General features: G+C 53.5%; 171 protein-coding genes, 4 tRNA genes, 1 rRNA gene, 1 pseudogene, 1 riboswitch and 1 other annotated feature (1 of these 179 only partly in view). Of the genes and pseudogenes, 133 read left to right on the top strand and 44 right to left on the bottom strand.

The annotated features are described in order from the left end of the window. The 7 genes from rrf to H8696_RS06005 all read left to right on the top strand — a co-directional run. Nucleotides 1-114: ribosomal RNA gene (gene rrf / locus H8696_RS06035) — 5S ribosomal RNA — on the top strand; the annotation flags it as partial. A 7-nt stretch (nucleotides 115-121) separates the two neighbouring features. Next, nucleotides 122-197 (top strand) — tRNA-Asn (locus tag H8696_RS06030). A gap of 120 nt (nucleotides 198-317) precedes the next feature. Beyond that, a complete protein-coding gene (locus H8696_RS06025) occupies nucleotides 318-1,382 on the top strand; it encodes a glycosyltransferase (RefSeq protein WP_249315947.1) in 1,065 nt (354 codons plus the stop codon). After that, a complete protein-coding gene (locus tag H8696_RS06020) occupies nucleotides 1,382-3,220 on the top strand; it encodes a hypothetical protein (RefSeq protein WP_249315946.1) in 1,839 nt (612 codons plus the stop codon). The genes H8696_RS06025 and H8696_RS06020 overlap by 1 nt, the downstream gene beginning before the upstream one ends. Nucleotides 3,221-3,315: 95 nt before the next feature. Continuing rightward, the gene (locus H8696_RS06015; RefSeq protein ID WP_249315945.1) at nucleotides 3,316-4,176 is read left to right on the top strand and encodes a sugar phosphate isomerase/epimerase family protein; all 861 of its coding nucleotides are present in this window, start codon (nucleotides 3,316-3,318) and stop codon (nucleotides 4,174-4,176) included. A 28-nt stretch (nucleotides 4,177-4,204) separates the two neighbouring features. After that, complete coding sequence (locus H8696_RS06010; RefSeq protein ID WP_249315944.1) at nucleotides 4,205-5,065, top strand: sugar phosphate isomerase/epimerase family protein; 861 nt, start codon at nucleotides 4,205-4,207, stop codon at nucleotides 5,063-5,065. 122 nt (nucleotides 5,066-5,187) lie between these two features. Beyond that, nucleotides 5,188-5,340 (top strand): hypothetical protein, encoded by a 153-nt coding sequence (locus H8696_RS06005; RefSeq protein WP_249315943.1) that lies wholly within the window; start codon nucleotides 5,188-5,190, stop codon nucleotides 5,338-5,340. A gap of 34 nt (nucleotides 5,341-5,374) precedes the next feature. Here the strand turns inward: H8696_RS06005 and H8696_RS06000 are convergent, their stop codons facing one another. Further along, nucleotides 5,375-6,244, bottom strand: coding sequence for a DegV family protein (locus tag H8696_RS06000; protein ID WP_249315942.1), 870 nt, complete (start codon nucleotides 6,242-6,244; stop codon nucleotides 5,375-5,377). Between the two features lie 149 nt (nucleotides 6,245-6,393). Here H8696_RS06000 and H8696_RS05995 point away from each other — a divergent pair, with 149 nt between their 5' ends. Genes H8696_RS05995 through H8696_RS05975 form a run of 5 tightly spaced genes read left to right on the top strand, consistent with a single transcriptional unit; the run spans nucleotide 6,394 to nucleotide 12,816 of the window. Next, nucleotides 6,394-7,986 carry a peptide chain release factor 3 gene (locus H8696_RS05995; protein WP_249315941.1) on the top strand — a complete coding sequence of 531 codons (1,593 nt, stop codon included), beginning with the start codon at nucleotides 6,394-6,396 and terminating at the stop codon, nucleotides 7,984-7,986. A 13-nt stretch (nucleotides 7,987-7,999) separates the two neighbouring features. After that, the gene (gene typA / locus H8696_RS05990) at nucleotides 8,000-9,823 is read left to right on the top strand and encodes a translational GTPase TypA (RefSeq protein ID WP_249315940.1); all 1,824 of its coding nucleotides are present in this window, start codon (nucleotides 8,000-8,002) and stop codon (nucleotides 9,821-9,823) included. Nucleotides 9,824-9,879: 56 nt separating this feature from the next. Beyond that, nucleotides 9,880-11,043, top strand: coding sequence for an AI-2E family transporter (locus tag H8696_RS05985; protein ID WP_249315939.1), 1,164 nt, complete (start codon nucleotides 9,880-9,882; stop codon nucleotides 11,041-11,043). Next, entirely contained in the window at nucleotides 11,040-11,822 is a 783-nt protein-coding gene (locus tag H8696_RS05980) for a sugar phosphate isomerase/epimerase family protein (RefSeq protein ID WP_249315938.1), read from the top strand. The genes H8696_RS05985 and H8696_RS05980 overlap by 4 nt, the downstream gene beginning before the upstream one ends. A gap of 1 nt (nucleotide 11,823) precedes the next feature. Continuing rightward, the gene (locus H8696_RS05975; protein ID WP_249315937.1) at nucleotides 11,824-12,816 is read left to right on the top strand and encodes a GNAT family N-acetyltransferase; all 993 of its coding nucleotides are present in this window, start codon (nucleotides 11,824-11,826) and stop codon (nucleotides 12,814-12,816) included. 155 nt (nucleotides 12,817-12,971) lie between these two features. Here H8696_RS05975 and H8696_RS05970 read toward each other — a convergent pair whose 3' ends face one another. From H8696_RS05970 to H8696_RS05960, 3 genes are all read right to left on the bottom strand, one after another. Continuing rightward, the gene (locus H8696_RS05970; RefSeq protein ID WP_249315936.1) at nucleotides 12,972-14,354 is read right to left on the bottom strand and encodes a polysaccharide deacetylase family protein; all 1,383 of its coding nucleotides are present in this window, start codon (nucleotides 14,352-14,354) and stop codon (nucleotides 12,972-12,974) included. A 153-nt stretch (nucleotides 14,355-14,507) separates the two neighbouring features. After that, a complete protein-coding gene (locus H8696_RS05965; RefSeq protein ID WP_249315935.1) occupies nucleotides 14,508-16,511 on the bottom strand; it encodes a thioredoxin domain-containing protein in 2,004 nt (667 codons plus the stop codon). An 18-nt stretch (nucleotides 16,512-16,529) separates the two neighbouring features. Further along, nucleotides 16,530-16,793, bottom strand: a complete 264-nt coding sequence (locus H8696_RS05960) for a thioredoxin family protein (RefSeq protein WP_249315934.1) — start codon at nucleotides 16,791-16,793, stop codon at nucleotides 16,530-16,532. Between the two features lie 186 nt (nucleotides 16,794-16,979). On the opposite strand from H8696_RS05960, the gene H8696_RS05955 reads away from it, so the two are divergent. The 27 genes from H8696_RS05955 to H8696_RS05820 all read left to right on the top strand — a co-directional run bounded on the left by H8696_RS05955 (nucleotide 16,980) and on the right by H8696_RS05820 (nucleotide 47,574). Continuing rightward, nucleotides 16,980-18,176 (top strand): pyridoxal phosphate-dependent aminotransferase, encoded by a 1,197-nt coding sequence (locus H8696_RS05955; RefSeq protein ID WP_249315933.1) that lies wholly within the window; start codon nucleotides 16,980-16,982, stop codon nucleotides 18,174-18,176. Between the two features lie 14 nt (nucleotides 18,177-18,190). Beyond that, on the top strand, nucleotides 18,191-19,600 hold the full coding sequence (locus H8696_RS05950) for a 2-isopropylmalate synthase (RefSeq protein ID WP_283244862.1): 1,410 nt from the start codon (nucleotides 18,191-18,193) through the stop codon (nucleotides 19,598-19,600). Nucleotides 19,601-19,727: 127 nt separating this feature from the next. After that, nucleotides 19,728-20,141 (top strand): ATP-binding protein, encoded by a 414-nt coding sequence (locus H8696_RS05945; protein WP_249315932.1) that lies wholly within the window; start codon nucleotides 19,728-19,730, stop codon nucleotides 20,139-20,141. Nucleotides 20,142-20,144: 3 nt separating this feature from the next. Continuing rightward, on the top strand, nucleotides 20,145-21,635 hold the full coding sequence (thrC, locus tag H8696_RS05940) for a threonine synthase (protein WP_249315931.1): 1,491 nt from the start codon (nucleotides 20,145-20,147) through the stop codon (nucleotides 21,633-21,635). Between the two features lie 70 nt (nucleotides 21,636-21,705). Continuing rightward, entirely contained in the window at nucleotides 21,706-22,710 is a 1,005-nt protein-coding gene (gene trpS / locus H8696_RS05935) for a tryptophan--tRNA ligase (protein WP_249315930.1), read from the top strand. A 230-nt stretch (nucleotides 22,711-22,940) separates the two neighbouring features. After that, nucleotides 22,941-23,435: a DnaJ domain-containing protein gene (locus H8696_RS11295; RefSeq protein WP_283244861.1), complete on the top strand. Its 495-nt coding sequence runs from the start codon at nucleotides 22,941-22,943 to the stop codon at nucleotides 23,433-23,435. A gap of 34 nt (nucleotides 23,436-23,469) precedes the next feature. Next, nucleotides 23,470-23,991: a DUF2284 domain-containing protein gene (locus H8696_RS05920; RefSeq protein WP_249315929.1), complete on the top strand. Its 522-nt coding sequence runs from the start codon at nucleotides 23,470-23,472 to the stop codon at nucleotides 23,989-23,991. Nucleotides 23,992-23,997: 6 nt separating this feature from the next. Further along, complete coding sequence (locus tag H8696_RS05915; RefSeq protein WP_249315928.1) at nucleotides 23,998-24,951, top strand: NotI family restriction endonuclease; 954 nt, start codon at nucleotides 23,998-24,000, stop codon at nucleotides 24,949-24,951. Nucleotides 24,952-25,047: 96 nt separating this feature from the next. Further along, complete coding sequence (locus H8696_RS05910) at nucleotides 25,048-25,365, top strand: ArsR/SmtB family transcription factor (protein WP_249315927.1); 318 nt, start codon at nucleotides 25,048-25,050, stop codon at nucleotides 25,363-25,365. 19 nt (nucleotides 25,366-25,384) lie between these two features. Next, complete coding sequence (locus H8696_RS05905) at nucleotides 25,385-27,478, top strand: heavy metal translocating P-type ATPase (protein ID WP_249315926.1); 2,094 nt, start codon at nucleotides 25,385-25,387, stop codon at nucleotides 27,476-27,478. 47 nt (nucleotides 27,479-27,525) lie between these two features. Further along, a complete protein-coding gene (locus tag H8696_RS05900; RefSeq protein WP_249315925.1) occupies nucleotides 27,526-27,993 on the top strand; it encodes an FHA domain-containing protein in 468 nt (155 codons plus the stop codon). Continuing rightward, on the top strand, nucleotides 27,986-29,251 hold the full coding sequence (locus H8696_RS05895) for an FtsW/RodA/SpoVE family cell cycle protein (protein ID WP_249315924.1): 1,266 nt from the start codon (nucleotides 27,986-27,988) through the stop codon (nucleotides 29,249-29,251). The genes H8696_RS05900 and H8696_RS05895 overlap by 8 nt, the downstream gene beginning before the upstream one ends. Then, the gene (locus H8696_RS05890) at nucleotides 29,248-30,666 is read left to right on the top strand and encodes a peptidoglycan D,D-transpeptidase FtsI family protein (RefSeq protein ID WP_249315923.1); all 1,419 of its coding nucleotides are present in this window, start codon (nucleotides 29,248-29,250) and stop codon (nucleotides 30,664-30,666) included. The genes H8696_RS05895 and H8696_RS05890 overlap by 4 nt, the downstream gene beginning before the upstream one ends. 9 nt (nucleotides 30,667-30,675) lie before the next feature. Continuing rightward, nucleotides 30,676-32,556 carry an excinuclease ABC subunit UvrC gene (gene uvrC / locus H8696_RS05885; protein WP_283244860.1) on the top strand — a complete coding sequence of 627 codons (1,881 nt, stop codon included), beginning with the start codon at nucleotides 30,676-30,678 and terminating at the stop codon, nucleotides 32,554-32,556. Nucleotides 32,557-32,620: 64 nt separating this feature from the next. Continuing rightward, nucleotides 32,621-33,421, top strand: a complete 801-nt coding sequence (locus H8696_RS05880) for a Cof-type HAD-IIB family hydrolase (protein ID WP_249315921.1) — start codon at nucleotides 32,621-32,623, stop codon at nucleotides 33,419-33,421. A gap of 8 nt (nucleotides 33,422-33,429) precedes the next feature. After that, the gene (gene hprK / locus H8696_RS05875) at nucleotides 33,430-34,371 is read left to right on the top strand and encodes an HPr(Ser) kinase/phosphatase (protein WP_249315920.1); all 942 of its coding nucleotides are present in this window, start codon (nucleotides 33,430-33,432) and stop codon (nucleotides 34,369-34,371) included. 6 nt (nucleotides 34,372-34,377) lie between these two features. Further along, nucleotides 34,378-35,328: an ROK family protein gene (locus H8696_RS05870; RefSeq protein ID WP_249315919.1), complete on the top strand. Its 951-nt coding sequence runs from the start codon at nucleotides 34,378-34,380 to the stop codon at nucleotides 35,326-35,328. Nucleotides 35,329-35,384: 56 nt separating this feature from the next. Beyond that, nucleotides 35,385-36,524 carry a type 2 periplasmic-binding domain-containing protein gene (locus H8696_RS05865; RefSeq protein ID WP_249315918.1) on the top strand — a complete coding sequence of 380 codons (1,140 nt, stop codon included), beginning with the start codon at nucleotides 35,385-35,387 and terminating at the stop codon, nucleotides 36,522-36,524. Between the two features lie 59 nt (nucleotides 36,525-36,583). After that, nucleotides 36,584-37,498, top strand: coding sequence for a UDP-N-acetylmuramate dehydrogenase (gene murB / locus H8696_RS05860; protein WP_249315917.1), 915 nt, complete (start codon nucleotides 36,584-36,586; stop codon nucleotides 37,496-37,498). A 13-nt stretch (nucleotides 37,499-37,511) separates the two neighbouring features. Then, nucleotides 37,512-38,393, top strand: coding sequence for an RNase adapter RapZ (gene rapZ, locus H8696_RS05855; RefSeq protein WP_249315916.1), 882 nt, complete (start codon nucleotides 37,512-37,514; stop codon nucleotides 38,391-38,393). A 3-nt stretch (nucleotides 38,394-38,396) separates the two neighbouring features. Next, nucleotides 38,397-39,356, top strand: coding sequence for a DNA-binding protein WhiA (whiA, locus tag H8696_RS05850; protein ID WP_249315915.1), 960 nt, complete (start codon nucleotides 38,397-38,399; stop codon nucleotides 39,354-39,356). 7 nt (nucleotides 39,357-39,363) lie between these two features. After that, complete coding sequence (locus tag H8696_RS05845; protein WP_249315914.1) at nucleotides 39,364-39,618, top strand: HPr family phosphocarrier protein; 255 nt, start codon at nucleotides 39,364-39,366, stop codon at nucleotides 39,616-39,618. 73 nt (nucleotides 39,619-39,691) lie between these two features. After that, nucleotides 39,692-43,183, top strand: a complete 3,492-nt coding sequence (locus H8696_RS05840) for a DNA polymerase III subunit alpha (protein ID WP_249315913.1) — start codon at nucleotides 39,692-39,694, stop codon at nucleotides 43,181-43,183. Between the two features lie 203 nt (nucleotides 43,184-43,386). Then, a complete protein-coding gene (gene pfkA, locus H8696_RS05835; protein WP_249315912.1) occupies nucleotides 43,387-44,346 on the top strand; it encodes a 6-phosphofructokinase in 960 nt (319 codons plus the stop codon). Between the two features lie 55 nt (nucleotides 44,347-44,401). Then, the gene (gene rlmD, locus H8696_RS05830; RefSeq protein WP_249315911.1) at nucleotides 44,402-45,760 is read left to right on the top strand and encodes a 23S rRNA (uracil(1939)-C(5))-methyltransferase RlmD; all 1,359 of its coding nucleotides are present in this window, start codon (nucleotides 44,402-44,404) and stop codon (nucleotides 45,758-45,760) included. Nucleotides 45,761-45,781: 21 nt separating this feature from the next. Next, nucleotides 45,782-46,246 (top strand): VOC family protein, encoded by a 465-nt coding sequence (locus H8696_RS05825; protein WP_249315910.1) that lies wholly within the window; start codon nucleotides 45,782-45,784, stop codon nucleotides 46,244-46,246. A 176-nt stretch (nucleotides 46,247-46,422) separates the two neighbouring features. Further along, nucleotides 46,423-47,574 carry a pyridoxal phosphate-dependent aminotransferase gene (locus H8696_RS05820; protein ID WP_283244925.1) on the top strand — a complete coding sequence of 384 codons (1,152 nt, stop codon included), beginning with the start codon at nucleotides 46,423-46,425 and terminating at the stop codon, nucleotides 47,572-47,574. Nucleotides 47,575-47,653: 79 nt separating this feature from the next. Here H8696_RS05820 and H8696_RS05815 read toward each other — a convergent pair whose 3' ends face one another. Then, entirely contained in the window at nucleotides 47,654-48,577 is a 924-nt protein-coding gene (locus tag H8696_RS05815; RefSeq protein WP_249315908.1) for a LysR family transcriptional regulator, read from the bottom strand. Between the two features lie 145 nt (nucleotides 48,578-48,722). On the opposite strand from H8696_RS05815, the gene H8696_RS05810 reads away from it, so the two are divergent. From H8696_RS05810 to trhA, 25 genes are all read left to right on the top strand, one after another. Next, nucleotides 48,723-49,403, top strand: a complete 681-nt coding sequence (locus H8696_RS05810; protein ID WP_249315907.1) for an RraA family protein — start codon at nucleotides 48,723-48,725, stop codon at nucleotides 49,401-49,403. Nucleotides 49,404-49,435: 32 nt separating this feature from the next. Beyond that, nucleotides 49,436-50,164, top strand: a complete 729-nt coding sequence (locus tag H8696_RS05805; RefSeq protein WP_249315906.1) for a 5-oxoprolinase subunit B family protein — start codon at nucleotides 49,436-49,438, stop codon at nucleotides 50,162-50,164. A 2-nt stretch (nucleotides 50,165-50,166) separates the two neighbouring features. Continuing rightward, entirely contained in the window at nucleotides 50,167-51,189 is a 1,023-nt protein-coding gene (locus H8696_RS05800) for a 5-oxoprolinase subunit C family protein (protein ID WP_249315905.1), read from the top strand. A gap of 2 nt (nucleotides 51,190-51,191) precedes the next feature. Then, nucleotides 51,192-51,950 carry a LamB/YcsF family protein gene (locus H8696_RS05795; RefSeq protein WP_249315904.1) on the top strand — a complete coding sequence of 253 codons (759 nt, stop codon included), beginning with the start codon at nucleotides 51,192-51,194 and terminating at the stop codon, nucleotides 51,948-51,950. Nucleotides 51,951-51,974: 24 nt separating this feature from the next. After that, entirely contained in the window at nucleotides 51,975-52,940 is a 966-nt protein-coding gene (locus H8696_RS05790; protein ID WP_249315902.1) for a D-2-hydroxyacid dehydrogenase, read from the top strand. Between the two features lie 115 nt (nucleotides 52,941-53,055). Continuing rightward, nucleotides 53,056-53,637 carry an HD domain-containing protein gene (locus H8696_RS05785; RefSeq protein ID WP_249315900.1) on the top strand — a complete coding sequence of 194 codons (582 nt, stop codon included), beginning with the start codon at nucleotides 53,056-53,058 and terminating at the stop codon, nucleotides 53,635-53,637. Then, nucleotides 53,634-55,226, top strand: coding sequence for a DUF3825 domain-containing protein (locus H8696_RS05780; protein WP_249315898.1), 1,593 nt, complete (start codon nucleotides 53,634-53,636; stop codon nucleotides 55,224-55,226). The genes H8696_RS05785 and H8696_RS05780 overlap by 4 nt, the downstream gene beginning before the upstream one ends. A 75-nt stretch (nucleotides 55,227-55,301) precedes the next feature. Next, a complete protein-coding gene (locus H8696_RS05775) occupies nucleotides 55,302-56,486 on the top strand; it encodes a pyridoxal phosphate-dependent aminotransferase (protein ID WP_249315897.1) in 1,185 nt (394 codons plus the stop codon). Further along, nucleotides 56,483-57,253 (top strand): class I SAM-dependent methyltransferase, encoded by a 771-nt coding sequence (locus H8696_RS05770; protein ID WP_249315890.1) that lies wholly within the window; start codon nucleotides 56,483-56,485, stop codon nucleotides 57,251-57,253. Before H8696_RS05775 ends, H8696_RS05770 begins: the two co-directional genes overlap by 4 nt. A gap of 24 nt (nucleotides 57,254-57,277) precedes the next feature. Further along, nucleotides 57,278-60,322, top strand: a complete 3,045-nt coding sequence (locus H8696_RS05765) for a bifunctional diguanylate cyclase/phosphodiesterase (RefSeq protein ID WP_330605360.1) — start codon at nucleotides 57,278-57,280, stop codon at nucleotides 60,320-60,322. Between the two features lie 2 nt (nucleotides 60,323-60,324). Continuing rightward, nucleotides 60,325-61,176: an SPL family radical SAM protein gene (locus H8696_RS05760; RefSeq protein WP_249315888.1), complete on the top strand. Its 852-nt coding sequence runs from the start codon at nucleotides 60,325-60,327 to the stop codon at nucleotides 61,174-61,176. Between the two features lie 133 nt (nucleotides 61,177-61,309). Then, nucleotides 61,310-62,764, top strand: a complete 1,455-nt coding sequence (locus H8696_RS05755) for an extracellular solute-binding protein (RefSeq protein ID WP_249315883.1) — start codon at nucleotides 61,310-61,312, stop codon at nucleotides 62,762-62,764. Between the two features lie 22 nt (nucleotides 62,765-62,786). Next, nucleotides 62,787-65,759 carry an EAL domain-containing protein gene (locus tag H8696_RS05750; protein WP_249315881.1) on the top strand — a complete coding sequence of 991 codons (2,973 nt, stop codon included), beginning with the start codon at nucleotides 62,787-62,789 and terminating at the stop codon, nucleotides 65,757-65,759. Beyond that, complete coding sequence (locus H8696_RS05745; protein ID WP_249315879.1) at nucleotides 65,756-67,867, top strand: PTS sugar transporter subunit IIC/EAL domain-containing protein; 2,112 nt, start codon at nucleotides 65,756-65,758, stop codon at nucleotides 67,865-67,867. The genes H8696_RS05750 and H8696_RS05745 overlap by 4 nt, the downstream gene beginning before the upstream one ends. Before the next feature lie 39 nt (nucleotides 67,868-67,906). Then, the gene (locus H8696_RS05740; RefSeq protein ID WP_283244921.1) at nucleotides 67,907-68,869 is read left to right on the top strand and encodes a DMT family transporter; all 963 of its coding nucleotides are present in this window, start codon (nucleotides 67,907-67,909) and stop codon (nucleotides 68,867-68,869) included. Between the two features lie 318 nt (nucleotides 68,870-69,187). Continuing rightward, on the top strand, nucleotides 69,188-69,667 hold the full coding sequence (locus H8696_RS05735) for a DUF6530 family protein (protein WP_249315869.1): 480 nt from the start codon (nucleotides 69,188-69,190) through the stop codon (nucleotides 69,665-69,667). Nucleotides 69,668-69,737: 70 nt separating this feature from the next. Further along, complete coding sequence (locus tag H8696_RS05730) at nucleotides 69,738-70,541, top strand: amidohydrolase family protein (RefSeq protein WP_249315867.1); 804 nt, start codon at nucleotides 69,738-69,740, stop codon at nucleotides 70,539-70,541. A 157-nt stretch (nucleotides 70,542-70,698) separates the two neighbouring features. Continuing rightward, nucleotides 70,699-71,316 (top strand): GTP pyrophosphokinase, encoded by a 618-nt coding sequence (locus H8696_RS05725; protein ID WP_249315991.1) that lies wholly within the window; start codon nucleotides 70,699-70,701, stop codon nucleotides 71,314-71,316. Between the two features lie 8 nt (nucleotides 71,317-71,324). Continuing rightward, nucleotides 71,325-72,239 carry an aminoglycoside 6-adenylyltransferase gene (locus tag H8696_RS05720; protein WP_249315859.1) on the top strand — a complete coding sequence of 305 codons (915 nt, stop codon included), beginning with the start codon at nucleotides 71,325-71,327 and terminating at the stop codon, nucleotides 72,237-72,239. Between the two features lie 46 nt (nucleotides 72,240-72,285). Next, a complete protein-coding gene (locus H8696_RS05715) occupies nucleotides 72,286-73,863 on the top strand; it encodes an amidohydrolase (protein WP_249315990.1) in 1,578 nt (525 codons plus the stop codon). A 17-nt stretch (nucleotides 73,864-73,880) separates the two neighbouring features. Beyond that, nucleotides 73,881-74,798, top strand: a complete 918-nt coding sequence (locus tag H8696_RS05710; protein ID WP_249315857.1) for an ABC transporter ATP-binding protein — start codon at nucleotides 73,881-73,883, stop codon at nucleotides 74,796-74,798. After that, nucleotides 74,795-75,658: an ABC transporter permease gene (locus H8696_RS05705; protein WP_249315851.1), complete on the top strand. Its 864-nt coding sequence runs from the start codon at nucleotides 74,795-74,797 to the stop codon at nucleotides 75,656-75,658. Before H8696_RS05710 ends, H8696_RS05705 begins: the two co-directional genes overlap by 4 nt. A 9-nt stretch (nucleotides 75,659-75,667) precedes the next feature. After that, nucleotides 75,668-76,579 carry a magnesium transporter CorA family protein gene (locus H8696_RS05700; RefSeq protein WP_249315844.1) on the top strand — a complete coding sequence of 304 codons (912 nt, stop codon included), beginning with the start codon at nucleotides 75,668-75,670 and terminating at the stop codon, nucleotides 76,577-76,579. Between the two features lie 24 nt (nucleotides 76,580-76,603). Then, the gene (locus H8696_RS05695; protein WP_249315842.1) at nucleotides 76,604-77,821 is read left to right on the top strand and encodes an MFS transporter; all 1,218 of its coding nucleotides are present in this window, start codon (nucleotides 76,604-76,606) and stop codon (nucleotides 77,819-77,821) included. 57 nt (nucleotides 77,822-77,878) lie between these two features. Continuing rightward, entirely contained in the window at nucleotides 77,879-78,556 is a 678-nt protein-coding gene (gene trhA / locus H8696_RS05690) for a PAQR family membrane homeostasis protein TrhA (RefSeq protein WP_249315841.1), read from the top strand. Here the strand turns inward: trhA and H8696_RS05685 are convergent. Continuing rightward, nucleotides 78,553-79,389 (bottom strand): polysaccharide deacetylase family protein, encoded by an 837-nt coding sequence (locus H8696_RS05685; protein ID WP_249315840.1) that lies wholly within the window; start codon nucleotides 79,387-79,389, stop codon nucleotides 78,553-78,555. The genes trhA and H8696_RS05685 overlap by 4 nt on opposite strands. Nucleotides 79,390-79,454: 65 nt before the next feature. Here H8696_RS05685 and H8696_RS11395 point away from each other — a divergent pair. The 3 genes and pseudogenes from H8696_RS11395 to H8696_RS05670 form a co-directional block, all read left to right on the top strand. Further along, nucleotides 79,455-79,871: pseudogene (locus tag H8696_RS11395) on the top strand (GNAT family N-acetyltransferase); the annotation flags it as partial. Nucleotides 79,872-79,964: 93 nt separating this feature from the next. Continuing rightward, on the top strand, nucleotides 79,965-80,513 hold the full coding sequence (locus tag H8696_RS11390; protein ID WP_249315989.1) for a sugar O-acetyltransferase: 549 nt from the start codon (nucleotides 79,965-79,967) through the stop codon (nucleotides 80,511-80,513). Next, nucleotides 80,510-81,358 carry a patatin-like phospholipase family protein gene (locus H8696_RS05670; protein ID WP_249315834.1) on the top strand — a complete coding sequence of 283 codons (849 nt, stop codon included), beginning with the start codon at nucleotides 80,510-80,512 and terminating at the stop codon, nucleotides 81,356-81,358. Before H8696_RS11390 ends, H8696_RS05670 begins: the two co-directional genes overlap by 4 nt. Here H8696_RS05670 and H8696_RS05665 read toward each other — a convergent pair. The 7 genes from H8696_RS05665 to H8696_RS05635 all read right to left on the bottom strand — a co-directional run bounded on the left by H8696_RS05665 (nucleotide 81,355) and on the right by H8696_RS05635 (nucleotide 90,931). After that, entirely contained in the window at nucleotides 81,355-82,062 is a 708-nt protein-coding gene (locus H8696_RS05665; RefSeq protein ID WP_249315832.1) for a response regulator, read from the bottom strand. The two genes, H8696_RS05670 and H8696_RS05665, sit on opposite strands and share 4 nt — an antisense overlap. After that, nucleotides 82,055-84,754, bottom strand: coding sequence for a sensor histidine kinase (locus tag H8696_RS05660; RefSeq protein WP_249315830.1), 2,700 nt, complete (start codon nucleotides 84,752-84,754; stop codon nucleotides 82,055-82,057). The genes H8696_RS05665 and H8696_RS05660 overlap by 8 nt, the downstream gene beginning before the upstream one ends. 98 nt (nucleotides 84,755-84,852) lie before the next feature. After that, nucleotides 84,853-85,746 (bottom strand): hypothetical protein, encoded by an 894-nt coding sequence (locus H8696_RS05655; protein WP_249315820.1) that lies wholly within the window; start codon nucleotides 85,744-85,746, stop codon nucleotides 84,853-84,855. After that, on the bottom strand, nucleotides 85,743-86,348 hold the full coding sequence (gene kdpC, locus H8696_RS05650; RefSeq protein WP_249315817.1) for a potassium-transporting ATPase subunit KdpC: 606 nt from the start codon (nucleotides 86,346-86,348) through the stop codon (nucleotides 85,743-85,745). The genes H8696_RS05655 and kdpC overlap by 4 nt, the downstream gene beginning before the upstream one ends. Nucleotides 86,349-86,362: 14 nt before the next feature. Beyond that, entirely contained in the window at nucleotides 86,363-88,432 is a 2,070-nt protein-coding gene (gene kdpB / locus H8696_RS05645) for a potassium-transporting ATPase subunit KdpB (protein WP_330605354.1), read from the bottom strand. 17 nt (nucleotides 88,433-88,449) lie between these two features. Continuing rightward, the gene (gene kdpA / locus H8696_RS05640; RefSeq protein ID WP_249315816.1) at nucleotides 88,450-90,186 is read right to left on the bottom strand and encodes a potassium-transporting ATPase subunit KdpA; all 1,737 of its coding nucleotides are present in this window, start codon (nucleotides 90,184-90,186) and stop codon (nucleotides 88,450-88,452) included. A 235-nt stretch (nucleotides 90,187-90,421) separates the two neighbouring features. Beyond that, nucleotides 90,422-90,931, bottom strand: a complete 510-nt coding sequence (locus H8696_RS05635; RefSeq protein WP_249315810.1) for an HdeD family acid-resistance protein — start codon at nucleotides 90,929-90,931, stop codon at nucleotides 90,422-90,424. Nucleotides 90,932-91,007: 76 nt separating this feature from the next. Here H8696_RS05635 and H8696_RS05630 point away from each other — a divergent pair, with 76 nt between their 5' ends. The 8 genes from H8696_RS05630 to H8696_RS05595 all read left to right on the top strand — a co-directional run bounded on the left by H8696_RS05630 (nucleotide 91,008) and on the right by H8696_RS05595 (nucleotide 97,338). After that, the gene (locus H8696_RS05630; protein ID WP_249315808.1) at nucleotides 91,008-91,715 is read left to right on the top strand and encodes an MBL fold metallo-hydrolase; all 708 of its coding nucleotides are present in this window, start codon (nucleotides 91,008-91,010) and stop codon (nucleotides 91,713-91,715) included. A gap of 35 nt (nucleotides 91,716-91,750) precedes the next feature. Continuing rightward, a riboswitch (TPP riboswitch) is annotated at nucleotides 91,751-91,860 on the top strand. Nucleotides 91,861-91,910: 50 nt separating this feature from the next. Further along, nucleotides 91,911-93,206, top strand: a complete 1,296-nt coding sequence (gene thiC, locus H8696_RS05625; protein WP_249315804.1) for a phosphomethylpyrimidine synthase ThiC — start codon at nucleotides 91,911-91,913, stop codon at nucleotides 93,204-93,206. Nucleotides 93,207-93,208: 2 nt separating this feature from the next. Then, nucleotides 93,209-93,751, top strand: a complete 543-nt coding sequence (gene thiW / locus H8696_RS05620; RefSeq protein WP_249315800.1) for an energy coupling factor transporter S component ThiW — start codon at nucleotides 93,209-93,211, stop codon at nucleotides 93,749-93,751. Then, nucleotides 93,717-94,520, top strand: coding sequence for a bifunctional hydroxymethylpyrimidine kinase/phosphomethylpyrimidine kinase (thiD, locus tag H8696_RS05615; protein WP_249315794.1), 804 nt, complete (start codon nucleotides 93,717-93,719; stop codon nucleotides 94,518-94,520). Before thiW ends, thiD begins: the two co-directional genes overlap by 35 nt. 3 nt (nucleotides 94,521-94,523) lie before the next feature. Next, nucleotides 94,524-95,369, top strand: coding sequence for a hydroxyethylthiazole kinase (thiM, locus tag H8696_RS05610; protein WP_249315790.1), 846 nt, complete (start codon nucleotides 94,524-94,526; stop codon nucleotides 95,367-95,369). After that, on the top strand, nucleotides 95,353-95,988 hold the full coding sequence (gene thiE, locus H8696_RS05605) for a thiamine phosphate synthase (RefSeq protein WP_249315778.1): 636 nt from the start codon (nucleotides 95,353-95,355) through the stop codon (nucleotides 95,986-95,988). The genes thiM and thiE overlap by 17 nt, the downstream gene beginning before the upstream one ends. An 11-nt stretch (nucleotides 95,989-95,999) precedes the next feature. Further along, complete coding sequence (locus H8696_RS05600) at nucleotides 96,000-96,665, top strand: HAD family hydrolase (protein ID WP_249315776.1); 666 nt, start codon at nucleotides 96,000-96,002, stop codon at nucleotides 96,663-96,665. A gap of 16 nt (nucleotides 96,666-96,681) precedes the next feature. Next, entirely contained in the window at nucleotides 96,682-97,338 is a 657-nt protein-coding gene (locus H8696_RS05595; RefSeq protein WP_249315774.1) for an HAD family hydrolase, read from the top strand. A gap of 85 nt (nucleotides 97,339-97,423) precedes the next feature. On the opposite strand, the gene H8696_RS05590 is transcribed toward H8696_RS05595, so the two are convergent. Both H8696_RS05590 and H8696_RS05585 read right to left on the bottom strand, forming a co-directional pair. Further along, nucleotides 97,424-98,518: a Gfo/Idh/MocA family protein gene (locus H8696_RS05590; RefSeq protein WP_249315772.1), complete on the bottom strand. Its 1,095-nt coding sequence runs from the start codon at nucleotides 98,516-98,518 to the stop codon at nucleotides 97,424-97,426. Between the two features lie 157 nt (nucleotides 98,519-98,675). Continuing rightward, nucleotides 98,676-99,470 (bottom strand): O-antigen ligase family protein, encoded by a 795-nt coding sequence (locus H8696_RS05585; RefSeq protein ID WP_249315770.1) that lies wholly within the window; start codon nucleotides 99,468-99,470, stop codon nucleotides 98,676-98,678. Between the two features lie 811 nt (nucleotides 99,471-100,281). Between H8696_RS05585 and H8696_RS05580 the strand changes: the two genes are divergently transcribed. The 4 genes from H8696_RS05580 (at nucleotide 100,282) to H8696_RS05565 (ending at nucleotide 105,126) form a co-directional block, all read left to right on the top strand. Beyond that, nucleotides 100,282-101,706: a M81 family metallopeptidase gene (locus H8696_RS05580; protein ID WP_249315768.1), complete on the top strand. Its 1,425-nt coding sequence runs from the start codon at nucleotides 100,282-100,284 to the stop codon at nucleotides 101,704-101,706. 142 nt (nucleotides 101,707-101,848) lie between these two features. After that, complete coding sequence (locus tag H8696_RS05575; RefSeq protein ID WP_249315766.1) at nucleotides 101,849-103,279, top strand: M81 family metallopeptidase; 1,431 nt, start codon at nucleotides 101,849-101,851, stop codon at nucleotides 103,277-103,279. Between the two features lie 49 nt (nucleotides 103,280-103,328). Continuing rightward, nucleotides 103,329-104,753, top strand: a complete 1,425-nt coding sequence (locus H8696_RS05570; RefSeq protein ID WP_249315764.1) for a M81 family metallopeptidase — start codon at nucleotides 103,329-103,331, stop codon at nucleotides 104,751-104,753. Between the two features lie 10 nt (nucleotides 104,754-104,763). Next, nucleotides 104,764-105,126: an MmcQ/YjbR family DNA-binding protein gene (locus H8696_RS05565; protein WP_249315757.1), complete on the top strand. Its 363-nt coding sequence runs from the start codon at nucleotides 104,764-104,766 to the stop codon at nucleotides 105,124-105,126. 53 nt (nucleotides 105,127-105,179) lie between these two features. On the opposite strand, the gene H8696_RS05560 is transcribed toward H8696_RS05565, so the two are convergent. From H8696_RS05560 to H8696_RS05525, 8 genes are all read right to left on the bottom strand, one after another. Beyond that, the gene (locus H8696_RS05560) at nucleotides 105,180-105,404 is read right to left on the bottom strand and encodes a hypothetical protein (RefSeq protein WP_249315751.1); all 225 of its coding nucleotides are present in this window, start codon (nucleotides 105,402-105,404) and stop codon (nucleotides 105,180-105,182) included. 220 nt (nucleotides 105,405-105,624) lie between these two features. Then, a complete protein-coding gene (purB, locus tag H8696_RS05555) occupies nucleotides 105,625-106,929 on the bottom strand; it encodes an adenylosuccinate lyase (RefSeq protein WP_249315749.1) in 1,305 nt (434 codons plus the stop codon). A gap of 11 nt (nucleotides 106,930-106,940) precedes the next feature. Next, a complete protein-coding gene (purC, locus tag H8696_RS05550) occupies nucleotides 106,941-107,657 on the bottom strand; it encodes a phosphoribosylaminoimidazolesuccinocarboxamide synthase (RefSeq protein WP_249315747.1) in 717 nt (238 codons plus the stop codon). A 19-nt stretch (nucleotides 107,658-107,676) separates the two neighbouring features. Next, on the bottom strand, nucleotides 107,677-108,450 hold the full coding sequence (gene hisF / locus H8696_RS05545; RefSeq protein WP_249315741.1) for an imidazole glycerol phosphate synthase subunit HisF: 774 nt from the start codon (nucleotides 108,448-108,450) through the stop codon (nucleotides 107,677-107,679). Then, nucleotides 108,444-109,061, bottom strand: coding sequence for an imidazole glycerol phosphate synthase subunit HisH (gene hisH / locus H8696_RS05540; protein WP_249315729.1), 618 nt, complete (start codon nucleotides 109,059-109,061; stop codon nucleotides 108,444-108,446). Before hisH ends, hisF begins: the two co-directional genes overlap by 7 nt. An 11-nt stretch (nucleotides 109,062-109,072) precedes the next feature. Further along, nucleotides 109,073-110,344, bottom strand: coding sequence for an adenylosuccinate synthase (locus H8696_RS05535; protein WP_249315720.1), 1,272 nt, complete (start codon nucleotides 110,342-110,344; stop codon nucleotides 109,073-109,075). Nucleotides 110,345-110,551: 207 nt separating this feature from the next. Beyond that, on the bottom strand, nucleotides 110,552-111,766 hold the full coding sequence (locus tag H8696_RS05530; RefSeq protein WP_249315717.1) for a LysM peptidoglycan-binding domain-containing protein: 1,215 nt from the start codon (nucleotides 111,764-111,766) through the stop codon (nucleotides 110,552-110,554). 79 nt (nucleotides 111,767-111,845) lie between these two features. Then, nucleotides 111,846-112,922, bottom strand: coding sequence for a nucleotidyltransferase domain-containing protein (locus H8696_RS05525; RefSeq protein ID WP_249315715.1), 1,077 nt, complete (start codon nucleotides 112,920-112,922; stop codon nucleotides 111,846-111,848). 142 nt (nucleotides 112,923-113,064) lie between these two features. Between H8696_RS05525 and H8696_RS05520 the strand changes: the two genes are divergently transcribed. Together H8696_RS05520 and H8696_RS05515 are read left to right on the top strand one after the other, a co-directional pair. Beyond that, nucleotides 113,065-114,243 carry an aldo/keto reductase gene (locus H8696_RS05520; protein ID WP_249315712.1) on the top strand — a complete coding sequence of 393 codons (1,179 nt, stop codon included), beginning with the start codon at nucleotides 113,065-113,067 and terminating at the stop codon, nucleotides 114,241-114,243. Between the two features lie 12 nt (nucleotides 114,244-114,255). After that, the gene (locus tag H8696_RS05515; protein ID WP_249315710.1) at nucleotides 114,256-114,633 is read left to right on the top strand and encodes a MerR family transcriptional regulator; all 378 of its coding nucleotides are present in this window, start codon (nucleotides 114,256-114,258) and stop codon (nucleotides 114,631-114,633) included. A 5-nt stretch (nucleotides 114,634-114,638) separates the two neighbouring features. On the opposite strand, the gene H8696_RS05510 is transcribed toward H8696_RS05515, so the two are convergent. After that, nucleotides 114,639-115,127 carry a pyridoxamine 5'-phosphate oxidase family protein gene (locus H8696_RS05510; protein WP_249315708.1) on the bottom strand — a complete coding sequence of 163 codons (489 nt, stop codon included), beginning with the start codon at nucleotides 115,125-115,127 and terminating at the stop codon, nucleotides 114,639-114,641. Nucleotides 115,128-115,583: 456 nt separating this feature from the next. On the opposite strand from H8696_RS05510, the gene H8696_RS05505 reads away from it, so the two are divergent. Both H8696_RS05505 and H8696_RS05500 read left to right on the top strand, forming a co-directional pair. Then, nucleotides 115,584-115,973, top strand: a complete 390-nt coding sequence (locus H8696_RS05505; protein ID WP_249315706.1) for a TnpV protein — start codon at nucleotides 115,584-115,586, stop codon at nucleotides 115,971-115,973. Then, a complete protein-coding gene (locus H8696_RS05500) occupies nucleotides 115,970-116,233 on the top strand; it encodes a DUF6809 family protein (protein ID WP_249315704.1) in 264 nt (87 codons plus the stop codon). The genes H8696_RS05505 and H8696_RS05500 overlap by 4 nt, the downstream gene beginning before the upstream one ends. Nucleotides 116,234-116,278: 45 nt before the next feature. On the opposite strand, the gene H8696_RS05495 is transcribed toward H8696_RS05500, so the two are convergent. The 6 genes from H8696_RS05495 to H8696_RS05470 form a co-directional block, all read right to left on the bottom strand. After that, nucleotides 116,279-118,870: an N-6 DNA methylase gene (locus H8696_RS05495; RefSeq protein WP_249315702.1), complete on the bottom strand. Its 2,592-nt coding sequence runs from the start codon at nucleotides 118,868-118,870 to the stop codon at nucleotides 116,279-116,281. Continuing rightward, a complete protein-coding gene (locus H8696_RS05490; RefSeq protein ID WP_249315695.1) occupies nucleotides 118,863-119,063 on the bottom strand; it encodes a helix-turn-helix domain-containing protein in 201 nt (66 codons plus the stop codon). The genes H8696_RS05495 and H8696_RS05490 overlap by 8 nt, the downstream gene beginning before the upstream one ends. 147 nt (nucleotides 119,064-119,210) lie before the next feature. Further along, nucleotides 119,211-120,329 (bottom strand): plasmid recombination protein, encoded by a 1,119-nt coding sequence (locus H8696_RS05485; RefSeq protein WP_249315688.1) that lies wholly within the window; start codon nucleotides 120,327-120,329, stop codon nucleotides 119,211-119,213. Between the two features lie 415 nt (nucleotides 120,330-120,744). Continuing rightward, nucleotides 120,745-120,999, bottom strand: coding sequence for a complexin-2 (locus H8696_RS05480; protein WP_249315681.1), 255 nt, complete (start codon nucleotides 120,997-120,999; stop codon nucleotides 120,745-120,747). A gap of 101 nt (nucleotides 121,000-121,100) precedes the next feature. Further along, nucleotides 121,101-122,246: an AAA family ATPase gene (locus H8696_RS05475; protein ID WP_249315679.1), complete on the bottom strand. Its 1,146-nt coding sequence runs from the start codon at nucleotides 122,244-122,246 to the stop codon at nucleotides 121,101-121,103. Continuing rightward, on the bottom strand, nucleotides 122,246-122,440 hold the full coding sequence (locus H8696_RS05470; protein ID WP_249315673.1) for an ICEBs1 excisionase: 195 nt from the start codon (nucleotides 122,438-122,440) through the stop codon (nucleotides 122,246-122,248). The genes H8696_RS05475 and H8696_RS05470 overlap by 1 nt, the downstream gene beginning before the upstream one ends. 194 nt (nucleotides 122,441-122,634) lie before the next feature. Between H8696_RS05470 and H8696_RS05465 the strand changes: the two genes are divergently transcribed. Both H8696_RS05465 and H8696_RS05460 read left to right on the top strand, forming a co-directional pair. Then, entirely contained in the window at nucleotides 122,635-123,234 is a 600-nt protein-coding gene (locus H8696_RS05465) for a helix-turn-helix domain-containing protein (RefSeq protein WP_249315672.1), read from the top strand. Nucleotides 123,235-123,270: 36 nt separating this feature from the next. Then, complete coding sequence (locus H8696_RS05460; protein ID WP_249315669.1) at nucleotides 123,271-124,371, top strand: site-specific integrase; 1,101 nt, start codon at nucleotides 123,271-123,273, stop codon at nucleotides 124,369-124,371. Nucleotides 124,372-124,459: 88 nt separating this feature from the next. Here the strand turns inward: H8696_RS05460 and guaA (H8696_RS05455) are convergent, their stop codons facing one another. The 3 genes from guaA (H8696_RS05455) to H8696_RS05445 form a co-directional block, all read right to left on the bottom strand. Next, nucleotides 124,460-125,749 carry a glutamine-hydrolyzing GMP synthase gene (guaA, locus tag H8696_RS05455; RefSeq protein ID WP_249315658.1) on the bottom strand — a complete coding sequence of 430 codons (1,290 nt, stop codon included), beginning with the start codon at nucleotides 125,747-125,749 and terminating at the stop codon, nucleotides 124,460-124,462. A gap of 153 nt (nucleotides 125,750-125,902) precedes the next feature. Then, on the bottom strand, nucleotides 125,903-127,432 hold the full coding sequence (gene guaA / locus H8696_RS05450; protein WP_249315636.1) for a glutamine-hydrolyzing GMP synthase: 1,530 nt from the start codon (nucleotides 127,430-127,432) through the stop codon (nucleotides 125,903-125,905). Between the two features lie 12 nt (nucleotides 127,433-127,444). Next, entirely contained in the window at nucleotides 127,445-129,055 is a 1,611-nt protein-coding gene (locus H8696_RS05445) for a CTP synthase (protein WP_249315628.1), read from the bottom strand. Between the two features lie 227 nt (nucleotides 129,056-129,282). Here H8696_RS05445 and glmS point away from each other — a divergent pair, with 227 nt between their 5' ends. The 9 genes from glmS to H8696_RS05400 all read left to right on the top strand — a co-directional run bounded on the left by glmS (nucleotide 129,283) and on the right by H8696_RS05400 (nucleotide 142,270). Next, nucleotides 129,283-131,115 carry a glutamine--fructose-6-phosphate transaminase (isomerizing) gene (gene glmS, locus H8696_RS05440; protein WP_249315626.1) on the top strand — a complete coding sequence of 611 codons (1,833 nt, stop codon included), beginning with the start codon at nucleotides 129,283-129,285 and terminating at the stop codon, nucleotides 131,113-131,115. Between the two features lie 163 nt (nucleotides 131,116-131,278). After that, nucleotides 131,279-133,375 carry a sodium-translocating pyrophosphatase gene (locus H8696_RS05435; protein ID WP_249315624.1) on the top strand — a complete coding sequence of 699 codons (2,097 nt, stop codon included), beginning with the start codon at nucleotides 131,279-131,281 and terminating at the stop codon, nucleotides 133,373-133,375. Nucleotides 133,376-133,482: 107 nt separating this feature from the next. Next, a complete protein-coding gene (locus H8696_RS05430) occupies nucleotides 133,483-135,417 on the top strand; it encodes a TIM-barrel domain-containing protein (protein WP_249315618.1) in 1,935 nt (644 codons plus the stop codon). A 230-nt stretch (nucleotides 135,418-135,647) separates the two neighbouring features. Continuing rightward, nucleotides 135,648-136,676, top strand: coding sequence for a 3-deoxy-7-phosphoheptulonate synthase (gene aroF, locus H8696_RS05425; protein WP_249315617.1), 1,029 nt, complete (start codon nucleotides 135,648-135,650; stop codon nucleotides 136,674-136,676). Further along, the gene (gene aroB / locus H8696_RS05420) at nucleotides 136,673-137,752 is read left to right on the top strand and encodes a 3-dehydroquinate synthase (protein ID WP_249315615.1); all 1,080 of its coding nucleotides are present in this window, start codon (nucleotides 136,673-136,675) and stop codon (nucleotides 137,750-137,752) included. The genes aroF and aroB overlap by 4 nt, the downstream gene beginning before the upstream one ends. After that, nucleotides 137,740-138,987 (top strand): 3-phosphoshikimate 1-carboxyvinyltransferase, encoded by a 1,248-nt coding sequence (gene aroA / locus H8696_RS05415; RefSeq protein ID WP_249315613.1) that lies wholly within the window; start codon nucleotides 137,740-137,742, stop codon nucleotides 138,985-138,987. Before aroB ends, aroA begins: the two co-directional genes overlap by 13 nt. Continuing rightward, nucleotides 138,984-140,048: a chorismate synthase gene (aroC, locus tag H8696_RS05410; protein ID WP_249315611.1), complete on the top strand. Its 1,065-nt coding sequence runs from the start codon at nucleotides 138,984-138,986 to the stop codon at nucleotides 140,046-140,048. Before aroA ends, aroC begins: the two co-directional genes overlap by 4 nt. After that, nucleotides 140,045-141,190 carry a prephenate dehydratase gene (gene pheA, locus H8696_RS05405; RefSeq protein ID WP_249315610.1) on the top strand — a complete coding sequence of 382 codons (1,146 nt, stop codon included), beginning with the start codon at nucleotides 140,045-140,047 and terminating at the stop codon, nucleotides 141,188-141,190. The genes aroC and pheA overlap by 4 nt, the downstream gene beginning before the upstream one ends. 123 nt (nucleotides 141,191-141,313) lie before the next feature. After that, on the top strand, nucleotides 141,314-142,270 hold the full coding sequence (locus H8696_RS05400) for a polysaccharide deacetylase family protein (protein ID WP_249315606.1): 957 nt from the start codon (nucleotides 141,314-141,316) through the stop codon (nucleotides 142,268-142,270). A 52-nt stretch (nucleotides 142,271-142,322) separates the two neighbouring features. Here the strand turns inward: H8696_RS05400 and H8696_RS05395 are convergent, their stop codons facing one another. Further along, nucleotides 142,323-142,451: an OadG family protein gene (locus H8696_RS05395; protein ID WP_249315591.1), complete on the bottom strand. Its 129-nt coding sequence runs from the start codon at nucleotides 142,449-142,451 to the stop codon at nucleotides 142,323-142,325. Nucleotides 142,452-142,467: 16 nt separating this feature from the next. Continuing rightward, nucleotides 142,468-143,529 (bottom strand): sodium ion-translocating decarboxylase subunit beta, encoded by a 1,062-nt coding sequence (locus H8696_RS05390; RefSeq protein ID WP_249315987.1) that lies wholly within the window; start codon nucleotides 143,527-143,529, stop codon nucleotides 142,468-142,470. A gap of 230 nt (nucleotides 143,530-143,759) precedes the next feature. Here H8696_RS05390 and pyk point away from each other — a divergent pair, with 230 nt between their 5' ends. Genes pyk through H8696_RS05365 form a run of 5 tightly spaced genes read left to right on the top strand, consistent with a single transcriptional unit; the run spans nucleotide 143,760 to nucleotide 149,982 of the window. After that, nucleotides 143,760-145,520, top strand: coding sequence for a pyruvate kinase (pyk, locus tag H8696_RS05385; RefSeq protein WP_249315588.1), 1,761 nt, complete (start codon nucleotides 143,760-143,762; stop codon nucleotides 145,518-145,520). A 54-nt stretch (nucleotides 145,521-145,574) separates the two neighbouring features. Beyond that, a complete protein-coding gene (locus tag H8696_RS05380; protein ID WP_249315586.1) occupies nucleotides 145,575-147,314 on the top strand; it encodes a tetratricopeptide repeat protein in 1,740 nt (579 codons plus the stop codon). Next, nucleotides 147,295-148,137 (top strand): HEAT repeat domain-containing protein, encoded by an 843-nt coding sequence (locus H8696_RS05375; protein WP_249315583.1) that lies wholly within the window; start codon nucleotides 147,295-147,297, stop codon nucleotides 148,135-148,137. The genes H8696_RS05380 and H8696_RS05375 overlap by 20 nt, the downstream gene beginning before the upstream one ends. After that, nucleotides 148,100-148,828 (top strand): HD domain-containing protein, encoded by a 729-nt coding sequence (locus tag H8696_RS05370; RefSeq protein WP_249315581.1) that lies wholly within the window; start codon nucleotides 148,100-148,102, stop codon nucleotides 148,826-148,828. The genes H8696_RS05375 and H8696_RS05370 overlap by 38 nt, the downstream gene beginning before the upstream one ends. After that, nucleotides 148,825-149,982 carry a THUMP domain-containing class I SAM-dependent RNA methyltransferase gene (locus H8696_RS05365; protein WP_249315578.1) on the top strand — a complete coding sequence of 386 codons (1,158 nt, stop codon included), beginning with the start codon at nucleotides 148,825-148,827 and terminating at the stop codon, nucleotides 149,980-149,982. Before H8696_RS05370 ends, H8696_RS05365 begins: the two co-directional genes overlap by 4 nt. A gap of 29 nt (nucleotides 149,983-150,011) precedes the next feature. On the opposite strand, the gene H8696_RS05360 is transcribed toward H8696_RS05365, so the two are convergent. Further along, nucleotides 150,012-150,440 (bottom strand): RrF2 family transcriptional regulator, encoded by a 429-nt coding sequence (locus tag H8696_RS05360; protein WP_249315576.1) that lies wholly within the window; start codon nucleotides 150,438-150,440, stop codon nucleotides 150,012-150,014. Next, nucleotides 150,437-150,865: an RrF2 family transcriptional regulator gene (locus H8696_RS05355; protein ID WP_249315574.1), complete on the bottom strand. Its 429-nt coding sequence runs from the start codon at nucleotides 150,863-150,865 to the stop codon at nucleotides 150,437-150,439. The genes H8696_RS05360 and H8696_RS05355 overlap by 4 nt, the downstream gene beginning before the upstream one ends. Nucleotides 150,866-151,005: 140 nt before the next feature. On the opposite strand from H8696_RS05355, the gene H8696_RS05350 reads away from it, so the two are divergent. The 4 genes from H8696_RS05350 (at nucleotide 151,006) to H8696_RS05335 (ending at nucleotide 155,500) form a co-directional block, all read left to right on the top strand. Next, complete coding sequence (locus tag H8696_RS05350) at nucleotides 151,006-152,286, top strand: O-acetylhomoserine aminocarboxypropyltransferase/cysteine synthase family protein (RefSeq protein WP_249315572.1); 1,281 nt, start codon at nucleotides 151,006-151,008, stop codon at nucleotides 152,284-152,286. A 2-nt stretch (nucleotides 152,287-152,288) separates the two neighbouring features. Next, nucleotides 152,289-153,215 carry a cysteine synthase A gene (gene cysK, locus H8696_RS05345; protein WP_249315570.1) on the top strand — a complete coding sequence of 309 codons (927 nt, stop codon included), beginning with the start codon at nucleotides 152,289-152,291 and terminating at the stop codon, nucleotides 153,213-153,215. Between the two features lie 141 nt (nucleotides 153,216-153,356). Beyond that, a complete protein-coding gene (locus H8696_RS05340; protein WP_249315565.1) occupies nucleotides 153,357-154,349 on the top strand; it encodes an aldo/keto reductase in 993 nt (330 codons plus the stop codon). A 23-nt stretch (nucleotides 154,350-154,372) separates the two neighbouring features. After that, nucleotides 154,373-155,500: a DUF362 domain-containing protein gene (locus tag H8696_RS05335; protein WP_249315563.1), complete on the top strand. Its 1,128-nt coding sequence runs from the start codon at nucleotides 154,373-154,375 to the stop codon at nucleotides 155,498-155,500. 56 nt (nucleotides 155,501-155,556) lie between these two features. Here H8696_RS05335 and H8696_RS05330 read toward each other — a convergent pair whose 3' ends face one another. The 3 genes from H8696_RS05330 to H8696_RS05320 all read right to left on the bottom strand — a co-directional run bounded on the left by H8696_RS05330 (nucleotide 155,557) and on the right by H8696_RS05320 (nucleotide 158,285). After that, nucleotides 155,557-156,384: an ABC transporter permease gene (locus tag H8696_RS05330; RefSeq protein ID WP_249315561.1), complete on the bottom strand. Its 828-nt coding sequence runs from the start codon at nucleotides 156,382-156,384 to the stop codon at nucleotides 155,557-155,559. Further along, entirely contained in the window at nucleotides 156,374-157,150 is a 777-nt protein-coding gene (locus H8696_RS05325) for an ABC transporter ATP-binding protein (RefSeq protein WP_249315559.1), read from the bottom strand. Before H8696_RS05325 ends, H8696_RS05330 begins: the two co-directional genes overlap by 11 nt. Before the next feature lie 139 nt (nucleotides 157,151-157,289). After that, a complete protein-coding gene (locus H8696_RS05320) occupies nucleotides 157,290-158,285 on the bottom strand; it encodes an ABC transporter substrate-binding protein (protein ID WP_249315557.1) in 996 nt (331 codons plus the stop codon). 165 nt (nucleotides 158,286-158,450) lie between these two features. Here H8696_RS05320 and H8696_RS05315 point away from each other — a divergent pair. From H8696_RS05315 to H8696_RS05275, 9 genes are all read left to right on the top strand, one after another. Then, nucleotides 158,451-158,526, top strand: a tRNA-Thr gene (locus H8696_RS05315). A gap of 3 nt (nucleotides 158,527-158,529) precedes the next feature. After that, nucleotides 158,530-158,606 (top strand) — tRNA-Pro (locus tag H8696_RS05310). Nucleotides 158,607-158,694: 88 nt separating this feature from the next. Next, nucleotides 158,695-159,264: a CDP-diacylglycerol--glycerol-3-phosphate 3-phosphatidyltransferase gene (gene pgsA / locus H8696_RS05305; protein ID WP_249315555.1), complete on the top strand. Its 570-nt coding sequence runs from the start codon at nucleotides 158,695-158,697 to the stop codon at nucleotides 159,262-159,264. Nucleotides 159,265-159,302: 38 nt separating this feature from the next. After that, nucleotides 159,303-159,512, top strand: a binding site (T-box leader). A 36-nt stretch (nucleotides 159,513-159,548) separates the two neighbouring features. Then, nucleotides 159,549-159,749 carry a hypothetical protein gene (locus tag H8696_RS05300; RefSeq protein WP_249315548.1) on the top strand — a complete coding sequence of 67 codons (201 nt, stop codon included), beginning with the start codon at nucleotides 159,549-159,551 and terminating at the stop codon, nucleotides 159,747-159,749. Nucleotides 159,750-159,761: 12 nt separating this feature from the next. Then, on the top strand, nucleotides 159,762-162,398 hold the full coding sequence (locus H8696_RS05295) for a valine--tRNA ligase (RefSeq protein ID WP_249315546.1): 2,637 nt from the start codon (nucleotides 159,762-159,764) through the stop codon (nucleotides 162,396-162,398). 30 nt (nucleotides 162,399-162,428) lie between these two features. Then, nucleotides 162,429-163,718: a bifunctional folylpolyglutamate synthase/dihydrofolate synthase gene (locus tag H8696_RS05290; protein ID WP_249315539.1), complete on the top strand. Its 1,290-nt coding sequence runs from the start codon at nucleotides 162,429-162,431 to the stop codon at nucleotides 163,716-163,718. Between the two features lie 13 nt (nucleotides 163,719-163,731). Beyond that, nucleotides 163,732-163,962 carry a hypothetical protein gene (locus tag H8696_RS05285; RefSeq protein ID WP_249315537.1) on the top strand — a complete coding sequence of 77 codons (231 nt, stop codon included), beginning with the start codon at nucleotides 163,732-163,734 and terminating at the stop codon, nucleotides 163,960-163,962. Continuing rightward, a complete protein-coding gene (locus H8696_RS05280) occupies nucleotides 163,935-164,288 on the top strand; it encodes a DUF2085 domain-containing protein (protein ID WP_249315535.1) in 354 nt (117 codons plus the stop codon). The genes H8696_RS05285 and H8696_RS05280 overlap by 28 nt, the downstream gene beginning before the upstream one ends. A gap of 91 nt (nucleotides 164,289-164,379) precedes the next feature. Next, nucleotides 164,380-165,390 (top strand): PLP-dependent cysteine synthase family protein, encoded by a 1,011-nt coding sequence (locus H8696_RS05275; RefSeq protein ID WP_249315532.1) that lies wholly within the window; start codon nucleotides 164,380-164,382, stop codon nucleotides 165,388-165,390. 43 nt (nucleotides 165,391-165,433) lie between these two features. On the opposite strand, the gene H8696_RS05270 is transcribed toward H8696_RS05275, so the two are convergent. Further along, the gene (locus H8696_RS05270; RefSeq protein ID WP_249315522.1) at nucleotides 165,434-166,858 is read right to left on the bottom strand and encodes a spore germination protein; all 1,425 of its coding nucleotides are present in this window, start codon (nucleotides 166,856-166,858) and stop codon (nucleotides 165,434-165,436) included. A 169-nt stretch (nucleotides 166,859-167,027) separates the two neighbouring features. Between H8696_RS05270 and H8696_RS05265 the strand changes: the two genes are divergently transcribed. The 7 genes from H8696_RS05265 (at nucleotide 167,028) to H8696_RS05235 (ending at nucleotide 174,936) form a co-directional block, all read left to right on the top strand. Then, entirely contained in the window at nucleotides 167,028-167,945 is a 918-nt protein-coding gene (locus tag H8696_RS05265) for a transporter substrate-binding domain-containing protein (protein ID WP_249315520.1), read from the top strand. Between the two features lie 70 nt (nucleotides 167,946-168,015). Beyond that, entirely contained in the window at nucleotides 168,016-168,747 is a 732-nt protein-coding gene (locus tag H8696_RS05260; protein WP_330605349.1) for an amino acid ABC transporter permease, read from the top strand. Further along, nucleotides 168,744-169,478 carry an amino acid ABC transporter ATP-binding protein gene (locus H8696_RS05255; protein WP_249315516.1) on the top strand — a complete coding sequence of 245 codons (735 nt, stop codon included), beginning with the start codon at nucleotides 168,744-168,746 and terminating at the stop codon, nucleotides 169,476-169,478. The genes H8696_RS05260 and H8696_RS05255 overlap by 4 nt, the downstream gene beginning before the upstream one ends. A gap of 99 nt (nucleotides 169,479-169,577) precedes the next feature. Beyond that, nucleotides 169,578-170,261: a response regulator transcription factor gene (locus H8696_RS05250; protein WP_249315508.1), complete on the top strand. Its 684-nt coding sequence runs from the start codon at nucleotides 169,578-169,580 to the stop codon at nucleotides 170,259-170,261. Beyond that, complete coding sequence (locus H8696_RS05245; RefSeq protein WP_249315506.1) at nucleotides 170,258-171,475, top strand: sensor histidine kinase; 1,218 nt, start codon at nucleotides 170,258-170,260, stop codon at nucleotides 171,473-171,475. The genes H8696_RS05250 and H8696_RS05245 overlap by 4 nt, the downstream gene beginning before the upstream one ends. A 117-nt stretch (nucleotides 171,476-171,592) precedes the next feature. After that, on the top strand, nucleotides 171,593-172,279 hold the full coding sequence (locus H8696_RS05240; RefSeq protein WP_249315504.1) for an ABC transporter ATP-binding protein: 687 nt from the start codon (nucleotides 171,593-171,595) through the stop codon (nucleotides 172,277-172,279). Beyond that, nucleotides 172,276-174,936, top strand: coding sequence for an ABC transporter permease (locus H8696_RS05235; protein WP_249315502.1), 2,661 nt, complete (start codon nucleotides 172,276-172,278; stop codon nucleotides 174,934-174,936). Before H8696_RS05240 ends, H8696_RS05235 begins: the two co-directional genes overlap by 4 nt. A gap of 47 nt (nucleotides 174,937-174,983) precedes the next feature. Here the strand turns inward: H8696_RS05235 and H8696_RS05230 are convergent, their stop codons facing one another. Together H8696_RS05230 and H8696_RS05225 are read right to left on the bottom strand one after the other, a co-directional pair. Continuing rightward, entirely contained in the window at nucleotides 174,984-175,646 is a 663-nt protein-coding gene (locus H8696_RS05230; RefSeq protein ID WP_249315500.1) for a sugar O-acetyltransferase, read from the bottom strand. A gap of 85 nt (nucleotides 175,647-175,731) precedes the next feature. Continuing rightward, entirely contained in the window at nucleotides 175,732-176,988 is a 1,257-nt protein-coding gene (locus tag H8696_RS05225; RefSeq protein WP_249315497.1) for an AraC family transcriptional regulator, read from the bottom strand. A gap of 261 nt (nucleotides 176,989-177,249) precedes the next feature. On the opposite strand from H8696_RS05225, the gene argF reads away from it, so the two are divergent. From argF to H8696_RS11385, 7 genes are all read left to right on the top strand, one after another. After that, nucleotides 177,250-178,239, top strand: a complete 990-nt coding sequence (gene argF, locus H8696_RS05220) for an ornithine carbamoyltransferase (protein ID WP_407926354.1) — start codon at nucleotides 177,250-177,252, stop codon at nucleotides 178,237-178,239. A 15-nt stretch (nucleotides 178,240-178,254) separates the two neighbouring features. Then, a complete protein-coding gene (arcC, locus tag H8696_RS05215) occupies nucleotides 178,255-179,256 on the top strand; it encodes a carbamate kinase (RefSeq protein WP_249315492.1) in 1,002 nt (333 codons plus the stop codon). Next, entirely contained in the window at nucleotides 179,237-180,331 is a 1,095-nt protein-coding gene (locus H8696_RS05210; protein ID WP_249315490.1) for a putative NPN-dependent ornithine cyclodeaminase, read from the top strand. Before arcC ends, H8696_RS05210 begins: the two co-directional genes overlap by 20 nt. Before the next feature lie 62 nt (nucleotides 180,332-180,393). Next, a complete protein-coding gene (locus H8696_RS05205; RefSeq protein WP_330605343.1) occupies nucleotides 180,394-181,569 on the top strand; it encodes a CD0519/CD1768 family membrane protein in 1,176 nt (391 codons plus the stop codon). A gap of 394 nt (nucleotides 181,570-181,963) precedes the next feature. Further along, a complete protein-coding gene (locus H8696_RS05200; RefSeq protein ID WP_330605373.1) occupies nucleotides 181,964-182,611 on the top strand; it encodes an ABC transporter ATP-binding protein in 648 nt (215 codons plus the stop codon). After that, nucleotides 182,608-183,105, top strand: coding sequence for an ATP-binding cassette domain-containing protein (locus H8696_RS05195; protein ID WP_249315486.1), 498 nt, complete (start codon nucleotides 182,608-182,610; stop codon nucleotides 183,103-183,105). Before H8696_RS05200 ends, H8696_RS05195 begins: the two co-directional genes overlap by 4 nt. Then, complete coding sequence (locus H8696_RS11385) at nucleotides 183,035-183,202, top strand: hypothetical protein (RefSeq protein WP_407926369.1); 168 nt, start codon at nucleotides 183,035-183,037, stop codon at nucleotides 183,200-183,202. Before H8696_RS05195 ends, H8696_RS11385 begins: the two co-directional genes overlap by 71 nt. Nucleotides 183,203-183,257: 55 nt before the next feature. On the opposite strand, the gene H8696_RS05190 is transcribed toward H8696_RS11385, so the two are convergent. After that, nucleotides 183,258-183,344 (bottom strand) — tRNA-Leu (locus H8696_RS05190). Between the two features lie 164 nt (nucleotides 183,345-183,508). On the opposite strand from H8696_RS05190, the gene H8696_RS05185 reads away from it, so the two are divergent. From H8696_RS05185 to coaE, 7 genes are all read left to right on the top strand, one after another. Beyond that, complete coding sequence (locus tag H8696_RS05185; RefSeq protein ID WP_249315482.1) at nucleotides 183,509-184,126, top strand: sigma-70 family RNA polymerase sigma factor; 618 nt, start codon at nucleotides 183,509-183,511, stop codon at nucleotides 184,124-184,126. Beyond that, nucleotides 184,107-185,378: a DUF4349 domain-containing protein gene (locus H8696_RS05180; RefSeq protein ID WP_249315476.1), complete on the top strand. Its 1,272-nt coding sequence runs from the start codon at nucleotides 184,107-184,109 to the stop codon at nucleotides 185,376-185,378. Before H8696_RS05185 ends, H8696_RS05180 begins: the two co-directional genes overlap by 20 nt. A gap of 130 nt (nucleotides 185,379-185,508) precedes the next feature. Beyond that, on the top strand, nucleotides 185,509-186,252 hold the full coding sequence (locus H8696_RS05175; protein ID WP_249315472.1) for an AzlC family ABC transporter permease: 744 nt from the start codon (nucleotides 185,509-185,511) through the stop codon (nucleotides 186,250-186,252). Then, nucleotides 186,249-186,572, top strand: a complete 324-nt coding sequence (locus H8696_RS05170; protein ID WP_249315470.1) for an AzlD domain-containing protein — start codon at nucleotides 186,249-186,251, stop codon at nucleotides 186,570-186,572. The genes H8696_RS05175 and H8696_RS05170 overlap by 4 nt, the downstream gene beginning before the upstream one ends. Before the next feature lie 37 nt (nucleotides 186,573-186,609). Then, nucleotides 186,610-187,962 carry a sodium-dependent transporter gene (locus tag H8696_RS05165; RefSeq protein ID WP_249315468.1) on the top strand — a complete coding sequence of 451 codons (1,353 nt, stop codon included), beginning with the start codon at nucleotides 186,610-186,612 and terminating at the stop codon, nucleotides 187,960-187,962. A 101-nt stretch (nucleotides 187,963-188,063) separates the two neighbouring features. After that, the gene (polA, locus tag H8696_RS05160; RefSeq protein ID WP_249315465.1) at nucleotides 188,064-190,622 is read left to right on the top strand and encodes a DNA polymerase I; all 2,559 of its coding nucleotides are present in this window, start codon (nucleotides 188,064-188,066) and stop codon (nucleotides 190,620-190,622) included. Nucleotides 190,623-190,631: 9 nt separating this feature from the next. Further along, on the top strand, nucleotides 190,632-190,771 hold the 5' portion of the coding sequence (gene coaE, locus H8696_RS05155; protein WP_249315462.1) for a dephospho-CoA kinase. The gene runs 466 nt beyond the window's last position; 140 of the gene's 606 nt are visible here — the first part of the coding sequence; the start codon lies at nucleotides 190,632-190,634; the stop codon falls past the right edge of the window.

Raw genomic sequence — 190,771 nt, 5'->3', positions numbered from 1 at the left:
GGTGGCAATGGCGAAGGGGAACCACCTGTACCCATGCCGAACACAGAAGTTAAGCCCTTTAGCGCCGAAGATACTTGGTGGGTAACTGCCCGGGAAAATAGGTCGCCGCCGGATTCCATAATCCTCCTTAGCTCAGTTGGTAGAGCGTTCGGCTGTTAACCGAAATGTCGTTGGTTCGAGTCCAACAGGGGGAGCCAAGGAGAGAGGGAAGAACATCTTGTTCTTCCCTTTTTTGTCGCTCTTGTGTATTTATAGTATTTGTGATAGAATTTGAACGTATCTTGTTATGATAAAAGAGCAGGGGGAAGCACGACAACATGAATAGATTAGATGATGTAATTGTAATTATACCATCTTTAGAACCAAACTTAAAGCTGTTGGATCTTTTAGAACAACTCCAAAATGTTAACTTAAACAATATCATTATTGTAAATGATGGCAGTGCTCCTTCCTTTAATCATATTTTTAATGTTGCTCAAGAAAAATATAATTGCCTTGTTTTAAAGCATTATGTGAATATGGGTAAGGGCCGTGCACTAAAAACTGCAATGAATTATGTTTTGAATTATTTTCCTGGATGTATAGGTGTAATTACTGTTGACTCGGATGGACAGCATCAAATAGATGATATATTAATATGTGCTAAAAAGCTAATTGATAATCCCTCTGAGTTAATTTTGGGATACAGGGATTTTGATAGTAGTAATGTACCTTTTCGCAGTAAATTCGGTAATAAAATTACTAGGCAAATAATCAAATTCCTATGCGGAATAAAAATCCAGGATACTCAAACGGGCTTAAGAGGCATTCCAAAGGATTTTATGGTAGCTCTTTTAGATGTAAAAGGTGAGCGATTTGAGTTTGAAATGAATATGTTAATTGAGGCAAAGGAGAAAGATATTTCTATATTGGAATATCCAATTTCCACTGTTTATATTAACGAAAATAGTTCGTCACATTTTAATCCTTTGAAGGACTCCGCCAAAATATATTCAATATTTTTAAAATTTATTATTTCTTCGTTTTCATCCTTTATTGTTGATATAGGATTATTTTCAATAATAGTTAATTTGATAAAGCCTGTGAGCTCTTATTATATAATTATAAGTACAGTGTTTGCAAGATTGGTATCTTCTATTGTCAACTTTGCTCTAAATAAAAATAGGGTGTTTAAGAGCCAAGGGGCTACCAAATATTCGGCAATCAAGTATTATATTTTATGCATATTCCAATTGATAGCATCTGCTTTAGCAGTTGATGCATTATACACTTTGTGTGCAGGAAAAGTTTCTGAGTCTATTATTAAGATAGTGGTTGATTTTATTTTGTTTTTAGTTAGTTTTCAAATACAAAGAGAATGGGTTTTTAGAAAGGGGAAATAATGTCATACTTGATGGCAATTTTGAGTATTGTGGCTTTAACTCAAATATCTGTTTTATGGTTCAAAAGAAAATTCGAAATTTTATTAGCTCCTTCTATATTTTTAATAATCCTCATTCTCTATATTTTTGGACTATTTAATTGTTTGCACTATGGCTTTTATTTTATATTTTTGATTCTTATCTTTGGCTTGGGCGCTTCTATTTTTGCTTTAGCGAGAAAAAAGATAAATATAAATGGACAGAACATGATTACGCCCGGTTTTTTTGTATTTTTAATATTTGTAATTATAATCTTTTTTGGCACGCGTGGTCGAATGCTGTATTGGTGGGATGAATTTTCTCATTGGGGATTAGTCGTAAAGAACATGTATATAAATGATACTTTCGGAAGCTTGAGCCAGGCGACTACCCAGTTTAAAGCATATCCACCAGCAGCATCATTGTTTCAATATTTTTTCACAAAGTTTAATGGTACTTTAATTGAATGCCAAATGTTTCGGGCGATGGATATAATGCTCGTTTCCTTGGTGATGCCTGTTTTTTCACGAGTTAACTGGAAAAACTGGAAAAATGGAATAGCCATCGCTATTATTGTATTTGTTACTCCCATATTATTTTATGCTGATTTTTATATTTCTATTTATGTTGATGCCTTATTAGGTGGTATATTTGCCTTTGTTCTTTATACGTATTTTTCACATAATTTACATACAAAGCTTGATAATATAGTAATTGGCATGGGATTATTTATTTTAACGCTTACAAAAGCTTCTGGATTTGGCTTAGCTCTCGTTGCATTGTTCATCATTTATTTTGACCTATTAAAAGCTCGAAACTTTAAATGGATCTTTTTAGTTCCGGCTATATGTACTATTCTGGCAAAAGTATCATGGGAGATTCATTTAGATATTGTAGAAGCTGGAGTGCCCTGGAATACGTCGTCTATTACGGGACAAGGGATCCTTGGCATATTTAATGGGAATCTTCTGCCTTACCAAACGGATGTAATTGGATCTTTTATTCAACAGGTATTTACGTTTCAATGGGATAGTACGATAAAATTTGCCTATTTTTCATGGATGATAGTATGGATCGGCTTAACTATACTATTAGGCAGGGTTAATAAATTACGGAAAAAGCAGTATTATATTTGCGGTATAGGATTAAGTATAGGCTATGTGGTGTATTCAATTTCATTACTAATCTTATACCTATTTACGTATACTGAATACGAGGCTACAAATCTTGCGTCCTTCCAAAGATATATGAATACCTATATTTTTGGCGCAACGATGATTCTGTTAATGCTCCTAATAAAGACAATTCTAGAGGGTAACTTTGGACGTAAGTATGCGGTAGGCGTTTTGTGTTGTATTATTCTATTTTTAGTTCCGTTGCAGACGATTGCTCAATTCACAATATATACCCAGAAGGATATACAAATAACGCAGAAATACCGTAAGTCTATTGAAAAGTCTGCTACCTTTAGTGAAATAATGGATCCTGAAACAGACAAGATCTATTTAATTTCCCAACATAATCTTGGAAAAGAATACTGGGCAATCAGATATAATTGCACGCCAATTTGGGTTCCTATGAGACATGCTGAAACAAGCTTTTCCGAAAATGTGGAAGATGGTTCCATTGTCATTACTGTAGATGAATGGGAAAAGAAACTGCGGGAGGATTATACCTATGTATATTTGCATGTAGTGGACGACTTTTTTATCAGTGAATATGCTGCATTATTTGAGAATAGATCTGAGATTCAAAATGATACGCTATTTAGAGTGGATAAAAGTGGGCCACATATTGAGCTAATAAAAGTATCGGATTAAACTTGTACTTGTTATTTTAGGGGCGTATAATAATTTATGTATGAGAACATAGATGCAGGCGGGAAAGAAGCCGGCTGCAAAAAGGAGGCTACTTAATGAAGATTGGTCTACAGCTATTCTCGGTGAAGGAGCATTTGATGCAGGACGCGAAGGCGACCCTTGCGGAGGTTGCGCGGCTGGGCTACAAGTATTTGGAACCCTTTGGCATTTTGGATGATAAGGGCTGCTTGTCCTATGGTCTCAATATGCCGTTGGAAGAAGCGAAAGTTTTTCTGGGCGATCATGACCTTCATGTGGTTGGCGGACACTACTACTATCCGGGTGACCCTCAATTTGAGGCCTTCTGTGAATACTATGCGGCACTGGGCTCGAAACAGGTGGGCTCCGGCGGCGATAAATTCCCTGGCGGACGTGAGGAAGTCTTGCGCAAATCTGAACTCATGAATAAGGATGCGGAAATTGCCAGGAAATACGGCCTGCGGTATTATTATCACAATCATTATTGGGAGTATCAGCCCTTTGAGGGCGAGACGGTGATCGACACCATTTTGAACAACACCGATCCTTCTTTGGTTTTTTATGAATTGGATACCTTCTGGGGTGCGCGGGGCGGCATTGATCCGGTAAAGGAGATTGCCCGGCTTAAGGATCGTATCATTCTTTTGCATCAAAAGGATTTTGCAAAGGATGCCGGCGAACCTCTCAATATCTGGGAAAAGACTGCGGACATCACCGTGCCCGTATCCCCTGAAATTGATCGGCCCACTCGGCGTCTCGAACTGTTTGCCGAAGTGGGGACCGGTATTCTGCCCATTCAAAGCTTTATTGATGCGGGCAATGGGATCGGAGTGGAATACATGTTCCTGGAGCAGGATAAGACCCGCTTGGGTGAGATGGAATCCATTGCCAAGAGCATGGAAGCCTTTAAAAAGTTTACCGGTGTGGAATGGCAATAAGCCAAACAATAGAATGGAGGAATAGACGATGGAAATTGGTCTGCAAATGTTTTCCATTAAGGATCATCTGAAAATCGACGCCAAGGGTACGATGGAGCAGGTGGCGAAGCTAGGCTACAAATATTTGGAGCCCTTTGGAACTCCGGATGAGACGGGTGAAACTTCCTATGGTTTTGGTATGACCTATGCGGATACCAAAGCATTTCTGGATGCTAACGGCATCGGCTTGGCCGGCGCACATTACTACTATCTGGGCAATCCTTACTTTGAGCCCTTCTGCGAGTACTACGCGAAACTGGGCGCCAAGCAGGTGGGTTCCGGCGGCGCTCATTTCCCCGGCGGGCGTCAGGACGTTTTGGAGAAGTGCGAACTGATGAACAAGGATGCGGAGATCGCAAAGAAGTATGGACTTCGCTACTATTACCATAATCATTACCGGGAATATCAGCCCTATGATGGAGAGATGGTGATTGATATCATTCTCAACAATACCGATCCCTCCCTGGTTGCCTATGAACTGGATACCTTCTGGGCGGCCCGCGGCGGCGTGGACCCGGTGGAAGAGATTGAGCGTTTGAAGGACCGCATCATTCTTCTGCATCAGAAGGATTTCTCGAAGGATGCGGGCGAGCCCCTCAATATCTGGGAGGAGACGCTGGACATCAATGTGCCCGTATCCCGGGAAATTGATGCACCCACCCGTCGGCTGGAGCTGTATGCCGAAGTGGGTACGGGCATTCTGCCCATCCAGGATTACATTGACGCTGGCAACAAGATCGGCGTGGAATTCATGCTGCTGGAGCAGGATAAGACCCGTATGGGAGAGATGGAGTCCATTGCCAAGAGCATGGAAGCCTTCAAGAAGTTCACCGGCGTTGAATGGGAATAAACCGAACAATGAAAGAAGCGCAGCGATGCGCTTCTTTTTTTTGGAGTAAGGTCTGTTGGCGGGGGGAAACCTTTTAAGGAAAGGCATCATAGAATGGTAGAAAAGGAAAGAAGGGACGCTGGATGGAAACGCTGGCCTTGACGCAGGCACCGGCGAGCCCGGATACGCAGCCTACGCCCAATCTTGCAACACCCATCGTAATTCTCCTTCTATTGGGTGCCTTTGCGATCATCTTCATCAAGCACAGGATCAAACAAAGCATGCGCATGAAATAAAAAGCCTCCGACAACGGAGGCTTTTGTGATTCTATCAGCCGCGGGAGGTGCCCATAAAGAAGAGGGCCAAGGTTCCCGGACCGGAGTGACTGCCGATGACCGGTCCCACAAAGTTGATGATAAACTCTTTGACGCCAAAACGGTTGCGAATGATGTCGGCCAGATAGTTTGCATCCTCCTCACAGTCGCCATGGCTGATAAAGACGATCTGTTCCTTTAAGTTGACGCCCAGCTGTGCCATATGGTCCACCAAAGCCTTGATGGCATTGCGGCGGCCCTTCTTTTTTTCCACGGGAACCAGCTGGCCAAGATCGTTGACGTGCATGACGGGCTTGATGCTGAGAATGGAGCCCATGAGAGCGGCGACACCGGAAATTCGTCCGCCCCGGCGGAGAAAATGCAGATCGTCCACGGTGAACCAGTGATTGAGCTTCAGTTTATTGTTTTCCAGCCAAGCGATGATTTCCTCCGCTGTGCGGTCCTCGTCCCGCATTTTAAGGGCATAATGAACAAGGAGTCCCTCACCCAAAGAGGCGCAGCGGGAATCCACCACATGGATGCGGCCGGGAAATTCGTTCTCGAGATCCCGCTGAGCGATACACGCGCTGTTGTAGGTGCCGCTGAGGGCGGAGGAGAAGGCCACATAAATAAGGGGCATATCGTTGCCTGTGAGAAGGCTGCGGAAGAACTCGTTCATCCGCTGGGAGTTGACCTGAGAAGTCACGGACATCTCGCCCTCCCGAAGGGCGTTATAAAAATCCCGATAGGTCTTGGCCGTATTGTTGCGGTCAAGGCGTTCCTGCCCTTTCAGCGTGTAGGACAGGTCGATGAGGGGAAGATTATGCTCTATAATATAGGAGGCGGGAAGATCCACAGTGGAATCGGAAGCAATGATCGTTTTCATATCGCACCTCTTCAATCTAATGGTATAGCTTATTGTATCCCAAAACGCCCGGTCATGCAACGTTTGGGACAAAATCTTCCTTAAAATTGACAGGTTTGCGGGGACACGATACAATCATACGGGAGTATACGAAAGTAGGAGATTTTTAGATGACCCTAAAACAGGAAGTGGAACGGCGAAGAACCTTCGCCATCATATCCCATCCCGATGCCGGTAAGACGACACTCACGGAAAAACTCCTTCTCTATGGCGGGGCGATCCGGGAAGCGGGTTCGGTCAAGGCGCGGCGTGCGCAGCATCATGCGGTGTCGGACTGGATGGAGATAGAAAAGCAAAGAGGCATCTCGGTGACCTCCAGCGTCATGCAGTTTGATTACGATGGCTATCGCATCAATATTTTGGACACGCCCGGCCATCAGGATTTTTCCGAGGATACCTACCGCACGCTGGTCGCAGCGGACAGCGCGGTTATGCTGATCGACGGCGCAAGGGGTGTGGAAGCCCAGACCATCAAGCTTTTTCAGGTGTGTAAGCGCCGGGGCATTCCCATCTTCACCTTTGTGAACAAGATGGACCGGGCTTCGAAGAGTCCATTCGATCTCATGGCGGAGCTTGAGGAGGTGCTGGGCATTCGCTCCTGCCCCATCACCTGGCCCATCGGCACCGATGGGGATTTCAAGGGGGTGTACCACCGGGACATCCATCAGCTGGAAGTCTTTGACGGCAGTGTGAACGATCACGGCAGCACCAAGCTTGAATCCATCAAAGGTTCGGTGGAGGATGAAAATCTTCGTGAATTTTTGGGCGAAGACTATCACGACCGGCTGGTGGACGAGATCGAGCTTCTGGATGTGGCGGGAGATCCCTTTGATCTTGAGAAGGTGCGTTCGGGTGAGTTGACGCCGCTGTTTTTTGGCAGCGCCATGAACAACTTCGGTGTGGAATCCTTTTTGGAAAAATTCCTGAAGATGACCACGCCGCCTCTGTCAAGACACAGCGATGACGGCGAGATTTCGCCCTATGATGAACGTTTCTCAGGATTTATCTTTAAGATTCAGGCCAATATGAATCCAGCACACCGGGATCGGATCGCCTTCATGCGCATCTGTTCGGGTAAGTTTGAAAAGGGCATGGAGGTGCGCCATATGCGCCTTCAAAAAAACATCAAGCTGACTCAGCCTCAGCAGTTCATGGCTCAGGACCGGGACGTGGCGGAGGAGGCCTGGCCGGGAGATATCATTGGGCTCTTTGACCCCGGGATATTTGCTCTTGGGGATACGCTGCTTACGGGCAGTGAACGCTTTCATTTCGAAGGTATTCCTGTGTTTGCGCCGGAGCATTTTGCCAGGGTCACACCGGAGGATTCCATCAAGCGAAAACAGTTTGTGAAGGGCGTAACCCAGCTGTGTCTGGAGGGCGCCATTCAATCCTTCAAGCGCTTGGATATTGGCATGGAGGAAATCATCGTGGGTGTGGTGGGCGCGCTGCAGTTTGAAGTTTTGCAGCATCGCTTAAAGCACGAATACGGTGTGGATATCCGCCTCAACGTCCTGCCTTACCGCATGGTGCGCTGGGTGAAGGGCACGGATTCGCTGGACGGCCTCAATCTCACATCCTCCACTTTGCGGGCTCAGGATGGGGATGGCCGCTTGGTGCTTTTATTTGAAAACGAATGGTCCGTGGATTGGGCTGTAAAGAATAACGAGGGCATAGAGCTAACGACGATTACGGATCGTGACTAAGGGGAGATAGGGTATGAAAAGAGAAGATATTCGAAACATTGCCATCATTGCGCACGTCGATCATGGCAAGACAACGCTGGTGGATCAGATGCTCCGGCAAAGCGGTACTTTTCGGGAGAATCAGGTCGTGGCCGAGCGGGTTATGGATTCCCAGGATCTGGAGCGGGAGCGGGGCATCACCATTTTGGCGAAGAACACGGCGGTGCATTACAAGGGCGTAAAGCTCAATATCATCGACACCCCTGGGCATGCTGATTTCGGCGGCGAGGTGGAGCGCATCCTCAAGATGGTGGACGGCGTGATTCTGCTGGTGGACGCCTATGAAGGCCCCATGCCGCAGACCCGGTTTGTACTGCAAAAAGCTCTCGATCTCGACCATCGGGTGGTGGTGCTCATCAACAAGATGGACCGTCCGGATGCGAGGCCGAATGAAGTGGTGGATGAGGTGCTGGAACTGTTCATGGAGCTTGAGGCCAGCGATGAACAGCTGGACAGCCCCTTCGTGTATGCGTCCGCCCGTTCGGGGTCGGCGAGCCTGTCCCCGGATGAGAAAGGGACCGATCTCAAGCCTTTGTTTGATACCATTTTGGATCACATCCCCAGTCCGGAAGGCGACGAGAAGGCGCCGCTGCAGCTTTTGGTGTCCACCTTGGACTACAACGACTATGTGGGCCGCATTGCTGTGGGCAAGGTGGAGCGGGGCACCATCGCCACTGGGCAGGAATTGGTTCTCTGCAATCATGAAACGGGCAAGGTTTCGCCCGCCTTTCGGGTGAGCAGCCTGTTTGAATTCGATGGCTTGGACCGGGTGCCGGTGAAGGAAGCGCCCATGGGCGATATTGTGGCGCTTTCCGGTGTGGAGGGGATCATGATCGGGGATACGGTGTGCCCGCCGGATGTGCCGGAACCGCTGCCCTTTGTGAAGATTTCGGTACCCACCGTAGTGATGACCTTCTGCGTCAACGACAGTCCCTTCGCGGGCCGGGAGGGCAAATATGTGACCTCCCGCCATCTGCGGGACCGGCTGATGCGGGAAACGCTGAGCGATGTGAGCCTTCGAGTGACGGAAATCAATCCCGACACCTTCGAGGTTGCGGGCCGGGGCGAGCTCCATCTGTCCATTTTGATCGAGACCATGCGCCGCCAGGGCTATGAGTTCCAGGTTTCAAAACCCATGGTGGTTACGCGGGAGGAGAACGGTAAGCTTCTCGAACCCATTGAAAGGCTGGTCGTCGATGTGCCCGACGCCTGTTCCGGTACGGTCATCGAAGCACTGGGCCGGCGCAAGGGCGAGATGATCAACATGCATCAAAGCCAGGGCAGCCGGGTGCGGATGGAATTTCTCATTCCCTCCCGCGGGCTTTTTGGATACCGTCCCCAGTTCATGACCGATACCCGGGGCGAAGGCATCATGAACACCATCTTCCATGACTACGAGCCCTTCAAGGGTGAGCTGGAGAAGCGGTCCCAGGGTTCCCTGATAGCCTTTGAGACGGGGGACGCGGTGAGCTATGGCCTGTTCAACGCCCAGGGCCGGGGTCAGCTCTACATCGGGCCGGGCACCAAGGTGTACGCCGGCATGGTGGTGGGCAGCAATTCCCGCCAGGGCGACATGGAAGTCAACGTGTGCAAGAAGAAGCATGTGACCAACATGCGGGCTTCCGGTTCGGATGAGGCGCTTCGGCTGGTGCCGCCAAAGATTTTAAGCCTGGAGGAGGCGCTGGAGGTCATCGCCGGGGATGAACTTCTGGAGGTCACCCCGGAGAACTTCAGGATCCGCAAGCGGATCTTGGACAGCACTCTCCGCATGCGGTCCAACCGCAGGGAACAGTCCTAAAACGTAAAGGACAGGCATAAAACTAAATAGCAACGACTTTTGATGAGGAGAACCGGATGAAGCGGAAAATTGATTGGCGCTATTTCAAAGTGTGTATCTACGCTTTTTGCACCATCGCAGCGTTGGTGCTGTTTGTCCGTGTGCTTTCCAGCTTTGACAACATCGTGCAGAGCGTTCATGGGGCTGTCTCCGGTTTTCTGGCCATCATTTCTCCCTTTATTATTGGATTTGTGGTGGCCTATTTGTTCAATCCGGTGATGAAAGCTTTGGAAAGTCGGATTTTTCCCAAAGCGCTGGACCACAAAAGCCGCAGGCGCGCACGCACCATCGCCCTTGCTATCATCTATGTGGTGCTGATTGGGACGGTGGCTGTGACGCTGATCTTTACGGTGCCGGTGGTGATTAAGAACGTTTCCGATCTTGTGGCGGTGATTCCTCAGTACATTGATGAGGCCAAGAACTTTTTGGAAACCGAGGTCGTGCAAAGCGATTTCGTCAAAAATGCGGGTCTGGACCAATCCATGGAGCAGGAACTGGGCAATCAGATCGGTGTGGTGGGCGTATGGATCCAATCGTTCTTTTCCAATTTGGTGGGCGGGGCCATCAACGTGGCCCAGTTTATCTTTAAATTGGTGATCGGTTTCACCATTTCAGCTTACATGTTGGTGAGCAAGGAACGGATTGCGAAAGGCCTGAAGCGGCTGGTCATTGCCGTGCTGGGCAGGAGACGCGGGGAAAGCCTCATTGATTTCTTCCGGGATTCGGACGTGATCTTCGGCAACTTCATCCGGGGACGGCTTCTCGATTCACTCATCATCGGCATTTTGGCCATCGCCGCGTTTTGGATTTTGGGGCTGCCCTATGGTTTTCTTATGGGTGTGATCGTGGGCATCACCAATATCGTACCCTATTTTGGACCCTTTATCGGCGCTGTTCCTCCCATTATCGTGGCCCTTTTCGAGAGCCCGGGCAAGGCGATTGCCGTGGGTATCGTGATTTTGGTGATTCAGCAGCTGGATGGTGCTGTCATCGGCCCCAAGACCATGTCCAACAAAATGGGCATCAGCGCCTTCTGGGTGATGATCGGCGTGGTGGTGGGCGGCGGCCTGTTCGGTTTTGTGGGTATGTTCATCGGCGTGCCGCTGGCGGCCATCTTCAAGCTGCTCATGAATCGTTTCATTGATAACAGGCTGGCAGGACCGGAGGACATGGATAAATGAAAATCGAAGCGGGAATGCCAACTTTGATTGAGCAGCCGGAACTGGAGGCCTGCTGCCGGCTTTGCCGGGAGCTGGGCCTTTGTTTTGTTGAGCTCAACATGAATATGCCCGAGTATCAGCTGGATCGGCTGGATGGGGACGAGCTTAGGGCTATGGCTAAAAAATATGGCGTTTATTTCACGCTGCACCTGGATGAAAACCTGAACGTATGCGATTTTAATCCGTGGGTGGCGGAAGCCTATCAAAGAACAGCGCTTGAAGCCTTGAAGCTTGCGGAGCAGTGCGCCATGCCCATCGTCAATATGCATCTAAACCCGGGGGTCTATTTTACGCTGCCGGATGGACGGGTGTATCTTTTTGAACAGTATAGAGAGCGGTATCTCATGGAGCTGCAGAATTTTCGGGACAGGGTGGGACTTCAAAGAGACGTTCTTCTTGCAGTGGAGAACACCGACGGCTTTGCGGCCCATGAGCGGGAGGGTATGGACAGGCTTTTACAAAGCCCAACCTTCGGACTGACATGGGATATCGGCCATGACGCCGCTGCTGGCGGTGCGGACCGTCCTTTTATTCTGGACCGGAGGGACCGGCTTCGGCACATGCACATCCATGATGCCAAGGGCGGGAAAAACCATTTGGCGCTGGGGGAGGGCGAACTCCATTTAGAGGAGCATCTTAAATGGGCGGAGCAGCTTCAATGCCGATGTGTGCTGGAGACCAAAACGGTGGAGGGCCTAAGAAGCTCGGTGGACTATCTGCGAAAGAGGCAGTGGATCTAAAATGGAGAAGTTTCGACTTGCACATCTAAGGGAATATGAACGGGTTGTACAGATTTTTGAAGAGGCCATGGAGGCGCTGCACAACCAGGGGATTCAGCAGTGGAACGGCGGCTATCCGAACCGGCAGCTTTTGCGCGAGGATATTGAAAAAGGCGAAATGTGGGCGCTGGAGGAGAATGGAGAACTGCTCGCTGTGGTTGTGCTCAATGACAGTTCCGATGTGGATTATGATACCTCCTGCTTTACGGCGGTGGAGCGCCCCCTGTTGGTGCATCGACTTTGCGTGGCTCCGGACAGGCAGGGCCAGGGCGTAGGCAGGCGAATGATGATGCACTGTGAGGCCTGGGCCAGGATGGAGGGCTATGAGGCGCTGCGCCTTGAAGCATACAGCACCAATGGTCCGGCTCTTCGACTGTACGATAAGCTGGGATATCAAGATCGGTTTTTGCTTCGGGAGCCTTTCGGCGACTTTGTGCTCTATGAGAAGGTTTTAGGGGGCAGATACCTCCGAAGGGCGCGGATGGAGGAGCTGGACGGGATCCAGAGGATGTATCAAAGGGGCATCCAGGGCATGATCGGGCGAGGGATCGATCAATGGGATGATTCCTATCCAAACCGTGCCATCCTGGAGGAGGATATCCGTCATGGGCAGCTTTTTGTGTTTGTGGAGGACGGTATATTGGCGGCGGCTGCACTGAATGAAGCGCAGGACTCGGAATACCAGAAGCTTTCCTGGGCGTGCGCGGGACCCAGTCTGGTGATCCACCGCCTCTTGGTGGATCCCGATTGCCAGGGACAGGGCGTTGGCCGGGCGTTTATGACCGCCATTGAGGAGTATGCCCGGCATCAGGGCTATGCCAGCATTCGGATGGACACCTACATGAAAAATCATCTCGCTCTGGGTTTATACGACAGCATGGGTTACGGACGCCGGGGGATTCTGAAATTTCCCTTCCATCACGGTGAATTTCAGGCTTTCGAGAAGGTGCTGTGACAATGCTCCCTTAAAACGGCGGTCCCCTTTGGTTCAAAGCGTGGACCCCGTGACCGCTGTCAACAAAGGCATTCTTCCGTCCAAAATCAAGAACTCTCACTTTGAACGTTTTTCAAAAATAAAAACGCGGCCGTTGGGCCGCGTTTTCCGTTTCATCAGTTATCCAGATTGGGCCGCTTGGGATCCCGGACCGCATCCACATCAAAGTAGATGCTGTAAATGTTCTGGTAATGCCACAGCGAGGTGCCGTCCATGGCACCGCGGTCCATGAACAAGGTCCCATCGGATTCGGGCAGGTTGTAAGCTTTACCGCCCACACCGCAGAACAGCCGGAAGCCCGCATCCTTTAAAACCTGGTATTTGGGATCGCCCGGCTTGATGCGATCGCCATAGGGCCATACAAAGACCAGCTCATTCTCGCCAAGCAGAGGCTCCACCTCGTCCTCCCAGCTTTGCGTATCCTCCCGAATGAGATCGATGTCACGCTTGTTCATCCAGCGGTGACCATAGCTGTGACTGGCAAAGTTCCAGTTCATCTCCTTGAGCCGGGCCACGATCTTGAGAACCTCAGCTTTTTCCGCTTCCCGGTCGAGAGGCGTGTCCGACTGGGTGCGATAACCCAGGATTCCCTCAAAGCCGGTCAGGCAGAAGGTTCCCTTCACGCCCTTGAAGCTGAAGTCCGGATGATCCCATACAAACTGGTTCAAAATGGGCACAAACTCGTTGTCCAGACGGGTTTCTTCGGTGCCGTCGGCGAGCTTGGTGTAGGTAGCCACCTTTCCGTCCTCGGTCAGGACCAGCTTGTCCACCATGCCCCGGCCCATCTTCTTGCTGTCGTACACCACGTCATCAAAGGAGAGAATAAGCGGTGTTTTGCCCTTGGGGAGCTCCAGCGTGGCAAATTCATAGTTTTCCCCGTCCCCGGAGGGATTGGAGATGATATCATGAATATCGATGAGGATATAGTTCTTCTCATAAAGAGAATTGAGAATCCGCTCGAATTCCAGAGGCGTGATGCAGTCGATCCAAAGATCCTTCGCCGCACCGCCAAGCTCCAAGGACAGATCCGGATAGGCGATCAGGCAGTGGGTGAACAGATGATGGATCAAACCGTTATAGGGCTCCAGCTCCTGTTCCTGGGCAGCCGCCTTTTGGTAGCGGGGAAGAATATCCGCAATATCGGTATCACCGGGCAGACGTTCCGCCGCCTTTTCCAGAAGAGCGGCGGCCTCCGAAACCTTGCCCTGATCCACCAAGTTGTAGGCGGAGGAAAGGGCCGCGGTTTTTAAGGTTGCATCATCCATGCCGTCCCATTGACTTTCGTCAATGATGGGCGCCGCTTGACCGGGCTCAAAAGTGGGCAGGGGCCTTGGCGTACGGTCGGCCTCCGGTTCCAGAGTCATCATGGGATTGCCGGAAGTCTGCTGAGGGCCAGGGCTGCGTACCAGAAAATAGATTGCCGTGCCCAAAAGGAGGGCAACGATCAAAATAAAAATGGTAAGACGGCGGCGCCTTACCCGGCGTCTGAAGTAAGACATGAAAGTACCTCCTCTATCTATATATATCTCATATTCACAGCTTATCACAGAAGACCAAATTTTCAAACGAAAAGTTGCAGGGAAAAGCAAGAAAAATATAAAAAAACCCCGATATTTCAGGGTTTTTAGAGTTTTGTAAAGGTTGTGTAATGTTTAGAGCGCGCCGTGAAGCAGCCGCCTCAGATCGGAAGATGTGTATACTGGCTGGGAGCAGACCTGATTTTTACACACGTAGGCCGCCGCTTTTTCCGAAACGGAGGGATAAATATCAAGATAGGGTACCACGCCCCGCAGATGATGGCTGTTCTTGATGATCACCCGGCCGGGATCATAACCCTCCAAAGCGACTTGATGCAAAGCTTCCATGCCTTCACCGGGAATGAGCACCACCTGCGCTTCCTCATGGGTCTTGGTCAAAAGGGTGTCAAGCCACCAGGCATGGTTCAAAGGATCGGCATTTATTTCCCGGGCAAAGACGTTGAAAAGGCGTTCGCAGCGATCCTCCCACCGGGTATCACCGGTCAGCCGGTAAAGCCGGTGGAAAACCCAGGCGGCCATTGCATTTCCGGAGGGCAGAGCGCCGTCCCGGGAATCCTTGGTCCGGGCAAAGAGCTGGGAACCGCTCGCGGCTTGATAGAGCCCGCCATGTTCCTTGTCCTCAAACAGCTCCATCATGTTTTCAGCAAGATGCAGGGCCCATTTGAGATGGGCTGAATGCAGATCCGCCTGATAGAGTTGGAGTAAACCATAGATTAGGAAGGCATAATCGCTTTGAACCGCCAGCGTTTTGCCCGCTCCCTGACGCCAGGAGTTGTACAGCCGGCCATCCGGCCGCACCATGCGAAGCTGGAGAAACTGCACGCATTCCCGAGCCATATCGAGATATTTCTCCTCGCCCAGAGTCCGGTAGGCTTCGGCAAGCGCCGCGATCATGAGGCCGTTCCAACCCACCAGGATCTTGTCGTCCTTGGCGGGAGGCACCCGAAGAAAACGGTCCTGCAGCAGCTTGGGAAGAGTTTTTTCCAAAAAGGCTTCGTCCTTAGGCGTGAGCTTCCGTCCGATCAGGTTGGGGATGTTTCTGCCTTGAAAGTTGCCCTCTTCGGTAATGTCCATCAGGCGGCAGAAGGTCGTGCCGTCAACATCTCCCAAAACCACCTTGACCTGGGCGGGCGTCCAAAGATAGTAAAGTCCTTCCTCGCCTTCACTGTCCGCATCAAGGGCGGTGTAGAAGCCGCCTTCCGGATCCCGCATCTCCCGCACCACCCAGGTAAGAATGTGCCCGGCGATGCGGCCGTAGGCCGTCTCTTTGGCGGCGGCGGACAGCTGGGCATACAGATAGGCTAGCTGAGCGTTGTCATAGAGCATTTTTTCGAAGTGGGGAACCAGCCATCTTTCGTCGGTGGAATAGCGGCTGAAGCCGTAACCGATTTGATCCTGAATGCCGCCGGCGGCCATGCAGCCAAGCGTGTTTTTGACCATCCATACGGCGTCGGCATCGCGGGTCAAAGTTCCAGCGTGGAGAGCCAGCTGCCAAAGATGGGCCTGGGGGAACTTAAGCTCCCCGACCAAACCGCCGTAGCGGGCATCAAAGATGGATTTGAGCTGTTCCACAGCCTTGGACGGTGCGGCGGGGTCCACCTTGCCGCCGGTTCTCGGAGGTGCTTCAAAAATTTTTTTGACCCGCTTGCCCGTTTGAAGCAGTTCATCCCGATAATTCTGCCAAAGCTCAGTGATGCGCTGCGCCACGGTGATAAGGCCCATCACGCCGTACCGGTCTTCCTTGGGAAAATAGGTGCCGGTGAAGAAGGGCAGACCGTCGGGAGTCATGAACACGTGCAGGGGCCAGCCGGAGGCTTGACCCATGGCCATGGCCGTTTCCATATAGAGATCGTCGATGTCGGGATGCTCCTCCCGGTCCACCTTGACGCACACAAAGTTATCGTTCAGAACCTTGGCCGCGTCCTCGTCCTCGAAGGTTTCATGAGCCATTACGTGGCACCAGTGGCAGGATGAATAGCCGATGGATAAAAATACCGGCTTGTCCGACTCCTTTGCCAGCTGGAAGGCCTCCTCGCCCCAGGGATACCAGTCCACCGGATTGTAGGCGTGCTGCAATAGATAGGGTGAGGTCTCGTGAATCAGTTTGTTGGGCTGCATATTCTCCATCTCCTTCGATTACCCGTGAAGAGCCCGCTCAAAAACGTCCTGAATGGCCGCCTTGGAAGGCACGCCTTCGAAGACCCGTTCGCCCTCGATGAAGAAACAGGGCACCAGATTGTAGTCGTACTTTTCTGTCTCCGCACGCTGGGCCACCTCATCCAAAATGGTCATGGGGATTTCCCGGTATTCGGGATGCTCCCCAAATAACTCCTGCATAATGGCCGATGCCTGGCGGCAGAAGGGACAGTAGCTGCCTCGAATATGCAAGATTGGTTTCATAAAAATGCCTCCTTGAATCACTTCTTCAATTTTGTTTATTATACCATGAATCCCAAAAAGGATACAAACCGCCTGTTTTCAGCGATTTTGCAGGATGATTGATTTAAACTTGCAAAATCGCTTGATTTGTTTGGGGCGATCTCCTATAATGGGAACATAACTTATTTTGGCAAGGAGGAAATGTGGGTGGAGATTTCAAAGAAGTGCAGCAGGGTGGCGCCGTCGGCCACGCTGCAAATTGATGCAAAAGCAAAGAAGATGAAGGCGGAAGGTTTGGATGTTGTTGGTTTTGGCGCGGGGGAGCCGGACTTTGATACGCCCAGCTTTATCATAGATGCGGCAAAGGAAGCCCTGGATCAGGGCATGACCCGTTACACCCCGGCGTCCGGCACGGTGAAGCTCAAAAAAGCCATCGTGGAAAAATTCCGGAAGGACAACGGCCTCACCTATGATCCGGCGCAGGTGATCGTATCCAACGGCGCCAAGCATTCCATCTACAACACCCTCCAGGCCATTTTGAACATAGGGGATGAAGTGATCATTCCTTCCCCCTTCTGGGTGAGCTATCCTGAGATGGTACGCATGGCGGATGGTGTGCCGGTATCGGTGATTACCCATGAGGAGGACAATTTCGTGCCCCGGCCCTCGGCCATCGAGGCGGCGGTGACGGAGAAGACCAAGGCGATCATTATCAACAGCCCCAACAATCCCTGCGGCTGTGTATATGATAAAAATACCCTGGAGGCTATCGCCTACCTTGCCAAGAAACACGATTTTTATATCATCTCCGATGAGATTTACGAGGCACTGCTCTATAATGGGCAAAAGCACATCAGCATCGCTTCTTTGAGCGAGGATGCATACGAGCGCACGATCGTCATCAATGGCGTTTCCAAGTCCTACGCCATGACCGGCTGGCGCATCGGCTATGCCGCTGGGCCCAAGGACGTGATCACCGCAATGTCCAACTATCAAAGCCACGCCACCTCCAATCCCAACTCCATTGCCCAGTATGCGGCGGCGGCTGCCATCGAGGGCCCGAAGGACGCCACCAAGGCCATGGTGCAGGCATTCCATGAACGGCGGGATTACATGATCGCCACCATCGCATCCATTCCGGGCCTGTCGGCAAAGATGCCCGGCGGAGCCTTTTATGTGATGCTCAATATCAAAGGTATCCTGGGCAAGTGCTGGCAGAACAGAAGAATTGACGGTTCCATGGCATTCACGGAAGCGCTGCTGGAAGCGGAAAACGTTGCGGTGGTTCCCGGTGACGCTTTTGAAGCGGAGGGCTATGTCCGTCTGTCCTACGCAACCTCCATGCAGAACATTGAAAAGGGTCTTGCAAGAATCGCACATTTCGTGTCCGCACTCCAAAATTAGAAAGGGGAGAAGTTATGGCTATCGTAGAATTCAGCGATCACACCAATCTATTGGAACAGTCAGCCTATAAGTATCAACTGCAGGACGTGGAGAAACCCAATCTCTACCGTCATCTATTTGAATATGACAGCATTCCCAAGGTGCCCTTCAATCACCGCTTGGTACCCATGGGCATGCCAAAGGAAATCTGGGTGACAGACACCACCTTCCGGGATGGACAGCAGTCCTGCTCGCCTTTCACGGTGAAACAGATCGTGGACCTGTTCAAGCTGATGCATCGTTTGAGCGGCCCCAAGGGCATCGTTCGGCAAAGCGAGTTCTTTATCTATACCGACAAGGACCGCCAGGCCCTGGAACAGTGCCAGAACCTTGGGTATGCGTTTCCTGAAGTGACCAGCTGGATTCGGGCCAATAAAAAAGATTTTGAATTGGTGAAGTCCGCGGGCGTCAAGGAGACGGGCATTTTGGTCAGCTGCTCCGATTATCATATCTTCAAAAAGATGAATCTGACCCGGGCTGAGGCCATGGATAAGTATCTTGGCATCGTGAAAAGCGCTCTGGAGTACGGTATCCGGCCCCGCTGCCACTTTGAGGATATCACCCGGGCCGACTTCTACGGCTTCGTGGTGCCCTTTGCTATTGAGCTCATGAAGCTGATGGAGGAATCGGGCATTCCCATCAAGATTCGGGCCTGCGATACGCTGGGCTACGGCGTGGGCTATCCCGGTGTTGCGCTGCCCCGCAGCGTTCCCGGCATCATCTACGGTCTCAACCATCATGCGGGTGTGCCCAATGAGCTTTTGGAATGGCACGGCCACAATGATTTTTACAAGGTGGTTTCCAATGCCGGAACCGCTTGGCTGTACGGCTGCTCCAGCATCAACTGTGCCCTGCTTGGCATTGGTGAGCGCACGGGCAACTGCCCGCTGGAGGCCATGGTCATCGAATATGCCCAGCTTCGCGGCACCATGGACGGCATGGACTTTACGGCCATCACCGATATCGCCAACTATTTCGAGGATGAAATCGGCATCCCGGTGCCGCCGCGCACGCCCTTTGTGGGCCGTAATTTCAACGCCACCCGGGCGGGTATCCATGCCGACGGCATGCTGAAGGATGAGGAGATCTACAACATCTTCAACACTGAAAAGATTTTGAACCGTCCCGCTACGGTGATGGTGGACTCCCATTCCGGCGCTGCGGGAATTGCCCACTGGATCAACGGTTTTTATAAATTGACGGGCAAGAAGGCGGTGGATAAGCGTTCGGAGCTTGTTGCCAAGATGAAGGAGAAGGTGGACGCGCTTTACGCCAATGGCCGCAATACGGTGATGGGCGATTACGAGCTGGACAATATCCTTCGTGAATGTGACGAGCGGGCCTATGAGTACTTTCAGATTGCCCGATTGGATGACGAGGACTAACGAACTGTGGCGGAAACCGTACAAAAACACGGTTTCCGCTTTTTGTTTTCTGGATTTTTGTTTTAGGTCTGGCTTTCGACGGCAGAATAAGCTATAATAGAATAAAACTGACGAGGAGGGGTGCTGAATGATCACTATTATCTGTGGCAAAAAAGGCAGCGGAAAAACCAAGAGGATCATTGATACCGCCAACAATGCCGTGGCTTCTCGCAAAGGCGATATCGTTTTTGTGGACGATGACAAACGCTATATGTATGATTTAAACCATCAGATTCGCTTTATTGATATGAGCGAATTTTGTGTATCTGGAGGAGAAGGTTTCGCGGGGTTCATCAGTGGTATGGTGGCCAACAACTACGACATCGACTTGGTGCTTTTGGATGGGTTCCTCAAGATCGTGAAACAGCCCATGGCGGAGCTGAAAGGCTTCTTTGAAAAGCTGGATGACCTGTCCAAGCGTTTCAATATTAACTTTGTGATTTCCGTCAGTGCGGATATTTCTGAGATTCCTGATTTCATGAAGGTTTATATCGAGGGGTAATCTATGAAATTGACGAGTACAAGAGACGCCGCGGCCCGGGTAACTCCGGCCGCGGCCATTTTACGGGGCATTTCCCCGGACGGAGGGCTGTTTGTGCCCACCGAATTCCCTGCGGTCTCTTTAAAAGAAATGAGGGAGATGGCGGGGGAGGACTATAGGGCGCGGGCGATGCGCATTCTGTCCGCCTTTTTGACGGACTATGATGAAAAAACGCTGAAGGGCTACATTGAAAAAGCCTATGGTGCACAGTTTGACGGCGATTCACCGGCGCCGGTGAGCAAGCTGGAAAACGGGAAATACGTGCTGGAGCTCTGGCATGGCCCCACCATGGCCTTCAAGGATATGGCCCTGCAGCTTCTGCCCCATCTTTTGACCGGTGCTTCCAAGATGCTGGGTTCGCACCAACGGTCGCTTATCCTGGCGGCCACTTCCGGGGACACGGGCAAGGCGGCAATGGCCGGGTTTGCCGATGTTCCGGATACGGCCATTCTGGTTTTTTACCCCCATGGCGGAGTGAGCGAGGCTCAGCGTCTGCAGATGGTTACCCAGCGGGGCGGCAATGTGTCCGCCATGGCGGTGGAGGGCAACTTTGACGATACCCAGACCGGCGTGAAAAACATCTTTGGCGATAAAGATATGACCGATTGGCTGCATGAGCGGGGCTGGCGGTTCACCTCTGCCAATTCCATCAACTTCGGCCGGCTGGTGCCCCAGGTGGTCTATTACTTCAGCGCCTATGCCGATCTCGTGCAAAAGGACGAGATCCGCTGCGGGGACCCGGTGAACTTTGTGGTCCCAACCGGAAATTTCGGCAATATCCTGGCCGGATACTATGCCAAACGGATGGGCCTTCCCATGAACCGTCTGGTATGCGCCTCCAACAGCAACAACGTGCTCAGCGAATTCTTTGCCGACGGACACTACAACAGCCACCGTGAATTCCACAAGACCCTTTCGCCTTCCATGGATATCCTTATCTCCAGCAACCTGGAGCGCCTCCTCTTCGAGGTGTGCGGCAGGGATGGGGAGACGGTGAAGGCGTGGATGGATCAGCTGAAGCAAAAGGGGAGCTACGCTGTGCCGGGCACCGTCCAAAACCATATCCGGGAGAATTTTTGGGCGGCTTGGGCCGATGACGGCATGACCTCCGAAGCCATTGGCGATGCTTTCAAGCAGTACCACTATCTGATGGACCCCCATACGGCGGTGGGCTACCGGGTATACCAGGACTATCGGGACATCACCGGGGACGATACGGCCACGGTGCTGGTTTCCACGGCCAGCCCCTTCAAGTTCTGCAAGGATGTGGCCCATGCTCTTGGGGAACGGGGGGAGCGATCGGATCTGGAGTGGGCTAAGTGGCTCACGGAGAAGAGCGGACTTGTGCCGCCGGAATCCTTCTCGGAGCTGTATGAGCTTCCGGTCCGCCACAAGGGCGTTTGCGAAAAAGAGGCGATGGAGGAAGCGGTCCAGAATTTTGTGGCTTCACTGTAAAGAAAACGCGGCGGAAATGGGCGGTTTGCCCTGCTAAAATGAACCATCATACCAGGGGAGGCTTAGATCAATGGAGATACAGAAGAAAAGAATTTTCAGCGGCATTCAGCCCTCCGGTGCGCTGCATCTTGGCAATTATGTGGGGGCGCTGCGCAACTGGGTGCTGCTTCAGGATGAATATGACTGCTACTATGCGGTGGTGGATCTGCATTCTTTGACGGTCCGCCAGGAGCCGAAGGAGCTTAGAAAGCGCTGCGTAGAGCTGATGGCCATTTTTCTGGCCAGCGGCATTGATCCCGACAAGTGCACCGTGTTCTTCCAGTCCCATGTGAGCGCCCATGCGGAGCTGGCGTGGATTCTCAACTGCTACACCTATATGGGCGAACTGTCCCGCATGACTCAGTTCAAGGATAAGTCCAAAAAACATGCGGATAACATCAACGCCGGGCTTTTTACCTATCCCGTGCTGATGGCTTCGGACATTTTGCTCTATCAGCCCGATCTGGTTCCGGTGGGTCAGGACCAGAAACAGCATGTGGAACTGTGCAGGGATGTGGCTGTCCGTTTTAACAACATCTATGGCGATGTGTTCACCATCCCCGAGCCCTTTATTCCCCGGACCAGCCGGAGCATCAAGAGCCTGCAGGATCCTCTGCACAAGATGTCCAAGAGTGACGATGAGAATTCCTGTATCGGCATTTTGGATGAGCCGGACGTGATCGTGCGCAAGATCAAGCGGGCGGTGACTGATTCGGAGGGCGTGATCGCCTATCGGGAGGATAAACCGGGCGTTTCCAACCTTATCAATATCCACTGTGCCCTCTCCGGCAGGGAGCCGGAGGATCTGGTGGCGGAGTTTGAGGGGAAGGGCTACGGCGATCTCAAGAAGGCAGTGGCCGAAGTGGTGGTGGAGAGCCTCAAACCCATGCAGGATCGGTATCATCAGCTGATCCGGGATAAGGCGTACATGGATGAATTGGTGCAGCGCTCCACGGAAAACGCACGAAAGGTTGCGTCCAAAACCCTGTATAAGGTCTACCGCAAGGTGGGCCTTGCGCCCCATCATATTGATTGACATGAAGAAAGAGGCCCGATGGGCCTCTTTCTTTGTATGCGTCCGTGGGATCCGTGGCGTTGTGTTGGAAGGCTTTTGCTGGAGTATGTTTGAGGTTCTTGGGTATATCTTCAGGTCAAAGACCGTCTTTATCCGGTGTACAATACATACTATGTTGCGGGCGGCCGGAAGGTGAATTTTGATTAAACAAACTTTTCGTGGTACAATGAGCAAAATGGAGGGGTTGGACCATGAATCCCTATGATGTTTTGGGCTTGGAAAACGGCGCTTCTTTGGAGGATATCAAGGCAGCTTACCGTCGCCTCGCCAAGCGCTATCATCCTGATTTGGTGCCGAAGGCGGAAAAGACCATCGCGGAGGAACGGCTGAAGTCCGTGAATCTGGCCTACGAGGCGTTGGTCCAGGAGCGAGGCAGAACGAAGGCGGACAGTGGTTTTGAAGAAGTTCAGCGTCTGCTGGACCGGAGCGAGGACGGGGCGGCGCTTGCCATGCTGAACGCCATGACCGGCCGATCGGGGAAATGGCACTATTACCGTGGCCTGATTGAGGCAAGGCAGGGTCGTTTTGATGAGGCCAGAAACTACCTGGAACTTGCCGCTAAGATGGATCCCGATCCCATGATTTTGGCGGAGAGAAACCGGATCTGCACCCTGCAGGAAGCGCTCAAACGAAAAAAACGGGGCCTGTGGAGTTGGATTCGCGGACTGTTTCAACGATCCCGATAAACCTTTGGACAATGAAGGAGGAGTATAAGCCATTATGCGGCGCACGGAGTATCTGGATATCTTGATTCATGAGGGACTAAAGCTTGGAGCCAAGGATGTGGTGGGTTTTGAGATTGACGATATCGTCTTTGATCAAAGAACGCTGCTGAAGTGCATGTTTGGCTGCGAGGATTGGGGGAAGGGGCACACCTGTCCGTCCCGTCCCGGATCGCCTTCTTTGGACCGCTATCAGCGCATCTTCAAGGAATACGAGTGGGGCGTCATCATCCATGCGGAGGACAAAAAGACCTCTCAGCTGGTGTCCCTGGCCTTGGAACGGCGCGCCTTCGCGGACGACTATTACTTTGCGTTTTCGCTCAGCGACTGTGCCCTGTGCAGCCGGTGTGCAGGCAAATCGGGCGAGCCGTGCAACCATGTGCGGGATGCGAGACCGGCCTTCCAGAGCGTGGGTATCGATGTGTTCGCAACGGTCCGCCGGTTCAATCTGCCCATCCACACGCTGACCGATCCGGAAGGTGAGATTCAGAACTGGTATTCCGCCGTCTTCATTGAGTGACTGGAAATGCCAAAAATCTTTGAGCTTTTAGGTTATCCCCTGGGGGATAGAAGTCCGGTGGCGGACAATGCCAGAAGAAAGGCCTATTGCCCCTTTCGAGGGCAGTCATGCGATGGCGGCGGCAACCGATATATGACGCAGATAGATTTGGCGCAGACAAAAGAGCTGCGCCATTTTTTTCATTCAGAACTGAAGCGGGTTCCGGCGGGGGTGTGCTCCATTCAGCTTCATGGGGATGAGGCGCCCTGGATCGTATGCCCGCACCGTCTTTTTGCTTTTCGGAAAGGCATGGATGGCCCCCAAGGCCGGCTTCTTCAACTGGCCTTTGAACCGGGTGCCCGGGTGGGCGTCTTTCCTCAGGTCAGGGTAAGCCAAAGGCGAAGGGGGAGAATATTTGCCTGCACCTTTGACTATGTACTCATGGAGCTTCGATCCGGAATGCCGGCCGGGAATCCGGTTATCGTGGAGGTGATGAGCTGCAGCACCTCCGGAGGGAACGGGGCGCGGCGCAGCCAGATCGCTCAAGCCTTTCAGGATGCCCTTTTGGGGAGAGAACACCGTGCACCGGGGATCAACTATCGTCAGGTGGAAGCCCGCATGGTAAGCCAGCTCTTTGTCAAATCCCAGGTCGGAAAGGCATGGGGCGGCAAAACCTTTTGGATTATTCAGGATCTTTTGGGCGAATATATTTCCAAGACAACGGCGCTGAAACTGGAAAGCTTTAAAACCGAGGAGCCCCTGGATATCAATTTTCTGTCCCTGGCGTACGACAAACCCTTTTCGGCGAAAGGCCCCGTACAGCTTCGTGCAGCAGAATTCTACGGCGGATTCCTGCGGCCTGCCGGCAAGCCGGATTTCAGCGATATCCTGCTAACCGACGAGCTGCCGCCCAAAGAGGCGCTTTTGAAAGTGCTGAAGGCGAGAAAACCGGTGGTTCAGCTGCGGGTACCCATCGATTAAAAAATCTTAGCGGTTACCCGCTTTTTTTATTGACAAACGGAGCAAACTAACATATCATACATTTGAACAATTGTTCAAGTATTGGAGGTTTAAAACATGGTGGGTCATGAACATTGCGAGAGCCAACTGCCGCCGGAGGAGCAAATTTATCGGATTGAGAACTTTTTTAAAGTTCTGGGGGATGCAACGAGACTGAAGATTTTGCTGCTTTTGCTGCAGGGCGAGATGTGTGTACAGCATCTTGCTGAGCGGCTGAACATGAGTGTATCGGCGGTTTCCCACCAACTCAATGTCCTGCGTCAGGGACGCTGGATCACCTTCCGCCGTCAGGGACGGTTCGTGTTCTACAGCTTCGCCGATGATCATATCGAGGAGATCATCAGTCAGGCCGTAAAGCATCTGGAAGAGGAATGACAGGAAAGGGGCAAAAGCGATGAGACTGGAATACACGGTGGAGCATCTGGGATGCGCAAACTGTGCGGCCAAAATGGAAAAAAGGCTTTCAGAAATGCCGGAAGTCGATGAGGCCAGGTTGGATTTTGCCACACAGATTCTTAGAGTCAATTTGAAGGATGGGGCGGACCAGAACGCTTTCCATCAGGAGGCGGGGAAGCTGTGCCAGGCGGTGGAACCGGAAGTGATTTTGCAGCCTAGGAAGGAAGAAAATGTGAAGAAAAAATCCTTCCAGGTGAACACGCCCAAACTGGTACGCATGGGTGTGGGCATCGCCGTATTCATTGCGGCGCTGATGTTGCCGGAAAATCTCAGCACCTGGTCTCTCGTCCTTTATATAGCGGCCTATCTGATCTTGGGACTTCCCGTTTTTGCGCACATCGTGAAGCGGGGTTTCAGGGATTTTTCCCTGGACGAGAACGTGCTGATGACGGTGGCTACTCTCGGCGCCTTCATCATCGGCGAATATGCCGAGGCCGTGGGCGTCATGCTGTTCTACCAGGTGGGCGAATTCTTTGAGGACTGGGCGGTCAGCCGCTCCCGGGGCTCCATCAAGGCGCTGATGGATATTCGGCCGGATACCGCCGCGGTGGTGCACGACAATCACACCCATAACACTCCGGCCAAGGAGGTGGAGGTGGGCGCGATCATCCTGGTTAAGCCCGGCGAGCGGGTACCTCTGGACGGCGTGGTGGTGGAGGGCGAAAGCTACACCGATACCTCCGCCCTGACGGGCGAATCGGTGCCCCGATCTGTGAGAGTGGGTGACGAGGTGCTCTCCGGTGTGATTGTGCAGGATTCCTCTTTGAAGATTCGGGTGACCAAACCCTTTGAAAAATCGGCGGCAGCCCGTGTTTTGCAAATGGTGGAGGAAGCGTCCTCCCGCAAATCAAAAGCTGAAAACTTTGTGACCCGGTTTGCACGCATCTATACGCCGGTGGTGCTGGCGGGCGCCGTGCTGGTGGCCGTTCTACCCCCTCTCATTGCGGGTCAGGATTTCACCACCTGGCTGTATCGGGCTCTCATGTTCCTCGTCGTATCCTGCCCCTGCGCGCTGGTGCTGTCCGTACCGCTCAGCTACTTTGCAGGTATCGGCGGCGCTTCCCGCCAGGGTATCCTGATCAAGGGCTCCAACTATCTTGAGGCAATGAACGATGTGGATACGGTAGTTTTTGACAAAACGGGCACTTTGACCAAAGGACAGTTTGCCATCACCGCCGTGCATCCTCTTGAAGGGTTGGATGATGTATCCTTCGTCCAAATGGTGGCTGCACTGGAGGCGAGCAGCAACCATCCTATTGCGAAAGCCATTCTGGCACCCTGCCGGGAGATGGATCTTTCGGGATGGTGCACCGAGGCTCACGAGGTGCCCGGCCGGGGTATGGCGGGCGTGGTGCGCGGCGCCAAGGTGCTGGCTGGAAACGAGGAACTTTTGCGGGAGAAGGGCGTCCTACCGCTGGAGATGAAGGACGAGGCCGCCACCTTCGTTCATGTGGCAGTTAATGGGCACTATGCAGGATACATCGCCTTGGGTGACGAATTAAAAGAGGATGCGGCGGATGCCATCGCGAAACTGAAAGAGGGTGGCATCCAGAAAACGGCCATGCTCACCGGCGACCGAAAGGCTATCGCCATGGAAATGGGACGCAGGTTAGGTTTGGATGAGGTTTACTACGAACTGCTGCCGGACGGCAAGGTGGCCTGCCTTGAGGAGATGGAACGGGAAGGCAATACGGCCTATGTGGGCGATGGCATCAACGATGCGCCGGTGCTTGCGCGGGCGGGTGTGGGGATTGCCATGGGGGCCCTGGGCAGTGATGCGGCCATTGAGGTCGCCGATGTGGTGCTGATGACCGACGAGCCCGGGAAACTGCCGGTAGCCTTCGCCATCGCGAAGAAGACCCGCTCCGTGGTGATCCAGAACATTGCTTTGGCCCTGGTAGTCAAGGCAGCCGTGCTGGTGCTGGCCACGGCGGGCGCTGCAACCATGTGGGCGGCGGTCTTTGCGGACGTGGGTGTGGCGTTGCTCGCGGTTCTTTCATCCATGAGGGCCATGGTAGCTCCCAAAATTTAAAGCCGGGCGGCGCCCGGCGCGCCGCATAACCTCAAAGGAGGACGGCTATGAGCGAACAGATCTATCATGTTTTGGTGATCGGGGCCAGGTACTGGTTTTGCCTGGCCTTGATCTATATTGTTTTTGGCGTAGTTAACGGTGTTCGTAAGGAATATCGTTACAACCGTTTCGTACGCCAGGAAGCTCAGGCAAGATTTGCCGGTATCATGGAGGTGGTGGAGGGCCCGGAAGAAATCATGGGCCGGCGCTACGGCCTGAAACTGGAAAGCATCATTGGCCGGGGACGAAGCTGCGACGTCAATGTGGAGGACGCTTCCATCTCCCGCAGCCATTGCCGCATCTATTTCAAGCAGGGCAAATGGTATGTGGAGGATGCAGGCAGCCGCAACGGCACCTTCCTTAATGGCAAGAAGGTGAGCCGTCCCAAGCGGATCTACCACCGGGATATTTTGAAACTGGGGGATGTTGAGTTTGACATGACCCTCTATGAACAGGAGGGAAAGAAGGATGCGTAGAATATCGCTGCCCGGCACGGGCATGCTTCTCACGGTCATCGTGCTGTTTGAGGCGTCGGCCTTTGGACTCATTGCCTTTCGCGGCGAGACCCTTGATATCCAGGCGCTCATTATCGGCGGCGGCATCATCTTCATGTTTTTGCTGTCCTATAATTTGATGAACCATATTTTTGCCGGTGTGGACCGCTACGCCCTTATCATCGTCAACATTCTGGCTTGTCTTGGCTTTATCATGCAGTACCGCCTCAATCCCGGCACGGCCATGCGCCAGATGGTGTGGTACGCTATCGGTACGGTTTGTATGTTTATTGCCGCCGCCGTGGTGCAGCGGGTTAAGGTGGAGACCTGGCATAAACTTCGCTATTGGCTGATGATCGGCGGTATCGGACTTTTGTCGCTGTCCTACCTTTTCGGTAAGGATATCAATGGTGCCAAGAACTGGTTTAACATTGGCGGCATCGCCATCCAGCCTTCGGAATTTGTAAAAATCATGCTGGTGTTTGTGATTGCGGCGGTCATCGACCGCAGCCGCAAGATTGTTACCCATCTGCCCATGTTTGCCTTTGTGGCTTTTGCTATGGGCCTTCTGGTACTGCAGACGGACCTGGGTGCCGCCATGCTTTATGCGTTTACGTTCCTCATTCTCTATTATGTGGGAACGTCCAACCTGGTGATTACTGGGCTTGGCCTTGCGGCGGGCGCGGGAGGCGCGGTTCTCAGCTACAAGCTGTTTAGCCATGTGAAGCGCAGGGTGGCCGTATGGCAGGACCCCTGGCAGGATGCCACGGGTTCGGGCTACCAGATTGTGCATGGCCTTACGGCCATCGCCAGCGGAGGTATCCTGGGCATGGGCCTTTATCAGGGTACGCCGGGCAGCATTCCCTTCGCCAGCACCGACTACATCTTTGCCGCCATCTGTGAGGAGATGGGCATTCTGGCCGGTGTGTGCATTGTGGCTTTCTTCATTCTGCTCACCTTCCGCGGCGCCATTACGGCGCTCAATGCCCGCCAGCCCTTTTATTCCATCCTGGCTTTTGGATGTACCACCATCCTGATGCTGCAAAGCTTCATCATCATAGGCGGCGTAACCAAGATGATTCCGCTCACGGGCATCACACTGCCTTTTGTGAGTTACGGCGGCAGTTCCATGCTCACCTGTATGATCATGATCGGGATTTTGCAGGGCATCAACATCCGAAATGCCGATCTCGACCGAGCGGATCTCGAGTCGATGGGCATGGGAGGTGAATTCAAATGAACAATATGACCAAGGTAAAACGAAATATCAAGCGGCTTGCCTTCCTGTTTATCGCTGCTTTTGTATTCATGGTGGGATATTTTTCTTATTCCGTATATTCCTACGGTGCCAGATGGCTCAACAATCCTTACAATCCCCGGCTGGCCAGTGTGAAGAAAAACATCATCGCCGGCGATATCAAGGACCGCAATGGCATGGTGCTTGCCACCACCGATTCGGATAAGGACCGGGTGTACAATGACAGCGCCACGATCCGCAAGGCCAACGCCCATGTGGTGGGGGACAACTATGGACAGGTGCAAACCGGCGCGGAGAATTTTCACGCTCAGTACCTATTGGGCATGAACGAGGACTTCTTTGACAAGGTCTATCAGAACTTTGTCTCCAACACCAATAGAGGCAACGATGTGTATTTGACGGTGGACGCCAACATTGCCGCCGCGGCCTACGAGGCCATGGGCGAATACAACGGCGCCGTGGTGCTGATGAATTACCAGACCGGTGAGGTTTTGGCCATGGTCTCCAAGCCGACCTTTGATCCTTACAACGTTGCGTCCCTCCTGGAAAGTCAGGACATGCCCGACGGCCTGTTCCTGAATCGGGCTATCCAGTCCCAGTACCCGCCGGGTTCGGTCTTTAAGATCGTGACCACGGCGTCGGCGCTGGAGAATTTGCCAAACATCCTGAATGACGGCACCTACAACTGCCAGGGCCAGATCACTCTCGGCGGCAACGCCATTGTGGACTACAACAAGACGGTGCACGGCAATCAGACGCTGAAGCAGGCCTTTGCCAACTCCTGCAACTCCTACTATGCTGATCTTTCCACCAAACTTTCGGCCAGCCAGCTGGATAAGACCGCCAAAACCTTTGGTTTCAACGAGGAATTCTGGTTCAAGGATATGTCCGTGGTGCGCAGCCGTGCGGAATTTCCCAATGGCGACACCAACCTCATGGCATGGTCCGCCATCGGCCAAAACAAGGATACGGTGACGCCGCTGCACATGTGCCTCATTGCCGGAGCCGTGGCCAACGACGGCGTGATGATGGAACCCAAGCTTCTAAAGCAGGTGATCAACAACCAGGGCGCGGCCGCGGTGAGCGTTCAGCCTACCCAGTTCAGAAGGGTTCTGTCCAGTGCCAATGCAACCATTTTGAAGGATATGATGGCGGAGACGGTGAACAATGGTACCGGTACGGGAGCGGCTCTTCGCATGTTTCAGGCCTGCGGCAAGACGGGTACGGCGGAAATCGGCGGAGATCGGCAGGCGCACTCCTGGTTTGTGGGTTTTGTGGACGATCCCAATCATCCGCTGGCCATTGCGGTCATTCTGGAGGAGGCGGGCACCGGCGGCGCCTATGCGGCCCCGGTGGCCAAGACGGTCTTTACGGCGGCCATTCGGGCCGATTATTAGAGGGAGAACATGCCAAACGAAAGGATTTTAGAAAAACTTAAGCACCTTCCGGACCATCCGGGCGTTTATCTGATGAAGGATAAGGATGGCACCATTATCTATGTGGGCAAAGCCGTGTCCCTCAAGAACCGGGTGCGTCAGTATTTTCATGCGAACCAGGGCCATACGCCCAAGGTTCTCGCCATGGTGGAGCATATAGAGGATTTTGAGACCATCCTGGTGGACAGCGAGCTGGAGGCGCTAATTCTCGAATGCAACCTTATCAAACGCCACCGGCCCCACTACAATATCCTGCTGCGGGACGACAAGCATTATCCCTATGTGCGCATCGATATGAATGAGGATTTTCCTAAGGTGGAGATCACCCGCAGGGTTAAAAATGACAAAGCCAAATATTATGGGCCGTATATTGCGGCCCATTCGGTCTTTGAGGTCATGGATGCGCTGAAGAAAATCTTTCCTGTTCGCACCTGCAACAAGGATATCGCACGGGCCATCGAGCGCAGGGAGCGGCCCTGCCTCAGCTATCAGATTGGGGGCTGCATGGGCCCCTGCACCGGCAATGTTTCGCCGGAGGAGTACAAGGCCATGATGAAAAAGGTGGCGAATTTTCTGGCCGGGCACCCTGAAGAGGTGCTTCAGGAACTCAAAGTCCAGATGAACGAGGCTTCGGAGAGTCTGAACTTTGAGCGAGCGGCCATTCTAAGGGATAAGATTCAGCTGGTGGAACGGGTGGTGCAGCGGCAGAAGGCCATCTTCACCAGCATGGTGGATGAGGACGTGGCGGCGCTGGCGCAGTGGGGCGGTCAGACCATGGTGGAGATGTTCTTCATCCGGGGCGGCAAGCTCATTGGTACCGAACAGTTTCATTTGGACAACGCTTCCGACTCGGATAACGGGGAGATCATGGCCACCTTCCTGGGCCAGTTCTATGCCGATGCATCGGTGGTTCCTAAAAAGATTTACGTCAATGCGGAGCTGGGGGAGAGTGTACGGGCGCTCGAGGCATGGCTCACCGAGAAGCGGGGCTCCATGGTGGAAGTCATCCGGCCGCGGCGGGGCGAGAAGCTTAGGCTGGTGAAGATGGCGGAGAGCAATGCCCTCGAGATTCTGCAGAAAAACCTCACCCGTCAGCAGATGGAGGAGGAGAAAACCTACGGTGCCATGGCGGCCCTCAAGACGGCTCTTGTCATGGACAAACTGCCCCGGCGCATCGAGTGCTATGATATCTCCAATATTCAGGGCACCAATTCCGTGGCGTCCATGGTGGTATTTATCGAGGGGAAGCCCGCCAAAAAGCAGTACCGGCGCTTTCGGATCAAGCAGGTGGAGGGGCCCAACGATTTTTTGAGCATGTATGAGGTGATCACCCGCAGATTTACCCGCGGCATCGCGGAGAAAAGGGAGCTTGTGGAAGCGGGGCGGGACCCGTGGGAGGGAAAATTCTCCGATCTCCCCGACCTCGTGGTGATCGACGGCGGCAAAGGCCAGCTGGGTTACGCCAGGCGGGCCATGGAGGAGACGGGCGCGGCGGATATCTTTACCGTGGGTCTTGCCAAGCGCTTTGAGGAGATCATCCTGCCGGACCGGGACGATCCGGTCATCCTTGATAAGGCGTCCCCGGCGCTGAAGCTCATGCAGCGGATTCGGGACGAGGCCCACCGCTTTGCCATCACCTATCACAGATCCCTGCGCACCAAGAGCGGACTCATGTCGGTGCTGGATGAAGTGCCGGGCATCGGGCCCAAGAAACGCACTCTGCTTATGAACCATTACGGCACCCTTCGGGCCATTCAGCAGGCAACCTTGGAGGAACTCTGCCAGGTGCCCGGCCTCGGCAAACCGGCGGCGGAGAACGTGTACCATTATTTTCGGGAAGGCATGGAGTAAGGGTTTTCAATTTGCGGCTTTTGTTGTATGATAATCGGTGGACAAAGATCGGAGGGGGAGAACCATGGGATACAGGCTCATTGCCATGGATATGGACGGAACGCTGCTGAACGGCGACACAAAAGTCAGCGAAGGCAACGCCAAAGCGCTCGGGGATGCCATGGCGGCAGGATGTCATGTGGTGCTGGCCAGCGGCCGGATGTATGCCTCCGTGCAACCCTTCTTTGAAGCAATGGGGCTCAACGCACCAGTGATTACCTATCAGGGGGCTCGTGTGATGGGCACCCGCGGCGAGGAGCTTTACCGAAAATGTGTGCCTATGGAGCTGGCGAGGGAGATTCTCGCTTATGCCCGTGAGAAGGATTTTTATATTCAGATGTATTGGGACGAGCGCCTTTTCTATGAGGAGAGAACGAATCACACCGACTATTATGAGGCGAAAAGCGGGATCAAGGGCACGGCGCTGGGCCGAGGCGCCTTCGATCATCTTACGGAGGAACCCTTTAAGATTCTCTGCATGGACAGGGCCAGCCGGATTTCCGAAGCCCGAAGGGAGCTTGCCGAACGCTATGCCGGGAAGCTACAGGTGGCCACTTCCGAACCCGAATACTTGGAGATCACCCACCACGAGGCCCACAAGGGTGCGGCGCTCAGCTTTCTTGCGGAAACCATGGGCGTTTCACAAAGCGATGTAATCGCCGTGGGGGATGGCCGCAACGATATCTCCATGATCCGCTGGGCGGGTCTTGGCGTGGCCATGGAAAACGCTTCGGCTTCAGTAAAGGAAGCGGCCGATGTGGTGGCGCCCACCAACGATGAGGATGGTGTGGCTTTCATTATTCGAAAATATATGCTGAAACAATAGGAGAAGAAATGGCCATCATTGCGCTGACGGAGTTTGTCAAAGCTCTCGATTTAAAAATTATTTATGCGCCGCCGGACGTTCATACACTGACGCTGATCAGTGATGATATCAATCGCCCGGGTTTACAGCTTACCGGCTATTTCAGCTACTTTTCCAAGACCCGTGTGCAGATCATGGGCAAAAGCGAACTGAGTTATCTGGCGGAAATGCACGCCGCTGATCAGGAATCGGTGCTGGACCGCTATTTTAGCTATGAGATACCCTGCCTCATTATCAGCCGGGGACAGAAGCCTCCCGATGTGCTGCTGGATTCGGCGCGACAGTATCAGCGGGTGGTTCTTGGGACCGATCTTGTGACCACCAAAGCCATCAACAAGATCACGCACTATCTGGAAAATCTGCTGGCACCCCAAATTACCCGTCACGGTGTTTTGGTGGACGTGTACGGCGTGGGTATTCTCATGATGGGCGAATCCAGCATCGGCAAGAGCGAAACGGCACTGGAGCTGGTCAAACGGGGCCACCGGCTGGTGGCCGACGATGTGATCGATATCACCAAAGTCGGCGAGAACAAATTGGTGGGCAAGGCACCGGATATCGTGAAATTTTTTATGGAGATTCGCGGTATCGGCATCATCAACGTCCAGGAAATGTTCGGTGTGGGCGCGGTGATCGGCCATAAAACCATCGATATCATCATCTGCTTGGAGCAGTGGGTCCAGGGCAAGGTCTATGACCGGCTGGATTTTGGCGACGAAACCATGGAGATGCTGGAGGTGGAGGTTCCTACCATCACGCTTCCGGTCATGCCCGGTCGGAATCTGGCGATTATCGTGGAGGTGGCAGCGATGAACTACCGCCTCAAGCGAAGGGGGTATAATGCCGCGGCGGAGATTACGCGCCGTCTGACGGCTGAAATACAAAAACGAGAAGAAGAATATGGAGGCTGAGAAAAAATGGTCTATGTAGGCATCGATTTGGGCGGAACGAACATTGTCGCCGGCGTGGTGGACAAGGACGGCAAGATTCTGGGTAAGGCTGAAACCCCCACCATGGCGGAGCGGCCCTATGCGGAAGTTCTGAAGGATATGGGCGATGTGGTCGTCAAGGCCGTGGAGAACGCCGGTTTTACCATGGACGACGTGGCTTCCGTGGGCGTAGGCGCTCCGGGCGTGGCCGATCCTGAAACGGGCGACATCGTGTTTGCCAACAACCTCAGGTGGTACAATGTTCCCGTTTGCTCCACGCTGAAGGCACAGTTGAACAAACCCGTTTATATCAACAACGACGCCAATGTAGCCGGCCTTGCGGAAGCGATGTTCGGCGCCTGCAAGGGCGCGAAGAGCTCCATCACCATCACCCTGGGCACCGGTCTTGGCGGCGGCATCATCCTGAACGGCAAGATCTGGAGCGGCACCCATGGCGTGGGCGCCGAGCTGGGTCACATCGTTATTGAGAAGGACGGCCTGCAGTGCAACTGCGGCAACCATGGCTGCTGGGAGCGCTATTCCTCCGCAACCGCCCTCATCCGCTGGGGCCGCATGGCTGCTGTGGAATTCCCGAGCTGTCTTATCAACGCCATGGTCGACGGAGATATCAACAATATCACCGCAAAGACCGTGATTGATGCGGCGAAGGCGAAGGACTTTGTGGCCATCGATGTGTTCAACAAGTTCATCAGCTACCTGGCCGACGGTATTGTGACGCTGATCAACTCCATCGATCCCGAAGTGATCGCCATTGGCGGCGGTGTTTCGAAGGCGGGCGAGTTCCTGCTGGAGCCCCTGCGCAAGCTGGTGGCCGAGAAAGTTATGTTTAAGGATCTGCCCTATGCCAGAATCGAGCTGGCTGAGATGGGCAACGACGCCGGTATCGTGGGCGCCGCCATGCTGGGCGTAATCGCGTAATAGCTTCACAATTTCATACATAGCATAGAGGTAAAGGTTGGAAAGGAGCCAGATGCATGGCGAAAAAGAAACCTTTGCCTCTATTTTTATGGGCAATTTTCATATTGGCGTTTCTGATTGGGATGCCGCCCATCCTGAAGGCCAGCTTCTCGGGGGAGGATCCGGCGGAAATCAAAACGGAGCTTCCGGAATGGACGGGCGTGATCCGGCTGCTCCATGTACGGGACTGGCAGGGCGGAGTTTCCCTGGAGAATTTTCTGAAGGAGCAGATCGCAAGATTTGAAAAAAACAATCCCAAGGTATTCATTGAGATGACGGTGGTCACCGGGGAGAACTTTTCCGAGGAACTCCTGCAAAACGCCGATCTGCTGTCCTTTTCCACGGGCACCTTGAAGGACCCACGGGAGAAGCTGTGGCCTTTATCCGGCGCAAACGGTCTTAAAAGTGAATTTGCCGGACTTGGCGCCTACCAGGGCACCCAATATGCCATTCCATACGCCTATGGCACCTATGTCTTGTGCCGCAATACCTCCTTGGCGTCCACACTTCCCGAAGATGGAGAGAATTTTGCACAGAGCCTTGCCGACCTCTCCATGGACCGGGGCAAAGGCAGTGAGCAGCAGCGCGTCACAGGGATCGCTCTTGGCAGCGGCGGATTGCGGATGCCCTATCTGGCTCTCGTCCTTGCGGGGGGAGGCGGGCCGGAGATTTTGGAGGGGGCGGACGGCACACTGCTGTCTATGACGGACGCCTATTCGGCCTTTGCCAAAGGAAACAGCGCTTATTATGTGGGCACTTTGAACGATGGGGCCAAGCTCCGTAAAAAAGCGGAGGACGGCGAGCTGCCTCTCGCTCTCAGCCTCCCTGTGGGTAATGGACCCTGCTATACGGACATGGTGCAGTATATGGGTGTGGTGCGGGGCGATGATACCAAAAGAAGCGAGATGTGCGCAAAGTTTGTGGGTCAGGTGGTGGATGAACGGGCACAGAAGGGTATCACTGCCGCGGGCGCGTTTCCGGTGCGGGCGCTGGATGAATCCGCGTATGAGCCGGAGAGCTGGCTGTATCCGCTGGAAGGTCAGAATCTGAAAATATTATCGCCCTTCATGGACCAAAAAGAGAAGGAAGAATTTGTGCAGGCTGCTGTCAAGGTACTGCAGGGCGATATGGACGGCCTAAACCGCTGGCTGCCCTGACCGTTGTAAAATTGATCGGTTTACGGTAAACTAAAGATAGTTTGTTGAAGGAGGACGCTATGACCAAATTGGCCTTGAAAGAGGAACTGAAGAAATGGGTGCCGGAGGAGCGGCTGCTCGTGGACGCACCCATGAAGGAGCACACCTCCTTTTGCATCGGCGGGCCTGCCGATATCTTGATGCTGGCGGGATCGGTGAAAGAGATCCGTGCGGCCCTTCAGCTGTGCAAAACACAGCATGTGGCCGTTATGGTCATGGGCAAAGGCTCCAACCTTCTGGTCCGGGACAAGGGTATTCGCGGGCTTGTGATCAAGCTCGCTGAAAATTTTGGCGATATCAACATTGAGAAGAATTGGCTTTCGGCTCAGGCGGGGGCCTCCCTTGCGAAGCTTGCCCGGCAGGCTATGGAAGCGGGGCTGACCGGCCTTGAGTTTGCCAGCGGCATCCCCGGTGCCTTGGGCGGTGCGCTCACCATGAATGCCGGCGCTTACGGCGGCGAGATGAAGGACGTGGTAAGAAAGGCAACGGTGCTGGACGAGACGGGCGCTGTGAGAACGGTCGCGGCGCAGGAGCTGGAGCTGGGCTACCGCACCAGCGTTTTTCAAAGGAAACCTTGGGTGGTACTGACGGCGGAGATGGAGCTTCGCGCCGGGGAGCGGGAAGCCATCGCGCAGGTGATGAATGATTTGAATGAAAGAAGGCGGCTCAAGCAGCCCTTAACCCAGCCCAGCGCGGGCAGCACCTTCAAGCGGCCCACTGGGTACTATGCGGGTACGCTGATCGATTCCTGCGGACTCAAGGGAGCCCGGGTGGGGGATGCCATGGTGTCCGATAAGCACGCCGGCTTTATCGTCAATGTGGGAAACGCAAGCTGCGAGGATGTGCTGGGGCTTATAGCCAAGGTACGGCAAACGGTGAAGGAACGTATGGATGTGGAGTTGGAGCCGGAAGTTCGTTTGGTAGGCGAAGCATAGGAGGGGTGAATCGATGAAGTTTGTGGTGGTGACCGGTGTTTCTGGTGCGGGCAAGACCCAGGTGCTCCGCTGTTTGGAGGATATGGGCTTTTTCTGTATGGATAACCTCCCGCCCATGCTGCTCACCAAGTTTGTGGAGCTGTGCGCCCAGACGAAAGATGATGTGCAGCAGGTTGCCGTGGTGGTGGACATCCGGGGCGCCGAATTTTTTGACACCCTGGGAGACACTTTGGAAATTCTGCGGGCCAATGTGGAGAGCATGGAGATTCTTTATCTTGACGCCGATGATGCCGTTTTGATCCAGCGCTACAAGGAATCCCGGCGCACCCATCCTCTGAACCAGGAAGGCACCTTGGAGGAAGCCATTCATAAGGAGCGGCAGATGCTTTCCATCCTTCGGGACCGGGCGGATTATATCCTGGATACAACCACCCTTCGGACAAGCCAGCTCAAGGAGGTTCTTTACAAGATCTTTCAGGGAGATACCCGTCAGGGCATGGCGGTGCAGGTGGTCTCCTTTGGTTTCAAGCGGGGGCTGCCCCTCGATGCCGATCTGGTCTTTGACGTGAGGTTTTTGCCCAATCCGTATTATATTGAAAAGCTTAGAAACCTGAACGGCACCTCGAAGGAGGTGCAGGATTATGTCTTTTCCTTTCCGGAGGCGGCGGAATTCATGGGCCATTTGAAAAGGCTTTTGACCTTTCTGATCCCTTTTTACATCAAGGAGGGCAAGACCCGTTTGGTGGTGGGTATCGGCTGCACGGGCGGGAAGCATCGTTCGGTTGCCATCGCCAGCCGCCTGGCGGACGCGCTCAAGCAAAGCGGTTACCATACCAATCTGATCCATCGGGATATGCAAAAGGAGAGCAATCGGGAAATCTATCAGGGGGAATAGGCCATGTCCTTTTCATCGGAAATCAAGGAGGAACTGGTGCATGTGGGCGTAAAAAGGTCCTGCTGTATTCGGGCGGAACTCACAGCGCTCATTCAGATGGCAGGCACCATCCATCTGAAGGGCATGCGCCATCTGGCTCTCACCATCAACACGGAAAACGGTGCGGTGGCCCGCAGGGCTTTCAGCTTCCTCAAAAAAAGATATGGTATTCAGCCCCAGATTCAGATGACCGAGCATACTCAGCCCAAGAAAAGCCATGTCTACGAGCTGATGGTGGACGCAGAAGATGCCCTTCGCGTGCTGCGGGATACGGGCATTGTTGAGGATGATGGGGATGGCTTCTTTAATCTGAATTGGCGGATTCAGCCGTCCGTTGTGGAAAGCGAATGCTGCAAGCGGGCCTATCTCCGCGGCGCCTTTTTGGGCCGGGGCTCCATGGCCGATCCGGAGAAAATGTATCATCTGGAGTTCGTGGTGGACCGGGAGGAACTGGCCGCATCCCTGGTGGAATTGTTGCAAAAAAAAGAAATTAACGCCAAAGCCATTCCAAGAAAGGACCACTTTGTGGTATACTTGAAGGAAGGTGAACACGTTATACGCCTGCTCAGCATGATGGGCGCTCATGGTGCTCTGCTGGAAGTGGAGAATATCCGCATTCTTAAGGATATGCGGAACAACGTCAACCGCAAGGTGAACTGCGAAACGGCCAACATCAATAAGACCGTGAACACCGCGGTAAGACAGATTGAGTGCATACGGCTGGTGGAACAGCGGATCGGCTTTGACAGGCTTTCGCCAAACCTGAGGCAGATTGCTGAGCTCCGGCTCAACTATCCCGACGCATCCTTGCAAGAACTGGGCGCCATGCTGGATAAGCCCATTGGAAAGGCGGGCGTGCATCACCGGCTTCGCAAGCTGGAAGAAATGGCCAATGATTTGGGACTGCAACAGAATAAGGAGTGATCGATTCATGCAAAAAAAAGAAGTGCAGGTAGGCTGGAAGGAAGGCATTAATGGCCAGGTGGCCCCTAAAATCACTCATGTGGCAGGACGGTATTCCTCCCTCATCTGTGTGCAGACGGGGACCAAAAAGATTAATGCAAAATCCCTTATGGGCGTGATGTCGCTGGCGGCTAAGAATGGAGAACACCTGCTGCTGACGGCGGACGGCGCCGATGCCAGTGAGGCCATTGCGGCTGTGGCAAAGATGATTGAAAATCGCTAAAAGCTGTGATAAGAGGCCGCCGGCGAGTCCGGCGGCCTTTGTATAAGTTTTTTTCTTGCAGGGAAAGGAGAAAATGTTGGAATTTGTCCATCTACACGTGCATACTGAATACAGCCTTTTGGATGGCGCCAGCCGCATTGATAAGCTGCTGGACCGCTGCAGGGAACTGGGTATGGACAAGCTGGCAATCACTGATCACGGCGTACTTTACGGCGTGGTGGATTTTTATAAGAAGGCAAAGGCGCGGGGCATCAAACCCATTCTGGGCTGCGAGATGTATGTGGCCGCAGGGTCCCATCTTGAAAAACAGAACAAGGAATACAACCATCTCATTTTACTGGCCCAAAATGAGACCGGTTATCAAAATTTGGTGAAGCTGGTGTCACTGGCCTTTTTGGAGGGGTTCTATTACAAGCCGAGGATCGATGAGGAACTCTTGAGGACCCACAGCGAGGGCCTCATCTGCATGTCCGCCTGTCTTGCCGGCGCCATTCCCCAGGCCCTTTTGCAGGGCCAGGATCAAAAGGCACGGCGCATTGCCGAACGGTATCAAGCCATGTTTCCCGGCCGGTACTACATTGAGCTGATGGACCACCATCTGCCCGAGGAGAGGGAGGTTATGCCAAAGCTCATCGCACTTGCCCGGGAACTGCAAATCCCCATGACGGCCACCAACGACATCCATTACATCCTGAAGGAGGATGCCGAGGCTCAGGAGATTCTCATGTGCATCCAAACGGGTAAAACCCTGGACGATCCGGAGCACATGCGCCTTGAGACGGAGGAATTCTATCTTAAATCACCGGAGGAGATGGCCCGCCTGTTTGAAGCGGTGCCGGATGCACTGGAGAACACGGTGAAAATTGCGGATCAGTGCCAGGTGGATTTTGATTTTGACACCATGCATCTGCCCGCTTTCGATGTCCCCGAAGGCTATACGGCTGCCGGATTCTTTCGGAAGCTTTGTCAGGAAGGTATTGAGAAGCGGTTCCAGCCCGTTCCTTCCGAAGTGCAGGAACGCTTGGAAAGTGAAATGTCCATGATCGAGCAGATGGGCTATGTGGATTACTTCCTCATTGTCCATGACTTTATCAAATATGCCAAGGATCATGGCATTCCCGTGGGGCCGGGCCGCGGCAGCGCCGCGGGCAGCATCACCGCCTATGCCCTTTCCATCACCGATGTGAATCCGCTCAAATATGGACTTATCTTCGAACGCTTCCTCAATCCGGAGCGAATCAGCATGCCCGATATCGATATCGACTTTGATTATGAGCGCCGGGGCGAAGTTATTGATTACGTGGTGGAGAAATATGGGCAGGATCGGGTGGCGCAGATCATCACTTTTGGGACCATGGCGGCCCGGGCGGTGATCCGGGATGTGGGCCGGGCCCTTGGCATGGCCTACAGCCAGGTGGACCCTATCGCCAAAATGATTCCCTTCGTGCTGGGCATGACCATCGACAAGGCCCTTGAAATGAACGGCGAGCTTAAGCGGCTGGCGGAGGAGGATGAGGCGGTGGGCCGCCTGATCCGACTGGCCAAGGTACTGGAGGGTTTGCCGCGCCATGCTTCCACCCATGCGGCGGGCGTGGTGATCTCCAAGGTTCCGCTGATGGAATACGTGCCTCTGCAAAAGACGGAGGACAGTGTGGTAACCCAGTTCCCGATGACCACCCTGGAGGAGCTGGGACTCCTCAAGATGGACTTTCTCGGCCTGCGCACGCTCACGGTCATTCAGGAGGCCATCGATCTTGTGGAGAAAAACAAGGGCGTTAAGGTCGAGTTTGAAAAAATGGATATGGAGGACCCGGGGGTGTATGAGATGCTCTCCAGCGGGGATACCGACGGCGTGTTCCAGATGGAAGGCACGGGCATGAGGAGCTTCCTGCGGGACCTTAAACCCAACTGTTTTGAGGATATCATCGCCGGCATCTCCCTGTACCGGCCCGGTCCCATGGAGCAGATTCCCCGCTACATTGCGGGCCGCCGCCATCCGGACCAGGTAAAGTACGCCCATCCGCTTCTGGAACCCATCCTGTCCGTGACCTTTGGCTGCATGGTGTATCAGGAGCAGGTCATGCAGATCGTGCGGGATCTGGCCGGATATTCCATGGGCCGCTCCGACCTGGTGCGCCGCGCCATGTCCAAAAAAAAGAAGGACGTCATGGAGCGGGAGCGGGATATCTTCATCAATGGTCTGGTGGAGGATGGAGAAAGGGTACTGCCGGGCTGTGTGGGCAACGGTGTGGACGCCAAAACCGCCAATGACATTTTCGATGAGATGACGGCTTTTGCCCAGTACGCTTTCAATAAGTCCCATGCGGCGGCCTACGGCGTGGTTGCATACCGTACCGCCTATCTCAAAGTTCATTATCCCCTGGAATTCATGGCGGCGCTGCTCAACAGCGTCATGGGCAATACCGAGAAGATCGCTCTTTATATCGATACCTGCCGCCACAAGGGCATCAAGGTGCTGCCGCCGGATGTCAATACCAGCTACCGAAAGTTCAGTGTGGACGGGGAATCCATTCGTTTTGGGCTTTTGGCCATCAAAAACGTGGGCAGCACTGCGGTAGAGATCCTGGTGGAGGAGCGGCAGAAGAATGGGCCTTTTAAGGATTTTCTGGATTTCTGCCAGCGGGGCGATTCGGAATTTTTGAATAAGCGTATGGTGGAGAGCATGATTAAGGCCGGCGCCTTCGATTCTCTGGGCGCAATCAGGCCTCAGCTCATGTACGTCTATGAGAAGGTCATGGATTCGGTAGCCCAGGAGCGCAAGCACAACGTGAAGGGGCAAATATCTCTTTTCAGCATGGAGGAGAGCGCCGCCTCATCGATGATGCCCAAGCTGGAGCTGCCCGATCTGCCCAGCTATGCGCCGACAGTGCAGCTGGCTTTGGAGAAGGAAACCATGGGCGTTTATATCTCGGGCCATCCGCTTGAGGCCTATGTCAAGGAACTGGAGAAAATGGAATGGACGGTGGCGAGGCTGAAAGAGCGGCTGGAGGAAAATGCTCTGCTGACCGGCGACCTCTATGACGGCAAGAGAATAGAACTGGCCGGCATGGTGGCGGGCCGCACCCTCAAATACACCAAAAACAATCAGGTGATGGCCTTTGTGCAGCTGGAGGATATGACGGGAAGCCTTGAGTGCCTCATTTTTCCCAAGGTCTACGAGAAGAGCCAAGGCCTTCTCACGGAAGGAATGGCCATCCGAGTGCGGGGAAAGCTCAGCGTCCGCGAGGAGGAGGATCCCAAGATTTTGGCCGATGAGGTACTGCCGCTGGGCGCTGTGGCCGAACCGGAGCCGGAAAGGGAGAGGCCGGTTCCCGCGCAGGGAAAGCTCTATATCAAGGTGCCCACCATCGATGATCCGGTGGTGAAGAAGATCCGCATCGCCCTTCGGCTGAATCCCGGGGAGCTGCCCGTGATCCTGATGGATGCATCCGACCGCAGGACTTATGCAATGAAAAGCCTGCCGATTAAGCCGGGCCCGGAGCTTTTGGACAGCTTAAAAAAATTGGTGGGTGAAGACAGCGTGCGATTGAAGGTTGGTCATTGACGGAGCACACTTTATCTTGTAAAATGGGTAAAGTAGGCAAGTAGGTGCATTTCTGCCGGAACGCCAATTTGCCGCATGTGGGAAGCCGGTAAAAAAGCCCGGCTTGCCAAAAAATACATCGGTGATCCAGATTTAAAACCGGGAGGTTTTAAATCGTTTTGGACGGATCGAACCGATAAATGAATTGTTGGGGTGGGGTAACGATGAAAAAAATTGCAGTTTTGACCAGCGGCGGAGATGCGCCGGGTATGAATGCCGCCATCCGCGCCGTTGTACGCATCGCCGATTATCATGGCATGGAAGTCTATGGTGTGAGCCGCGGCTACAATGGTCTTATTAACGGCCAGATTGAGAAGATGACGCCAAGGAGCGTTGCCGATATCATCCAGCGCGGGGGGACCATTCTTAAAACTGCCCGCTGCGAAGAGTTTAAGACCGAGGAAGGCCGCGCCAAGGCAGTGGAACAGATCCAAAAATACGGCATTGAAGGCGTGATCGTCTGCGGCGGTGACGGAAGCTTCCGCGGTGCTCAGCTGCTGAGCCGCCTAGGCATCCCCACGGTGGGGCTGCCAGGCACCATCGACAACGACCTTGCCTATACCGAGTACACCCTTGGCTTTGATACGGCGGTTAACACGGCGGTTTCCGCCATCAACAATATTCGGGACACCATGACCTCCCATGAGCGAGTGAGCGTGGTGGAGGTGATGGGCCGCAGATGCGGGGATATCGCCCTCTATGCGGGCATCGCCGGCGGCGCCGAAGTGATTATGGTACCGGAAATCCCGGTGAGCATCGATTATATCTGCCAGCGGCTTTTGGCCGGCAAGGAGCGGGGCAAGCTCTCCTCCATCATTGTGCTTGCGGAAGGCGCGGGCCATGGCGAGGAGATCAGCGAATTGGTGGAGAAGGGAACGGGCCTTGAAACCCGGCCCGTGGTGCTGGGCCATGTGCAGAGGGGCGGAACGCCCACCTGCCGGGACCGCATTTTGGCCAGCCGCATGAGCGCCCATGCCGTGAAGCTTTTGAGCAAGGGGGTTGGCAATCGCCTGGTGGGAGTCAAGGGCGAGAAGATCTTCGATATGGATATCGATGAGGCTCTGGCCCAGAAACGGACCTTCAGCAAGGAATTGTACGATCTGGCGATTGAACTCGCCAACTGATGAGAGGAATCGAAAGGGCCCGGCGTAAGCTGGGCCTTTTCTGATGGAGATAAATATGAAAAAACAGGATAAGTTGGCGGTTACCGCCGATGATTTGACCCACGAGGGGATGGGCGTTGCCCACGTGGAAGGCATGGCCGTATTTGTGAAAGGACTGCTGCCGGAGGAGACGGCGGAAATTGAGATCATCAAAGTCGCCAAAAATTATGCCGTGGGGCGTATCATGGAGCTGTTGAAGCCCTCATCCCAGCGGACGGAGGCGACCTGCCCCGCCTTTGGCCGGTGCGGAGGCTGCACGCTGATGCATCTCAGCTATCCGGCACAGCTTCAAATGAAGGCAAAGCGGGTGGTGGACTGCCTAGCTCGGATCGGCGGCGTGGATTCGGACATCTTCGAAGGCATTGTGGGTATGGAGAACCCCTACGGATATCGAAACAAGGCGCCCTATCCTGCAGCAATGGTGGAGGGCGGCGCCCGTCTTGGCTTCTATGCGGCCCGCAGTCACCGGCTGGTGCCAGTGGAGCGCTGTCCGGTACAGATGCCCGTCATTCAGCAGGCTTATCAAGGGGTATGCGAATGTCTCAAAAAATATCCTGTGCCCGCTTATGATGAAGCATCGGGAGCGGGTTTGCTGCGCCATGTGATGATTCGGGCCTCACAAAGCACCGGCGAGGTGATGATCGCCTACATCATCCGAGGCAGAGCTCTGCCCGGCGAAGAACGCATTGCCGAATTTCTGAAGGAACGGGTGGAAGGTCTGGCCGGTGTGATGGTGAACCAAAATATGAGATCGGGCAACGTGATTTTGGGGGACGGATGGAGGACGCTTTGGGGCAGGGACCATATTGAGGACGAGCTTTGCGGGCTCAAGTTTCGGGTGTCGCCCGCCTCCTTTTTTCAGGTTAATCCGGCGCAGGCCCAGCGGCTGTATGAAAAGGCGGCGGAGTATGGAGAGCTGACAAAGGAGGACACGGTCTTTGACGGCTACTGCGGAACGGGCACCCTGACCTTGGTGCTGGCCCGGCAGGCGAAGCGGGCCGTGGGTGTGGAAATTGTTCCGGAAGCGGTTGCAGATGCCCGAATCAATGCCGCAAACAATGGTCTGGCGGATCGAACGGAATTTTGGCTGGGAAAGGCGGAGGAGGTGCTGCCCGCGAAAATTGCGGAGGGATTTAAACCGGATGTAGTGGTCTTTGATCCGCCGCGCAAGGGATGCCATCCCGATTTTCTTGCCGCTATGGCGAAGGCGGGACCCAAACGCATGGTCTATGTCTCCTGTGATCCCGCAACCCTGGCGCGGGATATCGCTCTTTTGAGGGATTTTGGCTATGCGGCCCGGCGTGCCAAAGCTTTCGATCTTTTTCCTCATTCGGGTCATGTGGAGTGCGTGGTGCAGCTGAGTGCGGATAACTGAGCATGGGAAAGGGTGTGGAGAATGAACTATACCAGCGTGGTATTATCTGTGGCGGATATCAACGCCGCACGGAAATTTTATGAGGATTTGTTTGGCCTCGAACTCGATCAAAACTATGGCATCAACATTTCCTTTACCTGCGGCCTATCCCTACAGCAGGACTTCGATTGGCTGATAAAGTTGCCGAAGGATAGGATATTGAACTATGCCAACAATATGGAGCTCTGCTTTGAGGAAAAAGATTTCGATGGTTTTTTAAAAAAGCTGAAGAAGTATCCGGGCATCGTCTTTTTGGGCGATGTGATAGAACACGGCTGGGGTCAGAGGGTCATTCGATTCTACGATTTGGATGGTCACTTGATTGAAGTGGGGGAGGATATGGAAATGGTTGTCCAGCGTTTTTTGGATACGGGTATGACGATGGAAGAGGTGTCAGCAAGGATGGATGTATCCGTAAAGGATCTGCTGAAACTTTTGCATCGTTAGAAGCATAACCTGCCGGGGCATGACCGCCCCGGTTTTTTGCCCTGTTAAATATAGATATATTTTATATTACACATTAAAATTATGAAATTGACTTTCTAATTCACCGATGCTACATTAAGTACAGCAAAGAAAGGGAACGAGGAGGCAGAAAGGTGAACTACGAAACAGCGGAAAGAATGGAGCATCTTCCCTTTTCCGGCATTCGTGCTGTGATGGAGAAAGCAACCAAGATGCAGCAGAATGGCGAAAAAGTTATCCATATGGAACTGGGGCGTCCCGATTTCGATACGCCCGAGAAGATCAAGCAGGCCGCCTACGACAGCCTGGCGAAGGGCAATGTGTTTTACACTTCCAACTACGGTACCCCCGAACTGCGCAAGGCCATTGCGGAAAAATTGGCCACTGAAAACGGCATCAGCTACGATCCGTCGGAAATCCTGGTGACCGTTGGCGTGGGCGCCGGTACCTTTGCATCCTTTGCAGCCTTCCTGGACGAAGGTGATGAGGTATTGGTTCCCGATCCGGTGTGGCTCAATTATATTCATGTGCCCAGCGCTCTTGGCGGCAAGCCGGTGCCCTACACGCTTCTTGAGGAGAACGACTATCAGATCGATATGGCGGAGCTGGAGAGCAAAATTAACGAGCGAACCAAGATGATCGTTATTATCTCTCCCCACAATCCTACAGGCAGCGTTCTTGGCAAGGAAACGCTGGAGAAGCTGGCCGATATTGCAATTCGCCACAATCTTCTGGTGGTTTCCGATGAAATTTATGAAAAACTGGTCTATGACGGTGAGAAATACACCAGCATAGCTTCACTGCCCGGTATGAAGGAACGCACAATTACCTTGGGCGGTTTTTCCAAGGCCTATTCCATGACGGGATGGCGTCTTGGCTACATGGCGGCGCCTCGTGAGATCATCCAAGCCTGCGTCCGCATTCAGCAGTACACCGTTACCTGCGCGTCCTCCTTCGTGCAGGAAGCGGCCATCACCGCACTCAAGGACTGCGAGGCGGACGTTCAGGCTATGCTCAAGGAATATCAAAGGAGAAGAGATTATGTGGTCGATGCCCTGAACAAGATTGACGGCATCAGCTGCAAGGTGCCGAGGGGTGCGTTCTACATCTTTGTAAACGTCAAGGCCCTGGGCAAAACTTCGATGGAGATTGCGGAATATCTGCTGGATACGGCCAAGGTGGCCTTGGTGCCCGGTTCCGCATTCGGCGAGCAGGGCGAAGGTTATCTTCGAATCTCCTACGCCAGCAAATATGAGGACCTTGTGGAAGCCTGTGAGCGCATCAAGGCCGCCATCGAAGCTTTGAAATAGATCAACAGCGGTTACCTTTCCCCCTTACAATAAGAGAAATACCCCAAAAGCTCGATACACTTTTGGGGTATTTCTTGTTTTACTGGGATCCACCCCAAACCTCGCCTACTTTGATGGGCTGCCAATGGGCGGCGAGATAGTCATCGAGCAGCTGTTCGAAATAGGATACGGTTCGCTCATGGGTCACATTGGGAAATTTGTGCTTGATCTTATAGCAGATGCGGTCCGGGGGCGGATTCTTGAGCTCGCTTACATAGATGGGCCGGAAGCGGGCCAGTTCCTCGATGACGGAGATTGGCGCGATCATCCAGTGGCGGGGGTCCTCCCAAAGGCGATCCAAAAGAGTGATGGTGTCTGCGGCGATATGGGGCCGGAAGGAAGCGGTAAGCCAGCGGTCATGCCAGATCTGATAGTGGTCGTCCCACGCCAGAAAAAGCTCCATGGTGGGATCCAGTTCGTTGGTATGAACGAGAGGCTGCGGGACGGCCGGCTGATCCGATTGGACAAGATACAGCTTTTCCTGAAAGAGCTTCTCGGAGATGATGTTCTTGTAGTTGAGATGGTGGTAAACAAAACCGATATCAATATCATGCTCGCTCAGGATGCTGTACAGCTCCGCCGATTGATGGGTCTCGATCTTAAGGTCCAGCGGATATTCACCCTTGAGAATGAGGCGGTAAAAGGGAGCCATCACCGTGTTGTTGAGACTGTCCGTGCAGCCGATGGTCAGCAGCATCCGATCCTCATTATATTGCAGGATCTGGGTTTCCTTCCAAAGGGAAATCCAGCGCTCCGCGATGGAGATGAACTCCTGGCCTTTGGGAGTAAGCTCCACCTGCTTGTGTCCTTTTTGCCGAATCACCAGCGAAAAACCCAGATCCTTTTCCAGTGAACTCAGCCGGTGGCTTACCGTAGGCTGGGACAAAAAAAGCAGGTCGGCGGTCTTGGTGATGCTCTTGGTGTTCACGATGCTGAGAAAGGTTTCGATATCGGCAAGATTCATGGCGTTTTCCTCGTTTCATATAGGACTAATCATAGATAATATTTATATTATACAGAGAAATTATTCGTTTTTCAATGGTTATCTTCTGTGCTATTCTGAAACCAGGTATGGGAGCCGTGAGGCTTTCGGAAAGTGAGGAATGGTTATGCCAACAGGATGTAGAATCAAGAAGAATTTTGAACGGCCGGACAGGGAGCTGGTGGAGGCGTTCCGCGGTGTCCCGGTAGCCAATATTGACGACTGCATGGGCAGGCTCGCGGCGCTGGACGCCTCGATTCGTCCCATGAATAAAGCGCCCCTTCTGGGCACCGCTTTCACGGTGAAGGCCCCTGCGGGCGACAATCTGATGTTCCATAAAGCGCTGGATATGGCAAAGCCCGGCGACGTTTTGGTCATTGCTACCGGCGGCAGCATGAGCCGTTCCCTGTGCGGCGAGATCATGACCCGCTATGCCATGATGAAGGGTCTTGCCGGTTTTATCGTTGATGGATGCATCCGCGACCATGACGAGATTGCGGCTATTGAAGAGTTTCCGGTTTACGCTAAGGGCGTGACGCCCAACGGTCCCTACAAGAACGGCCCTGGAGAGATTGGTTTTCCCGTGTCCTGTGCGGGCCAGGTGATCTGCCCTGGGGATATCCTGGTGGGCGATGGGGATAGCGTGCTTGTGATCAAGCCGGAGGAGGCCGAGGCGCTGGCGGAGAGCGCCAAAAAGGTTACGGCCAGCGAGACCGTCCAGTTTGCGGATATCGCAAGCGGCAAAGGCCTCAACCGGGACTGGATCGACCAGACGCTTGAGAAGATCGGCGTGGAGTATGTTGACTAATCGTTAACAACGGTTATGATGGATTTATGAGCATGCAAGAAGTGACAATCCGCTGTGCCGGAGACAAAGCGGTTTTGGTGGAATTTGAAAACGAGATCAGCCTGAAGGTCAATGGCAAGGTCCGATCCTTAAAATATGCTCTGGAGCAGGCTCCTTTTCCGGGCATGATGGAACTGATACCGACCTACAGAGCTCTTCTTATTCAATATGACCCGCTGGTTGTTCGTAGCCAGCGGGTAATCGCTTTGGTTGAGGAGCGGCTGGACCAGCTTGCCAGCGTGAGCCTGCCCAAGGCCATGGTCACGGAGATCCCGGTTATCTACGACGAGGAGTTCGCCGATGATATCGAAGAAATTGCAAAGCTGGAGAATAAGTCCATCGAGGAGATCATCAGGATTCACAGCCAAAGCGACTACTACGTCTACATGCTGGGGTTTTCCCCGGGCCATCCCTACACGGCCAGGTTTGAAAATCCCTTCTCCTTCAAACGCAGGGAAGCGCCCCGGGTTCGGATTCCCGGTGGGAAGATTGTGGTCCAGCTGGCGCTCAGCGACATCATACCTTTCAGTCAGCCCTGCGGCTGGAACATCATCGGGGCCACGCCGATCCTGCCCTGCGACTACCGCAAGAGGGACCCTTTTTTGCTTCGGGCGGGCCAGTGGATCCGTCATATCCCCATTGAACGGGATGAATACATGCAGATCAAGCGCCAGGTGGAACTGGGCGAATACACATGTAAAACCTATGAGAAAGAGTTGTAGCCATGGGGATGAAGTTTGAGAACGGCGGCATTCTGACCACGGTTCAGGACGGCGGCCGTTTTGGATACGAACAGTATGGTATGACGCCCTCCGGCCCAATGGATATGCGGTCCATGAACATTGCCAATCTTCTGGTAGGCAACGACCGGGGCGAAGGATGCCTGGAGATGACGCTGATGGGTCCCACCATCCGCTTTACGGACGCCGCCGTGATCGCCGTAACCGGCGCTGATATGCAGCCGCAGCTCAATGGCGCTCCGATGAGCATGTATGCCGCTGTTTCTGTCAATTCCGGCGACAGGCTGGAATTTGGCCTGGTTAAGGAGGGGTGCAGAACCTATCTGGCCGTAGCGGGCGGCATGAAGATTCCCGAGCTCATGGGAAGCAAAAGCACCCTTTTAAGCGGAGAATTCGGCGGCTACGCGGGCCGAAAACTGAGAAATGGTGATGAGATCTCCCTGAACCAAAGGATCCCAGCACTTCCGGGGATGGCGGTCCGGCAGACCGAGGGCGATTCCTTTTCTGGTATGGAGCGCGTGCTCCGCGTCATTCTGGGCCCCCAGGAGGACCGCTTTACGAAAAAAGGCATGGAGACCTTTTTAAATGAAGCCTACCGGGTGGGACAGGATTTTGACCGGAGGGGATATCGTCTGGAAGGTCCGGTGATCGAACACCGATCCGACGGGAACATCATCTCCGACGGCCTTGTGACCGGGTCCGTACAGGTTCCCACGGCGGGAGAGCCCATCATTATGCTGGCCGAGCATCAAACGGTGGGCGGCTACACCAAAATAGCAACGGTTATCACGGTGGATCTGCCCATCATTGGGCAGTGCAAATCCGGCGACGTGGTTCGCTTCAAGGCCGTATCAGTGGAAGAGGCACAGGATTTATACGCTGCCTATCATCAGGAGATGAATATCTTGCAGCAGCGAATGGCGCTGGCCGCACCGGCACGTCGCCAGTTCAGGCTGACGATTGGGGAGAATATGTACCATGTCCAGGTGGAAGAAATGGAGGGCTGAGGATGTATCAGGTGGATTTGAACAGCGATATGGGAGAGAGTTTTGGCGCCTACAGGCTTGGCGGCGACGAGGAGATCATCAAGTATGTGACCTCCGCCAATGTGGCCTGCGGATTCCATGCGGGGGATCCCATGGTGATGGCACGGACGGTAAAAGCGGCAAAAGCCCATGGAGCTGCCGTAGGCGCCCATCCGGGATATCCCGATCTTCTCGGGTTTGGCCGCAGGAAGATGGTGCTCACCTTTGAAGAGGTAAAAAATTACATGAAATATCAGATCGGTGCTCTTTCTGCCTTTGCCACCGCCGAGGGCATGCGCCTCCAGCACGTGGCGCCGCACGGCGCTCTTGGCAATCTGTGCCAGGAGGATCGGGAAGTTTCCCGGGCCATTTGCGAGGCGGTCTGTGAAATCGACCCGAAGCTCATCATCTTCTACTGCGCAGGTGCTGTGCTGGGCGATGAGGCGAAGAAGATGGGCCTTACGGCAAAATCGGAGATCTTCGCGGACCGGGCCTATATGGACGATCTTTCCCTGGTGCCCCGCAAGATGGAGGGCTCCATGATCACCGATGAAAATATCGCCATTGAGCGGTGCATCCGCATGATCAAGGAGGGCAGGGTAACCTCCATAAACGGAAAGGAACTGGATATCGCGGGAGATACGCTCTGTGTGCATGGGGACGGCCCCAAGGCACTGGCTTTTGTGCAAAGAATCCGTGAGGCCTTTGCTGATGAAGGCATTGAGATCCGGAATTTCAGCTGACTTGAAAGCGAAAGGAATGGTACTGTGAAAATTGTGATCCTGGACGGATATACGGAAAATCCCGGCGATCTTTCCTGGGACGCCATGGCGACTCTGGGAGAGCTGACGGTTTATGACAGAACGCCCCATACGGATGAGGTGGTGGCGGAGCGCATCGGCGGTGCGGAGCTGGTCATCACCAACAAGACGCCGGTTTCTCGGGCGGCCATGGATGCCTGTCCTAACATTCGCTATATCGGCGTTTTGGCTACTGGCTACAACATCGTGGATGTGGCGGCGGCGAGGGAGAAGGGCATCGTGGTCACCAATATTCCCACCTATGGCACGAATGCCGTGGGGCAGTTTGCGATCGCGCTGCTCCTTGAGCTGTGCCATCATGTGGGGCATCATTCCGCTGCTGTACGCGAGGGACGCTGGGAGGCCTGCCCCGATTGGTGCTTTTGGGATTATCCGCTCATCGAGCTTGCAGAAAAGACAATGGGCATCATTGGCTATGGCCGCATCGGGCAGGCTACGGGGCGCATCGCACAGGCGCTTGGCATGAAGGTGCTGGCTTACGATACCTGCCAGCATCCAAAGCTGGTATCGGAAACCTGCCGCTATGCCGAGCTGGACGAGCTGCTCCGCACGTCGGATGTCATTGCGCTGCACTGTCCATTGTTCAAGGAAACGGAGGGTCTTATCAACCGGGAATCCATCGCCAGGATGAAGGACGGCGTATTCATTATAAACAACTCCCGGGGCCCGCTCATTGTGGAGGAGGACCTGGCTGAAGCGCTCAATTCGGGCAAAGTAGCCGGAGCTGGGCTCGATGTGGTCTCCACCGAGCCCATTCGGGGTGACAACCCCCTGCTCAAGGCGAAAAACTGTATCATTACGCCCCATATCTCCTGGGCACCCAAGGAAAGCCGTCAAAGGCTGATGGATATTGCCGTGGAAAACGTCAAAGCCTTTCTTTCCGGCAGCCCTGTCAACGTGGTGAACGGATAGCAAAGCCGTGAAGCCCCCCGTCAAAAAATGGCGGGGGGCTGTTTTTGTTACTCGCCGAAAAGGGACCGCCTATGCTATAATAATTTTATGCGCGTAGGAGGTGGAGACGAAGGATATGGATGTTTTGGAAAGCTATGTGCGGTTCATTCAGGAGGTAGAGGGCCTGAAGTCCACGCTGCGCACGGCATGGACCGCCTCCGGGCGGCAGGAAAGCACGGCGGAGCATTCCTGGCGCCTGGCTTTGATGGCTGGGCTTTTTCTCCATGAGTTTCCAGCGCTTGATGGTCATAAAGTGCTCGTGATGTGTTTGATTCACGACCTTGCGGAGCTGGATGTTGGGGATATCTCGGCGGCCCTTCGTACGGACGAGAAAAGCAAGCATGAGGCGGAAAGACGGGCGTTGGAACGAATCGTGCGGCCCTTGCCGGAGCCACTTAAGAGGGAGATCCGCGAGCTGTGGCAGCAGTACAACGACAATGCCACCGGGGAGGCAAAACTTGTGAAGGCACTGGACAAAGCGGAGACCATTTTGCAGCACAATCAGGGGCGCAATCCTGAGGATTTCGATTATGCCTTCAACCTTGAATATGGGATCCAATATTTTAAGGGACCGGTTCTTAAAGAATTGCGCAGGATGATCGATGAAGATACAAGAGTCCGGGTGGGGGAGTTCAAAGGACAGGAGGATCAGGGATGAAAAGTGGATTCTTTTCCATCGGCTATGTGGAGAACAAAGGCTATGCGGCCGAGATGCGGCGGCTTTGCGGCACCAATATCGATTATAGGCTGCTGGACGAGTATGTGGACGCCGAATGGCAGGACCGTTATAATCGATGCCTTTGCTGGGATGAGCGCTTGGAACCCGTCGACCCCCACGGAAAGAACATCGCCTATATGCTGGTGGATACGGGGTATGTGACCACCGGCGGGGAAAAGATTTACGGGGGATTCACCACTCGAAGATTGAATGGACTGGAGAAGGATAGTAATTGGCAGGGTGTAGCCATCGGGACGCGGGAAAGCATCTTGAAAGGCTGGCGCGCCGCCGGGGGCAGTTTGCGCAGCTATACCTTCCTTCGGGATTTCAGTTCGCTGGAACGGGTGCTGAACTCCATGACGGGAAAGAACCTTACGGAGGAAGCGTGGGAAGCGGCCCTCCAAAGCGCCTTTGACGAAGCTCAGCGGACGGGCCGTCTTGGTGTTTATCAGGGAACAGCCAAGGGAGCTATCTCTTACTATCCCCTGGGCGAGACGACCTTGACGGGGGAACCCATCTGGCTGACCATGGAGGCCAATCTTGTTACGGGCGCCCAGCCCTGGTTTGGACTGATGGCCAAGGGTGAGAACGAGCTACTGGAAAAGATCCTCGATATGAACTGCTATCATCTTGGATCTATGATCTTTGAAGGCGCCGGAACTGCGAACGCTTTTTTGCAGCAGCTGGCGGAGCTGGCCATGGACGAAGTTTGGACGGCTTCGCCTGCGGGCAGCCCGCCCTATGGCATCCTTCGTTCCTATATCACGCACACGCTTTACCGCCTGGAAGATGAAGACGCCCGAAGTGATGGTAGCGGACCCAGGCATGTGGACGAGGTGGACGGCAAGATCTATTTCAATTCGGGGCTTTTAAGCCGTCTGTTCCGTCAGATCATCATTGTAGGTGAACGATGCGATATTGAACTATCCATCGAGGGGATGGGCAAACGGACCTACAGAATGATCAAAAATCCCTGCTGCTATTCGGAGAGCGACAGAGAGATTGCCAATATCTACGACGGCGAGATCTACAAACTCCCCCCTATCGCTCGCTATTTTACGGATTATCGGGAGATCATGTTCGATGCCAGATATGCCATCAAGCTAAATGATCTGCATATCTTTGAGGATGGCGTGGAGCGCAAGCGTCTGCCCAAGTATGACGAGGAGTACCAGCGGTGCAAGGATAATCCGGAGGTAAAGAACATACTGCTGGCGCGGATTGCCCGGGATTTTGACAGCGCCATCCAGCGTGCGAAACTGCTGGCGGAGCGCAACTACAAATTGGCAGTGCCCCAATTCTGGCGGGAGACGGGGGAGATCCAGTTCCTTCTGCCCATCTATTTGGGCGAGCTGGAGGAGGCGGACCGGCCCCAGTGTGCGCTGGCCCTCTCCCTCGACCGGTCTGGCCGGGTCCCTTACTATCGGGGCGCCACAATTTTGACCCTCGATATGGCTTACAACAATGCCCGGCTCATCGCAAAGCCGGACGTATTCTGGCTGGATGCTACGGTGGAGCCTGAGACCTAGAGAAGCTGGCAGGATTCATAAAAATCGTGTAGAATTTTATTGGGTTATAGAGAACATTTGAAGGGTAGGGATGATATGATTTCGCAAAAGATGGTGGAACTGGGCAGTAAACGCTCGGTGATCCGGGAGATCTTTGAATTTGGCAAGAAGCGTGCCGCAGAAGTGGGTGCGGAAAACGTATTTGATTTCAGTTTGGGCAATCCCAGTGTGCCGCCGCCGGAGTGCGTCAAGGAAACGCTGCTGGATCTGCTGCAGAATGGGGACCCGGTGCTGGTTCACGGCTATACCTCTGCTCAGGGAGATGCCAAGGTTCGTCAGCAGATTGCCGAATCCCTGAACAGCCGGTTCGGTACGAATTTTGACGCGGGCAACCTCTACATGACGGTGGGCGCAGCGGCATCCCTCAGCGTTTGTTTCAAGGCGTTGGCTGTGCCGGGGGATGAATTTATCGCCTTTGCACCCTTCTTTACGGAATACCGCGTATTCGTGGAGGCTGCGGGCGGAACGCTGAAGGTGGTACCGCCCAATTATGAGGACTTCCAGATCGATTTTGAGAAGTTTGAGGCCATGATCGGTGAGCATACCAAGGCCGTGATCATTAACTCGCCCAACAACCCCTCCGGCGCCATCTATTCGGAGGAGACCATCGTGCGGCTGTGCCGCATTCTGACGGAAAAATCTGAAGCCTTGGGTCATCCCATCTATCTTGTGACCGACGAGCCCTACCGGGAAATCGTCTACGATGGCGGAAAGGTACCCTTCCTGACAAAGTATTATAAGAATACGCTGGTGTGCTATTCCTACAGCAAATCCTTGTCCCTGCCGGGCGAGAGGATCGGTTATGTGCTCGTGCCCGGCGAAATTGTGGATTTTGAAAAGACCTATGCCGCAATCTGCGGCGCGGGCCGCGCTCTGGGTTATGTTTGTGCGCCCAGTCTTTTTCAGCAGATGGTGGCCCGATGCGAGGGAAAAACGTCGGATATTTCGGTGTATAAAAAGAATCGGGATCTGCTCTACAATGGACTTACGGAATTCGGGTACACCTGCGTGAAGCCGGACGGAGCCTTCTATCTTTTCGTGAAGGCCATGGAGGAGGACGCCAATGCCTTCTGCGAGAGGGCCAAAAAGTTTGACCTATTGCTCGTGCCTGGCGATGACTTCGGGTGTCCGGGCTATGTTCGCATTGCCTACTGCGTAAAGACGGAGCAGATTGAACGCTCCATGCCCGCTTTCCAAAAGCTGGCGGAGACGTATAAGTGAGCAAGGCTTCCGCCTTTGATAAGGATCCCCAAAACTACGATGAGCTGAGACCGCGCTACTGTCCGGAGCTCTTCGCCGACGTAATGACCCTTGCCGGCGCAGGCTCCGGTACGACGGCGCTTGAGATTGGCGTGGGCACGGGCCAGGCAACCCAGCCTTTTTTGAAGCAGGGCTGCCGGGTCACGGCCGTGGAGATGGGAGAGCATTTGGCCAGGTATGTGGCTGTGAAATATAAGGATGCTGATTTTTCGGTGGTGCAGACGACCTTTGAGGCCTATGTCTGCCCGCCGTCATCCTTCGATCTTGTCTATGCTGCCACGGCCTTCCACTGGATTTCGCCCGAGATTGGCTATCCCAAGGTGCTGGAGCTGCTGAAACCCGGCGGCTGGGCGGCTTTTTTCTGGAATTGTCCCCATGCCTCCCGGGAGGATGATCCCGTTCATCGGGGCGTCCAGAAGGTGTATGCCAAGTACCGCCCGAACAGCAGACCTTCGGCGCAGAGCGCTGGCAAATATGCCGCGGCGGAGGAATATTTAAAAAATTACGGGTTTCACTCCGTTACGGCAAAACAGTACTTCGGCGAGCGGCGGTTTGGGCCGGAGGCATATGTGCGTCTGCTGCGAACCTATTCCGATCACAATGCCATGGAGGAAACGGTTCGCTTGGCCTTTGAAAGGGAGATCATGGCGGCCATTGAGGCCGGCGGCGGCGTCATGACAGTACACGATACCATGGAATTGTACATGGGGCAAAAAGCTGCCATTTAGAGGGCAGGATCGGGGAGAAAAGATATGGAACACTATCTGTTCAAACTCTATAACGATCTAAAGGTGCTGGAACCATTCCTGAATGGTTCCGGCACTTTGATGGATGCGGCCCAACAGCTGGCAGGCTATATTCAGGGTTCCGTGCCGGTCTGCCGTCTTGCTCTGGTGCGCTGCAATGAAAGGGCCGAGGTGAAGGAATCGGCTTTTTGGGGCGCGGCATCACAGGAATGTGAAGCGTTTTACGTGGATTTTCTCTCGAAGCGGCTTGCCGAACTGATGGCGGTTTACAGCAAAGAGGGACGGATTGAGGATGACACTTTGAAAACCATGGTGGAAAGCTCCATGGGCGGAAGGCGCCTCGACTATGATCCCACCCTTTTTCCCATTGCACATGATCATGAGATTTTGGGCTTCGCTTATTTTGGCAAGGAAAGCGGTCCCTGGACGGATCAGGAAAAGGGGGCGCTGAAGCTCCTTGTCACCATTATCAGCATATCCTTTGCCAATAAGAACTCCCATGATAATCTTTTGCAGCAAAACTGGGCAATCAATGCCATTATGGACAGCATGCGGGTCAATATCTATGTGACCGACCCCAAGACGGACCAAATTCTTTTTATGAACCGCACGATGAAGGATGCCTTTGGACTGGACAATCCGGAAGGCGAAATCTGCTGGAAGGTTCTGCAAAAGGGCATGACCGGACGGTGTCACTTCTGCCCTGTGAGAAAGATGCTGAACAATCCGGACGGCGGGGTACAGATCTGGGAGGAACATAACTCGGTCACGGGGAGAATCTATGAGAATCACGATGACCTTATTCAATGGTTTGACGGCTCTCTGGTGCATTACCAGCAGTCGGTGGATGTGACCGATTCAAAGCTTCTCTCAAGAGCTGCCAGTGTGGATGAACTGACCCAGCTGCTGAACCGCCGGGCTGGAAAACTGGCGCTCCAGCGCACCCTCCTTGAAGGCGTACGTGAGAAGGTTCCCGTCAGCGTTTGCATGTATGATATCAATCTGCTCAAGGAAATCAATGATGCCTACGGCCACGCGGAGGGAGATATTCTGATCCAGATCATCGCCGACAGCGTGCGGGAGTGTCTGAAAAAGGATGATTACGCCTTCCGGCTGAGCGGCGATGAATTCATCATCGTCATGAAAAATAGGGATGAGACGGAAGCGGCGCAGGTCGTTGCCGATATCAAAAAAAGAATGGCAGAGAAAGGCGAGGCCCTGGGAAAGCCCTATACCATTGGTTTTTGCTATGGCATATTGGAGGTCAAACCGGAGGATACCCTGGACGAGAGCGAAATTTTAGGCCGTGTGGATGAGCGCATGTACGAGCAGAAACGGGCCTTTCATATCGAGCGTGCGGAACAAAAGCGCATTCGAATGGACGAGAGAGCTGCGTATGATATCAAAAGTTTTCAATACGATACGGACCGGCTCTACGATGCGCTGGTGCAGAGCACCGACGACTACATCTATGTCTGCAACATGAAAACGGGGGTATTCCGGTATCCGAGGGCCATGGTGGAGGAATTCGATCTTCCGGGAGAGGTGATCGAAAATGCCGCCGCGGTATGGGGAGCCCGGGTACATGAACAGGATAAACAGGCATTCCTGGAAGCCAACCAGGAGATCGCCGACGGCCGTGCAGACTATCACAGCGTGGAATATCGGGCCAAGAACCGCAAGGGAGAATGGGTGTGGATGCGGTGCCGGGGCCATCTGGAGCGGGATGAGAAGGGTGAGCCGGTGCTCTTTGCCGGCATGATCACCAACCTCGGCAAAAAGAACAAGATTGATCACCTGACAGGACTGTTCAACAAGTTTGAATTCGAGGATCAAATCAAGGCCTTTCTTGAGGACCGGCCCCGCCAAAGGCTGGGGATCATGGTTCTGGGGATGGATGAATTCAAACGGGTGAACGATCTGTATGACCGGTTCTTTGGCGATGAGGTTATCCGCATCACCTCCCAAAAGATTCAGTCCCTGCTGCCGGAGAGCGCCGCCGTCTATCGTAGGGACGGCGATGAGTTTGCCGTGCTCTTTAGCGGCGCTTCGCCGGAGGATATGCGGGCAATCTACGAGAACATCTACCAAACCTTCAACCATCAGCAGGAATACGGCGGCAGGAAGTATTTCTGTACGCTGTCCGCCGGCTGCGTCTTCTATCCCGAGGACGGCCAGAACTATCTTGAGCTCATCAAGCACGCCGATTATTCGCTGGAATATGCCAAGCTTAAAGGCAAGAATCGTTTGGCCTTTTTTGCAAAAAACATTTTGCAGCACAAGGAGCGGGCTTTGGAGATCACGGAGCTTCTTCGAACGAGCGTGGAGAACCATTTCCAGGGATTTGAACTTAACTACCAGCCTCAGATCTACGCGGATACACAAAAACTGAAGGGCGCGGAGGCCCTGTGCCGCTGGCGGTGTGATGAATATGGCTCCATCGCGCCGGGTGAATTTATTCCGCTTCTCGAGGAGAGCGGGCTCATCCATCCAGTGGGCCGCTGGGTATTTGACCGTGCGATAAGGGCTTACGCCCAGTGCGTACACAAGTCCGCGGACTTTACCATGAGCATCAATTTGTCCTATCTGCAGCTGATCGAGCAGGATTTTGTGGATTTCATGGATGAGACGCTCAAAAAGTATGGTGTGGATGCAAATAATATCATTGTGGAGCTTACCGAAAGCAATATTGTATCCAGCATTGACGCATTGGCCCACGTGTTTCAAAAGATACGGGGGTTGGGGATCCGTATTGCCATGGATGATTTTGGGACGGGATATTCCTCCCTGGAGATTCTAAAAAACTGTCCTGCCGATGTGGTGAAGATCGACCGGGCATTCATCCGGGATATCCGCTCCAGCACCTTTGATGCCACCTTTATTCGGTTCATTGTTGAATTGTGCCACGACGTGGGCATCAAGGTGTGTCTGGAGGGCGTGGAAACCCAGGAGGAATACGACATTGTTAGGCCCATGAATCTGGATTTTATCCAGGGCTTTCTCTTTGGACGCCCCATGCCCGAAGAAGAATTGAATCAGCTGAGGCATTGAATATGAACTATCATGAGATTACCTGCGAGAGCGCTTTGCATAAACTGAAGCGAAAAATTCCCTTTGCATGGGACCTAAATCTGTATCGGGGCTGTGAACACCGTTGCAGATACTGCTTTGCCATCTACTCCCACCGCTATCTGGACTCCGGGGATTTTTTTGGAGATATCTTTGCGAAAACCAACATTCTGGAGAAGCTGGAAAAAGAGCTGGCCTCGCCGAATTGGAAGCGGGAGATCGTCAGCATCGGCGGGGTGACGGATAGCTATCAGCCCTGGGAGCGGGAGCGCAAGATCATGCCGGAGGTGCTCAAACTTTTCATTCGCTATCGCACACCGGTGATCATATCCACCAAATCGGATCTTATTTTGCGGGACCTGGAACTCATCGATGAGCTGTCCCATGTTGCGATGGTAAATATTGCGGCCACCATCACCACGGTGGATGAGCAGCTTCAAGCCAAGCTGGAGCCGGGAGCCGTAAGCTCAAAACGCCGTTTCGCCATGCTGAAGGCCATGAGGGATACCAACGCCTGTACGGGTCTGCATGTGATGCCCATTTTACCCTATCTTACGGACAATCGAAACAACATGGAAGGGCTTTTTGCCGGGGGACGGGATGCCGAGGTGGACTATGTTTTGCCGGGGACTTTGTACCTGCGGGGGCAAACGCGCAATGTGTTCATGGATTTTATCGCTCACGAATTCCCGGAGCTGCTTCCCAAATACCAAAAGCTTTATGCCACGGGCGGAGCGGGCAAGGCCTACAAGGATGAACTTTACAAAATGGTTCATGCCGTGCGGGATGCCTACCATCTCTCGGGAAGCTATATGGCACCTTTAAGAAAAAGATGAACGAACTCACGGAAAAGCAGCTAACCTTTCTTTGATTTCCTTAAATCTGCAGAAAAACGTATCATTTTAGCGTATTGTGCTATCCGTCCATAGGGTTTGCTGATATAATGTTCCTTTAGTGGGAGGTATGGATATGAGAATAAAAAAAGCAGTTTGTTTTCTGGCGGTCTTATGCATGTTAACCGCCATGCTTTCGGGATGCGGGGAGAAGAAGATACTGGATGCGAAAAATCCGGTATCCATTGAAATATGGCATTATTACAATGGGCCCCAGAAAACCGCTTTCGATGAGCTGGTGACGGAGTTCAACGATACGGTGGGCCTGGATGAGGGCATTGTCGTGGAGGCCTTCAGTCAGGGCAACAACGTGAACGAACTGATTGAGAAGGTCATCGATGCCGCCAATCAAAAGGTGGGTTCCGGCGATATTCCCGATGTGTTCGCCGCCTATGCGGATACGGCCTATCAGGTGGATCAGCTGGGCCTTGTGGCCGAACTGGACAGCTATCTGACCGAGGAAGAGCTGGCGCAGTATGTTCCTGCATATATTGAGGAGGGCCGTTTTGATGCGGAAGGGCATCTCAAGATTTTTCCCACCGCAAAGTCCTCGGAGGTATTCATGCTCAACAAGACCGACTGGGACCGGTTCGCTGAGGCAACCGGCGCTAAACTGGAGGATCTTGAGACCATGGAAGGCCTGGTGCGCACGGCGGAGGCCTATTACGAATGGACCGACGGCCTTACCGAGGAGCCCAATGACGGCAAAGCATTCTTTGGCCGGGATGCCATGGCGAATTATTTTATTATCGGCTGCCGGCAGCTGGGCACGGAAATCTTTGAGGTGAACCAGGGCAAGGTGAAGCTGAACGTCGATGATGATATCATGCGCAAGCTCTGGGACAACTTTTATGTGCCCTATATCAACGGCTATTTTGGCGCCTATGGCCGCTTTCGTTCCGATGATGCCAAGACGGGAGATCTGATCGCCCTGGTGGGCTCCACCTCGGGGGCAGCCTATTTTCCCGACAAGGTGACGGTGGATGACAGTGAAAGCTATGATATCGAGCCCTGGGTGATGGCGCCGCCCCATTTTGAAGGCGGGGAACTCTACGCCGTGCAGCAGGGCGCGGGCATGGTGGTTACCAAGTCCGATGAGAAAAAGGAATATGCGGCGACGGTCTTTTTGAAGTGGTTCACGGAAGCCCAGCGAAACATTGATTTCTCCGTGGGTTCGGGTTACCTGCCCGTCAAAACGGAAGCCAATGATATGGCGATGATTGAGCCGGCCCTGAAGCAGTCCGAGGAATCGTCGACCACAAAGAATCTTGAGGCAACCTTCCCGGTGGCCATTGAAATGACCAAAACCCATACGTTTTATACCAACAAAGCTTTTGAAGGCGGAACCGCCGCCCGAAATGTCCTTGAGAACTCCATGATGGATCAGGCCAACGCCGACCGGGCCGAGATCGTAAGCCTTATGCAGAGCGGTGTGAGCCGAAAGGATGCGGTGGCCCGTTTTGATACCGATGACCACTTCAACGCATGGCTGACGTCCTTTAAGAACGATTTGAATGCGGCCATCGAGTAAGTTCTCCTTTTGAGGTAGCGCTATGAGACGATCAGAAAACAACTCCATCATGAAAAAACTGATGGTCCCCATGATTCTCGTGATGCTGATTCAGACGGGGTTGTTTTTTGGTACCATTTTATGGAGCGGTACCTTGAACACCATGACCCACAACGCCTTTGATATTCTCAATCAAAGGGTGATCAATCGGAAAAATTATCTTCAGAATGAGATGGTGCAGCGCTGGTCCAATCTGGGCGATTCGGTGAGCGCGGTGAATAACGAGGTTGAGAGCTACCTGACCGAGAAAAATATGGATCTTGCCCATCTCAATGGTGACGACAGTGTGCCATCCGATCTTTTGGAGAGGCTTTCGGATGATGTGCTCTATCTTCTTCGCAAGAATTCCGTTACCGGCGCCTTCATTGTCTTTGATGATCTGAATGAAAACGACTCCTATTCGGGAATCTATCTGCGGGACACCGACCCGGAGTCCAATTCGGTGAACAATTCGGATATTTTGATTGAGCGCGCTCCCTCCAATGTGACCAAGAGCATGGGCATTCCCATGGATACGTGGTGGACCCCCAGGTTCAAGCTTACGGAGCAGAGCGATTTTTTCTTTAAGCCCTATGAAGCCGCCAAGGAGCATTTGGAGATTGGATGGCAGGATCTGGGCTATTGGAGCAGACCCTTTCATCTGAGCGAAAAGGATCTTGAAGTGATCACCTACTCCGTCCCGCTGGTGATTGACGGCAAGCCTTACGGCGTTCTGGGTGTGGAGCTCACCACGGATTATTTGCGAAAGCTTCTTCCCTACGATGAGATCGCAACGGACAAACAGGGCGCTTATCTGCTGGCGGTGGCGGAGGGGGAGGAACGCAGCTTTGACAATGTGATCGAAAGCGGACCCATCTACAAGCAGCTCTTCGGTGATGCAAACGGGATCGCCCTTGAGGGTAAGGAAGTATACGAGAGCAACTATGAGATCACCAGGAGCGAGCGCTATAACGAAGCAGCGGTGGGCAGCGTCCAGTATTTGCAGCTCTATAATACGCACACGCCCTTTGAGAATGATCGCTGGGCGCTCATCGGCATCATTGGCAAAAACGACCTGCTCAGCATTGTCAACCACGTCAAGACGTTGATCCTTATCTCCATGGGCATTTCGCTCACCCTGGGTGTGGTGACGGTGATCGTGGTCAGCAGAGTGGTCACGCGGCCCATCACGGGGCTGGTGCGGGATCTAAAAAGCAGCGATGCGCGGCTGCCCCTCCGGCTGGGAAAAATCAACATTGTGGAGATTGACGAACTGGCCAAGGCCATTGAAGATTTGAGCAGCAATGTTGCAGATGCGGCCTCCAAGCTGTCCCAGATTGTGGATATGTCCAACATTCAGCTGGGTGCTTTCGAGTACCGAAAAGCCACGGGGCAGACCTTCTGCACCGGCCGCCTCTTTGAAATTCTTGGGCTTGAACCCCTGAGTGAGGGAGGGTATGCGGATACGGAACAGTTCAAGCAGGCCATGCTCAGCCTTGAAAAATGGGTCGAAAGCCGCACGGAACACGCCGTCATCTTCCGAATCGAAGACGAGCAGCGGCATCCGCGCTGGGTGCGTCTTGAGTCGGTGGAGGATGAGGAGAAGGTCATGGGCGTCGCGGTGGATATCACCCAGGAGACGCTTGAAAAGCGCAAAATTGAATACGAGCGGGATTATGATCTGCTGACCAATTTGCTGAACCGCCGGGCATTCCATGCGGAGCTGAAGCGTAAATTTGCATCCCCGGCGGCGCTCAAGGTGTCGGCGCTGATCATGCTGGATTTGGATAATTTGAAGTATATCAACGATACCTATGGTCATGACTACGGCGATGTGTATATTCAGTATTCAGCGAATGCTTTGAAAAAGTTTGCACCCTACAATGTGGTGCTTTCCCGCATGTCCGGGGATGAATTCTATGTATTTATCTACGGTTACGAGGATAAAGCTGCGGTGCGCCGGATCATTGCCGATATCCAAAGGGAGATGCTGAGTACGGTTCTTCCGCTGCCCGACAACGACTCTGTCAAGATCCGTGTTTCGGCGGGCGTGGCCTGGTACCCCGACGATGCGGAGGACTACGAGACACTGATCCGTTATGCTGACTTTGCCATGTACATGGTGAAGAACACCACCAAGGGAGAATTCAAGGAATTTGACCGGGCAAGCTATGAGAAGGACGCTTATCTGCTTCACGGCAAGGAGGATCTGAACCGGCTCATCGATGGCGAGCTGGTGGAGTATCACTTCCAGCCCATTGTGGAGGTGGCTACGGCCAGCGTATTCGCCTACGAGGCACTGATGCGGTCCAAGATCGATACGTTGAGCACACCCCTTGAGATACTGACCCTGGCGAAATCTCAGTCCAAGCTTTATCAGATCGAGCAGCTCACCTGGTTCAAAGCCCTGGAAGCCTTTGCACGGCTGAAGGCGGAGGAACGCGGGGCCAAGGTTTTCATCAATTCCATTCCAAATCAGGTGCTGTCCGAGCGGGACATGAAGCTCTTTGAAACCATGTATGCGCCCTTCCTGGGGAGGATTGTGGTGGAACTCACGGAGGAGGAGAAACTGGATGAGCGCTCCATGGTGCTCAAGCAGCACTATTGCAAGCAATGGGGAAGCCAACTTGCCATAGACGATTTTGGCACGGGTTACAACGGCGACGGCATTCTTCTTTCACTGACGCCCGACTATGTGAAGATCGACATGTCCATCGTGCGCAACATTGATAAGGACGAAAACCGGCAGCGTCTGTTGAAAAATTTGGTTTCCTATCTGAAGCCTCAGAAAATCCGCACGATCGCCGAGGGTGTAGAAACCAAGGCGGAAATGGATATGGTCATCAGCCTAGGGGTGGACTATTTGCAGGGCTATTACCTGGGCTGGCCGGAGGCCGAGCCGGCGGCGCTTTCCGAATCGCTGAAAAAGGAGATCAGGGCAGCGCGGGATCATGTGCATAAGGTGGTGGATTCGTGAGTCACTCGTCCAGAGGCGACTGGCTGATCGCGGCCATAGAAAACAACCGCATACTGACCGCTGTTCGAAACGGCATGGTGCTTGCACTTCCCGCTATCGTAACGGGATGCGTTGCATTGGTGCTGCAGAGCCTTCCCATTGAGGGCTATCAGGAGTTTCTAAGCGGTTTGGCCAATGGGACGGTGGTAAGCGTACTCAGCCTGGTGCAGAATGCGACCCTGGGGATCATATCGCTGATTATGCTCTTGACCATCAGCTACAGCTACGGCCGGGAGCAGGGCGATGGTGTCCTGGGGGGCATCACGCCCTTTGTTGCGTTGGCGGCCTACATTGCTTTTGCCATTCAGCAGGATAGGATGTTCACCTTTGAAATCTTTCAAAGCACTTGGCTTTTTAACGCCATTCTGGTGGCTGTTCTGGCCTCGGTGCTTTTTATCAAGCTTTGCGGATGGATGGGTCAGCGCTGGCGGACCTATACCGACGGCACCGAACTCAACGGTATCATTGCCGCCATTTTTCCGGCGGGCGCTGTGATTTTGCTTTTTGCACTGCTCAATGTGGCCATGGTGAATCTGTTCGGCGTACCCAATTTCCAGACCCTCTTTTCCGATTGGCTGGCCGCACTCTTCAATGGCATGGGCCGGGGGCTGATCAGCGGACTGGTCTTTGTCTTCTCACTTCACTTCATGTGGTTTTTTGGCGTGCACGGGGGCAACGTGCTGGACGGCGTTGCGAAGGGCGTATTTGAAACGGGCATGGACATCAATGTCCAGCAGGTTCTTGCAGGTCAGGTCCCCACTGAAATCATGACCAAAACCTTTCTGGATACCTTCGTCCTCTTTGGCGGGTGTGGTACGCTGCTCGCTCTGGTGATCGCCATTCTCATCCATGAAAGACGAAAAAATGTGCTGAGGCTGACTCGCCTTGCCGCCGTTCCCGTTCTTTTCAACATCAATGAACTGATGGTCTTTGGTCTGCCGGTCGTCCTCAATCCCATCTATGTGGTACCCTTTATTTTGACGCCGCTGGTGCTCACCGCGGTGAGCTATCTGGCGACAGTTTTAGGCTGGGTGCCTGTAGCGGCTCATGGGGTGAGATGGACGACACCCCTATTTCTCAGCGGCTATGCGGCAACGGGGTCCATAGCCGGAAGCCTGCTGCAGCTGTTCAATCTTGCTATCGGGGTTCTGATCTACACACCCTTCGTGAAGCTTTCCCAGCGGCGGGCACTGCGCCAGGCTAAAAGGGACGTGGAAGCGCTGACCAATCTTGTCTTGGAGGAGGAGAGCCGCGGCGAACGCGTCGCTTTGTTTGAACGGCCGGGCAGAATTGGGTCCATGGCCAAAAGTTTGGCTGCCGATCTGGAGCATCTGGTCAGGACGAAGGGCGTGACGCTATACTATCAGCCCCAGGTGGATACATCCGGAAGGATGGTGGGCGGCGAAGCCCTGCTGCGCTGGGAGCATCCCGTGGGCGGGTGGATCGCACCGCCGCTCATCATTCGCTTAGCAGAGGAAGGAGGATTCCTGAGCACTCTTGAGGATCAGGTGATGGAATACACCTTCCGGGATACGGCCAAGATCACGTCCCGGCATCCGGTCATGATCTCCTTCAATCTCACCGCAAGGCAGCTGGACCGGCCGGACATTGTGGAGCGGATTGAACGCCTTCAAAGAAAATACTCCGTTCCCATGGAATACATGGGTCTGGAACTGACGGAACAGACCGCCCTTACCAGCACGCCGGAAATGACGGAGCGGCTTACCACGCTCCATGATCTGGGTATCCAGATCATTATGGACGATTTTGGCATGGGCCACAGTTCCATGATGTATCTTCAGGACAACCGCTTCGATGTGGTTAAGCTGGATGGTTCCTTGGTGCGGAGCCTTGCGGACAATACCCGAAGCCAGGATATCATTTCATCCATTTTGTATCTTGCCGAATCCCTCAAGTTCAAGGTGGTTGCTGAATTCGTGGAAACCCCGGAACAACGCTGCACCCTTGAACGATTGGGATGCGATCTTTATCAAGGGTATCTGTACAGCCCGGCAGTACCTCTGGAGAAGTTTATGGGTTTTCTGAAAAATTGTGATTTTGAGCTGTAAAGATCTTGTTAAAATCATAAAAAGTCGATACAATAGGGACTGTGCCCGCCGGACGGCGGGTATCTTTTTGGGGAGGGGGAGGTTTCTATAAAAACGAAAGGGATCCTCTGCACGATTGCATCGGCGGTGATCTTTGGGGTTACACCCGTCCTTTCAAGCTTGACCTTTGCGATGGGCAGCAATGCCGCTACTTTGACATTCTACCGCAACCTGTCCGCGGTTCCGGTGCTGCTGGTGCTGCTTTGGGCGCGAAGGATCTCGCTTCGCCTGAACCGGAAGGAAGCCCTGGCCATTTTGCTGGTCAGCTTTCTGGGGGCCGCAACGGGTATTACGCTTTCCTCATCCTACAATTATGTGGGCGTGGGTACGGCCACGATACTGCATTTTCTCTATCCCGTATTTGTGGTGCTCATCTGCCGCATCTTCTTTCGGGAAAAGCTGGGTAAGGTTAAAACCATTGCGCTTGCCGGCGCAACGCTGGGAATTGTCTTTTTCTTCGAGCAGAGCGGCGATATGAAGGTGCTGGGCATTGTCATCGCACTGCTTTCCGGGGTCACCTATGCCGGTTATCTGGTGGGTATCGAGCGAATGGGGATCAAGGATATGAATCCTTTCAAACTGGCTTTTTATATCGCCTTGGTCGTGGCCGTGATCATGCTCTTCTACGATATCCCCACCGGCGCCATCATCTTTGATATTCCGCCGAAGGCCCTGCTGCTTACCTGTATCGTGGGTATTTCCTGCACCATTGTGGCCTTTATTTTGCTTCAGCTGGGCATTCGTTCCCTGGGCGCGTCCATGGCCTCCATTTTATCCATGTTTGAACCCATTTCCAGCGTGTTTGCCGGATGGCTGTTCTTGGGGGAGGGGTTTGGCGTGAGCAAGGTGATCGGCTGCGTGGTGATCCTGGGAGCGGTGACCGCGCTCGTTGCGGCGGACAAGATTGCCGCCAGGAGAAACGCACTGCTGCCCGAGACGGAAGAGGGCATTATAGAATTTTAACGCCATACAAAATACCCTAACAGGACCTTGTGATCCAAACAAAGGCGTGAGTGTTATAATCTTACCCATCAAAGGCGAGGAGGTAAGCGTATGACAGTCCGCAATCATCCCAAGCATGTTAAAAAAACCATGGAACCCAAGGAGCATCTTGTCCGGGTTACCATCACCCGCAGGCATTTTAGGAGAACGACAAAAATCCCTGTATAAGAAAAGGAGCCGGAATCGGCTCCTTTTTTGTTTGACAGATAGGAATGGGAGCGCTATAATCTAATTACTGATTTACTAAATTAGTGATTAAGTAATTTGAGGTGAAACAAATTGAAGATTCCCACCAGCTTGAAGCATAAGCCTGTGATTGTATGTGAAAATTATGAGAACGTGGACGGCAGGGATGCCTACCATTCGAACGCGAAGGGGCTTTCTCTGGGCCTTGCTCAGTGGAATGATCGTGGAAACGTGGATATCTCTGCAAAGGTATGGCGGTACACCGGGGAGAAGTGGTCCCGTCAGTCGGAGGAACTGCCCCTGCACCGGCTCGTGGATCTCAACATTCTTTTGTGCAGAACGCTGCAGTATTTTCGCGAGGCGTATCGATACGAGAAACTGTATGACCCCGAAAACCCTCGGATCGACCGGGTGGGCCTGCAGGGGGACGCCATGACGGTGGAGGTTTGCACGGACAATGAACGCATCGATGAAGATATCCGTCTATTTCGGGACGCTCTCGCCCAAAACGACGAATTTTTGAGCGAAAGACTTAAAGTGCTGTCCAGTTTGCTCAAGGAGCTGAACTACTGATCCGTCCTTAGAAAATAGTTTACGGGATTTGCTGTTGTGAGTATAATCTTATCGTCGGGAGGGATTTGGAATGACCAAACAACGAAAGATTTACGACGCCCACACCCATATTTATCCGGGAAAGATTGCCGAAAAAGCTACGGCGTCAGTGGGAGATTTTTATGATATCGGCATGCGGCAGATTGGCTATCCCCATGCCTTGGTGGAGAGCGGCCGGCGTATCGGCGTGTCGAAGTATCTGGTCTGTTCGGTGGCCACCACCCCCAAACAGGTGCGGTCCATCAACAATTTCATCCATGAAAAATGCGAAAAATATCCCGAATTTATGGGGTTTGCGGCCCTGCACCAGGCGCTGGAGAACTATGAGGAGGAGATCGATCACATTCTGGAGCTGGGGCTTAAGGGGGTCAAGTTTCATCCCGATTTTCAAAAGTTTTACATTGATGACGAGGCCATGATGCCTATGTACAGAAGGATCGCCGAAGCGGGGCTGCCCATTCTATTTCACACGGGGGATGACCGCTACGATTATTCAGCGCCGCATAGGCTGAGAAACCTGGTGGACAGGGTGCCCGATCTCGTGTGCATCGCCGCTCATTTTGGCGGATACCGCCGTTGGGAGGAGGCCTTCCAGTGTCTTGAGTCGGAGCGGATTTTTCTGGATACCTCCAGCAGCTTGTTCATGCTGGACAAGGCCGCTGCGGTGGACATGATTCACCATTTTGGAGCGGATCACTTCATGTTTGGCACCGATTTTCCCATGTGGGATCATGTGGAGGAGTTGAACCGGTTTATGGCTTTGCCGCTGACCGAGGTGGAACGGGACCAAATTTTTTACAGAACCTTTGAAACACTCTTTGATATGACGGAATGAGGACGCCTTAGGGCGTCCTTTTTATAATTGAGGCAGGGAAAAGCGTGGGTCTTATGGAATCTTGTTAGGTCCAAATTATAATGATGGAGCGTGAAAAATGGAACAACGTGAGCTGAGCAAGATGCCCTTTTCCCGAGATGAGATCCTGGCCTTGGCTATGAATCTGCAGGGCAGCTTTGAAGCCGCCCAGGAGATGTATCTGGTCTATCATTCGGCAATTCGGGAGATCCGCACAAAGTTTGAGATATTGGACGATGAATTTAAAATTCAGTGGCAGAGGAATCCCATTGAGTACATGAAGGCCCGGGTGAAATCGCCCAAAAGTCTGCTGGACAAACTTGCCCGGCGGGGCTTTGAGGTGAGCGTATCTTCGGCCCGGGAAAACCTTAACGATATTGCGGGCATTCGGGTGGTATGCTCCTTTGTGGAGGATATCTATACCCTGGCGGAGATGCTGATAAGACAGGACGATATTCGGCTGATTCAGCGCAAGGATTACATCCAGAATCCCAAGCCCAATGGCTATCGGAGCCTTCATCTGGTTGTGGAGGTGCCGGTGTTTTTCTCCAACCACTGTGAGCCCACCCGGGTGGAGGTGCAGATCCGCACCATCGCCATGGATTTTTGGGCGAGCCTGGAGCATCAGCTGCGCTACAAAGGCGTGGACAAGGTGCCGCCTTCGGTGAGCCGGGATCTCAAGGAATGTGCCGATGTGATCGCTGCCACCGATCAAAAGATGCAGCAGATCCATAATATTTTGAACGGTACGGATTAGGAGGACGCATGCGAAGCGAAAAGGAAATGATGGAACTTATCCTATCCACGGCCCGAGAGGATGAGCGAATCCGCTATGTTGTGATGAACGGCTCGAGAGCCAACCCGGGGGCTAAAGCGGATATTTTTCAGGATTACGATATCGTCTACGGGGTGACAAGGCTTGCGGACTTCACCGAAGATCCCCATTGGATCGATCGATTCGGAAACAGATTGGTGATGCAGATGCCGGATACCACCCAAATCTATCCCGGTGAGGTGCGGAAGGGCGCTTTTGCCTACCTCATGCAGTTTACCGATGGAAACCGTCTGGATCTCACCCTGGTTTCTCCAGAAAAAACCGATGAATATGTGGGACGGGACTCCCAAACCATCGTGCTTTTGGATAAGGACGGAATCCTGCCTGAGGTGGGGAAGCCCTCCGATCGGGACTATTGGATCAAGCCTCCCACGGAGAAGGAATTTCTCGACAGCTGCAATGAATTCTTCTGGGTCAGTCCCTATGTGGCCAAGGGCCTTTGGCGGGTGGAGATTCCCTATGCACTGGAGATGCTGAACGTTCCGGTCCGGGAGATGCTGGCCCGCGCCCTTGAATGGCACATCGGCATCCGCCACGGCTTCGAGGTTAGCGCCGGGAAGGCGGGCAAATACTTTGAGCAATACCTGGAGCCGGAGCTCTTTGCGGCCTATCTTGCCACCTATCCCACCGCTCGTAGGGAGGCCGTATGGGACAGCCTCATGGCCATGCAGCGGCTCTTTGACCGGCTGGCCCGGGAGATAGCGCAGCATTTTGGCTACCCCTATCCCGAAGGGGACAGCAGCAGGGTTTTCCTGCATCTTGAACATGTACGGGATCTTCCCAAAGATGCCGAGGTTCTCTACACGAAGGAGGAAACCCAGCGTCTCTTTGGTGAAATGGAATGACCTCACAAAGCCGGTGGAAAGCTAGGGGCGGAAAGGTGTGAAATGGATGGATAGTATGCTTTTTTATCATGGCGATATTTTGACTATGGAGGCACGGGAGGATCGGCCGGAAGCGGTGGTGGTTGAAGACGGCAGAATTGCCAGGGTGGGGACCTTGGAGGAAGCGCTTAATTTTGCACCCAAGGCGGAAAGAGTGGATCTTGAGGGCCAAACCCTTATGCCTGCGTTCATTGACGCCCACAGCCACATCACATCCTTTGCGACCACCCTTGGCATTGTCTCCCTTGCCGGGGCTGAAAGTTTGGACGAGGTCCGTGATCGGATTCGCACCTATGCCAAGGAACGGAAGGTTGCTGCGGGGAAATGGATCGTGGGTTTTGGCTATGATCACAATGATCTTGCGGAGGGCCGCCATCCCACCCGCTGGGATTTGGACGATGCTTCGCCGGACTGCCCCGTTCTGATCGCACATGCTTCCGGCCATATGGGGGTGGTAAACAGCCTTGGTCTTCAGGAGCTTGGGATTGACAAGGATACGCCCGATCCTGAGGGCGGTGTGATCGGCAGAAGGGAGGGCGAGCCCACCGGCTATCTGGAGGAGCGGGCCTTTACGCAGCGTTCAGCGGGCGTTATGCGGCCCACAATGGAGGAGACGCTGGCCCTTTTGGACGAAGCTCAAAGGGTGTATCTCAGCTATGGCATCACCACGGCCCAGGATGGCTTGGTTCGGGAGGCGGAGTGGCGTGTCCTGGAGGCGGCCGCACGGACAGAGCGCCTCATTTTGGATGTGGTGGGCTATGTGGACTTGGAGGAAGCTGATATTCTGCGCGGCAACCCCCAATATCAAAACTATGTCCACCGCCTGCGTCTTGGCGGATATAAGATGTTTTTGGATGGTTCACCCCAGGGCCGCACGGCCTGGATGTCCGAACCCTATGCCAACGGGGAGGATGGCTATCGCGGCTATCCCATCCATGGGGACGATGAGGTCCGAACCATGATCGAAACAGCGCTCAGGGAGGAGCGGCAGCTTCTCGTTCATTGCAACGGGGATGCGGCGGCCCAGCAGTACATTGACGCTATGGAACGGGCGCTGCAAAAGTGTCCCAAAGCTATCCGGCCGGTGATGATTCACGCGCAGACGGTGCGGCCGGATCAGTTGAAGATCATGGCAGAGCTTCCCATAATCGCCTCCTTTTTTGTGGCCCACACTTATTTTTGGGGCGATGTGCATCGCGTGAACCTCGGGGAGGCCCGGGCGAACCGGATCAGTCCCGTCAAGACGGCCCTTCAGGATGGCGTCGTCTATACCTTCCATCAGGATACACCGGTGGTGCCGCCGGACATGATGAAAACCGTATGGTGCGCTGTGAATCGGCTCACGAAGGGCGGAACGGTGCTGGGCGAAGGGGAGCGGATATCGGTTTACGACGCGCTCATGGCCGTTACACGAAACGCCGCCTATCAATATTTTGAAGAGAACGAGAAGGGCAGCATCAAGGCGGGCAAACTGGCCGATCTCGTTGTTCTTGGGAAAAATCCGCTGACAGCCGAGCCCATGGAACTGGCGGATATACCCGTTGTTGCAACCTACAAGGAAGGCAGAAAGGTCTATCAGCAATAATCTCTTGGAGGTGACCTATGAAAAAGATCATTGAGGTGGAGGGCCTCAAAAAAAGTTTTGGCACCGTGGAGGCGGTAAAAGGCATCGATTTTTACGTACAGAAGGGCCATCTTTTCGCTTTTCTCGGGCCCAACGGTGCGGGAAAATCCACCACCATCAATATGATCTGCACACTGCTGAAACCGGACGGCGGCAGCATATTGGTGAGCGGACATGCGCTTGGCCGGGAGGATGACAGCATCCGCCGAAAGATTGGCGTGGTTTTTCAGGAGAGCGTGCTGGACCCCCTGCTCACCGTGCGGGAAAATCTTGTGACCCGGGGCAGCTTCTATGGTCTTGGAGGCAAAGCGCTGCGGGAGGCGGTAAATCGGGCCAGCAAGGCCGCCGAGGTGGAATCCATTCTGAATCGGCCTTACGGCAAGCTGTCCGGCGGTCAGCGCAGGCGGGTGGATATCGCCCGGGCTTTGGTGAACACGCCGGAGATTCTGTTTTTGGACGAGCCCACCACAGGCCTTGACCCCAAAACGCGGCAAAGCGTTTGGAACACCATCCGAAACCTCCAGCAGACGGAGGGGATGACGGTTTTTCTCACCACCCATTATATGGAGGAGGCGGCCAAAGCGGATTACGTGGCGGTGATCGTGGACGGAAAGCTCAAGGCGACCGGCACCCCTGCCGAGCTCAGGGAAGCCTACAGCTCCGATCATCTGTTCATTCAGCCCTCCAACCGGGAGGGGGTGGTGGAGACGCTCACAGCACAGAATAGGGCCTATGAGGAACACAACGGCGTAATATCGGTGCAGCTGGAACAGACCACCGACGCCATTGCATTGCTGGACGCCCTTAAACCCCATATTGCCATCTTCGAGGTGGTTTGCGGAAGCATGGACGACGCGTTTATCGCCATCACCGGCGAAGAGGAGGAAAAAGCATGATCGTTTGGAGCTTGCTGAAGAGAAATCTTAAGGTCTTTTTTCGGGATAAGAGTTCGGTTTTCTTCTCCCTGCTGGCGGTATTTATCATTATCGGACTGTATGTCCTATTCCTTCGGGACACCATCATGACCGGGTTTGAAGGCATGGGGGATGACGCGGTGCACATGCTGGATAACTGGATCATGGCGGGTATGCTGGCCGTGACCGCCATTACCACCACCATGGGCGCCTTTGGCATCATGGTGGAGGACCGGGCGAAGAACATCATGCGGGACTTCACCACCGCACCCATCCGCAGAACTTCTCTCGTCCTTGGGTATGTGACCAGCGCCTTTGTGGTGGGCATGATCATGAGCCTTGCAGCGCTTGTTCTGGCGGAGATCTATGTCGTGGCCTACGGCGGCTCGCTCCTCACCCTTTTTGAGCTTGTGCAGGTGATTTTGATCATGCTGCTTTCCGTGTTTGCCAGCAGTGCCATGGTGTTTTTCTTGATATCCTTCTTCAAGAGCGTCAACGCTTTTGCCACAGCCAGTACGGTACTGGGCACCATGATCGGTTTCGTGACCGGCATTTATATCCCCATTGGAAATCTGCCCTCGGCGGTGCAGTTCATCATCAAGATTTTTCCGGTCTCCCATGCCGGCGTACTGTTCCGCCAGGTCATGATGGCCAGGCCCATCGAGGCCGCTTTTGCCGGTGCTCCGGCCGGCATGGTTGAGGAATTTGAACAGGAGATGGGCGTATCCTTCAATTTTGGAGGGGAAAGCCTGGGCCCCTGGGGCAGTGTGGCCATCTTGGCTGCCACGGCGGTGATCTTCTTCGCACTGGCCACCTGGAACATGTCCAGAAAAAACCGTTAGGGATGGCTTATGGAAATTTTCACTCAAAATGCTCGGGATAACCAAAGTTTAGAGGCGGCCCTGAGAAGGGGAGAGCCCTGCCTGATCGTGGCCCGCGGGGATCAGCTGGAAATTATAGCGGATGTTTTGGAGATCCATCCCAGGATCGTTGGCGAATGTCTGGCCGCCACCCCTTCTAAAATGGAGAGTCATGAGGGTTTTGATTTTATCGCTCTCAACATTCCGAACCGCGATGATCTTTTTAAGCCGTACCACCGTACCTGCATCTATTATCGCAGGGGGCTCATGCTGTTTGTATGCGACGGCGACCGGATCGCGGACGGGATCGTGGAGGCGCTTAAAAAAGGGGAACTGGAGCCAACCTTGGATCGGGTGTTCTATTCCTATTTTGATCAATTGACCGCAGGGGACACTGCCCTTCTGGAGGATATCGAACAGGAGATTTCCGACCTGGAGGAAGCATTGCTGACATCGGAAAAACAGGACTGCACCCGGGAGATCGTGATGCTTCGAAGAAAGCTTATGGCGCTGAAGCGTTATTACGAACAGCTGCTGGAAATTTCTGAAATGATCGAAGAGAACGGAAACGAACTGGTGAACAAGCGGGCTCTTCGCTATTTCAGAATGCTGACCGGTCGTGTGAACCGGCTCTATCATGGAGTGATGACCTTGCGGGACTATGTCACCCAGGTGCGGGAATCCTACCAGGCCCAGGTGGATATCAGCCTCAACCGGCTGATGAAGCTCTTCACCGTGATCACCGCTGTGTGTTTGCCGCTCACCCTCATTGCCGGCTGGTATGGCATGAACTTTGATATGCCGGAGTATCGGCAGCCCTGGGCCTATCCGGCACTTATCGTGATCAGCCTTGCCGTTGTGGCGGTCTGCATCTATCATTTCAGGAAAAATAAATGGCTTTGACCGGCTAAGAAAGGCAGGTCCTGTGTGACCCGAAATCATCATTGGCTCAGATCCTTTGTCGTTATCTATATTGGACAGACCTTCTCCATCGTGGGAAGCGCTGCCGTTCAGTTTGCAATCCTATGGTATTTGACCATCAAAACCGGCTCCGCCAATACGCTGGCGCTGGCCTCGGTGGCCGGGCTTTTGCCCCAGGCGCTCCTGGGTATATTCGCGGGAGTATGGGTGGACCGCATGAGCCGCAAGAAGGTGATGATCTATGCCGATCTTTTTGTGGCGCTGGCCAGCGGGATATTGGGCGTCCTGCTGCTGTGGGGGGAGCCGCCCACCTATGTATTTTACATCATCCTATTTTTGCGCGCTCTTGGATCGGTATTTCATGGCCCGGCCATGCAGGCGGCAATTCCCATGCTGGTTCCGCCGGAGATGATCATGAAAGCCGGCGGCTGGGGACAGTTTGTCCAGTCGGGCGCTTTAATGGCTGGGCCGGTTTTGGGAGCCGCGCTTATGGCGGCCTTTGAACTGCCGGCAGTGATGCTTGTGGATGTGATCGGCGCCATCATAGCGGTGGCCACTGTGGCAGCGGTAAAGATTCCTGATCCGCCTAAAAGCCATGAGAAGCCCCATGTGTGGCATGAGCTGGCGGAGGGATGGCGGGCCCTGCGGCACAACCGCAAGTTGTTCAGGGTTTGCTGGCCCATTCTTGCGGCGTGCATCATCTATGTGCCGGTGGGTTCCCTGTTTCCTCTGATGGTGAACGGCCATTTCGGCGGTACGGCTTGGCATTCAAGTTTGGTGGAACTGCTTTTTGCCGGCGGTATGCTTCTTTCTTCCATATTTATCGGAATTCTGGGCGGGGAAAAACGCCGGTTCTTCATGATGTCCCTGGCCATTGCCGCCCTGGGAGTCTTCATCGGTGCGTCCGGCCTGCTGCCGTCCACGGCTTTTTGGCTCTTTGCGGTGCTGTCCTGTCTCATGGGCGCGGCGGGCAACTTTTTTTCCGTGCCCTTTATCACCTATATCCAAGCTACTGTCGCACCGGAAAAGCTGGGCCGGGTGCTGTCTTTAGCGACCAGCGCCATGTCCCTTGCCACGCCGGTGGGACTGTTTATTGCCGGGCCCCTGGCGGAAAAGGTGGGTATTGATACTTGGTTTATGGCTTCCGGTGTGGTTTTGGTGATCATTGGCCTCGTCTGCAGGGTGATTACTCGAAACTTTGATCGTACAGAAATGACGGAATAAGTGTTATACTAATTTAAGATGGTTATAATCTGAAAAAAAGATTCGGAGGCAGCATCCATGAATACCGAAATTCCTACGAAACGCAAAACGATCAAGGAAATGCCCTTCTATACATTGGCCGAAGAGATCATGAACGCGGTGACTCACGGCGTGGGCGCGCTCATCTCGCTGGCGGGCTGCGTTATCCTGATTGTGATGGCTTGCCTGCAAAGGGATGCCTACAAGATTGTGAGCGCTGCGATCTACGGCCTCAGTCTGGTCACACTTTTTACCATGTCCACGCTGTATCACGCCATCACTCATCCTGGTGCAAAACGGATCTTCAGAATTTTTGATCATACGTCCATCTTTGTTCTTATCGCGGGCAGCTACACCCCCCTTACGCTGGTGCTCCTGCGGGAGAGCGGCTGGGGCTGGCCCATCTTTGCGGTGGTCTGGACGGCGGCTCTGCTGGGCATCGTCTTTAATGCCATCAGCCTTGAGCGGTTCAAGGTTTTCTCCATGATCTGTTACATTGCAAGCGGCTGGTGCATTGTGGTGGCCATCGTACCGGTGATCCAAAACATGGCAACCCTGGGTTCGGTGCTGCTCATCGCCGGCGGTCTTTGCTACACCCTTGGCATCATCTTTTACGGCTGGAAACGCAAATATATGCACAGCATCTGGCATCTGTTCGTGCTGGCAGGAGCCATCCTGCATTACTTCTGCATCCTGTTCTATGTCATTATGGCCTAAGGGACCCAGGAACCGTTCACTATACCAATGAAGCTCTCAAGAGAGCAGTTGGGACGAATATTGAAACGAGGCAGCTGATAGGGATCGCTGCCTTTTTTTACGTATCCTGAACGGACGGTGAAAGCCAGTTCAAACCCTTTTTCCTGAAGCGCCTTGATCACGGTATCGTTGTAGAAGCCATAAGGATAGGAGAAGGCCTTGTTTTCAAGATGCTCCAGCGATTGCCCAAGATCCTTCAGAACACCCTCGTAACTGCTGTCAGTGAGCCTCGAACGGCCATTTTGGGTGATTTCATGGAGCGCATGGGTGTGCGCCTCATATTCAAACACATCTCTGCTTTTTTCCACGACCGGCCAGGAGAGCATGGTGATGGCGTTTGGATCGAAGGGGGCCTGTTCGTCCGTAATCTTGCTGGTCACCAAAAAGACAACGGCCGTGTAGCCATACTGCCGGAGGATGGGATACGCGTATTGGTAGTTGCTGTAGTAGCCATCGTCAAAGGTGATGAGCACCGGTTTTTCCGGCAGCGTGCCGCCATGATACAAAAAGCGGGAAAGTTCCGAGAGGGTCACGGTATGATAGCCGTTATCATGGAGATAGTCCATCTGCTTTTGAAAGTTTTCCACAGTGACCACGATTTCATTGCCCTTATATCGCTTGTTTTCACCGCTTTTGAGCAGGTGGTGGTACATCAGCACCGGCACCTTGACGTCCGCTTCGTTCTCGCCGCCTTGATGAAATACGGGGGACTCGGCAGGAAAAAGGCCGGTGGATGCCGTAAATATCACCAAGAGGAGTCCGGTTATCAGCATATTGCGAAGGGTGCGATCCATGGTCATCATCTCCTGGTGATGCCTATGCAAAGAGCCCAGGGCTTATGAAGTAAGGGGGAGAGAAAATGAAAAATGTGCTCGAAACACGGAGGCTTACCCTAAGACCCCTGACCCCGGAGGATTTTAAGGACATGGCGGAAATGCTCCAGGATCCGGAGGTGATGTACGCCTGGGAGAAACCATTCAGCGACGAAGAGGTGAAAGCGTGGATTGACCGGCAGCTGGAACGTTATGAGCGGGACGGCTGCGGCTATTGGGGCGCCTGGAACGAGAATGGTTTCATGGTGGGCCAGATGGGCCTTGTGCGTTCCGAGATTGGGCTTTCCCTGGGATACATCCTCAAAAAACGCTTCTGGCACCGCGGGTATGCCGTGGAAGGAGCAAAGGCTCTGGCGGAATACGCCAGGGAGAGCCTGGGAGCATCCAAGCTGGTGGCTGATATCCGGCCCAACAACCGGTCGTCCATTCATGTGGCGGAAATGCTGGGCATGACGGCGGGAGAGGTCATCATCAAAATGGTAAACGGTAAGACCATGCCCCATGTGGTGTATACGCTTCATTTTGAGCCCCATGAAATGACGGAGAAGGAAAAGATGCTGGCGGGACAGGCGTATAAGGCCGGCGATGAGGTGTTGGTGAAGGAACGGGTGCGCTGCCGGGAACTCATGCTGGAGCTGAACAGCAGGGGTTCCACCGATATCAATAGACGAAGGAAGATCCTGGGTGAACTCATTCGTGCCGGGGAGGACGCCAACATTGAACCGCCCTTCTACTGCGACTATGGATATAACATCATTGCCGGGAAAAAATTCTATGCCAACTTCGACTGTGTATTTCTCGATGTGACGCCCATCGTTTTTGGGGATAACGTCATGCTGGGACCCAAGGTGCAGATCTATACGGCCACCCATCCGCTGAACGCTGAAGCGCGCATCCAGGGGCCGGAGAGTGCAAAGCCTATCACTGTGGGGGATAATGTTTGGATTGGCGGAGGCGCCATTCTCTGCCCCGGTGTGAACATCGGCAGCAACACCGTAATCGGTGCGGGCAGCGTGGTGACTCGGGATATTCCGGAGGGCGTTTTCGCCGCGGGAAATCCCTGTAAGGTTGTGAAAAAGGTATGAAATTAGGTTTGGTATTGGAAGGCGGCGGCATGCGCGGCATCTACACGGTGGGTGTGCTGGACCGCCTGATGGAAGAAGATATTGAAGCGGACTATGTCATTGGGGTGTCAGCCGGCGCCTGCAACGGTGTATCCTATGTATCCCGGCAGAAGGGCCGGGCCTACCGTGTGGATATGGATTATCTGGACGATAAACGTTACGGCGGCATCTCCAGCTTTCTCAAGACAAAGTCCATCTTTGGCATGGATTTTCTCTTTGATGAGATCCCCAACCATTTGGATCCCTTTGATTACGAGACCTTTCTTGCTTCGCCCTGCGAATTTGTAACCGGGGTGACCGATGTGGATACGGGGAAGACGGTCTATTTCACCAAGGAACATTTGGACCACGATTCCACGGTGATCCGCGCCTCCTCATCCATTCCCATTTTTGCGCCCATGGTTCGGTACAGGGGCGGGAAATACCTGGACGGCGGCACTTCCGACCCTATCCCGGTCAGGAAAGCGCTGGACGATGGATGTGACAAGGTGATCGTGGTGCTCACCCGTTCCCGGGATTTTGTGAAAAAGCCGGAGAAATTCCGGTACGTCTATAGCCGCCTATTCCGGAAGTATCCCCATATGATCGAGGTCTTGGACCGGCGCCACAAGGTGTATCGAGAGGAGCAGGAATTGGTAAGACGGCTGGAGAGGGAGGGACGGGCCATCGTAGTGGCGCCCAGCCGTCCCATTGAGATCGGCCGCTTTGAACGGGAACGGGAAAAGCTCCAGGCCGTCTACGATATGGCGGTGGAGGATGTGAACCGGGTCATGGACAAAATTGAGGCCTGGAACGACGAACGCTAGCGTTCCTCCATGCGCACCATCCGGTAGCCAATCCCCACATGGGTCTGGATGTACTGGGGCTGGGAAGGAACCTTCTCGATTTTTTTGCGCAGGGTTGCCATGAAAACGCGCAGCGATGGCGTGTCGGTGGGCAAGGCGCTTCCCCATACCTCCTTGAGGATGTAGTTGTGGGTGAGCACCTTGCCTATATTTTTAGCCAAAAGGCACAGCAGCTTGTATTCAATGGGGGTGAGATGGATCTCCTGCCCCTCACGGTATACGCAGCCCGCCGCGTAATCAATGGTGAGGTCGCCATTATGAAAAACGCTGGCAGCCTCGCCCGCTTGCTGGCTGTCGAAGCGGCTTCGCCTTAAAGCCACCCGCAGCCTTGCCAAAAGTTCATCGACGCTGAAAGGCTTGGTCAAATAGTCGTCAGCGCCCGCGTCCAGGGCATCGATCTTATCCTTATCCTCGCTTCTGGCGCTCACCACAATGATGGGCATGTTGGACCAGGTACGGATTTTTTTGATGATCTCGACGCCGTCCATGTCGGGAAGACCAAGATCCAGCAAGATCACATCGGGCCGGCCGGATACCGCTTCCAGCAAGGATTCCGATCCGGTGGCGGCGGTATGGAATTGATAATTTTGCGTTTCCAAAGTGGTGGTGATGAGGTTGCGTACCGCACGGTCATCCTCCACAACCAATATTTTGGGCTTATTCATGAAGATCAACCTCCTCAGCTTGCAGTGTGAAATAGAATAGAGCGCCATGGGGAACGCTGTCCCGAACCCCGATGGTGCCGCCGTGGGCCGATATGATGGATTTGCACAGGGAAAGCCCGAGGCCCAGACCCCGCCTGCCGTCGCCCCGATGGTTGTTTGCCGTATAGAACATATCAAAGAGGCGGGCCTTGGCATCATCCGGTATTCCCTGACCATTGTCGGCAATTTCCACATGGGCCATACCATCCTTGGCGAAGGCCCGGATGACAATTTTTGAACCGGCCGGCGTGTACTTGATCGCGTTGTTTACGATGTTAATGATCACTTGGATGATGAGTCGGGAATCCATGCGGGCCATGAGCAGGTCATCCTTCAGCTGCACGAAAATCTCATGCTCATCCCTGCGGCGGCTCAAATGGTCCATCGCTTCCTGAATGACCTCGCCAAGGAGTTCCGGTTCCATATGAATATCCATGGAACCGTTCTCGATGCGGGTCACGGCTAAAAGGTTCTCCACCAGATTGATAAGCCACATGGAATCATCGTAGATATCGGTATAGAGCCGCCGCCGCTTTGCTTCATCCAGTACGGCAGCGTTGCCAAGAAGAATGTTGGCGTTGCCGGAGATGCTGGTCAGAGGCGTCCTGAGATCGTGGGAGATGGTGCGTAGAAGATTGGCCCGAAGTTGTTCCTGCTGGGCCTTGAGCTCAATCTCATTTTTAGCGCGGCCCACCTTTTCCTTTTCAAGGGCCAGCGCGCACTCGCCAAGAAGCGCCACCAGAAGGCTCTGGTCAAAAGCTTCAAGAACCCGCTCATTAAGAGCGATGCCCACCACGGCAAAAACGGTATCATGGTTGCGGACGGCCATGTACAGACATCGGGCGCCCGGCAGGGTGTTGGTGGTTGCACCGGCATGCTTGTTGTTCTTAAAGACCCATTGGGCGACGCCCTGCTCGTCCGGGGCGGCATAGATTCCTTTGCTGCCTTCTTCACCCGCCTTGGGGAAATAGAGGGGAGGCTGCAAAACGCCATCCAGGCTGGGATAGAATAAAATGCTGCAGTCAAACAGCTTTTTCAGCTGCTCTGCGGCCTCCGACAGAATGTTCTCCACATCCTTGGCTCGTTGCAGCTTTTGGCTGGTTTCCAGTAGAACCTCAGTGCGCCAGGCCTTAAGCGCTTGACGATGAGCCTGGGATTTGACACGCATGGTGAGCGTGCTGGTCACAAGAGCGGCTGCAAACATCACCAAAAAGGTGATGGGATAACCGGAATCGTAGGCCTGCAAAGTAAACCTTGGATCGGTAAAAAGAAAGTTGAAGATAAAAACGTTCACCAGGGAGGCAATGAGGCCATAGAGTACGCCCTTTGTACACATGGAGATGAACAGCACACCCAGAATGTAGATGGTGATGATGTTGGCCTCACTGAAACCGAACCGGTCAAAGAGCACGCACACGAGGGAAGTCATCACAAGGATGGCAATCATTTTGCCAACATCGGCCCAGGAAAACTGAAAGGCCAGACCCTTGAAGGAGCGCTGAGCCGGTGCATAGGGAGGACGGCTGTCTGGAATGATGTAGATATCCAGCTCCGGCGCCAACACCGTGAGCCGGTCCACAAAATTTTTTTTGGTGGAGAACATCCGGCGCCTGTTGTTGGAGCGACCCAGCACTACCTTGGTGACACCGCTGACCTGAGCATACTCGGCGATCTGCATGGGAATATCATCGCCATAGACGGTTGCCACCTTGGCACCCAGCTGCTCAGCAAGATGGAGGTTTTCCCGAAGGTTTTTTTGCGCATCCTCGGTGATATCGCCCGAAGTTTCTACAAAAAGAGCAGTAAAGGCACCGTGGAAGGCGTCGGCCATCCTTGCGGCCGTGCGAATCACGTTGGCATTGGAAGGGGAGGCGGAAAGGCAGATCATAATGTGCTCCTCGGCGGCGAAACGCTGCCGATCGATCTTCGCATCCTCCTCAGCTCGGCGGCTTACCCGATCGGCGGTGCGGCGCAGAGCGATCTCCCGCAGGGCGACCAGATTTTTGGGCACGAAAAAGTGGGCCAGTGCCTGCCGGGCCTGCTCGGTGCGATAGATTTTTCCGCGGTCCAGCCGCTTGATCAGTTCCTCCGGTTCGATATCCACCAGCTCGACTTGGTCCGCCTGATCAAATACCCGATCGGGGACTCGCTCCCGGACGATCACGCCGGTGATGGAAGCTACCACGTCGTTCAGACTTTCAATGTGCTGCACATTGATGGTGGTGTACACATCGATGCCCGCCTTCAATAGTTCCTCGATATCCTGATATCGCTTGCGATGACGACAGCCCTCAGCATTGCTGTGGGCCAGTTCATCCACCAGGATGAGCTGAGGATGGCGCTCTAAGGCGGCGTCCAGATCAAACTCCCTTAGGGTGATGCCCTTATACTTCACGTCCAAGGGTGAAAGCTGTTCGAGGCCGTCTAAAAGCTTCAGCGTTTCCGGTCGGGTGTGGGGCTCAATATACCCCGCCACCACGTCAATTCCCGCATCCTTGGCCGCATGGGCGGCCTCGAGCATGGAATAGGTCTTTCCCACGCCTGCAGCGTATCCAAAGAAGATTTTAAGATGACCAGCCCTGTGTATGATTTGGTCATCTTCTTGGATTACCTTATGCAGCAAAGCGTCAGGATCGGGTCTGCGCGTTTCCATAGCGGTCATCCTCTTAACCATTTTTTAATAGTATATCACGGGATGAAGTGTAAAAACTGTTGGGATTTCAGCCCCTGCATTAAGATTCCATAAAGAATCTAAAGATTCTCTAAGTTCACAGGGAAGAGAATTTTAAGGAACATCTTTTCTGCAGCTGTGCCATGGATATAGTCAAGACGGATGGGAGATCCCGCAGGATCGATCACGTGAAAACTATGGGCATCATGGCTCACGGTAAATTGAAGTTCGCACAAAACGCCCTCGAGGGCCAGCTCCCATTCGAGAAGACTTCGGACAGAGCCATCAAGGTAGGCGTCCCACAGCCACTCAAACTCCATGGAGGATACGCCGTCGCTGAGAAACGTCCTCCATAGCTCAGCTTTTTGCTCCATCGTCAGGCAGTGGAGCTGTTCGGCGGTGTCCGATTCCCCGCTGAGTGGAATATAGCAGTATCTTGCGCCGTCCGCGGAGGGGATACCCGTCCTTTGCAGGAGACGTTCATAACACCGGGAAACAGCCACGAAACTTTTTGTTCCATCAATGCCTTCGAGAGCCTCCTTAAAGAACGCCCATTCGGGATTGCCGGAGGTCTCCAGTTTGATGTAAAGATCCAAACAGCGGTTGAAATCCCTGCCGGAAACGCAGCGCCAAGTTGAGACGATGCCGTCTCGGGCCAGCTTGGCCTGAAGCTCCGCCGTTTCGGGACCGGGTGCGGTGCCATAGACCTTGACGGTCCAATGCTGGGACAGGCAGGCCATCACATCGCCGTAATCCGCGAAAAAATCCTCGCAGTCAAAGGCCGCATCGGGAAAGACGATGGCCAGCATTCGATCCCCGTCCATTCCGTAGATGGAGGGTTTGGTGTCAAAGGTGCAGCTGAGGTCATAAATCCACCGAAACAAAAGCAAAGCGGGAGAGGTTTCAAATTTTTGCAGAAGCGGCATGTGCTCCGTGCGCACAAGCCGCTTCTGATACAGATTGAGGTTTTTCATGATAAAATTCCATCCAAGGCCAGATTGACCTTAAGGACATTGACCCGGGGTTCACCAAAGATTCCCAGGAATCGGCCCTCGGTGTATCTGTCCACAATTGCGCGGATTTCATCTTCCGGTTTGCCGGTGTTTGCGGCGATACGGGAGATCTGGTATTCAGCTGCCGCAACCGAGATGTGGGGATCAAGGCCGCTGCCCGAGCAGGTTACAAGATCCACAGGCACCTTGGTGAGATCCTGCCCGGGATGAGCCTCTTTGATCATGGCCACTCGCTTGGCAATGAGTGCATCGTACTCCTCACTGGCGGGGCTGAGATTGGATGCCCAGGCATACATGACGGGATTTCCCGCCTCATCGGTGAAGGTTTCCGTGTCCACGTTCATGATGCGGCCCCACATGTGCTTTTCATCGGTGAACTGTTGGCCCAAAAGCGCGCTGCCGTATTTTCTGCCGTCCACCTCAATGATGCTGCCGTTGGCCTGATAGGGGAAAAGAAGCTGGCCCACGCCGGTAACGGCCAACGTGTAGATACCGCCGCACAGGAGCGAAAAGATGAGAAGAAACAGGGCGGCCCTTGGGAAAAGTTTTTTCAGTGTTTTCATCGGTTACCCTCCAATCACAGGATGCCAAGTCCCACAATGACAAGATCGATCAGTTTAATGGCAATAAAGGGGATGATGATTCCGCCCAGGCCATAGATGAGAAGGTTGCGTTTGAGCAGCCGTCCCGCGGATACCTCCCGGTATTTGACGCCCTTGAGCGCCAAAGGAATAAGCGCAATGATGATCAGGGCGTTATAGATGATTGCCGAGAAGATGGCGCTTTCCGCACTGTGCAGGTTCATGATGTTGAGAGCGGACAGACCGGGATAGAGCCCCATGAACAGTGCCGGGATGATAGCGAAGTACTTGGCGATATCATTGGCGATGGAGAAGGTGGTCAAACTGCCCCGGGTCATGAGGAGCTGCTTTCCAATACGCACGATATCGATCAGCTTGGTGGGCGAAGAGTCCAGATCCACCATATTGCCTGCTTCCTTGGCAGCCTGGGTGCCGCTGTTCATGGCCACGGCCACATCGGCCTGAGCAAGGGCCGGCGCATCATTGGTTCCATCGCCGGTCATGGCCACCAGATGGCCCTTGGCCTGGAAGTCACGGATCATGCCAAGCTTGCTCTCCGGCGTAGCCTCGGCCAGAAAATCATCCACACCAGCCTCGGCAGCGATGGCAGCAGCGGTGAGGGGGTTGTCGCCGGTGATCATGATGGTGCGGATGCCCATCTTCCGAAGATCGGCAAACTTCTCTTTAACACCTTGTTTGATGATGTCCTTGAGCTGAATAACCCCCAGCACCCTATGATTTTTCGCCACCACCAGCGGTGTTCCGCCCTGACGGGAGATGGAGTCCACGGTGCTTTGGCATTCCTGGCTGAAGGTGCCGCCTTTTCCCTCCACATACTGCCGCACCGCATCGGCCGCGCCCTTGCGGATCTCCGTGCCCTCATAGTCCACGCCGCTCATGCGAGTGACCGCGGTGAAGGGTACAAAGTGCATGTTTTTGTCATGGATGCTTCGGCCGCGGAGCCCGAACTGCTCCTTGGCGAGGACGACCACACTTCGGCCCTCGGGTGTCTCGTCGGCCAGGGAGGAAAGCTGCGCAGCATCGGCCAGTTCCTCGGCGGAGACACCGTCCACCGGTATGAAGCGGCTGGCCTGGCGGTTGCCAAGCGTTATAGTGCCGGTTTTATCGAGCATGAGTACATCAACATCGCCGGCCGCCTCGATGGCACGGCCGCTCATGGCCAGCACATTGGCCTGGTTGAGCCGGCTCATGCCGGCAATCCCGATGGCGGAGAGCAGTGCGCCAATGGTGGTGGGTGCAAGACAGATAAGCAGCGCCACCAGGGATGTCACGGAAGTCGGATTCTCCATGGAAGCCTGTTCGGCAGAAAAGACCGAGTAAGCATAAAGGGAGACGGTGACGAGCACGAAGATGATGGACAGCGCAACCAGAAGAATCTGCAGAGCGATTTCATTGGGTGTCTTTTTGCGGGAAGCGCCTTCCACCATGGCGATCATCTTGTCAAGAAAGCTTTCTCCCGCGTCGCTGGTCACCCTAACCACGATCCAATCGGAGAGGACGGTGGTGCCGCCGGTAACGGCACTGCGATCGCCGCCGCTTTCCCGAATGACGGGGGCGGATTCGCCGGTGATGGCACTTTCGTCCACCGAAGCGGCGCCGTCAATGATCTCGCCGTCGGCGGGAATCTGCTCCCCGGCCTTCACGAAGACGATATCGCCTCTGCCAAGGGATGCGGAAGGAACTACGGTGAAATTCTCATGATCCATGGGATCGCTGAGCTTATGAGCCTCCACATCCTTTTTGGCGGCGCGAAGAGCGTCCGCCTGGGCCTTGCCCCGGCCTTCAGCAATGGCTTCGGCAAAATTGGCAAACAGTACGGTGAACCACAGGATGACGGCGATGCCCAGCGTAAAGCCGGTGCCCGCATCCTGAATGCCAAAGAGCGACAGAAGGAATAGACCCGTTGTCAGGATAGCTGAAATATACACCAGGAACATAACGGGGTTTTGAATCTGGGTCTTTGGCGACAGCTTTTTGAAAGCGTCGCGGATGGCCCGAGCGACCATTTTTCGGTCGGCAAGGGCGCTTTTGGTCTTGGTTGCCACGATAAATCACCCCTTTATTACACAATCATTTGGAAGTATTCGGCGATGGGTCCAAGGGCCAGTGCGGGCAGGAAGCTGAGGGCACCCACCAACAGCACGACGAAGATCAAAAGGAAGATGAACATCGCGTTGGTAGTGGAGAGCGTACCGGCGCTGACGGCCACCTTCTTCTTCTTGGCCAGGCTTCCGGCGATGGCCAGCGTGGAAACCAGCGGAACGAATCGTACGAACAGCATCACAAGGCCCAGCGACACGTTTAAAAAAGGCGTATTGGCATTAAATCCGGCAAAGGCCGATCCATTGTTGCCGCCGCAGGAGGCATAAGCATAGAGCACCTCCGAGAGGCCATGGGCGCCGGGGTTGTTGAGGCTGTCCGCTGTGCTGGGCAAAAGCGCGGCGATACCGCTGCCGACAAGGATGGCAATGGGGGTTGCTAGACAAACGAGAACGGCCATCCGCATCTCATAGGGCTCGATCTTTTTGCCCAGATACTCCGGCGTCCGGCCCACCATGAGCCCGGCGATGAACACGGTCAGGATAGCAAAACCGATCATGCCGTAAAGTCCGCAGCCTGTGCCGCCGAAGATCACTTCGCCCAGCATCATGAGCAGCATGGGAATCATGCCGCCAAGCGGCGTGTAACTGTCGTGCATGGAGTTTACCGAGCCGTTGGAGGCGGCAGTGGTGAAGGTGGCCCAAGTGGCGGAGGTAGCGATGCCAAAGCGCACCTCTTTTCCCTCCATATTGCCGCCGGCCTGATCCACGGTTCCCAGGTCCACCACGCCGTTTTGCGACAGCTGAGGCGTTCCAGCCTGTTCACTGATGGCTACGCCGGCAAGGGCCAGGACAAGCACGATAAACATGGCCAAAAACAGCGCCCGGCCCTGCCGTTTATCCTTGACGTTTCGCCCGAAGGTGAAGCAGCAGGCCACGGGGATGAGCAAAAGTGATACCATCTCCAAAAGGTTGGAAAAGGGGGTGGGATTCTCCAGAGGATGGGCAGAGTTCACACCCATGAAACCGCCTCCGTTGGTTCCGGCCTGCTTGATGGCGGTCTGGCTGGCTGCGGGGCCCATGGGCACCACCTGTTCGGTGACCACCGTGCCGTCCTCCGTGGTGATGGGCTCCACCAGAGAAACGGTCTCGTAGCCGCTGAAGTTTTGAATCACACCCTGGGAGATGAGCCCAATGGAGATGAGGAAACACAGGGGAATCAGAATGTACATGACGATGCGGGTCATATCCACCCAGAAGCTTCCAAGGCCGGTTTTTTTCGTTTGAATGAAACCGCGGATGAGCGCAAACATCACCGCGATGCCCACGGCCGGGGAAAGGAAGTTCTGCACCGTCAGGCAGAACATCTGAGTGAAGTAGCTGAGCGTACTTTCACCAGAATAGGCCTGCCAGTTGGTGTTGGTCACGAAGCTCACGGCAGTGTTGAAGGATAGGTGCCAGGAACTGCCCGGGAGCTTTTCAGGATTCAGCGGCAAAAGGTTTTGGCCCATCTGGATCAGTATGAACACGATAAGGCTGATCCCGCTGAAAATGAGGATGCTGCCCGCATACCTCTTCCAGCTCATTTGTTCGTCCTTATCCACACGCAGAATCCGATAGACAAAGTTTTCGCAGGGGACGAGCACCCTGGATAGAAAGACCTTTTCGCCGTTCATGACCTTCCCCATATATTTGCCAAGGGGTATGGCCAAGACGACCAGAATGATCAAATACAGCCCATACTGCAAAACTGCGCTCATGCGGCATCATCCCCTTTCAGAAGCACGTATCCCAAATACGCGAGCACCCATACGGAGATCACGCCGATAATTGCGATCACGATCTGCACGATGGCTCCCTCCCTTGTTCTTTGATGGACCAAGTCTAGCATGAATAGAATTAGGGTGGGATTAAGGAAGGATTAGGAAAATAAAGATCGCATAAAGACATAAAAATAACGGGTATTCCAGCGAATACCCGTTATTTAAGAAATGATTATTGGCGGAAGGCCGACAGAATATCCATGATTCCCGCAATGGCGAAATAGATGCCGAGGACCACCGTCAAGGTTACCATGCTCTCCAGGGGATTGAGGAACAGGATAATGGCAAAGACAACGGAGACGGCGCCCATGATCAAGGGCAGCCACCAGGCCCGGAACACGTCCTTAAACCTAAAAGCGGAGATAATCTGGCTGATGCCTTTGATCAAAGCCCAGCAGGCCATCATGATGGGCAGCAAAGCCAAGGTGAGATAGGGCAGAAGATTGTTGGTGAGCAGCACCACACCGAAAATAACGTCCAAAATGGGAGGAATCAGGGTGTACCATTTGCGCTCGTAGTCCCGTGTATAGCGCCATATTCCCACGGCACCCACCACAATGAACACCAGTGCAATCCAAATCACCAGGGTCATCAGCGCCGACTCGGGGCTGAAGGCACAGAAAAGTCCCAGAATGAGCATGAGAATGCCCGATAGAAGACTCCATAGGCTCCAAGCTGTCATTTCGCTATCCCCTTTCAATTTTACCTATGCTATAATAGTAGCAGAACTGCGGACCATTTTGCAAGGAGGGATAGTCATGGCCTGTTACACGGTGGAAAAGCTGCAGGAAGGCGTTCATATGATCTCGGAAAAGCATGTCAGGATGTTTCTGGTGGAGGGTACGGAAGGCGCCGTTCTCATCGATACCGGCTTTGGCGGCGGCGACCTCGCCCAGCTGGTGCGCGAGATCACGGACCGTCCGGTGACGGTGATCAATACTCACGCACACCGGGACCACTGCGGTGCGGATGCCCAATTTGAACTCATCATGGCGAATGGCGCCGATTTTAACGCTCTTCGAGAAATTACTGATACGAAGCCGGGTGAGATCTTTGACCTTGTGGCCCTCCGGGACGGGGACGAGCTGGACATCGGGGGCAGGACCCTTCGCGTAATTGAGATACCGGGACATACGCCGGGCAGCATCGCGCTGCTGGATGTGGAGCACCGTATTCTCTTTTCCGGGGACACCCTGCAGGAAGGGCCTGTATACCTGTTCCTGCCGGGAGCCAGCCTCGAGGCTTTTGAGCAGAGCCTGGAAAGGCTGGATGAGCTCAAAGACAGTTATGATGTGGTGTATGCCGCCCATAACAAACTGCCCATCGATGCTTCCTATATTGAGGATCTTTTGGCGCTCACGGCGGAGCTTGCGGAGGGCAGGGCTGAACCCCTGGAGACGCTGGACAGAGAGGGCCAAATCTACCACACCTATGGTAAAGGCCGGGTAAAAATCTTTTATCACTGATTGACAAGTCCGTCAAGGGACTGTATGATAATCATGAAAAAGCACTGGGGAGCTGGACTGGATCTGGCTGAGAGGGGATTGCATGATCCCGACCCACGAACCTGATACGGGTAATGCCGGCGTAGGTAGTGATCGGAATCGTCATCGTCTGCCGAAATCGGCAGACGATTTTTTTATACAAAGGAGTGGGGCAATATGGAATACACGACGCAGATGGACGCGGCAAAAAAAGGTATCGTGACCCGGCAGATGCGGGATGTGGCTGAACGGGAACACATAGGCCTGGATCAGTTGATAGACCTTGTGGCGAGGGGAAAAGTGGCCATTCCCGCCAACCGCAACCATACGAACATCAAGGGCTGTGCCGTGGGCGAGAGGATGTCCACCAAAATCAACGTGAATCTTGGCATCAGCAAGGACGCGTCCTCCATGGACGACGAGATCGCGAAATACCGCAAAGCCATCGAGATGGGCGGCGACGCCATTATGGACCTCAGCTGTTTTGGCAAGACCAAAACCTTCCGCAGGAAGCTTTTGGCCGAGTGCCCCGTGCCCATTGGTACGGTACCCATGTACGATGCGGTGGGCTTTTTGGAAAAGGGTCTTTCTCACATTGAGCCGCGGGAGTTTCTGGAAGTCTTTCGGGCCCATGCCGAGGACGGCGTGGACTTCATGACCATCCACGCGGGCCTCAACCGCAGAACCGTGGAGCGTTTCAAGGCCAATCGGCGCCTGACCAACATCGTATCCCGGGGCGGATCGCTGATCTTTGCCTGGATGATTTCCACCGGCAATGAGAATCCTTTCTATGAATACTTTGACGAGGTGCTGGATATCGCGGAGAAGTACGATGTGACCTTGAGCCTGGGGGATGCCATGCGGCCGGGCTGCATTGAGGATGCCAGTGACGCTTGTCAGATCGGCGAGCTCATGGAGCTGGGCGAGCTCACCCTGCGGGCCTGGGCGCACAACGTACAGGTTATGGTGGAGGGGCCAGGGCATATGCCCATCGATCAGATTGCCGCCAATATGCTGCTGGAAAAGCGCCTTTGCCATGGCGCGCCCTTCTATGTACTGGGCCCGCTGGTCACCGATGTGGCGCCGGGCTACGACCACATTACGGCCGCCATTGGCGGAGCGGTGGCGGCGGCAAACGGCGCCGATTTCCTGTGCTATGTGACGCCGGCGGAGCACTTGAGGCTTCCCGACCTGCACGACATGAAAGAGGGGATCGTGGCCGCAAAAATTGCCGCCCATGCGGGAGATATCGCAAAGGGGATTCCCGGCGCCGCGCAGTGGGATCACCGCATGAGCGAGGCCCGGCGCAACATCGATTGGAAGGCCATGTTCGCCGAAGCCATCGATCCGGAAAAACCGAGAGCTTATCGGGAGAGTTCGCCGCCCGAACATGAGGACACCTGCACCATGTGCGGTGAAATGTGCGCCATGCGGACCATGCGCCGGGCGCTGGAAGGGGAGAAGGAATTTTGAGAATGGATAAAGTAAATGTAAAAAAACTGACCTTGGCGGCGGTTCTCATCGCCATTGGCGTGGTCTGCTCCACCTTTGCCATTCCCGTTGGATTTTCCAAGTGTTTTCCCATTCAGCACTTGGTGAACGTGCTCTCCGCCATGCTTCTTGGACCCTGGTACGCACTTGGCAATGCGTTTGTCATTTCGTTGCTGCGCAACCTCATGGGTACGGGCACGCTTCTCGCCTTCCCGGGCAGCATGGTGGGGGCATTCCTGGCGGGGCTCATGTTTATGAAATTCCGCAAGGTGTGGTCGGCCTTTATCGGGGAGATCGTGGGTACAGGCATCATCGGCGCCATCCTTTGCTATCCCATTGCGCTGCTGATTATGCACAACACGTCGGCCGCATTGTTCGGTTATGTGATTCCCTTTGGCATCAGCTCCCTGGGCGGAGCGATTCTTGCGGTACTGATCTATTTTGCGCTGGACCGCACCGGCGTTCTTGCGCATTTCAATGGAGGAATGGCTTATGAAAAAACTTCTAACCATCGCAGGCTCGGATAGCTGCGGCGGCGCGGGCATTCAGGCGGATATCAAAACCTTTTCCGCCAACGGCTGCTATGCCATGAGCGTGATCGCGGCGGTGACCGCGCAGAATACAAAAGGTGTTTTTGCCGTGCAGGACATCGATCCCGAGATCATTGGCGCTGAGATCGACGCCATCTTCACCGACATCGAAGTGGACGGTGTGAAGATCGGCATGGTGTCCAATGCGGACAGCATCCGGGTGATCGCGGAACGTCTTCGCAAATATAAACCGGAAAAAATTGTACTTGACCCGGTGATGGTCTCCAAAAGCGGCTATGATCTTTTAAAGCCGGAGGCAGTGCGTACACTGGCTGAGGAGCTGGTACCTCTGGCCTATGTGATCACACCCAATATCCCTGAAGCGGAGATCATCGCCGACATGAGAATTGTGACCCGGGAGGACGTGGAGGAGGCGGCAAAAAGGATCAAGGCCATGGGAGCCAGATATGTTCTTATCAAGGGTGGGCATCTCGCAGGGGAGCCCTCCGACGTGCTTTACGACGGCGAACTTTTTACCACCTTCCCCGGCAAACGGATTGACACCAAGAACACCCATGGAACGGGCTGCACCCTTTCCTCCGCCATTGCCGCCAATCTGGCCAAAGGTTTTTCCATGGAGGAAGCGGTGCGGGCGGCTAAGGCTTACGTAACCATTGGCATCGAGCACGGTATCGAGCTGGGTAAGGGCGTGGGCCCCACCCACCATTTTTACGAACTCTATCAGAAAATGGGCTGGGAGGCATAAAGGATGGATAAGGATAGGATCATGCTGCAGAACGCTGGCCGGATACTTCAGGCCATCCCTGGTCTCAAGCCCATCGTGCATTGCATCACCAATTATGTGACGGTCAACGGCTGTGCGAACATCGTACTCGCTTGCGGAGCTTCCCCCATCATGGCGCAAAACGTTGCGGAGGTGGAGGAGGTGGCGTCCTTTGCCAAGGCGCTGGTGCTCAATATCGGCACGGTGGACAACGTGGAAGCCATGGTGCTTGCGGGCAAAAAAGCGAAGTCCCTGGGCACGCCGGTAATCTTCGACCCGGTGGGCGCGGGAGCTACCTCCTTGCGCAACCGCACAGCGGAGAGGATTTTAAAGGAAGTAAAACCGGATATTATTCGGGGCAATATGTCGGAAGTCCGTACCTTGGGCGGACTTGCCGCTTCCACCAAGGGGGTGGATGCGGCCGCCGAGGACAGCGCGGGGATTGGAACCTCGGCCAAAATGCTGCGGGATATCGCCAAGGATTTGAACGCTGTGGTGGTTGCCACCGGCGTGAAGGATCTTGTCTCCGACGGCCGGAGGGTGTATCATATTGAAAACGGGCATTCCATGATGGCCTATGTCACCGGCACCGGCTGCATGCTGAGCACCATGACGGCGGCTTATGCCGCCGCTGCCGGCAAGGAGGGCTATCTTGCCGCCGCCATTGGAGCGACCGCAGCCATGGGTATCGCGGGGGAGATGGCCTATGAAGCCGTCATGACTCTGGGCGCGGGCGTGGGCACCTTCCAGCAAAAACTATTCGACGCCATCTTTGCCATGGATGCCTCAACGCTTCTGGAAAGAGGGAAAGTCTATGAGGATACCGTATAACTACGCTCTATATTTGGTCACGGACAGCGAGCTGTGCCCCCGGGAAAATCTGTTCAGCCAGGTGGAAAGGGCACTGCAGGGCGGCGTGACCATGGTCCAGCTTCGGGAAAAGGATCTGGGGTCCCTGGCCTTTTATCAAACGGCATTGAAGATGAAGTCGCTTACGGATCGCTATCATGTGCCTCTTATCATCAACGACCGGCTGGATATCGCCCTTGCTGTGGATGCGGCGGGCGTTCATGTGGGGCAAAGCGACCTTCCGGCCGCGGTGGTGCGCCGGCTGATGGGACCGGAGAAACTGGTGGGGGTTTCCGCGTCCACCGTGGCGGAGGCGGTTATCGCCTACAACGATGGGGCGGACTATCTGGGCGTGGGAGCGGTGTTTCCCACCAGTACCAAGAAGGATGCGGTGAATATTAAGGACAGCATTGCCATGCTCACCGCTATTCATGCTGCGGTGCCCATTCCCATGGTGGGAATCGGCGGCATCAGTGAAAAGAATATTGATAAGCTCTACGGTACAGATATCGACGGCGTGGCCGTGGTGTCCGCTTTGATGTGTGCCAAGGACCCGCGGGCCGCCGCTGAAAGACTGCTGGCGTGCACGAACAGTCTTTAGGGAGAACGGCCATGGCTTTTCGGGGCGCGATCTTTGACTTGGATGGCACGGTCTTGGATTCTATGACGGTGTGGGATCATGTTCTGCCAAACTTTCTTAGGGGAAAGGGGTTTGCACTCGAGCCCGGTCTCATGAATGAGGTGGCGGGTATGACCTTCACTGAATCTTCAAACTATGTGAAAACGCTGTATGGCCTCGCCGAAAGTCCCGAGGAGATCCAGACGGCATGGTGCGAAGAAGCACGCCGCCAATACGCCGAAGAGGTGGTGGAGAAGGAGGGCGCCAGCAACTTTATCCGGGCGCTTAAGGCGGCCGATATTCGTTTATCGGTGGCCACCACCTGCATGCGCGATCTGGCCGAGGCGGCTTTGGAGCATCTGCAGCTTTCTTTCCTTCTCAACCCCGTATTCTATGCCGATGAATTGCGTATGAATAAGCGCGATCCCTGGATTTATGAATTGTGTGCCAAAGCCATGGGTGTTTTACCCTCCGAATGCGCCGTTTTTGAGGACAGCTATGGCACGCTTGACGCGGTGCGCAAAGCGGGCATGAAATTTGTGGGTGTGTTCGATGAAAAGAATGCCGCCAACGAGGCAAGACTGCGCCGGGAAGGGGATTTGTTTGTTACGCATTGGGACGGGTTGACCGTGGCACAAATTGCCCGTCTATTTTCATAGATGAAGGGGGAAGGATATGAGGATTGAAGGGGCTTTCTTTGACATGGACGGCCTGATGCTGGATACGGAAACCATCAATCTTAAAGCTTGGCAGATGGCGGCGAAAGAGGCGGGCCGGGAGATGAGTTGGGAGGACGCGTGCCTGCTTTTGGGGCGGAATCAGAAGGATACGATCGAGTATCTGAAAGCCCGGTGGAACATGGATGTCCGTCCGGTCAACGATCGGGTGGAGGAAATTGAGCTTGAGCTTTACCGCCAGGGTGTGGATATAAAGCCTGGACTCATGAAGCTTCTAAATTGGCTGAAGGCCGAGAACATTCCAGCGGTCACGGTTACCTCGTCCAATCGTTACATCGTGGAGCTGCTGCTTCAAAACAGCGGTATTCTGCCCTATATGACCGAGCTCACCTGTGGAAATGAAATCACCGCGGGCAAGCCCAGCCCGGAAATCTATCTCAAGGCTGCGGCAAAACTAGGCATTGATCCCAAGCACGGCGTTGCCTTTGAGGATTCAACCAATGGGGTTTTATCGGCGGCAGCAGCGGGTATGGCCGTCTTCGGCGTGCCGGATCTGGTTGACCTGGAGGCGCGGGCGGAAGCGAGACTCTTTAAAAAGGTAAAGGATCTTGATGAAGCTTTGGAATACCTCAAAGCTTGCAAGAGCGAAGGATAGATAATACGAAAGGCCCACTCTTCGGAGCGGGCCTTTTTGCATGCAAAAAGCGGCTGGTGTTTCCAGCCGCTTTTGAGAGTTAAGATTAGATCTCAGGGATCTCAATGGTGACCTCGTGGCCAGACTCGTTGGAACGAATGATGCCATCGATGATCGCCTGATTGTAGATGATCTGGGAGGTGGGGATGGGGGCGGGAAGATTCTCCTTAACCGCATCCACAAAGGAACGGCACTTGAGATAGAACCGGTCCTCCTTCAGATCATGGAGGGGAATGGGCGTGCTGGTGGGCTCATCGAACTTGTCATGGAACAAGGTTACAGGGCCGCAGCTGCCATCCCAGGCACCGCCGTAATGGGACTCAGTGCCAGCGGGCTCCACTTTGAGACCGGCATCGGTGCCAAGGAAGATGGTGGCGCCGGTGGTGTCCATATGCATGGCCCAGGCAGTACGGAAATCTAGGGTGATGCCGCCTTCCAGGCGAATGAAAGCGCCGCAGAAGTCGTCCACGTTGAAGCGGGCTGCGTCCTCGGGCTTATTATACTTGGGATTAGTACCAAAATAATTGAAAGCGGTGGCGGAAACGGTGAGAGGCTTGGGATAACCCAGCGCGTTGAGCACCATATCCAAGGAGTAGCAGCCAATATCGGCAAGGCAGCCCACGCCGGCATAACGCTTCTCGATGAAGGTGCTGCCGGGAATACCGCGCCAGCGGCCGCCACCGGTCTGCACGTAGTAGACTTTGCCCAGAACGCCGCTTTGCACAATTTCCTTGATCTTGCGCATACGACCGTCATAGCGGGGCTGGAAACCGACGGTGAGCAGTTTTCCGGTCTCCTTCTCAACCTTGCGGATCGCAATAGCATCCTCCAGGGTGATGGTCATCGGCTTCTCCAAAAGAACGTCACATCCGGCGCGCATGGCCTGAATAGCACACTCCGCATGGGTGGAATTGTAAGTGCAAACGCTCACAGCATCGGGTTTGATCGCATCCAGCATCTCCTGCGTGTTCTCAAAAGCCTTTGCATTTTCAAGGCCAAATTCATCGAGGAAAGCCCTCGCTTTGCCAGGAACGATATCCGATCCAGCAACGATCTCCACATCGGGCATCTCCAGGTAAGCCGTAGCATGTTTGTGGGCGATTCCGCCGGTACCAATGATAGCAATACGAAACTTTTCCATTTCATCACCCGAATTCCATATAGGAATTCTTTCCTTTCATTATTTTTTGTAGTCCACAAAACCTATATTAGATGCCTTAAAGGCCCTTGTCAATAGTCAACCGCGAATCTTTCTCCACCCATGCCTAAGAAAAACTTGGCCATTGGGAGATGTAACCTTATATATTGTAATTTTCAGATTTTGCATATATGGCTGTTACCACGAAAAGCAGCGGCATAAGCAATACGTCATAAGCGGTTGCCTGTAATAAGCTTAATCCGAGAAACAATAATAAAGTAACAATATATGTGGATTTATACGTTAGAAAATCACGTAATCCACGGAATTTTAATAACCCAGTCTGAATTAGTGTAACGATCATAAGAGCTGCAATTATGATTAAACCAACTAAACCGTAACAGTTCAGCGTTGCTAAAATAAAATTATGGGGAGCAACTTGATAATCTTGACCGGAAACACTATAAGCATAGAAGATATCCCCTGTCCCGAACCAAAGATTCTCTTTTACTCTTTCAATACTTAAGCGTGCTAAACTTTTACGCATTGTATCACTGCGTCCAATTTGAGCGGAAGCTCTCTCCTCATCTTCTGATAAGGGATGCGATGGAACAGGCTCTGAAAAAGATGGATTATTTTGAAAAATGCTTGTGAATCCTGTCTCTCGATACACAGAATATCGTACGTCTCCGACGTCAAAACAGAATAATATTGCTACAATTGCAGTCGAACACACTAATGCAGAAAGAATACGTAGAACAATTCGTTTTCTTTTGAGATTGATAATTATAAATAGTGCGGTTTCAACAAGGAGACAAAAAAAGATTGCGCGAGAACTAAGCGTAAAAACCAGAACAAAAATACCGCTCAGTAATATAAAATTAAAAATATTTTCAAGTTTTGATAAATTGAAAGTAGAATACTTTCTTATTATAATGGGCAAAAACAGCAGCATCGAGCCGCCAATTGCAATTTCGTTAATGAAGGAGTAGTAAAAATAGTCTGAAAAAATCAAGAAAATGGATCTATAGAGTAATATAATGAAGCATAATTTACAAATATTATCGGTGAGTACATCGGCAGAACTGTAGAAATTATCTTTCCACAATAGAGAAAACAGCGAAAATGATCCTAACAAAATAATTGTATAATACAGATTATCCTTAACTTCCATATGATTAACATACCGGTATACACATAGAATTATATAGTATACTACGAAAGCATAATATAGAAGCACAGACATATCAAAATTACGGGATCGAATATCTAGGAATAACTTTATTATTATTGGAATCACAAATAGTACATAAGTCAAAAGAGTGAGAGCTTTGGTTACTGATGATGGAATAGAAATAAAATCTCCTATAAATCTTGACGTAAAAGTCTGAAAAAGAATTAAACCTATAAAAAAGAGCAGGGGGATATTTGACCCCAAAAATCTTCTCATCGCACAGTACCTCAAAAAATATTTTTATGCCACTGCATTACTTATGCGTATATACTTTGGCTTTAATGCATTATAAAATACATCTATAAATATAAATTTTAGCATAAAATAAAGAATATTTCAAGATATTATGGATGGAAGCATGGGTATTCAACAACCAAGCCCACATCATTTTTTTATATTTAGGGTATTTCCAGTGATGTTATCCTTGCAAGAAAATGTTTACTTGCTAAAATAGGATGCATATTGACAACATACAAAAATGTATGGTATAGTGAATCGTAAGATACAAATTTGTATTAAAGAGGTGTTTTGTTTGAAGATTTTAATGGCGCAGTATTCCCATGAATCCAACACATTCACACCGCTGACCACAAAACTATCCGATTATGTGGTTAAAGAGGGAGAAGATCTACTTAAATTGGTTCACAAAGCCACAAAGGTGTTTCAGGACGCGGGATGCGAGCTGGTGCCCGTGGTGTATTGCACCGCCTCACCCTCGGGAACCAACGAGCGGGAGGTTTACGATTTTGTGGAGAAAAAAATCTCTGATGCGTTGGATGCCAATCCCGATCTGGACGGCATCTGGGTGCATCTGCATGGCGCCAACTATGTGAAGGAAATCGGTCATGCGGAGCTGGCGCTGCTTAAAATGATCCGTGCCAAGGTGGGGCCGGACATCCCCATTGCCTGGGCCATGGACCCTCACGGCAACGTGGGCCCTGAGCACATCAAATATGCGGATATTCTTCGCGCCTACCGCACGGTGCCCCATGTGGACGTGCAGGAAACGGATGAGGCGGCGGCCCAGGCGCTGCTGGAGCGCATCAAGCTGGGCAACAAAGTGGAGCCGGTCTATGTGCGCGTTCCCGTCCTGGTGGGCGGGGAACAGTCGGTGGGTGCGGAAGAGCCCATGAAATCGGTATTCCAGCGGTTGTGGGAGCTGGACAAAATGGAGGGCATTTTGATGGCTTCCTATACGGTGGGCTTCGTATGGGGCGATACGCCCTGCTCCACGGCCGCCGTGGCTATCACGCCAAGAACGGAAGCGGACCGTGAACTGTGTCTTCGGGAGGCGGAGAAACTGCGGGACTTGGTGGTGGAGAATAAGGAAAAGTTCCAGTTTGCCGTGCTGGCCTTGAGCCCCGACGATGCGGTCCAGCGTTCCATTGAGGAGGCGGAAGGACCGGTTTATGTGTCCGACTCCGGTGATAATCCTCAGGCGGGAGCCACCGGCTGCAACACTGTGATGCTGGAGAAATATCTGAAGGCAGACCTCAAAGGCAAGAAGGTGCTTTTGGCATCCATTTTTGATATTGAAGCCACCCATAAGGCCCTGAAATACAATGTGGGTGACGATATCGAGATCGATATCGGTGCGTGTCTGGACGAATACAGCCAGAAGGTCCGGGTTTGCGGCAAAGTGAAAGCAAAGGGTGACCTTATTTTCCGGACCGGGGAAAAGTTTGGCGATGTGGTGACCATTTCCTGCGGCGGCGTGGATGTGGTGCTGGAGGACCGGGCCGAATCCTTTACTGAAATGGAATATTTCAGGCGGGCGGGCCTTGATGCGGACGACTACGACGTGATCGTGGTCAAGCTGGGCTACCTTTTCCCCGAACTGGATGAGCACGCCAAGCTGCCCATTATGTGTCTCACCCCCGGTGCTTCCTATCAAATCGTGGCCAAACTGCCCTTTACCAAGATTCCCCGTCCCACCTACCCGATGGATGAGATCTGAAACTTATTCGGCATGAAAAGATGGGTAGGGACCTCTAATTTACCAGAAAAATCCATATCTTGACACCCCACAGGACGGGTGCTATAGTGGAAGAGTAGGGTAATTTTGTCCAAAGTTTTAGATGCGAAAGGGTGCTGCAAAAATGAAAAAAATTCTAGCCGTATGCTATTCTCACGAATCCAATACTTTCACGCCCCTTACGACCAAGCTTTCCGACTATGTGATTCGGGAAGACGAGGCCATGCTGCCTTTGATCAAGGAGCCCGTTAAGGTGCTGGAGGAAGCTGGTTATCAGGTGGTTCCTTCCATTTATGCTTCCACCGGACCTTCCGGAACCAACGAACGGGAAGTCTATGATTACGTCGAGAAGAAGGTGGCGGAGGTTATCGATGCCAACCCCGATATCGTAGGCGTGTGGGCCCATCTGCATGGTGCGAACTTTGTGAAGGAAGTGGGCCATGCTGAGTTGGCTCTTCTTAAAATGATCCGCGGCAAGCTGGGTCCGAACGTGCCCATTTCATGGGCGATGGACCCCCATGGCAACGTGAGTCCCGAGCATATTCCCAATGTGGATATCATCCGCGCCTATCGCAGGGTTCCCCATGTGGATGTGGAGCAGACCCAGGTGGAGGCGGCTAAGGCCTTGGTAAAACGCCTTGAGATGGGCAACCATGTGGCGCCCGTATATGTGCGTGTGCCGGTGCTGGTGGGCGGCGAACAGTCCGTGGATTCCCAAGAGCCCATGATCTCCATCTTCAAGAAGCTGTGGGAGCTGGATAAGCGGGATGGCATTCTCATGTCCTCCTACACGGTAGGCTTCGTATGGGGCGATACGCCCTACGCCACGGCGGCTGTTGAGATTACGCCCATGACTGAAGCGGACCGGCCCATGTGCGAGGAGGAAGCCAAGAAGCTTCGGGATTATGTGGTGGAGCATCGCCATGAGTTCCAGTTTGCGGTAACCGCCCTGGAGCCCGACGACACGGTTAAGCGCGCCATCGAGGCGGCCGAGAAGCCGGTGTACATCTCCGATTCCGGCGACAACCCCACGGCCGGTGCCACGGGCTGCAATACCATCATGCTGGATAAGTTCCTCAAAGCGGATCTCAAGGGCAAAAAGCTTTTGATTGCTTCCATCCTGGATGCGCCTCTTTGCGAGCGCCTGCTCAAAATGAATATCGGCGATGCCGTGAAGGATGAGATTGGAACCTGTGTGGATGCGGATAGTTACAAGGTGCCTTTTGAAGGCGTGCTGAAGGGCTTTGGCGAGCTCTTCGATGGACGCACCGGCCAGAAACTGGCGGATACCGCTACCGTTGCCATTGGGGGCATCGATCTTGTGGTGGAAAGCTATCCCCATTCTTTCACTTCCATGAAGGATTTTGAAACCGCGGGTGTTAATCCCGATGACTACGATATCGTCATGGTCAAGCAAGGCTATTTGTTCCCCGAACTGGATGTCAAGGCCAAGTTCCCCATCATGTGCTTGAGCCCGGGAACCACATACCAGATCGTAGCCCGGCTGCCTTTCAAAATCATTCAGCGGCCCACCTATCCCATGGATGAACTCTAAGAATAAAAGCCGGGTTTTCCCGGCTTTTTTCACGCAAGGAGGTTTAGAAATGAAAATTTTGGCGGTCTATATTTCCCACGAATCCAACACTTTTTCACCGCTCACCACGGTTCTGTCGGACTATGTGATCTACGAGGGGGAAAAGATGTTCCCTTACATGAAGGGCGCCTATGATGTGTTGAAGGGGGCGGGCTGTGAGATTGTGCCCACGCTCTACATGAACGCGGCCACATCGGCCACCAATGCCCGGGAGGTCTATGACTATGCCGCGGGCAAGGTGGAGGAAGTTTTGCAACGCGAAAAGGATTTTGACGGGGTTTGGATGCATCTCCATGGCGCGTGTTACGTGAAGGAGATTGGCCATCTGGAGCTGGGAATTCTGCGGCTGATCCGCAAATATGTGGGTCCGGACATTCCCATTGCCTGGGCTATGGACCCTCACGGCAATGTGGGTCCGGACCACATCGAGTTGGCCGACATCCTTCGGGCTTACCGCACCGTACCCCATGTGGACCAGGAACGCACGGATGCTGAAGCCGCCAGAGCACTTGTGCGGCGAATCGCTCTTGGAAATAAGGTGAAACCCGTATACGTGCGCGTGCCGGTACTGGTGGCCGGCGAACAGTCGGTGGATTCCCAGGAGCCCATGATTTCCATCTTCCGCAAGCTGGAGGAGCTGGACAAGCGGGAGGGCATCCTGATGTCCTCCTACACGGTGGGTTTTGTGTGGGGAGACACGCCCAACAGCACAGCTGCCGTTGCGATTACGCCGGAGACGGAGGCGGATAGGGCTCTATGCGAAGCGGAGGCTGAAAAGCTTCGGGATTATGTGGTGGAGCACCGTCGCGAGTTTTCCTTTGCCGTACCCGCTATGGATGTGAATAAAACGGTGGAAGCTGCGCTGAATTCAGATGCGAAACCACTTTATATTTCCGACTCCGGAGACAACACCACCTGCGGCGCCACGGGCTGCACCACCATACTGCTGGAAAAGTTCCTCCATACGGATCTTAAAGGCAAGAAGGTGCTCATCGCGGCCATCTATGACGAAGACGCCACCCATGAGGCTTTGAAGCATGAAGTGGGGGAGAAGATTGTTCTTGGAATCGGGAACGAGGTGGATGCTTTCAGCAAGAAGATCCAGGTTGAGGCCACGGTTAAGGTCAAAGGAGATCTCATTTTCCGTACCGGCGAGATCAAGGGCAAGACCGTAACGCTGTCGGCGGGGGATCTGGACATCGTTTTGGAGGACCGGGTGGAATCTTTTACGCATATGGCCTACTTCCGGAGCGCCGGCGTCGATGTGAACGACTATGACATCATCGTGGTCAAGCTGGGCTATTTGTTCCCTGAGCTTGCGGAGCATGCTGAAGCGACGATCATGTGTCTGACGCCCGGTGCGGGAAGCCAGGATGTGACCCAGCTGCCCTTTACGGTTATTCCCCGCCCAGCCTATCCCATGGACGAACTGTAAGGAGATCTACATGCATTACGACTGGCTGGATGAATACGCATTGGCAAAGCCCGGCGCCGCTGAGGAGTTCAAGGTGGCCTGGGATGCACTGCTTTACAGGGTGGGCGGCCGGATGTATGGCATGAAGGGATGTTACAAGGATGGACGCCCCCTTTTATCCGTCAAAGTGGACCCTTTGGAGGGTGAACGGCTCAGACAGGTCTATCCTGACAAGATTATTCCAGGCTACTACAGCGATAAACGAAACTGGGTGTCCATCTTTCTGGATGTGGAGCTTCCTCGGGAAGTGGTGGAAAAGCTGGTGGACGATTCCTACAGCCTTGTCTTTGCCAAGCTCACTCGAAAGAAGCAGAAAGAGATTTTGGAAGCATAAAAAAGCCCTGTTATTGAAGAAAGGTATGACGCGAGGTCATACCTTTCTCTTTTTTAAACCTTCTTTTCAAACATACCCCAGATTGCAATGCTAAGCCCTATGACCGCGATGCCGATGAAAACATAAACGGCCGGCATAAGGCCATACTGTGAAATGTTCCATAATGATGAAAACTGTCCGTTCACCGTCCATTCATTGGCCATTGAACCCGTAAAAATGAATGCAACAGACAGTACGCCTGTCAAAAACATCACTGCCCCCAAAATTACCTTTTTCATTCCTTCTATCTCCTTTTCAACTTCATGGCTGTTTCCATTATACTGTATCCAATACCGAAAGGCTAGTTGCCCGATGCTTACCAGCTGAAAAGCGCCTGCGGCAGGGCGTCCTTGATGGCAACACGGTTGATCCGTTTAGAAAAAGAGCATGTATTCTTGACGAATACATGCTCTTGCATCTTGTGGCAATGGCTTGCTTCAGCCCGCCGCTTTTCCAGCCTCAGTAAGCCTCCAAAAGGCCTAAACGGCGGAAAATGGTATCCACATGGGTGAGATGGGTCTTGAGTTCGAAGCAGGAATCGAGTTCCGCCTCGGTCATCAGCTCGCGCACCTTGGGATCCTCCCAGAGAATCTCCCGATAGGGGCGGCTGTTGGCCCAGGATTCCATGGCCATGCGCTGCACCATATCGTAGGCGTCCTCTCGAAGCATGCCTTTCTCTACCAGGCGGAGCAGCACCCGCTGGGCTTCCACAAGACCATGGCTCATGGACATGGAGCGCATCATGTTTTCGGGATAGACATGCAGGTTCCCAAGAATGTAGATCATCTGATGAATCATATAGTCGAGAAGGGTGGTGGCATCCGCCAGAATCACCCGCTCGGCGGAGGAGTGGGAGATGTCCCGCTCATGCCAAAGGGCGATATCCTCAAGGGATGTCAGCGCGTAACCGCGGAGCAGCCGGGACAGACCGCAAATCTGTTCGGATTTGACGGGATTGCGCTTGTGGGGCATGGCGGAGGAGCCTTTTTGTCCCTTGGAGAAGGGCTCTTCCACTTCCCGCATCTCCGTTTTCTGCAAGGCGCGGACCTCGGTTGCGATCTTCTCCAAAGTGCCGCCGATGACGGCCAGAGTGCTCACGTACTGAGCGTGACGGTCCCGCTGCAAAACCTGGGTGGAAATGGGGGCGGGAGCAAGGCCCATCTTCTTGCAGACATACTGCTCAACGAAAGGATCGATATTGGCGTAGGTGCCCACCGCGCCGGAGAGCTTGCCCACGGCGATCATCTCCCGGGCCTGCGCAAGCCGCTTCATGTTGCGGCCCATATCGGCATACCATAGGGCAAATTTGAGCCCGAGGGTGATGGGCTCCGCGTGCACGCCATGGGTGCGGCCCATCATGGGCACATCCTTGTAGCGGATCGCCTGATCCCGAAGCGTCTGGGTGAGATCCTCCAGATCGTGGCCCAGCATATCGGTAGCCTCCACCAAAATAGCGGAAAGGGCCGTGTCCACCACGTCGGTGGAGGTGAGCCCAAAGTGCAGATACTTGGATTCATCGCCCAGAGATTCGGCCACGCAGCGGGTGAACGCCACCACATCATGATGGGTGCTTTGCTCAATCTCGTCGATGCGCTCCACGGTGAACTTGGCATTCTCGCGCATGAGCTTTGCGGCCTCTTCCGGCACATGACCCAGCTTTACCCAGGCATCGGTGGCATTGAGCTCCACCTCCAACCACTTCTGGAACTTGTTTTCCGGGCTCCAAAGCTTCGCCATTTCCGGGCGGGTATAACGGTCAATCATGGGGGACCTCCTTACTTGTTATCCGATTCCATCAGGCGGCGCATAACCTCCTGATAGGCTTCCTCAACATCGCCAAGATCCCGGCGGAAGCGGTCCTTGTCCAGCTTGGCCATGGTGTGAACGTCCCACAGCCGACAGGTGTCGGGGGAGATCTCATCGGCCAGAATAATCTTGCCGTCGAAGCGGCCGAATTCCAGTTTAAAGTCCACCAGAATGAGATCGGCTTTGAGAAGGCGTTCCTGCAGCAAACCGTTGATCTTGAGGGTCATCTCCCGGATGGTCTTCATTTCCTCTTCGGTAGCAAGGTCCATCACCTTGATATGATCATCATTGATCATGGGATCGTCCAATTCATCGCTCTTGTAGCAGTATTCCACTACGGGCGCACAAAGCTTCATACCTTCAGTAAGGCCCAAGCGCTTGCAGATGCCGCCGGCAGCAATGTTTCTGACGATCACTTCGACGGGGACGATTTCCACCTTTTTGACCACCGTGCGGCGCTCATCCAGCTCCTCCACAAAGTGGGTCTCCACACCGTTCTTCTCCAGCATCTGGAACAGGTAGTTGGACATGCGGTTGTTGATCACACCCTTGGACGCGATGGTGCCCTTCTTTTTACCATTGAAAGCGGTAGCATCGTCCTTGTAGTTGACGATCACGTACTTTTCATCCTCCGTTGCAAAGACCTTCTTAGCCTTGCCTTCATACATCTGCTGAGTTTCCTTCATGAAGCCATCACCTTTCAGTTTATAATTGGTCCGGGGAAGCGGGCCTTACAGGTACGCCGCGATCGGCCAAATACCGCTTCACCTCAGGGATCGTCAAAGTTTGATAGTGGAACAGGGAGGCGGCGAGCGCCGCATCCGCACCGCCCTTGGTGAGGGCGTCATAAAAATGGGAAAGTTCACCCGCGCCGCCGGAAGCGATCACGGGAATGGATACACGGTCGGCAATTTTACGCGTAATATCAAGAGCATAACCGCCTTGGACGCCATCGGTATCCATGCTGGTGAGCAGGATCTCGCCCGCGCCCCGGGACTCCATTTTTTCCGCCCAGAGAAGTGCGTCAATACCGGTGGGCTTTCGCCCGCCGTGGGTGTAGATCTCCCAATGATCTTCGGTTTTTTTCACATCCATGGCCACCACGATGCACTGCCGGCCAAAACGGAGCGCCGCTTCCTCCACCAGATCAGGATTCATGACGGCGCTGGAATTGAGGGACACCTTATCTGCGCCCCGGCGAAGGATTTCCTTGATCTGGTCCACCGAAGTGATGCCGCCGCCCACAGTGAAGGGGATGAAGACCTGTTCCGCCGTCCGTTCCACCATGGCTAGCGTGGCAAGCCGCCCCTCATGGGTGGCATTGATATCGAGAAAAATGAGCTCATCCGCGCCTTCCTTGTCGTAGCGCTTGGCCGCATCCACCGGATCGCCGGCATCCCGTATGCTTTTAAAATGCACGCCTTTGACCACACGGCCGTCCCGAATATCCAGGCAGGGGATAATCCGCTTGGTCAGCATGGCGCACCTCCTGAGAGCTCAGCAAAGTTTTTAAGCATTTTAAGTCCTGCCACGCCGCTCTTTTCCGGATGAAACTGGGTGGCAAAAAGGTTGCCCCGCCAAACGGCGGAAACAAAATTCCGTCCATAATCGGTTTTGGCGGCCACGATTTCCTGAGGCGCTTCGGCCAGATAGTAAGAGTGCACAAAATAGGCCATTACAGGATCGGTGAGCCCGAAGAAGAGGGGGCAGTCCGATGCCATCTTGAGAGCGTTCCAGCCCATGTGGGGGACCTTCCGCACCCCGGTGATGCCGGTAATTTCGCCGGGAAGAATGCCGAGCCCCGCATGCTCACCGTCCTCGTAGCTTTTTTCAAAGAGAAGCTGCATGCCAAGGCAGATGCCAAGGAAGGGCTTGTCCGAAGCCACCGCCTCCTTAACCGCGTCCACCAGTCCATGGGAGCCAAGCTCGGTCATGGCATCCCGAAAGGCGCCCACACCGGGCAGAACCACATGGGAGGAGCCGCGGATCACATTCGCTTCCCTGGTGATCACGGCTTTTTCCCCCACGGCCGCGAAGGCTTTTTCGACACTTCTCAGATTTCCTACGCCATAGTCAATGATTGCGATCAATGGTTTCTCCTTCAGCGCTCGATGATCTCTTCCCGCTTGGGACCGACCGATACGAAACGAACGGGAATGCCAATGGCCTTTTCCACAAAGAGCACATATTTTTGAGCGTTCTCCGGCAGGTCCTCAAACCTGCGGATGTTCCGAATATCACACTTCCATCCGTCCAGGTATTCATAGACAGGCTTGCAGTGGTACTGGATGGCCGTGGCGGGGAAGTCGTGGAGACGCTTGCCGTCCATCTCATAAGCCACACACACGGGGATCTTATCAAGATATCCAAGGACGTCGAGCGCCGTAAGCGCCACCTCGGTGGCACCCTGCACACGGCATCCATAGCGGCTGGCCACACAGTCAAACCAGGCCATCCGCCGGGGACGGCCCGTAGTAGCGCCATATTCGCCGCCGTCGCCGCCGCGGTTTCTCAGCTCATCGCCCACTTCATCCATGAGCTCGCCCACGAAGGGACCTGCGCCTACGCAGGAGGAATAAGCCTTGGTGACCGCAAGCACGCTCTTGATCTCCCAGGGGGGAACGCCTGCGCCCACCGCGCCATAGCCTGCCAGCGTGGAGGAGGAGGTGGTGTAGGGATAGATGCCGTGATCGGGATCCCTGAGAGATCCAAGCTGGCCCTCGAGAAGCAGCGTCTTGCCCTCAGAAAGCGCCTCATGCACCAGCGCGGAACCATCCACCAGATAGGGCGCCATGTCCCTGCCATATTCCTCAAGGGTCGCCAGAAGCTCCTCTTCCTTCAGCAAAGGGGCACCGTACAGGTGCTCCAAAATTACGTTCTTCTGCGTACAGATACTGTGCACTCGCGCTTTCAGCACGTCGGGAAAGCTGAGTTCAGACAGCTGAATGCCGATCTTAGCATATTTATCGGAATAGAAAGGCGCGATTCCCGACTTGGTGGAGCCAAAACTTGCCTTGCCCAGGCGCTGCTCCTCCAGCAAATCGAACATGCGGTGGTAAGGCATCAAAATCTGAGCCCGATCGGATACCTTGATATTCGGTTTTATGCCTCTTTCCTGAACGCTGGCCAGCTCCTTGAAGAAATCTTCAGGGCAGAAAGCCACGCCCGGTCCAATCAGATTGGTGATGTGGGGAAAGAAAATGCCCGACGGCAGAAGATGCAGTGCAAACTTTCCGTGCTCGTTGACAATGGTATGACCGGCGTTGCTGCCGCCCTGAAAACGGATTACCATATCCGACTGGGCAGCCAGCATGTCCGTCATTTTACCTTTGCCTTCATCGCCCCAATTGGCGCCCACGATGGCACGTACCATGTTACCAAACTCCTTTCGATGTCTTTCCCATGGAAAGACGCTATAGCACCGTTAATCATTATACATGGAGTTGGGAATTTTGCCAAGGGTATACGAAAATTATCCATACCTTTTATAAAAATGTTCGGTTTTATACCGTTTTCCAGCGAAGCGCTGCGAAAAAAGGGACACTTCCTTGAAAGTGTCCCTTTTCTTCATAGAATACGTCTAGGGAATGCGAAGCACCTGACCGGGATAGATTCGATTGGGGTTGGCAATCCCGTTCGCCTGAACCAGAGCGGAAACGGTGGTGTTGTAGCGCAGGGCAATGGCATAAAGAGTGTCGCCCCGCACCACGGTGTAAGTCCGGGCGGGATTTAAAGGCTCGCTGCCATCCTGGCGGGTGTTTACGCACAGTCTTTGGCCGGGGTAGATCAAATTGGGATTGGAGATCCCGTTACGGCTGGCCAATGCGGAAACGGTGGTGTTGTAGCGCAGGGCAATGGCGTAAAGGGTGTCGCCCCGCTGCACGGTGTAGTATTCACATATCCGCGTGACGTCGTCATGGATGGTGATATTAAGGACCTGACCGGGATAAATGAGGTTGGGATTGGCAATATCATTTTCCTGGACCAGTGCCGATACGCTGGTGTGGTAAAGCTTGGCGATGGCATAGAGGGTATCGCCTCGCTTCACGGTGTAAGAAATTGTTGATTTGCCAGGAGCGGACGGTTCCGGCCTGGGCCGGTTGGGATCGGGCTTTGAGGTCAAAAGAATGTCCTCGGTAAAGCGGTCGCGGTCCACGTTTCCGGAAATCCCCGAAATTCTGCCGCTGCTGGTGTACTGCCAGCCTACCCATTCGGACCATTGAGTGCGATCGGAAGGCTGGGCCACACCGTACTGGGCGATCCAAAGGGGATAGCGGGTGAGGCTTTTGTCAAAGGCGTTCTCAGCGTTGTAGGCATCACTGTAAATGACAAGCTCGCTTCCCGCCTTTTCCTCCAGGGTTTCGAGAAAGGCGTTGGCAATGGCATTGATTTCGCTGCGGGACAACCCCCTTAAATCCTCGAAATCCATGGCGAGACGGCAATCGTAATCCCTGCCGTGAACCAAGGAGGCGAAAAATTCGGCCTGATAACGGGCCTGAGACTCACTGCGGGCCGTCACATAGTGATAGAAGCCAACGGACAGACCGGCGGCCTTGGCCCTTTCATAGTTTTGTTCAAAGTTTGGATCGACGAAGTTGCTGCCGGAACTGGATCGGATATAGACGATCTCGATTCCATCCTGGCGCACGGCTTCAAAATCGATATCCCCCTGCCATACACTGACATCGATACCGCTGTAGATGCGCTCATTGGATGCGGGCAGCGCATAGGCTGAACAGCACAGCAGAGCGATCATACACACGACGACCGTTACATGCATCAAAACTTTTTTCATGGGTTCATCTCCTTCATACGAAGTATAGAGGGGTACATTTTACTCTATTTCATACAAGGAGATTTGGTGCGGAGGAGACCTACGGATTGTACTGCTGCTCAAAGTCATCAATACCGGTATATTGCTGAACGGTCAGGCCCGCCTTCCGATATTCACCGCGATAGGCGTCCAGTACTGCGTCAAAGGCCTCGGCCGATTTTATCAGATCCTTGGACTCAAAGCGGCTCATCATGTCGAAGGAGGGAAGGTCAAAAAGTTCAGAGAATTCCAAAAGACAGGCCTGGAAAGCGGCGGCTGAGGTGAGCGATAGATACAGATCGTTCTCCTTAGCCGCCCGCCGCATCTTGTTGCGCCAGTTGGAGAACATCTCCTCATAGCTGCCCCGAAGATCGCCGGCGGTGGGCGCGGGCCGCGCAAGACCGGCCTTAATATCTTCAAAATAGGCGTTTACAATGCGGGCAAGCCGAGTGGAGCTTTCCTTGATTTCGGATAAAGTATCGGCCTCCACAGCCCGGCGGTGGACGTTCATAAAATCGGCGGGCAGACGGGGGAAGGAAGCCAGTTCCTCGCTCCGTTTTTTAGTGCCCAACTGATAATAAGTTTGATTGAGCATGCATAGAGCGTCCTCCAGGGCATGGATCAAAAAAACGCTTTGATAGCGGCAGGAGGCGGGGTCCTCCAAAAGGGTGAGGGCGCCCAGCGCTTTGAGCGCCGACGACAGATAGTTTTGGGCGGCGTGATACACGCTCCAGGAGAGAGCCCCGGCCATTCTTTGGCGTGCCTCGTCCCGCAGTGCTTGAAGCCGCTGCTGATAGCTCTCGTCCCCGCAATAAAGAATTTTTGAATTCATAAGCTTCAGCAGATGCGGGTGCGTGTATTTTGCATCCGCTTCCAAGGCGTTCCAGGGGGTGCAGTACAGGTCAAACCCAATGCCGTCCATGATAAAGCACTGGGAAAGCGCCTTCGAACCCCGTTCATCATTAACTACGATCAGAAGATCCAGATCGGATTTCTCATGAACAGCCCCTGTCAGGAAGGAACCGAATACGCCGATAAGGGCCAGCGAACCGGGGCACTGCTTTTGAGCTCTTTGAATGATGGCCGCGACGATGCGGTCGTTTCGGGCATAAAAGGCGCGCCTTGTCATTTCGTCCATGGAAAAATAAGTCCTTTCAATCTATGATGCTCATTATATCCTAGGCAATAGCCGATTACAAGTTTTTACCGTATGCCCTTGACTTGGAGTACACTCTAAGGTCTAAGCTGAAGATAAGAATGGAGAGAAAGGACGGATTTGGATGATTTATAAACCCTTTCAGGAATTGAAGCTCTCCGCCCTCGGATTTGGAAGCATGCGTCTGCCCACCGCAGGCAAAGGAGGGCCCATCGATGAGGTCAAAGCAAGAGAGCTGGTGGAGTATGCCTATGAACAGGGGATCAATTATTTTGATACGGCGTACCGCTACCACGAGGGCGAGTCGGAGAAATTCATGGGCAGAGTGCTGAGCGAACTTCCCCGGGACAGCTGGTATCTCGCCTCCAAGATGCCAGGGCATATGATGTACTATCGAAACGGCAGAGTGGGGTTTTCCGGTTATTTATCCTCGATGGCGGTAAAAACGCCGAGAGAGATCTTTTTGGAGCAGCTGGAGAAGTGCCGGGTGGATTATTTTGATTTTTACCTGCTGCACAATCTTTGTGAGACCTCCTACGATTTTTATACCGATGAAGATCTGGCGGTGGTAGATTATCTTCTTCAGCAAAAGAAGGCGGGCTGGATTCGCCATCTTGGTTTTTCCGCCCATGGCCGGGCGGAGACGATCGAAAGGTTTTTGAACTGGCGGGATGATTTTGAATTTGCCCAGATTCAGCTCAACTATATGGACTGGTCACTGCAGGACGCAAAACGAAAGTATGAAATTTTGACGGAACACGGTATTCCTGTGATGGTTATGGAACCATGTCGGGGCGGCCGGCTGGCTGAGCTGCCGCCGCAGGCTGGCGCCATGCTGAAAAAAGCCCGGCCGGAGGACACCATTGCATCCTGGGCTTTTCGGTTTCTCCAATCGCTGTCCAATGTGCAGGTGGTTCTCAGCGGCATGACGACAATGGAACAGCTGAAGGAAAATTTGACGCTGTTTTCAAGAGAGGACCCCACGACTCCGGAGGAACGGGCGCTTTTGGAAAAAGTGGTGGGCATGATGGCGGATCTGGTGCCCTGCACCGGCTGCCGGTACTGCATGGAGGAATGCCCGCAGGGCCTTGATATTCCCAAACTCATCTCCATGTACAATGAGCTGAAGCATGACGGTATGGGGACGGTGCGCTTCACGCTGGACGCTATGACGCCGGGGGAGCTGCCCGGCGCCTGCCTTGGCTGCGGTGCGTGCAGGAGAATCTGCCCGCAGGGTATCGATATACCGGGAATCCTGAAGGATTTTGCGCAGCGCATTCAGAATCATTCGGTAAATGGTTAGGAGGGGAAGAGGATGACGATTGCGGAAGTGAGCAAACAAACGGGCTTATCCGCAGACACATTGAGATATTATGAACGGATTGGACTTATTCCGCCGGTGCCAAGGAATAAGGCTGGCATCCGTAACTACGATGATGCCAGCCTTCGATGGGTCAAATTTGCCAAATGTATGCGGGGAGCTGGGCTCCCCGTTGAGATCTTGGTCGAATACAACAGACTTTTTCGCCAGGGAGACAGTACCCATGCGGCACGAAAGGCGCTGTTAATGGAGCAGCGGGATATTCTGGCGGATAAAATCGGGGAGCTTAAGGGTACTCTGGATAAATTAAACCGTAAAATTGACAACTATGATACACTGCTCCGAGACAAGGAGGGGGAGTTGGAATGGTGATTGGGCTACCCTCTTTGCTTCACAAGCTCAATGGCCTCTTTGCCGGTCATGTGCTCGATGGACATCTCCAACATGCAGAGCACTTTAAATTCCCGGTCGATCTCCTTTAGGCGCCCCTCTTCATGATCGGGGGAATATTTAGCTGCCAGCTTTTCAATCGCCCTCCGCTTTTCGCCCTCGTCCTCCAAAACGCGAAGGGTGCCAAAGACGATCACGCTGCGGAAATACGTGGTGTATTCCTCAGGAACCACGTCGTCCAGATCGATGACACAAAAAGAAGCTTTGGGATTCGCCAAGAGGGCATCCAACTTATGTCCGCTCTTGGCACAATGAAAATAGAGCCGGCCATCGCAGTGGATGTAACTGAGCGGCACAGCGTAAGGGTAGCCGTCATCTCCGGAGAGGGCCAGCACACCGGATGTTCTCCGGTCCAATACGGCGATGGTTTCTTCGAGGGGCAAGAGCTGTTTTTTGCGGCGCATTTCTCGAAACATGGGGGCACCTCTTTTCAAATAATAATAAAACGTCCCATGCCCATTCCTTCAAAGGCCTAATGGAATGGTCAAAAGACGCTTTTTACCCGGCGGCAAATAGGATATCGATAATATAGCATGGGACGGATATGAAAGTCAAGGTTGCCCTGGACAACCATATGAGAAGCATGAAAATAAGGACTAAAAAAGAAGGCTGGGGCTGCCCCAGCCTTCCCGATGTTTTGCATCAGCGGATTATTCCCACTCGACTGCCAGACCTTGATTTCTCGTGATTTTATGCACTGAAAGTACGCTTTTCATCCACACATTCCACATATTTCACGCTATCCGTAGCGTCTTTACGAATTCTGTAGCCATTTTGTAGCCACGGCTACAATACTACAAACCTCCGCTGGCTGATTCACCTCAAAGCCACTCGCAACTATTTCAAACAAATAATACACGGAGGTTAGCACTATGGAAAAATACATCTACGACAACAGCAACGAACTTTGGTATGAACTGCAAGGGGATTATTACATCCCTTGTCTGGTTCTGCCGGACACCGAAGAACGCCCTATCGGTATCTGGGGCAGAAGGCAGCTTGGTTACATCAAGGAGTACCGCCCGGTACTGTACACAGATTTGGTTCTCAGCTGCAAGCTGTACAGCTATCTGACTGAGATTGATGCTCAAGCACAGGACAGGCTTGCTCTGCTAATAAAGCAGATGGCAGAAAAAGAAGGTATCACAGAGCAGCTTAAAGCACAGAATCAGATGGCGTGGGTCGGAGCCATGAACAGTATCCGCAACCGAGCCGAAGAAATTGTTCTCCAAGAACTGATCTATGGGGAGGGTACGGTATGAAGCTACTGGAAGAATTCTGGTATGGCAATATTGAGCCGACCGACTATGACACATCCGCCTGTAAGGAATACAAAGAAGCGTTTCGCTTGATTACCAAGAACGAAGAAAAGCTTCTGGCATCTATGACGGACGAACAAAAGGACCTGTTTTCCCGCTACACAGATGCTGTTCGTGAATATCAGACTATGGCAGAGTGCCTGCTATTCCAGAACAGCTTCAAGCTGGGGGCCAGGATGATGATAGAAGTCATGGAAGAATAACGAACGAAAATCAGCCGGGCAGTGGTAGCTGCTCGGCTGATTTGTTTAGATTTTTACTTTTTGTCCAATTAGCGCTTCAAGTTTCTCAGAAATCTCTTTCTTGCATCTTTCAATAGCTAAATACTTATTCGCAACATCTTCTTGCGCTGTAAGATCGATATTACCTTCGTTATCAACCGGAATCGGTATTTTTACAGATTTAATCATGAACGGTGGCAACGAAGTGTACTCATTCTCCCCGTTCAAACCCTGACGTCCTTTTTTCAACTCTCTAAAAATTGGTTCCAGAACATATTTAACATATTGCAGATTTAAATTGTCAACTTTCGGCACCAACACTCCACGATGATTTGTTGCAGAGAATGGCTCGTCATGAATCATTATATAGCCAGCTAAGCCATCGATTGCCCAAGTAAGACATGGCATATCATAATCAAAGGCATCAATATCTGCAAACCTTCCAAATGTGTTGCCAGAGAACAGACCATACTCGCCTTTATGCTTTTGCACATACGCTTTTGTATATTTTCCACTTCCACGGTAAATATCAAAGAGATCAATTAGGTTAAAATCCGCCGTCATCACAGTTTTATCTTCATCGTCTCTGGAAATTTCACAGAGTGGTTCGTCTAACTCAGACAAGGCAGCTGTTACATCGCTGAGCATGGTTCTAAATGTGTCTACATCGACAGACTTCACACTATCTTCAATGCCAAGCTCAATTTTTTCTTCATGCGACCACCAACGATCTATACACCAATGAGTAGCATCAACAAATTCACCAATATCAACGATTTTACAGCGTTTATCGCTGGTTTTAAATTTTGTTTTTGCTCCCTTAAACATATTAAAGAGATCAGAAGCAGTTTCCAAATCGTTCCGGTCTATATCAAAACGATATACGTCTCTTGTTTCTCCAATTTCAGAGCACAAATACGTAAACACCGGCGTTGTCTGTCGTTCAAGTGTATCTACGCCGCCTACATTTACAGCCACTTTCTTGGTAAGAGCCAAAATGTAGGTTTTCTTATTTGTCGTGAAGAAAGTATTCAACGGCAAAGAAATCACAGCATCCACAAAGCATTGTTCGAGTATAAAGTCTCGCAACTTTTTATCATTACTGCGATTCATAATACCATCCGGTACAACAATAAATGCTTTTCCGCCTGGCTTTAATGCACGAACAATCCATTCCATGAACAGACCTTCAATGCCCATTGCGCTAACAGCAAAATAATCCTTTAATTCCTGCTGCTTTGCAATTTCTTCCTTTAGATTGCTACTTCCACTCATAACATATGGCGGATTTGTGAGAATTAAATCAAATTTATCCTTGATTGGTTTTGCTAACGTACCAAGGATAGAGTTCGTTTGAAGCAGAAATGTATCATTAAACAACTGTGCAAATTTCTTTGTCATATCTGGGTGTTCCTTTATTACACCAGACATATAAATCAACATATTCGCCTTCGCAAGGATGATTGTCTTCTGCTCATCTTTATCGAAACCTTTATCAAATCCATGCAATGTAATCTGAGGTTTCAACTCGTCATTTTCAACCGCATAGAAGCGATGTAAATCATGCAATATCGGCTCCAGCAAAAACTTACCCACACCACAAGCGGGGTCACAAATTTCCATACCGGGGGTAATCTCAACCATATCGACAATAGATCGAACAACCTTCAACGGGGTAAAGTACTGTCCCCAGTTCTTTTTACTAATAGATTCTTTCAAGAAGGTCTCGAATAACTTGCTCTTAAAATCATAATCGATATTTTCAAGAGTACCAAACTCATTAAATCTATTTAAAATCCTTCTGAAAACAGTTGCATAACCAGAAACAGCTTTATCATCTTTGGAAACAAAGATTGTACCATTGATAATTGTTGTCTTGTCCTTAGGGTTACCAGGGAACAGCTCTTTGATTTTTACACGTACAACAGAAGCGTAATATTCAAGAACCTCATTATCATTATTACCCGCATATTTCCCCAATAAATCGTAGAATGAGTACATTCCTCTTAAAACGCCCAAATCACTAAGGTATTTAAAGATGAATATCTCCACAAAGGTATACAGGCAGTTTTCCGGTGTTGCTCCTGATACTGCCCAAAGATCCTGCCACACCTTTTCAGCCAATGGTAATGGATCTACCGTTGCCGCAGCTTTGATTTGGTCATTGGTCGCATTGATAGAAGCTCGGATTTTGTTAATCAAAGTGATGCACTCTGTACTTTTCTTATCGAAATTCAGAGTAATACTACTTCCATCTTCTTGAAGAATTTCATTACCTGTTACAGGGTTTATCCAATAAGATTTCTTTCCATCAGTAACAATGTAAATTTTTGCTTGCAGAGCCTGAGCAGTGCCCAATTCCTGAGCAATAGCTGTAGCAACCTGTTTGTCTGTACGAAGTTCTTTCGGTTGTTTGTATTCAATTGCCGCAATAACCAAAGGCTTTTTTACAATCAAAGCATCTGGTTTCTTCTTTTCATACTCATCATAATCACGATCAGGGATAATTTTCGCACCCTTCAGGGCTTTTAGTGTTGTAGCACCAATATTGTAAAAATTCCAGTCGCCCATTTTTTCAGGAGCTTCTATCAGATTTCTCTGAATCAATTCTTCACTCATTGATAGCAACTCCTTTCGTTCCATTAGTGTTGTCTCGTAAATACATATCAATGTCGGTTTTTCTGATACGCCATGAACGATCTCCAACTTTTGACGCAGTTAATTTGTTCGCCTTAATCAATCTACGAACTGTCTTATCGCAAACTTTTAAATACTGTGCAGCTTGCGTTATTGTGTAAATTTCATCATTCATAACATATCACCTCACCTTTGTCAAGTATATCATGAAAAATTTCTTTTTTCAATGGACTAAAGCAGAAAAATGCGGATTTTCATAGAAGCAATTAGAATTAGATAGACTTAATTGGACATATAAAGACCTCTGAAAACTTTATAGGAATCAACGAACATCTTCCTTTGTCTTGGTTTTACCTTTGGGTCTGCCAAAGTACAACCACAGATTATTACGAGAAATCACTTCCTCATATCCACTGAGCTTCTTGCGCAGATCATCATTCTCCTTCTCCAACTCCTTAGTACGAAGCTGACCACGAACAGATTTATACTCAGCCAGTTCCTTTGTGAGCGCAGCCACCTTTTCTTTCAATTCTTCAATGGTTTTCTTCGCTTCTTTCAGGAGCTTCTTCAGCTTGCTCTCCTGTTTTTCCTGCACTACATATTTCTGCGCTGCCGTGACAAGCGTTTGATAGTCCTCTTTATCAATGGCTACCTTAGATGTCAACGGCAGGGGCTTGGCTTCAATCTGTTCCACAGCCTTGATAGACACCTGTTGCTGTTGGACACGCTCAATGGTCTGCTCCAGTTCGGCAAGCTCCTCCTTGCGTTTCTCTCGCTTAAACTCCAAAACGCTCAGATGCTCCTTGTGCTCACCTTTCTGCTCCCACTCAATACCATGCTCCAACATGATTTCCGCAAGTGCTTCTTTTTCTTCCTGTACCCACAAATCACGTTCTGTCAGAGAACGCCCCTCGCCGGTAATGCCCTGATCGGCAAGAGCCTGTTTCAACGACACACGGGTGGAAAGTCCACGCTTGCTCCCAGTGGTAAAAGGGATGAAATCAATATGCAGATGGGGCGTAGCTTCATCCATGTGAAGATGAGCGGAGTACACATGGAGATGGGGATTGCGTTCAAGAAAGCTGTGATAGAACTTATCCAAAATATCTTTTGCCAGTTCTCCATTCTCTCCGGCAGCTCCCATATCGTCTTTATTCCCAACTTGGAAAATCACTTCGTAAAAAGTTTTTTCCTGTTTTCCATCACGGATTTTTTCGTAATAATTTTTAATGCAGCGATCTTTGCGTTTTTGCTTTGCATTAAATTCCGCAAGGGCTTCATCAAATAATTCATGATATGCCTGCTCGATGGGTGTATAGCAATATTCAATGTTCAGGTGCGTTCTCGTCTGGTCAACATTTTCTGCGATATAGGTTCGACGATTATGAGCAACCACTCCATCACCGGACATTGCGCTGATTGTTCTTTTTATAACTGTCACCTCCGAAATTCCTGTTCTTATCAAAATGGGTTTCGCCGCTCGTCGGCGGGTTTTGTTACTTTTGCCAAAAGTAACGCAAAAGCACTTTTGACACTACGCATCAAAAGCGCATTGCGCTCTCCGAGGGAGTATGCGGCTCCTGCGAGAGCCTTAGCTGCTTTTATCGGCTTGCAAGTGACACACAATCCTCAAAAATCAGCATGGTCAGCATCATACTCACAAACGGTTTTGCTCGTTGCTGCCGCCCATAGTCAGAGCAAATTAGACAATCAGCTCTGACTGTCCATCTCAAAATCTGCGGATTTCTCGATGGGGACGGGGGATGCGGTTGGGGGCGGTGCGGTGGCAAGTTGCCAACTTGACAACTTGGCATTTTCGCCTTGTCAGCCATCCACAGGAGCGTGGCACGCTCCTGTTATAGCTCCCAAGGAGAAGTAGTCCAGCGGAAGCTCTCCGGCACTCCACGGCGGTCAAGATATTCCTGCCTTGCCTTCTCTCGTTGTTCCTCGGTTGGAGCTGTCTTGTACTGTGAGTAGAGCTGCCTATTCACCATGGCATCCAGCTTTTCTTCCAACCCTCGTTGGATTTCTTCTTCAAGATCATCCTCGCCGTTTAGGTGGTAAAGCAGTAAATCTATAAACAGGTCATAGGGAATCTGTATATTCTTCATCCGTTCTTATCCCATCCTTTCCGTGACGGTTGTGACGATTGTGACGGTATTTTTGATACCGCCCCTGCTGTCGTTTTAATCGTCACAACCGTCACCAATCGTCACACGGTCTTTCGTGTCAGGCTAATAAAACTACCGTTACGGGTGCGCTTCACGGAATACTCAATCTGATATTCGTTCAGTAATTCTCCCGCTTTGACATTGAGCCTGCGGGTCAGAATATTGGGCTGTATATCCTCCCCAAGAAGGGCTACAAGCTCCGTAGCGCTTCCATTCCACGCCAGGGTGTCCTGTGTAATCACAGCAGCGATCTTGTCCAACAACAGGTCAGGAGGGCTTTTCCAAAGCTCTGTTTCCGCACGGTCGAGCATCCATATCAGCTTCTCGGCATCCCTTGTCAGATGAAGCTTTTGGTCGGGCTGATCTCTGCCGACAATTTCAAGGGTGGCACTCAGATCGGTTCGCTTTTCCTTTTGCATCAGGAACGCTCCGTCAGCACAGCCGAGCAGTCCTGTCGTACCGGAAATCATCTCAAATCTATCTCCAGCCTGTTGCTTTCGTGTATGGTGCACAAGTAACAGGCACACACCGTTTTTATCTGCAAACTGCTTCATGCGGCCGACAATCTCATAATCGTTGGCATAGCTGTAATTGTCGGTGCTGACCTCTCGAATCTTCTGTAAAGTATCAATGATAATCAGCCTTGTGTCCGGATGTTCCTTAATGAACTTTTCAAGCTGTTCATCAAGCCCTGCGCCGAGCTGCTTAGCATATACGGCGAAGTGCAGGCTGTCCGTACCCTCTACACCGAACATTCGGGACATACGCTCCTGTAATCTCTGGTAATCGTCCTCCAGGGCAAGGTATAAAACCGTGCCTTGGTGAACATCATAATCCCAGAGTTTTCTTCCGGTGCTGACATGATAGGCGAGCTGTGCCATAAAGAACGATTTGCCCACTTTAGGTGCTCCGGCAAACAAATACGTTCCGGAGTAGAGCAGACCGTCTATGACGGGCGGTCTGCTCTGATATACCGTTTCGTACAGCTCATTCATGGACACCGTGTGCAAATATGCCGGGTCATTCATTCTCTGCATCTGACGAAGAACTTCCTCCATATTTTCCTCGGAAGGATTGATTTCTTCGTTTTCGGTTGGTATAATTTGTTCTGTTACATAGGAAAGCGACTGTTCCCCATCTGCGCCAACAGATGGAATCGGGACGGTCGTTTTTTCTTTTTCATTCATCAAGCGCTTTCACCTCCGATTTCCAGACCATAAAACTTCTGCTTGAAGAACGAGATGGGGCATTTGCCTGCAATCGTCTTATAGCCCATGCTTTTCAGTTCCTTGTTCAGCTCACGGATAATCTGATAGGACTTACTGCGGCTGACATCCAATACCTTCTGAACTTCTTCTGCTGTGATAAACTGTGCTCTCATTAGTACCTCCTGCGTCTAAAATGTAGATTTGCGTACTTTTCATTCGTTCGATTCTTGCTCAAAATTCAAATACGCACTTTTAGTACACATTTATTATACGCACGGAAAATACTTTTGTCAAGTCTTGTAGAATAGAAATATGCACTTGCAATTCGCATTTGTTTGTGATATGATATGTACGAGGTGAATTATTTATGGATAATTTCGATTATTCCGCAATCGGCCAGCGGATAAAAACACTGCGAAAACGCAAAGGCCTAAACCAGACTCAACTGGCAAACCTCATCGGTAAATCTCTGCGTACCGTGCAGAAGTATGAAACCGGAGAAATCGAGGTTTCCATTGATGTCGTGAATGAACTGGCAAAACATCTTGATACAACGCCGACATTTATTCTTGGTTATGAAACCAATACGGCGCCGATCAGAAGTCTTGCCGACATAATGAGCTTCCTGTTTGAACTGAACAAGGTATCTTCCATTAAATTTGATGTAGATGTGAAGAAGCCGCCCCGTAGCAATGAGTGGACTTGCTCCATCCGTTTTAACGGAAAGGAAATGGATGCTGACCACAATGCGGATATGTGTCTGTTCTTAGAACAATGGGAAGATATGCGAGAAGATGTGCGCAGCTACAACTGTTCTCCTGCGGCATTACATAGCTGGCAAGAGCAGACCCTTGCGTACTATGCGGGGGCTTCCGTGGAATGTGTGGAACCGGAAGAACTTGACGAGGATGAGCGCTTAGCTCGTCGCAGAGCTTATCTTGAAAAGGAGTTTGGCTCTGTAGAATAATTAAGGTCTGACATTGATTTAGTAAAGGAGAACGCAATGTCAGTAACGAAAGACAAAAACACAGGAAAATGGATGTCTCAAATCCGTGTAAAGGATTGGACAGGAAAGGAGATCCACAAAAAGAAAAGAGGCTTCTCTACTAAGAAAGAAGCCTTACAATGGGAACGTGACTTTATCAGTCAGGCAGAGGGTAGCCTTGGCATGAAATTCAAGGATTTCGTTGAAATCTATATGAACGATGCGGTTCCTCGCACCAGAGAAACTACTTATGCCAATAAACGCTATCTGTTTAACAAAAAAGTCCTCCCGTATTTCGGAGAAATGCCCGTCAGCGAAATCAAGCCTACCGATATTCGCAACTGGCAAAATGAGATGATTAACTATCGTCAGCCCAACGGACGAGGTTATGCACCAACCTATCTGCGAAGCATGAACAACCAGCTCACCGCAGCATTCAATTTTGCGGTAAAGTTCTACGGTCTGAGAGAAAATCCTTGCCACAAGGCAGGAACTATGGGCAAAAAGAATGCCGAAGAAATGCTGTTCTGGACGAAGGAAGAATTCGGGGTGTTCATTGAAGCTATGAAGGACAGACCCGTTGGCTACACAATCTTTATGATTATGTATTACACAGGACTTCGTGTCGGCGAGCTGCTGGCTCTGACACCGGAAGATATTGATTTCGACAGACACATTATCTCGGTCAACAAGAACTATCAGCGCCTGAACGGAAAGGATTATATCTATCCGCCCAAAACAGAGGCTGGGTATCGAGAGGTTGTCATGCCAAAGGTGCTGGAAAGCTGTATCCGTGACCATCTGGCTACAATTTATGATTTACAGCCTACAGACCGCATCTTCCCTTATGACAAGGGCTGGGTCGGCAGACAGATGAAATACGGCTGTGACAAGTCCGGAACGCAGAAAATCAGAGTGCACGATGTTCGTCATACCCACGCCAGTCTGCTGATCGATATGGGATGTACACCGCTTCTGGTGGCAGAACGCTTGGGTCACGAAAAGGTGCAGACCACCATGGACACCTACAGCCACCTCTACCCGAACAAGCAGACCGAAGTAGCCAATCAGCTTGATGCAATAGCCGCAGAAGGAGATGGCTACAAAAAAATAGGCTGATGTAGCCATTTTGTAGCCAGTAAAAAAGAAGAATCCCGAAAACCCCAGTGTTTTCAAGGGTTTTCGGGACTCAAAAGCCTATATTAACTTATTCCCACTCAATGGTTCCTGTGGGCTTCGGCGTAAGGTCGAAGAGTACCCGATTAACGCCCTTGACTTCGCTTGTGATGCGTGCTGTGATTTTTTGCAGCAGCGAAAAAGGAACGTTCTCCACGGTGGCCGTCATGGCATCCACGGTATTGACCGCCCGGATAATTACAGCCCATTCGTCGGCCCGCTTGCCGTCCCGTACGCCTACAGACCTGAGATCGGGGATGGCGGTGAAGTACTGCCACACTTTGCCTTCCAGGCCGTTTGCCGCAAATTCTTCCCTAAGGATTGCATCGGATTCACGAACAGCTTCCAGCCTGTCCCTGGTGATGGCTCCGAGGCAGCGCACCCCAAGACCGGGGCCGGGAAAGGGCTGACGGTAGACCATGGACGCGGGCAGACCCAAAGCCACGCCGCAGGCACGAACCTCGTCCTTGAAAAGCATCTTCAAAGGCTCCACCAGTTCAAAATTTAGATCCTCCGGCAGTCCGCCCACATTGTGATGGCTCTTGACGGCCTTTACTGTTTTAGTTCCGGATTCGATGATATCGGGATAGATGGTGCCTTGAGCCAGGAATTCGATGCCTTTGAGTTTTCGAGCCTCCTCTTCAAAAACCCGAATGAACTCGGCGCCGATAATCTTGCGCTTTTTTTCTGGATCGGCCACATCCGCCAGTTTATCCAAAAAGCGATCGGCGGCATCCACATAAACAAGGTTTGCACCCAGCTCATGTCGGAACACATGAACGACCTCTTCGGGCTCGCCTTTGCGTAAAAGGCCATGGTTGACGTGCACACAGGTCAGCTGACCGCCAATGGCTTTGATAAGAAGCGCGGCCACCACCGAGGAATCCACGCCGCCGGACAGTGCCAGCAGCACTTTTCGGCTGCCCACCTGGCGGCGGATGAGCTCCACCTGATCATCGATGAAGTTTTCCATATTCCAGTTGGCCTCGGCTCCGCAGGTGTCCAGCACAAAGGCGGAAATCGCCTTCTGGCGCTCGGGACCGTTTGCGGCAAGGGGAGCGGTTCCCTTGTGGCCGATGGCCCAGATGGGAAGACCGCTTTCATAAACGGCGGGGGAGGCATCGATGGCGACGCCGTCCACAATATGATTGATGCCGCCATTCAGAATGATGCCCTTGACATTGGGCAAAGCCGCAAGCTCGTCTTTGGAGATATCATGGGGATGGATCTCCGTGTACACGCCCAGCGCACGGATCTCCCGGGCCAAGCGCGGGTTTTCTTCGCTGCCCAGATCGAGGATGAGAATCATATCTTGTTTCATTACAGGCCTCCATTTGTGAATTATTTGAACTGTCCTTTGTGAGAATAAACGCTCGTTATCCATCAAAATGGCTCTTGCTGCGGCATACTTTTTCTGCCGGCGAGACCGGCCGGTTTGGCCGCCTTGGCATTTGTCAGCGGCAGATCCTATCGGCTACTCCCATTCAATGGTGCCCGGGGGTTTTGAAGTGACATCATAGACAACACGGTTCACGTGATCCACCTCGGCAATGATACGGCTGGAAATCTTGGCCAGGATTTCGTAGGGAATGCGGGCAAAATCCACGGTCATGGCATCGCTGGAGGTGACAGCGCGGATGGCCACCAGCTCATCGTAGGTCCGTCCATCACCCATTACGCCCACACTGCGCACATTGGGAAGAACGGTGAAATACTGCCAAATATCCCGTTCAAGGCCGGCTGCGGCGATTTCCTCCCGGAGAATGGCGTCGCTGTCCTGCACGATTTTGAGTTTATAAGGCGTGATCTCGCCCAGAATACGCACGGCGAGGCCGGGACCGGGGAAAGGCTGGCGCCAAACCTGGGAGGCTGGAATGCCCAGCGCCACGCCCAGCGCACGCACCTCATCCTTAAAGAGGCCGCGCAGAGGCTCCACAATCTTGGTAAAAGCCATGTTTTCCGGCAGCCCGCCCACGTTGTGATGGCTCTTGATGGTATTGGCATGGCCCACGCCTGATTCAATTACATCGGGATAGATGGTGCCCTGGACCAAAATTTCGGGGGAGCCGATCTTGGCGGCCTCCTCCTCAAAGACTCGAATGAACTCGGTGCCAATAATCTTTCGTTTTTCTTCAGGATCGGTGACACCCTTAAGTTTGCTGAGGAAACGCTCCTTAGCGTCTACAAAGATGAGATTCATGCCAAATTCATCCCGATACACCTGGAGCACTCGTTCCGCTTCATTCTTGCGGAGCATGCCGTGATCCACAAAGATGCAGGTGAGGTTATCGCCGATGGCCTTATGGACCAGCACGGAAGCCACTGCCGAATCCACGCCGCCGGATAGCGCGGAGAGCACCCTGCGGTCCCCAATTTCTGCCTTGAGACTGGCAATCATGCCGCCTGCAAGATCGCCGATAATCCATTCCTCAGCACAATGGCAAATATCATAGAGAAACTTTTTCAGAATATCAAAGCCCAGCTTTGTATGCTGAACTTCCGGGTGGAATTGAAGGGCATAGAGCTGCTGATCCTCCCGGGCCATGGCGGCGATGGGGCAGTGGGGGGTATGGGCTGCGGAAACAAATCCCTGCGGCATTTTTACGATGGCATCGTTATGGCTCATCCAAACGGTGGAGTTGGGATTCAAGCCGGCAAAAAGAGCGCATCGTTCGTCATAAACTACATCCACGCCGCCGTATTCGCCGGTCTCAGGCTTGTCCACAATGCCGCCCAAAAGCTTTGCCATCAACTGGGCTCCATAGCAGATACCGAGGACCGGTTTGCCGAGATCAAGCAAAGCTGGATCGCACATGGGCACACCGGGATCGTTCACGCTGTTGGGTCCGCCGGCCAGAATGTAGCCCCTGACGTCCTCACTGGTCAAGCGGTCCATGGCAGCGTCGAAGGGGACAATTTCACAGTACACATGGGCTTCCCGGACCCGTCTTGCAATGAGCTGGGTGTACTGCCCGCCAAAATCAACCACAATGATTTTATTCATGACGCCCTCCCTTCAGCCGAGCAGCTTCTTTCTCTCGATGGCTGCGCCCACGAAATCCCGGAAGAGAGGATGGGGGCGGTCGGGCCGTGATTTAAATTCGGGATGGAACTGCACCGCTACGAACCAGGGATGATTGGTCAGTTCCACAATTTCCACAAGATTGCGGCCGGGATTGATGCCCGCAACCCGCATGTTGGAAGCGTCGAAGCGTTCTCTGTACTCATTGTTGAACTCATAGCGATGGCGGTGCCGCTCGCTGATCATGGTCTCGCCATAGGCTTTTTGGGCTTTGGTGCCTTGAACAAGTTCACAGTCATATTTGCCCAAACGCATGGTGCCGCCCCGCTGGGTGATATTGAGCTGTTCAGGCATGAGGTCAATCACCGGATAAGGGGTGCTGGGATTGGCCTCGGTGGTGTTGGCATCATACATATTGAGCACATGACGGGCGTATTCCACGACAGCCATCTGCATTCCAAGGCAGATCCCAAGGAAGGGAACATTGTTCTCCCGGGCATACTGAATGGCCCGGATCTTTCCCTCAAGCCCGCGTGTGCCAAAACCGCCGGGGACGAGAATGCCCTGCATGTCCTTTAAAATATTCGCCGTTTCATCGGTGACCGTATCGGCATTGATCCAATGGATATGCACTTTGGCGCTGTGGAAGGCGCCGCCATGGGTCAAGGATTCGGCGATGCTGAGATAGGCGTCGTGGAGTTCCACATACTTGCCCACCAATGCGATGTTGACTTCCTGCGTGGGATTCTTGATATTTTCCACCATCTTCCGCCATGCAGTGAGCTCCGGCTCGCGGCCTTTGATGCCAAGCATCCTGCAAACCAGTTCGTCCAAGCCCTGCTGGTGCAGAAGAAGGGGGACTTCATAAAGCGTGGAAGCATTGGGGCTCTCCATGATGTGATCGGCTTCCAGATTGCACAGCAGGGATATCTTTTCCCGCTGCTCCCTGCCCACCCGCTTGAGGCTTCGGCATACCACGATATCCGGCTGAATACCTTTGGATAGAAGGGTGCGGATACTGTGCTGAGTGGGTTTGGTCTTGAGTTCCCCGGAGCTTTCCAGATAGGGGAGGAGGGTTACATGAATGAAAATGCAGTTTTCCGGACCCACCGACCAGCGGAACTGGCGGATGGCTTCCTGAAAGGGTTCAGATTCAATATCGCCCACGGTGCCGCCCAGCTCCACCAGCATCACATCCGAGTCGGCTGCCTTGGCTGCGGCTTCAATCTTGCTGATGATGCCGCCGGTGACGTGGGGAATCACCTGGATGGTGGTGCCGTTCATTTCGCCCTTTCGTTCCCGTTCGAAGAGATTCCAGTAAATCTGGCCGGAAGAGACGCTGTGGGAGGCGGTGAGCGGCTGGTCGATAAATCTTTCATAATGCCCAAGATCGAGATCGGTTTCTGCACCGTCATCGGTCACGAACACTTCGCCATGCTGATAGGGATTCATGGTTCCCGGGTCCACGTTGAGGTAGGGATCCATCTTCTGAATGGATATCTTGAACCCTCGGCTCTTCAATAGGCATCCAAGGGAGGAGGCGACGATGCCTTTACCCAGGGATGAGGTCACGCCGCCGGTGACAAAGATGAATTTCGTGTGCATGGTATTGCTCCTTTCAGCGAAGGTTCAACCTATTAGATAATGAAATGATACGGGAAAACAAAATAATGTGTCAACGAGAATTTTATCTTGCCGTGCACAATTTTGACGTTTTACAAAGATTGACTTGCCATGACCCCCTATTTAGTGATAAATTCTAGAAAAGATCAAAATCGGGGTATTATAGGTTACAGCAGTTTATTGAATACCCTGGATTGGAGGACACCATTATGTGCGGTATTGTTGGATATTTGGGGCGTGACAACGCGACGCCCGTTTTAATCAATGGACTCAAGCATTTGGAATATCGCGGCTATGATTCTGCGGGCATCGCTGTCTTTAATGGAGACCATATCGAGGTGGTAAAGGCCAAGGGGCGGCTTGCCAACCTGGAGGAACGGCTGGAGGGCAGGGAGGTTGCTGGGCACCTCGGCATCGGCCACACCCGCTGGGCCACCCATGGAGAGCCTTCCGATATCAATTCTCATCCCCATACCGACGTAAAGGGTGAAATTGCCATTGTGCACAACGGAATCATTGAGAACTATGCCGAACTGAAGGCATGGCTTATGGATAAGGGCTGCCAATTTGTGTCCGAGACGGATACGGAAGTGGTCGCGCACATGCTGAACCAGTATTATACCGGCGATATGAAGGATACGCTCTTCAAGGTGCTGCCCAAGCTCCGGGGCTCCTTTGCCCTCGGCATCATCGTCAAAAGCCAGCCGGACACCCTTTACTGTGCGCGAAAGGACAGCCCGCTGGTGGTGGGCGCAGGGGAGGATGGCACCAAGTACATCGCCTCCGATATTCCGGCCATTTTGGAGTATACCCGGGATATCTACTTGATGGATAACGGTGAAATAGGTGTTTTAAAGACGGACGGCGTGACCTTTTATGATGAATTCGGCACCGTGGTCTCCAAGGAAATCATGCACGTGGACTGGGATATCAAATCGGCGGAAAAGGGCGGCTATGCTCACTTCATGATCAAGGAGATTCATGAGCAGCCCGCCGCTTTGCGGGATACCATGAGCCCTCATGTGGACCCGGAAAACTATACCATTCGCCAGCAGGAGATGCCCCTTACCCGGGAGCAGGTTGAGGATATTGCGGGCATCACCATTTTGGCCTGTGGAACAGCCTATCATGCTGGTATGGTGGGCAAATGGCTCTTTGAGGCCATGGCCCGCATTCCGGTGGAAGTGGACATTGCCTCGGAGTTCCGCTATCGGGATCCCATCATTCGGCCGGGCACCCTTTGCATCATCATCAGCCAGTCCGGGGAGACGGCGGACACCATCGCCGCCATGCGGGAAGCAAAGCGGCAGGGCGCCCGCATCCTTGCGATTACCAATGTGGTGGGCAGCACTATCGCTCGGGAGGCCGATCAGGTGATTTACACCTGGGCGGGCCCTGAAATCGCCGTGGCTTCCACCAAGGCCTACGTCTCCCAGGTTATGGTTTTAACCATCCTTGCAGCGGATATTGCCCATAAACGGGGCAGAATGAGCGATGAGGAGCTCAGGGACTACGTGAAGGAACTGCTTACCATCCCCGATAAGGCGGCCAAGGTGCTGGAAATGAACAGCGAGATTCAGCGCTTTGCCCATAAGCATTTTGATAAAAGAAGCGTGTTCTATCTGGGCCGGGGGCTGGATTATGCTTTGGCACTGGAGGCTTCTTTGAAGCTCAAGGAGATTTCCTACATCCATTCCGAAGCCTATGCAGCGGGTGAACTCAAGCATGGGACCATCGCTCTTATTGAGCCGGGCACGCTGGTGGTGTCCCTGGTCACCCAGTCCAAGGTAATTGAAAAGACCATCAGCAACATCATTGAGGTGAAGGTACGTGGCGCCGAAACCCTGGCCGTCGCCTTTGAAGGGGATACCAAGGCGAGGGAAGAGGTTAAATATCTTTTCACTGTGCCCAAAACCTCCGATCTTTTTGCGCCCATGCTGGCCATCATTCCCATGCAGATGCTGGCCTATTATATGGCGCTGGAGAAGGGCTGTGACATCGATAAGCCCAGAAATCTGGCCAAATCGGTGACGGTGGAATAAAGATCAGCACGGCAAAGGCTCCCGCCCATCGAGCGGGGGCCTTTTTATTGAATCATTCTGTGCATGCCGAAGAAAAAATTAAATAATTATTGTATTTACGCATCATTGGTTTTATGCTATGATATCTTCGGTTCAAATTTTTTAATATGGAGGAGGGGTTTCAATGAACACAGGTTTGACTCTGCTGATCTTGGCCGGTGCTGTTTTGGCGCTTATCTTTGCCGGATATCTTGCCAAAAAAGTATTCAAGTTCAGCGAGGGAACCGACCGCATGAAAGAAATTTCTAAAGCGGTTCGCGAAGGTGCCAACGCCTACCTGAAGCGTCAGTATCGCGGCGTTGCCATCGTATTTGCTGTCCTTTTCGTGATCTTCCTCGTGCTGGCCCTGTGCGGACTTATGAACATCTACACGCCCTTTGCCTTGGTGCTGGGCGGCCTGTTCTCCGCGCTGGCGGGATTCTTCGGCATGAAGATCGCAACTGCTGCCAACGCCCGTACGGCGAATGCGGCGCAGTCCAGTCTCAATCAGGGTCTCAAGGTCGCTTTCTCGAGCGGCGCGGTGATGGGCCTTGTTGTGGTTGGCCTGGGACTTCTCTATGTGGTCCTTTGGTACCTGTTCCTGGATTTGGTGCTCGGCCTTGAGATCCGTGACATCGCCAACGCCATGCTGACCTTTGGTATCGGTGCTTCCACCATGGCGCTGTTTGCCCGTGTGGGCGGCGGTATCTTTACCAAGGCGGCCGACGTGGGCGCTGATCTTGTGGGTAAGGTTGAGGCCGGTATCCCCGAGGACGATCCCCGGAACCCTGCCGTTATCGCCGACAATGTAGGCGACAACGTGGGCGATGTGGCCGGCATGGGCGCCGATCTGTACGAGTCCTATGTGGGTTCCATCATCTCCGCCTGCGCACTGGCTGTTGCAGCCGGGCTGGGTGTGGACGGTTTCCTGGTACCCCTGCTGCTGGCGGCGGTAGGTATCGTGGCTTCCATCATTGGTACCTTCTTTGTGCGCACCGGTGAAAAGACAGAGCAGAAAGTGCTCCTGTCCGCACTTCGCCGCGGCACCTACATCAGTGCTGTGATTGTGGCTGTGGCCGCTTTCTTCGTGATCTGGGGCATCCTGGGCATGGAGCACATCGGCCTTTATGGCGCTGTGCTGTGCGGTCTTATCGCCGGCAACGTGATTGGCTACTACACTGAATACTCCACTTCCGATACTTATAAACCCACCCGGGATTTGGCGGAAACGTCCAAGACTGGCCCCGCGACCATCATCATCGGCGGCCTGTCCCTTGGCATGAACTCCACCCTGGTCCCCGTAATCGTGGTGGGCGTTGCCGTCATCGCGAGCTTCCTGCTGGCGGGCGGTGAAATCTTTAACTTTGCGGCTACAATGAATATGGGTCTTTACGGCATCGCTTTGGCGGCTGTGGGCATGCTGTCCACTCTGGGCATCACCCTCGCGACCGACGCCTACGGCCCCGTGGCTGACAACGCCGGCGGCATCGCTGAGATGGCCGGTCTCGATGAGTCCGTCCGTGAGCGCACCGATGCGCTGGATTCCCTTGGCAATACCACCGCGGCCACCGGCAAGGGCTTTGCGATCGGTTCCGCTGCTTTGACGGCCCTTGCGCTTATTGCTTCCTTTACCGACACGGTTACCCAGCTCGATCCGAGCTTCAAGGTGGCTGAGTTGTCCCTTATGAATCCCAGCATCCTGATTGGTCTGTTCGTTGGTGCGGTGCTGCCCTTCGTGTTTGCCGCCATGACCATGAGCTCCGTGGGCCGTGCCGCCCAGAAGATTGTGGTTGAAGTGCGCCGTCAGTTCCGTGAGATCGCGGGTCTGATGGAGGGCACCGGCAAACCCGATTATGCGTCCTGCGTGGACATCTGCACCCGTTCCGCTCAAAAGGAAATGGTGAAGCCGGCCATCCTGGCCATCGTGGCTCCCATCCTGGTGGGCATCATTCTTGGGCCTCAGGGCGTGGTTGGCCTTCTGGCCGGCGCAACGGCCTGTGGTTTCATCCTGGCGATCATGATGTCCAACTCCGGCGGCGCCTGGGATAACGCCAAGAAGTACATTGAAGCCGGCAACCTGGGCGGCAAGGGTTCCGAGAACCACAAAGCGGCTGTTGTGGGCGACACCGTGGGCGATCCCTTCAAGGATACCTCCGGTCCTTCCATCAACATTCTGATCAAGCTGCTGTCCATGGTGGCGATCGTGTTCGCGTCCATCATCGTGAATGTGAACATCCTGTAATTTCTTCGGTTAAAAACGCCGGAACTTTCCGGCGTTTTTCTTTTGGCCGGAGAGGATTTAGCGTATCCAAAAACGAATAGAAAAACATCGAATTTTGGAGGGATAAGATGATACGGCTGGAAGAAAGCGGGGAGAAGCTGAACCTGTGGTATAAGGATCATCTGGTATTCGCACATTCGCCGGAGGAGCCATTTTTGACGGTGGCGAGCTGTGAAATCAATCCGGGCCGCCGGCCTTACGATGTGTCCAAAAGGGTGAAGGACCGGATACCTCTATCTGAATTTCGTATTCTTCAGGAAAATCGAGTGGTCTTTTTCGAGGGAAGCAAGCGGGTTCATGTGACCTTTGAGGAGGCGGAGAACCGTCTCCACATGAGTTTTTCCGGTCTTCCTGCCATGACCCAAGGCATGTACCTTGAGTTTGATAATGCGAGCGGAGCACCTTTGTTCGGGGGAGGCATGCAGCCTTCCTATCTGGAACTGTCCGGAAGAAATCTGCCGCAATGGGTGCGGAGCAAGGGCACAGGCCGCACCCTGTCCAATCTGACGGGATGGGTCCGAGGCGCGAAGGGCAGGGTGGGAAGCCCTGTGTCCACGCCCTATCCCCAGCCTACGCTCCTTTGGGACCGTATGTATGTCCATGTTCATACCTCCTTCTACAGTGAAGTGGACTGCACAGCCCGGCTCCGCCCGCGCTTTTTTGTGCAGGGTGTGCCGCTGGATGTGGTGGTGGACGTGGGGGAGAGCTGGCAAGAGGCTTTGGCGAGTGAAGAAAAGCTTTTGGGCGAACGGCCGTCTACACCCCCGTGGCTTTATGAGGGTGTTACGCTGTTGGCCCGAGGCGGTTCCGCCCTGGTGCGGGAGCGTCTGGAGATGGCGCTGGGCGCAGGAATTCCCGTGGCGGCAGTGCTGATGGACGATTGGGCGGAAGAAGGCGACTGGCGGCTTGACCGCAGCGCCTATGGCGATTTCGAGGAACTGCTGCGTTACCTCCAAAGCGTGGGAGTGCGTCCTTTGGCCGTGATCACGCCCTATCTCAACGAGGAAGGTACTGCCTTTGCGGAGGCCAGGGATGCCGGGTATCTGGTGATGAAGGGTAAATCGCCCTGCCTGCTGGAGCTGGAAGGCAGCCGAGTGGGGCTTGTGGACTTTACTCACCCGGATGGGCTGGAATGGTATCAGCGCTGGATCTTTGAACACATTCTGGAAGCGGGGTTTGCGGGCTATCTCATCCGGGGCGGAGAACATCTTCCTTTGGATGCCGCGCTCCACAACGGGAAGAACGCCCATCAGTACCACAACCTTTGGCCGCTGCTTTGGACAAGGGCCAACCGCGGCCTTTTGAAGGGTTATGGCGAGGAACGCCTGCTGCTGGTGGAAAGCGGCTTTACCGGCGCTTCCGCCCATGGCGGGCCCATACTGCTGGAACGGCAGATGGCTGATTTTAGCCGCCACGATGGACTGCCCGCCCAGCTGTCCGCCATGCTTTCCGCTTCCCTCATGGGTGTGGAAGTGGCCTGCCTTGCGGGAGGACAGGCACTGCCGGTGGGGAGCAAAGGACGCAAGGATGTGCTGCTCCGCTGGGCGGAGCTTGCCGCCTTTTCGCCTTTGTTTTTTCTTGATGAATCGGACGGGGACAAGGACTGGCGTTTGGACAGCGATACGGAAACTTTGATCCATGTGGGCCGCATGGGCGAGATCTTCGGTGCGCTGCGGGAATACCGCCAGGAAAGCGGAGACCGGCTTGTGCATCCTTTGTTTTTGGACTTTCCAAAGGCGGAGGTCTGGGATGAATATCTGCTGGGAAAGGATCTGCTTATCGCACCCATTTTAAGCAAGGATGAAAAGCGCAAGGTGGTTTTGCCGGAGCTCGAAAAGGGCTTTTGGATCCATCTGTGGACCGGCGAAGGCCGTGATCCCGGCGCTTTCGAGGAAAGCGCGCCCCTTGGATTCCCGCCGGTCTATTACAAAAGCGAGACCCGGTTTATACGGACGTTTGAGCGGATTCAGCGTTTGGGTGCGGCGGAGGTCAAGACCTCTTAAAGTTTGATTGACAATCCCGGATAATTCTGCTAAGGTGAACGTAGGTTTTTTGGAGGTGCTCAGATGCGAATTCGTGTGGAGAAAATCGACGCTCGATTTACCAGCTTTTTTGCTGGTTATTTTGCGTACCGTTTTTCCCCGGCGTGTCCGTGCTGAGCGTTCTATCTTAGGAAGCAAAGGAAGGCTCTCTCGGAGCCTTCCTTTTTTGTTTGGAAAGGAGCAGTAAAAAAATGGTTGTTATTGTGCGTCAAGGAGCTGAGGAGGCCAAGATACAAAAACTGACCCAGGACCTGGAGAACCTGGGAGTATCGGTGCAGCGCATCGATGGGAGTGATACCACCATTCTCGGACTGGTGGGGGATACTTCCGCCATCAATCCCGCGCAGATTGAAATGAACGATATCGTGGAGCGGATCACCCGAGTTCAGGAACCCTATAAGAAGGCCAACCGCAAGTTTCATCCCGACGATTCCATCCTTGAGATTGCGGGCAATATGGTTGGAGGCAAGGAGCTGACCATCATCGCGGGTCCCTGCTCGGTGGAGAGTGAGGAGCAGATTCTGAACGTTGCCCGGGAGGTCCAGGCCGCGGGAGCGACCTTCCTTCGCGGCGGTGCTTTCAAGCCCCGTACTTCGCCCTACGCTTTCCAGGGCATGGGACTGGAAGGCCTTGATCTTCTCAAGATAGCGAAAAGAAAGACGGGGCTTCCCATCGTAACGGAAATCATGGATGTGGCCTATCTCGACCGCTTTATCGAGGATGTGGATATCATCCAGGTGGGCGCACGGAACATGCAAAACTTTGCCCTGCTGAAGCAGCTCTCTCACTGCAACAAGGCAGTGATGATCAAGCGAGGACTCTCCTCCACCCTGGAAGAGCTGCTGATGGCGGCGGAATACGTGATGGCCGGGGGAAACAACCGGGTGATCCTGTGCGAGAGAGGCATTCGTACCTTTGAAACGGCCACCCGGAATACCTTGGACCTTTCCGCCGTTCCCATGCTGAAGAAGATGACCCATCTCCCTGTGATCATCGATCCTTCCCACGCCACCGGCCAATGGTGGATGGTCGAGCCCATGGCCAAGGCCGCTGTGGCCGCGGGAGCCGACGGCATTATGGTGGAGGTGCACCCCAACCCGCCTGCGGCTTTGTGCGACGGCGCTCAGTCCATCACCCCGGAGAAATTCACTGAACTTATGCGCAAGGTGGATGCCATCGCCCGGATCGAAGGCAGAAGCATAAGGGGGAAGGCCCAATGAAACTGGAGGTCAGGCTTCCCCAAAGAGGCTACGCGATTCATCTGAAAAAGGGCATCCTGGATGGTGTGGGCGAACTGCTCCGCCAAACCTTTCAGGGTCCCAAAGTGCTCATCGCAACGGACAGCAACGTTGCGCCGCTCTATGGTGAGCGGGTGCGTAACTCTCTGGAAAGGGCGGGTTATGCCACTCAAACCTTTGTGTTTGCCGCGGGCGAGGCCTCCAAGAACATGAATACGCTGATGGATGTGTATGGAGTGCTGGCGGACGGCCATTTCACCCGAAGCGATGCTGTGCTGGCCCTGGGCGGCGGCGTGGTGGGAGACTTGAGCGGTCTTGCCGCGGCCACCTATCTGCGTGGGATCAGGTTTTATCAGGTGCCCACCACGCTGCTTGCTCAAATTGACAGCAGCGTGGGCGGCAAAGTGGCGGTGGACCTGCCTCAGGGCAAGAACCTAGTGGGCAATTTCTACCAACCGGGTGCGGTGTTCATTGATCCCGATACCCTCTCCACCCTCCCCGAGGCGGAGGTGCTGGGCGGTTTCGGGGAGGCTGTAAAGCACGGCGCCATCATGGACGAAAACTACTTTGCCCGGATGGAGGGCTACCAAACGATAGCGGACCTCCTTAAGGACAGTGAAAAGCTCATTGAAGGCAGCCTCAGGGTAAAGATCGGCATGGTGGAACAGGATGAACGGGACACCGGCGCCCGGATGGCGCTTAATTTTGGGCATACGCTGGGACATGCTTTGGAAGCGGCCACCGGTTTTGACCGATACATCCACGGCATCGCCGTGGCCTGGGGGATGGCCGCCGTGGCGCGGGGAAGCGTGGCCATGGGCTGGATGAAGGCGGAGGATGCCCGGCGCCTGAACGCCCTGCTGGAGCGCTTCCATATGATCCCGGAGGTGAATCTTTCCCTTGATGATCTGATGGGAAAGGCTGCTTCGGATAAGAAGAACTTTGGCGGCACACTCACGCTGGTGGTGGTGCCGGAGCTGGGGAAACACGAATTTAAGCGGTTGAGCCTCGAGGAGCTTCGCCGCTTTACAAAGGAGGCTCTGCCATGGATATCCTAGCAGGCAATACGAAATGGCGGGGGCGGGTGAACCTGCCCACCTCCAAAAGCGTGGCTCACCGCCACATCCTGTGCGGTGCCCTTTCCAAGGGAGAAACGCGGCTGGCCCACTGCCCCCAAAGCGAGGACGTAAGAGCAAGCCTCCGGGCGGCGGAGGCGCTGGGTGCAAAGGTGGCGTGGGACGGGGATACGGTGACGGTCACTGGCGGCGACCCCCCCAAGGAGGGCGCCTTCCACTGCGGCGAGTCCGGTTCCACGCTGCGATTCATGATGCCCGTTGCGGCGGCGCTGGGCGGCAAGTGGTGCATCAATGGTCAGGGGAGGCTGCTGCAGCGGCCGCAAAGGGCGCTGACCGATCTGCTGGCGTCCAAGGGTGTAAGTATTGAGCTCCATGACGCCTATCTGATGATGGAGGGCGGCCTGGAACCCGGTGAGTATGTGATCGACGCTTCCGAAAGCTCCCAATACGTGTCCGGCCTGCTTATGGCCTTGAGTATGCTGCCGGGGCCTTCGAGGGTCATTGCCAAGAACCTATCCTCCCGGCCCTATGTGAATATCACGCTGGATGCATTGGCACGGCATGGGGCTTACATCCGCAATGAGAATGACTGCTTCTACGTTCCGGGATTTGGGCTGCACAAAGCATCCATTGAGGTGGAGGGCGATTTTTCTCAGGCGGCCTTTTTTCTGACAGCGGATATGCTGGGAGCTGAAGTGTACATGCATGGCCTCCGGAAGGAATCGGCCCAGGGAGACGCAGCCATTTTGAGTATCCTGGAAAGGGCGGGTGGCGTCAATGAGGGCGGCGTCGCCATGTATGCCAGGGAGCTTAAAAGCTTCACCCTGAACGCATCGGATGTGCCCGACCTGGTGCCCGTTTTGGCGGTTCTTGGCTGCCTGGTGCCCGGTGTATCCAAGATCACCCATGCGGGCCGGCTTAGAGGCAAGGAATGCGACCGGCTGGCAGCCATGACCGATACCCTTTCAAGATTGGGCGGACACATCATGGAAACGCCCGACGGCCTTGTCATGGAGGGTCAGGAGGAGCTGGAGGGCGGCATCAAGGTCCACGCCTGGAACGATCATCGGGTGGCCATGGCCTTGGCTGTTGCGGCGCTTAAATGCAGGAAACCCATCGTGATTGAGGGCGCGGAATGCGTGAAGAAATCCTATCCTAACTTCTGGAACGATCTCAATCATCTGGGTGCGGACATACGATTGGAGGAGCGTCAATGAACACATGGGGACAGAACGTGCGTTTATCCATTTTCGGCGAATCCCATGGACCGGGTTTAGGCGTGGTGATCGATGGCCTGCCCGCAGGCTTTCGGCCCGACTGGACAATGGTGAAAGGGGAGATGGCCCGCCGGGCGCCGGGCGGCGAACTGGCGACGGAGCGCCAGGAGGGGGATGAGATCGAACTCATCTCCGGCGTTTTGGAGGGCACACTGACAGGCGCACCGCTTTGTGGACTGATCCGGAACAAGGATATGCGTTCCCAGGATTACAGCGATATGCCCTTCCGGCCCAGCCATGCCGATTATGCCGCTTTCCACAAGTTCCATGGCTTCAACGATCCCCGGGGCGGCGGTCATTTTTCCGGCAGAATCACAGCGGGCCTCACCTTTGCAGGGGCTCTGGCAAAGCAGCTTCTCGCCCAAAAGGGGATTGAGATCGGCGCGCAGATCACCGCCATCGGGCGGACTTTGGCTCCGCCCGTCACGCCGGATCAGCTGGGAGAAAGACTTGCGGAGCTGAGAAGCATGCGTCTGCCCTGCCTGAACGAGCAAAAAGCAAATGCCATGGCGGAAGAGATCCTTGCCGCAAAGAGGGCTGGGGATTCGGTGGGAGGACGGGTGGAAGCTTTCGCACTGGGTCTGCCCGTAGGCCTGGGCGAACCCTTCTTCGATTCGGTGGAGAGTGTGCTGTCCCATCTGTTCTATGCCATTCCCGCCGTCAAGGGCGTGGTTTTTGGCGATGGACTGGAAATGGGGCTCATGCGGGGTTCGGATGCCAACGACGCCATGAGCGGCGGCGAAAGGGTGAAAATTTTAAGCAACCATAACGGCGGTGTGACCGGTGGGCTGACCAACGGCGCCCCTCTTCGGGTGACGCTGTTTATGAAACCCACGCCCACCATTGGCCGGGAACAGCAAACGGTGAACGCTAAGGGAGAGAGCGTGGTCATGCGGGGCAGGGGCAGGCATGATCCCTGCGTGGTTCCGCGGGCTGTGCCAGTCATTGAGGCGGCTATGGCCCTTGGCTTACTGGATTTAATGGGGAGGTATGAAGGGTGAAGAAGCTGGAAGACGTACGGGTGGCCATTGACCAGGTGGACGAGGAGCTCGTCCGGCTCTTTGAGAAGCGGATGAAGCTGGCTGAAGATGTGGTGGAGATCAAGACCGCGGAGAATCTTCCCATTTTTGATGGCGCCCGAGAGAACAAGGTGGTGGAACGGGCTGTGGATCGGCTGGGGAATCCCGGCAACGCGGGGGCTATCCGCTCCTTCTATCACCTTTTGATGACCATGAGCAAAGCCCGGCAGCGTGAGATCATGTACAATCAAAATGAGGATTGGCTGACCCGGCTGATTGAGAACGCGGAGCCGCTCAAGCAAGGACCCGTGTCGGTGATTTATCAGGGGGTTTCCGGCGCCTATTCCTATGAGGCGGCACTTCAGACCTTTGGGGATCGGGCCAAGCTTGAAAATGTGGAAACCTTTGAGAATGTTTTTCAGAAGATTCAAAAGGGAGAGGCGGATTACGGTGTGCTGCCCATTGAAAACTCGATCATGGGCGGCGTGGCCGAGGTGCAGGATCACTTGAGAAGCTATGGCTGTTTCATCGTTGGGGAGACGGAGGTGTCCGTACACCACTGTTTGGCGGCGGTTCCTGGAACCAGACTGGAGGATGTCCGGGAGGTCCGCTCCCATCCCCAGGCGCTTGGGCAGTGCCGTGAATATCTGCAGGCCCGCCATATGCAGGGAATTACCTGGATCAATACGGCAGTGGCCGGGGAATCGGTGGCTGGGGAAGACCGGAAGGATCTTGCGGCGCTGTGTTCCAGTACGGCGGCGAATCTCCATGGCCTTGAGATTTTGGAGGAGAATGTCGAGGACAAGAAGAACAACCGGACCCGTTTTATTATTGTAGCCGCCCAAATGGCGTTCCAGGAAGATTTTAACAAGACTTCCATTCTATTTTCTACCGAACATCGAAGCGGAGCTCTTTTGGAGGCGCTGTCCGCCTTTGCTGTGGAGGATCTCAATTTGCTTCGCATTGAATCCAGACCCACCGGTCATAAGGGCTGGGATTATTGGTTTTTCGTCGATTTTGCAGGCAATGTGAAGCATCCGGCCGTTCAAAAGGCCATGCGTCAGCTTGCGGCGGAGGCCTCCTACTTTGAAGTCTTGGGCTGCTACAAGGCGGCGGGGAAATAAGTCCAAACCTTCCAAAAAGTTTGCAACTTTTTTGCACAATTTGTCGTCAATCAAGTGGATTAAATAAGAATTCATTGTTATAATGAACACAGACAAATATACAAAAGAAAAGGGGCAGACAAATTGAGAAGGCTTTCCTACGAACACCGCAAGAAAAGAAGGATGATCGTCACGGCGTGCTGCATTGTGTTGGTTGTGGCTTTGGTGGTAGGTACCTGCACGATACTCTTCGCGAATGGCGGCGAACGGGCCGCTTTCAGCCAGCAGACCCCGCAGCCCGCGCCAATTTTTACTTTGGAACCCACGCCTGAAGCGGTGCTCACACCTTCTCCGGTGGTGGAAACGCCTACGCCCTCCAATCCCGCAACACCGGAGGGGGAGACGGCTACGCCTGCGCCCTCCCAGGCGGCAGACGGGGAGGTTGCTCATTTCAGCGGCGCTATGCGGCTGCCCATCCCGGATGCGGACGGAACCAAGGTTGCCTATATCACCTTTGATGATGGTCCTTCCACCAAAACGCCGGAACTGTTGGATATTTTGGACCGCTATGGCGTGAAGGCGACGTTCTTCATGGTGGGCACCATGATCGATGACTATCCGAACCAGGCCAAAGCAATATATGAACGGGGACATGCTCTTGGACTGCACAGCTATACCCACAAATACAAGCAGCTGGATTCCCTGGACAAGTTCCTGGCTGAAATGGAGAAGACCAATGAGTCCTTGCGCAAGGCTACAGGAGATGAGTCCCTCAACGTAAAAGTCATACGCTTTCCGGGCGGCTCCATGGGCAAATATAACGGAGTTGCCAAGAAGAATTACCACCAGGGAGTACTGGACGCGGGCTACGAATTCTATGATTGGAATTCTTTAAACGGGGACGCGGAACCTGATGCCAAGACCAAATCGGTGGAGGATATGAAGCAGGAATTCATCAATACCATCGGCGGCAATCAGGAGCTGGTGATCTTGATGCATGATCTGGATAACAAGGGCAAAACACGGGAGATGCTGCCTTGGATGATCGAGTATCTGAAGGAAAAGGGCTTCGAATTTCGAACGCTGCCTGAACCTCAATAAGTCTATAAAAATGCGGATGAACTTTAGTTCATCCGCATTTTTTATTGCTTTCTTATTCCTTTTTGCCGTCCTTGGGAGGCATAAGCTTCATCATTAACGTGATCACAATATAGAATAAAGTCAACACGACGAATACGCCAGCCACACCGATTCCCATGACCCGCAAAGCTTCACCAATCATAATGCTTAACCTCCTTTTATCCCAGTAGTGCCAGCACCATGGCACCGGCAATGATGGACCCCACCTGGCCGGCCACGTTTGCACCAATGGCAGGCATCAAAATGAAGTTGGACGGATCCTCCTTCTGCGCCATCTTTTGAATGATTCTGGCGGACATGGGGAAAGCGGAAATGCCGCATGCACCGATCATGGGATTGACCTTCTGCTTGAGGAAAAGGTTGACCAGCTTGGCGAACAGCACGCCGCCCGCCGTATCGATGATGAAGGCAAATAGTCCAATGGCCAGGATGAGCGCCGTGTTCCAGGTGAGGAACGCTTCGCCGCCCATGGTGGAGCCAATGGTGATTCCAAGCAGCAGGGTTACGATGTTGGACAATTCATTTTGCGCCGCCTGAGACAGACGATTCAATACGCCGCACTCGCGGATGAGATTACCAAACATCAAAGCACCGATCAGCGAAGTGGATTCAGGAGCAATGATACCGGCAATCAGGGTGACCACAATGGGGAAAATAATTTTAACCTTTTTAGAAACAGCACCCTCGCTGACGAGATAGGAATCCATCCGAATCTGCCGCTCCTTTTTGCTGGTCAAAAGGCGAATGACCGGCGGCTGAATGATGGGCACCAAAGCCATATAGGAGTAAGCCGCCACGGTGATGGGCCCAATGTAGTCCGGTGCGAACAGATTACCCACGTAAATGGAGGTCGGACCGTCTGCAGCGCCGATGATGCCGATAGCCGCCGCTTCCCTAAGATCAAAAGCGCCGGTGGAAGCCGCCAGCAGCATAGCCACAAAGATGCCAAGCTGAGCCGCCGCACCGAAAAAGAGCATCACAGGCTTTTTCAGCATGGGCGTGAAGTCGATCATGGCACCGATGCCAATGAAGATGAGGATGGGGAAAAGCTCCGTTGCGATACCCGCGTTGTAGAGCACCGTTAGGAATCCGCCGTCGCCTACGGCGGAGGACAGGGGGATGTTTGCGAGAATTGCGCCGAACCCAATGGGCAGCAGCAGCATGGGTTCATAGTCTTTGCGAATGGCCAGATAGATCAGAATAAATCCGATCAGGATCATGACGCCGTTCTGCCAGGTGAAATTATTGACACCTTCCAGAATCGCTTCCCAAAAATCCAATTCACATCTCTCCTTAGAATTTGTAGTAATTTCCCAAAATATTATAACCTGACCGGCCCCTTTTGTATAGGGATTTTACCGAAAGATAACATAGGAACGGAGACATTTCATTTTCCGGGCCGTGCGTACTGTGTTATAATAAGCTGAATTCAAATAATGGGGTGATGGCGATGAGACGGACGAAGATCGTATGTACTTTGGGACCAAGCACCAATACGTTGGAAAAGATTGAGGAACTCATACGGGAGGGCATGAATGTGGCCCGGCTCAATATGTCCCATGGCGATTACCCGGAGCATAAAAAACGCATCGATTGGGTGAAGGAGGTCAGGGCCAAGCTGGGCGTGCCCGTGGCGCTCATGCTGGACACAAAGGGCCCGGAGATTCGGCTGGGCAGTTTTAAAAATCATCAGATACAGTTGATTGAGGGACAGCAATTTACACTCACCATCCGTGAGGTGGAGGGGGATGAGACCCAGGTTTCCGTATCCCACAAGGGATTGGTGGATGATGTTTCAGTGGGCGTCAAAATCCTATTGGATGATGGTCTGGTGGGGCTTGAGGTACAGGAGATAAAAGGGACGGATATCCTGTGCAGGGTGCTGAACGGCGGTTCCGTCGGCGATCATAAAGGGGTCAATGTACCCGGCGCCCATATTTCCCTTCCGGCAGTCACGGAAAAGGATGTGGCCGATATCCGCTTCGGCGTGGAGATGGACGTGGATTACATCGCCGCCTCCTTTGTGCGCAGGGCTTCCGATGTGATGGAAATTCGAAAGATTTTGGAGGATGCGGGCAATACGTCCATTCAGATCATTTCCAAGATTGAAAACCAGCAGGGCGTATCCAATGTGGATGAGATTTTGCGGGTGTCCGACGGCCTGATGGTGGCTCGCGGCGATCTCGGCGTAGAAATTCCCAACGAAGAGGTCCCGGTGCTGCAGAAGGTTCTGATTCGGCGCTGCAATGCGGCGGGCAAACCGGTCATCACCGCCACCCAGATGCTGGATTCCATGATCCGAAATCCCCGGCCCACCCGGGCGGAAACGGGGGATGTGGCGAACGCCGTGCTGGACGGCACCGATGCCGTGATGCTATCCGGTGAGACGGCAGCGGGCAAGTATCCCATTGAGGCGCTTAAAACCATGGCCAAGATTGCGGGCCGGGTGGAACGGGCGCTGACCATGGTGCCGAGGGAAACGGTCAAGTGCGAAAAACGGGATACCTTCTCCGTTACCAACGCGGTGAGCCACGCCTGCTACTCCATTGCCATGGATCTTCGGGCTGCGGCCATCATTACGCCCACCCGGTCCGGCTCAACGGCGCGGCGGGTGTCCAAGTACCGGCCCATGCCCTGTCAGCTGATCGCAACCACCAACGATGAGCATGTCTATCATCAGCTTGCCCTCATCTGGGGCGTTCATCCCTTTTTAACCCAGCTCTGGCCGGATATCGATGAGATGATCGACTATTCGGTGAAGGCAGCTTCGGAGCGAAGCCTGGTTAAAAACGGAGATGTGGTGGTGATTACCGCCGGTGTGCCGGTGGGCGTTTCCGGAACCACCAATTTGCTTAAAGTGCATGTGGTGGGGGATGTCCTGGTTCGCGGAAGAGGCGTGGGAAACAAGACGGCTTTTGGTCGGGTATGCGTGGTGCGCAACGAGGAGGATGCCAAGAAGAAATTCCTGGCCGGCGATGTCTTGGTGACGCCCATGACCGATAACTCCCTTTTGCCCTATATTAAGAAGGCGTCGGCTATCGTGGTGCAGGGCGGTGATCTTTTGAGCCATGCGGCTGTGGTGGGTCTGGCACTGGATATTCCGGTAATTCTGGATGCAGAGAACGCATGTTCTGTTTTAAAGGATGGAATTCACATCACCATTGACCCCAGCACCGGTTTCATCTATAATGGCGAGACAAAGACCGCGTGATTTGAAGCGAAGAGGGAAACCTAGACATAAAATATTCAACATTTAGGAGTGAAGATGGCCAAAAACCGATATGTAAAACAAAACGTGGTGCCCTTTGAACAAAAGGCGGTGCTCTTCCATCGGAAGGGCACTCGGCATTTGCAGCAGCACAATCTTATGGAAGCGCTGCATTTTTACCGAAAGGCCGCGGAAAAAGATCCCGAGAATTCGGAATATTTGCTGGACTTGGCCCAGGTCTATTCGGAAATGGGCTATTTTCAGCAGTCCAATGACATCTTGTTTGATATGATTCAGCGGAAAAAGGGTGTGACCTCCGAGTGCTACTATGGCCTTGGCTGCAATTTTATCGGCATGGAGGACTATCCTAGAGCCCAGGAAAGCTTTGAAAAGTATCTGGAAATGGATGAGGACGGTGAATATGCCCTGGAAGTGGAGGATTTCTTGGAGCTGCTCTACTCAAAGAACCTCTATGTGGATAGCGACGGCATGCCCGTGGACGGGAAAACGGGCAGGCTTTACCGTATGGCGGGCAGGGCCAAAGCCCTGCTTGACCAGGGCGAATTCAAGAAAGCGATTCGGCTTTTCAAGGCAATTTTGGAGCAGGATGACAGCATGGTGTTTGTCCACAACAACCTCTCGCTGGCCTATCATTGCATGGGCAGGAAGGAGAAAGCCTTCGAAGAGGTTTATAAAGCGCTCCGTTTGGACCCCAAGAATGTGCACGCTTTATGCAATCTGGCGCTGTATCAACACAAAGCCGGCAAGCCGGAAGCACGGGATAAAGCGTTGGAATATCTGATGGAGCTGATTCGGGATGGAGACGAGGGGCTTTATAAGGCGGCGGTGACCCTGTGCGAAATGGAACTGCACGAGCTTGCCCGGCCCATATTGATTCGGCTGGTTCAGCAGATGCCCTACGACAAGCGGGTACTCCACTACATGGCGGCCTGCTATTTCCATCTGGGCGAATATGACAAGGCGCTGCATTACTGGCAGCGTGTGGAACGGCTGGATCCCCACAACACGGTGGCCTCCTACTACATGGAGACCGCACGGGCGGTAATTCACGGCGAACTGGACCCTTCAAAAACCGAGGTCAGCTATTATTTCCAGGTCCCCTATGTGGAGATTATCCGGCGCATTCATCATCTGAATCAATACGTCAAGGAGGGCAGGGAGCGGCTGGCGGAGCGATGGCAGGATCCGGCTTTCCGGGCGCTTCTATGGTGGGGACTTGATATCAACGACGATGCCATTAAAAAGGCGGTGCTGCTGCTTATTGCCGAGATTGGCGATGGAGAAGCGCAGAGAATGCTGAGAAGCTTTATTCTCCGTAAGGATGAGAGTGACGAGGTGAAGCGGGAAGTTTTTGCCCTGCTCAAGATGACCGGTGCTCCCGAACCCTATATCACCTATGTGGACGGCAACATCATGGAGGTTCAGGTGAGCGTGGTGGAGGGGGATGACGCCGAGAAGGCGGGGGAGTTTGACGACGAGGTTTTGAAGCTGACGCTGGCCAGAATGAAGGACCGGTATGCGCAGGGCTATGCCGAAAAGGTGGAGGACTTGTGGCAGCGCTATTTGGAGCGGGCCGGCCGGGATTTCTCCCCATTAGCCCGTCTGGAGGGCTGGGCGGCAAGCCTTGAGTACTGCTACTGCAGGCAGATGGACATGATCATTACCAAAAGGACGCTGGCCGCGATCTATGATACCACGGCCCCGACCATTGATCTGTACGCCGCCGAGATGCTGAACGTACTGGAGGGAGGCAAACATGCGGGCAATCGACTTTGAAGGCAATTTTCAGCAGTATGTGGAAAAGTGGGTCGCTGAAAATGAGGACAACTATGAATCGCTGGAGGCGATGGAAAGCGCAATGCCAGATCTTTATGAGACCTGGCTGGAAACGCCCGCCGACTGGCTCCATGGAGAAAAACCCAGTGAATATTTCGCACAGCTTTCCGATGCCCGGGCCGCAGTGGCATTGATTCGTGAGTACTATGAAAAGGGGATGTCGGTGCCCGATCTTTTGCTGGACCGGCTGGTGGATTTAAGGGATGAGGCAGCGCTCTACGAATGGTTTCTTGAGGCCTACGGCGCGGAGCGGAAGCTGGCGGTATCCCTCATGACGGAGCTGGAGGCGAAGCGTCCCGTGCCCGATTATATTGAAATGCTGCTGGACGGCGATGAGGACGAGCTCAAGATAGCTGCCGAGGCGTTGGAATCTCTGGGGGAGAGCGTGAAGGAAGAACTCCTTGCGGCGCTGCCTGAAGCGGGCGCGGAAGCGCGGGTGGCGCTTACCAACCTTCTTGCGGGCATGGGGCAGGACGAGCGGATCTACGAATGGCTCATCCGCATGTTTGAGGAGCGGGAGGATTTACGGCATCTTTATGCGGCGGCACTGGCCAAATATGGGGATCCGCGGGCCCTTGAGGTTTTGCAGGAGGCTCTTAAAAAGACGGAAGGCTATATTGTCTACACCGAGCTAAAAAATGCCATCGAAGCTCTGGGCGGAGAGGTGGAAGGCACGCGGAATTTTGACGGGGACGCCGATTATGAATTTTTAAAGGGGGAAGAACATGGCGAGGGGAATCACCCTGGAGGACGTGAAGAATAACGAGAAGATCCGCACGCTCATTGAGTGGGCGAACCATGTGATGGCCTGTAAGGGGTACACGGAACATGGCCTTCGCCATGTGGGATTTGTCAGCAAGACGGCGGCGGCCATTCTAAAACGATTGGGCTACCCCGACCGAACGGTGGAGCTTGCCGCCATCTGCGGATGGGTGCATGATGTGGGAAACTGCATCAACCGGCAGGGTCATGGGATTTCAGGGGCCAATCTTCTGGCGCCCATTCTGATGGAGATGGGATTTCCCATGGAGGAAGTGTGCATGCTCATCTCCGCCGTGGGAAATCATGAGGAGCAGAACGGCACCATCGTCAGCGTAATTTCGGCGGCGGTGGTGATTGCGGACAAGGTGGATGCCCACCGCACCCGGGTGCGGCGCAAGACGCAGATCAAGGGCATTCATGAGCGGGTGAACTATGCCATTTTGCACAACCGCCTTATTGTGGACAGCGAGTCCCGGATCATTCGCTATGAGGTGGAGATGGATGATTCCAGTTCAGCCATGGATTTCATGAATATCTATATTACCCGCATGAAGATGTGCGAGGAGTCGGCCCATTATCTTGGGTGCACCTTCCAGCTGGTCATGAACGGCGCCACGCTGAACAATCAACACAGTCTGCAGGAGGACGCCAAGGTGGTGGCAGAGGACAACCGGGGAAGGGATGAGGAATGAAGATGAAGCTGGCCGCCACGGCGGCCTTTGGATTGGAAGGTCTGGTGGGCAGGGAACTGAAGAGCCTGGGCATGGAAAATGTGGAGGCACAAAATGCCCGGGTCTATTTTGAGGGCGGACCACTGGAGATCGCCCGAAGCAATCTGTTTCTGCGCTGTTCCGACCGGGTGTACATGGTGCTGGCAGAGTTCCCGGCTGTAACCTTTCAGGAGCTTTTTGAGGGCGTTGACGCCATCCCGTGGGAGGATTTCATACCCCGGGACGGCAGGGTGCATATGACGGGCAAATGTGTTAAATCCACCCTCATGAGCGTGCCGGACTGCCAGTCCATTGCGAAAAAAGCGGTGGTGGAACGGCTTAAAAAGCGTTATCACCTGAACTGGATGCCTGAGGACGGGCCGGTGTTCCGGGTGGAAATCTCCGTGCTGAAGGACAGGGTCAGTGTGCTCATGGATACGTCGGGTGATGGCCTCCATAAGCGGGGATACCGCATCCTGACGGGGGAAGCCCCGATCCGGGAAACGTTGGCGGCGGCTTTGGTAAAGCTTTCCCGCTGGCATCCCGACCGTCCGCTCATGGATCCCATGTGCGGCACGGGCACCATTCCGGTGGAGGCGGCGCTCATCGGTAAAAATATTGCCCCTGGCCTTATGCGCACCTTTGCGGGAGAAGCCTGGCCATTTTTGGGCGCGGAGTGCTGGGCAAGGGCACGGGAGGAGGCCAGGGACGCTTTAAATCCAGAGCAAAAGCTGACCATTGTTGGCACCGATATCGATGAAAAGGCCTTGTCCATGGCACGGTATCATGCCAAAAAGGCGGGCGTGGGAGAAATCCATTTTCAGCGCATGGAGCTTTCCGAAGTGACCACTCAAAAGCAGTACGGCTTTATGGTGACCAATCCGCCCTATGGGAAGCGGCTGGGGGAGGAGAAGGCGGTGGTGAGCCTCTATCATACTCTTCGCCGGGTGATGAACGACAAACTGCCCACCTGGGGACTTGGCGTATTCACCGCCTTCCCAGATTTTGAGCGGATCTATGGCAAGCGTGCGGACTTCCGGCGCAAGCTTTACAATGGCAAGCTCGAATGCCAGTTTTATCAGTACAAAGGGGTGCGTCCCCCTTGGCTTCAAAAAGTTTTGGATGAAAGCCGGTAGGATACATTCCATAAATCATGGGCGCCAGCCTAAAGACTGGCGCCCATGATTTTTTGTTTGCGACCGTAATCGTCCATCATATCCTGGATGGTGATGCTTTGCAGCAAAGCTTGAAGAATACCGTCCATGGGGTCCCAGACCTGCTCCTTAAGGAACCGTTGGTAAAGGGTATCGGTACAACTGCCGCCGGTGACGGAGAGGTCCCCCTCCAGCACCGTCAATAGGCGGTAGAGGGTCAGCTGAGCGGGTTCCATGTTCAGCAGATAACCGCCCTTGAGACCGGCGGCACTCTTGACGATGCCGCCCTTCCTGAGGGCGCTGAATACGAGTTCCAAATAGTCGAGGGAGAGATCCTGCCGGTCCGCAATTTCTGCTAAAGATACGTAATGCTCCCCGCCCTGAAGGGCGAGATCGATGACGGCACGAAGGCCGTATCTGCCTTTGGTGGACATTTTCATCCGTTTTGCCCCCCTTCATACGCTGCCCGGAGAGTTGCGAGCGTGATGCTGTCCATGTGATCATTCAAAGCCTTGGCCATCCGAATCCAAAGGGCGCGGGTCACACAGCGGTCCCGGATCCTGCTGCGGCATTGGGAGAGATCCGTTACGCAGACCACCGGCACAACATGAGTCTCGATAGCGCGCACGATCTGTCCCACAGTGATTTCCTCCGGCAGGGCGGCAAGAATAAAACCGCCGCGGCTGCCCCGAACAGCGCGAAGAATTCCCTTCCTTCGGAGAATTAAAAAAATCTGCTCCAGGTATTTGGCGGAAAGGCTCGTGGCTCTAGCAATGTCGGCAATGCTGACAGGCTGTTCTTTGGCATTTAGCGCCATATAAAACAGAGCCTCCACGGCATATCGGCTTTTGGTGGATAGCTTCATCGGGCAACCTCCTTACTGCACTCATCATACGCTGAAAAAAACATTTCTGCAATAGCGTAGAATTCCGATTGACATAGTAGTATTTGATTGCTATAATCGCTACAAGATTAATAGGAATTTGTGGAAAGGTGATGACAATCATGCGGTTTGAAACTCAGCAGCTTCATGCGGGACAAAGCATCGATCCGGTCACGCGTTCGAGGGCAGTGCCCATCTACCAAACCTCCTCCTACGTTTTTGAAAACACGGAAAACGCGGAGAATCTCTTTGGGCTCAAGGAAAGCGGGAACATTTATTCGCGGATTATGAACCCCACCACCGACGTTTTTGAAAAGCGCATGGCGGCGCTGGAGGGTGGTGTGGGCGCCCTGGCCACGGCTTCGGGCGCGGCCGCCATCACCTACGCTTTGCTTAATATTGCCCAAGCAGGAGACGAGATCGTTGCGGCATCCACCCTCTATGGCGGGACCTACAACCTTTTTGGAGCCACCCTGCCGAGACTGGGCATTCATACCCGCTTTGTGGATCCCGATGATTTGGGGGCGTTCCGAAGGGCCGTCACCGGAAAAACCCGGGCAGTATATATAGAGTCCCTGGGTAATCCGGGCATCAATATCATTGATTTTGAGAAGGTGGCGCGGATCGCTCATGAGGCCGGTGTTCCCCTCATTGTGGACAATACTTTCGGCACGCCCTACCTTATCCGGCCCTTTGAATTTGGCGCCGATATCGTGGTGCATTCCGCTACCAAATTCATTGGCGGACATGGCACCTCCATAGGCGGCGTCATTGTGGACGGCGGACGATTTGATTGGGCGAACGGCAGATTTCCCGGTCTTACCGAGCCGGATTCCAGCTATCATGGTATTCGCTATGTAAAGGATGCCGGGGCGGCGGCGTACATTACCAAGGCGCGGGTCCAGCTGCTTCGGGATACGGGGGCATGCCTGAGCCCTTTCAACGCATTTTTGTTTCTTCAAGGGCTGGAAAGCCTTTCGCTGCGGGTGGAACGTCATGTGTCGAACGCAACGGCTGTGGCTGCGTATCTTGAAAGGCATCCCAAGGTGGCCTGGGTTAACTATCCCGGCCTGCCCGGACATAAATATTATGGCCTGGCGGCAAAATACTTTCCGAGAGGTACGGGTTCCATATTCACCTTTGGCGTGAAGGGCGGCGAAACCGCCGCCAGGCGCTTCATCGATCATTTAAAGCTGTTTTCCAACCTGGCCAACGTGGCGGATGCGAAATCCCTGGTTATTCACCCCGCATCCACCACCCATCAGCAGCTGTCATCTGAGGAAAAAGCGGCTGCCGGGGTGAAGCCGGACCAAATTCGGCTGTCGGTGGGGCTGGAACATGTGGATGATCTGATCGAAGACTTGGAGAACGCCTTTCAAAGTCTGAATAAAGGAGATGTTTAGCCATGAAAATCGCAAAAAGCTTACCGGAATTGATCGGCAATACGCCCCTTTTGGAGCTTTCCAATTATGCGGCTAAAGAACAGCTGAATGGCAGCGTGGTCGTGAAAATTGAAGCTTTTAATCCCCTTTCCTCGGTGAAGGACAGGGTGGGTTATGCGCTCATTCGGGATGGAGAGGAGAAAGGAATCCTGAAACCCGGTTCAGTGATCATTGAACCCACCAGCGGAAACACGGGTATTGGGCTTGCGTTTGTGGCGGCTTCCCGGGGATATCGGCTGATCATCGTGATGCCGGATACTATGAGTGCGGAGCGGCGCGGCCTGCTCAAAGCTTTGGGTGCAGAGCTGGTCCTAACCGAGGGAGCTCTGGGCATGAAGGGTGCCATCCAAAAGGCGGAGACGCTTGCCAAGGAGCTGCCGGACGCCTATATTCCCGGTCAGTTCATAAATGCGGCCAACCCGAAAATACACCGGGAGACCACGGCGGAAGAGATCTGGCGGGACACGGAAGGCAAAGTGGATATCTTCGTGGCCGGCGTGGGAACCGGCGGAACGGTCACCGGGGTGGGCGAAGGCCTGAAAGCGAAGAATCCGGAGGTGAAGATCGTGGCCGTGGAGCCGGCCGATTCGCCCGTGCTGAGTGAGGGCAAGGCAGGACCCCACAAAATTCAAGGCATCGGGGCAGGGTTTGTGCCGGATATTTTGAACACCTCCGTGATCGATGAAATTCTTACCGTGGAAAACGATGGGGCCTTCGCGGCCGCCCGGGCGGTCGCACGAACGGAGGGGCTCTTGGTGGGTATCTCCTCGGGTGCGGCAATTCATGCGGCGTCAGTTTTGGCGCGGCGGCCGGAGAATAAGGGGAAGCTGATTGTTGCACTGCTTCCGGACACGGGAGAGCGATATCTGTCGGTGGGACTGTACGATTGATTTTTTAAAAGGCGGAGCTTTAAGCTCCGCTTTTTTGTTTGCCCATGGAAATTTAGAATTGAATGTTGTATAGTTAAAATAAGTGAAAAAGAAATTGACTTGGAGTAAACTCAAGGTTTTAGAATGAGGAGGTAGATCAGAATGTATGTTGCGGATTCGACGCGGTACGAGGGAATGGTGTACAATTATTCGGGCAGAAGCGGGCTCAGGCTTCCCGCCGTATCGCTGGGATTATGGCACAATTTTGGAACCTATGACAACTTTGGCAATATGAAAGCCATGTGCCGCACAGCCTTTGATCATGGAATCACCCACTTTGACCTGGCCAACAACTATGGCCCGGAACCGGGCAGCGCTGAAGAAAACTTCGGCCGGATTCTAGCCGATGATTTCCGGAGTTACCGGGATCAGCTTGTGATCAGCACCAAGGCGGGCTACACCATGTGGGAGGGTCCCTATGGGGACTGGGGCAGCCGGAAATATCTTCTGGCCAGTTTGGACCAAAGCCTGAAACGGATGAAGCTGGACTATGTGGATATCTTCTATCACCACCGCATGGACCCGAATACGCCTCTTGAGGAAAGCATGATGGCGCTGGATACAGCCGTGAAAAGCGGCAGAGCTCTCTATGCGGGTATCTCAAACTATGATCGGGAGACCACCCGGCGGGCCATGGAGATTTTGAAGGATCTAAGGTGTCCTTTCATCATCAACCAAAGCCGTTATTCCATCTTTGACCGGCATATCGAGCAGGACGGGCTCAAGCATTTTGCGGCGGAGCACGGCTGCGGCATCATCGCTTTCAGCCCATTAGCCCAGGGACTTTTGACGGATAAATACCTGGGAGGCATTCCGGAGGACAGCCGGGTGAAGAAAGGCGGGGCTTTGAAGGCCAGTGCCATAACCAAGGAAAAGCTTGCCCAGATTGCGGCGCTCAATCAAGTTGCGGCGGAGCGGGGTCAGACCTTGGCTCAGATGGCCCTGTCCTGGGTGCTGCGGGACGGTGAAGTGACCAGCGTACTCATCGGTGCATCCAAACCGGAACAGATTCTTGAAAATATCGGCATTGTACACAAAACTGAATTTACATCGGAGGAGATTCAATCCATAGACCGGATCTGCGGCCTGGATTGATCCAAGAAGTAGGAGGAATGGCTATGGAAAAAGCGAAGGTCTATTTTACGGATTTGCGTGCCCTGCCGGGCACGAACCTGCTGAAGAAGCTGGAAAAGCTCACGCGCCGGGCAGGCATTGAGAACATCGATTTTGAGGAAAAACTGGTGGCCATCAAAGTGCACTTCGGAGAGCCGGGCAATCTGTCCTTCATTCGCCCGAACTATGCCAAAGTGGTGGCGGATGTGGTGAAGTCCCTGGGCGGCAAGCCTTTTTTGACGGACTGCAACACTTTGTATGTGGGCCGCCGCAAGAATGCCATCGACCATATTGACGCCGCTTATGAAAACGGCTTTACGCCTTTTTCCACAGGCTGCCAGGTCATCATAGGGGACGGACTCAAGGGTACCGATGATGTGGAGGTTCCGGTAGAAGGCGGCGAACTGGTAAAGACGGCAAAGATCGGAAAAGCAATCATGGATGCCGATGTTTTCATCAGCCTCAGTCACTTCAAGGGACACGAATGCACGGGCTTTGGCGGATGCCTTAAAAACGTGGGCATGGGCTGCGGCAGCCGGGCCGGCAAGATGGAGCAGCACAATTCGGGCAAACCTTCGGTGGACCCCGAGATCTGCCGGGGCTGTAAAATCTGTGCGAAAAACTGCGCCCATGGCGCCATCAGTTTTGATGATGCGGTCCGCGCTCACATCGATCATGAGCGCTGCGTGGGCTGCGGCCGGTGCCTGGGCTCCTGCAACTTCAATGCGGTTTACAACGACAACTCCAGCGCCTTTGACGATCTGAACAAGAAGATCGCTGAATACAGCAAGGCGGTGCTGGATGGGCGGCCTCAGTTCCACATCAATCTGGTGATGGATATCTCGCCCTACTGCGACTGCCATGGGGAGAACGACGTACCGATCCTGCCCGATGTGGGCATGTTCGCAAGCTTTGATCCGGTGGCGCTTGATCAGGCATGTGTAGACGCCTGCAATGCACAGCCGCCCATGCCGGGCAGCCTTCTGGATGAGAACATGCATGCCAAGGGCTTTCACGATCAGCACGATCATTTCAGCAATACCACGCCGGAAACCCATTGGGAATCCTGCCTGGAACATGGTGAAAAGATCGGTCTTGGCACCCGGAAATACGAACTCATCACCGTTCGCTGACAAAGTTAAAAAGGGACACTTCTTTTTGAAGTGTCCCTTATTTATTTATTGTGGGATTACAATTTGCCCTGCTTGATGACATGCCGCTCCAAAAGGGCGATGCCCTCGTACATGAGTGCTGCGGCAATGGAGAGAATGACAATGCTGGTCATCACAAGATCCAGCTTGAATACCTGGCTGCCATAAACGATGAGGTAGCCAAGGCCGGCCTTGGAAACCAGGTATTCGCCCACGATTACGCCCACCCAGGACATGCCGATGTTGATCTTGAGCGAGGATATGAGGGAGGGGACGCTGGCGGGCAGAATCACCTTGCGGAGAATCTGGTACTTGGTGGCGCCAAAGGTTTTGAGCAGCAGTACCTTTTCCTTGCTGACCTCAAGAAAGCCGTTCAGCATACCCATGACCGTCACGATGAGGGAGATGAGCAGAGTCATGGTGATGATGGCGGAGGTTCCCGCACCGATCCAAACGATGAGGATAGGCCCGAGGGCGATCTTGGGCAGGCTGTTCAGGACCACGAGATAGGGGTCCAAAATCCGGCTCAGGGTGTCCGACCACCAAAGGGCGATGGCGAGCCCGAGCCCAAGGACCGTGCCCAGCACAAAGCCCACAATGGTCTCATACAGCGTGATGCCAATGTGGGTAAGCAGCGTTCCCTCGCTCCACAGGCTTTGCAGCGTTCCCAGAATTCGGGAAGGGGAGCTGATGATGAAAGGGTCGATCCAATTGAGGCTCGCCGCAAGCTCCCAAAGGGCCAAGAGGGCGATAAGAATGCCCCAGCGGGCTACGGAAATCAAGCGTTTTCTGCGGAGCACGCCGTTCAAAAATGCCTGGTGCTCCTTGCTGTAGGCCTTTTTCTCTAAGGCTGGATTAAGCGACATGAACGTCCAGCTCCTTCCATATTTGATTGAAGTACTCCTTGAACTCCGGGGCCTTCCGCCGCTCGATGGGGCTTTCGCTGGAAGCGGTCAGACGGATGTCGTAGATCTCCTTGAGCCGTGCGGGACGCTTGCTCAAGACCACCACCCGATCGGCCATGGAAATAGCTTCGGAGATGTCGTGGGTGACCAGTACGGCAGTCTTTTTCTCATTGCGGATGATGCCGCTGATCTCGTCGGACACGGCCAGGCGGGTCTGGTAATCAAGGGCGGAGAAGGCTTCATCAAGAAGCAGAATGGAAGGATTGATGGCCAAGGTGCGGATGAGCGCCACCCGCTGGCGCATACCGCCGGAAAGCTGGTGGGGATAGTGGTCCGCAAATTCTGCTAAACCGTAAGTATCCAGCAATCGTTCCGCCTTATCGATGTTCTCCGGCGTCAGTTTCTTTTGGACCTCCAGACCTAAAAGAACGTTCTGCCGAATGGTGCGCCACCCAAACAGATGATCCTTCTGCAGCATATAGCCCACATCGGACGTGGGGCATTCCACCTCACGGCCCAGCACCTTCACCGATCCGTTGGAGGGTTTTAGAAGCCCCGCGGCCATGGATAAAAGCGTGCTTTTGCCGCAGCCGGAAGGTCCTACGATGCTCACAAATTCGCCGTCATGAACATCGAAGGAGACCCGGTCCACGGCATGGGTCTCACCGCTCAATGTATGATATATCATCGAAATATTCTGGAATTCAACCAGAGGTTTTTCGTGCATGCCGATAGCCTCCTTATCAAGAGTTTCAGGCCGTTTGGCGGCCCATACAACATACTATTCAGATGAAAGCCGGGCGGTGAAGCGGCGCCGCAAAAAAGAAAGGGGCGGCTGCTGCCGCCCCTCAGGAGGAGGTTTGAGTCTATTTCAAAGCTTTTTCAGCATAGGAGTTGTCAATCAACTGATCAAAGGGAACCCGCTGATCCAGCTCGCCCGCACTTTCCATGATGTCCTGCAGGCGGGTGAAGGAATCCTCCGTCATCACCGGCGTGGTCATCCAGGCATCGGTATCTTTGTAGCGCTGAGCTACGGAAGCGAGGATGTCAAGATCGGCGTCGGCAAAGGACGGCGCGATGGCCTCGGCAATTTCCTCGGGCGTATGGCTGTTCACCCATTCCTGGCCGCGGGCCAGTGCACGGAGGAACCGCTCCACGGTGTCGCTGTTTTTCTCAACATAGCTCTTTTTGGCCATGTAGGCGGTGTAAGGGACCTCGCCGGAGGCTTCGCCCACGGCGGCGACCACATAAGCTTTGCCCTCGGATTCCAACGTGGAGGCCACAGGCTCAAACAAGGTTGCATAGTCGCCCGTGCCACCGGTGAAGGCGCCGGCCGTCAGATCAAACTGGATGTTGGTCAGGACTTCCACGTCTTCGCCGGGATTGAGGCCCTTGCTCTTCAAAACGTATTCCAGGGTCATTTCGGGGATGCCGCCTTTGCGGCCGCCGATGATGGTCTTGCCCCGGAGGCTCTCCCAATCGAAATCCTCGTCAGCCTCGCGGCCCACGATGAATGAACCGTCACGCTTGGTGACCTGGCCCACGATCACGGGATGATCCTCCTTACCCTCGTTGTAAACGTAGATTGCGGCTTCCGGGCCCATAAGGCCAATGTCCGCTTCTCCGGACAGCACCGCGGTCATGGATTTGTCGGCGCCGCCTCCGTTCGTCAGTTCGATGTTCAGCCCCTCTTCCTCAAAGAACCCAAGATTCATTGCGGCGTACTGGGGTGCATAGAACACCGAATGGGTGACCTCATTGACCTTCAGGGTGGTCAATTTTTGTTCACCACAGCCACTGAGTACGAATAGTCCCATCAGTCCTACGATCATGATCACGGATAGCAGTCGTTTATAGCGCATCAAACGCCCCTCCTTTTTGATGATTATGCTCCATACTATGGCGGAAGGGGAAAAGTGGTGAAAAAAGTGGGGTAATTCCTCTACATTTTGTTCATTTAAATTTTGACAGCCGTCTTTTTTCGTGCTATAATCCGATCTGTCGGGCGTCTTTTGCCCAAAAGAGGTGCCAATATAGCTCAGCTGGTAGAGCAGCGGTTTCGTAAACCGCAGGTCAAGGGTTCGAGTCCCTTTATTGGCTCCATACCGAGGTGTAGCGCAGTTTGGTAGCGCGTTTGGTTCGGGACCAAAAGGCCGCAGGTTCAAATCCTGTCACCTCGACCAGCGGGGATATGCCCCGCGGGCAATCGCGTCCGCGATCGTGGACGCGTTTTGTTTTATGAATTTTTAAAAAAGAGAGGGGAGGGTTGGTATGAAGGCCAAAACAAAATTTTGGAACGTGCCCAATGTACTGACCCTGGCCCGGCTTGCTCTGGTAGCCGTAGTGATTTACTTTTTTGTTACCCACCAGATGGTGGGGGCGCTCGTCTGTTTTTTGACGGCCGGCGCCACCGATCTGCTGGATGGCTACATCGCAAGGAAGTATGATTTAATCACCCCATGGGGTAAGCTTCTTGATCCCCTGGCGGACAAGCTGATGCTCTTGACGGTGCTCACCTGCTTTCTGATTCAAGGGGTCATTCCGGTGTGGATTTTCTGCCTGGTTCTGGGCAAGGAGCTGGCCATGATCGTGGGAGCCTTCTGTCTTTTGAAGACTCGAAAGGTTGTGGTTTATGCCAATATTTTTGGCAAGCTGGGGACCTTCGCCTTTACGGTTGCGGTGGTGCTGCTCTTTCTCCATCAGTGGGTTGCACCCTGGGACCAGATTGTGCTGTACATTGCGGTGGGCATGTCCATCGTATCCATGGTTCAGTATGGTGTGAGGAATGTGCTGCGCAAGGGCCATGAGGAGGACGGCGAAGTTTTGGAAGATTCCGATTGACAATCGGCCCTTCCTTCGCTATGATAATAAAAACTGCATATTTCGCGTTGCGGAAGAGGAGTACCGAGGGCAACCCCAAGAGAGAAAACCTCACCGGCTGAAAGGGTTTTCGGGCAATGTTCGAGGGAAGGTCGCTTCCAAGCTGCCAAGATGAACAAAGTAGTTTTGGCCGGGGTTGTTCCCGTTATCCAGATGAGCCGGTGTTAGCCGGGAAATAAGGTGGTACCACGAGTCATTTCGTCCTTTGGATGAAATGGCTTTTTTGTTTTAAAGGAGTGAAGAATTTGGAGAATCTTACGCAGACGGATCCCATCGCCATCGCGGTGTTTGTTGTGGGTGCGATCGTCACCTTTGGCGCGAGATGGATTGTGGATAAAGTGTTTAAGGTGCCGCTGATGAAGCGGGAGAAGGTGCGTTTATGGGTCAAGGGCGCGGGCATTCTCATTGCTCTTGTTGGTTTCTTGATGATTATGGAAGTTATTTAGGAGGTTGGAAAGATGAAAATCATGGATAAGGTGTACGATCCCAAAACGGTGGAAGGTCCGCTGTATGAAAAATGGGAGAAATCGGGCGCTTTTCATGCGGAGGTGGACCCGCATAAAAAGCCCTTCACCATCGTGATTCCCCCGCCGAATATCACAGGTCAGCTCCATATGGGTCATGCCTTGGATGATACCATTCAGGACATCCTTATCCGAACCAAAAGGATGCAGGGTTACAGCGCCCTTTGGATGCCGGGCACGGACCATGCTTCCATTGCAACCGAGGTCAAGATCGTCCAGCAGATGGCCGAGGAAGGCCTGACCAAGGTCGATACCGGCCGGGACGGATTCCTTGAGCGGGCCTGGGCGTGGAAGGATCAATACGGCGGCCGCATCACCGAACAGCTGAAAAAGCTGGGCGCATCCCTGGACTGGGAGCGGGAACGCTTCACCATGGACGAAGGATGCTCCAAAGCGGTGCAGGAGGTCTTTATCAACCTCTACAACAAGGGCATCATCTACCAGGGGGATCGGATCATCAACTGGTGTCCCCACTGCGTGACGGCTCTTTCCGATGCGGAAGTGGAATATGAGGAGCAGGATTCCCACTTCTGGCATTTCCGCTATCCCGCGGCGGACGGCGGCGAAGGTATTGTGATTGCCACCACCCGCCCGGAGACCCTGCTGGGCGATACGGCGGTGGCGGTACATCCCGATGATGAGCGCTACCGGCATCTTATCGGCAAGACTTTGGTTCTGCCCCTCACCGGCCGGGAGATCCCGGTGGTGGCTGACGAATACGTGGACCGGGAATTTGGCACCGGTGCGGTGAAGATCACTCCCGCCCACGACCCCAATGACTTTGAAGTGGGCCTGAGGCATGGTCTGCCCATGATTCGGGTAATGGACGACCATGGCGTGATGAATGAGAAGGCGGGCAAATACGAGGGCATGGATCGCTTTGAATGCCGGGATGCTTTGGTAAACGACATGCGGAAACTGGGTCTTTTGGTGAAGATTGAGGACCACACCCACAACGTGGGCACCTGCTACCGCTGCAAGAGCGCCGTGGAGCCCATTTTATCCAAGCAGTGGTTTGTAAAAATGAAGCCGCTGGCCGAACCTGCGCTCGAAGCTGTGCGGGATGGCAGGATTCGTTTCGTGCCCGAACGCTTTGCCAAGATCTATTATAATTGGATGGAGAACATTCGCGACTGGTGTATCTCTCGGCAGCTGTGGTGGGGCCACCGGATTCCGGCTTACTACTGCGAGGCCTGCGGCCATGTGCATGTGGGCAAGGAAATGCCGGAAAAATGTGCGGCTTGCGGCCACACCTGCCTGCATCAGGACGAGGATGTGCTGGATACCTGGTTCAGTTCCGCGTTGTGGCCCTTTTCCACCTTGGGATGGCCGGATAAGACGCCGGAGCTTGACTATTTCTATCCCACATCCGTGTTGGTGACGGCCTACGATATCATCTTCTTCTGGGTGGCTCGAATGATCTTCTCTGGCATTGAGCATATGGGGGAGATCCCCTTTAAGGATGTGCTTATCCACGGCATCGTTCGGGATTCGGAAGGCCGGAAGATGTCCAAATCCCTCGGCAACGGCATCGATCCGTTGGAAGTCATCGAAAAATATGGCGCCGACGCGCTGCGTTTTTCCCTGGTGATCGGCACCTCCCCCGGCAATGATATGCGTTTCTACTGGGAGAAGGTGGAGTCCGCCCGAAACTTTGCCAACAAGATTTGGAACGCATCCCGATACGTTATGATGAATCTGCCCGAGGGCGAACTCCCGGACTTTGAGGTTCAGGACCTTGACCTGGCCGACCGCTGGATTTTGACCCGGTTGAGCGAGGCCGTTGCAGAGATCACCGAGAACATGGAGCGCTATGAGGTGGGCCTTTGCGCTCAGAAACTCTATGACTTCATCTGGAGCGAGTTCTGCGACTGGTACATTGAGCTTACCAAGTCCCGGCTGAACGGCGAGGACGAGAAGGCAAAGAACACCGCCCGTTCGGTCCTGAAGTATGTGCTCGAGACGATTTTAAAGCTGCTTCATCCCTTCATGCCCTTCCTGACGGAGACCATCTACGACGCTCTGCGCGGGGAGAGCCTCATGCTCTCCGCTTGGCCAAAGGTGAATGAGGCCCTGCGTTTCCCCGAGGATGCGGCAAGCATGGAAAGCATCATGGAGGTTATTCGTTCGGTACGAAACCTCCGTTCGGAGATGAATGTACCCCCGTCCAAGCGGGCTCAGTTCTTTGTGCTGCCCCAGCAAAGCGACGCCAAAAGCCTGAAAGCCACGCAGGCCTATCTGCTGCGTCTGGCCGGCGGTGCGGGAGCAACCTACATTGCGGCAAAGAATGAAGCTCCGGAGCACGCGGTGTGCGCCATCGCGCCCGCGGCGGAGGTCTACATCCCGCTGCTGGAGCTGGTGGATAAGCAAAAGGAGATCGCCCGTCTTTCGAAGGAGCTGAAGACCATTGAAGGGGAGATCAAACGGGCGGAAGGCAAACTAAACAATCCTGGCTTTGTGGCCAAGGCACCGGCGGCACTTGTGGAAGAGGAGCGGGCAAAGCTGGCTAAGAACGAGGAACTGATCGAGCGGGTGCGGGAGCGCATGGAAAACCTTCAGCGCATGAACTGACCGCTTTTCGTGGAGTAGGAGGCGTTTAACATGACAGGGAGAGAAGCCATCGATTATTTTTACAGCACGGCTCCCGATCCCGCCACCCGGCGGGAAACGGGACTTCTGGCCATGCAGAATTTGATGAAGGAACTGGGCAACCCCCATTACCGTTTTGCCAGCATCCATGTTGCGGGCACCAACGGAAAAGGGTCCATCGCCGCCTATATGGCAACGACGCTGAGCCTTGGCGGATACAAGGTCGGGCTTTATACCTCGCCCTATCTGGAAAAGTTCAACGAGCGCATCCGCGTTGCCGGCCAGCCTGTGGACGATGAGACCCTGGCCGATGCGGCACAGCAGGTGCGGGAGGCTGAACGGAAAATTTTGAAGGCGGGCTCACCCATGCCTACGCCCTTTGACCGCATCACCGCGGCAGGTTTTTTGATCATGGCCGATGCGGGCGTGGATATTGCCATTGTGGAGGTGGGTCTTGGCGGACAGTTCGATTCCACCAATGTATTGACGCCGGTGGTTTCGGTGATCGGCCGCATAGGCATGGATCATACCCGTATTCTGGGCAATACCCTGAAGGAGATCGCCGCCGCCAAGGCGGGCATCATCAAGCGGGGCGTTCCTGTGGTTCTTTATCCTGCCTGCGATGAAGTTCGAAGGGTTGTGGAGGAGATGTGTCGTCAAAAGGATACAAACCTCTACACCTTCAGCAGGGATGATGTTCAGATTTTCCACAGCGATTGCCGGTGCGTGCTCTTTGATTTCTTTGGGGATGAGGGGGGCTACCTGAATCTGGAATTGGGGATTCCCGGGGATTACCAGGCCTACAACGCCGCCGCCGCCATCGTGGCTTTGGAGCAGACAGCTCAGGCGGGCTTTCCGATGGCTACCCTGATGATCCATAAGGGACTCAAGGCCGCCCGGTGGCCGGGCCGGATGGAGTGGCTGGGGCGAATCCTCTTGGACGGCGCCCACAACCCCCAAGGCGCGGAAGCACTGGCCGGAAACCTTGGGGACTGGCTACAGAAGAAACCTGTGCTGGTATGCGGTATCCTTAGCTCCAAGGATTACGCTGCAATGGTGAAAATATTTGCATCTTTGGCGGATCAGGCCGTTTGTGTCTGCCCGGAGGAGGGCAGGGGCCTTGAACCGGAGGCGCTGGCGAAGCTGTTTTCGGAGGAGGGCGTGGAGGCTTTTGCCGAAAAGAATGTTGAGGCCGCTTTGAAGAAGGCCGGGGAACTGGCTGGGGACGGCCCCATCGTCGTGTGTGGTTCCCTCTACCTTGTGGGCCAGGCACGAACTTTGATTCGGGAGAATAAAGAATAAGGGGGGCCCTTTGATGGTATGCCCAAGATGCGGAAGTCACGACGTTCACATTGCTACGGTGAGCGATTCTCAAACGACGGAGAAGGTGAAAGGATTCGGGTGCATCAAGGCATGCATCGGATGGCTGCTGTTCTCCCTGCCCGGTATCCTGTGCGGCCTTTGCGGCATGGGCAAGAGGAAAAGAACCACCACGGTGTATTCCAAGGTCGTCAACGTATGCAAAAATTGTGGATACAGATTCTAAACCAACTGCAGTGGATCGGGGATCACAGCGGCTGCCATCAGCGGCCTGAACGCAGTTTTCGAATCGGCGATTATATTTTCCCCGTCTGTGCCAGATGTACGGGCGTGGCTGTGGGTCAGGCGGCGGCGCTCATCGCCCTTGTGGCGGGATTGAGGCTGTCCTGGCCCTTTTGTCTCGTCTTTCTTCTGCCCATGGGTGTGGACTGGGGCGTGCAGGAGGCGGGGCTTCATCCATCCACCAATGTACGCCGGCTGATTACGGGAATTTTGGGAGGCTTTGGCCTTTTCATGTTTTACGGCTGGGCCGTCGTCAAGATTTTTTCATGATTTCCGCTGAAAGGGCATATTCTTAAGCCGTTGACAGATCGGCCATTTTGCCTGATGATTAGAAATGAGTAAAAGACATAGGGGTTGAAAAATGGATTTTAAAATGCAAAAAAGATTCGATGATATGGCAGCCATGGTCGGGCATACGCCCATGCTGAAGATCATCTTTCGCTATAAGGGCCGGGAGCGGGCCGTTTATGCCAAGGCGGAGGCTTACAATCTCACCGGCAGCATCAAGGATCGGGTTGCGTTCTACATTTTACAAAAAGCCTATGAAACCGGAGAGATCCGGCCCGGTGATCTCATCGCAGAGGCCACCAGCGGCAACACGGGTATTTCTTTTTCCGCTATGGGAACCTATCTTGGTCATCCCGTAAGCATCTTTATGCCTGATTGGATGACCCAAGAGCGCATCAGCCTTATGGAAAGCTATGGCGCCGATGTGAAACTCGTTTCCCGGGATGAGGGCGGATTCCTGGGCTCCATCGAAAAGACGGAGGCGCTGGGCGGGAAGGCGGGCGTCTTTTTGCCCCGGCAGTTCTCAAACGAGGATAACGTGGAGACCCACTACAGGACCACGGCTGTGGAGATCGCAAAACAGCTGGAAAAGCTGGGCGTGCGGGCGAACGGTGTTGTGGCCGGCGTGGGCACCGGAGGTACGGTAATGGGTATTGGCAGGAAGCTTCGGGAGCTCAACCCAGCCTGCCGGGTGCATCCGCTGGAACCCCTCAATTCGCCCACCCTTTCCACCGGTTACCGGGTGGGAAAGCATAGAATTTACGGCATTTCCGATGAGTTTATTCCCAGCATTGTGAAGCTTAGTGAGCTTGATCAGGTGGTTTCGGTGGATGACGGGGATGCCATCAATATGGCCCGCATGCTGTGCCAGAAGCTGGGGATCGGCGTGGGCGTATCCTCCGGCGCCAACTTCATAGGCAGCGTCATGGCTCAGGATCTGCAGGGCCCTCAAAGCGCCATCGTAACCGTTTTTGCCGATGACAACAAGAAGTATCTGTCCACGGATTATGCCAAACCCCAGAAGGTGGAGGAACATTTTATTTCCAAGGATATCGAACTGTTGGGCGTGGAAGCCTGCCGGTAGAATTATAAAAAACCCGTGCCCTGGCGGCACGGGTTTTTTTGTATCAGTGGTGGGTGTTGTTTCGATTGATGGGCTGGCGGATGAGGAGCCTGCCAAGCGCCCGCCCGTCGAAGGGAATCAGCGGATAGAGATAGCTTTTCCCGCCCACGGTGCGGGTGGTGGCGATGATCACCAGCATGAGCAGAAGCCCCGCCGCAAATCCCCATATATTGAACAGTGCGGTAAGCACCAGAATGAGAACGCGAAAGAGTTTGAAAGCGTATCCGAGTTCAAAGCTGGGCTGGGTGAAGTTGGCGATGGCAACAAAAGCCATATAGAGCACCACCTCCGGTACAAACCAGCGGGCCTGCACCGCAAAATCTCCTAGGATCAGCGCGCCCACGATGCTGAAGGAATTGCTGAGCACGGTGGGGGTGTTGAGGGAAGCAATTTTAAGGCCGTCGATGATAAATTCTATGATGAGCAGCTGCCAGATGATGGGCACATCGTTGGGTTCGGCCACCTTGATGAATTCCAGCCACGAGGGAATGGCATCCGGGTTTTGAATGAGCAGGAACCACACCGGGGTGAGCAGCAGGGTCAAAAGGAATACGCCTATGCGAACGAAACGAAGGTAGGTGCCCACCAGCGGCGGAAAGTAGTAGTCGTTTGTATCCTGAAGAAAATCGAGGAGGCCGGAGGGAATGACCATCACCGAGGGGGAATTATCCACGATGATAAGGACGCTGCCTTCAAGGGCACTGGCCGCGGCGGCGTCCGGCCGCTCGGTATAGCGGACCTTGGGAAAGGGATTGTACCACTGGGTCTTGACCAGGCATTCCGCCAGACTCTCCTGGCCCATGGTCAGAGTGCTGATGGTGATGCCTGCGATTTTTTTCTTCAGCGTATCCAGCAGTTTCTTGTCCACGGCATCTTCCATGTAACACAGCACCACATCGGTCTTGGAGACGCTTCCCACCTGCTGGATGTCCATGGTGAGTTTGGGATCACGGATGCGGCGGCGGATAAGGGCGGTATTGAAGACCAGGGTTTCCACAAAACCGTCGCGGGCCCCCCGGAGAACCCGGTCATCCTCCGGTTCCTGAACGTTTCGCACGGGATAGGTCCGGGCATCGATCATCACCGCAAATTCATAGCCTTCGATGATGAGGGCCAGCGTGCCGGAAAGGACGGCGGTTACAATTTCCCCCGTCTTATCCGATTCATCCGTTTCCACATAGGTCACATAGCGGTCGGAGAATTCCTTGGCCGTGTGGGCCAGAGTCATATCCTCCGTATTTAAAGCCATGATGTACTCCATGACCTTTTCCATCACTTCATCCTTGATGAAACCGTCCACAAGATACATCCGCGCCCTGCGTTCGCCAATGACCAGATCCTTGCCCACGATATCAAAGTTCTCTTCGACGCGAAGGCGGCTGTCCAGCATCCTTATATTATCCTTGAAGCTAGCCGTGAGGCTTTTCATAAGATCATCCTTTCCACTGCGATTCAGCTCTAGTATGGACCCGATATTGGAAAGTTATTACATCCTGCTGGATGCCGCAAGAATATTTGTATATTTATAAATTTTTGGTTGCATAAACTGAATATATTGCGTATAATGATTGCTGTAAAGAAGAGGAGGAGTACATGATATGAAGAAGTTTACGAAGTTTTTGGCCGCTGGACTGGCGCTGACCCTGGTTTTCGGTCTGACCGCCTGCGGCGGCGGATCGGATGCCACGCCCACGCCTTCCGCTGAAAAGACGCCGGAAGTTGTTGCCACTCCTGAAGCGGGCAGTGACGCCGAAGCCACGCCTGAAGCCACCTCCGAGGGCAAGACCAATCAGGTGGACGAGATCAAGGCGGCCGGTAAATTGGTGATGGGTACGGAAGCGGGCTTCCCGCCTTTCGAGTTCCTGGTGCTGAAGGATGGCAAGGAGGAGATCAAGGGTCTGGACGTTTCCATCATGCAGGCAGTCGCCGATAAGCTTGGCGTGGAGCTTGAGATTCAGAATCTTGACTTTGATGCCTTGATTCCTGAGATGCAAAGTGGTAAAGTGGATGTAATCGCGGCCGGTTTTTCCATCGATGAAGAGCGGGCCAAGGTTGTTGATTTTTCCGATCCCTACGCGGAAGTGACGCAAAAAGTGGTCATCCGCAAGGAGGATCTGGAGACCTACACCAGCATCGATTCCCTGAAGGGCAAGCAGGTGGGCGGTCAGAAGGGTTCCGTGCAGGAGGACGTTGTGACCGACGTCATGCCCGAGAGCGAACTTTTGGCGCTGGGCAAGGTTGGCGGACTGGTCCTTGAGCTCAAGACCGGCCGTATTGAGGCCCTGGTTCTGGAGAGCGTTATCGCGGAGAGCTATGTGAAAGCCAACCCCGAGCTGGCCATTGCCGAGATCGAGCTGCCCACGCCTGTGGAAGAGTATGCGGTGGCGGTGCCCAAGAACAGTGATCTTTTGGATGTGGTGAACGAGGTTCTGGCGGAGCTCAAGGAATCCGGTGAGCTGGACCAGATGAACGTGGAAGCATCCGCGCTGTTCGATTCCACGCAGTCCGACGAATAAATAGCGATAAGCGGTTTAACCTTCGGGCCTAGCGCCCGAAGGTTTTTCTCGCAGATAGGGAGGTGAAGGTTTGCTGGATAGCATTTCGGGCATCATTTCCAATTACGGTGTCTTTTTTCTGAAGGGAGCGGGCTTCACGCTGATGTATTCGGCGCTGACCGTTCTTTTTGGCACCCTGGGCGGCATCGTATTCGCACTCATGAAGCTGTCCAAATCCAGGATACTGCGTTTTGTGGCTTCGCTGTACATTGAGGTGATCCGCGGGACCCCGCTGCTGGTTCAGTTGTTCATTATTTTTTACGGCCTGCCTTCCCTTGGCATCAACTTGGACCGGACGGTGGCGGCGGTGATGGCCCTTTCCATCAACTCTTCGGCCTATGTGGCGGAGATTGTCCGGGCCGGTATTCAGGCGGTGGACAAGGGACAGACGGAGGCCGGACGCTCCCTTGGGCTTTCGGGCTGGCAGACCATGCGTATGATCGTGCTGCCCCAGGCCATTCGAAACATCCTGCCCGCCCTTGGCAATGAGTTTGTGACCGTCATCAAGGAGTCCTCTCTGGCGTCCATCATTGGGCTCAAAGAGCTCATGTACAACGCCCAGGGCACGGCAACCACCACTTTCCTTACCATGGAGTGCTATCTGGTGGCGGCGGCCCTTTACTTCATCATGACCTTTACTCTTTCCAAAATTTTGGCCTATGTGGAAAAACGGATGCGTTCGGAGAGCCGGATGCCTCACGGCTCCGGTATGGGTAAACGGATGCTGGGTTTTGGCAGGTCCAGGGGAGGTGACGCAAAATGAGCGATGTGATCATTGAAACCCGGGGCTTGGTGAAGAAGTTCCATCATCTCACGGTCCTGGACGGCATCTCCACCGAGGTGCGCCGCGGCGAGGTGGTGGTCATTATCGGCCCTTCTGGATCGGGCAAGAGCACCTTTCTGCGCTGTCTCAACTGGCTGGAGGAACCCTCCGGCGGCGAGATCTTTTTTGAAGGCCAGAAGGTAACGGGGAAAAACAAGGATCTCAACCGGGTTCGCCAGAAAATGGGCATGGTGTTTCAGCAGTTCAATCTGTTTCCCCACCGCACCGTGCTGCAGAACATCACCATGGCGCCCATCAAGCTCAAAAAGGAAACCGAGGCCGAGGCAAAAAAGCGGGCCATGGAGCTGCTGGACCGGGTGGGGCTTGCCGACAAGGCAAAAAGCTACCCCAAGGAGCTTTCCGGCGGCCAGCAGCAGCGTATTGCGATTGTTCGGGCCCTTGCCATGCAGCCCGATGTGATGCTTTTTGACGAACCCACTTCCGCCCTTGATCCCGAGATGGTGGGTGAGGTTCTGGACGTGATGAAATCGCTGGCCCGGGAGGGCATGACCATGGTGGTGGTCACCCATGAGATGGGTTTTGCCCGCGAAGTGGGTGAACGGGTGCTGTTCATGGACGGCGGCGTGATCGCCGAGGAAAACACCCCGGCGGAGCTCTTCGGCAATCCACAAAATGAGCGGACCCAGGCGTTCCTCAGCAAGGTTCTCTAGATAGTTTATAAAAGCGGCTTCGGCCGCTTTTTTTGTATGTGACGATTTTGTCATGCAAAGGCGGACAAAATCGGTTAAACTGGTGTTGAGGTGGCAAGGATGAACAAGCTATTATTGGTGGAAGACGATCAAACGATTGCATTGGGCCTGGAATATTCCCTGAAGCAGGAGGGCTTTTCCGTCAAGGTGTGCCATGATCTGGCCACGGCCCAGCAGGCCATACGGGAACCATTCGCCCTGGCAATTCTGGACCTGTCTTTGCCCGATGGAAGCGGCTATGACCTTTGCAGGCAGATCAAAGCCACGGGGGATATGCCGGTTATCTTCCTGACGGCCAACGATGATGAAGTGAGCGTGGTGATGGGCCTTGATATGGGCGCGGATGATTACATCACCAAGCCTTTCCGCATTCGCGAATTGGTTTCGAGAATCAAAACGGTGCTGAGGCGCTATGGAAAAGGTAAGGACGAATCCTCTTTGGAGGTGGGGCCCATCCGCATCAACACCGCACAGGCCAAGGTGTACAAGGCGGATCGGGAGATTCTGCTCACGGCGCTTGAATACCGGTTACTGCTTATTCTTGCGACCAATGGCGGCCAGGTGCTTTCCCGTTCCCAGATTCTCGAAGGGATCTGGGACGTGGGCAGCGATTTTGTGAACGACAACACGCTCACCGTGTACATCAAGCGGCTGCGGGAGAAGATTGAGGACGATCCCCAAAATCCCGAGATCATTCGCACGGTGCGGGGTCTGGGATATCAGATGGCAGAGGTAAGAACATGACGATTAAAAATCTGGAAGTTAAAAAGCTGATCGGATTTTGGACCGCGGCAGTGCTTATTCTTTTGGGTGCGGCTATGGCGCTGGCGCTGATGGGCACGGACTATACCAGCCGTGTGCTGAGCGATCAGCAGGCCGCCGTCATCGCGGTGGTCTCACAGAAGTATCCCCTGGCGGAATCCGATGTGGCAAGGGCCATTCAGGATCTGCCGAGGGGCGACGTGGAGACGGGAAGAGCCATTTTGGAGCGCTACGGACTCAGCGGCGGGCCGATGCTGGATCGGGGACAGGTCTTTTCCTCCCAGCTGCCCTTCTATTTTGCGCTGGCCGTGCTGGCATCGCTGCTCCTTCTTTCTATCTTCTGGGTGTTCCTTGCCCGAAACTTCCGAAAGATTCGGGAGGTTACGGCGTACATCCAGCGCATCCAAAAAAAGGACTATGCACTGGATGTCCGGGACAATGCTGAAGGGGATATCAGCATCCTGAAGAATGAAATCTGTAAGGTGACAGTGATGCTGAAGGAACAGGCGGAGCAGCTTAAAAAGGATAAGAGCGCTCTGGCGGACGCCCTGTACGATATCTCTCACCAGCTTAAAACGCCGCTCACCTCCATGTTTGTGATGACGGGCGTCGTCATGGATGACAAGACCCCGCCGCCGGTGCGCAGAGAATTCATGGCAAAAATCCGTTTCCAGTTGGAACGCATCGAATGGCTGGTCAAGTCCCTCCTCAAGATGGCGAGGCTGGATTCGGGCACGGCGGAGCTTGCCAAAAAGCCCGTGGAAGTGCCTGTGCTCGTCCAAAAGGCCTGTCAGCCGCTGCTCGTGATGACCGACGTCAAAAACCAGGTCCTCACGGTGGAGGGTGAGCCCTGTACCTTTTCGGGGGATCTCAACTGGTCCGCCGAAGCGCTGGGCAATATCGTAAAAAACTGCATCGAACACACTCCGGAGAACGGCCAAGTTTGGATCCGTTACCAGGCGTCCCGGCTTTCCACCGATATCGTGGTGGAGGACACGGGCGGCGGCATTCCTCCGGAGGATATGCCCCATATCTTTGAGAGGTTCTACCGGGGACGCAATGCTGCACCGGACAGCGTGGGCATTGGACTTGCCATGGCCAAGAGCATCGTGGAAAAGCAGGGCGGCATGGTGGAGGTGGAGAACACGCTGAGGGGCGCCAGGTTTACCCTCAAATTTTTCAAAAGCATTATTTGATCCTTCAAGGACCCGATTCGGGTCCTTTATACGTGACAAAACTGTCACCGGAGCAGTCACGGTTCCGTCACCTCCCAGGGGTATACTGGGTTCAGATTGATGAAGGAGGTATTCCAAGTGGAAATTTTAAGGGTAGAGAATTTAACAAAAGTGTACGGCAGCAGTGATACCCGTGTGACGGCGCTCGACGGTGTATCCTTCAGTGTGGAGAAGGGTGAGTTTGTGGCGATCATTGGCCCCTCCGGATCGGGTAAATCCACCCTTTTGCATATTCTGGGCGGTGTGGACCGTCCCTCAGGCGGCAAGGTGTTCATCGACGGCACCGACGTGTATTCTCTGGACGAGACACGGCTGGCCATCTTCCGCCGCCGCCAGATCGGACTCATCTATCAGTTTTATAATCTGATCCCGGTGCTGAATGTGGAGGAGAACATCGCTCTTCCAACACTCCTTGACGGCCAGAAGGTGGATAAGGCGCATATGAATGAAATTTTGACCACCCTCTCCTTGGAGGACCGGGTGAAGCATCTGCCCAATCAGCTTTCCGGCGGTCAGCAGCAGAGGGTTTCCATTGGCCGGGCGCTCATCAACAGTCCGGCGCTGGTTCTGGCCGACGAACCCACCGGCAACCTGGATTCCAAAACATCAAGGGAGATTGTGGAACTGCTCAAGATCTCCAACAAGCGCTACAACCAAACCCTGGTCATGATCACCCATGACCAGAGCATTGCCAATCAGGCCGATCGAATCATCCGCATCGTGGACGGTCATGTGGCCGAGCTGGGAGCTGGGAGGGCGTCATGAGTATCTTAAATAAGCTGACTTTGCAGCATTTAAGGCTGAACAAGAAACGCACGGTGGTGACCATCATCGGTGTGATCCTGTCGGTCGCCATGCTCTCAGCCATCACCACTTTTGCCGCCAGTATGCAGGATCTGATGATCCGCGGCGCCATCGAGGGCTCGGGAAGCTGGCACGTCAAATTCTCCGATGTGGAGATGGAGAACAGCAAGTATCTTACGGAAAATGCCAAGACCAAAACGGCGGGCATTCTCTTGGACGTGGGCTATGCGCCCATGGAGGAGTCCCGGAACAAGGAAAAACCCTATCTGTTTGTTCGGGCCTACGATACCAACGCACTGTCCATGATGGCAGTGAATCTGGTGCAGGGGAGACTTCCGGAAAATGAGCATGAAATCGTGCTCCCCGAGCATCTCAAAAACAACGGCGGAGTGACCATTCCCCTTGGAAGCGAGATCACGCTGCCCATGGGAAGCCGCAGTGTGACACGGGAACAGGCAGAAAATCCCGAAGAGTATTACAGCATGGGCGACACACTCAAACAGATGAGCGACGAGGAGCTGGCCAATCTGTCCCAGAAAATGCCCTATTTCCCCGGTGAGACCTTTGTTCCAAGTGGGGAAGAGCGCATCTTCACGGTGGTGGGCATCATGGAGCGCCCCGATGTCGAGCGCTATTCCGCACCGGGTTTTACGGCTATAACCTACCTTGATGATACCGCCCTTGCGGCGGGCAGCATCGTGGAGGTCGCGGTGGAAGCCAAAAATCCGAGAACCATTTTGGAGGATGGCGACGAGATGGCCCTGAGCGCCGGCGCCGCGGTGAAGAAGGACTATAACTCCGATCTTTTGATGTACATGGGCATCAGCGGCAACAACGGTTTCAATGCTGTGCTCTACAGCATCAGCGGCATCCTGATCGGACTCATCCTGGTGGGCTCCATCTCGCTGATCTATAACTCCTTTGCCATCTCGGTGAGCGAGCGGGGCAAGCAGTTTGGCATGCTCTCCAGCGTGGGCGCCACCAAGCGGCAGATCCGAAAGATGGTCTTCTTTGAGGGTGCTATCATCAGTCTCATCGGTATACCGCTGGGGCTTCTGGCAGGCGTGTTTGGCATTGGCGCCACCTTGTATCTCATTCAGCCGCTGCTCACGCCTTTTATGAATATTGGCGGCGGTCTAACCCTTGTGGTTTCACCAATGTCCATTGTCAGCGCAGCGATCCTGGGATTCGTGACGGTGATGATTTCCGCTTACATCCCGGCGGCAAGAGCCTCGCGGGTGACTGCCATCGAGGCCATTCGCCAGACCAAGGATGTGACGGTGACGGCCAAAAGTGTGAAATCGCCGAGAATCATTCGGAAGCTGTTTGGCATTGAGGGAGAGCTCGCCTACAAAAACCTGAAGCGCAGCAAAAAACGTTACAGAGCGACCATCTTTTCTCTTTTCATCAGCATCGTACTGTTTTTGGCGGTGACTTCCTTTACCACCTACCTCGGACAGTCCACAAGCATGTATTACACCGATGTTAACTATGACGTCAATGTGATCCTTCAGGATCCCGAAACAGCGGAGGCCAAGCAGTTTATTGAAAATGCCGCCGTACTGGAAGGAATTGATGGATTTGCCCAGGCGCAGAGCCGGTGGGGTACGACGGAAAACTTGAGTTCCAGCGATTTAACCGCCCAGGCCAATAAGGCGCTGCAGTCTGAGTCGGGCATTTATCTCGAATATTCCATCTTAGCCTACGACGAGGCCAATGTCCGGGAGCTGGCGGAAAGAGTGGGCATCGATGCAGACCAGCTCTTTGATCCCAATGTGCCCAAAGGCATCTTCATCAATCATGCGGTCTACGAGAACTTTGAAAACGACGGAGATCTTAGGATCAACGAAATGGATGTATTTGCGGGCATTCCGGCGGAACCTTTGGATGTCAAGGTGTCCAGTTTCGATGACAACGGCGAAAACTATGAACAGAAGACCTCGGTGGCTATCGCGGCACTGACAACGGAGCGCCCCCTTGGACTTCCCGGAGGTTCAGCAGCGCTCATCGTATCCCGGGAGGTGTTTGAAACCATGGTTTCCGATCTTCGGGCTAACGAGGATTTCAGAGACACCAGCACGCTGTATTTCAAAACGGAGAACCCCGGCGCTTTGGAGAATTCCCTCCAGGAGCTGCGGCTTTCCAGCAAGGCTACGGTGGAGAATGTCTTTAACATCGCTGAACAGGCCCAAATGAACCGAAATATGATGACCATTGTATCGGTGTTCGTCTACGGTTTCATCGCTCTCATTACCTTGATCGGTGTAGCCAACGTGTTCAACACCATTTCCACCAATGTGAGTCTCCGGCGAAGGGAATTTGCCATGTTGAAATCGGTGGGCATGACGCCAAGAGGCTTTTCCCGAATGCTTAACTTTGAAAGTCTGTTTTACGGCCTCAAGTCCCTGATCTATGGCATACCGGCGGGCATTCTGGCCAGCCTCGGTCTGTTTGCCGCCATGCGAAGCGGCATCGGCATCACCTACTCCTTCCAGTGGCTGTATGTGGTGATCTGCATCGTAGCCGTGTTCGCTATCGTATTTATCACCATGCTGTACTCCAGCGCCAAATTCAAAAAGGAAAACATCATCGAGGCCCTGAAGGAGGAAAACAACTGACAAAAGAAAAGCCCGCAGCGATGCGGGCTTTTTTTTATGATCTTCTTCTAACGCAGGGTTTCAATTTCCTTGGGATCGATCAAAGTGTTGTCTGCTAAGATCTCCGGCTTATATTGCATACTATCCTTTTCAGTGATCTCGCGAATGACCTTGCAGGGGTTTCCGGCGGCAAAGGTGCGGGCGGGAATATCCTTGACCACGACGCTGCCGGCTCCAATCACACATCCGTCGCCGATGGTCACGCCGGGACACACCACCACATTGGCGCCAAACCAGCAATCCTTGCCGATGCTGACAGGCTTAGCATAGCACATATGCTTGTTTTCGCCTTCCTTTGTCCGGATCATATACCGTTCTTCCGGAAGCATGGGATGGACAGGTGTGACAATGGTCACATTGGGGCCAAAATTACAGTCATCACCAATGGTAACCGGTGCGTCATCCTGGATGGTGAGATTGAAGTTGCCAAAAAAGTGTTTTCCGATATGGGTATGCTGGCCGTAATGAATAGCAATGGGACCCTGCACAAAACTGCCTTCACCAAATTCGGCAAAAATCTGGGAGACAATCTCCTTTCTTTTTTCGGTTTCGTCCTCGAAGGTCTGGTTGTACTCGGTACAAAGGTTATGAGTCTTCAGCTTGATCGCTTTGAGTTGAGGATTTCCGGGGGAGAACAAAACGCCTGAAAAGATTTTTTCTTCCTCTGTCATGACAACGCCTTCTTTCCGTAAAATCTATGATCATTATAGCATGGTGAAATCCTGAATTCAAAGGTTGCACGACTTCAAAGGAAAATTATAGAGGATTTTTCGTCTGCTGCAAGGTAATACGTTTTCTAAAATCTCCCGGAGTCATGACCTTTTGCTTAAGGAAGTTGCGCGTAAGGGTCTTGCTGTTGTGGTAGCCGACCTCAAGAGCTATCTCCATCACGGTGCGGTCGGTGGTGAGCAGAAGCTCGCAGGCCCGGTTGACGCGAACAAAATTGAGGAAATCCTCAAAGTTCTGTTCTACCTGGTACATCAGCGTACGATTGAGTTCGGTGCTGCTGATATGAAAGCGTTCCGCCACTTTCTGAGCGCTCAGCTCTTCGGCATAATGGCGGTAGATGAAGGCGACCAAAGCGTAGGCGTCTCTGCTCTCGGAAAACTTGCAGATTTCGTTCACCTTCTGATAAGTTTTGCGGTACTCGCTCATTTTCATACCGATTCTGGCGGAGAAGACCTTGGAGATATGGGAAGCATCCACATAGCCCATGATTTCCGCAAGTTCCTCCAAGGTGAGATCGGTGTACAGCAGGAAATTGGCGGTCTTGCCCACCCGCATCTCATTGAGGAGATCAAAGAAGGAAAGACCGGTCATCTGTGTGATATAGAGGCTGATGGAGGATTCACTCATATAAAACAGGTGAGAAAGAGTCTTGAGCGTCAGCTTTTCGTTCAGATGGGTGTAAATATAGCGGAAGATTTCACTTTTATCCACTGGCAGATGCTTTTTGCCAAAGATGGGGGAGGTGTTTTTGCCAATCCTCATATAAAGCACCATCAGCTCCACCAGCTGATTCATCACGTGGACGCTGGACAGGGGCTGAGCCTCACCCTCGGTTAGGGTGGATTCCACGCCCACCTCATCCCGCAGGGTCAAAAAGCATTCCCGCACCCGTTCTGTCTGATATTTGTCGCAGTACACCACGGGACTGTTGGTCAGCATCCGAATGATATCGATGGGTTCGTTATCGGCGTTATAAAAGGATTTGATGAGCCGGTTCACCCCGTCAAAATGATAGATGAGAAGATAATACTGCAAAGGGGAGAGAACCTCCGTCACCTCGGTGATTTCCCAGGGCAGGATGGCCACGAAGGCGCCGGGCCTGAGGGCGTAGCGGACACCCTGAATGACGATGCTGCCCTCGCCCTTGTTGATGAGGAGAAACCTTGCCTCCTGATGGATGAGAGGCTGGGTGGAGCCGTCAATGGCCTCCACGTCAAAACTGCAGAATTTGCTCCGGTCCAGCCTGGAACGGACCAAGGGCTGCATGCGTACAATATCCGGCATAGTGTCCTCCCCTAAAATCGTTGCGATTCAATTATACGTCTTTTTCGGGGGCATGCCTAGATGGCAAGGGACATTTGACGGGCTTTTTTTTGTATTTAAACGCCTTTGGCAATGCCTGTTGTGCCATCTCTTCCGGCGGATATGGGGCCAATGGGTGCCAGAAAAAAGCGTTAAAATACCATGAAATCCGCGAAGGGTGTCCGTCGAAGGGCAAAAAGAATCATTACAATAAAGATAGATCAACGAAAAGGAGAAATGGTTATGGTGAATTTGCGCGGCAGAAGCTTTTTGAAATTGCTCGACTATTCGCCGGAGGAGATCCGGTATCTTTTGGACCTGGCCAGAAACTTCAAGGATATGAAGCGCTGCGGCGCGCCGCACCGTTACCTTGAGGGCAAAAATGCGGTGCTGCTCTTTGAAAAGACCTCCACCCGCACCCGGTGCGCTTTTGAGGTGGCCGGTATGGATCTTGGCATGGGGGTGACCTATCTGGATCCCGCCGGTTCCCAAATGGGCAAGAAGGAGAGCATTGAGGACACGGCCCGCGTGCTGGGCCGCATGTTTGACGGCATCGAATACCGCGGTTTCAGCCAAGGACTGGTGGAAACACTGGCCGAATACGCCGGGGTTCCCGTCTGGAATGGTCTCACCGATGAATTTCATCCCACCCAGATGCTGGCGGATCTTTTGACCCTGGAGGAAAAGTTTGGGCGGCTTAAGGGACTCAACTTCACCTACATGGGCGATGCCCGGAATAATATGGGCAATTCGCTCATGGTGGCCATGGCCAAAATGGGTGTGAACTTTACCGCCTGTGCGCCGAAGGAGTTATTCCCGAAGGAGGAGCTGGTGGATGCCTGCCGGGTGATCGCAAAGGAGAACGGCTCCACGGTGACGCTCACCGAGGACGTGAAGGAAGGCACTGCAGGGGCGGATGTGCTCTACACCGATATCTGGGTATCCATGGGCGAGCCGGAGAGCGTGTGGGAGTCCCGTATCAGGATGCTCACGCCCTATCAGGTGAACCGGGAAACCATGGCCAACGCCAAGGATACGGCGATCTTCATGCATTGCCTGCCCTCCTTCCATGATACCAAAACCACCATCGGCGCCGATATCGCGAGGAAGTTCGGCCTCACGGAGATGGAGGTCACGGACGAGATTTTTGAATCCAAGCGTTCCGTCGTCTTTGACGAGGCGGAAAACCGCATGCATACCATCAAAGCGGTTATGTATGCCACATTGTGCTGATAAGGAGTGGAACCGATGAGATCCAGGAAGATCGTGATTGCCCTTGGTGGCAACGCCCTGGGCGATACGCCCCAAAGCCAGCTTGCCGCAGTTCAAAAGGCGGCGGGCTGCATTGCGGATCTTGCCATAAAGGGGCATAGGATCGTCGTCGCCCACGGCAACGGTCCTCAGGTAGGCATGATCAACCTGGCGATGGATTACAGCGCCACAAACGGCCCCCATATTCCCATCATCCCCTTGGCGGAGTGCGGCGCCATGTCCCAGGGCTATATCGGGTATCATCTTCAGCAGGCCCTCTACGATGTGTTTCGGGAGCGCAGCTTCCGCCGTGAGATTGCCAGTGTCGTCACCCAGGTTCTGGTTCATGAGGACGATGCGGCCTTTGGCAAACCGGTCAAGCCCATTGGCAAATTTTATACCTGGGAAGAGGCCCTGAAGATCGCCAGCGAGAAGGGCTTTCAGTTCGTGGAGGATTCGGGCCGGGGTTTCCGCCGGGTGGTGGCCTCCCCGCGGCCTCAGAGGATTCTTGAGCTGAACGTTATCCGCAGGATGATGGAGGAGGATGTGGTGGTCATCGCCGCCGGCGGAGGCGGTATTCCCGTGGTGGAACGGGACGGCCGGCTCCAGGGTGTGGATGCGGTGGTGGATAAGGATCTGTCTTCGGCGAAGCTGGCAGAAGATCTGGAGGCCGATATGCTGATGATTCTCACAGCTGTGGACCGGGTATGCGTCAATTTCAACCGCCCGAATCAACGGCCCCTTGACCGCATCACGGTTCAGGAGGCCATAGGGCATATGCGGGACGGCCAGTTTGCGCCCGGAAGCATGCTGCCCAAGGTGGAAGCCTGCGTTGAATTTGTGAAGAACAACCCGAAGGGCGAAGCCGTTATCACTTCCCTGGACCAGGCGCCAAAGGCGATCCTGGGTGAAGCGGGAACCCGCATCGTGTCCGATCGATCCGAAGAAAGCAAAATAAAAAAGTTAAGGAGTGTTGACCATGTCATTTCAAATGCCTGAATATCATGAGCCTGATTTTAAGGAGGCCAAGTTTCAAAACGCCCCCGATGTGAAGGTGGCCGTAGCCGAGAAGGATGGCGTAAACCCCGATTATTATCACAGCACCTCCATGTATCCCGAGTATTTCAAGATCGACGGTAATTGGGTGCTGGCCGAGGAGAGCCGCATGGACAGCTCCGTGGTGATTCGGGAGGACGGCCGGCTGGATGTTGTGGAGATGCGAAACATAAAAAAGGGAGACCGGGTGATCTTGGGCCGCAGTGAGAACTGCGAGGAGGGTATCTATCTGCATACCACCGGTTTTGAGGAGGAAAGCAGCGCCACCGATAATTTCGTGTTCCGCTATGGCCGTTCCCGGGAGACGGCGTTCTCCAAGGACTATGACAATCTCTATGAACTGCTCAAATATGAGAAGGAGCACGGCAGCATTCTTTGGGTGATGGGGCCGGCTTTTGCTTTCGATTCCGATGCCCGCAATGCCATGCAGGCGCTGGTGGAGCATGGGTTCGTGGACGGACTAATGGCGGGAAACGCTTTGGCAACCCATGACCTTGAGGGCGGGCTGCTGAAGACTGCACTGGGTCAGGACATTTACACCCAGGAGCTGAAGCCCAATGGACATTACAACCATTTGGACGTAATCAATCTGGTTCGCCGCAGCGGCTCCATTCCAAGCTTCATTGAAGAGCACGGGATCAAGGACGGCATCATGTATGCTCTGGTGAAAAATGATGTTCCCTTCGTGCTGACCAGCTCCATCCGGGACGACGGCCCGCTGCCGGAAGTCATTGCCAACGCTTATGAAGGGCAGAACGCCATGCGCAACATGGTTCGAAAGGCCACTACGGTCATCTGCCTGGCAACCCAGCTTCATACCATTGCGACGGGCAACATGACGCCTTCGTTCCGCATTGTGGACGGCGTTGTCCGCCCGCTCTACATCTATACCATTGATATCTCCGAATTCGTGGTCAATAAGCTTCACGACCGTGGCAGCCTGAGCGCTATCAGCATGGTGACCAATGCTCAAGACTTCATTGTTCATGTAGCCAAAGGCGTGATTGACAACTATTGATGACCTTTCCCATTGGCCGCATCCCCCTGCGGCCAATTTTATTTTGAAAAAGGGTGGTTGCAGTGAAGAGAGAAGGGCCTCCGGTTAAAAAGGCGGTAAGCCTGGAAAGCTTTGTGTTTCTGATTGCACTTCTTGGATTTTTTACATGGCTTGGCATAGAAATGGGCGTGGTGAATCTTTTTAATACGCTCATGAATACAGCCTATCGGCTGCTCATGGATACGGTCTTTTATATCATGACCATTGCCGTGCTGGCGGGCGCTGTTTCCGGCCTTTTAGTGGAATTCGGTGTGGTGTCCCTGATCAATAAGCTCATGTCGCCCCTTATGCGGCCCATCTATGGGCTTCCCGGCGCCAGCATTTTGGGAGTGGTGGCAACCTACCTGTCGGACAATCCTGCTATCTTGACCCTGGCCGATGATAAAGGATTCCGGCGGTATTTCAAACAATACCAGCTGCCTGCCCTCACCAATATCGGCACGGCTTTTGGCATGGGCATGATCATTACCGCATTTATGATCGGCATCGTCTCGCCTACAGGGGAGAGCTTTATTGGACCCGCTCTCATCGGCAATCTCGGAGCAATCATCGGCAGTGTGGTCAGCGTGCGGCTCATGCTGCATTTTACCAAAAAGGAGTATCCCGACAGTCCCTGCGATGCGGACACCTCGGAGGATGCGGTGGATCTGATCAAATACCGGGTCGTGCGCCCGGGCAGCGTGGGCACCCGGTTTATCGGGGCCATGCTGGATGGGGGCAAGTCCGGTGTAGCCATGGGTATGGCCATCATTCCCGGCGTACTGGTGATCTGCTCCATCGTGCTGTTGTTGACCAATGGCCCCTCGGCCTCAGGCGAATACACGGGCGCGGCCTACGAGGGCGTTGCACTTTTGCCCTGGCTGGGTGAAAAGATTCAATTTATTCTCTCGCCTCTTTTTGGCTTTACCAGTTCCGAGGGGATTGCCGTTCCCATTACGGCGCTGGGCGCCGCAGGAGCTTCCATTGGCCTTGTCCCGCGCATGGTGGAGCAGGGCCTTGCGAATGGAAATGACATTGCTGTCTTTACCGCCATGTGCATGTGCTGGAGCGGTTATCTCAGCACCCATGTGGCAATGATGGATACTCTTGGCTGCAGCCGAATGACCGGTAAAGCCATTTTGTGCCATACCCTCGGCGGGCTCTGCAGCGGAATATGCGCTCATTGGATCTATGTTTTGGTGAGGCTCATATTGCCATAGAGTATTTTTCCAGGGCACGGAACTTTACCATGGGTCTTCCATAGATTGAGGAATTTATTAAATAGCTACATATAATGTTTTATAATTGTGCTATTTGGCACCCTACCGATCGCGTTTGGGCGTTATCGTGGTGTGCTTTGCGGCGGCCACGGTGATCGGTTTTTTTCAGCCGTTGGTGGTTAGAAATATCACGGATGAGGGAATGATCAGCAAAACATGCCCATTATTCTGCAATCGGTGGGGTTGCTTCTTGTTTTAGTGATGGTGGCGGGATTCATTGAGATCCTTCAGAGCAGGCTTTTTGCCGGTATTTACAGAAAATTCTATGGGTCCTTGTTTGCCCAGGCAAACTATTGCATATCAAAATGGAGTATTTTAATGATCGAAACAATTCATAAATTGTAAACAGTATTGGCGTGGATGTCAGCAATGTGGCCTCCATCACGGACAGCAGCAATGTGAGGCCATCAGTCATCTGTTCCGTGTGGTGAGCGGACTGGTGGGGCTATTGATCATCAGTTGGAAACTGACGCTGGTCGTGATCGCCATGGCACCCATTAAATATTATATGGTGCGGGCGTTGGCAAAGCGTAAAGAAAAGTACATCCGGGAAATGATCGAACTCAATCGAGATATTTCCGCATGGTTTAGCGACAATATCGAGGGGATCAAGGAGATCAAGCTTTGGAATCTCTATCGGATGCGGGAACGGACTTTTTGTGAAAAACAGGGTGTCGTTCTGGAAAACAACAAACGCAATGTGATGCTGGACGCCTGGAATATGTTTTATGAAGTGATGCTGGAATGGTCGGTTACGGCCATGCTTTATATTTTGGGCGGTATTTTGATTTGCAATGGCACGCTCACCATTGGCGGCGTTTTTGCTTTCATCTCCTATAGCAGCTATGTTACCGGACCCATTGCCTCCATCATGAACATTCGCTATGCTTTTTCCCGGATTATGCCTTCCGCTGAGAGGCTGTTTACCTTTTTGGATCTGTGGGAAGAGGGGAGCGGGGACAGCCTCCCTCTGAGGAAATGAACCTGGCCTTTGAGCATGTGGCTTTTCAGTATGAGAACAAGAGAGTTCTACAAGATGTGAGCTTCCGGGTTGAAGCAGGAGAAAAGGTTGCGATTATTGGCGCCAATGGCAGTGGCAAAACCACGATTCTCAATCTGCTGCTGCGTTTTTTACAGCCTGATGAAGGTAAAATTTCCATGGGTGGAACCAATATCGCACTTTTACGTCTAAATGACTATAGGAATCTTTTCTCTGTGGTCAGTCAGGACCCCTATTTATTTTATGATACGGTTTTAAATAATATCGATCTGAGCGGGAACGCCAACGAGTCGAAGATGAGTTGGGCTATGGCGCAAAGCGGCGCGTATGGGTTCATCGGCAGGCTGCCCAAAAAGCACGATAAGCCGGAATGGGGCCAAACTCTCCGGAGGAGAAAAGCAAAAACTGGCGGTAGCCAGAGCGATTGTGAAGGATGCACCCATTGTCATTTTGGACGAAGCCACATTGGGATATGAGGGAATGGATCGTATCTATCGGTTGCAGGATGGGAAACTATTTGAGATTTCCTGGGATGATGCGCGGGCCGAGACCGCCAGAGCCTACGGGAGATGAGCATGAAAAACGCACCCCACAACGTGAGGTGCGGCTTGTAACGGCGGAGCGCCGCTGGTGCCGGTGATCGGGGTCGAACCGATACGGTGTTGCCACCACGGGATTTTGAGTCCCGCACGTCTGCCAATTCCATCACACCGGCCTGTTAGGAGGTTATCCATATTATGCTACAATCCTGTTACGAGATGTTGCAGACAACATCGATAACGAAGGAAAGTTTAGCACAAAAGCAAAAAAAAATCAATACCTTTTTCTTCCGTTAAAGATTATAATGGGCACGAGAGAGCGAAGACGGGGGTATTCAGTATGACAGATCAGGAGACCTTCCTTCTAAGGAGGGCACAGCGGGGAAGCGGGGAGGCTTTTGAGGCCTTAATTGGATCGTATGAAAATGGCATTTATCGAACCTGCCTGAGAATGATGGGAGAAAATCAGGCGGCTTTGGATGCCTGCCAGGAAACATTTATTAAGCTGTATCGCTATGTGGGCACTTTCAAAGGCGATTCGGCTTTTTCCACATGGGTTTATCGGGTGACCAGCAATGTGTGCCTGGATGAGCTGCGCAAGCGTTCCCGCAAGAGCGCCGCCTCCTTGGATGAGATGGAGGAGAACGGCCATTTTGAAAGTGCGGCTGCCGTTCGGGATATTCCTGAGGAGGACTTGCTCCGCTCGGAGCAGCGGCGCGTCCTAATGAGTGCATTGAATCATCTAAATCCGGAACATAAAATTGCTATTGTTTTAAGGGATATTCAGGGCTTCAGTTACGATGAAATTGCTGAAATGCTGGATATCTCTTTGGGTACGCTCAAATCCCGCATTAGCCGTGCCCGCGCCCAGCTGAGGGATCAACTTTCGCCCCATATGGAACTCCTGGGCGGTTACGGCGTCAAAAGATGTAGGAGGGATGAACACAGTGAACTGTGAGGATTATAGGAGGCTATGCTATCTGCAGGATCAGCTAACGCCTGAGGAACGAAAGGCCCTCATGGAACATCTCGATACCTGTCCGTCCTGCCGCAAGCTCTACGATGAGATTGAAGGAATGCGCGAAGCCTATGGCGCACTGGAGGACGAACCGAACGAGACGGTTCATGAACTGCTGCATCAAGTGGCGGCGGCGAAGCCCAAAAGGCGCCGCCGGTCTGCCGGAAGATTTGTCGCCATCGCTGCAGCCCTGGTATTCTTAATTGTGGGCACGGCTGTCTTTGATGCGGCGGGTTTGCTTCATCCAGAGGATGAGAAGTACGCTCTATCGGAAGGGGGCTATGGCTATACGGGAGGTGCGGCACAATACGCTGATCGGAATGATTCCGGCACAGACAGTGCGGCGCCCATGGACCGGGCTCCGGCAGCGGGCGGCGAAAAGAGTGGTGAGTCCGAAAACGCCACGACCGAGGAGGCCTTGTCCGATGAAGCGCCGAAGCGCGATATGGAAAAAAGCGATGACTCGGATAGCGGCGCCGCAATCCATGGCGACAAGCTGATCAAGAACGCCGATCTCTATTTAGAAAGCAGCGCTTTCGAAGAGGACGTAGGCAAGCTGGAACAGAAGATTGGAGAGCTGGGCGGCTATGTGGAGCATACCTCCACCGATGGCATTGCTCTTGAAAAGGACCCTGAATATGGCGGCCGTTCCGCGTCTTACGTGCTGAGGGTGCCCAAGGACAGCTATGAAAGAATGATCGAGGAAGCTTCCAAGCTGGGTCAGCTTACCAGTAAAACGGAGGACGTGGTGGATGCCACCCAGGATTATCGGGACGTGGAACTTCGGCTGGAGGCCTTAAGAGCCCAGCATGAACAGGTGCTGAAGCTTTTGGATCAGGCGGAAACGCTGGAAGACGTGATGACCATCCAATCCGAGCTCAACGACCTGCAAAACGAGATCGACATGCTTACGGGAAATCTGAAATACTACGATCAGATGGTGGAATACAGCACCATTACGGTCAATATCAGAGAGGTTTCGGACAGCACAACGCCCGCCGCCATCGATCCAAATCTGGGCGAGCGCATCCAAAGGGTCTTTGTGGATTCCTGGAACAGCCTGGTGAAGTTTGCGGAAAACATGGTGCTCTTCCTGGTGATCATTGTGCCCTATCTGGCCGTTGTGATACCGGTTGGAATTATCATCTGGCTAATCGTGCGGGCCGTAAAGAAACGGCGGGAAAAAGTATAGCAGTTTCCCAAAAAAGAGCGGTGTTCCGCTCTTTTTTCTTTTATTTAGAAGAATTTTAGTTTTTAAGGTTGTATCCATGTTGTGAATATGGTAGATTTATAACGTTAATGAATGTTAAGGACGATGCGATTTGCGTAAAAGGATAAACGGCGCTCCTTCGCTCTTCTATGAAGGTGTGAAGGACGGCCTACCGATCTGTATGGGCTACGTCTCGGTGGCCTTTGCCTTTGGTATGCTGGCCGTGCAGAAGGGACTGCCCGTTTGGAGCCCCATCCTGATCTCCATTACCAATTTCACGGGCACGGGGCAATTTGCGGGCATCGATCTCATAGCGGCGGCGGCATCCTTTGCGGAGGTCGCCTTTACACTGCTCATCATCAATCTGCGCTATCTGCTCATGTCCCTGTCGCTGTCGCAAAAATTGGACAGCCGGATAGGTATAGGAAAACGCCTGGCCATTGCCTTTGGTGTTACCGATGAGATCTACGCGGTATCCATGCAGGAAAATCGGGTGCTGGATGCCAAATACATGGCGGGACTCATTCTATGCTCCTATATGGGATGGGTTGGCGGAACGGTGCTTGGAGGAATGGCCAGCACGCTCATGCCTCCGTCCATCCAAAGCGCGCTGGGCATCGCTCTTTATGCCATGTTTATCGCCATCATCGTGCCGCCCATGCGCACATCAAAACCCATCACCATCGTGGTGGTGATGGCGCTGGTGATGAGCTGCATGTTCCATTACATACCAGGGCTCAGTTCTCTTAGCAGCGGATGGGTGATCATCATCTGCGGTGTCACGGCTTCGGCGGTGGGCGCCTACTTCTTTCCAGTCTTCAACGGAGATGGGGAACAGGAGGAGGACAAGCCATGAATTACGGGCTTATAGCGATTTATATCGCCGTGATGGCAGGGGTCACTTATCTTCCGAGGATGATTCCCCTTGCGGTGTTTCGCAAGAAGATCAGGAATGTTTTCATTCAATCCTTTTTGATCTACATGCCTTACGGCGTTCTTGCAGCGATGGTTTTTCCAGCGGTATTCACTTCCACGGCCAATCTGGTATCCGCGCTTTGCGGGCTGGCGGTGGCGGTGATCCTCTCCTATCGAAGGCTGGGTCTTCTGCCGGTAGCGCTGTCCGCGACGGCGGCGGTTTTTATAGCTGAACGGCTCTTGCCGCTTCTGGGTTTATAAGCAGCAGGGCTGCAAAAAATAGAAAGAGGGATGGTTAATGGAAAACAGAAGCAACTTTTCCAGCCGCATCGGTTTTGTACTAGCGGCTGCAGGCTCTGCGGTGGGTCTGGGAAACATCTGGCGTTTTCCGTACCTGGCCGCGAAGTATGGCGGCGGTATCTTTTTGTTAGTGTATATTCTGCTGGTGGTATCCTTTGGCTTTGCAATCATGATGGCGGAGATTGCGATCGGTAGAAAGACCGGGCTGAGCGCCATCGGGGCTTACCGGAAGCTCAATCAGAAATACGCTTTTATCGGCATTATAACGTCCTTGGTTCCCATGATCATTCTGCCCTATTACAGTGTGATCGGCGGCTGGGTGACCAAATATTTCGTAACGTTCCTCGGAGGGAGCCACACGGCGGCGGCAGGGGATAATTTTTTTACCGGCTTCATCAGCTCACCCGTGGAGCCCATTGTCTGGTTTGCCATCTTTCTTGCATTGACCTTTGTCGTGGTTCTTTTGGGTGTGAAGCGGGGTATTGAAAAGGCCAATAAATTTTTGATGCCGGCGCTGGTGGTGCTTTCGGTGGTGGTCGCCGTCTATGCCGTCACCCTGCCCGGAGCGGGGGAGGGCGTGAAGTACTATCTGATGCCTGACTTCTCCAAATTTTCCATCAAAACGGTGCTGGGTGCCTTGGGACAGATGTTCTACTCCATGTCCTTGGCCATGGGCATTATGATCACCTACGGTTCCTACATGAAGAAGGAAGCGGATATTGAAAAATCGGTGAAGCAGATTGAATGGTTCGATACGGGCATCGCCCTTTTGGCGGGTCTTATGATCGTGCCTGCGGTGTTTGTTTTTACCGGCGGCAACGAAGCCTCCCTGAAAGCAGGACCGGGCCTCATGTTCCAGACGCTGCCCAAGGTTTTCGAGAGCATGGGCGCGCCCACCATTATCGGCTCCCTGTTCTTCCTGCTGGTGCTCTTTGCGGCGCTCACGTCGTCCATTTCCCTTATGGAGACGGTGGTTTCCATCTTCCAGGACAAATTCAAGTGGAAGCGGACTAAAGCCTGCATCATCGTTTTTTTGGGTGCATTTGTGGTCGGTCTTACTTCTTCGCTAGGATACGGGCCCTGGAGCGAATTTACCATCCTCGGTTTCTCGTTCCTCGACTTCTATGATTTCATCTCAAACTCGGTGATTATGCCCATCGTGGCGCTGATGACCTGCCTTTTTGTGGCCTATGTCATCGGAACCAAGACCATCATCGAGGAGGTCAAGCTGTCCTCCCAGTTTAAACGGGAGAAAATATTTACCGTGATGATCAAATATATCGCGCCGGTGTGCATCCTGGCTATTTTGATCACCTCGGTGCTGGGTGCGTTCAATATCTTCAGTATCTGATGGGCTGGGAATGTTTTCAAAAGGGCGGTGTACACCGCCCTTTTGTTTGATTTTTGGCCGTGTGTATGGTACCATTTAGGGAAGTATGCGGGGGTGTGCGTGTGGCAAAATTGGTAATTATCGATGGAAACAGCCTGATGTATCGGGCTTTTTATGCTTTACCCCTCTTGACAAACGATAGGGGCGAATATACCAACGCGGTGTATGGCTTCATGAACATGTATTTTCGCATTCTGGAGGATGCGAAACCCGAGTATCTTACGGTGGCCTTCGACGTCCATGGACCCACCTTCCGCCATGAGCAGTATGGTGAATACAAGGCGGGCAGGAAGCCCACGCCGGATGAGCTTCGTCCCCAGTTCGATATCCTGAAGAAGGTACTGGAAGGCATGGCGGTTCATTATGTCCAGCTGGAAGGGTTTGAGGCCGACGATTTTTTGGGTACGGTTTCTCGGATGGCCGAGGAGGCCGGCTGGGACACGGTGCTGGTAACGGGGGACAGGGATGCCCTGCAGCTGGCCTCCGGGAAGACCCGGATCTGGCTGACCCATAAGGGAATCAGCGAAATTGTGGACTACGGCCCGGCGGAGCTTATGGAACGCTACGGGCTTGCACCGGAACAGATCGTGGACCTTAAGGGGCTTATGGGCGACGCTTCCGACAACATTCCGGGTGTGCCCGGGGTGGGCGAGAAGACGGCGCTGAAACTGCTTTCCGAATTCGGCACCGTGGAAAAGGTGCTGGAGAACGTGGATAATGTGTCCGGTAAGAAGCTGCAGGAGAGACTGCGTGAGAACCGCGAACAGGCTCTTTTCAGCAAGGGCTTGGCCAAAATTGACCGGAATGTGCCCCTTAAGATGGAGCTTGAGACCTTCAGACTGAAGCCGTTGGAGGACACCAATGCTGCGGAGGTTTTTCAAAGATACGGTTTCCGCAAGCTGATGGAGCGCTTGAAACTGGTGAGCGGCAGCGCACCCCAGCCCAGGGAGATTGAGATAGAGGATATCCGTGACATTGCCGGTCTTAAGGCGGCTGTATCCGGCTATATTCCGGCTCAGATGGCTCTTTATGTGGAACCGGAGGGTATGAGCGTCTACGACGGGAGAAAGGAGTACCGCATCACCTTCGGCGGCGATCTCATTACGCCGGGCATTGCCTATTCCGAGGCGGTGCAGGTGTTGAAGCCCTGGCTGGAGGATTCCAAAGTGCACAAGATCGTGCTGGACGCCAAGACAGTGATGCATGAGCTGGACCGGGAGACCGTTCAGTTGTCGGGCACCATCTTTGATGTGCTCATTGCCGCCTATTTGATCAAGACGGACAGTGTGAAATACCCCTTGGAGCAGCTGAAGGAGCGCTATCTCTCCAGCGCATTCCCGAACAGCGCCTATACGCTGTGGGAGTTGGTGGAACCGCTGCAAAATAGAATGACTGCCGACAACGCCACCCTTCTCTATGAGGATGTGGAGATGCCGCTGGTGGGCGTTCTTTTCGGTATGGAAAAGCTGGGGTTCAGCGTGGATACGGAGCAGCTTTCCCGTATGGGCGAAAGCCTGTCCGCCCGTATCGAGACTTTGACGGCGATGATTTACGATCTGGCCGATGAAAAGTTCAACATCAATTCCACCCGCCAGCTGGGAACCATTCTCTTTGAGAAGCTGGAGCTGCCCGCGGGGAAAAAGACAAAGAGCGGCTATTCCACCGATATTGACGTCCTGGAACAGCTTCGGACCGCCCATCCCATCGTGCCGCTTCTCATTGAATACCGGCAGCTCACCAAGCTCAAGAGTACCTACATTGACGGTCTTTTGGCGGTGGTGGACGGCAGAGGCAGGGTGCATACGGTGTTCCACCAAACGGTGGTTGCCACTGGGCGCCTCTCCTCTTCCGAGCCTAATTTGCAGAATATCCCCGTGCGCACCGAACTTGGCCGGGAGGTCCGAAAAGTCTTTGTGGCGGAGGAGGGATCCCTGCTGGTGGACGCCGATTACTCCCAAATTGAACTTCGGGTGCTGGCTCACATGTCCGGGGACCCGCGATTCATTGAGGCTTTTCGAAGCGGGGAGGATATCCATGCCCACACCGCTTCCGAAGTGTTTGGGGTACCCATGGCCGAGGTGACGCCGCATATGCGCAGCAGCGCTAAAGCTGTCAACTTTGGAATCGTGTATGGTATCAGTGATTTTGGACTGTCTCAGAACCTGGGAATTTCCCGGAAGGAGGCGGGCCAATACATCGATCTGTATTTTGAACGTTATCCAAAGATTAAGGAATTCATGAACCGCCAGATCGAAGAGGGCAAGGAAAAAGGTTACGTGGAAACCTTGCTGGGACGAAGACGCTATTTCCCCCAGCTGAACGCACGACAGTACAACGTTCGCGCCTTTGCCGAGCGTGCGGCCATGAACGCCCCCGTTCAGGGGACTGCCGCCGATATCATCAAACTCGCCATGATCGCCGTGGATGAGGCGCTGAGGGCGGAGAAGCTTCAGGCGAACCTCATCCTGCAGGTCCATGATGAACTCATCGTGGAAACGCCTATGGATGAGGTGGAGCGGGTCAAGACGCTGGTTAAGGAACGGATGGAATCGGTGATGGAACTGGAGGTTCCGCTCATCGCTGATGTTGCCGCGGCGAAGAGCTGGTATGAATGCAAGTGAGGTAGCATTATGATCGTAGTTGGACTGGTGGGCGGCATCGCGGCGGGAAAATCCACGGTGATGCAGCAGCTCTCCAAACTTGGAGCAGCCGTAATCGATGGGGACCAGGTGACCCGCGTTTTGCAGCGCCCTGGGGAACTGGGATGGGC

Origin of the sequence: Gehongia tenuis, from assembly GCF_014384795.1 — a bacterium.
Taxonomy (GTDB): Bacteria; Bacillota; Clostridia; order Christensenellales; family NSJ-53; genus Gehongia; species Gehongia tenuis.
The sequence above is the reverse complement of the archived record's forward strand: the minus strand, read 5'-3'. Positions and strand labels throughout refer to the sequence as shown.

What these genes read in the sequence shown, in the direction of transcription:
- H8696_RS05510 (WP_249315708.1), bottom strand. Translation starts at nt 115,127, where the DNA reads ATGTTTCGAGAAATGCGCCGCAAAAAACAGCTCTTGCCCCTCGAAGAA.
- H8696_RS05430 (WP_249315618.1), top strand. Translation starts at nt 133,483, where the DNA reads ATGATACGGCTGGAAGAAAGCGGGGAGAAGCTGAACCTGTGGTATAAG.
- H8696_RS05880 (WP_249315921.1), top strand. Translation starts at nt 32,621, where the DNA reads ATGGGATACAGGCTCATTGCCATGGATATGGACGGAACGCTGCTGAAC.
- thiE (WP_249315778.1), top strand. Translation starts at nt 95,353, where the DNA reads ATGAGGATACCGTATAACTACGCTCTATATTTGGTCACGGACAGCGAG.
- H8696_RS05870 (WP_249315919.1), top strand. Translation starts at nt 34,378, where the DNA reads ATGGTCTATGTAGGCATCGATTTGGGCGGAACGAACATTGTCGCCGGC.
- H8696_RS05840 (WP_249315913.1), top strand. Translation starts at nt 39,692, where the DNA reads ATGTTGGAATTTGTCCATCTACACGTGCATACTGAATACAGCCTTTTG.
- H8696_RS05225 (WP_249315497.1), bottom strand. Translation starts at nt 176,988, where the DNA reads ATGCCGGATATTGTACGCATGCAGCCCTTGGTCCGTTCCAGGCTGGAC.
- H8696_RS05280 (WP_249315535.1), top strand. Translation starts at nt 163,935, where the DNA reads ATGCAAAAATTGTGGATACAGATTCTAAACCAACTGCAGTGGATCGGG.
- H8696_RS05915 (WP_249315928.1), top strand. Translation starts at nt 23,998, where the DNA reads ATGCCAAAAATCTTTGAGCTTTTAGGTTATCCCCTGGGGGATAGAAGT.
- H8696_RS05325 (WP_249315559.1), bottom strand. Translation starts at nt 157,150, where the DNA reads ATGCACGAAAAACCTCTGGTTGAATTCCAGAATATTTCGATGATATAT.
- H8696_RS05805 (WP_249315906.1), top strand. Translation starts at nt 49,436, where the DNA reads ATGCAAGAAGTGACAATCCGCTGTGCCGGAGACAAAGCGGTTTTGGTG.
- H8696_RS05375 (WP_249315583.1), top strand. Translation starts at nt 147,295, where the DNA reads ATGCGGGCAATCGACTTTGAAGGCAATTTTCAGCAGTATGTGGAAAAG.
- H8696_RS05560 (WP_249315751.1), bottom strand. Translation starts at nt 105,404, where the DNA reads ATGAAAAAGGTAATTTTGGGGGCAGTGATGTTTTTGACAGGCGTACTG.
- H8696_RS05755 (WP_249315883.1), top strand. Translation starts at nt 61,310, where the DNA reads ATGAGAATAAAAAAAGCAGTTTGTTTTCTGGCGGTCTTATGCATGTTA.
- pfkA (WP_249315912.1), top strand. Translation starts at nt 43,387, where the DNA reads ATGAAAAAAATTGCAGTTTTGACCAGCGGCGGAGATGCGCCGGGTATG.
- H8696_RS05995 (WP_249315941.1), top strand. Translation starts at nt 6,394, where the DNA reads ATGACCCTAAAACAGGAAGTGGAACGGCGAAGAACCTTCGCCATCATA.
- H8696_RS05570 (WP_249315764.1), top strand. Translation starts at nt 103,329, where the DNA reads ATGAAAATTTTGGCGGTCTATATTTCCCACGAATCCAACACTTTTTCA.
- H8696_RS05210 (WP_249315490.1), top strand. Translation starts at nt 179,237, where the DNA reads ATGTCATTTCAAATGCCTGAATATCATGAGCCTGATTTTAAGGAGGCC.
- H8696_RS05285 (WP_249315537.1), top strand. Translation starts at nt 163,732, where the DNA reads ATGGTATGCCCAAGATGCGGAAGTCACGACGTTCACATTGCTACGGTG.
- H8696_RS05505 (WP_249315706.1), top strand. Translation starts at nt 115,584, where the DNA reads ATGGAAAAATACATCTACGACAACAGCAACGAACTTTGGTATGAACTG.
- H8696_RS05535 (WP_249315720.1), bottom strand. Translation starts at nt 110,344, where the DNA reads ATGGTACGTGCCATCGTGGGCGCCAATTGGGGCGATGAAGGCAAAGGT.
- H8696_RS05460 (WP_249315669.1), top strand. Translation starts at nt 123,271, where the DNA reads ATGTCAGTAACGAAAGACAAAAACACAGGAAAATGGATGTCTCAAATC.
- H8696_RS05630 (WP_249315808.1), top strand. Translation starts at nt 91,008, where the DNA reads ATGGCCTGTTACACGGTGGAAAAGCTGCAGGAAGGCGTTCATATGATC.
- H8696_RS05185 (WP_249315482.1), top strand. Translation starts at nt 183,509, where the DNA reads ATGACAGATCAGGAGACCTTCCTTCTAAGGAGGGCACAGCGGGGAAGC.
- H8696_RS05785 (WP_249315900.1), top strand. Translation starts at nt 53,056, where the DNA reads ATGGATGTTTTGGAAAGCTATGTGCGGTTCATTCAGGAGGTAGAGGGC.
- H8696_RS05825 (WP_249315910.1), top strand. Translation starts at nt 45,782, where the DNA reads ATGAACTATACCAGCGTGGTATTATCTGTGGCGGATATCAACGCCGCA.
- H8696_RS05945 (WP_249315932.1), top strand. Translation starts at nt 19,728, where the DNA reads ATGATCACTATTATCTGTGGCAAAAAAGGCAGCGGAAAAACCAAGAGG.
- H8696_RS05910 (WP_249315927.1), top strand. Translation starts at nt 25,048, where the DNA reads ATGGTGGGTCATGAACATTGCGAGAGCCAACTGCCGCCGGAGGAGCAA.
- H8696_RS05320 (WP_249315557.1), bottom strand. Translation starts at nt 158,285, where the DNA reads ATGCGCTATAAACGACTGCTATCCGTGATCATGATCGTAGGACTGATG.
- H8696_RS05435 (WP_249315624.1), top strand. Translation starts at nt 131,279, where the DNA reads ATGAACACAGGTTTGACTCTGCTGATCTTGGCCGGTGCTGTTTTGGCG.
- H8696_RS05470 (WP_249315673.1), bottom strand. Translation starts at nt 122,440, where the DNA reads ATGAGAGCACAGTTTATCACAGCAGAAGAAGTTCAGAAGGTATTGGAT.
- H8696_RS05865 (WP_249315918.1), top strand. Translation starts at nt 35,385, where the DNA reads ATGGCGAAAAAGAAACCTTTGCCTCTATTTTTATGGGCAATTTTCATA.
- H8696_RS05950 (WP_283244862.1), top strand. Translation starts at nt 18,191, where the DNA reads ATGGCTATCGTAGAATTCAGCGATCACACCAATCTATTGGAACAGTCA.
- H8696_RS05525 (WP_249315715.1), bottom strand. Translation starts at nt 112,922, where the DNA reads ATGGACGAAATGACAAGGCGCGCCTTTTATGCCCGAAACGACCGCATC.
- H8696_RS05520 (WP_249315712.1), top strand. Translation starts at nt 113,065, where the DNA reads ATGATTTATAAACCCTTTCAGGAATTGAAGCTCTCCGCCCTCGGATTT.
- H8696_RS05585 (WP_249315770.1), bottom strand. Translation starts at nt 99,470, where the DNA reads ATGCTGCTGTTTTTGCCCATTATAATAAGAAAGTATTCTACTTTCAAT.
- H8696_RS05960 (WP_249315934.1), bottom strand. Translation starts at nt 16,793, where the DNA reads ATGAAACCAATCTTGCATATTCGAGGCAGCTACTGTCCCTTCTGCCGC.
- H8696_RS05980 (WP_249315938.1), top strand. Translation starts at nt 11,040, where the DNA reads ATGAAAATCGAAGCGGGAATGCCAACTTTGATTGAGCAGCCGGAACTG.
- trpS (WP_249315930.1), top strand. Translation starts at nt 21,706, where the DNA reads ATGGAGATACAGAAGAAAAGAATTTTCAGCGGCATTCAGCCCTCCGGT.
- H8696_RS05600 (WP_249315776.1), top strand. Translation starts at nt 96,000, where the DNA reads ATGGCTTTTCGGGGCGCGATCTTTGACTTGGATGGCACGGTCTTGGAT.
- H8696_RS05180 (WP_249315476.1), top strand. Translation starts at nt 184,107, where the DNA reads ATGAACACAGTGAACTGTGAGGATTATAGGAGGCTATGCTATCTGCAG.
- H8696_RS05670 (WP_249315834.1), top strand. Translation starts at nt 80,510, where the DNA reads ATGAAATTAGGTTTGGTATTGGAAGGCGGCGGCATGCGCGGCATCTAC.
- H8696_RS05965 (WP_249315935.1), bottom strand. Translation starts at nt 16,511, where the DNA reads ATGCAGCCCAACAAACTGATTCACGAGACCTCACCCTATCTATTGCAG.
- H8696_RS05395 (WP_249315591.1), bottom strand. Translation starts at nt 142,451, where the DNA reads ATGATTGGTGAAGCTTTGCGGGTCATGGGAATCGGTGTGGCTGGCGTA.
- H8696_RS05565 (WP_249315757.1), top strand. Translation starts at nt 104,764, where the DNA reads ATGCATTACGACTGGCTGGATGAATACGCATTGGCAAAGCCCGGCGCC.
- H8696_RS05685 (WP_249315840.1), bottom strand. Translation starts at nt 79,389, where the DNA reads ATGGATCGCACCCTTCGCAATATGCTGATAACCGGACTCCTCTTGGTG.
- H8696_RS06025 (WP_249315947.1), top strand. Translation starts at nt 318, where the DNA reads ATGAATAGATTAGATGATGTAATTGTAATTATACCATCTTTAGAACCA.
- purB (WP_249315749.1), bottom strand. Translation starts at nt 106,929, where the DNA reads ATGATTGACCGTTATACCCGCCCGGAAATGGCGAAGCTTTGGAGCCCG.
- H8696_RS05700 (WP_249315844.1), top strand. Translation starts at nt 75,668, where the DNA reads ATGGAAATTTTCACTCAAAATGCTCGGGATAACCAAAGTTTAGAGGCG.
- H8696_RS05900 (WP_249315925.1), top strand. Translation starts at nt 27,526, where the DNA reads ATGAGCGAACAGATCTATCATGTTTTGGTGATCGGGGCCAGGTACTGG.
- H8696_RS05845 (WP_249315914.1), top strand. Translation starts at nt 39,364, where the DNA reads ATGCAAAAAAAAGAAGTGCAGGTAGGCTGGAAGGAAGGCATTAATGGC.
- H8696_RS05365 (WP_249315578.1), top strand. Translation starts at nt 148,825, where the DNA reads ATGAAGATGAAGCTGGCCGCCACGGCGGCCTTTGGATTGGAAGGTCTG.
- H8696_RS05635 (WP_249315810.1), bottom strand. Translation starts at nt 90,931, where the DNA reads ATGACAGCTTGGAGCCTATGGAGTCTTCTATCGGGCATTCTCATGCTC.
- H8696_RS05480 (WP_249315681.1), bottom strand. Translation starts at nt 120,999, where the DNA reads ATGAAGAATATACAGATTCCCTATGACCTGTTTATAGATTTACTGCTT.
- rapZ (WP_249315916.1), top strand. Translation starts at nt 37,512, where the DNA reads ATGAAGTTTGTGGTGGTGACCGGTGTTTCTGGTGCGGGCAAGACCCAG.
- H8696_RS05230 (WP_249315500.1), bottom strand. Translation starts at nt 175,646, where the DNA reads ATGACAGAGGAAGAAAAAATCTTTTCAGGCGTTTTGTTCTCCCCCGGA.
- H8696_RS05265 (WP_249315520.1), top strand. Translation starts at nt 167,028, where the DNA reads ATGAAGAAGTTTACGAAGTTTTTGGCCGCTGGACTGGCGCTGACCCTG.
- aroF (WP_249315617.1), top strand. Translation starts at nt 135,648, where the DNA reads ATGGTTGTTATTGTGCGTCAAGGAGCTGAGGAGGCCAAGATACAAAAA.
- H8696_RS05245 (WP_249315506.1), top strand. Translation starts at nt 170,258, where the DNA reads ATGACGATTAAAAATCTGGAAGTTAAAAAGCTGATCGGATTTTGGACC.
- pgsA (WP_249315555.1), top strand. Translation starts at nt 158,695, where the DNA reads ATGAAGGCCAAAACAAAATTTTGGAACGTGCCCAATGTACTGACCCTG.
- glmS (WP_249315626.1), top strand. Translation starts at nt 129,283, where the DNA reads ATGTGCGGTATTGTTGGATATTTGGGGCGTGACAACGCGACGCCCGTT.
- kdpA (WP_249315816.1), bottom strand. Translation starts at nt 90,186, where the DNA reads ATGAGCGCAGTTTTGCAGTATGGGCTGTATTTGATCATTCTGGTCGTC.
- H8696_RS06020 (WP_249315946.1), top strand. Translation starts at nt 1,382, where the DNA reads ATGTCATACTTGATGGCAATTTTGAGTATTGTGGCTTTAACTCAAATA.
- arcC (WP_249315492.1), top strand. Translation starts at nt 178,255, where the DNA reads ATGAGATCCAGGAAGATCGTGATTGCCCTTGGTGGCAACGCCCTGGGC.
- H8696_RS05720 (WP_249315859.1), top strand. Translation starts at nt 71,325, where the DNA reads ATGCGAAGCGAAAAGGAAATGATGGAACTTATCCTATCCACGGCCCGA.
- pyk (WP_249315588.1), top strand. Translation starts at nt 143,760, where the DNA reads ATGAGACGGACGAAGATCGTATGTACTTTGGGACCAAGCACCAATACG.
- H8696_RS05170 (WP_249315470.1), top strand. Translation starts at nt 186,249, where the DNA reads ATGAATTACGGGCTTATAGCGATTTATATCGCCGTGATGGCAGGGGTC.
- H8696_RS05370 (WP_249315581.1), top strand. Translation starts at nt 148,100, where the DNA reads ATGGCGAGGGGAATCACCCTGGAGGACGTGAAGAATAACGAGAAGATC.
- H8696_RS05765 (WP_330605360.1), top strand. Translation starts at nt 57,278, where the DNA reads ATGGAACACTATCTGTTCAAACTCTATAACGATCTAAAGGTGCTGGAA.
- H8696_RS05360 (WP_249315576.1), bottom strand. Translation starts at nt 150,440, where the DNA reads ATGAAAATGTCCACCAAAGGCAGATACGGCCTTCGTGCCGTCATCGAT.
- H8696_RS05905 (WP_249315926.1), top strand. Translation starts at nt 25,385, where the DNA reads ATGAGACTGGAATACACGGTGGAGCATCTGGGATGCGCAAACTGTGCG.
- H8696_RS05890 (WP_249315923.1), top strand. Translation starts at nt 29,248, where the DNA reads ATGAACAATATGACCAAGGTAAAACGAAATATCAAGCGGCTTGCCTTC.
- H8696_RS05985 (WP_249315939.1), top strand. Translation starts at nt 9,880, where the DNA reads ATGAAGCGGAAAATTGATTGGCGCTATTTCAAAGTGTGTATCTACGCT.
- H8696_RS05195 (WP_249315486.1), top strand. Translation starts at nt 182,608, where the DNA reads ATGAACCTGGCCTTTGAGCATGTGGCTTTTCAGTATGAGAACAAGAGA.
- H8696_RS05725 (WP_249315991.1), top strand. Translation starts at nt 70,699, where the DNA reads ATGAATCTGCAGGGCAGCTTTGAAGCCGCCCAGGAGATGTATCTGGTC.
- aroA (WP_249315613.1), top strand. Translation starts at nt 137,740, where the DNA reads ATGGATATCCTAGCAGGCAATACGAAATGGCGGGGGCGGGTGAACCTG.
- uvrC (WP_283244860.1), top strand. Translation starts at nt 30,676, where the DNA reads ATGCCAAACGAAAGGATTTTAGAAAAACTTAAGCACCTTCCGGACCAT.
- guaA (WP_249315658.1), bottom strand. Translation starts at nt 125,749, where the DNA reads ATGAAACAAGATATGATTCTCATCCTCGATCTGGGCAGCGAAGAAAAC.
- typA (WP_249315940.1), top strand. Translation starts at nt 8,000, where the DNA reads ATGAAAAGAGAAGATATTCGAAACATTGCCATCATTGCGCACGTCGAT.
- H8696_RS05575 (WP_249315766.1), top strand. Translation starts at nt 101,849, where the DNA reads ATGAAAAAAATTCTAGCCGTATGCTATTCTCACGAATCCAATACTTTC.
- H8696_RS05660 (WP_249315830.1), bottom strand. Translation starts at nt 84,754, where the DNA reads ATGGAAACGCGCAGACCCGATCCTGACGCTTTGCTGCATAAGGTAATC.
- guaA (WP_249315636.1), bottom strand. Translation starts at nt 127,432, where the DNA reads ATGAATAAAATCATTGTGGTTGATTTTGGCGGGCAGTACACCCAGCTC.
- H8696_RS05775 (WP_249315897.1), top strand. Translation starts at nt 55,302, where the DNA reads ATGATTTCGCAAAAGATGGTGGAACTGGGCAGTAAACGCTCGGTGATC.
- rlmD (WP_249315911.1), top strand. Translation starts at nt 44,402, where the DNA reads ATGAAAAAACAGGATAAGTTGGCGGTTACCGCCGATGATTTGACCCAC.
- H8696_RS05750 (WP_249315881.1), top strand. Translation starts at nt 62,787, where the DNA reads ATGAGACGATCAGAAAACAACTCCATCATGAAAAAACTGATGGTCCCC.
- H8696_RS06000 (WP_249315942.1), bottom strand. Translation starts at nt 6,244, where the DNA reads ATGAAAACGATCATTGCTTCCGATTCCACTGTGGATCTTCCCGCCTCC.
- aroB (WP_249315615.1), top strand. Translation starts at nt 136,673, where the DNA reads ATGAAACTGGAGGTCAGGCTTCCCCAAAGAGGCTACGCGATTCATCTG.
- H8696_RS06010 (WP_249315944.1), top strand. Translation starts at nt 4,205, where the DNA reads ATGGAAATTGGTCTGCAAATGTTTTCCATTAAGGATCATCTGAAAATC.
- H8696_RS11390 (WP_249315989.1), top strand. Translation starts at nt 79,965, where the DNA reads ATGACGGAGAAGGAAAAGATGCTGGCGGGACAGGCGTATAAGGCCGGC.
- H8696_RS05590 (WP_249315772.1), bottom strand. Translation starts at nt 98,518, where the DNA reads ATGGAAAAGTTTCGTATTGCTATCATTGGTACCGGCGGAATCGCCCAC.
- H8696_RS05330 (WP_249315561.1), bottom strand. Translation starts at nt 156,384, where the DNA reads ATGTCGCTTAATCCAGCCTTAGAGAAAAAGGCCTACAGCAAGGAGCAC.
- H8696_RS05655 (WP_249315820.1), bottom strand. Translation starts at nt 85,746, where the DNA reads ATGAAAAACCTCAATCTGTATCAGAAGCGGCTTGTGCGCACGGAGCAC.
- H8696_RS05715 (WP_249315990.1), top strand. Translation starts at nt 72,286, where the DNA reads ATGGATAGTATGCTTTTTTATCATGGCGATATTTTGACTATGGAGGCA.
- H8696_RS05465 (WP_249315672.1), top strand. Translation starts at nt 122,635, where the DNA reads ATGGATAATTTCGATTATTCCGCAATCGGCCAGCGGATAAAAACACTG.
- H8696_RS05595 (WP_249315774.1), top strand. Translation starts at nt 96,682, where the DNA reads ATGAGGATTGAAGGGGCTTTCTTTGACATGGACGGCCTGATGCTGGAT.
- thrC (WP_249315931.1), top strand. Translation starts at nt 20,145, where the DNA reads ATGAAATTGACGAGTACAAGAGACGCCGCGGCCCGGGTAACTCCGGCC.
- hisF (WP_249315741.1), bottom strand. Translation starts at nt 108,450, where the DNA reads ATGCTGACCAAGCGGATTATCCCCTGCCTGGATATTCGGGACGGCCGT.
- H8696_RS05275 (WP_249315532.1), top strand. Translation starts at nt 164,380, where the DNA reads ATGGATTTTAAAATGCAAAAAAGATTCGATGATATGGCAGCCATGGTC.
- aroC (WP_249315611.1), top strand. Translation starts at nt 138,984, where the DNA reads ATGAACACATGGGGACAGAACGTGCGTTTATCCATTTTCGGCGAATCC.
- H8696_RS05800 (WP_249315905.1), top strand. Translation starts at nt 50,167, where the DNA reads ATGGGGATGAAGTTTGAGAACGGCGGCATTCTGACCACGGTTCAGGAC.
- H8696_RS05820 (WP_283244925.1), top strand. Translation starts at nt 46,423, where the DNA reads ATGGAGCATCTTCCCTTTTCCGGCATTCGTGCTGTGATGGAGAAAGCA.
- H8696_RS05710 (WP_249315857.1), top strand. Translation starts at nt 73,881, where the DNA reads ATGAAAAAGATCATTGAGGTGGAGGGCCTCAAAAAAAGTTTTGGCACC.
- H8696_RS05250 (WP_249315508.1), top strand. Translation starts at nt 169,578, where the DNA reads ATGAACAAGCTATTATTGGTGGAAGACGATCAAACGATTGCATTGGGC.
- H8696_RS05500 (WP_249315704.1), top strand. Translation starts at nt 115,970, where the DNA reads ATGAAGCTACTGGAAGAATTCTGGTATGGCAATATTGAGCCGACCGAC.
- H8696_RS05760 (WP_249315888.1), top strand. Translation starts at nt 60,325, where the DNA reads ATGAACTATCATGAGATTACCTGCGAGAGCGCTTTGCATAAACTGAAG.
- thiM (WP_249315790.1), top strand. Translation starts at nt 94,524, where the DNA reads ATGGATAAGGATAGGATCATGCTGCAGAACGCTGGCCGGATACTTCAG.
- thiW (WP_249315800.1), top strand. Translation starts at nt 93,209, where the DNA reads ATGGATAAAGTAAATGTAAAAAAACTGACCTTGGCGGCGGTTCTCATC.
- cysK (WP_249315570.1), top strand. Translation starts at nt 152,289, where the DNA reads ATGAAAATCGCAAAAAGCTTACCGGAATTGATCGGCAATACGCCCCTT.
- hprK (WP_249315920.1), top strand. Translation starts at nt 33,430, where the DNA reads ATGGCCATCATTGCGCTGACGGAGTTTGTCAAAGCTCTCGATTTAAAA.
- H8696_RS05340 (WP_249315565.1), top strand. Translation starts at nt 153,357, where the DNA reads ATGTATGTTGCGGATTCGACGCGGTACGAGGGAATGGTGTACAATTAT.
- H8696_RS06005 (WP_249315943.1), top strand. Translation starts at nt 5,188, where the DNA reads ATGGAAACGCTGGCCTTGACGCAGGCACCGGCGAGCCCGGATACGCAG.
- H8696_RS05355 (WP_249315574.1), bottom strand. Translation starts at nt 150,865, where the DNA reads ATGAAGCTATCCACCAAAAGCCGATATGCCGTGGAGGCTCTGTTTTAT.
- purC (WP_249315747.1), bottom strand. Translation starts at nt 107,657, where the DNA reads ATGAAGGAAACTCAGCAGATGTATGAAGGCAAGGCTAAGAAGGTCTTT.
- H8696_RS05780 (WP_249315898.1), top strand. Translation starts at nt 53,634, where the DNA reads ATGAAAAGTGGATTCTTTTCCATCGGCTATGTGGAGAACAAAGGCTAT.
- H8696_RS05255 (WP_249315516.1), top strand. Translation starts at nt 168,744, where the DNA reads ATGAGCGATGTGATCATTGAAACCCGGGGCTTGGTGAAGAAGTTCCAT.
- H8696_RS05290 (WP_249315539.1), top strand. Translation starts at nt 162,429, where the DNA reads ATGACAGGGAGAGAAGCCATCGATTATTTTTACAGCACGGCTCCCGAT.
- H8696_RS05970 (WP_249315936.1), bottom strand. Translation starts at nt 14,354, where the DNA reads ATGTCTTACTTCAGACGCCGGGTAAGGCGCCGCCGTCTTACCATTTTT.
- H8696_RS05295 (WP_249315546.1), top strand. Translation starts at nt 159,762, where the DNA reads ATGAAAATCATGGATAAGGTGTACGATCCCAAAACGGTGGAAGGTCCG.
- H8696_RS05165 (WP_249315468.1), top strand. Translation starts at nt 186,610, where the DNA reads ATGGAAAACAGAAGCAACTTTTCCAGCCGCATCGGTTTTGTACTAGCG.
- H8696_RS05335 (WP_249315563.1), top strand. Translation starts at nt 154,373, where the DNA reads ATGGAAAAAGCGAAGGTCTATTTTACGGATTTGCGTGCCCTGCCGGGC.
- H8696_RS05380 (WP_249315586.1), top strand. Translation starts at nt 145,575, where the DNA reads ATGGCCAAAAACCGATATGTAAAACAAAACGTGGTGCCCTTTGAACAA.
- kdpC (WP_249315817.1), bottom strand. Translation starts at nt 86,348, where the DNA reads ATGAAAACACTGAAAAAACTTTTCCCAAGGGCCGCCCTGTTTCTTCTC.
- whiA (WP_249315915.1), top strand. Translation starts at nt 38,397, where the DNA reads ATGTCCTTTTCATCGGAAATCAAGGAGGAACTGGTGCATGTGGGCGTA.
- H8696_RS05495 (WP_249315702.1), bottom strand. Translation starts at nt 118,870, where the DNA reads ATGAGTGAAGAATTGATTCAGAGAAATCTGATAGAAGCTCCTGAAAAA.
- H8696_RS05490 (WP_249315695.1), bottom strand. Translation starts at nt 119,063, where the DNA reads ATGAATGATGAAATTTACACAATAACGCAAGCTGCACAGTATTTAAAA.
- H8696_RS05665 (WP_249315832.1), bottom strand. Translation starts at nt 82,062, where the DNA reads ATGAATAAGCCCAAAATATTGGTTGTGGAGGATGACCGTGCGGTACGC.
- H8696_RS06015 (WP_249315945.1), top strand. Translation starts at nt 3,316, where the DNA reads ATGAAGATTGGTCTACAGCTATTCTCGGTGAAGGAGCATTTGATGCAG.
- H8696_RS05235 (WP_249315502.1), top strand. Translation starts at nt 172,276, where the DNA reads ATGAGTATCTTAAATAAGCTGACTTTGCAGCATTTAAGGCTGAACAAG.
- H8696_RS05390 (WP_249315987.1), bottom strand. Translation starts at nt 143,529, where the DNA reads ATGATCCTGATCGGATTTATTCTGATCTATCTGGCCATTCGCAAAGAC.
- thiC (WP_249315804.1), top strand. Translation starts at nt 91,911, where the DNA reads ATGGAATACACGACGCAGATGGACGCGGCAAAAAAAGGTATCGTGACC.
- H8696_RS05730 (WP_249315867.1), top strand. Translation starts at nt 69,738, where the DNA reads ATGACCAAACAACGAAAGATTTACGACGCCCACACCCATATTTATCCG.
- argF (WP_407926354.1), top strand. Translation starts at nt 177,250, where the DNA reads ATGGTGAATTTGCGCGGCAGAAGCTTTTTGAAATTGCTCGACTATTCG.
- H8696_RS05975 (WP_249315937.1), top strand. Translation starts at nt 11,824, where the DNA reads ATGGAGAAGTTTCGACTTGCACATCTAAGGGAATATGAACGGGTTGTA.
- murB (WP_249315917.1), top strand. Translation starts at nt 36,584, where the DNA reads ATGACCAAATTGGCCTTGAAAGAGGAACTGAAGAAATGGGTGCCGGAG.
- H8696_RS05920 (WP_249315929.1), top strand. Translation starts at nt 23,470, where the DNA reads ATGCGGCGCACGGAGTATCTGGATATCTTGATTCATGAGGGACTAAAG.
- H8696_RS05475 (WP_249315679.1), bottom strand. Translation starts at nt 122,246, where the DNA reads ATGAATGAAAAAGAAAAAACGACCGTCCCGATTCCATCTGTTGGCGCA.
- H8696_RS05795 (WP_249315904.1), top strand. Translation starts at nt 51,192, where the DNA reads ATGTATCAGGTGGATTTGAACAGCGATATGGGAGAGAGTTTTGGCGCC.
- trhA (WP_249315841.1), top strand. Translation starts at nt 77,879, where the DNA reads ATGAATACCGAAATTCCTACGAAACGCAAAACGATCAAGGAAATGCCC.
- thiD (WP_249315794.1), top strand. Translation starts at nt 93,717, where the DNA reads ATGAAAAAACTTCTAACCATCGCAGGCTCGGATAGCTGCGGCGGCGCG.
- H8696_RS05815 (WP_249315908.1), bottom strand. Translation starts at nt 48,577, where the DNA reads ATGAATCTTGCCGATATCGAAACCTTTCTCAGCATCGTGAACACCAAG.
- H8696_RS05810 (WP_249315907.1), top strand. Translation starts at nt 48,723, where the DNA reads ATGCCAACAGGATGTAGAATCAAGAAGAATTTTGAACGGCCGGACAGG.
- H8696_RS05515 (WP_249315710.1), top strand. Translation starts at nt 114,256, where the DNA reads ATGACGATTGCGGAAGTGAGCAAACAAACGGGCTTATCCGCAGACACA.
- H8696_RS05350 (WP_249315572.1), top strand. Translation starts at nt 151,006, where the DNA reads ATGCGGTTTGAAACTCAGCAGCTTCATGCGGGACAAAGCATCGATCCG.
- H8696_RS11295 (WP_283244861.1), top strand. Translation starts at nt 22,941, where the DNA reads ATGAATCCCTATGATGTTTTGGGCTTGGAAAACGGCGCTTCTTTGGAG.
- H8696_RS05445 (WP_249315628.1), bottom strand. Translation starts at nt 129,055, where the DNA reads ATGCACACGAAATTCATCTTTGTCACCGGCGGCGTGACCTCATCCCTG.
- H8696_RS05270 (WP_249315522.1), bottom strand. Translation starts at nt 166,858, where the DNA reads ATGAAAAGCCTCACGGCTAGCTTCAAGGATAATATAAGGATGCTGGAC.
- H8696_RS05895 (WP_249315924.1), top strand. Translation starts at nt 27,986, where the DNA reads ATGCGTAGAATATCGCTGCCCGGCACGGGCATGCTTCTCACGGTCATC.
- H8696_RS05705 (WP_249315851.1), top strand. Translation starts at nt 74,795, where the DNA reads ATGATCGTTTGGAGCTTGCTGAAGAGAAATCTTAAGGTCTTTTTTCGG.
- H8696_RS05530 (WP_249315717.1), bottom strand. Translation starts at nt 111,766, where the DNA reads ATGAAAAAAGTTTTGATGCATGTAACGGTCGTCGTGTGTATGATCGCT.